The 228,181-nt window shown below is 70.4% G+C and carries 212 protein-coding genes and 2 rRNA genes (1 of these 214 cut by a window edge); 106 read left to right on the top strand and 108 right to left on the bottom strand.

Going from position 1 to position 228,181, the window contains the following annotated elements; all coding sequences use genetic code 11:
* Both IU476_RS10570 and IU476_RS10565 read left to right on the top strand, forming a co-directional pair.
* Window positions 1-936: the 3' portion of a tetratricopeptide repeat protein gene (locus tag IU476_RS10570; protein WP_195099050.1), read on the top strand. Its footprint begins 627 nt before the window's first position; 936 of the gene's 1,563 nt are visible here — the last part of the coding sequence; the start codon falls outside the window, past its left edge; its stop codon occupies window positions 934-936.
* Window positions 937-980: 44 nt separating this feature from the next.
* Window positions 981-2,210, top strand: a complete 1,230-nt coding sequence (locus tag IU476_RS10565) for a CHAT domain-containing protein (protein WP_195099822.1) — start codon at window positions 981-983, stop codon at window positions 2,208-2,210.
* Between the two features lie 27 nt (window positions 2,211-2,237).
* Here the strand turns inward: IU476_RS10565 and IU476_RS10560 are convergent, their stop codons facing one another.
* Complete coding sequence (locus tag IU476_RS10560) at window positions 2,238-3,050, bottom strand: LysR family transcriptional regulator (protein WP_195099048.1); 813 nt, start codon at window positions 3,048-3,050, stop codon at window positions 2,238-2,240.
* Between the two features lie 68 nt (window positions 3,051-3,118).
* Between IU476_RS10560 and IU476_RS10555 the strand changes: the two genes are divergently transcribed.
* A complete protein-coding gene (locus IU476_RS10555) occupies window positions 3,119-4,006 on the top strand; it encodes an NAD(P)H-binding protein (protein ID WP_195099047.1) in 888 nt (295 codons plus the stop codon).
* A 15-nt stretch (window positions 4,007-4,021) separates the two neighbouring features.
* On the opposite strand, the gene proP is transcribed toward IU476_RS10555, so the two are convergent.
* Complete coding sequence (proP, locus tag IU476_RS10550) at window positions 4,022-5,554, bottom strand: glycine betaine/L-proline transporter ProP (protein WP_195099046.1); 1,533 nt, start codon at window positions 5,552-5,554, stop codon at window positions 4,022-4,024.
* Between the two features lie 207 nt (window positions 5,555-5,761).
* Here proP and IU476_RS10545 point away from each other — a divergent pair, with 207 nt between their 5' ends.
* Window positions 5,762-6,208, top strand: a complete 447-nt coding sequence (locus tag IU476_RS10545) for a hypothetical protein (RefSeq protein WP_195099045.1) — start codon at window positions 5,762-5,764, stop codon at window positions 6,206-6,208.
* Between the two features lie 65 nt (window positions 6,209-6,273).
* On the opposite strand, the gene IU476_RS10540 is transcribed toward IU476_RS10545, so the two are convergent.
* Window positions 6,274-7,086 (bottom strand): DUF72 domain-containing protein, encoded by an 813-nt coding sequence (locus IU476_RS10540; RefSeq protein WP_195099044.1) that lies wholly within the window; start codon window positions 7,084-7,086, stop codon window positions 6,274-6,276.
* A 359-nt stretch (window positions 7,087-7,445) separates the two neighbouring features.
* Between IU476_RS10540 and IU476_RS10535 the strand changes: the two genes are divergently transcribed.
* Entirely contained in the window at window positions 7,446-8,387 is a 942-nt protein-coding gene (locus IU476_RS10535; RefSeq protein WP_324193995.1) for a helix-turn-helix transcriptional regulator, read from the top strand.
* A 115-nt stretch (window positions 8,388-8,502) separates the two neighbouring features.
* On the opposite strand, the gene IU476_RS10530 is transcribed toward IU476_RS10535, so the two are convergent.
* Both IU476_RS10530 and IU476_RS10525 read right to left on the bottom strand, forming a co-directional pair.
* Window positions 8,503-9,330 (bottom strand): SigB/SigF/SigG family RNA polymerase sigma factor, encoded by an 828-nt coding sequence (locus IU476_RS10530; RefSeq protein ID WP_195099042.1) that lies wholly within the window; start codon window positions 9,328-9,330, stop codon window positions 8,503-8,505.
* A 151-nt stretch (window positions 9,331-9,481) separates the two neighbouring features.
* A complete protein-coding gene (locus IU476_RS10525; protein WP_195099040.1) occupies window positions 9,482-10,684 on the bottom strand; it encodes an alcohol dehydrogenase catalytic domain-containing protein in 1,203 nt (400 codons plus the stop codon).
* Between the two features lie 211 nt (window positions 10,685-10,895).
* Between IU476_RS10525 and IU476_RS10520 the strand changes: the two genes are divergently transcribed.
* Window positions 10,896-11,357 carry an SRPBCC family protein gene (locus IU476_RS10520; protein WP_195099038.1) on the top strand — a complete coding sequence of 154 codons (462 nt, stop codon included), beginning with the start codon at window positions 10,896-10,898 and terminating at the stop codon, window positions 11,355-11,357.
* A gap of 60 nt (window positions 11,358-11,417) precedes the next feature.
* On the opposite strand, the gene IU476_RS10515 is transcribed toward IU476_RS10520, so the two are convergent.
* From IU476_RS10515 to IU476_RS10505, 3 genes are read right to left on the bottom strand one after another with little or no spacing between them, the layout of a single operon-like run.
* A complete protein-coding gene (locus IU476_RS10515; RefSeq protein ID WP_195099036.1) occupies window positions 11,418-12,698 on the bottom strand; it encodes an ATP-grasp domain-containing protein in 1,281 nt (426 codons plus the stop codon).
* Window positions 12,691-13,644, bottom strand: coding sequence for an alpha/beta hydrolase fold domain-containing protein (locus tag IU476_RS10510; RefSeq protein ID WP_195099818.1), 954 nt, complete (start codon window positions 13,642-13,644; stop codon window positions 12,691-12,693). Before IU476_RS10510 ends, IU476_RS10515 begins: the two co-directional genes overlap by 8 nt.
* Window positions 13,637-15,715: a CocE/NonD family hydrolase gene (locus IU476_RS10505; protein ID WP_228823466.1), complete on the bottom strand. Its 2,079-nt coding sequence runs from the start codon at window positions 15,713-15,715 to the stop codon at window positions 13,637-13,639. Before IU476_RS10505 ends, IU476_RS10510 begins: the two co-directional genes overlap by 8 nt.
* A 391-nt stretch (window positions 15,716-16,106) precedes the next feature.
* On the opposite strand from IU476_RS10505, the gene IU476_RS10500 reads away from it, so the two are divergent.
* From IU476_RS10500 to IU476_RS10455, 10 genes are all read left to right on the top strand, one after another.
* Window positions 16,107-16,841, top strand: a complete 735-nt coding sequence (locus tag IU476_RS10500; protein WP_228823536.1) for an ABC transporter permease — start codon at window positions 16,107-16,109, stop codon at window positions 16,839-16,841.
* Window positions 16,841-17,704, top strand: coding sequence for an ABC transporter permease (locus IU476_RS10495; RefSeq protein WP_195099033.1), 864 nt, complete (start codon window positions 16,841-16,843; stop codon window positions 17,702-17,704). The genes IU476_RS10500 and IU476_RS10495 overlap by 1 nt, the downstream gene beginning before the upstream one ends.
* Before the next feature lie 4 nt (window positions 17,705-17,708).
* On the top strand, window positions 17,709-18,767 hold the full coding sequence (locus tag IU476_RS10490) for an MlaD family protein (RefSeq protein WP_195099031.1): 1,059 nt from the start codon (window positions 17,709-17,711) through the stop codon (window positions 18,765-18,767).
* Entirely contained in the window at window positions 18,764-19,768 is a 1,005-nt protein-coding gene (locus tag IU476_RS10485) for an MlaD family protein (protein WP_195099029.1), read from the top strand. Before IU476_RS10490 ends, IU476_RS10485 begins: the two co-directional genes overlap by 4 nt.
* Complete coding sequence (locus IU476_RS10480) at window positions 19,756-20,805, top strand: MlaD family protein (RefSeq protein ID WP_195099027.1); 1,050 nt, start codon at window positions 19,756-19,758, stop codon at window positions 20,803-20,805. Before IU476_RS10485 ends, IU476_RS10480 begins: the two co-directional genes overlap by 13 nt.
* Window positions 20,805-21,908, top strand: a complete 1,104-nt coding sequence (locus IU476_RS10475; RefSeq protein WP_195099025.1) for an MlaD family protein — start codon at window positions 20,805-20,807, stop codon at window positions 21,906-21,908. The genes IU476_RS10480 and IU476_RS10475 overlap by 1 nt, the downstream gene beginning before the upstream one ends.
* Entirely contained in the window at window positions 21,905-22,972 is a 1,068-nt protein-coding gene (locus IU476_RS10470) for an MlaD family protein (RefSeq protein ID WP_195099022.1), read from the top strand. The genes IU476_RS10475 and IU476_RS10470 overlap by 4 nt, the downstream gene beginning before the upstream one ends.
* Entirely contained in the window at window positions 22,969-23,925 is a 957-nt protein-coding gene (locus tag IU476_RS10465) for an MlaD family protein (RefSeq protein WP_195099020.1), read from the top strand. Before IU476_RS10470 ends, IU476_RS10465 begins: the two co-directional genes overlap by 4 nt.
* A gap of 44 nt (window positions 23,926-23,969) precedes the next feature.
* The gene (locus IU476_RS10460; protein ID WP_228823465.1) at window positions 23,970-24,569 is read left to right on the top strand and encodes a hypothetical protein; all 600 of its coding nucleotides are present in this window, start codon (window positions 23,970-23,972) and stop codon (window positions 24,567-24,569) included.
* Window positions 24,570-24,658: 89 nt separating this feature from the next.
* On the top strand, window positions 24,659-25,912 hold the full coding sequence (locus IU476_RS10455) for an MFS transporter (protein WP_195099018.1): 1,254 nt from the start codon (window positions 24,659-24,661) through the stop codon (window positions 25,910-25,912).
* Between the two features lie 28 nt (window positions 25,913-25,940).
* Here the strand turns inward: IU476_RS10455 and IU476_RS10450 are convergent, their stop codons facing one another.
* Complete coding sequence (locus IU476_RS10450; protein WP_195099810.1) at window positions 25,941-27,002, bottom strand: phosphotransferase family protein; 1,062 nt, start codon at window positions 27,000-27,002, stop codon at window positions 25,941-25,943.
* 167 nt (window positions 27,003-27,169) lie between these two features.
* On the opposite strand from IU476_RS10450, the gene IU476_RS10445 reads away from it, so the two are divergent.
* Window positions 27,170-28,549, top strand: a complete 1,380-nt coding sequence (locus IU476_RS10445) for an FAD-dependent oxidoreductase (protein ID WP_195099017.1) — start codon at window positions 27,170-27,172, stop codon at window positions 28,547-28,549.
* Between the two features lie 221 nt (window positions 28,550-28,770).
* Window positions 28,771-29,685 carry a universal stress protein gene (locus tag IU476_RS10440; RefSeq protein ID WP_195099015.1) on the top strand — a complete coding sequence of 305 codons (915 nt, stop codon included), beginning with the start codon at window positions 28,771-28,773 and terminating at the stop codon, window positions 29,683-29,685.
* Between the two features lie 12 nt (window positions 29,686-29,697).
* Here the strand turns inward: IU476_RS10440 and IU476_RS10435 are convergent, their stop codons facing one another.
* Together IU476_RS10435 and IU476_RS10430 are read right to left on the bottom strand one after the other, a co-directional pair.
* On the bottom strand, window positions 29,698-30,507 hold the full coding sequence (locus tag IU476_RS10435; protein WP_195099013.1) for an RES domain-containing protein: 810 nt from the start codon (window positions 30,505-30,507) through the stop codon (window positions 29,698-29,700).
* 78 nt (window positions 30,508-30,585) lie between these two features.
* Window positions 30,586-30,969 carry a hypothetical protein gene (locus IU476_RS10430; protein WP_195099011.1) on the bottom strand — a complete coding sequence of 128 codons (384 nt, stop codon included), beginning with the start codon at window positions 30,967-30,969 and terminating at the stop codon, window positions 30,586-30,588.
* Window positions 30,970-31,115: 146 nt separating this feature from the next.
* Here IU476_RS10430 and IU476_RS10425 point away from each other — a divergent pair, with 146 nt between their 5' ends.
* Window positions 31,116-31,667 (top strand): SLATT domain-containing protein, encoded by a 552-nt coding sequence (locus tag IU476_RS10425; RefSeq protein WP_195099009.1) that lies wholly within the window; start codon window positions 31,116-31,118, stop codon window positions 31,665-31,667.
* A 4-nt stretch (window positions 31,668-31,671) separates the two neighbouring features.
* Here the strand turns inward: IU476_RS10425 and IU476_RS10420 are convergent, their stop codons facing one another.
* A complete protein-coding gene (locus tag IU476_RS10420; RefSeq protein ID WP_228823463.1) occupies window positions 31,672-32,196 on the bottom strand; it encodes a hypothetical protein in 525 nt (174 codons plus the stop codon).
* A gap of 171 nt (window positions 32,197-32,367) precedes the next feature.
* Here IU476_RS10420 and IU476_RS10415 point away from each other — a divergent pair, with 171 nt between their 5' ends.
* On the top strand, window positions 32,368-34,248 hold the full coding sequence (locus IU476_RS10415; protein WP_438943994.1) for a vWA domain-containing protein: 1,881 nt from the start codon (window positions 32,368-32,370) through the stop codon (window positions 34,246-34,248).
* 31 nt (window positions 34,249-34,279) lie between these two features.
* Here the strand turns inward: IU476_RS10415 and IU476_RS10410 are convergent, their stop codons facing one another.
* The 4 genes from IU476_RS10410 to IU476_RS10395 form a co-directional block, all read right to left on the bottom strand.
* Window positions 34,280-36,679, bottom strand: coding sequence for an acetyl-CoA acetyltransferase (locus IU476_RS10410; RefSeq protein ID WP_324194039.1), 2,400 nt, complete (start codon window positions 36,677-36,679; stop codon window positions 34,280-34,282).
* A gap of 17 nt (window positions 36,680-36,696) precedes the next feature.
* Complete coding sequence (locus tag IU476_RS10405; protein WP_195099005.1) at window positions 36,697-38,421, bottom strand: DUF3556 domain-containing protein; 1,725 nt, start codon at window positions 38,419-38,421, stop codon at window positions 36,697-36,699.
* Between the two features lie 107 nt (window positions 38,422-38,528).
* Complete coding sequence (locus IU476_RS10400) at window positions 38,529-39,530, bottom strand: LLM class flavin-dependent oxidoreductase (RefSeq protein WP_195099003.1); 1,002 nt, start codon at window positions 39,528-39,530, stop codon at window positions 38,529-38,531.
* 33 nt (window positions 39,531-39,563) lie between these two features.
* Window positions 39,564-39,857 carry an ArsR/SmtB family transcription factor gene (locus tag IU476_RS10395; protein ID WP_195099001.1) on the bottom strand — a complete coding sequence of 98 codons (294 nt, stop codon included), beginning with the start codon at window positions 39,855-39,857 and terminating at the stop codon, window positions 39,564-39,566.
* A 129-nt stretch (window positions 39,858-39,986) separates the two neighbouring features.
* Between IU476_RS10395 and IU476_RS10390 the strand changes: the two genes are divergently transcribed.
* Window positions 39,987-40,934: a serine/threonine-protein kinase gene (locus IU476_RS10390; protein WP_195098998.1), complete on the top strand. Its 948-nt coding sequence runs from the start codon at window positions 39,987-39,989 to the stop codon at window positions 40,932-40,934.
* A gap of 52 nt (window positions 40,935-40,986) precedes the next feature.
* Here IU476_RS10390 and IU476_RS10385 read toward each other — a convergent pair whose 3' ends face one another.
* Window positions 40,987-41,592, bottom strand: a complete 606-nt coding sequence (locus tag IU476_RS10385; protein ID WP_324193988.1) for a TetR/AcrR family transcriptional regulator — start codon at window positions 41,590-41,592, stop codon at window positions 40,987-40,989.
* A 195-nt stretch (window positions 41,593-41,787) separates the two neighbouring features.
* Window positions 41,788-43,137 (bottom strand): cytochrome P450, encoded by a 1,350-nt coding sequence (locus IU476_RS10380; protein WP_195098996.1) that lies wholly within the window; start codon window positions 43,135-43,137, stop codon window positions 41,788-41,790.
* A gap of 163 nt (window positions 43,138-43,300) precedes the next feature.
* Here IU476_RS10380 and IU476_RS10375 point away from each other — a divergent pair, with 163 nt between their 5' ends.
* From IU476_RS10375 to IU476_RS10360, 4 genes are read left to right on the top strand one after another with little or no spacing between them, the layout of a single operon-like run.
* Window positions 43,301-44,386, top strand: a complete 1,086-nt coding sequence (locus tag IU476_RS10375; RefSeq protein ID WP_195098994.1) for an ABC transporter substrate-binding protein — start codon at window positions 43,301-43,303, stop codon at window positions 44,384-44,386.
* The gene (locus IU476_RS10370; RefSeq protein WP_195098992.1) at window positions 44,386-45,237 is read left to right on the top strand and encodes an ABC transporter permease; all 852 of its coding nucleotides are present in this window, start codon (window positions 44,386-44,388) and stop codon (window positions 45,235-45,237) included. The genes IU476_RS10375 and IU476_RS10370 overlap by 1 nt, the downstream gene beginning before the upstream one ends.
* Window positions 45,213-45,986, top strand: coding sequence for an ABC transporter ATP-binding protein (locus IU476_RS10365; protein ID WP_195098990.1), 774 nt, complete (start codon window positions 45,213-45,215; stop codon window positions 45,984-45,986). Before IU476_RS10370 ends, IU476_RS10365 begins: the two co-directional genes overlap by 25 nt.
* Window positions 45,983-47,323, top strand: coding sequence for an LLM class flavin-dependent oxidoreductase (locus IU476_RS10360; protein ID WP_195098988.1), 1,341 nt, complete (start codon window positions 45,983-45,985; stop codon window positions 47,321-47,323). Before IU476_RS10365 ends, IU476_RS10360 begins: the two co-directional genes overlap by 4 nt.
* A gap of 11 nt (window positions 47,324-47,334) precedes the next feature.
* Here the strand turns inward: IU476_RS10360 and IU476_RS10355 are convergent, their stop codons facing one another.
* A complete protein-coding gene (locus IU476_RS10355; RefSeq protein ID WP_195098987.1) occupies window positions 47,335-48,582 on the bottom strand; it encodes a TIGR03618 family F420-dependent PPOX class oxidoreductase in 1,248 nt (415 codons plus the stop codon).
* A 60-nt stretch (window positions 48,583-48,642) separates the two neighbouring features.
* Window positions 48,643-49,215, bottom strand: a complete 573-nt coding sequence (locus tag IU476_RS10350) for a TetR/AcrR family transcriptional regulator (protein ID WP_195098986.1) — start codon at window positions 49,213-49,215, stop codon at window positions 48,643-48,645.
* A 72-nt stretch (window positions 49,216-49,287) separates the two neighbouring features.
* Between IU476_RS10350 and IU476_RS10345 the strand changes: the two genes are divergently transcribed.
* Window positions 49,288-50,178, top strand: coding sequence for an SDR family oxidoreductase (locus IU476_RS10345; RefSeq protein ID WP_195098985.1), 891 nt, complete (start codon window positions 49,288-49,290; stop codon window positions 50,176-50,178).
* Window positions 50,179-50,198: 20 nt separating this feature from the next.
* Here the strand turns inward: IU476_RS10345 and IU476_RS10340 are convergent, their stop codons facing one another.
* Genes IU476_RS10340 through IU476_RS10330 form a run of 3 tightly spaced genes read right to left on the bottom strand, consistent with a single transcriptional unit; the run spans window position 50,199 to window position 52,690 of the window.
* Window positions 50,199-50,540, bottom strand: a complete 342-nt coding sequence (locus tag IU476_RS10340) for a 4Fe-4S dicluster domain-containing protein (RefSeq protein ID WP_195098984.1) — start codon at window positions 50,538-50,540, stop codon at window positions 50,199-50,201.
* Complete coding sequence (locus tag IU476_RS10335; RefSeq protein WP_195098983.1) at window positions 50,537-52,132, bottom strand: FAD-binding protein; 1,596 nt, start codon at window positions 52,130-52,132, stop codon at window positions 50,537-50,539. Before IU476_RS10335 ends, IU476_RS10340 begins: the two co-directional genes overlap by 4 nt.
* A 36-nt stretch (window positions 52,133-52,168) precedes the next feature.
* Window positions 52,169-52,690 (bottom strand): TauD/TfdA dioxygenase family protein, encoded by a 522-nt coding sequence (locus IU476_RS10330; protein ID WP_195098982.1) that lies wholly within the window; start codon window positions 52,688-52,690, stop codon window positions 52,169-52,171.
* Between the two features lie 233 nt (window positions 52,691-52,923).
* On the opposite strand from IU476_RS10330, the gene IU476_RS10325 reads away from it, so the two are divergent.
* Genes IU476_RS10325 through IU476_RS10315 form a run of 3 tightly spaced genes read left to right on the top strand, consistent with a single transcriptional unit; the run spans window position 52,924 to window position 54,346 of the window.
* Window positions 52,924-53,082, top strand: a complete 159-nt coding sequence (locus tag IU476_RS10325) for a hypothetical protein (RefSeq protein WP_195098978.1) — start codon at window positions 52,924-52,926, stop codon at window positions 53,080-53,082.
* A gap of 33 nt (window positions 53,083-53,115) precedes the next feature.
* Window positions 53,116-53,553: an ATP-binding protein gene (locus IU476_RS10320; RefSeq protein ID WP_195098977.1), complete on the top strand. Its 438-nt coding sequence runs from the start codon at window positions 53,116-53,118 to the stop codon at window positions 53,551-53,553.
* Window positions 53,543-54,346, top strand: coding sequence for an RNA polymerase sigma factor SigF (locus tag IU476_RS10315; RefSeq protein WP_195098976.1), 804 nt, complete (start codon window positions 53,543-53,545; stop codon window positions 54,344-54,346). Before IU476_RS10320 ends, IU476_RS10315 begins: the two co-directional genes overlap by 11 nt.
* A 7-nt stretch (window positions 54,347-54,353) precedes the next feature.
* Here the strand turns inward: IU476_RS10315 and IU476_RS10310 are convergent, their stop codons facing one another.
* Window positions 54,354-54,749 (bottom strand): STAS domain-containing protein, encoded by a 396-nt coding sequence (locus IU476_RS10310; protein ID WP_324193987.1) that lies wholly within the window; start codon window positions 54,747-54,749, stop codon window positions 54,354-54,356.
* Window positions 54,750-54,879: 130 nt separating this feature from the next.
* Between IU476_RS10310 and IU476_RS10305 the strand changes: the two genes are divergently transcribed.
* Window positions 54,880-55,584 carry a TetR/AcrR family transcriptional regulator gene (locus tag IU476_RS10305; RefSeq protein WP_195098975.1) on the top strand — a complete coding sequence of 235 codons (705 nt, stop codon included), beginning with the start codon at window positions 54,880-54,882 and terminating at the stop codon, window positions 55,582-55,584.
* A 2-nt stretch (window positions 55,585-55,586) separates the two neighbouring features.
* Here IU476_RS10305 and IU476_RS10300 read toward each other — a convergent pair whose 3' ends face one another.
* The 3 genes from IU476_RS10300 to IU476_RS10290 are packed head-to-tail and all read right to left on the bottom strand — an operon-like array spanning window position 55,587 to window position 58,929.
* Window positions 55,587-56,051, bottom strand: a complete 465-nt coding sequence (locus IU476_RS10300; protein ID WP_195098974.1) for a response regulator — start codon at window positions 56,049-56,051, stop codon at window positions 55,587-55,589.
* Window positions 56,048-57,673 carry a sensor histidine kinase gene (locus tag IU476_RS10295; RefSeq protein WP_195098973.1) on the bottom strand — a complete coding sequence of 542 codons (1,626 nt, stop codon included), beginning with the start codon at window positions 57,671-57,673 and terminating at the stop codon, window positions 56,048-56,050. The genes IU476_RS10300 and IU476_RS10295 overlap by 4 nt, the downstream gene beginning before the upstream one ends.
* Window positions 57,670-58,929, bottom strand: coding sequence for a PP2C family protein-serine/threonine phosphatase (locus IU476_RS10290; RefSeq protein ID WP_195098972.1), 1,260 nt, complete (start codon window positions 58,927-58,929; stop codon window positions 57,670-57,672). Before IU476_RS10290 ends, IU476_RS10295 begins: the two co-directional genes overlap by 4 nt.
* A gap of 227 nt (window positions 58,930-59,156) precedes the next feature.
* Here IU476_RS10290 and IU476_RS10285 point away from each other — a divergent pair, with 227 nt between their 5' ends.
* Window positions 59,157-59,555 (top strand): ATP-binding protein, encoded by a 399-nt coding sequence (locus IU476_RS10285; protein WP_195098971.1) that lies wholly within the window; start codon window positions 59,157-59,159, stop codon window positions 59,553-59,555.
* 26 nt (window positions 59,556-59,581) lie between these two features.
* On the opposite strand, the gene IU476_RS10280 is transcribed toward IU476_RS10285, so the two are convergent.
* Window positions 59,582-60,487 carry a LysR substrate-binding domain-containing protein gene (locus IU476_RS10280; RefSeq protein WP_195098970.1) on the bottom strand — a complete coding sequence of 302 codons (906 nt, stop codon included), beginning with the start codon at window positions 60,485-60,487 and terminating at the stop codon, window positions 59,582-59,584.
* A gap of 389 nt (window positions 60,488-60,876) precedes the next feature.
* Here IU476_RS10280 and IU476_RS10275 point away from each other — a divergent pair, with 389 nt between their 5' ends.
* The 11 genes from IU476_RS10275 (at window position 60,877) to IU476_RS10225 (ending at window position 83,482) form a co-directional block, all read left to right on the top strand.
* A complete protein-coding gene (locus tag IU476_RS10275) occupies window positions 60,877-61,662 on the top strand; it encodes an IclR family transcriptional regulator (RefSeq protein ID WP_195098969.1) in 786 nt (261 codons plus the stop codon).
* Window positions 61,663-61,948: 286 nt separating this feature from the next.
* On the top strand, window positions 61,949-63,031 hold the full coding sequence (locus IU476_RS10270; protein WP_195098967.1) for an ABC transporter substrate-binding protein: 1,083 nt from the start codon (window positions 61,949-61,951) through the stop codon (window positions 63,029-63,031).
* The gene (locus tag IU476_RS10265; RefSeq protein WP_195098965.1) at window positions 63,028-63,870 is read left to right on the top strand and encodes an ABC transporter ATP-binding protein; all 843 of its coding nucleotides are present in this window, start codon (window positions 63,028-63,030) and stop codon (window positions 63,868-63,870) included. The genes IU476_RS10270 and IU476_RS10265 overlap by 4 nt, the downstream gene beginning before the upstream one ends.
* Window positions 63,863-64,753 carry an ABC transporter permease gene (locus tag IU476_RS10260; protein ID WP_195098963.1) on the top strand — a complete coding sequence of 297 codons (891 nt, stop codon included), beginning with the start codon at window positions 63,863-63,865 and terminating at the stop codon, window positions 64,751-64,753. Before IU476_RS10265 ends, IU476_RS10260 begins: the two co-directional genes overlap by 8 nt.
* A 13-nt stretch (window positions 64,754-64,766) precedes the next feature.
* On the top strand, window positions 64,767-66,107 hold the full coding sequence (locus tag IU476_RS10255) for an LLM class flavin-dependent oxidoreductase (protein WP_195098961.1): 1,341 nt from the start codon (window positions 64,767-64,769) through the stop codon (window positions 66,105-66,107).
* A gap of 73 nt (window positions 66,108-66,180) precedes the next feature.
* Window positions 66,181-67,047 (top strand): cyclopropane mycolic acid synthase family methyltransferase, encoded by an 867-nt coding sequence (locus tag IU476_RS10250; protein WP_195098959.1) that lies wholly within the window; start codon window positions 66,181-66,183, stop codon window positions 67,045-67,047.
* Between the two features lie 168 nt (window positions 67,048-67,215).
* Entirely contained in the window at window positions 67,216-67,608 is a 393-nt protein-coding gene (locus IU476_RS10245; RefSeq protein ID WP_195098957.1) for an AMP-binding protein, read from the top strand.
* A gap of 25 nt (window positions 67,609-67,633) precedes the next feature.
* On the top strand, window positions 67,634-80,896 hold the full coding sequence (locus tag IU476_RS10240; protein ID WP_195098955.1) for a non-ribosomal peptide synthetase: 13,263 nt from the start codon (window positions 67,634-67,636) through the stop codon (window positions 80,894-80,896).
* Window positions 80,893-81,861 carry an ATP-binding cassette domain-containing protein gene (locus IU476_RS10235; protein WP_195098953.1) on the top strand — a complete coding sequence of 323 codons (969 nt, stop codon included), beginning with the start codon at window positions 80,893-80,895 and terminating at the stop codon, window positions 81,859-81,861. Before IU476_RS10240 ends, IU476_RS10235 begins: the two co-directional genes overlap by 4 nt.
* Complete coding sequence (locus tag IU476_RS10230) at window positions 81,858-82,667, top strand: ABC-2 transporter permease (RefSeq protein WP_195098951.1); 810 nt, start codon at window positions 81,858-81,860, stop codon at window positions 82,665-82,667. The genes IU476_RS10235 and IU476_RS10230 overlap by 4 nt, the downstream gene beginning before the upstream one ends.
* Window positions 82,664-83,482 carry an ABC transporter permease gene (locus tag IU476_RS10225; protein ID WP_195098949.1) on the top strand — a complete coding sequence of 273 codons (819 nt, stop codon included), beginning with the start codon at window positions 82,664-82,666 and terminating at the stop codon, window positions 83,480-83,482. Before IU476_RS10230 ends, IU476_RS10225 begins: the two co-directional genes overlap by 4 nt.
* A 4-nt stretch (window positions 83,483-83,486) precedes the next feature.
* Here IU476_RS10225 and IU476_RS10220 read toward each other — a convergent pair whose 3' ends face one another.
* Genes IU476_RS10220 through IU476_RS10210 form a run of 3 tightly spaced genes read right to left on the bottom strand, consistent with a single transcriptional unit; the run spans window position 83,487 to window position 86,140 of the window.
* Window positions 83,487-84,689: a cation:proton antiporter gene (locus tag IU476_RS10220; RefSeq protein WP_324193985.1), complete on the bottom strand. Its 1,203-nt coding sequence runs from the start codon at window positions 84,687-84,689 to the stop codon at window positions 83,487-83,489.
* A gap of 4 nt (window positions 84,690-84,693) precedes the next feature.
* Complete coding sequence (locus tag IU476_RS10215; RefSeq protein ID WP_195098944.1) at window positions 84,694-85,176, bottom strand: cation:proton antiporter regulatory subunit; 483 nt, start codon at window positions 85,174-85,176, stop codon at window positions 84,694-84,696.
* A gap of 31 nt (window positions 85,177-85,207) precedes the next feature.
* The gene (locus IU476_RS10210; protein WP_324193983.1) at window positions 85,208-86,140 is read right to left on the bottom strand and encodes a helix-turn-helix domain-containing protein; all 933 of its coding nucleotides are present in this window, start codon (window positions 86,138-86,140) and stop codon (window positions 85,208-85,210) included.
* A gap of 156 nt (window positions 86,141-86,296) precedes the next feature.
* Between IU476_RS10210 and IU476_RS10205 the strand changes: the two genes are divergently transcribed.
* Both IU476_RS10205 and IU476_RS10200 read left to right on the top strand, forming a co-directional pair.
* On the top strand, window positions 86,297-86,500 hold the full coding sequence (locus IU476_RS10205; protein WP_195098942.1) for a hypothetical protein: 204 nt from the start codon (window positions 86,297-86,299) through the stop codon (window positions 86,498-86,500).
* 227 nt (window positions 86,501-86,727) lie between these two features.
* Complete coding sequence (locus IU476_RS10200) at window positions 86,728-87,942, top strand: cytochrome P450 family protein (protein WP_195098941.1); 1,215 nt, start codon at window positions 86,728-86,730, stop codon at window positions 87,940-87,942.
* Here IU476_RS10200 and IU476_RS10195 read toward each other — a convergent pair.
* The 3 genes from IU476_RS10195 to IU476_RS10185 all read right to left on the bottom strand — a co-directional run bounded on the left by IU476_RS10195 (window position 87,936) and on the right by IU476_RS10185 (window position 91,154).
* A complete protein-coding gene (locus tag IU476_RS10195; protein WP_195098940.1) occupies window positions 87,936-88,607 on the bottom strand; it encodes a DUF1444 domain-containing protein in 672 nt (223 codons plus the stop codon). The two genes, IU476_RS10200 and IU476_RS10195, sit on opposite strands and share 7 nt — an antisense overlap.
* A gap of 104 nt (window positions 88,608-88,711) precedes the next feature.
* Window positions 88,712-90,052: a lipase family protein gene (locus tag IU476_RS10190; RefSeq protein WP_195098939.1), complete on the bottom strand. Its 1,341-nt coding sequence runs from the start codon at window positions 90,050-90,052 to the stop codon at window positions 88,712-88,714.
* A gap of 166 nt (window positions 90,053-90,218) precedes the next feature.
* A complete protein-coding gene (locus IU476_RS10185) occupies window positions 90,219-91,154 on the bottom strand; it encodes an oxygenase MpaB family protein (RefSeq protein WP_195098938.1) in 936 nt (311 codons plus the stop codon).
* 162 nt (window positions 91,155-91,316) lie between these two features.
* On the opposite strand from IU476_RS10185, the gene IU476_RS10180 reads away from it, so the two are divergent.
* From IU476_RS10180 to IU476_RS10150, 7 genes are all read left to right on the top strand, one after another.
* Window positions 91,317-91,985 carry a TetR/AcrR family transcriptional regulator gene (locus IU476_RS10180; protein WP_195098937.1) on the top strand — a complete coding sequence of 223 codons (669 nt, stop codon included), beginning with the start codon at window positions 91,317-91,319 and terminating at the stop codon, window positions 91,983-91,985.
* 211 nt (window positions 91,986-92,196) lie between these two features.
* Complete coding sequence (locus tag IU476_RS10175; RefSeq protein WP_195098936.1) at window positions 92,197-93,714, top strand: DUF8832 domain-containing protein; 1,518 nt, start codon at window positions 92,197-92,199, stop codon at window positions 93,712-93,714.
* Between the two features lie 55 nt (window positions 93,715-93,769).
* Window positions 93,770-94,168, top strand: a complete 399-nt coding sequence (locus IU476_RS10170) for a FixH family protein (RefSeq protein WP_324193981.1) — start codon at window positions 93,770-93,772, stop codon at window positions 94,166-94,168.
* Window positions 94,169-94,197: 29 nt separating this feature from the next.
* Window positions 94,198-95,319, top strand: a complete 1,122-nt coding sequence (locus IU476_RS10165; RefSeq protein WP_195098935.1) for a hypothetical protein — start codon at window positions 94,198-94,200, stop codon at window positions 95,317-95,319.
* Window positions 95,316-95,852 (top strand): hypothetical protein, encoded by a 537-nt coding sequence (locus IU476_RS10160; protein ID WP_324193980.1) that lies wholly within the window; start codon window positions 95,316-95,318, stop codon window positions 95,850-95,852. The genes IU476_RS10165 and IU476_RS10160 overlap by 4 nt, the downstream gene beginning before the upstream one ends.
* Before the next feature lie 45 nt (window positions 95,853-95,897).
* A complete protein-coding gene (locus tag IU476_RS10155) occupies window positions 95,898-96,758 on the top strand; it encodes a 3-hydroxyacyl-CoA dehydrogenase (RefSeq protein ID WP_195098933.1) in 861 nt (286 codons plus the stop codon).
* A gap of 39 nt (window positions 96,759-96,797) precedes the next feature.
* Window positions 96,798-97,241: a MarR family winged helix-turn-helix transcriptional regulator gene (locus IU476_RS10150; protein ID WP_195098932.1), complete on the top strand. Its 444-nt coding sequence runs from the start codon at window positions 96,798-96,800 to the stop codon at window positions 97,239-97,241.
* Window positions 97,242-97,317: 76 nt separating this feature from the next.
* Here the strand turns inward: IU476_RS10150 and IU476_RS10145 are convergent, their stop codons facing one another.
* Window positions 97,318-98,445, bottom strand: coding sequence for a lipase family protein (locus IU476_RS10145; RefSeq protein WP_324193979.1), 1,128 nt, complete (start codon window positions 98,443-98,445; stop codon window positions 97,318-97,320).
* A gap of 580 nt (window positions 98,446-99,025) precedes the next feature.
* Here IU476_RS10145 and IU476_RS10140 point away from each other — a divergent pair.
* The gene (locus IU476_RS10140; RefSeq protein WP_195098931.1) at window positions 99,026-100,762 is read left to right on the top strand and encodes a BCCT family transporter; all 1,737 of its coding nucleotides are present in this window, start codon (window positions 99,026-99,028) and stop codon (window positions 100,760-100,762) included.
* A gap of 51 nt (window positions 100,763-100,813) precedes the next feature.
* On the opposite strand, the gene IU476_RS10135 is transcribed toward IU476_RS10140, so the two are convergent.
* Window positions 100,814-101,647, bottom strand: coding sequence for an SAM-dependent methyltransferase (locus IU476_RS10135; RefSeq protein WP_195098930.1), 834 nt, complete (start codon window positions 101,645-101,647; stop codon window positions 100,814-100,816).
* Window positions 101,648-101,807: 160 nt separating this feature from the next.
* Here IU476_RS10135 and IU476_RS10130 point away from each other — a divergent pair, with 160 nt between their 5' ends.
* The 3 genes from IU476_RS10130 to IU476_RS10120 all read left to right on the top strand — a co-directional run bounded on the left by IU476_RS10130 (window position 101,808) and on the right by IU476_RS10120 (window position 105,469).
* Window positions 101,808-103,427, top strand: coding sequence for a DUF885 domain-containing protein (locus tag IU476_RS10130; RefSeq protein ID WP_195098929.1), 1,620 nt, complete (start codon window positions 101,808-101,810; stop codon window positions 103,425-103,427).
* 119 nt (window positions 103,428-103,546) lie between these two features.
* Window positions 103,547-104,170, top strand: coding sequence for an aggregation-promoting factor C-terminal-like domain-containing protein (locus IU476_RS10125; RefSeq protein WP_195098926.1), 624 nt, complete (start codon window positions 103,547-103,549; stop codon window positions 104,168-104,170).
* 171 nt (window positions 104,171-104,341) lie between these two features.
* Window positions 104,342-105,469: a DUF475 domain-containing protein gene (locus IU476_RS10120; protein ID WP_195098923.1), complete on the top strand. Its 1,128-nt coding sequence runs from the start codon at window positions 104,342-104,344 to the stop codon at window positions 105,467-105,469.
* Here the strand turns inward: IU476_RS10120 and IU476_RS10115 are convergent.
* Window positions 105,450-105,959 (bottom strand): mycothiol transferase, encoded by a 510-nt coding sequence (locus tag IU476_RS10115; protein ID WP_195098920.1) that lies wholly within the window; start codon window positions 105,957-105,959, stop codon window positions 105,450-105,452. The two genes, IU476_RS10120 and IU476_RS10115, sit on opposite strands and share 20 nt — an antisense overlap.
* Window positions 105,960-106,121: 162 nt before the next feature.
* On the opposite strand from IU476_RS10115, the gene IU476_RS10110 reads away from it, so the two are divergent.
* Both IU476_RS10110 and lipB read left to right on the top strand, forming a co-directional pair.
* Entirely contained in the window at window positions 106,122-106,463 is a 342-nt protein-coding gene (locus IU476_RS10110; protein WP_195098916.1) for a DoxX family protein, read from the top strand.
* Window positions 106,464-106,514: 51 nt separating this feature from the next.
* Entirely contained in the window at window positions 106,515-107,150 is a 636-nt protein-coding gene (lipB, locus tag IU476_RS10105; RefSeq protein ID WP_195098913.1) for a lipoyl(octanoyl) transferase LipB, read from the top strand.
* A 10-nt stretch (window positions 107,151-107,160) separates the two neighbouring features.
* On the opposite strand, the gene IU476_RS10100 is transcribed toward lipB, so the two are convergent.
* From IU476_RS10100 to IU476_RS10090, 3 genes are all read right to left on the bottom strand, one after another.
* On the bottom strand, window positions 107,161-109,701 hold the full coding sequence (locus IU476_RS10100) for an MFS transporter (RefSeq protein WP_195098910.1): 2,541 nt from the start codon (window positions 109,699-109,701) through the stop codon (window positions 107,161-107,163).
* A 96-nt stretch (window positions 109,702-109,797) separates the two neighbouring features.
* Entirely contained in the window at window positions 109,798-110,637 is an 840-nt protein-coding gene (locus IU476_RS10095; protein ID WP_195098909.1) for a DUF72 domain-containing protein, read from the bottom strand.
* 30 nt (window positions 110,638-110,667) lie between these two features.
* Window positions 110,668-112,173, bottom strand: coding sequence for a hypothetical protein (locus IU476_RS10090; RefSeq protein ID WP_195098908.1), 1,506 nt, complete (start codon window positions 112,171-112,173; stop codon window positions 110,668-110,670).
* A 305-nt stretch (window positions 112,174-112,478) separates the two neighbouring features.
* Between IU476_RS10090 and IU476_RS10085 the strand changes: the two genes are divergently transcribed.
* Genes IU476_RS10085 through IU476_RS10075 form a run of 3 tightly spaced genes read left to right on the top strand, consistent with a single transcriptional unit; the run spans window position 112,479 to window position 114,784 of the window.
* Window positions 112,479-113,645 carry a thiolase family protein gene (locus tag IU476_RS10085; RefSeq protein WP_195098907.1) on the top strand — a complete coding sequence of 389 codons (1,167 nt, stop codon included), beginning with the start codon at window positions 112,479-112,481 and terminating at the stop codon, window positions 113,643-113,645.
* Between the two features lie 2 nt (window positions 113,646-113,647).
* Window positions 113,648-114,397 (top strand): SDR family NAD(P)-dependent oxidoreductase, encoded by a 750-nt coding sequence (locus tag IU476_RS10080; protein WP_195098906.1) that lies wholly within the window; start codon window positions 113,648-113,650, stop codon window positions 114,395-114,397.
* A 57-nt stretch (window positions 114,398-114,454) separates the two neighbouring features.
* Entirely contained in the window at window positions 114,455-114,784 is a 330-nt protein-coding gene (locus IU476_RS10075; protein WP_195098905.1) for a cupin domain-containing protein, read from the top strand.
* Between the two features lie 73 nt (window positions 114,785-114,857).
* Here the strand turns inward: IU476_RS10075 and IU476_RS10070 are convergent, their stop codons facing one another.
* From IU476_RS10070 to IU476_RS10060, 3 genes are all read right to left on the bottom strand, one after another.
* Complete coding sequence (locus IU476_RS10070; RefSeq protein WP_195098904.1) at window positions 114,858-115,457, bottom strand: hypothetical protein; 600 nt, start codon at window positions 115,455-115,457, stop codon at window positions 114,858-114,860.
* Window positions 115,458-115,491: 34 nt separating this feature from the next.
* Window positions 115,492-117,360 carry a long-chain-fatty-acid--AMP ligase FadD32 gene (gene fadD32, locus IU476_RS10065; protein ID WP_195098903.1) on the bottom strand — a complete coding sequence of 623 codons (1,869 nt, stop codon included), beginning with the start codon at window positions 117,358-117,360 and terminating at the stop codon, window positions 115,492-115,494.
* A 104-nt stretch (window positions 117,361-117,464) separates the two neighbouring features.
* Window positions 117,465-118,706 carry a KasA/KasB family beta-ketoacyl-ACP synthase gene (locus IU476_RS10060; protein ID WP_195098901.1) on the bottom strand — a complete coding sequence of 414 codons (1,242 nt, stop codon included), beginning with the start codon at window positions 118,704-118,706 and terminating at the stop codon, window positions 117,465-117,467.
* A gap of 324 nt (window positions 118,707-119,030) precedes the next feature.
* Here IU476_RS10060 and IU476_RS10055 point away from each other — a divergent pair, with 324 nt between their 5' ends.
* Both IU476_RS10055 and IU476_RS10050 read left to right on the top strand, forming a co-directional pair.
* A complete protein-coding gene (locus IU476_RS10055; protein WP_195098899.1) occupies window positions 119,031-120,029 on the top strand; it encodes an acyl-ACP desaturase in 999 nt (332 codons plus the stop codon).
* A 242-nt stretch (window positions 120,030-120,271) separates the two neighbouring features.
* On the top strand, window positions 120,272-120,433 hold the full coding sequence (locus IU476_RS10050; protein ID WP_195098897.1) for a hypothetical protein: 162 nt from the start codon (window positions 120,272-120,274) through the stop codon (window positions 120,431-120,433).
* Window positions 120,434-120,592: 159 nt separating this feature from the next.
* On the opposite strand, the gene IU476_RS10045 is transcribed toward IU476_RS10050, so the two are convergent.
* A complete protein-coding gene (locus IU476_RS10045; protein WP_324193977.1) occupies window positions 120,593-121,225 on the bottom strand; it encodes a TetR/AcrR family transcriptional regulator in 633 nt (210 codons plus the stop codon).
* A gap of 98 nt (window positions 121,226-121,323) precedes the next feature.
* On the opposite strand from IU476_RS10045, the gene IU476_RS10040 reads away from it, so the two are divergent.
* The 10 genes from IU476_RS10040 (at window position 121,324) to IU476_RS09995 (ending at window position 132,334) form a co-directional block, all read left to right on the top strand.
* A complete protein-coding gene (locus IU476_RS10040) occupies window positions 121,324-122,217 on the top strand; it encodes a metal-dependent hydrolase (protein WP_228823462.1) in 894 nt (297 codons plus the stop codon).
* Window positions 122,217-123,257: a PDR/VanB family oxidoreductase gene (locus IU476_RS10035; protein WP_195098895.1), complete on the top strand. Its 1,041-nt coding sequence runs from the start codon at window positions 122,217-122,219 to the stop codon at window positions 123,255-123,257. The genes IU476_RS10040 and IU476_RS10035 overlap by 1 nt, the downstream gene beginning before the upstream one ends.
* 44 nt (window positions 123,258-123,301) lie before the next feature.
* Window positions 123,302-124,795: an aldehyde dehydrogenase family protein gene (locus tag IU476_RS10030; protein WP_195098893.1), complete on the top strand. Its 1,494-nt coding sequence runs from the start codon at window positions 123,302-123,304 to the stop codon at window positions 124,793-124,795.
* Complete coding sequence (locus IU476_RS10025; protein WP_195098891.1) at window positions 124,795-126,249, top strand: flavin-containing monooxygenase; 1,455 nt, start codon at window positions 124,795-124,797, stop codon at window positions 126,247-126,249. Before IU476_RS10030 ends, IU476_RS10025 begins: the two co-directional genes overlap by 1 nt.
* Window positions 126,246-127,172, top strand: a complete 927-nt coding sequence (locus IU476_RS10020) for a short-chain dehydrogenase/reductase (protein WP_195098889.1) — start codon at window positions 126,246-126,248, stop codon at window positions 127,170-127,172. Before IU476_RS10025 ends, IU476_RS10020 begins: the two co-directional genes overlap by 4 nt.
* A gap of 8 nt (window positions 127,173-127,180) precedes the next feature.
* Entirely contained in the window at window positions 127,181-128,116 is a 936-nt protein-coding gene (locus IU476_RS10015; protein ID WP_195098886.1) for an alpha/beta hydrolase, read from the top strand.
* On the top strand, window positions 128,113-129,903 hold the full coding sequence (gene fadD11, locus IU476_RS10010) for a fatty acid--CoA ligase FadD11 (RefSeq protein WP_195098884.1): 1,791 nt from the start codon (window positions 128,113-128,115) through the stop codon (window positions 129,901-129,903). Before IU476_RS10015 ends, fadD11 begins: the two co-directional genes overlap by 4 nt.
* A gap of 147 nt (window positions 129,904-130,050) precedes the next feature.
* Window positions 130,051-130,332 carry an inositol monophosphatase family protein gene (locus IU476_RS36035; protein WP_438944004.1) on the top strand — a complete coding sequence of 94 codons (282 nt, stop codon included), beginning with the start codon at window positions 130,051-130,053 and terminating at the stop codon, window positions 130,330-130,332.
* A gap of 212 nt (window positions 130,333-130,544) precedes the next feature.
* Window positions 130,545-130,961, top strand: a complete 417-nt coding sequence (locus tag IU476_RS10000) for an excalibur calcium-binding domain-containing protein (RefSeq protein ID WP_324194037.1) — start codon at window positions 130,545-130,547, stop codon at window positions 130,959-130,961.
* 179 nt (window positions 130,962-131,140) lie between these two features.
* On the top strand, window positions 131,141-132,334 hold the full coding sequence (locus IU476_RS09995; RefSeq protein ID WP_195098879.1) for a Fic family protein: 1,194 nt from the start codon (window positions 131,141-131,143) through the stop codon (window positions 132,332-132,334).
* Window positions 132,335-132,652: 318 nt separating this feature from the next.
* On the opposite strand, the gene IU476_RS09990 is transcribed toward IU476_RS09995, so the two are convergent.
* Window positions 132,653-133,114 carry a restriction system modified-DNA reader domain-containing protein gene (locus IU476_RS09990; protein WP_195098877.1) on the bottom strand — a complete coding sequence of 154 codons (462 nt, stop codon included), beginning with the start codon at window positions 133,112-133,114 and terminating at the stop codon, window positions 132,653-132,655.
* 552 nt (window positions 133,115-133,666) lie between these two features.
* On the opposite strand from IU476_RS09990, the gene IU476_RS09985 reads away from it, so the two are divergent.
* The gene (locus IU476_RS09985; protein ID WP_195098875.1) at window positions 133,667-134,167 is read left to right on the top strand and encodes a DUF4352 domain-containing protein; all 501 of its coding nucleotides are present in this window, start codon (window positions 133,667-133,669) and stop codon (window positions 134,165-134,167) included.
* 236 nt (window positions 134,168-134,403) lie between these two features.
* The gene (locus IU476_RS09980; RefSeq protein WP_195098873.1) at window positions 134,404-134,763 is read left to right on the top strand and encodes a DUF732 domain-containing protein; all 360 of its coding nucleotides are present in this window, start codon (window positions 134,404-134,406) and stop codon (window positions 134,761-134,763) included.
* Window positions 134,764-134,767: 4 nt separating this feature from the next.
* Here the strand turns inward: IU476_RS09980 and IU476_RS09975 are convergent, their stop codons facing one another.
* Complete coding sequence (locus IU476_RS09975) at window positions 134,768-135,652, bottom strand: DUF5995 family protein (RefSeq protein WP_195098870.1); 885 nt, start codon at window positions 135,650-135,652, stop codon at window positions 134,768-134,770.
* A gap of 141 nt (window positions 135,653-135,793) precedes the next feature.
* Between IU476_RS09975 and IU476_RS09970 the strand changes: the two genes are divergently transcribed.
* Window positions 135,794-136,702, top strand: coding sequence for a helix-turn-helix domain-containing protein (locus tag IU476_RS09970; protein ID WP_324193976.1), 909 nt, complete (start codon window positions 135,794-135,796; stop codon window positions 136,700-136,702).
* A 2-nt stretch (window positions 136,703-136,704) separates the two neighbouring features.
* Complete coding sequence (locus IU476_RS09965) at window positions 136,705-137,232, top strand: dihydrofolate reductase family protein (protein ID WP_195098868.1); 528 nt, start codon at window positions 136,705-136,707, stop codon at window positions 137,230-137,232.
* 16 nt (window positions 137,233-137,248) lie between these two features.
* Here the strand turns inward: IU476_RS09965 and IU476_RS09960 are convergent, their stop codons facing one another.
* The 4 genes from IU476_RS09960 to IU476_RS09945 form a co-directional block, all read right to left on the bottom strand.
* Window positions 137,249-138,070, bottom strand: coding sequence for a YceI family protein (locus IU476_RS09960; protein ID WP_195098866.1), 822 nt, complete (start codon window positions 138,068-138,070; stop codon window positions 137,249-137,251).
* Complete coding sequence (locus tag IU476_RS09955) at window positions 138,067-140,673, bottom strand: MFS transporter (RefSeq protein WP_195098864.1); 2,607 nt, start codon at window positions 140,671-140,673, stop codon at window positions 138,067-138,069. The genes IU476_RS09960 and IU476_RS09955 overlap by 4 nt, the downstream gene beginning before the upstream one ends.
* A 3-nt stretch (window positions 140,674-140,676) precedes the next feature.
* Complete coding sequence (locus IU476_RS09950) at window positions 140,677-141,177, bottom strand: MarR family winged helix-turn-helix transcriptional regulator (RefSeq protein ID WP_195098862.1); 501 nt, start codon at window positions 141,175-141,177, stop codon at window positions 140,677-140,679.
* Window positions 141,178-141,474: 297 nt separating this feature from the next.
* The gene (locus tag IU476_RS09945) at window positions 141,475-141,972 is read right to left on the bottom strand and encodes a CGNR zinc finger domain-containing protein (protein ID WP_195098858.1); all 498 of its coding nucleotides are present in this window, start codon (window positions 141,970-141,972) and stop codon (window positions 141,475-141,477) included.
* A gap of 25 nt (window positions 141,973-141,997) precedes the next feature.
* On the opposite strand from IU476_RS09945, the gene IU476_RS09940 reads away from it, so the two are divergent.
* From IU476_RS09940 to IU476_RS09925, 4 genes are all read left to right on the top strand, one after another.
* Window positions 141,998-142,201 (top strand): hypothetical protein, encoded by a 204-nt coding sequence (locus tag IU476_RS09940; RefSeq protein ID WP_195098855.1) that lies wholly within the window; start codon window positions 141,998-142,000, stop codon window positions 142,199-142,201.
* A gap of 43 nt (window positions 142,202-142,244) precedes the next feature.
* A complete protein-coding gene (locus tag IU476_RS09935) occupies window positions 142,245-143,306 on the top strand; it encodes an aminotransferase class V-fold PLP-dependent enzyme (protein WP_195098852.1) in 1,062 nt (353 codons plus the stop codon).
* Between the two features lie 63 nt (window positions 143,307-143,369).
* Window positions 143,370-143,750, top strand: a complete 381-nt coding sequence (locus IU476_RS09930) for a hypothetical protein (RefSeq protein WP_195098851.1) — start codon at window positions 143,370-143,372, stop codon at window positions 143,748-143,750.
* A gap of 27 nt (window positions 143,751-143,777) precedes the next feature.
* Window positions 143,778-144,149, top strand: coding sequence for an ACT domain-containing protein (locus IU476_RS09925; RefSeq protein WP_195098850.1), 372 nt, complete (start codon window positions 143,778-143,780; stop codon window positions 144,147-144,149).
* Here the strand turns inward: IU476_RS09925 and IU476_RS09920 are convergent.
* From IU476_RS09920 to IU476_RS09910, 3 genes are read right to left on the bottom strand one after another with little or no spacing between them, the layout of a single operon-like run.
* On the bottom strand, window positions 144,146-144,409 hold the full coding sequence (locus tag IU476_RS09920) for an Ada metal-binding domain-containing protein (protein ID WP_195098845.1): 264 nt from the start codon (window positions 144,407-144,409) through the stop codon (window positions 144,146-144,148). The genes IU476_RS09925 and IU476_RS09920 overlap by 4 nt on opposite strands.
* Before the next feature lie 17 nt (window positions 144,410-144,426).
* Window positions 144,427-145,173, bottom strand: coding sequence for a 2OG-Fe(II) oxygenase (locus tag IU476_RS09915; RefSeq protein WP_438943993.1), 747 nt, complete (start codon window positions 145,171-145,173; stop codon window positions 144,427-144,429).
* A gap of 5 nt (window positions 145,174-145,178) precedes the next feature.
* Window positions 145,179-145,673, bottom strand: a complete 495-nt coding sequence (locus IU476_RS09910) for a methylated-DNA--[protein]-cysteine S-methyltransferase (RefSeq protein ID WP_195098842.1) — start codon at window positions 145,671-145,673, stop codon at window positions 145,179-145,181.
* 219 nt (window positions 145,674-145,892) lie between these two features.
* On the opposite strand from IU476_RS09910, the gene IU476_RS09905 reads away from it, so the two are divergent.
* A complete protein-coding gene (locus IU476_RS09905) occupies window positions 145,893-146,495 on the top strand; it encodes a short chain dehydrogenase (protein ID WP_195098840.1) in 603 nt (200 codons plus the stop codon).
* A 48-nt stretch (window positions 146,496-146,543) separates the two neighbouring features.
* Here the strand turns inward: IU476_RS09905 and IU476_RS09900 are convergent, their stop codons facing one another.
* Entirely contained in the window at window positions 146,544-148,016 is a 1,473-nt protein-coding gene (locus IU476_RS09900) for a flavin-containing monooxygenase (protein WP_195098839.1), read from the bottom strand.
* 69 nt (window positions 148,017-148,085) lie between these two features.
* Between IU476_RS09900 and IU476_RS09895 the strand changes: the two genes are divergently transcribed.
* Window positions 148,086-149,111: an AraC family transcriptional regulator gene (locus IU476_RS09895; RefSeq protein WP_195098838.1), complete on the top strand. Its 1,026-nt coding sequence runs from the start codon at window positions 148,086-148,088 to the stop codon at window positions 149,109-149,111.
* A 124-nt stretch (window positions 149,112-149,235) separates the two neighbouring features.
* On the opposite strand, the gene IU476_RS09890 is transcribed toward IU476_RS09895, so the two are convergent.
* Window positions 149,236-149,712 carry a nuclear transport factor 2 family protein gene (locus IU476_RS09890; RefSeq protein WP_195098837.1) on the bottom strand — a complete coding sequence of 159 codons (477 nt, stop codon included), beginning with the start codon at window positions 149,710-149,712 and terminating at the stop codon, window positions 149,236-149,238.
* Window positions 149,713-149,806: 94 nt separating this feature from the next.
* On the bottom strand, window positions 149,807-152,362 hold the full coding sequence (locus IU476_RS09885) for an ATP-dependent Clp protease ATP-binding subunit (protein ID WP_195098836.1): 2,556 nt from the start codon (window positions 152,360-152,362) through the stop codon (window positions 149,807-149,809).
* Between the two features lie 201 nt (window positions 152,363-152,563).
* Here IU476_RS09885 and ctaD point away from each other — a divergent pair, with 201 nt between their 5' ends.
* The 4 genes from ctaD to IU476_RS09865 all read left to right on the top strand — a co-directional run bounded on the left by ctaD (window position 152,564) and on the right by IU476_RS09865 (window position 157,183).
* Window positions 152,564-154,261, top strand: a complete 1,698-nt coding sequence (gene ctaD, locus IU476_RS09880) for an aa3-type cytochrome oxidase subunit I (RefSeq protein ID WP_195098835.1) — start codon at window positions 152,564-152,566, stop codon at window positions 154,259-154,261.
* Window positions 154,262-154,357: 96 nt separating this feature from the next.
* Entirely contained in the window at window positions 154,358-154,837 is a 480-nt protein-coding gene (locus tag IU476_RS09875) for a YdcF family protein (RefSeq protein WP_195099792.1), read from the top strand.
* 103 nt (window positions 154,838-154,940) lie between these two features.
* Complete coding sequence (locus IU476_RS09870) at window positions 154,941-156,566, top strand: GMC oxidoreductase (protein ID WP_195098834.1); 1,626 nt, start codon at window positions 154,941-154,943, stop codon at window positions 156,564-156,566.
* A 95-nt stretch (window positions 156,567-156,661) separates the two neighbouring features.
* Window positions 156,662-157,183, top strand: a complete 522-nt coding sequence (locus IU476_RS09865) for a hypothetical protein (RefSeq protein ID WP_195098833.1) — start codon at window positions 156,662-156,664, stop codon at window positions 157,181-157,183.
* 244 nt (window positions 157,184-157,427) lie between these two features.
* On the opposite strand, the gene yidC is transcribed toward IU476_RS09865, so the two are convergent.
* The 13 genes from yidC to IU476_RS09800 all read right to left on the bottom strand — a co-directional run bounded on the left by yidC (window position 157,428) and on the right by IU476_RS09800 (window position 169,521).
* A complete protein-coding gene (gene yidC, locus IU476_RS09860) occupies window positions 157,428-158,279 on the bottom strand; it encodes a membrane protein insertase YidC (RefSeq protein WP_195098832.1) in 852 nt (283 codons plus the stop codon).
* Between the two features lie 85 nt (window positions 158,280-158,364).
* Window positions 158,365-158,661, bottom strand: coding sequence for a DUF6412 domain-containing protein (locus tag IU476_RS09855; protein WP_195098830.1), 297 nt, complete (start codon window positions 158,659-158,661; stop codon window positions 158,365-158,367).
* Window positions 158,662-158,692: 31 nt separating this feature from the next.
* Window positions 158,693-159,253, bottom strand: coding sequence for a hypothetical protein (locus tag IU476_RS09850; RefSeq protein WP_195098829.1), 561 nt, complete (start codon window positions 159,251-159,253; stop codon window positions 158,693-158,695).
* A gap of 10 nt (window positions 159,254-159,263) precedes the next feature.
* On the bottom strand, window positions 159,264-160,220 hold the full coding sequence (locus IU476_RS09845; RefSeq protein ID WP_195098828.1) for an MlaD family protein: 957 nt from the start codon (window positions 160,218-160,220) through the stop codon (window positions 159,264-159,266).
* Entirely contained in the window at window positions 160,217-161,293 is a 1,077-nt protein-coding gene (locus IU476_RS09840; protein WP_228823460.1) for an MlaD family protein, read from the bottom strand. The genes IU476_RS09845 and IU476_RS09840 overlap by 4 nt, the downstream gene beginning before the upstream one ends.
* On the bottom strand, window positions 161,290-162,375 hold the full coding sequence (locus IU476_RS09835; protein WP_195098827.1) for an MlaD family protein: 1,086 nt from the start codon (window positions 162,373-162,375) through the stop codon (window positions 161,290-161,292). The genes IU476_RS09840 and IU476_RS09835 overlap by 4 nt, the downstream gene beginning before the upstream one ends.
* Entirely contained in the window at window positions 162,375-163,463 is a 1,089-nt protein-coding gene (locus tag IU476_RS09830; RefSeq protein WP_228823459.1) for an MlaD family protein, read from the bottom strand. The genes IU476_RS09835 and IU476_RS09830 overlap by 1 nt, the downstream gene beginning before the upstream one ends.
* A complete protein-coding gene (locus tag IU476_RS09825; protein ID WP_195098826.1) occupies window positions 163,451-164,449 on the bottom strand; it encodes an MlaD family protein in 999 nt (332 codons plus the stop codon). The genes IU476_RS09830 and IU476_RS09825 overlap by 13 nt, the downstream gene beginning before the upstream one ends.
* Window positions 164,446-165,471 carry an MlaD family protein gene (locus tag IU476_RS09820; protein WP_195098825.1) on the bottom strand — a complete coding sequence of 342 codons (1,026 nt, stop codon included), beginning with the start codon at window positions 165,469-165,471 and terminating at the stop codon, window positions 164,446-164,448. Before IU476_RS09820 ends, IU476_RS09825 begins: the two co-directional genes overlap by 4 nt.
* Before the next feature lie 3 nt (window positions 165,472-165,474).
* Window positions 165,475-166,341, bottom strand: a complete 867-nt coding sequence (locus tag IU476_RS09815; RefSeq protein ID WP_195098824.1) for an ABC transporter permease — start codon at window positions 166,339-166,341, stop codon at window positions 165,475-165,477.
* Window positions 166,341-167,201: an ABC transporter permease gene (locus IU476_RS09810; RefSeq protein WP_195098823.1), complete on the bottom strand. Its 861-nt coding sequence runs from the start codon at window positions 167,199-167,201 to the stop codon at window positions 166,341-166,343. Before IU476_RS09810 ends, IU476_RS09815 begins: the two co-directional genes overlap by 1 nt.
* 271 nt (window positions 167,202-167,472) lie before the next feature.
* A complete protein-coding gene (locus tag IU476_RS09805) occupies window positions 167,473-168,585 on the bottom strand; it encodes a calcium:cation antiporter (RefSeq protein WP_438943992.1) in 1,113 nt (370 codons plus the stop codon).
* A 39-nt stretch (window positions 168,586-168,624) separates the two neighbouring features.
* Complete coding sequence (locus tag IU476_RS09800) at window positions 168,625-169,521, bottom strand: LysR family transcriptional regulator (protein WP_195098822.1); 897 nt, start codon at window positions 169,519-169,521, stop codon at window positions 168,625-168,627.
* A 70-nt stretch (window positions 169,522-169,591) separates the two neighbouring features.
* On the opposite strand from IU476_RS09800, the gene IU476_RS09795 reads away from it, so the two are divergent.
* Entirely contained in the window at window positions 169,592-170,092 is a 501-nt protein-coding gene (locus IU476_RS09795; RefSeq protein ID WP_324193974.1) for a GNAT family N-acetyltransferase, read from the top strand.
* A gap of 10 nt (window positions 170,093-170,102) precedes the next feature.
* On the opposite strand, the gene IU476_RS09790 is transcribed toward IU476_RS09795, so the two are convergent.
* The 3 genes from IU476_RS09790 to IU476_RS09780 all read right to left on the bottom strand — a co-directional run bounded on the left by IU476_RS09790 (window position 170,103) and on the right by IU476_RS09780 (window position 175,031).
* Entirely contained in the window at window positions 170,103-171,038 is a 936-nt protein-coding gene (locus IU476_RS09790; protein WP_228823511.1) for a phosphotransferase family protein, read from the bottom strand.
* A 72-nt stretch (window positions 171,039-171,110) separates the two neighbouring features.
* A complete protein-coding gene (locus tag IU476_RS09785; protein ID WP_195098819.1) occupies window positions 171,111-171,758 on the bottom strand; it encodes a class I SAM-dependent methyltransferase in 648 nt (215 codons plus the stop codon).
* A gap of 114 nt (window positions 171,759-171,872) precedes the next feature.
* Entirely contained in the window at window positions 171,873-175,031 is a 3,159-nt protein-coding gene (locus tag IU476_RS09780) for a non-ribosomal peptide synthetase (RefSeq protein WP_195098818.1), read from the bottom strand.
* Window positions 175,032-175,211: 180 nt separating this feature from the next.
* On the opposite strand from IU476_RS09780, the gene IU476_RS09775 reads away from it, so the two are divergent.
* On the top strand, window positions 175,212-175,952 hold the full coding sequence (locus IU476_RS09775) for a VIT1/CCC1 transporter family protein (RefSeq protein WP_195099786.1): 741 nt from the start codon (window positions 175,212-175,214) through the stop codon (window positions 175,950-175,952).
* A 133-nt stretch (window positions 175,953-176,085) separates the two neighbouring features.
* On the top strand, window positions 176,086-176,706 hold the full coding sequence (gene yczE / locus IU476_RS09770) for a membrane protein YczE (RefSeq protein WP_195098817.1): 621 nt from the start codon (window positions 176,086-176,088) through the stop codon (window positions 176,704-176,706).
* On the opposite strand, the gene IU476_RS09765 is transcribed toward yczE, so the two are convergent.
* Window positions 176,707-177,348 (bottom strand): response regulator, encoded by a 642-nt coding sequence (locus tag IU476_RS09765; RefSeq protein ID WP_195098816.1) that lies wholly within the window; start codon window positions 177,346-177,348, stop codon window positions 176,707-176,709.
* Window positions 177,345-178,499 (bottom strand): sensor histidine kinase, encoded by a 1,155-nt coding sequence (locus tag IU476_RS36760; RefSeq protein ID WP_324193973.1) that lies wholly within the window; start codon window positions 178,497-178,499, stop codon window positions 177,345-177,347. The genes IU476_RS09765 and IU476_RS36760 overlap by 4 nt, the downstream gene beginning before the upstream one ends.
* A gap of 126 nt (window positions 178,500-178,625) precedes the next feature.
* Between IU476_RS36760 and IU476_RS09755 the strand changes: the two genes are divergently transcribed.
* Entirely contained in the window at window positions 178,626-179,567 is a 942-nt protein-coding gene (locus IU476_RS09755) for an SDR family NAD(P)-dependent oxidoreductase (RefSeq protein ID WP_228823458.1), read from the top strand.
* An 11-nt stretch (window positions 179,568-179,578) separates the two neighbouring features.
* On the opposite strand, the gene IU476_RS09750 is transcribed toward IU476_RS09755, so the two are convergent.
* The 3 genes from IU476_RS09750 to IU476_RS09740 all read right to left on the bottom strand — a co-directional run bounded on the left by IU476_RS09750 (window position 179,579) and on the right by IU476_RS09740 (window position 181,328).
* Complete coding sequence (locus tag IU476_RS09750; RefSeq protein WP_195098815.1) at window positions 179,579-180,226, bottom strand: pentapeptide repeat-containing protein; 648 nt, start codon at window positions 180,224-180,226, stop codon at window positions 179,579-179,581.
* 66 nt (window positions 180,227-180,292) lie between these two features.
* A complete protein-coding gene (locus IU476_RS09745; protein ID WP_195098813.1) occupies window positions 180,293-180,823 on the bottom strand; it encodes a hypothetical protein in 531 nt (176 codons plus the stop codon).
* 112 nt (window positions 180,824-180,935) lie between these two features.
* Complete coding sequence (locus tag IU476_RS09740; RefSeq protein WP_195098812.1) at window positions 180,936-181,328, bottom strand: nitroreductase/quinone reductase family protein; 393 nt, start codon at window positions 181,326-181,328, stop codon at window positions 180,936-180,938.
* Between the two features lie 195 nt (window positions 181,329-181,523).
* Here IU476_RS09740 and IU476_RS09735 point away from each other — a divergent pair, with 195 nt between their 5' ends.
* Window positions 181,524-182,357, top strand: a complete 834-nt coding sequence (locus IU476_RS09735; protein ID WP_195098811.1) for a helix-turn-helix domain-containing protein — start codon at window positions 181,524-181,526, stop codon at window positions 182,355-182,357.
* On the opposite strand, the gene IU476_RS09730 is transcribed toward IU476_RS09735, so the two are convergent.
* Window positions 182,358-183,728, bottom strand: coding sequence for a cytochrome P450 (locus IU476_RS09730; protein WP_324193971.1), 1,371 nt, complete (start codon window positions 183,726-183,728; stop codon window positions 182,358-182,360). It lies immediately after the preceding gene.
* Between the two features lie 337 nt (window positions 183,729-184,065).
* Between IU476_RS09730 and IU476_RS09725 the strand changes: the two genes are divergently transcribed.
* A complete protein-coding gene (locus IU476_RS09725; protein ID WP_195098810.1) occupies window positions 184,066-184,539 on the top strand; it encodes a hypothetical protein in 474 nt (157 codons plus the stop codon).
* Between the two features lie 148 nt (window positions 184,540-184,687).
* Here IU476_RS09725 and IU476_RS09720 read toward each other — a convergent pair whose 3' ends face one another.
* From IU476_RS09720 to IU476_RS09710, 3 genes are all read right to left on the bottom strand, one after another.
* Complete coding sequence (locus IU476_RS09720; protein WP_195098809.1) at window positions 184,688-185,302, bottom strand: NAD-dependent epimerase/dehydratase family protein; 615 nt, start codon at window positions 185,300-185,302, stop codon at window positions 184,688-184,690.
* 61 nt (window positions 185,303-185,363) lie between these two features.
* Entirely contained in the window at window positions 185,364-186,314 is a 951-nt protein-coding gene (locus IU476_RS37020; RefSeq protein ID WP_195098808.1) for a M56 family metallopeptidase, read from the bottom strand.
* A gap of 37 nt (window positions 186,315-186,351) precedes the next feature.
* The gene (locus IU476_RS09710; protein WP_195098807.1) at window positions 186,352-186,723 is read right to left on the bottom strand and encodes a BlaI/MecI/CopY family transcriptional regulator; all 372 of its coding nucleotides are present in this window, start codon (window positions 186,721-186,723) and stop codon (window positions 186,352-186,354) included.
* Window positions 186,724-187,142: 419 nt separating this feature from the next.
* On the opposite strand from IU476_RS09710, the gene IU476_RS09705 reads away from it, so the two are divergent.
* The gene (locus IU476_RS09705) at window positions 187,143-187,937 is read left to right on the top strand and encodes a helix-turn-helix domain-containing protein (RefSeq protein ID WP_195098806.1); all 795 of its coding nucleotides are present in this window, start codon (window positions 187,143-187,145) and stop codon (window positions 187,935-187,937) included.
* Between the two features lie 6 nt (window positions 187,938-187,943).
* Here IU476_RS09705 and IU476_RS09700 read toward each other — a convergent pair whose 3' ends face one another.
* Complete coding sequence (locus IU476_RS09700; protein WP_195098804.1) at window positions 187,944-188,633, bottom strand: methyltransferase domain-containing protein; 690 nt, start codon at window positions 188,631-188,633, stop codon at window positions 187,944-187,946.
* 107 nt (window positions 188,634-188,740) lie between these two features.
* Here IU476_RS09700 and IU476_RS09695 point away from each other — a divergent pair, with 107 nt between their 5' ends.
* From IU476_RS09695 to IU476_RS09685, 3 genes are all read left to right on the top strand, one after another.
* Window positions 188,741-189,301 carry a TetR/AcrR family transcriptional regulator gene (locus tag IU476_RS09695; protein ID WP_195098803.1) on the top strand — a complete coding sequence of 187 codons (561 nt, stop codon included), beginning with the start codon at window positions 188,741-188,743 and terminating at the stop codon, window positions 189,299-189,301.
* Between the two features lie 71 nt (window positions 189,302-189,372).
* A complete protein-coding gene (locus tag IU476_RS09690; RefSeq protein ID WP_195098802.1) occupies window positions 189,373-190,032 on the top strand; it encodes a PadR family transcriptional regulator in 660 nt (219 codons plus the stop codon).
* Between the two features lie 179 nt (window positions 190,033-190,211).
* Window positions 190,212-191,417 (top strand): FAD-dependent oxidoreductase, encoded by a 1,206-nt coding sequence (locus tag IU476_RS09685; RefSeq protein WP_195098801.1) that lies wholly within the window; start codon window positions 190,212-190,214, stop codon window positions 191,415-191,417.
* A 44-nt stretch (window positions 191,418-191,461) separates the two neighbouring features.
* Here IU476_RS09685 and IU476_RS09680 read toward each other — a convergent pair whose 3' ends face one another.
* Window positions 191,462-193,498 carry an MDR family MFS transporter gene (locus IU476_RS09680; RefSeq protein WP_195098800.1) on the bottom strand — a complete coding sequence of 679 codons (2,037 nt, stop codon included), beginning with the start codon at window positions 193,496-193,498 and terminating at the stop codon, window positions 191,462-191,464.
* A 189-nt stretch (window positions 193,499-193,687) separates the two neighbouring features.
* Between IU476_RS09680 and IU476_RS09675 the strand changes: the two genes are divergently transcribed.
* The 3 genes from IU476_RS09675 to IU476_RS09665 all read left to right on the top strand — a co-directional run bounded on the left by IU476_RS09675 (window position 193,688) and on the right by IU476_RS09665 (window position 195,679).
* Window positions 193,688-194,563 carry an oxidoreductase gene (locus tag IU476_RS09675; RefSeq protein WP_195098799.1) on the top strand — a complete coding sequence of 292 codons (876 nt, stop codon included), beginning with the start codon at window positions 193,688-193,690 and terminating at the stop codon, window positions 194,561-194,563.
* A gap of 95 nt (window positions 194,564-194,658) precedes the next feature.
* On the top strand, window positions 194,659-195,057 hold the full coding sequence (locus IU476_RS09670; RefSeq protein WP_195099781.1) for a transcriptional regulator: 399 nt from the start codon (window positions 194,659-194,661) through the stop codon (window positions 195,055-195,057).
* A gap of 304 nt (window positions 195,058-195,361) precedes the next feature.
* A complete protein-coding gene (locus IU476_RS09665; protein WP_195099779.1) occupies window positions 195,362-195,679 on the top strand; it encodes a DUF3817 domain-containing protein in 318 nt (105 codons plus the stop codon).
* 105 nt (window positions 195,680-195,784) lie between these two features.
* On the opposite strand, the gene IU476_RS09660 is transcribed toward IU476_RS09665, so the two are convergent.
* The 9 genes from IU476_RS09660 to clpS all read right to left on the bottom strand — a co-directional run bounded on the left by IU476_RS09660 (window position 195,785) and on the right by clpS (window position 201,693).
* The gene (locus IU476_RS09660; protein WP_195098798.1) at window positions 195,785-196,396 is read right to left on the bottom strand and encodes a non-canonical purine NTP pyrophosphatase; all 612 of its coding nucleotides are present in this window, start codon (window positions 196,394-196,396) and stop codon (window positions 195,785-195,787) included.
* Entirely contained in the window at window positions 196,393-197,157 is a 765-nt protein-coding gene (gene rph / locus IU476_RS09655) for a ribonuclease PH (protein ID WP_195098797.1), read from the bottom strand. The genes IU476_RS09660 and rph overlap by 4 nt, the downstream gene beginning before the upstream one ends.
* Before the next feature lie 22 nt (window positions 197,158-197,179).
* Window positions 197,180-197,944 (bottom strand): cyclic nucleotide-degrading phosphodiesterase, encoded by a 765-nt coding sequence (locus IU476_RS09650; RefSeq protein ID WP_195098795.1) that lies wholly within the window; start codon window positions 197,942-197,944, stop codon window positions 197,180-197,182.
* A gap of 69 nt (window positions 197,945-198,013) precedes the next feature.
* Window positions 198,014-198,679 carry a rhomboid family intramembrane serine protease gene (locus tag IU476_RS09645; protein WP_324193969.1) on the bottom strand — a complete coding sequence of 222 codons (666 nt, stop codon included), beginning with the start codon at window positions 198,677-198,679 and terminating at the stop codon, window positions 198,014-198,016.
* A 235-nt stretch (window positions 198,680-198,914) separates the two neighbouring features.
* On the bottom strand, window positions 198,915-199,877 hold the full coding sequence (locus IU476_RS09640; protein WP_195098793.1) for a PLP-dependent cysteine synthase family protein: 963 nt from the start codon (window positions 199,875-199,877) through the stop codon (window positions 198,915-198,917).
* A 6-nt stretch (window positions 199,878-199,883) separates the two neighbouring features.
* A complete protein-coding gene (locus IU476_RS09635; RefSeq protein ID WP_195098791.1) occupies window positions 199,884-200,162 on the bottom strand; it encodes a MoaD/ThiS family protein in 279 nt (92 codons plus the stop codon).
* 33 nt (window positions 200,163-200,195) lie between these two features.
* A complete protein-coding gene (locus tag IU476_RS09630) occupies window positions 200,196-200,624 on the bottom strand; it encodes a M67 family metallopeptidase (protein WP_195098788.1) in 429 nt (142 codons plus the stop codon).
* Window positions 200,625-200,807: 183 nt separating this feature from the next.
* Entirely contained in the window at window positions 200,808-201,377 is a 570-nt protein-coding gene (aosR, locus tag IU476_RS09625) for an oxidative stress transcriptional regulator AosR (protein WP_195099775.1), read from the bottom strand.
* A gap of 22 nt (window positions 201,378-201,399) precedes the next feature.
* Entirely contained in the window at window positions 201,400-201,693 is a 294-nt protein-coding gene (gene clpS / locus IU476_RS09620; protein WP_195099773.1) for an ATP-dependent Clp protease adapter ClpS, read from the bottom strand.
* A 256-nt stretch (window positions 201,694-201,949) separates the two neighbouring features.
* Between clpS and IU476_RS09615 the strand changes: the two genes are divergently transcribed.
* Together IU476_RS09615 and IU476_RS09610 are read left to right on the top strand one after the other, a co-directional pair.
* Window positions 201,950-203,263, top strand: a complete 1,314-nt coding sequence (locus IU476_RS09615) for a nicotinate phosphoribosyltransferase (protein ID WP_324193968.1) — start codon at window positions 201,950-201,952, stop codon at window positions 203,261-203,263.
* A 25-nt stretch (window positions 203,264-203,288) separates the two neighbouring features.
* Window positions 203,289-203,855, top strand: coding sequence for an isochorismatase family protein (locus IU476_RS09610; protein WP_195098786.1), 567 nt, complete (start codon window positions 203,289-203,291; stop codon window positions 203,853-203,855).
* A 46-nt stretch (window positions 203,856-203,901) separates the two neighbouring features.
* Here IU476_RS09610 and IU476_RS09605 read toward each other — a convergent pair whose 3' ends face one another.
* Window positions 203,902-205,020 carry an epoxide hydrolase family protein gene (locus IU476_RS09605; protein WP_195098784.1) on the bottom strand — a complete coding sequence of 373 codons (1,119 nt, stop codon included), beginning with the start codon at window positions 205,018-205,020 and terminating at the stop codon, window positions 203,902-203,904.
* Between the two features lie 123 nt (window positions 205,021-205,143).
* Window positions 205,144-206,004, bottom strand: coding sequence for an alpha/beta fold hydrolase (locus IU476_RS09600; RefSeq protein ID WP_195098782.1), 861 nt, complete (start codon window positions 206,002-206,004; stop codon window positions 205,144-205,146).
* 130 nt (window positions 206,005-206,134) lie between these two features.
* Here IU476_RS09600 and IU476_RS09595 point away from each other — a divergent pair, with 130 nt between their 5' ends.
* Window positions 206,135-208,189 (top strand): ATP-dependent DNA helicase, encoded by a 2,055-nt coding sequence (locus tag IU476_RS09595; protein WP_195098779.1) that lies wholly within the window; start codon window positions 206,135-206,137, stop codon window positions 208,187-208,189.
* Window positions 208,190-208,363: 174 nt separating this feature from the next.
* On the opposite strand, the gene IU476_RS09590 is transcribed toward IU476_RS09595, so the two are convergent.
* Window positions 208,364-208,894 (bottom strand): DoxX family protein, encoded by a 531-nt coding sequence (locus tag IU476_RS09590; protein WP_195098777.1) that lies wholly within the window; start codon window positions 208,892-208,894, stop codon window positions 208,364-208,366.
* A gap of 128 nt (window positions 208,895-209,022) precedes the next feature.
* Window positions 209,023-210,384 (bottom strand): NCS2 family permease, encoded by a 1,362-nt coding sequence (locus IU476_RS09585; RefSeq protein ID WP_195098775.1) that lies wholly within the window; start codon window positions 210,382-210,384, stop codon window positions 209,023-209,025.
* Window positions 210,385-210,651: 267 nt separating this feature from the next.
* Here IU476_RS09585 and IU476_RS09580 point away from each other — a divergent pair, with 267 nt between their 5' ends.
* Window positions 210,652-212,706, top strand: a complete 2,055-nt coding sequence (locus IU476_RS09580) for an AMP-binding protein (protein ID WP_228823457.1) — start codon at window positions 210,652-210,654, stop codon at window positions 212,704-212,706.
* Window positions 212,707-212,718: 12 nt separating this feature from the next.
* On the opposite strand, the gene glgP is transcribed toward IU476_RS09580, so the two are convergent.
* From glgP to IU476_RS09565, 3 genes are all read right to left on the bottom strand, one after another.
* Entirely contained in the window at window positions 212,719-215,304 is a 2,586-nt protein-coding gene (gene glgP, locus IU476_RS09575) for an alpha-glucan family phosphorylase (RefSeq protein ID WP_195098773.1), read from the bottom strand.
* Window positions 215,305-215,388: 84 nt separating this feature from the next.
* A complete protein-coding gene (gene glgB / locus IU476_RS09570; RefSeq protein WP_195098772.1) occupies window positions 215,389-217,542 on the bottom strand; it encodes a 1,4-alpha-glucan branching protein GlgB in 2,154 nt (717 codons plus the stop codon).
* 13 nt (window positions 217,543-217,555) lie between these two features.
* The gene (locus IU476_RS09565; protein WP_324193967.1) at window positions 217,556-219,559 is read right to left on the bottom strand and encodes an alpha-1,4-glucan--maltose-1-phosphate maltosyltransferase; all 2,004 of its coding nucleotides are present in this window, start codon (window positions 219,557-219,559) and stop codon (window positions 217,556-217,558) included.
* A 160-nt stretch (window positions 219,560-219,719) separates the two neighbouring features.
* On the opposite strand from IU476_RS09565, the gene IU476_RS09560 reads away from it, so the two are divergent.
* Window positions 219,720-220,487 carry a dienelactone hydrolase family protein gene (locus IU476_RS09560; RefSeq protein ID WP_195098770.1) on the top strand — a complete coding sequence of 256 codons (768 nt, stop codon included), beginning with the start codon at window positions 219,720-219,722 and terminating at the stop codon, window positions 220,485-220,487.
* A gap of 240 nt (window positions 220,488-220,727) precedes the next feature.
* On the opposite strand, the gene IU476_RS09555 is transcribed toward IU476_RS09560, so the two are convergent.
* The 4 genes from IU476_RS09555 to IU476_RS09540 form a co-directional block, all read right to left on the bottom strand.
* Window positions 220,728-221,108: an SSI family serine proteinase inhibitor gene (locus IU476_RS09555; RefSeq protein WP_195098769.1), complete on the bottom strand. Its 381-nt coding sequence runs from the start codon at window positions 221,106-221,108 to the stop codon at window positions 220,728-220,730.
* A 69-nt stretch (window positions 221,109-221,177) separates the two neighbouring features.
* Window positions 221,178-222,032, bottom strand: coding sequence for a tetratricopeptide repeat protein (locus tag IU476_RS09550; protein WP_195099769.1), 855 nt, complete (start codon window positions 222,030-222,032; stop codon window positions 221,178-221,180).
* A gap of 61 nt (window positions 222,033-222,093) precedes the next feature.
* Entirely contained in the window at window positions 222,094-222,447 is a 354-nt protein-coding gene (locus tag IU476_RS09545) for a DUF3817 domain-containing protein (RefSeq protein WP_195098768.1), read from the bottom strand.
* A 323-nt stretch (window positions 222,448-222,770) separates the two neighbouring features.
* Window positions 222,771-223,952: an acetyl-CoA C-acetyltransferase gene (locus tag IU476_RS09540; protein ID WP_195098766.1), complete on the bottom strand. Its 1,182-nt coding sequence runs from the start codon at window positions 223,950-223,952 to the stop codon at window positions 222,771-222,773.
* A 127-nt stretch (window positions 223,953-224,079) separates the two neighbouring features.
* Between IU476_RS09540 and mce the strand changes: the two genes are divergently transcribed.
* Both mce and IU476_RS09530 read left to right on the top strand, forming a co-directional pair.
* Window positions 224,080-224,550, top strand: a complete 471-nt coding sequence (mce, locus tag IU476_RS09535; RefSeq protein ID WP_195098765.1) for a methylmalonyl-CoA epimerase — start codon at window positions 224,080-224,082, stop codon at window positions 224,548-224,550.
* 86 nt (window positions 224,551-224,636) lie between these two features.
* Window positions 224,637-225,632 (top strand): coiled-coil domain-containing protein, encoded by a 996-nt coding sequence (locus IU476_RS09530; protein WP_195098764.1) that lies wholly within the window; start codon window positions 224,637-224,639, stop codon window positions 225,630-225,632.
* 267 nt (window positions 225,633-225,899) lie between these two features.
* On the opposite strand, the gene IU476_RS09525 is transcribed toward IU476_RS09530, so the two are convergent.
* The 5 genes from IU476_RS09525 to IU476_RS09505 all read right to left on the bottom strand — a co-directional run.
* Window positions 225,900-226,208 carry an Rv1322 family protein gene (locus tag IU476_RS09525; RefSeq protein ID WP_195098763.1) on the bottom strand — a complete coding sequence of 103 codons (309 nt, stop codon included), beginning with the start codon at window positions 226,206-226,208 and terminating at the stop codon, window positions 225,900-225,902.
* Window positions 226,209-226,217: 9 nt separating this feature from the next.
* Entirely contained in the window at window positions 226,218-226,895 is a 678-nt protein-coding gene (gene nucS, locus IU476_RS09520) for an endonuclease NucS (protein WP_195098762.1), read from the bottom strand.
* Window positions 226,896-226,933: 38 nt separating this feature from the next.
* Window positions 226,934-227,665 (bottom strand): rhomboid-like protein, encoded by a 732-nt coding sequence (locus IU476_RS09515; protein ID WP_195098761.1) that lies wholly within the window; start codon window positions 227,663-227,665, stop codon window positions 226,934-226,936.
* A gap of 245 nt (window positions 227,666-227,910) precedes the next feature.
* Window positions 227,911-228,027, bottom strand: a 5S ribosomal RNA gene (rrf, locus tag IU476_RS09510).
* A 68-nt stretch (window positions 228,028-228,095) separates the two neighbouring features.
* A 23S ribosomal RNA gene (locus tag IU476_RS09505) occupies window positions 228,096-228,181 on the bottom strand; the annotation flags it as partial.

Raw genomic sequence — 228,181 nt, 5'->3', positions numbered from 1 at the left:
CTGGCCATGATGTACGCCCGCCTGGGCCGCTACGACGACGCCGAGCCGCACCTGCGAGCCAGTCAGCGGTTCTTCGAACAGGCCGGACTCGGCTACCGAGCGGGGCTCGGACTCCAGCTCACGGCGTTCCTCGCCGAACGGCACGGCGACCTCGAGCATGTCGAGCGGGTGTACCGCCGTTCCCTCGCCTGTTTCGAGGAGTCCGGCGCGGTGCTCGAGGCCGCCGGTGTCCGAATCCGCTTGGCGACAGTGGCTTTCGCCCACGGCGAGGTCGGCGACGGGCAGGCGCACCTGTCGGCGGCCTACGCGGTCTACGCGGCGCGCGGCCTCGGCCTGCATTGCGCGCGTACCGATTTCTGGCACGCGGCGCTGTGGGAGATGGTGATCGACGACATGGTCGAACCGCCACCCGCCGAAATACTCGCTCTAGCACGTGATCTCGCCGTCACCGCCGCCCTCGCCATCGACGCCGTCCGCTACAGCTTCCCCAACGGCACCCAGCGCGAACAGTGGAACCGCGAGATGGCCGCCCCCGCCCTCCGCCTCGCCTTCCGGTTCGCCTACCTCTGCGGCGACGGCCAGCTCCTCGCCGACCTCATCGAAACCACCTGCGCGGGAACCACGCCCGACAAATCTGCCCTAACTCACGCCAGCCCGCCCCACCTCCCTTTCGACCCGATGCCTATACCCACCGACCCAACCTCTCCCGCCGACCCCAACCCGCCGTCTGCCGAGACATCCACTCGCCCCGACACCGGGCCGCTGCGGCTCGGGTCGGCGTTGGCGCAGGTTGCGGCGGCGGCCGGGTTGCCGGTCGCGCCGCCGCCGCGGCTGTCGGTGCCGCCGGACGGGCACATCGCGTTGGAGGCCTACATCAGTGCTGCCGAGCAGCGTTACGGGCGGGCGGTGCGGGAAGGCCGGGTGGTGCCGACGTGAACAGTGTGGTTACCGAGGCCGAGCAGCCGACCGTGATCGTGCGGATGGCCGACGCCGGAGACCTGTACATGTCGTGGCACTGGGTCGGCCACAGCGCCGAGCGGGGCGTGAGCATGCTGCCCGGGGCCGACGTCGACGAAGCCGTGCGCCGACTGACGGCGGCACTGCCGGACCCCAATCGCCCCGGCGGATTGGAATACGCCCTCACCGCAGGCGCTTTCGCCGACCGCGACACGGAATACACACTGGCACAGGCGCTCAGCCGCGCGCTGCTGCCGTACGGTCTCGCGGTGCAACTGCACGAACTGTTCGTGCGCGGCATCCGCCCGCACATCCGGTTGCAGCCGTCGCCGCGCGTCGCGCAGGTGCCGTGGGAGATCATCGCGCCGGACCCGGCGCTGCGCCTGATCGACATCGCCGATCTCAGCCTGCTCGCCCCCGCGAGCATCGCGCACGCGCCCGACCGCACCGCGCGCAGCTGGGCCGCCGACCGCGACCTGCCGGTGGTAGCGGTGCTCGACCCGCGAGTACCGGGCTTCCGCGCGGACTCCGCACTCGGCTCCGTCCTCGGCCGCATGTCCCCCGATGCGCCACTGACCGAACGCGTGGCCGAATACGCCGCGCGGCAATGCCTTCGGCCCGCCGTCGAGAATCCGCTGGAGGCCTTTCGCCGCACGGACCTCGACCGCGACTGGCTCGGCACGACACTCCGCGCGGGTGCCGCACGTCTTCTCTACGTCGGCCACGTCACCGCCGAACCCCCGGAATCCGGCCGCAGCGAAAACGCCGAACTCCACCTCGCCTGCACCGCCGACACCACCGGCTTCGCCCGCCCGCTACGCACCCACCGTCCCCTCTCGGCAAAAGACCTCCTCCTGGGCACTCACACCCTCGCCACCGAACCGATCGCGGGACAGCAACTTTGGCCCATGCCGAGCCGAGTGGCGCTGATAGCCTGCGAAAGCGGCGGCGACCTACGCTTCACCGAAGCCCTCGGCCTCACCACCGCCATCATCCACAGCGGCGCGGAACTGGTCACCGCCACCCGCTGGCCCCTCCCCACCGATCTCGCCTTCCAACGCCTCGCCGACGCCACCGAGACAACGCCCCTCCAAGACGTAATCCGCGCAATAGACACCGCTCACGAAACCCCCAACCCCATTGCCGCCCTGTCGAACTGGCAACGCACCCGCCTAGCCGCATGGCGAGAATCCGGCACCATCACCCACTCCCCCCTCCTCTGGTCCGCCTTCGCCACCGTCCACGCCCCCTGACACCCCACCAGGTTGGTGGCACCGAATTCAGTTGCGCCGCAATGTCTCCGCGGCGATGTCCAGGAAATCGCGTGACAGCTTTTCGCGGAGGTTCGCGGCGGGGGTGGCCAGGCAGGTCTGGGCTCGGGGGGCGTCGGTGACCGGGATGCGGAGGAGGTCGGGGCGGGCGTAGGCGTGGGCGACGCTGCGGGGAACGAGGGCGAGGGTGGGGCCGGAGGCTATGAGTTCGAACTTCTCCTCGATGGAGGAGGTGCGGCGGTTCGGGACGTCGAGCATGGGGTGGCCCTCGAGGTCGGCGAGAGTCAGTTCGGTGCGGGTGGCCAAGGGGTGTGTCAGCGACAGGCAGGCGACCCGGGGCTCGGTGCCGATGGGGATGAGATGCAGGCCCGTCTCGTCGAACGGTCGCCGCAGGTAGCCGACCTGGGCGCGGCCGTCCCGCAGCGGGCCGTCCTGCTCCCACCAGCGCACCGGCACCAGGTCGATCTCGACGTCGGGGTACCGCGCGCTGAACGCCCGAACCGCTTCCGACACAGGCAATCCCGTCGCGAAGGCGATGCCGAGCCGCCGCACGCCCCGATCGATGGCGTGCACGCGCTGCACCGCCGCGCCGACCGACGCGAGAATCGTCCGCGCCTCCTCGTAGAGCTGCTGCCCGGCCTCGGTCAGCTCGACGCTGCGCGTGGTCCGCACCAGCAGCTCGCACTCGAGCTCCTGCTCGAACGCCTTGATCTGGCGACTGAGCACGGGCTGGGCGATGTAGAGCTGCTCGGCCGCCCGCCCGAAGTGGCGATGCTCGGCCACGGCCACGAAGTAGCGGAGCTTGCGCAGGTCGAGATCCATGCCTTCAAGGTATCAATGCGCGCGAAGGGTATTGGACGCCGCAGGTCAGCGATACCGAGACTGAATCCATGATCGTGATTACCGCTCCCACCGGCCAGATCGGCGGCCGCCTGCTGGACCTGCTGCTCACCGAGGATCGCGAAGAACTCCGCGTCATCGTGCGCGACCCCGCGAAACTGCCCGACTCCGCGCGCGACCGCGTCGACATCGTCACCGGCTCGCACGGCGATCCCGAGGTCGTCGACCGGGCCTTCGCCGGCGCGGACGCCGTCTTCTGGCTGGTGCCGCCGAATCCCGGAGCGCCGAGCCTGGACGCCGCGTACTCCGGGTTCACCGGCCCCGCGGCCAAGGCGTTCACCGCGCACGGCGTCGGCCACGTCGTCGGCGTCTCGGCCGTCGGCCGCGGCACACCCGCGGCGGGTCGCGCCGGACACGTGACGGCGTCGCTGGCCATGGACGACCTCATCGCCGGAGCGGGCGTGGCCTACCGCGCGCTCGCGAACCCCACCTTCATGGACAACCTACTGTGGCAAGCGAATTCGATTCGCGACGACGGCGTCTTCACCGACACCACCGTGCCCGACCGCAAGGCGCCGATCGTCGCCACCCGCGACATCGCCGCCGCCGCAGCGGAACTCCTGCTCGACCGTTCGTGGACCGGGACGGGCGAGGTGCCCGTGCTCGGCCCCGAGGACCTGTCGGCGAACGATTTGGCGCACATCATGTCCGAGGTGCTCGGGCGCCCGGTCGCGCACCGGCAGCAGTCCCTCGACGACTTCCGCGCCACCCTCGTGGCACGCGGCGTCGGCGACGCGTTCGTGGCGGGCTACGTCGACATGATGCGCGCCAAGAACGACGGCCTCGATCTGGGCGTGCCGCGCACCCCGCGGAGCTCCAGCCCCACCACCTTCCGCGCCTGGTGCGAGGAGGTCCTGAAGCCTGCGGTGAGCGCGTGAGCGGCCGCGGCGAAATCAAGACTGGCCGCGAGTACCGCTGGCGCGCAACTCTTTCAGCGCCAGTTCGGAGGTGGTGACCAGTTCCTCCGCCTCCTCCTCGGTGCCAACCATCGGTTGCGAACCCTTCAGCGGCAGCAGCGCGGATTCCCGGAGGAACACGGCGGCCACCATGCCGATGAGCCCGGAGACGATCAGGTAGTAGGCGGGCACCATCAGGTTGTGCGTGCCCTCCACCAGGGCCGCGTTGACCAGCGGCGTGGTGCCGCCGAACGCCGAGACCGCGATGTTGAACGAGATGCCCATCGCGCCGTAGCGAATGGCGGTCGGGAACAGGGCGGGCAGGGTCGCGGCGCTGGGCCCGGCGAATCCGGCCAGCAGCGCGGCCAGCACCAGCGTGCCCAGCAGCGGCAGCGCCCAGCCGTCCTGCCGGATCAGCAGGAACGCCGGGTAGGCGAGCACCACCTGTGCCGCCGCCGCGATCAGGAACACCGGCCGCCGGCCGAAGCGGTCGCTGGCGCGGCCCACGAAGGTGATCAGCAGCACCACCAGCGCCATCGCGCACAGGACCAGCGTGTCCGACAGTGTGGTGGAGCGGTGCAGCGATTCGGACATGTAGGTCGGCAGGTATGCGGTCACCATGTAGTTGGTGACGTTGTAGAGCAGCACCAGCCCGATGCAGATCAGCATGGCCCGCCAGTGCCGGGTGAAGATCACCGCGATCTCGCCCAGCCGGCTGTCGCCGGACTTCTGCTCGGCCAATTCCTTGTCGTGCGCGTCCAATTGCTCCTGGTAGGCCGGGGTGTCCTCGAGCTTGAGGCGGATGTACAGGCCGATCGCGCCGATCGGCCCGGCGATCAGGAACGGCAGCCGCCACGCCCAGTCCTCGACGGCCTGCTCGCCGAGCGTGAGATTGAGCAGGGTGACGATGCCCGAGCCGGCGGCGTAGCCGACGAAGGTGCCGAAATCCAGCCAGCTGCCGAGGAATCCGCGGCGGCGGTCCGGGGAGTACTCGGCGATGAAGGTGGTCGCGCCGCCGTACTCGCCGCCGGTGGAAAAGCCCTGCACCATCCGGCAGACCAGCAGCAGGATCGGCGCGGCGATGCCGATGGTGCCGTAGCCGGGGATGAAGCCGATCGCGAAGGTGCTGGCGGCCATCATGAGCATGGTGGTGGCCAGCACCTTCTGGCGGCCGATCCGGTCGCCCAGCGGGCCGAAGTACAGGCCGCCGAGCGGGCGTACCAGGAAGGCCGCGGCGAACGTCGTGAACGAGGCCAGCACCTGCACCCCCGCGCCGACGTCCGGGAAGAACACCTTCCCGATCACGACGGCGAGGTAGCTGTAGACGCCGAAGTCGAACCACTCCATGCAGTTGCCGAGCGAGGCGGCGACCACGGCCCGCTTCAGCATGCCCGCGTCGACCACGGTGATGTCGCGCAGCGCGAGCGGGCGCCCGCGCCGCCGCAGCCGCCGCAGGGCGTCCGCCCGCACGTGTCCGGGCAGCGACTGCAGGACCTCGCGCGCCGACCGCCGCACCTTGCTCTGCTCCATCGCCGCGCACCCCAATCCGGACGAATCATGCTCTGCCGCTATCAACAGCGAATCGTAGGTCGGCAAACCCCGAGCATCGGTCAGGCGCACCCGACACGCGCGAAGCATTCGGCGCGCGGGGTCTCGGTAGCGGTACCGATGCGGCACCGGTACCTACGACACCAGGCTGCCGAGTGTCGAATCGACGACTACGGGAGGAACCATCTGATGCAGAAGAGGAAGTTCGTGCTGCGTGGCGTGCTGGCCGCCGCGGCGGTGAGCGGCGTGCTCACCACGGTCGCGACCACCGCCGCGGCGAACCGCGCCGATGTCGGCGACATCCAGACGCTGGGCGACATCTGTTACGGACGCGGCTGGGTGAGCGCCTCGTCCGACTTCGCCGAACCCGGCTCCACCCAGTTCTGGGTGACGTTCACGCGCTGGACGCCCACCTTCGGAAACCTGTGCGGCGTCACGGTGATCGTGCAGTGGCGCAATCTCGACACCGGGGCCGAGGGCACGATCCCTGTCCACGCGGTCGACACGGGCAGCTCGACCAACGCGAACCAGCCGTCGATCGTGACCGCGCCGACCGGTTCGGGCCGGGTCCAGATCACCGCGTCCACCGACCGGCTGCACCTGCCCGCGGCGACGGTCGAACTCCAGGTGCCCTGACCGGCAAGGCGATCGGCACGGCAGGAAAACTGCCGCCCGCCAACGTGATCGGTAGCGGCGGGTTCTCACCAAGGCGTGTTCCACTCCCGCGAGACCTCGGGCGGGTCGACGGCCGGGGGTAGTGGGTCGGGGGTGCGCGTCACCTGCCAACCGGCGGCGCGGGCCAGCGCGGCGAAGCGGATGGCATTGTGGATGGCCGCGCCGCCGGGGTCGTTGTTGAAGTAGACGTAGACGTCGCTGGTGGGCTCCCAGATTTCGCCGAGGCGGCGCACCCAGTCGGCGAGGACGTCCTCGTCGTAGCAGGGCCAGGGCGCGCCGGTGCCCTCGTGGAAGCGCAGATAACCCCAGTCGGCCGTGCGCCACAGCGGGGTGACGGGCCGGTCCAGCCGGTCGGCCCAGCACAGTGCCGCGCCGCGCTCCGCCAGCACGGCGCGCACCTCGTCGGTCCACCAGCTCTCGTGCCGCGGTTCCACGACCACGCGCACGTCCGCCGGGATCAGCCGCAGCACGGCCGACAGGCGGTCCGGCGCGGCGGGCAGGTTGGGCGGCAGCTGAATCAGCAAGGGGCCCAGCTTGTCTCCGAGTCCGCGCGCCGCGTCCAGCATGCGCTCGAGCGGTATTTCGGGGTCGAGCAGCCGCCGATGATGGGTGAGCACGCGACTCGCCTTGACCGCCATCACGAAGTCGTCAGGGGTGCGGGTGCGCCAGCCCTCGAAGGTCGTGCGCGCCATCGGCCGGTAGAAGGCGGCGTTCAACTCCACCGTCGCGAACGCGCCCGCGTAGTGCTCCAGCCACCGCCGCTGCGCGACCCCCTTCGGATAGAACACCCCGCGCCAGTCCGCGTACTGCCATCCCGAGGTACCGATGATGATCGCCATATCACCGGACGTTCCCGCCCCGGCCCGCCGCAATCGCCCGGCACGAGCAAGATTCGGCCGCGCGAACGGCCGACTTCACTTCCCCGGCTTGGCACAGCCGACTCCGGCGCGTCCGAATCGCCCGTACCGGACGTTGTCGTTTCGTACCGGGCTGGCATCATCGAGACCGAGAACCTCATCTGGGCACCCGCCCGGCGCAGAGCCGGGGACGAGCAGGGGCCGGGTCGCCGCGGGCGGCGCGGTGCGCAATATCGGCAAAAGTGGGTACTCGGCGACCAACACGCCCGGACCGTACGTACAGCGCTGTCCGTCGCGGTCCGAGGCGGTGAGCGGTGCAGAGGAGCGTGAGTCTATTGACGGTGGAATTCGAGAGCGGCAGCCTGGCGGCCACCGAACAGTTCCTGAACCGGAATTACACGACGATGCAGATCGGCAACGCCGCGGAGGTGCCGGTCCGCAGCCACATCACCCGCGACATGCTGGGCACGGTCAGCCTGGACCGGCTGGAACTCGGTTTCGACATGAGTTACGACGCCGATCCGCTGCGCAAGATCTGCCTGTGCGGGGTGGAGACGGGCTGGGTCGAGGAGCATTACCTCGACGAGGGCACCGACGTGTTCGGTCCGGGCGAGATCGGCCTGCTGACGCCCCCGGATCTGCCCTATTCGGGCATCATCCACCACTCCCGGTACACGATCACCATGTTCGATCCCGCCGAGCTGGGCCGGGTCGCGGCGGGCGCCGACGACGAGCCCGGGGCGGTGGGTCTGGTCGGCCATCGCACGGTGTCGGCGGCGGCCGGACGGCGACTGACCGCGGTCATCGAGCACGTGCAACAGCTCGCCGCCTCGTACGGGGACCGGGTGCCGCCGCTGGTCGCGAGCACCGCGACGCAGTACCTGGCCGCGAGCGTGCTCGACGCGTTCCCGAGCACCGCGCTCGTCGACCCCACGGCCGGCGACCGCAACGACGCGCACCCCGACACCGTGCGCCGCGCCGTGGCCTACATGGAAACCCATGTGCATCAAGACATTTCGGTGTCCGATATCGCGGCGGCAGCCTACGTCACGGTGCGGGCGCTGCAATTGGCGTTCCGCCGCCATCTCGACACCACCCCGATGGCCTATCTGAAACGCATGCGCCTGCGCGGCGCTCACGAACAGCTGCGGGCCGACTCCCCCGACGACGGCGCCACGGTCGCCTCCATCGCCGCGGCCTGGGGTTTCGGCCACCCGGGCCGCTTCGCCGCGCAGTACCGCCGCCAGTACGGGCAGGCCCCGGGAACCACCCTCGACGAGTAGCCTTCGCGTCCCGGGGCGACGAGTAGCCTTTGCGCCCCGGGGCCTGCCGCCCCGGGGCATCGAAAAGCGTTCCGCGCGAACAACTCTCGCGCCCGCATCACGGCCCTGGAGCGCCTCAGGCCGCCCGGGACGGCTCGGCGAGGGCCTGTTCGCGCAGGGTGTTCAGAATGCGTTTGAGGGTGCGGTGGATCTGCATCTGGGACACGCCGAACTGCTTGCCGATCTCGGCTTGGCTGCGGCCGGCGAAGAAGCGCTCGACCAGGATCTGCCGGTCCCGTTCGGGCAGCGCCGCGATCAGCGGCCGCACCGTGATCGCGTTCTCGAGCAGTCCGTAGCAGGGCTTGGTGTCGCCGAGCAGATCGGCCAGCGGCGTGTGGCCCTCACCGGCTTCGACCGGGGTGTCGAGGGATTCGGTGCGGTAGCAGTCGGCGGCGACCAGGGCCTGTGTGATGTCCTCGCGGTCGACCTCCAGGGCCTCGGCCAGATCGCCGGCGGTCGGCATCCGGTCCAGCCGCTGCGCGAGTTCCGGGGTGATCGCGGCGATGCGCTGCCGCAGTTCCTTGAGCGCCCGGGGCACCCGCAGCGCCCAGCCCTGGTCGCGGAAATGGCGGCGGACCTCGCCCATCACGGTCGGGACGGCGAAGCCCAGGAAGGTCGCGCCGCGCTCGGGGTCGAACCGGTTGACCGCGGCGATCAGACCCATCCGAGCGACCTGCAGCAGGTCGTCGTAGTCCAGCCCGCGCCCGCTGAACTTGCGCGCGATGTGCTCGGCGAGCGGCAGGCAGCGCACGATGATGTCCTCGCGCAGCCGCCGGTATTCGAGGCCGCCGGGGTCCAGCCGGGCGAGGTCGGCGAACAGCGGCTCGATGCCGTCGTAGGAGTCGTTGCCCCGGCGGGAACGGCGGGCCGTCGAGGACTGAACAGAGGGTGCATCGGTGGTCATGGCCGAACTTCTCTCACTATCCAGGCGGTCGTGCATGGGGCGCATGGGTGTCGCGTACCCGCGCCCCGCGGGCCGAAAATGGTTCTCCCGGCCGATAAGCGAACGATGTGGTCCACTTTGCGAACGGCCGGTCGACACGGTGCGCCGTCGATCACACCGCGGCCGTGGTGGCCCCGGGATCCAGCACGATCTTCACCGCGCCGTCGGATTTCTGCTGGAACATGCGGTAGGCGTCGGGCGCGGCCGACAACGGGAGGCGGTGGGTGGCGAAGGTGTCCACACCCAGCGGATCGTCGTCGTCCAGCAGCGGCAGGATGTCGGGCGCCCAGCGGGTCACGTTCGCCTGCCCCATGCGCAACTGGATCTGCTTGTCGAACAGCACCCGCATCGGCAGCGGATCCACCATGCCGCCGTACACCCCGACCAGCGAGATGGTCCCGCCGCGCCGCACCACGTCGATCGCGGTGCGCAGGGCCGCGAGCCGATCGATGCCGGCGGTGTCCATCAGTTTCTGCGCCACCGCGTCGGGCAGGAAGGCCGCCGCGCGCTGCGCCGCCGAGGAGACGGGCGAGCCGTGCGCCTCCATCCCGACCGCGTCGATCACCGCGTCGCTGCCGCGGCCCTCGGTGCGGTCGCGGATCACGTCGCCGAGCGAATCGTGCACCCGGTCCATGTCGACGACCTCGATGCCTCGGGCGGCCACGCGCGCGAGCCGCTCGGGCACCCGGTCGACACCGATCACCCGGACGCCGCGATGCGCGGCGACCCGGCACGCCATGTCGCCGATCGGGCCGAGGCCCAGCACCGTCAGCGAATCGCCGGCCCGCACGCCCGCGTACTCCACCGCCTGCCACGCGGTCGGCAGCACGTCGGACAGATACAGGTAGCGGGTGTCGTCGGGGCCGTGCGGGACCTTGATGTGGGTGGCGTCGGCATGCGGCACCCGCAGGTACTGGGCCTGTCCGCCGGGCACCTGCCCGTAGAGCTTGGAGTAGCCGAAAAGCGCTGCGCCCGAGCCTTGTTCGCGCACCTGCGTGGTCTCGCACTGGGTCGGCAGGCCGGTGCCGCACATCGCGCACTCGCCGCAGCTGATCTGGAACGGGACGACCACGCGGTCGCCCTCGGACAGTCGGCCGACCCCCGGCCCGGTCTCGACGACCACGCCGATCGGCTCGTGGCCCAGCACGTCGCCCGGGCTCATGTAGGCGCCGAGCACCTCGTACAGGTGCAGGTCGGAGCCGCAGATCGCGGTCGAGGTGACCTCGATGACGGCATCGGTGGGCTCCTCGATCCGCGCGTCGGGCACCTGCTCGACGCTCACCTTGCGATGGCCCTGCCACGTCACGGCTCTCATCTGCGCTCCTCACGCCGGGGATCGGTGGTCTCACTGCCGCGCTACCCGTGGCCCGGCGGCGCAAACGGCACGGGGCGCGTGGCGAATTTCCCGCCGGTCGCGGTGCATAGCCGGACGGCATCCGGGTAGTGCGGCAGACGTGGCCACCCGCGCCACAGTCGGTAGCAAGACGGCCGCCGAGGCGCCCGAGTACTACGAAGGAGATGAGCACATGGGTACCGTGACAGCCGCCGTGGACGTAGCAGTCCCGATCCGCACCGCGTACGACCAGTGGACCCAGTTCGAGACCTTTCCCCAGTTCATGGAGGGTGTCGAGGAGGTCGTGCAGCGCGACGACACGCACACGCACTGGAAGGTCCACGTCGGCCCGGCGACGCGCGAGTTCGACGCCACCATCAGCGAGCAGCACCCCGACGAGCGGGTGGCGTGGCATTCCGACTCCGGCCCGACGCACGCCGGCGTCGTCACCTTCCACCGCCTCGACCCCGAGCACACCCGGGTGACCGCGCAGATGGACATCGACCCCGAGGGCTTCGCCGAGAATGTCGCCGACAAGCTCGGCGTGATCGACCGCCGCGTGCACGGCGACCTAGAGCGCTTCAAGAAGTTCATCGAGCAGCGCGGCGCCGAGACCGGCCAGTGGCGCGGCGACGTCCCCCGATCGAAGCCGTAACCCGACTTCGATCGGGAAGAACCCCCGCGGTCGCCACCGCGGGGGTTTTCCTTTTCCGGGCTATTCCTCGACGTCCTCGAATTCGAAGTGCAGGGCGTCGACGCAGCGTTCGTATTTGCGGGTCATCTCGGCTTCGCTGTCGGCGCCGATGAACAGGTCGGCCAATTCGTAGCTGTAGCTGTCCTGGGCGGGGGCGTCGGACAGACGGGTGCCCTCGGCGGCCGTCACCTCGATGGTCACGCCCGGGATGTCGCGCTGGATGGCCTCGATTTCCGCGGCGGCGGGGACGCGGCGGACGATGCCGTCGGTGAAGCGGCGGTAGTACCACTTGGCGGCAATCTCGTAGGGTCCCTCGCCGCGCGGCAGGCTCGGGTCCATGCCCAGGCCGAGCCGGATCATGCAGTGGTGGTTGGGGATTCCGTCCACGGCCAGGAACATGTCCGCGTGCGACTGCGAGTGGCGGGCGTTGATCTCCAGTACCGAGACGCGACCGGTGTCGAGATCGCAGAAGAATTCGATGCTGAACGTCGAATTGTTCAGGCCCATCTGCGTGATCACGCGCTCGGAGATGTCGGTCATCCGCTCGACGAACTCGGCGGGCAGCTGCGACGGATACTGGTGGCGCAGGAAGCACGGCGTATCCGGATAGTTGATCGAGTCCAGCGCGCCGTTGACGGTGACCTTGCCCTGGTACACATAGCCTTCCGTGGCCGCCTGCACGCCGGTCAGCGCCTCCTCGGCGAGGCAGGCCTGGCCGCCGATCTCGGCGATCTCCGGCGGCAGATCCACCTGATCGAGCACGAATTCGAACGGCTTGCCCACCCGGCTCACGCCCTCGCGGATCTGCGCGACCGCGTCCTCGAATTCGCGGTCGTCCGCCACGTGGAAGGCCAGCTCCGAGGAGAAGGACTTGACGGGTTTGAGCCACACCGGATAGCGCATGCCCTCGGGCAGCCGCGCCTCGCCCGCCAGATCCACGATCCCGAATTTCGGCAGATCGTCGACGACCTTGCTCTGTTCGAGGCGGCTCCAGTACTTGTGCTCGCATTTGACGACCGCCTCGAGGTCGGCGCTGGGCAGTCCGCGCTCCCGGCACAGCATCGGCACCAGCGCGGTGACCGGGAAATCCCAATAGCCGACGATCGCGCCGATCTTCCCGTCGAATCCGTCGAGTTCCTGCTGCGCCTTGTGCAGCAGATCCTCGATCGGAATCTGGCCCTCCTGGGTCTCCTCCACACCCAGCAGCCGGTGATAGTTGAAGCGCTCCGCGTCCGGAATCTGCTCGAGTGTGCGCAGATTGCCGTCGTCGAGCGCCAGCACGAAGATGTCGATGTCACCCATGCGTATTCCTCACTTCGTCGTTCACGAGACGCACCAGTTCCCGCATCGCGTGCCGGGACTCCGGAAGGTCGGCGAGCACCCAGGCGTGGAACATCCCGGGGTATTCGTGGTAATCGAGTTCGACGCCCTCGTCGGCGCACCGGGTCCGGAAGCGGCGGGCGTCGGCGAGCAGGACGTCGCGGGTGCCGATGAACAGGCTCAGGCGACCGGGCGTCGCGGCGGGCGCGTTCAACGGGCTGATCTGCGGGTCGGCCCGATCGTGCCGGTCGGCGTAGAGCCGCCCGGCCTCGACCAGACCCGCGACGCCGAGGTACGGGTCGCGCGGGTCGATGGCCTCGGCCACCGGGTCGATCATGGTGACGTCGAGCCACGGCGAGATCATCACGACCTCCTTGGGCGGCGTCTCCCCCGCCGCGCCGATCCGCCGCGCCAGCACCAATGCCAGTGCGCCGCCGGCCGAATCGCCCATGAAGATCTTGTCCTGCGTCGGGGTGTCGCCGAGGAGCTCGTCGTGCGCGGCGACCACCATGGGGACGGTGTCGTCGTAGTGGTGCGCGGGGGCGAGCGGATACAACGGCACGGTCACCGTGCATCCGGTGTGATCTATCAAGCGGGACAGGAACTTCCAGTGGTCGCGCTGGATCTGGTGCACGTACGCGCCACCGTGCAGATAGAAGACGTGCCGGGTGGTGCCGCCGGTGCGCGGCCGGATGGTGTAGACCGGCCGCCCGCGGATTTCGCGCCGGCTCACCAGGTGGTCGCGGTACAGCGACTCCGGCGGCCGGTCCCGTTCGGGTCGTTGGCTTTTCGCGATGCTCTCGTGCAGTGCGTCGGCACTGGCGAAGGTCTTCTTGGCACGGGTCACCCGCAGCGCGGCGATCATCATCCGGGCCCGCAGGCTCGGCTTCTCGGACGCCGCCAGGGTGGCCGGCTGATCGTTAAACATGGTCACGGGGGATCGTCCTGTTCCAGTTTCGCGAGTACACGCGCCGCTCGCCCTCGAAGCCGTCGAGCTGCGCGTGCACGAGGAAGTCGGTCGGGGTGCAGGTCACCCGGGTGCGAGTGTCGGTGCGGGCCCGCCAGTCGCCCCGGGCGAAGGTCATCGACCAGGAGGTCTCCGCGGTGGCCGAGCAGAAGTCGTCGGCCTGCCAGCCGTAGTGCTCGCGCACGTGCCGGTCGACCAGCAGGTCCTGCTCGTCGAAGCGCACCACGCCGGCGTCCTTGACGATGTCGAGCGCCGAGCGGTAGTCGATCAGGTCGCGCGAGACGGTCCACTTCTGCTCGCCCGGCGTGATCCGAGTGGTCGGCATCGGTTGCGCCCCTTCGGGTTCGGCGAACGGCCGGGGCGACACCTCGTCGTCCTCGGCGATCGGCCGGATCGGCAGCCGCAGACTGCTGCCCGCGGTGTGCACGGTGAGCTGCGCGGGTTCCGGCGGGGGCCAGGCCAGCGGCCAGTACGAGGTGGACAGCGACAGCCGGATGCGATGCCCGGCGGGAAACGCCTGCGCCACCGCGTTGAGCTGCACGGCGACCCGATACCGCTCGCCCGCGCGCAGCGGCTCGGGATGGTCGTGGCCGTCGCGGTGGGTCAGGTTGAGCAGGCCGTAGGTCACCCGGGTCGCGCGGCCGTCCGGGGCGACGTCGGACAGCCGGGCCGCGACCATGGCCACGGGCTTGTCCGCCGACACCTCCAGCGTCACCACCGGCGCGCCCAGGATCTCGCAGCGCTCGGGCAGTTCGTCGGTGTCGAAGACCAGCGAGCCGCCGTCCTCCTCGCGCTGGTCGTAGGGCAGGTCCGGCGGCGCGCTGTAGGACGCCCACTTCCCCGCGAACTGCCCCACCGACAGCGGCGATTCGACCAGCAGGTCGGCGGGCGGCACGGCCTCGTCCGGCCGCCCGATCCGGTTGCGCGCCAAGGGATGTTCGGTCTCCCGGACGTGCGGCGACGGCCAGGCCGGCTCGCCGACCCACCGGCCGGGCCGGTCCTCGTAGGAGGTCGAGGGCGGCACGCTCTCCTGCATCCAGGTGTAGAGCATCGGCCCGTCCATCGCCCCGTTGTCGATGTCCTTGAGCCAGTAGTCCCACCAGCGCACCACTTCCTGCAGGTAGCCGATGGCCGGTCCGGGCTCGCCCAGATGCGGGTACTTGTGCGACCAGGGGCCGATGAAGCCCTTGCGCGGCACGTTCAGATTGGCGAGCAGCCGGGCCACCGCATTGGAGTAGCCGTCGGCCCAGCCGCTGGACGCCAGCACCGGAACCTGCACGTCGGAATAGTTCTCGCACACCGAGGCGCGTCGCCAATAATCGTCGCGGCGCTGATGGCTCAGCCAATTCTCGGCCCAGAGGCTGCAATTCTCCAGGCGCTCCAGCCACATGTCCCGCCAGCGCTCGCCGACCAGTGCGGGATCGGGCGGCAGGGTGCTGTAGGCGAACATGGTCGCGGACTCGGCGATATTGTCCGACAGCAGCGCGCCGCCCATGTAGTGCATATCGTCGGAATACCGGTCGTCGGTGAACGAGGAAATGACGATCGCCTGGAGTTCGGGCGGTTTGCGGGCGGCGATCTGCAAAGAATTGAACCCGCCCCAGGAGATTCCCATCATGCCGATTCGGCCGTTGCACCACGGCTGTTCGGCCAGCCAGCGCAGGACGTCCTCGGCATCGAGGTGTTCCTGTTCCAGATATTCGTCGGCGAGTACGCCCTCGGATTCTCCGGTGCCCCGCAGATCGACCCGGAGACAGGCATATCCGTGCCCGGCGAGATAGGGATGGTGAATCGAATCCCGCACCGCGGTGAGGTCGCGCTTGCGATACGGGATGTATTCCAGAATTCCCGGCACCGGCTGGTCGTCCGCCGCGATCGGCCGCCACAACTTGGCGGCCAGCCTGGTCCCGTCCGACATCGGAATCCACAGATGTTCCTCGACGGTGATCTGCTGCGGCAGCGACGTCACCGTCCGCAGCGGTGTGCCGCGGGCCTCGCTGTCGGTGGCGGGAATGTCGGGTGCGGTGGTCATGCGGCTCCTTTCTCGCTCGACGGCCGCGTTCGCACCGGCTACCCGCTCCGACCCCGGCTACACGGCCGGACCGAGCGCGGCGGGCCGCCCGATCGCGGTGGAGTGACCCCGACATTGTGAAAACGCTTGCCCCGGAACCGCGACTGAAATAGCATCCAGACACATGTCCGAGTCTCTGTCCACCAAGGCTTCCGAGTCGCCCGCGAGCCCTGTCGATGTGGCCGCGGAGGTCGCGTAACGCGGCATTTTCGTCGAACAAGGAGGTTCGGTGTCGACGACAGATCCGGCCATTCTCGCGGACCAGCACGAAGCGTCCGCCGCGGCGGCGGTGCGCCGGAATTTCTCCGAGACGGTGCTGTCGAGCCTCGCCACTCTCGGCCGCGCGATCCGCATGGGCGCGCAGGCCGTCCGCATCGCCGCGCTGGATACCATCCGGCTGCGGTTCCAGGTGCACGAAACCCTCACGCAGGCCTGGTTTCTCATCAAGGTCACCGCGATTCCCAGCATTCTGATGGCCATCCCGTTCGGCGTCATCGTCTCCGCCCAGGTCGGCAATATCGTGTCGCAACTCGGCGCGGATTCGATGATCGGCGCGGCCGGCGGGCTGGGCGTGATCAAACAGGGCGCGCCGATGGCCGCGGCGATGCTGCTCGGCGGCGCGGGCTCGGCGGCGGTGGCGGCCGATCTGGGCGCCCGGACCATCCGGGAGGAGGTCGACGCGATGCGCGTCATGGGCGTCGATCCGGTGCAGCGCCTGGTGGTGCCGCGCATCGCCGCGATGATGCTGGTCGCGCCGATGCTCACCACCCTGATCATCGTGGTCGGCATCGCCTCGGGCTTCGCGGTCGCGGTCTCCGCGCTGGACGTGACGCCGGGCAGCTACTGGGATTCCTTCGGGTCCTTCACCACTCCGATCGATATCTGGGTGGCGGTGATCAAGTCGTTCCTGTTCGGCTTCCTGGTCGTGGTCATCGCCTGCCAGCGCGGGCTCGAGGCCAAGGGCGGCCCGCGCGGCGTGGCCGACGGCGTCAACGCGGCGGTCGTCATGTCGATCGCCGCCGTCACCGTCCTCAACACCGCGATCACGCAGGTGGTCACCATGTTCATCCCCGTGAGGATGGCCTGATGACCGCGACCCCGTATCTGCCGGCCGGACTGCGCTGGGCGAACCGCCTGCGCGGCCGGCTGCACCCGATGCGCCCGATCGACTCGACCGGTTTCGCGATCGGCTTCGGCTGGCAGGTCTTCGCGTCGCTGCCGTACACGCTGCGGCGCTACCGCCGCCAGACGATCATGGTCGTCACCGACATGACCTGGGGCCGCGGCTCGGTGATCATCGGCGGCGGCGTGGTGCCGCTGATGCTGCTGCTGGGCGCGGCGATGGGCGCGTCCATCGGCATCGAGGCCTACAGCGCGCTCAACCTGCTGTCGCTCGGGCAGCTCAGCGGCCTCATCTCGGCCTTCGGCGTCACCCGCGAACTCGCCCCGATCGCGGCGGGCGTCGGCTTCGCGGCGCAGGCCGGCTGCCGGATGACCGCCGAGATCGGCTCGATGCGCATCTCCGAGGAGATCGACGCGCTGGAATCGCTGGGCATCCGGTCGGTGCCGTTCGTCGTGACCACCCGGGTCATCGCCGGAATCGTCGCGGTCGCACCGGCTTTCGTGGTCGCGCTGATCCTCAGCTACCTGTCCTGCGAGGTGATCGTGACGACGATCCACGGCACGCCGTCGGGCACCTACACCCACTATTTCGACCAGTTCGTGCTCGGCTGGGACGTGGTCGCCGCCACGATCAAGGTGATGATCTTCGCGATCGCGGTCGTGCTGATCCATTGCTACCAGGGCTATTTCGCCACCGGCGGACCGGAGGGCGTCGGCATCGGCTCGGGCCGCGCCATTCGCGCCAGCCTGGTGTCGATCATCGCGCTCGACATGTTCGCCACCATCGTCCTGTGGGGCTTCCAGTCCCCCATCACGTTCACCGGGTGACCGCATGCCTGCCTACATCCTGCCCGGCACCGAGGTCGGTCCGCGCCGCGCCCGCGTCCTCGGCCTGTGTGCCGTCCTGCTCGCCGCGGCGCTGGTCGTCGGCTGGCGCGTCGCGCCGGAACGCCGCCCGGCCGACGAGATCCGCGTCGCGCTGCTCACCGGCCACGTCGGCGAAGGCATCGAGCCGGGTACCGACGTGCGGCTCGACGGCGTGCGCATCGGCACGATCACCGGGATCGACGCCGACGCGCCGGGACGCCAGCGCGTGGACCTGGGCTTGCTGCGCTCGCAATTGTTCGGCCTGACCGACGCGCTGACCGTCGACTACGCCCCGGGCAATCTCTTCGGAATCAGTGCGCTGCAACTGCATTCGAACGCCGGCGGCACGGCGCTGGCCGACGGTTCCACCGTCGATCTGACCGGCCGCAACGCCGACCGCGTGCACGACGCCACGCTCTCGGCGCTGCTGCGGTCCACCGGTCAGCTCACCGACGACGTGCTGACGCCGAAACTGTCGGACCTGCTGCGCAAGACCTCGCAGGACCTGACCGCGTTCACCCCGCTGCTGCAGGCCATGGGCTCGACCGCGCGCGCCTTCGCCGAGACCCAGCAGTTGCCGCCCTCGCTGCTGTTCGACCGGTACGGGTCGGTGCTGGCGGGCCTGCCGCCGATGCTCTCCGGAGCGATCCTGGTGCTCTACGGCGACCTGACCAACGCCTATCTCGCGAATCCGGAGAATCTGACCAAGTACGGGAACTTCTGGGTCAATGTGCAGGACCGCCTGCTCCCGGCGGCCACCCGCACGCTCGGCACCGCGCGGCAATATTTCGGCGGGCTGCTGCCCATGGCGCCGTTGATCCTCGATCGGCTGTCGTCCTCGGTCGGCACGCCGCAAGAGTCGGCGGGACAGCTGGGCGAGCTGATCGCCCGGCTGGACAAGGCTTTCCATGATTCGCCGACGGGCCCGGTGCTGCACGCCGGGGTCGAATTGGACACGGTCCCCGGCCTGGCCGCGCCGCTCGCGGCCGCCCTCGGCGCGCCGGGCGGCGGGGGGCACCCGTGACGACCCGATCGCTGCTCCTGCGCCTGGCCATCGCCGCGGTGCTCACCGTCGTCGTGCTGGCCGGGGTGTTCCGGGTGGTGGAGCGGCCGGTCCGCGGCGACACCGACACCTACACGGCGATGTTCACCGACGCCAACGGGCTGCGCGGCGGCGATGACGTGCGGCTGTACGGGGTGCAGGTCGGCAAGGTCCGCGCGGTCGAACTGGACGGCGCGCTCGCGCGCGTGCGGTTCACCGTCACGAAGGACCATCCGGTCTTCGAGGGCGGCAAGATCGCCATCCGGTACCAGAACCTCACCGGCTTCCGCTATCTGGATATTCAACAGCCGGAACACCCGGAGCGCCGCCGCGATCCGAAGACGGTCTTCCAAATCGCCGACACGGTACCGGCTTTCGACATCACCACTCTGTTCAAGGGTTTACAGCCGGTGCTCGCGCAGCTGTCGCCCGCCGACATCAACCAGTTCGCGACCAGCATGCTCGCGGTCATCCAGGGCGACGGCACGGGCCTGGGTCCGGCCCTGGACGCGGTAAACAAGCTGAGCCGCTACGCCTCGGACCGCCAGGCGGTGGTGTCGACGCTGGTGTCGAACCTCGCGGTGATCTCCGACCACCTCGGCGGCAAGTCCGGTAGCGCGATGGCGCTGATGAGCAAGCTGACCAGCCTGTTCGTCAACATCACCGACAAGCTGCCCGGGCTCGTCGACTTCGCCCTGACCATCCCGCCGGTATTGAAGCCGCTGCGCGGCACGCTCGCCGCGCTGGGCGTGAGCGGCAATCGCGGCCAGGACCTGGACGCGGTGTTGCAGAACGCTTTTCCGGATCCGCACGCGGCCGCGGCGGCGTTCGGGCGGCTGCCCGGCCTGATCCAGGCGATGACCGCGGTCGTCCCGTCCACCGGCCCCGACGCCGCGCTCACCTGCTCCCACGGCACCGCCGCGGCCCCCGCGCCGCTGCAACTGCTCATCGCCGGACAGAGGATCACGCTATGCAACAGGTGAACGGCCGGGCACGGCGGGCGGCCCTGCGCGAGAAACTCCGGCGGGCGGCGCGTTCCGGCGATGGGCGCACCGCCGAATTGCGCTGGGGCATAGCGGGTCTGGTGGTCGTGGTGCTCCTGGTGATCGCGATCGGCGCGGTCTACGTCACCGGGACCACCCCGGAGCGGGAGTACGCCGCCGACCTGGCGCAGGCCGGGTCCATCCGGACCGGGGACGACGTGCGGGTCGCGGGCATTCCGGTCGGCAAGGTGAAATCGCTGACGCTGCTGCCGGATCGGGTCCGGCTGCGGTTCACCGTCGACGACGAGGTGTTCCTCGGCAGCCAGACCGCCCTCGACATCCGCATGCTGACCGTGGTGGGCGGCTACTACCTGGCCGTGCTGCCCGCGGGCACGCAGCCGCTCGGCTCGGCGGTCATCCCGCGCGAGCGAGTCACGCTGCCCTACAACCTGACCCAGGTCTTCCAGGACGCCGTGCGGCCCGTCCGCGAGATCGACGGGAGCGAACTGCGCCGGACCCTCGCCGCGCTGGCGACCTCGGTCGACACCAGCCCGGACGCCTTCCGCGCCGCCGTCCGGGCGGTCGGCGATCTGACCGGGATCATGAACCGCCAGAACGCCGACATCTCCCGCACGCTCGCGCTGGCCGACGAGTATCTCTCCGCGCTGCGGGCGAATTCGGACGTGCTGGTGCGGCTGGTCAACGCACTGGCCGGCATGGAGATGGTCATCCGAAACAACAGGAGCGAGATCGCGCAGGCGCTCGACGACCTGGCCACCGTGCTGCACGGCCTGACCCCGCTGGGGCGCGCCTGGGACGCGAACCTGAAGGAGCGGGCGCGCCCGCTCGCCGACCAGGCGATCCCCATGCTCCAGGAGCTGGGCACCCGCCTGGGCGCCCTCCTCGATTCCGTGCGCGACCTCGAACTGCGGCTGCTGCCACTGCTGCCGGACGGCGGCGGGGTGACCGTGGACCGGTCCGCGGCCACCGTCTCGTTGCCCGGGGTGTGCGTGCCCGTACCGGGGGGAGGGTGCTGATGCTCGCGAAGATCCTCGGCTCGCGGGGGCTGATGTCGGCGGCGGTGGTGCTGGTTCTCGTCGTCGCGGCGGCGGCCGGTCTGCGACTGACCCGGGAGCATCCCGACACCCGCGCGTACTGCGCGCAGCTGCCCGACAGCATCGGGTTGTACGAGGGCAGCGCGGTCACCGTCCTGGGCGTGCAGGTCGGCAAGGTCACCGGCATCGAGCCCGACGGTGCCACCACCAAGGTCCGGTTCACCGTCCGCTCGGACCGCAAGCTGCCGCCCGACGTCGGCGCGGTGACGGTGAGCGAGAACCTGATCGCCGACCGGAACCTGGCGCTCATCGGAGACGAACCCGCCGGTCCCGGTTGGGATCCCGGCACCTGCATCACCAAAGCCCTGACGCCCAAGAGTCTTTCGGAGACGTTCGACGCCCTGGCCGGTCTAGCCGACAAGCTCAATGGCGCTGGAGACCCGGAGCGGCACAACACGTTCGGGGCCGGGCTCGACGCCCTCGACCGTGCCACCGCCGGCACCGGCGACCAGCTCAACGACGTCATCCAGCAGCTCGGCAAGGCGCTCGCCGCGCCGGACGCGGCGATCGGCCACCTCGGGCAGTTGCTCGACGCTCTCACCGAACTCGCGCACCGCGCCCACGGCGGCTGGGCGCAGGTGAAGGACACCATCATCGCGCTGCCCGGGGCCTTCCACGACACCAACGTCCTGGCGTTCCCGCCCGTGGTGGACCTCGTCGCCGCGCTGGCCGAGGTGCTGCCGCAGCTCAACGACGTGTTCATGATGTTCGGCACGCCCGCGGTGCGGGCGATCGACGCCATTCCCGGTCTGCCGCAACTGATCACGGCCGGTGTCGGCACACTCACCGACCTGCTCCGGATGACCCCGGCCATCGCCGCGGGTTTCGCCGGCGCCGTCGATCCGGCCAGCGGCCGGTTGACCATCGGCTACGCCCCGCCGAAGCTCGCGCTGCCCGCGCAGCACGCCGACCAGGTCTGCGCCGCCGTGCAGGCCGTCACCGGACAGCATTGTGCCGCAACGGAGAACGGCACGGTCACGGTGCCCGCACTGCCCGCACTGCTGGCGGGGGTGAGCGCGCGATGACCGAGCGGCCACACACCTCCCAGCGCGTGCTCGCCCGCGCGCTGCTCGCCCTCGCGCTCGTCCTCACCGCCGCCGGCTGTGATTTCCAGCCCGCCGACGTGCCGGTGCCCGGGGTCGGCGTCGACGGGCCGACCTATCGGCTGCGCATCGAGTTCGCGAACGTGCTCAATCTTCCGCAGGGTGCCAAGGTGATCGCCGACGGTGTGCGGGTGGGACAACTCGGCAAGGTCACCGTCGTGGACCCGAATACGCACGGCGGCAAGGGTTTCGTGGTCGCCGAGGTCGACATCCGCGACTCGGTGCGGCTGCCGGTCGGCACCACCGCCGAACTGCGCCAGGAGACACCGCTCGGCGACGTGCACATCGCGCTGACCGAGCCGGCGGCCCCGGCGGCGGCCCGACTCGAACCGGGCGCGACGATCCCGCTCGCGAACACCACCCAGTCGCCGCCCATCGAGGACATCCTGGCCGGGCTGTCCACCTTCGTCGGCAGCGGCGCGGTCACCGACGTCCGGGACATCGTCCGCAAGATGAACGCGATCATGCCGAAGGATCCGCGCGACACCGCCCGCCTCGCCGGCATTCTCGGGGCCGATCTCACCGATCTGGGCGGCCGCCTGGACTCCGTCGACCACGTGCTCGACGGGTTGCAGGCCACCGTGACCGACGGATTGGCCGCCAACACACCGTATCTCGACGAACTGCTCACCCCCTACGGTGTCCAGCAGACCACCGATTCGGTGAACGCGCAGATCGGTGTCATCCTCGTGCTGACCGCGCTGGGCCCGATGGGTCCCGCCGCGGCGTGGCTGGGCCCTCTGTTGCAGTCCACCGACGGCGCCGTTCGCGCCTTGGTGCCCATGTTGTTCGGCAACCACCCCTTCGACACCGGCTCGCCGTCGAATATGAAGAAGCTGGTCGAGCTGATCAACACCAAGCTGGTCCCGTTCGCCGACCGCGGGCCGAAGGTCGATCTGGTGGAGGTTACCGCCGCGCCCATGAGCCCGCCGGAGCGGACCGATCGCATCGTCGACACCCTGCGCATGATCGGAGTGGTGCGATGAGCGTGCGTTCCACCGTCTCGCTGGCCGCGATCGCCGCGGTGCTGGTGCTGGGCATCACCTACATGACTGTCGGTGTGCTGCACCTGGATCCGCGCCGGTCGCATCTCACCGCCGAGATGCGGCTCGCCGATTCGGGAGGGCTCGGGCCGAACGCGCCGGTGCTGCTGCGCGGTCTGCAGGTCGGCCGCACGCGGGAGGTGCGCAAGCAGGCCACCGGGGTGCTGGTGCGGCTCGAGATCGACGACCGGTACCGGATCCCGATCGCCAGCACGGTCGTGATCGAGCAGCTGTCGGCGCTCGGCGAGCCCTACATCGAGTTCGAGCCGGCCGACGGCGGCGGCCCGTACCTGCGCGACGGCCAGCTCGTGCCGACCGACCGGATCCGCACGCCGATGACCATCACCGCGCTGTCCGCGCGGCTGGTCGAACTGATGAACCAGATTCATCCGGAGGTGATGGGCCGACTGGTCGACACCTTCGGCCGCGCCCTGTCCGGTACCGACACGACCATGCGGACCTTGCAGCGTTCGACCACGCTGCTGGCCACCACCCTGCTCAGCCGCACCCCCGCGTTGCGTCAGCTGTTCGCCGACATCCAGGCGATGGGCGGCGACATCGATTGGCTCGGACCGTCTCTGGCCGCGGCCGGGCCGGAATTCGGCGAGTTCGGCCGGTTCCTGAACCGCATCGTCGAGCAGGGCTCCGGGCTCGTGGACGCCCGCCCCACGGCCGATTACTTCACCGGTGACGGGGTGGTGCCCTTCCTCGACAGCACGACCGCGCTGCTCGACAAGATCGGCCCGGGCCTGGCCCCGCTGGGGCCGGTGCTGCGGCCCGTGGTCGCCGACGCGGTCCGCCGCACCCCCGAGATCGACGTCAGCACGCTGATCGACCAGGCGCTGAACAGCGTCGACGCCGACGGCACGCTGCGTTTCCGAATAAGCGTCAAATAGCCGGGCGGCCTCGGCCGCCACCAGCCACGGCGAAGGAACAGAGCATGACCACAGCGACAGACGAGAAGACCGACACCACCCAGGCGGAGAACGCTCCGGCACGGAGGCCGGGCCCGCAACCACGCACGCTCTCGATCCGGCTGTCGACCGTGCTGCTCACCGTGGCGATCGCCGGATTACTCGCCGCGACAACAACTTTCGCCGCACTCTACTGGTCGGCGCGGTCCACCCTCGCCGACCGCGACGACCGCGCCGCCGCCGACCGGCACGCCGAGCAGATCGCCTCCGACTACGCGGTCGGGGCCTCCACCATCGACTTCCACGACGTCAAGAGCTGGATCACCCGCCTACAGGCCGGAACCACCCCCCAACTCGCCGCGAAATTCGACGCCACCGCACCCCAACTAGAGCAGATCCTCCTGCCGCTGCAATGGACCTCGAAGGCAACCCCGCTCTCGGCAGCCGTCACCTCCGAATCCAACGGCGTCTACAAGGTGAACGCCTACCTCAACGTCAACTCCACCAGCGCCCAAACCCCCGACGGCGCCCAAACCACAGTCACCTATTCCCTCACCATCGACAGCAACGCCGACTGGAAGATCACCGACGTCGGCGGCCTCCAGAACGCCCTCCCCACCAAGTAGTCGCCCCAAATCCCTCAACGCCCAAGCGGATTACCCCTCACCGCCGCGCAGAACTTGGGCTCCACCACCGACTACGAGAAGCTTGCCCGGTGACGAGAGCCGCCGACTCCACCGACCGACTCTCCGCCGACTTCTACCGGCTGTGGGGGTCGTTCACCGTCGGCGAGGTCGGCAGCGCCCTCGGCGCGGGCGCGCTGCCGCTGGTCGCCATCCTCGTGGTCCACGCCTCCGACCTGCAGGTCTCGCTGATGGCGGCCATGGCCGGAATCGCCGGCGCGGCAGCCGCATTGCCGATGGGGTCGCTCATCGAGTTCCGCCGCAAGCGAGCCGTCATGGTGCGGGCCGACCTGGTGTCCTTCGCTGTGCTCGCCAGCGTGCCCCTGGCCGCCTGGGCCGGGGCACTGACCTACGCGCAGCTGTGCGTCGTCGCCGCCGCGCAAACCCTGTGCGCGATCGTCTTCAACGCTGCCAACAAGGCCTACGTGAAAGCTGTTGTCCCCGAGTCGCAGCGCGTTCGAGCCAACAGCCGCTTCGAATCCACGGTGTGGACGGTGTCCAGCGTCGGCACCCCGATCGGCGGCGTACTGATCTCGTTGTTCGGCGCGACGGTCACCGTCGTCATCGACGCTGTGAGCTATCTGCTGTCCGCGCTCGGGATCCGCGGCATCGGCACCGTCGAACCGCCGCCGCCGCACAAACGCGCCGAACACCACTGGGTCCGCGAGATCCGCAGCGGGTGGTCCTACATCTTCGGTCAGCCGACGCTGGTCCGGCTGTTCTGGAACGGCATGCTCTTCGGCGGCGCGCTCCTCTCGACAACTCCGCTGGTCGCCCTGCTGCTGCTCCGCGAACTGCGCTTCTCGCCATGGCAATACGGGCTGGCGCTCGGGCTGCCGTGCGTCGGCGGGCTGCTCGGCTCCCTGTGCGCCGCAAGGCTTGCCGCGCGATTCGGCCACCGCGCCGTCCTCCTCGGTTTCGGCACGCTGCGAACCTGCTGGCTCGGGCTGCTGCTGCTCGCCGGACCGAACACGCTCGGACTCGTCGTCGTCATGCTCGCGGAGACGCTGTTGTCGTTCTGCGCGGGAGTGTTCAACCCGATCTTCGCCACCTACCGCATGAACTGCACCGCCGACGACCACATGGCCCGTGTCGGCACCGCCTGGTCGATCAGCGCCAAGTGCGTCCAACCCGCGTTCATCGCCCTCGGCGGAGTCGTCGCCGGTGTGACGAGCACGCGAGTAGCGATCGGCTTCGCGGCCGCCGCGCTGCTGCTCAGTTCTGCACTATTACCGTGGAAGCACGCCGAGCCGACGCCGGTCGGCCATCGGGTCGGGCGGGAGTAGGGCGGCACCGGGCCGCGCCGACCCGTGGTCAGCGCAAGGTGTTGGGGAGGAGGTCGGTGATGGTGGCGGCGGTGCGGGTGAGCATGGTGTGGAACATGTGGTCGCCGCGGGGGGTGGGTTGGGCTGCGGCGCAGCCGAAGACGATGATGAGCGGGGCCTGGACCAGGGCGGCGGCGTAGTCGCGCCAGCAGTCGTCGAAGGGGTAGTCCGTGACGCCGTGCCGGGTCAGGGCGGCGTGGTAGTCGGCGACGATGGCGCGTTCGTGGGCGCGGCGGTCGGGGGTCGGGAGGCTGGTCGCCAGCAGGAAGGCGATGTCGCGCAAGGGTTGTCCGGGGGTGATGGTCTGCCAGTCGATGATCGTCACCGACCCGTCGGGGCCGAACATCACGTTGTCGACCCGCAGATCGCCGTGCAGCAGCGCGAAATGCCGCACGGGCGCCACCAGCCAGTCGCCGGCGGTGTCCACCAGCCAGTCGAGCGTCGCCGATTCGGCCCGGCTCAGCCGGTCGGCGAACCGGTCCCGGAACGCGTCGGTCATCGGGGCGAGCACCGAGTCCATCAGCTCCCGGTCCGCGGCAGTCGGCAGCGCCATTCCGGGCTCGGCGAGCAGCGTCGGGTCGCACCAGCGCGGCCCGTGCAGTCCCGCCGCGGCGACGGCCACCGCCCGCGCCTGCGCGACGCCGCAACCGGCGATCTGATCACCTTGCACGGCGGGCGCGAGATCGTCGAGCAGCAAGACGAATTCGCTGCCGCTGTCCGAGGCGACGGCAGCGTGGCAGCGCGCCAGCGGCACCCGGACGGTGGCGGCCAGGGTGCGATAGAACAGCACCTCGTTGCGGAAAGCGCCGGAACCGAACCGGCGTTGGTCGGCATTGCCCGTGGCGAGCTTGGCGACCATCCGCGCGGGCAAGTCGGTCGCGCCGCGGTAGCGCAGCGCGAGCCGGTAGCTGCCCGCCATCTGTCCCGACCCGACCGGTGTCGCCTCGACCCCGTCGACGACCACGTCGTGCCCGGCCGACCGCAGCAGCCCGGTGAGCCACGCCGGTGTGAGTTCCGCTGCGCTGGTGGGGATATCGTTCGTCATCGTCACCTCGTAGCCGTCGCCGGGGGCATGGAGCAATGCGGCAACCGTGTCGGCGATGCCCCGAATCTAGAACGAGTTCCACAGGCTGGTGGACAGTTTCGGAGAATTGGCTCTCGAGCTGGTGGCCGGGCCGTCCCGCTCGCGTCGGGCGGCGGCCTCGTAACGTAACCGGCATGAGCGAACGTGTGGTGGTCATCGGCGGGGACGCGGCCGGGATGGCGGCGGCGTCGCAGGCCCGGCGGCTGAAGCAGGCGGCCGACCTCGAGATCGTGGTCTTCGAACGCGGGCATTTCACCTCGTATTCGGCGTGCGGCATCCCCTATTGGGTGGGCGGCGACGTCGAGCACCGCGACGACCTGATCGCCCGCACACCCGAGGAGCACCGCGCGCGCGACATCGATCTGCGACTGCGGACGACGGCGCTGGAGATCGATGTCTCCGGCCGCCGCGTCCGCACGCGCGACGAGGAGAGCGGCGAGGAGTCCTGGACCGGCTACGACAAGCTCGTGATCGCCACCGGCGCGGCTCCGATCCGCCCGCCGCTGCCGGGCATCGACGCCGCCGGGGTGCACGGCGTGCAGACACTCGACGACGGCCAGGCCCTCATCGACACCCTGGACTCGACCCAGGGCCGCCGCGCCGTGGTGGTGGGCGCGGGCTACATCGGCGTCGAGATGGCGGAGGCGCTGATCAATCGCGGCTACCAGGTCACCATGCTCAACCGCGGCGTCGAACCGATGTCCACCCTGGACCCGGACATGGGCGTGCTGATCCGGAAGGCCATGCAGGGCATGGGCATTCGGGTGGTCGGCGACACCGAGGCGACGGCCATCCGCACCGATGCGGAAGGCCGGGTGCGGGCGGTCGTCGCGGGCGAGGAGGAGTATCCCGCCGACGTCGTGGTGCTCGGCCTCGGCGTGCGCCCGGCCACCGAACTCGCGCGCGCCGCCGGACTACCGCTCGGCGCGTCCGGCGGCCTGCTCACCGATCAGGCCATGCGGGTGCGTGGCCACGACGACATCTGGGCGGGCGGCGACTGCGTGGAGGTGCTGGACCTGGTCTCCGGCTCCGAGCGGCACATCCCGCTGGGCACCCACGCCAACAAGCACGGCCAGATCATCGGGTCCGGGGTCGGCGGCGACTACGCCACCTTCCCCGGCGTGGTCGGCACCGCCGTGAGCAAGGTCTGCGATCTCGAGGTCGCCCGAACGGGCTTGCGCGAGAGGGACGCTCGCGCGGTCGGCTTGCAATTCGTCACCGTGCTGATCGAATCCACCAGTCGCGCCGGGTATTTCCCCGGCGCGGCGCCCATGACGGTGAAGATGCTCGCCGAGCGCCGCACCGGCCGGCTGCTCGGCGTCCAGATCGTCGGCCGCGAGGGCGCGGGCAAGCGCATCGATATCGCGGCCGTGGCCCTGACCACCCGGATGACCGTGGAACAGATGGTGGCCCTCGACCTGGGTTACGCCCCACCGTTTTCCCCGGTCTGGGATCCGGTGCTGGTGGCCGCGCGCAAGGCGGTGGGCGCGGTCCGCCGGGACGCCCGCGCCTGACGGACGACCGACGACCGTCCGCAACACTGTGGCGATCGAGAGCGATTTCCCTCTCCTCACCCGCTGCGGGTGAAATCGAGGTCGACAACCACTCCGGTTCGATACTTCCAACACCCTCAGCACATTTCGGGCTACCATCCGCGGTGCGAGGCGAACAGGGAGGACGGGGTACCGCGCGCGATCCTTCCCGGCGCCACCCGCCACGACCGGAAGGACGCTCGATGACACCTGGCGACCACCCCACCGCAGACCCGCGACCGCCCGGGCCGGTGGTCGTCGGCGTGGACGGGTCGAGGGCCGCGCAGCACGCCGTGCGCTGGGCGGCGCGCACCGCCGCCGCGCGCGGGCACACACTGCGAATCGTGCACGGCCTCGGCCTGGGCACCACCGGACTGCTGCTCGGCTCGGACCAGCTCGGCTCGCCCGGCGTGCTGGACACGCTGCGACAGAAGGGCGCCGACTGCGTGGGCGCGGCGGTCGCCCTGGCTCGCGAGGTCGCGCCCGGCCTGGACATCGATACCGAGATCGCCGACGCCGGCGCCGCCCGGGTGCTGATCGAGCAGTCCCGCGACGCCCACCTGGTGGTGCTCGGCGTCTCCGGCTCCGGCGGGGCGCTGACCCGGCTGGGCTCGACGCTCATCGCCGTCGTCGCGCACGGGCACGGCGCGATCGTCGTCGTGCGCGGCGAGGAGGAGAACGCGTCCGAACCCGCGGCGCAACCGGTGGTGGTCGGGGTGGACGGCAACCCGGCCGGTCAGGCCGCGGTGCGGGTGGCCTTCGCCGAGGCCGACGCCCGCGGCGTGCCGCTGGTCGCCGTGCACGCCTGGAGCGATCTGCCCGTGGGCGGCCTGCCCGGCACCATGCCCGAACTCGACGACATGACCGAGGCCGAGGCCCACCGCACCCTGCAGGAACAGCTGACTCGCTGCCAGGACCGGTATCCCGATGTCGTCGTGGTCCGCAAGGCCTACCTGTCCGGGCCGCGCGATCGCCTCATCGGGTGGTCGCGTTCGGCGCAGTTGCTCGTGGTGGGCAGCCGGGGCCGCGGCGGGTTCCGCGGACTGCTGCTCGGCTCGACCAGCCAGTCCCTGGTCCAGCAGGCGCACTGCCCGGTCATGGTCGTGCACCAGGACTGACCGCGGCCGCCGCTACCAGGTTCCGGTCAGGTCGTAGGTGGTCAGGATGGCCTCCAGCGGCGGATTGATCGCGGGCGGAAGCACTTCGACGCCGCCGTCGGCGGTGGCGACGAGTCCCTTGGTCGACCGCACGCGGCGGGAGCGGCGCAACCAGATCGCCCAGCAGTTCCATTCGCTGCCGTGCCGGGAGCCGTAGAGGATGCCGTGCGCGAGGCTGTCGTCGTCGAGCGTGATCGGCCACAGCCGGGTGGCGATGGCCGTGGTCAGCGAGCGGTCGCTGCCGCGCAGTTCGGCGACGCTGACCTCGCCGACACCCCGCTCCACCAGGCTCGGCGGCGGATATTTCGCGATCGCCGCCAGACTCGACGCGGCCTCGATATCGATGAACCAGCCCATGGTGGGCAACGTGATTCGATACAGCCGGTACTCGCTCAGCCACGTCAGATCGATCTCGCGCGGCGCCCGGTAACCCGCGTTCTCCCACTCCTCGCGGATCAGCGAGTCGATCTCGGTGTCGGGGCCGACGTCGTCGAAATACTTCGCCGCCGCCACCGGCAGCGTGGGCTTGAGCGGGGCGAGCAGTTCGCCGTACGCGCCCTCCTCGGTGTCGGCGGCGTACACCGTCTGCTGGCCGGCGACGTCGTAGCGGTTCCAGGTGGCGGTGGAGGCGTCGGTGGTCAGTCCGCGCAGCAGCGGATTGAGCGGGCCGTAGGAAGGTTTCGCGAGCCGGTAGACCTCACGGCTGGCCGAGGGGACGAGCACCAGGCCCGTCTTGGAACAGGTCCGCCGGGCACTGGAGCGCCTGACCTCCCTGATGGACACGAAGAATTCCCCTCACCGGCCGGGCCCCAATCCTCTTGCAGGAGTAGAGCTTAATGGAGGGGAAAATCGTGCTGCCATTCAGTTGTTGCCGGAGCCGTCGACGAAAGCGACTGCGGCAGCGATCACTTCGGCGTAACGACCCTCGCGGATGGCGACCGCCGGGGATTCCTCGCCCAACCGCGGGTTGGCGCCGATGAACCACGAGCGCGCGACATCCTCGCTCTCGGCCGTGGCGAGCAGGATCCAGCAGCGGTGCGCGACCTGCAACCGGGCCAGCGCCGCGTCGCGCGGGCGGGGGCCGTCGGCGTGCGCCCACTTGTGCGGCAGCTTGCGGTCGCGCACCCCGGCGACCAATGCCACCAGGGTGGGCCCCAGATGCTGGACCAGCTGCCGCGCGAGCTCCGAGGGCCGCAGGCGCGCCGTCTCCACATGACTGGTGATCGCTCCGTTGGGAACTGCCATGTTGTCACAACCCTTCGCCGCACGAGACGGCTCCCGGGGAGCCGACCAGGCAATCCTAAAGGCCATACCACCTAAATGCAACCATTCGTGCTACCGTAACTCCCCGCCGAAGTCCCCGAAATCTCTCGTCGAACGGCTGTTTCTCTATGTGGCGATGGCTCCGCAGCGAGCAGACCCCCGCGCATTCCACCGGGCTGCACAGTCCCCAGTCGCCGCCCCCGGACGCCGATCCGCTCGGGATCAGCCTGCACTACCTGCACCTGTTCCGCGACGAGTACGAACGGTCGCGGTTCGTGGTGAAGACGCGGGCCAAGCAGGTCGTGGTCTGGACGGCCGTGGCCAACGGGCTCATCGCGGTGCTCGGCACGGCCATCGCCGTCTACGACGCGCCGTGGCTCGGCCTGCTCAGCACCGGGCTCGCGGCGTCGATCGGCGTGATCACCGCCTGGGACGGCCTGTACCGGCACCGCGAGATGTGGGTGCAGCGCAGCGTCATCCTCGGCCAGTTGCAAACCCTGTTGCGCAGCACCGAACTGCGGCAGGCCACCGGGGAGGACCGCGACGTGCTCGCCCGCGAGACCATGCGGGAGCTGAACGAGATTCTCGAGGAGGACCTCGAGGCGTGGACCTCGCTGCGCCGCACCCAGGCGGCGGTGCGGGAACGCAACGAGGAGACGGCGGACCCGCCGCAGCGGTGAGCCGCTACGGCACGAAGACCTCCGCCGCGGCCGGCACGTTCGGCCGGTCGGTGCGCAGGGTGAGCCGCACCCGGCCCGGGCCGGTGTCCGCCACCAGGATCGCCGCCGACAGCCGCTGCCCGGCCGGGATGAAACGGCTGACGCTGCCCGTCGCGCCGGTGTCCAGATTGTGCCAATCGAGGACGGCCGTCACGTCACACGCCAGCAACTGCGGTCCCCATTCGCCCACCGGCGAGAATCCCTGGGTGATCCGCAGGACGACGGAATGTTCGGCGCCGGGCGCCTCGGAATACTGATAGAGCGGTCCGTCGAATGCGCTGCCGCCGGTTTGCAACACCCCGGCACACACGCCGTTCCCAAGTGTGAGAACAGGACTCAGCCGGAAATCGTTCTTGACGCACGTGCGCGGGCCGACATTCGACCAACCCAGCTGACACGGATCACCCGCATCGGCCGAGGCGGGGGCGGCGACCGCCGCGCCCGCGCCGAGCACGGCGGCGGCCGCGACACCCAGCACCATACGTTTCATCGTCGAAACTCCCCTCGTTCGCATAACTCCCGTTCGGAAAAGTATTGCGATCGTAGCGATATGGCTAGGTTGCGCACAGTTGTCCGGCCGAAAGATGCAGTAGAGTCCAGCGACCGCCGCACCGCGACATCCGCGAATTGTGCGGCCGCAGCAGAACGGAGTTCGGTCAGCGTGTCGGGTTTGGCGAAAATCATCGGAGTGATCGCCGCGGGGGTAATCGGTGTACTGCCCGCGGCCGCGCCCGCGACGGCACAGCAATCCCCCGGGGCCGCACCCGCGTACGCGCCGACGATGCTGGTGCTCGACGCCTCCGGCTCGATGCTGGCGACCGATCCCGGCGGCGGCACGAAGATGGACGCGGCCAAGGAGGCGGTGCGCGCCTTCGTCACCGCCGCGCCGGCCGCGTCGAAGGTCGGGCTCTCGGTGTACGGCACGGGCACCGGTTCCGCGGACGCCGAGAAGAGCGCGGGCTGCCGCGACGTGCAGGTGCTCCGCGCGCCCGACGCCCTCGACAAATCGGCGCTCACCCGCGCGGTCGACGGGATCACCCCGAGCGGATACACCCCGATCGGCGCCGCGCTGCGCACCGCGGCCCAGGCGCTGCCGAGCAGCGGACCGCGGTCGATCGTGCTGGTCTCCGACGGGATCGACACCTGCGCGCCGCCGGATCCGTGCGAGGTGGCCCGGGAGCTGAGCCGGCAGGGCAACCGGATCATGGTGCACGCCATCGGTTTCGGCGTCGACGAGGCCGCGCGGGCGCAGCTCTCCTGCGTGGCGCAGACCACCGGCGGCACCTACACCGACGCCGCCGACGGCAAGATCCTCGAACAGGTGCTGCCCCGCGTCAGCGCCACGGCGCTGCGCAACTACACGCCGGCCGGCGTGCGCATCGAGGGCACGCCCGCCTACCGCGACGCCCCGGTGGCCGCGCCCGGGCAGTACCTCGACACCCTCGGCCGCAAGACGCCGCGCTACTACGCGGTGGACGTGCCCGACGGCGCGACCGCGTATTTCAGTGGGACGGTGTCGTTTCCGCGCGGCGGCGACTCGACGTTCGCCAACAACAGCCTCGCCGTGCGCGTCTACGGCGCGGAGGGCCAGGACTGCCACGCCTACGAGAGCGAGCAGGCCACCCGGTCCTCCGACGGCGTCACGCTGACCGTCGCGAAGGCGTGGAAGGGCGCCACCGAACCGAAAACCGGTGGCGGACAGGACAACTGCAAGGGCGGTGGCCGCTACTACTTCAGCCTGGAGTGGGCTCGGGTCGCCGACAACGCGCCCGAGACCCTGTCGCTGGAGATGAATGTCGGTGTGGAGCCCAAGGTTTCGGACTCCGGCGCACCCGCCGCGACCGCGGAGGCCGCGTTCCACGACCCCGGTGGCGCGGCGACCCCGGTGAGCGGAGGCGGATCGTTCAACGTGGCGGCCCCGCTGGCCGGCTCCGGGAAGTACTCCGACACCCTGCAGCGCGGCGAATTCGTCTTCTACCGGGTGAAATTGGAGTGGGGGCAGGGGCTGGCCTACCGGGTCCGCTACGCCGCGACCCCGGAGCACGGCGTCGAGTACATCTCCAACGTCAACACCACCCTCTACGCCCCGTACCGCAAGGAGATCACCTCCGACACCACGTCCTACACCGGCCAGGAAACGGTGCTGCCGAGCAACAAACCCGCCCTAGCCACCGCGCCGGTCCGCTACGCCAACCGCACGGCCGACGACAGCAAGATCCGCGACGCCGCCCTGTCCGGGTGGTACTACATCGCGGTCGCGCTGGGCCCGCCGATCCACGACGAGGGCAAGGCCGGTCCGGTCCCGGTCCAGCTGGAGGTCGATGTCACCGGCACCGCCGAGTCCGGGCCGCCGTCGGCGTATCCCGCCGCCGACCCGAACGACGGCGCCGGATTCGAGAAGCCCACGCCCGGCGGCGCTTCCGCCACGGCGACCGACGACGTGTCGCAGGTGTGGCTGCTGATCACCGCGTTCGGCGCGGGTGTGGTCGTGGTGATCCTGGTGGTCGTGGTGGTGCTGGTGCGCCGCACCCGGCAACCCTGATCGCCCGGCGAATCGCCGGTGGCCGACCGCGTCAGCGGTTGCGCCACCGGGGAATTCGGCGCTCGCGCAGGGCGGCCAGCCCCTCGACGGGGTCGTGGTGGGCGATCAGCTTGTCCAGCAGCGGGGCCGGTTGGCCGATGGCGGCGACCGGATCCGGCGACTCGTCGGCGTGCGCCATGAACGACAGCGCGGCGCGCAGGGCGATCGGCGACCGGGCGACGATGTCGGCGGCCAGCTGCCGCGCGGTGGCCATCGCCTTGCCGGTCGGGGCCTTGCGCGCCACCAGTCCGGCGGCGACGGCCTCGTCCGCGTCGATCCGGCGGCCGGTGACGATCATGTCGTGCGCGAGCGCACGGCCGACGATCCGGGGCAGCCGCACCAGCACGCCGGGCCCGGGCGCCTGCCCGATTCCGGTGTCGGGCAACGCGAACGACGCCGCCTCGTCGGCGACCACGAGGTGACAGGCCAGCACCAGCTCGAGGCCGCCGCTGTCGGCGCGGCCGTCGACCGCCGCGATCACCGGCTTGGCGCACGCGCGCGCCGACAGCCCGCCGAATCCGCCGCGGGGTTGCGCCAGCAATTGCAGCGGCGACACCACCTCGCCGAGATCGCTTCCGACGCAGAAGTTCTCGCCACCGGTACTGCCGAGGATCGCGACCCACAGCTCGTCGTCGTGCTCGAAGGCGGTGAAGATCTCGTCGAGTTCGCGCTGCGCCCGCGCGTTGAGCGCGTTGCCGGCCTCGGGCCGGTCGATCAGCACCTCGAGCACGTGCTCGGAGCGGGTGACGAGCACATGCTCGTAGGTGTCGCGGAAGGTCGAGACCGGTTGTCCCAGTAGCTCGTCGAGGCGTTCGCGGGTGAACGCGACCCGGTTGCCCGCGTCGGTGGACCGGACCGCGACGCGGCGGCCGATCGGCTCGGTGTCGCCGGTCAACGCCGCCATCAGCTCGTCGTCCTGCGCCAGGCCGTTGCCGATGAAGCGGCTGCCGTCGTCGAGCCGGCCGACCACGATGGCTACGGGCGCGCCGTCGCGCTCGTACCGCACGGCGTAGCTCTCCAGGGTCGCCCACCCGTCGGCGTGGTACACCGACGGCACGGTGGGTTCGGCCTGCGCGGCCGCCCGGCGCGCGGGCTGCCAGGGGCTGGGGGTCGTCGTGTAGATGCCCACCGAGTGCTTGCTGAGCACGCCGCCGTTGGCGACCACCATGCCGTGACTGCCGGGCCTGTCCCGCACGCGCGCAACGATTTCGGCGATGGCGTGGGTGGTGTAGTTGTTGCCGGGGCCGCCGAAGTAGGGCAGCCCGCCGGTGACCGTGAGGCCGCGCGGGTCGTCCGGGGACAGGCCCAGCCCGTCGCAGAGGTTGAACACCGCGATCGGGAAGCAGCTGTAGAGGTCCATCGCCGACAGCTCATCGAGAGTCACCCCGGCCATGTCCAAGGCCGCGCGGACGGCCGCGACGGCCGCGGGGCTGCGACTCAGGTCCGGGCGGGCCAGCAGCGGGCGCTCGGTCAGATCGGCGTGCCCGCGCAGAAAGACCATGCGCGCCTGGGGAATTCCGAGCCGCCGCGCGGCCGCCAGCGACATGACCACCACCGCGGCCGCCTGGTTCACCTGTTCCCGGGCCACCAGCAGCCGGGTGTAGGCGTCGGTGATGCGCCGATTGCGCTCGTTCACCTCGATCAGCGCGGCGGCCTCGCGGGCGGTGGGCGCCGCCGCGTGCGGGTTGTCGGCGGCGACCGCGCTGAACCGGGCGAACAGCTCACCCATCGACCGCGCGTACACCGGCGGCGGCACACCCAGGCGCGCGCGGCGAGCGTTCTCCAGCACCGTGTACGACACGGCAGGTTCCACCATCCGGTGCAGCACGCCCTGCGACGGGGTCATCCCCTCGATGCCGTAACCGCGGTCCTCGAGCGATCCTTCGACGTGCTCGCCGAAGTCCGGTCGCTCCGCGGCGGGGCGCCGCGCCAGGTCCCGGACGGTGGAGATGGCCTCCGCGCCGAACACCACGGCGGCCTCGGACTCGCCCGCGGCGATGGCGCCGCACAGCTCGGTGAGCAGTTGCTGCGGGCTCTGCCCGCCGGTCGGGCCGAGGATGGCCCGGCGCGGTCGCGCCCCGACCCGTCCCGCCACGGCCCGCGCCACATTGTCCGGCGCGCCCAGCGCGGGCCGGGCGAACGCGCTCGAATCGTCGAACGCGCGGATCGCGGCGATCGTATCGATCTGCGCCACCACCTTTTCCGGGTCGCCGCCGGTGTCGGCCAGCGCGGCCCGCACCGCCTCGGCCGCGAGGTCGGCCGCGGACAGCGCGCGATAGTCCGGTTCGCCGATCCGCTCCGAGGCCTGAGCCACCCCGACGATCACGGGCGTTCGCGACTCCGGCACCTGCTCCTCCGACACACCCGTCTCCTCCGCCGCACTCGTCTCCACACCCACGACTCTTCTCCTCACCCACGGCCGTCGACGTGCACCGGCACGTCGTCGGCCCACGGCTGCCGGGTCACCATGTCGGCGACCCGCACCACGCCGCGTTCGAATTCGCCGGTGGCCGCGTCGACCAGCCGGTACGCCTGTTCCTGCCGATGGATGGGCTGCGCGTCGAGCAGGATCACCCGCACCTCGCCCGGTTCGAAGTGGCAGCGCCGCTGCAGGGCCGCGATGAGCTGCTCGTTGTGCATGTGGCCGTCGCCGAAGTTCCAGCCGATCGCCGTGCTGCAGATGCGTTCGCCGTCGGTGATCGTGTACTCGTCCTCGCGGCCCTCCGGCACGGCGCGGTGCACGAGCGTGAACAGGGCGCGGCCGTGGGTGTTCATGGCGCGGAAGGCGTAGCCGAGATAGAGCGGGATCTGCGCCCGGTCCTTGCCGTAGTAGCGCTCCAGCTGCGCCTGGGGCATGCTCGCGATGGCCACGACCCCGGTGCCGATCTTCGCCGCGGCGGAGGGTTTGACGCACCAGAGCGTGGTGTCCCAGTTGCCGGCGTAGTACCGCATGCCGGGCAGGAAGGAGATCTTGCGCGGGAACAGGTTTCCCGCGACCACGATGCCCGTGATCACCACGAACAGCAGGGCGACGGGCAGCGGGTTGCCCAGGTCGCCGAGCCCGATGTCGGCGTGCGCGACGAACAGCGATCCCATGCCGAAGATCATGAAGACGTTCCACTCCAGCGGCACGCCCATCGGGATGGCGGTCAGGATGCCCAGGTGGAAGCACACCATCACGACCGCGGCCACCGCGGTCGGCCAGCCGCCGCCAGAGAAGAACAGCACGAGCGGCACCAGCATCTCCACCGCCGTGCTGGCGTGCGCCACGAGCCGTGACAACCTGCCCGGCCGGAGATCGTCCGGGAAGTTCTCGAAGAACTTGCGCTTGATCCACCGAGGGCGGACCACCGGGCTGTTCGACATCATCGTCGACACCACGAACGGGAAGTGCCGGTTCAGTTTCGACGTCGCCGCGCCCATCCAGATCACGAGGAACACGACCTTGGACCCGACGAGCACATCGGCCCCGCCGAACAGGAAGGTGACCGCGAGCGTCGCGTAGACCTCGCCGCGCGCGGCCAGGAAGATGACCTTGTCGCGCAGGCCCGCGACCGCGAGCACGCCGAGGATCGCGACGATCTGCCACACCGGCAGCAGGCCGACGTCCGTATCCAGCTCCGGCACCGGGCCGGTGCCGTCGGACAGCAGCGCCCACACCAGCAGCACCAGCAGCGCCGCGTACAGCGCGACGTCGACCGGTTTCCGTTCGTCGCCCCGCGTCAGCGGGACCCGCCCGGGCCAGGGCGGGAGCCGGATCGTCTTGGGCCGCAACCAGTACAGGATCGAACCCATCGGCGGGAAGAACCGATTGTTGAGCGGACCGAACCCGCAGCCGAGGCCGATCACCTCGAACAGCAGCGTGTACAGCACCACTTTCTCGAAGACGATCGGCTCCGACCACCAGGACCCGACCCTGGTGAACCCATCGATGCCGCTGGTCGCCAACGCGAACAGCCACGCACCGAGGATGTAGAGACAGATCTTGGCGACATAGAACAGATGCAGCACCACCGGCGTGCCGAAGCCCACCTCGGCCCAGTGCCGGGCCATCGGCCGGATGCGCTCGCTGCGCGTACCCCGGCTCCACTGCTCCATGTCGACCACGGGCAACTCGGGCTCGACAAAACCCATCGCACTCTCCGTTCCCGGCCCCAGCGGACGGGCGGTCACGCTATCACACAGAAATAGAACTTGTTACAGAAATGCGTGTGAACGGGTGGGAACGGTGGTCCGATTTCCTAGTGCGTAGCTGCGGCCGCGGCGCTCGCGCCGGTGAGTTCGATCGAGTGCACGCGGTCCTCCACGCGGGTGGTGCCATGGGCGAGGATCAGTTCGTCGGCCCCGATCGAGGCGGCGAATTCGTCCAGGTAGTCCTGCACCTCGGCGGCGGTCCCGACGGCGGTGTAGCGGGTCATCGAGGCGAGCGACTGCCCGTTCGGGGAGGCGAGGAACGCGTCGATCTCCTCGTCGGTGAAGTCGGGGGCGGCCGCGCCGCGCCGGATCATCAAGCGGGCGCGGGCGCGGTAGGCGATCTTCCGCTGTTCCTCCGCGGCGTCGTGGTCGTCGGCGGCGAACACGTTGACGCCGGCCATCACGTAAGGCTCGGCCTGCTGCCGCGAGGGCTGGAAGGTGTCGCGATAGACCTCGACCGCCTGGTGCAGCGCGTCCGGCGCGAAATGCGACGCGAAGGCGTACGGCAGGCCCAGATGCGCGGCGAGCTGCGCGCCGAACAGCGAGGAGCCCAGCATGTAGAGCGGCACGACGCCCTCGGCGCGCGGCACCGCCTGCACGCCCGGCACGCGGGACTCCCCCGTCAGATAGCCCTGGAGTTCCAGCACGTCCTGCGGGAAGGAGTCGGCCGAGGACGGGTTGCGGCGCAGCGCGAGCATCGTCTTCTGGTCACTGCCCGGCGCCCGGCCCAGACCGAGATCGATGCGGCCGGGGAACAGGGTCTCCAGCGTGCCGAACTGTTCGGCGATCACCAGCGGCGAGTGGTTGGGCAGCATGATGCCGCCCGAACCGAGCCGGATGGAGTCGGTGTGCGCGGCAACGTAACCGATGAGCACGCTGGTGGCGCTCGACGCGATCGAAGCCATGTTGTGGTGCTCGGCGTACCAGACGCGGCGGTAGCCGCTGCGTTCGGCGGCGCGGGCCAGGGCCACGCTGTTCTCGAAGCTGTCGCGGGCGGTGCGGCCGGGCTCGATCGTCGCCAGATCGAGCAGGGACAGGGCGGTGGGCATGAGACGCTGCCTTTCGGTGGACTGCGGGCGCGGTCAGAGCGCGTGGTGGAGTCGGTCGGTGAAGGCCCGGATGCGGGCCTCGTCGCGGCGGTAGTAGGTCCATTGCCCGCGCCGGGTCGCGCACAGGAAGCCGGCGCGCTGCAGGATCGCCAGGTGCGCCGACATGGTCGACGCCGAGGTCCCCGCCTTCTGCTGGAGCAGCCCGACGCAGACACCCAGTTCGGCCGCCTCGTGGGCCCGGTCGGGGAAATGCGCCTGCGGGTCCTTGAGCCATTCCAGGATGCGCAGCCGGGTGTCGTTCGCCAGCGCTTTGCACTCGTCGAGCATCCACACCGCCCTTCGATATTTCGCTAATAAACGAAATTACCCCTCGATCTGCCGCGCGACACCATGACGATGCTCACTGCCGGAGCCGAAACCCGGGGTTCGGGCGGACGGCCGCATTATGGTGAGGACGTGTCATACGAGCCAGGCGATCGGTTTGCGGGATTTCTCTTGAAGGCCCGGCTCGGCCACGGCGGCAGCAGCGAGGTGTTCCTCGCGCAGGACCTGGAGCGGTCGCGGCCCGTGGCGCTGAAGATTCTCGGGCTCGGCGACAGCGGTTCGGCCACGGCGCGAGCGCGTTTCGTGCACGAGTTCGAGATCCTGTCCGCGCTGCGGCACCCGAACATCATCCGGATGTACACCCACGGGGAAACCGACGGGCTGCTGTGGTCGGCGCACGAATACGTCGCGGGCACAACGGGTTCGGCGCTGGTGCGGATGCCGCATCAGAACCCGGCGCTGCCGCGGGTGCTGGAGGTGCTGAACCGGGTCGCGGCGGGACTGGATTACGCGCACTCCCAGGGCGTCCTGCACCTCGACGTCAAACCGGCCAACGTCCTCGTCGGCACGGACACGACCGTGAAGGTGTCCGACTTCGACCAGGCCCGCTGGCGCGACCGGCCCGAACCGCCCTTGGCGACGGACGGTTTCGTGGTGGTCTCGGTCCCGTACGCCGCGCCGGAACTGCTGAAGGCGGGCGCCGTCTCCCCGGCCACCGACCAATACGCGCTGGCCTGTTCCGCGGCCGAACTGCTCACCGGCCGCCCGCCGTTCTCCCGCGAGAACCTGATGGCCACCGCACAGGCCCACCTGCACGACGCGCCCCCGGCCCTCTCCGCCCGCAAACACTGGATCCCGCCCGAGGTCGACGAAATCCTCCGCCGCGCCCTCGCCAAAAACCCCGCTGACCGCTACCCCACCTGCACCGAACCCGTCCGCCTCCTCACCGAGGCCCTGGCCGACGTGGACCCCCGCCCCCTCCGCACCCGCCTCTCCGCCGCCGCGGCCCGCGCCCAGCGCTACCGCCGAGCGGGCGCGGTACGCGGCCGCCTCGCGCGGGATACGGCCACCAGGAGGTGATCCCGCTCCGGCGGGCCTCCTGCCCGGCCCCCGCGGGTGGCGTTCCGCGCTCCTAGGCGCCGCGCGGGCCGATGAGGGCGATCGCGGTTTCGACTGCGACGTCGATGATTTCGGCGATGTCGCCGCCGTCCTCGACCGTGGAGGCGATCAGTTCCCGGTAGCCGCCGTAGAGGATGGTCGCGGTGCGGCGCGACGGGGGGTGCAGCTCGTCGGATTGGAATTCCGGTGTGGCGGTGAGGTTCTGGATCAGGGTGATGAAGGCCTCGCCGGTCTCGCGGTGCAGTCGGCGGCCGCTCTCGCCGAGGGCGGGGGTGTCGCGGATCCACGCGAGCGTGACCGAGGGGTCGTGCTGGGAGGAGGCGATCCACGCCTCGATCGCCTGCCGGATCTGCAGCCGCCACGGCGCGGCCGGATCGACCGCGGCGTAGATCTGCCGGATCGTGTCGCTGTTGCGCTCGGCCAGCAGCGCGATGAAACAGTCCTGCTTCCCGGCGAAGTGCTCGTAGAACGTCCGGCGCGAGGTGCGGGCATAGCGCACCACGTCGGCCACCGTGGCCTCGCGGTACCCGCGCTCGCGCACCGCCCGCGCCATCCCGTCGAGCAGCCGCCGCCGGAACTCGGCGGCCGGCGCGGCGGCGGCGGATTCGGCACGGGTCACGACCACCACCCTAGTTTCCCGCGCCCGGCCCTCCGCACAGCGCGACCTCGACACGAACCCCGGCCCGGCCGAACCACACGCCGTGCTACCTCGTTCCGGAGGGTCGGCCGGCACTGCGAGGCGTCGCTGCCGCCGCGCCTCAACCGGTGGCGCCACCGGAGTCCGTGCCGGGTGCCGCGGTCGGGCGGCGCTCGGTCACGCGGACAGCTCGGCCGAGTGGGCGGTGGTGTCGGAGGTGGCCGGGCGGGGGGCGCGGCGGTGTACGACGGCCTTGCCTTTTCCAGCCGGAACCAGTGCGACGCCGCGGAAGTGGGTGCGCTCGTCCGGTGCGTCGGTCGGCTCGAGGGTGAAATCGCGCAGCAGGGTGCGCAGGACGACGTTCATCTCCATGGTCGCGAAGGCCGCGCCGATGCAGCGGCGGGCGCCGCCGCCGAACGGGATCCAGGAGAACGTGCCGGGGCGGGCGCCGACGAACCGGTCGGGGACGAACGCGCGCGCGTCGGTGTACAACTCCTCGTTCTCGTGCATCAGCCGCATGCTGACCAGCACGCCCTGGCCCTTCGGCAGCGTCCAGCGCCCCAGCGTCAGCGAGTCGACGAGCACGCTGCGCCCGGTGATGTCGACGACCGGCCGCACCCGCTGCACCTCGAGCAGCGTGGCCTCGCGCAGCACCGACCCGCCCTCGTCCACCTCGGACACCAAGCGCCGCAACACGTCCGGGTGCCGGCGCAGGCGCTCCACGGTCCAGGCCAGGGTGGCGGCGGTCGTCTCGTGCCCGGCGGTCAGCAGGGCCAGCAGTTCGTCGGCGATCTCTTCGCGGGTGAGCACCGAGCCGTCGTCGTAACGCGATCGCAGCAGCATCGCCAAGACGTCGTCGCGGTCCGCGAGCGCGGGATCGCCGCTCGCGCGGTCGATCAACCGGCCGACGAGGGCGTCGTACTCGCCGCGGTACCGCGCGAACCTGGCCCAGGGACCGAAGCGCCCCAGGAACTTTCGCGGCACCGGCACGGCCGCCAGCGCGGACGCGACCAGCACCAGCTTCGGCAGCAGGGTGCGCAGGCGCTCGAACTCCGCACCCTCGGCGCCGAATACGGCGCGCAGGATCACGTTCAGCGTGATCCGCATCATCGAGTCCATGGTGGCGAATTCCCGGCCGGTCGGCCACGACGCCATTTCGCGGACCGCCTCCTCCTCGACCAGCGCCTCGTACACCGACAGCCGGCGGCCGTGGAACGGCGGCGCGAGCAGCTTGCGATGCCGGCGGTGGCCCGCGCCGGTCAGCGCGAACAGCGACTGCGGCCCGAGGAATTCGCCGAGATTCACATCGCCGTTGTCCACCACGTCGGTGCCGGCGGTGAACAGCGCCTTCACCTCGGCGGGATCGGACAGCACCACCATCCGGCCGAATCTGGGGACGTGCACGGTGAACGCCGAGCCGTAGCGGTCGCGCAGGCGCCGCCACGCGCGGGTCCGGCCGGCCAAGATCTCCACACCTTGCACGAGGGCCGGCGAGCGCGGTCCGTCGGGCAGTTTCACCGTGGTCATATGCGACCCTCCCAGCGCGGTACGTTTGTGTACCGCTCACGGTACGCCGACGTACCGAGTGTGGCAAGGGTCACTATCCCGCTCGCGCGGCCGACTGCCCAGGGTTTGAATCATCCGGCGCACTACCCTTTTTCGCGCCCGTTTCGCCCTGTTCACTGTGCGCATGCTTCACCTGCGCAGGTCCCGGTTCCCGTTCGGCCGGACGACGGCGCTGCTGCTCGCCACCGTCGCCGTCGCCGGTGCGCTGGCCGGCTGCGCCGACCGGAACGACCACCCGACCCGCGGCCCCGACGGCCCCCTCCCCACCGAGATCCCGGCGGGCACCAAGCTCGTCGTAGCCGACCAGCAGGAGCGGGTGCAGACCTGGCTGCGGGCCTCGGGCGAACTGGACAAGCTGCCGTTCACGGTGGAATTCGCCAACTTCATCGGCGGTCCGGCCGTGCTCGAGGCCTTCCGCGGCGGCGCGGCCGACGTCGCGCAGGTCGGCGACGTGCCGCCCATCCACGCCCTCGCCGCCGGTCAGGACGTGCCGATCGTCGGCGCCTACCAGACCGATCCGCTGGCGCTGAAACTCGCTGTGGCGCCGGGCCGTTCGATCACCAAGCTCGCCGATCTGAAGGGCAGGAAGATCGCCTACGCGGAGGGCACGGCCCAGCAGGCGGGCGTGCTGCGCGCGGTGGCGAAGGCCGGTCTCGGCACCTCCGACGTGCAGCTGGTGCGCTTGCAGCTCAGCGAATTCCTGGACGCGGTGCGCACCGGTCAGGTCGATGTCGCGCCCCTGATCGAGCCGAACGTGACCCGGCTGCTGCGCACGCCCGGCGCGTCCGTGCTGCCCGATTCCGAAACCGCCGGCATCTACGGCGGTGTGGGCTACCTGTACGCGCGGCGGGCCGTGGTGCGGGACCCGGCGAAGGCCGCGGCCACCCGCGCCCTCGTCGCCGCGTTCATCCGCGCCCAGCACTGGTCGAACCTGCATCAGGACGAGTGGGCGCGCAAGTACTACGTCGAGAGCCAGAAGGTCAGCGCGGACGACGCGAAACGCATCATCGATTCGCTGGGCGTCTACACCTTCCCGCATCTGGACCAGCAGCTCGTCGACCGGCAGCAGGCCACCATCGACGTCATCGACAAGGCGGGCGAGCTGCCGAAGAAGGTGCGCGCCGCGGACGGGTTCGACCTGCGCTTCGACCAGGTCGTCACGCAGACGGTGACCGAGATCGGCGCCTCGTTCGGAGCGGGAGGCAAGTGATGGCCGTCCTCGACGCCGGTGTGCTCGACCGCGTCCGACGCCGCCCCGAGGCCGGCGGCGCGCGGCGGGCCAAGCGCCCGAAACTCGGTCCGGGCAAACCGATTCCGTTCGGCATCGCGCTCGGGCCGCTGCTGCTCGTGGCCGCGTGGGTGCTCGGCTCGGCGACCGGACGGCTGGATCCGGAGACGCTGCCCGCGCCGTGGACGGTGGCGCGGACGGCCGGAGATCTGCTCGCCGACGGCCGGCTGCAGTCGAACCTGCTCACCTCGCTGCAGCGCGCGGTGTTCGGCCTGGTCATCGGCGTGCTGGTGGGGCTGGTGCTGGCGCTGGTCGCGGGCCTGAGCCGGCTCGGCGAGGCGCTGGTGGACGGGCCGATCCAGATCAAGCGGGCCATTCCCACCCTCGCGCTGATCCCGTTGTTCATCGTGTGGTTCGGCATCGGCGAGCAGATGAAGATCCTCGTCATCGTGATGAGCGTGCTGATCCCGATCTACATCAACACGCACGCGCAGCTGCGCAGCGTCGACGCCCGCTACGTCGAGCTCGCGCAGACGGTGGGACTGTCGCGCTGGGAGTTCGTCCGCCGGGTCGCGCTGCCCGGGTCGCTGCCTGGGTTCTTCACCGGATTGCGGCTGGCGGTGACGATCTCGTGGCTCGCCCTGGTGGTGGTCGAACAGGTCAACGCCACCAGCGGCATCGGTTATCTGATGACGCAGGCGCGCACCTACGGGCAGATCGACGTCATCGTGGTCGGCCTGGTGATCTACGGGCTGCTCGGCCTGTTCGGCGACCTGGCCGTGCGACTGGTGGAACGGAGGGCGCTGCGATGGCGGCAGACACTGGCGGACTGACGGTGGTGCGCACCCGCGACCTGACCCGCCGCTTCGGCGACCGAATCATCCTGCGCGACATCGCCATCGACATCGCCCGCGGCGAGTTCGTGGCACTGCTGGGCCGCAGCGGCTCCGGCAAGAGCACGCTGCTGCGCGCGCTGGCCGAACTCGATTCCGACGTCGACGGCTCGGGCGAGCTGGAGGTGCCCGCGAATCGCGCGGTGGTGTTTCAGGATTCGCGACTGCTGCCGTGGGAACGCGTGCTGGACAACGTGATTCTCGGCCTGCGCGGTGCCGGCGCGCGGGATCGGGGCCGCGCCGCGCTGGCGGAGGTCGGCCTGGCCGGGCGCGAGAAGGCTTGGCCCAAGGAGCTTTCCGGCGGCGAGCAGCAGCGGGTGGCGTTGGCGCGGTCGCTGGTGCGCGAGCCCGCGCTGCTGCTGGCCGACGAACCCTTCGGCGCACTGGACGCGCTGACCCGCATCCGGATGCACGGGCTGCTGCAGGACCTCTGCGCCCGGCACACCCCCGCGGTGCTGCTGGTCACCCACGACGTCGACGAGGCCGTCCTGCTGGCCGACCGGGTGCTGGTGCTCGACGACGGCCGCATCGCCGTGGACCGGCGCATCGATCTGCCGCGCCCGCGCCGGCACAGCGACGCCGGCTTCGCCCGGCACCGGGAGGCGCTGCTGACCAGCCTCGGCGTCACCGCCCCGGCGGACACCCTCGAAGCACACCCCACGGTCACGGAGGCGGGCATCCCGGCATGAGCGAACGACAGCTGCACCTCAACGCGTTCATCTACCCCGCCGGTCATCACGAGGCGGCCTGGCGGCACCCCGACAGCCGGGCCGACCGCATCTACGACGTCACCTACTACCAGGAGATCGGCCGCACCGCCGAGGCCGCCAAACTCGACGCCGTCTTCTTCGCCGACGGCCCGGCGCTGCGGACCGACGTGCGGTACAACGCCGCGCCCGGGCTGGAGCCGATCACGCTGCTCACCGCGATCGCCGCTGCGACAAAGCATCTCGGCCTGATCGCCACGGCCTCCACCACCTACTACGAGCCCTACAATCTGGCCCGGCTGTTCTCCTCGCTGGACCACATCTCCGGCGGCCGCGCCGGCTGGAACATCGTGACCACCGGAACCGATTCGGCCGCAGCGAATTTCGGCCTCGACAAGCATCCGGGGCACGCCGAGCGCTACGCCCGCGCCCGGGAGTTCGTGGACGCCGTCGTCGCGCTGTGGGACAGCTGGGAGGACGACGCGATCCTGCTCGACCGCGCCGCGGGACGGTACGCCGATCCCGACAAGATCCACCGTGTCGACTTCGCGGGCGAGCACCTGCGCGTGCGCGGCCCGTTCCAATCCGCCCGCACCCCACAGGGTTACCCGGTGCTGGTGCAGGCCGGCGCCTCCAACGACGGGCGCGCCTTCGCCGCCCGGTACGCGGAGGCGATCTTCACCGCGCACCAGCGGCTCGCGGACGCCCAGGCGTTCTACTCCGACATCAAGCGCCGCGCACACGGATTCGGGCGCGATCCCGAGCACGTGCGGATCCTGCCCGGCATCAGCCCGTTCATCGCGGGCACCGAGGCGGCGGCGAAACGGCTGGAGCGGGAGTTCAACGAACTCACCGTGCCGGACTACGGGCTCGGGCAACTCGAGAACATCGCCGGAGAGAGCCTGCGGCACCTGCCGCTCGACGAACCCGTGCCGGTCGAATTGTTCGCCGACGCGGGCGATGTCACCGACAACGCCGCCAGTCGCCGGCAGGTGGTGGCGGGCATCGTGCGGCGGGAGCGGCCCACCCTGCGCGGCCTGCTGCACCGCCTGGCGGGCGCGCGCGGGCACCGGGTGTTCGCGGGCACGCCCGAGCAGGTCGCCGACACCCTCGAGGAGTGGTTCCGCAACGGCGCGGCCGACGGCTTCAACATCATGCCGCCCTACTACCCCGGCGGCCTCGAGGTCTTCACCGAGACCGTGGTTCCGATCCTCCAGCGCCGCAAGCTCTTCCGCACCGAGTACACCGGCACCACCCTGCGCGACCACTTCGGGCTCCCCCGCCCGCAGAGCCGCTTCGCCCCCGTGCCCGTGCCCTGAGTCCGAGCGAGTTACAGGCGGCCGACCACACGCTGCGGGGTGACGCGGACGGTCACCATGTCGAGGTGTTCGTTCAGGGCCGCGGCTTCGGGGTTGTGGTCGGCGTATTTCTGCCCGGTGTATTTCAGGGCGAGGCGATCGCGCAGGTCTTGTGCCCCTTCGGTTTCGAGGGTCGCGGTGCCGTGGACGGCGGCGTAGGTGTAGGGCGCTTCCGGCGGGCTGAGCAGCACGCTCACCCGGGGGTCGCGGCGCAGGTTGCGCTCCTTGCGGCTGCCCGCGGCGACGGCGAACAGCACGTCGTCGCCGTCGCGCAGCACCCACACCACCGACTGGTGCGGGCCGCCGTCGGGCTGCACGGTCGCCACCGTGGCGAAGACCGGGCTGTCGAGGACCTGGCGCAGCCGGTCCGGGGCGACGCCGGGTGCGGCCGGCTGGAGCGCGCCGAGCAGCCGCACCGTCTCGGTGTGCAGGCGGTCGGCTGCCTCGGTGTCGAAGGCGGGGCCGTGCACGTCCAGTGGCTGCCCCCGCACGATCGCGGTGAGGGGTGCGGCGGGCGGGTCGTCGAGTACGCGCAGGATCGGCACGACGGCCTCGTCCACCGATTGCGCTGTGCGGCGCAGCTTTTCGATCTCCGCGGTCATTCGCTCGTCGTAGTCCCCGGACAGGGCGGTGTTCACCACTCCCGGGTGCAGCAGCACGTAGCGCACCTTCGCCGCCGCCCGCCGCCGCGCGAACCGCACACCGAGCAGGTCGTTGAGCTGACCGCCCTGCGTGAGCGCGCGCATCCCGTCGTAGTCGCGGGCACCGCCCAGATCGTCCCAGCGGATCGCGCCCGTGCCGCTGCCCGGCCCCGCCACATTGACGATCACCGGACGCTCGGCCCGGTCCAGCAGGTCGACCAGGCCGTAGCAGAGGACGAATCGGCTCAGATAGAACAGCGCGAAGGTGTACTCGAACCCTTCGTCGGTGACCAGTCGCTCGGACCGGAAGTGCCGGGCGAACAGCAGCAGCGCGTCGAGCGAGTCGAATCGCGCGCGGATCTCGCCGACGGCCGCCCGCGTGGCGGCGACCGAACTCAACTCCGCCGCAACGAAATGCGCGCGCTCCGCCCCACCCAGGGCACCGGCCGCCGCGAGGAACGCCCGCCCCTTCGCCGGGTCACGCCCCACCACCACGACTTCGTCGCCCCGCCCCACCCGTTCCAGCGCGACCGCACGCCCCATCCCGTCGGTACCGCCCACGACCACAATTCGGCTCATGCGCCAAATTTAACCCATGAGTTCAATTTTGTCGCCATACAAGTAAAGATGACCGAACGATCAGGCACGTAACCCGTTCAGGGTGAGGGTGATAAGCCGTTCGGCCTGCTCGGCACCGGCGTGCTCGCGAGTCCACGCCGCGGCGTTGACGAGGGTGAACACGTCGGCGGCGGTGACGTCGGACCCGATGGCCGCCGCCTCCCCCGCGCGGGCGACCAGCTCTTCGCCGATCGCGTTCATCCGCCGGCAGGACTCGTGCAGTTCGCTGCCGCCGTCGTCGAGGCTCTGCACGAGGACGACCGCCAGCCCGCGATAGGTGGCCGCGTGCTCGACCACCGAACGCACCCAGTCGGCCACGGCATCGAGGGTGGGCGGTGCGGCGAGCAGACGGTCACCGTGCGCGAAGAGCGCCTCGTTGCGTTCGGCCAGCAGCGCCGCGATGAGCGCGCGGCGCGTGGGGAAATGCCCGTAGAGCGTGCCGATGCCCACCCCGGCCCGCCGTGCCACGTGCTCCAGCGGAGCGTCGGCGCCACCCGCGCCGAAGACCTCCTCGGCCGCCGCCAGCAGCGCCGCGCGGTTGCGGCGCGCGTCGGCGCGCGGACGCCTGCGAGTCGGAGTTTCGCTCTCACCCATCACGAACCCTTCTAAGTCGAGGCACCCTCGAGTTATATTTCGAGGGTGCCTCGATTTTAGAAGGAGTAGGCGATGATCCTGGTCACGGGTGCCACCGGCACCATCGGACGTCATCTGGTGCGCGAGCTGCGGCACCGGGACCTGCCGTTCCGCGCGTTGGTGCGCGATCCCGCGCGCGGGCGGTCGCTGGACTGCGAATTCGTGGTCGGCGATTTCGACGATCCCGGCTCGATCGACGCCGCGCTGTCGGGGGCGGACGACGTGTTCCTGTGTTCACCGGGCGCGGTACCGACTACGGGGCCGCAGCCGATGATCGCGCGGGAGACCACCGTGCTCGACGCGGCGGTGCGGGCGGGGGTCCGGCGGGTGGTGAAGGTGTCGGTGTGGCACGCGCGCGTCGGCGGGCTGCTGGCGGAAGGCGCGCACGGCGAGATCGAAGCGCGGCTCGAGGCGTCCGGGCTGGACTGGTCGATCCTGCAGCCGAGCGGCTACATGCAGAACTTCCGCACCGGCGCGGGCACTTTCACCAGCGACGGCGACCTGCTGGGCGCCTACGGGCAGGCTCGCGTGTCCTACATCGACTGCGCCGACATCGCCGCCGTGGCCGCCGCCCTGCTCGGCACGGAGCGCGGCGGCCGGCAACGGTACGTGCTGACCGGCCCCGAAGCGCTCACGCACGCCGAGATCGCGGCGCAGCTGTCCGAGGCGCTCGGCAGGCCGGTGCGATACCTCGACCTGTCCCCGAAGGACTTCGCGGACAAGCTGATCGGCCAGGGCCTCCCCGCCGCCTTCGCCACGGACGTGGCAGCGCTCTACGCCGAGGTGGCGACGGGCACCCTCGCCGCCACCACCTCGACCGTCCGGGACCTCACCGGCCGCCCACCCACCACCTTTGCCGACTTCCTGCGCCGTGAGCGAGATTTGTTGCCGCAGTGGACAGGACGGACGGACGCACCGCGGTAAGCGAGATCCGGTGCGGCGGATCAGCTTTCGGTGAGCCGGGGTGGGAGCGTGCCGTGGGGCAGGGTGGGGCCGAGGGCTACCAGGCTGCCGGGTCTGCGGCCGCGGCCCCAGCCGAGTTTTTCGCGGTAGCGGCCGATGTGTTCCTCGGGGATGGTGTCGTGGGCGGACAGGGGCGTCGCGTCCGGGGCGACGTACAGTGCGTCGGCGGGGCAGTACGCCTCGCACATGAAGCACGTCTGGCAGTCGGATTGCCTTGCGATGAGCGGGATTCCGGAGTTCGTGCGGTCGAAGACGTTGGTGGGGCACACGTCGACGCACTTGTCGCAGCCGATGCAGTCGCCGGCCCGCAGCAGTTCGATCACGAGGCCACCGCCAGGGCGCTGTTGTCCGCGGGCGCGGTCGCCGTCCACACCTCGTCGAGGCCGCCGGACAGGATGTGGTGGTGCTGGGCGGGATCCAGGCCGGGATAGTCGGCACGCTTGCTCATCCCGCGAGTCTCGGTGCGCCGCAGGGCCGACCGATACATGAGCCGGCCGACCGCGGTGATCGCCGCGGCTTGCCGGGCACGGATCCGTTCGTCGCCGGTCGCTCCGCCCAGTCCCGCGGCGGCGTTGTGCCACAACAGGTCCAGCGCCGCCAGCGCGGGGCGGATCCGATCACCGTGGCGCAGATAGTTCTTCTCGAACGGGATCAGCTCGCTCTGCGCGGCCGCCAGCACATCCGCGGCGGACAGTCGCACCGCGCCCGCCGGTCGCAATCCCGTGCGCCCGGCACCGCGCAGGCCCGTGTGCTCCGGCCGCCCGGACCGCAGCGCGAAGCGAGCCGCGCCGCCGCCGGCCCACGTTCCCGACGACATCGCCCACGCCGAATTATGGCTGCCGCCACCGGTGAATCCACCGCAGATGCGTTCGCGCGTCGCGGCGTCACCCGCGGCGTACAGGCCGGGCACCGTGGTGGCGCAGTCCTCGTCCACGACGTCGATGCCGCCGGTCCCGCGCACGGTGCCTTCGGCGAGCAGGTCGACCTCGAACCGGTCGGTGAACGGGTCGACGCCGCGGCGATCGAACTGCAGGAAGAAGTTCGGCTGCCCCAGCCGCATCTGCGCCCGCACGGTGGCGTCCGCCCGGTCCAGCTGCGCGAACACCTTCTCCGACAACAGGGTTCGCGCGATGACCGAGCGCCCCTTCGTCGATCCCGCGCCCTCGAGCACGCGGCCGTCCTCATGGAAGAAGGTGGCGTACCCGTAGTAGGCGGTCTTGGTGATGGTGGCGCCCTTCGGCACGATCGCGTAGGCGTTGGAGAACTCCATCCCGGAGAAGCTCGCGCCCACCTCGGCGGCCATCAGGGCGCCGTCCCCGGTGTCGACGTTGGTGCCCAGCGCCCGCGAGAGGAAGGCACAGCCGCCGCTGGCGAGCACCACCGCACCGGCGGCGACGCGATAGTCGCGATCGGCCTGCCGCTGGTGACCCGCCGCGCCGCGCACCACGCCGTCGGCGTCGACCAGCAGCTCCAGCGCGGGGGAATGATCCAGGATCCGCACGCCGGACCGCTGCACCCAGGCCCGCATCCGGCGCATGTACTCCGGGCCCTGCACGCCGGTGCGGACCTGCCGCCCGGTGGCCGGGTCGACGGGGAACGGGTAACGCCCTTCCGTCGCAAGGCGTTCCATGTTGACGTAGGTCTGGTCGAGGACCCGGTCCATCCACCGGTGGTCGGCGAGATAGCCGCCCAGCGCCTCCCGCCCGGCCTTCGCCCGCGCGCGGGCGGCCGGATCGGGGGCGACGTACCAGACTCCGGTACCCGCGGGCGCGGTCGCGCCGCTGGTCCCGCAGTAGCCCTTGTCGACCAGGATCACCTCGGCGCCCGCCGCCCGGGCGTGGATCGCCGCCCAGCAGGCGGCCGGGCCGCCGCCGATCACCAGCACATCGGTGGCGGTCTGCCACGTTTCACTCATCGTTCCGCTCCTGACAGGTTTTCCGGGACATGCGCATCAGGAGCCGTAGAACGGCTCGCCCTCGACCGATTCCGAGCGGCGCCCGTCCACGCCCTGCGGGACGTCGCCCTCCAGGGTGACCCGGTACAGCACCCGGTCGTGGCCGAGATGCCCCGCGTCGGGGATGGCCAGGTGCGCGGTGGCCCGGTTGTCCCAGAACGCCACGCTGCCCGGCTGCCAGCGGAATCGGACGGTGTACTCGGCATCGAGGGTGTCCGCGAACTCGCGCACCGGCGCGGGCAGGTTCTCGTAGGCCGCGACGAGATTCGTCCACGCCGTGTCGCCGCCGTAGGGCGGCAGGATGTCGGCGCGGAGAATGGAGAACGACGGCGGATTGATCAGCGCGGTGGCATCGGTGTGCCAGCATTTCAGCAGCGCCCGCCGAATGTCGGCGATCACCGCGTCGGACAGTTCCCCGGCCAGGTCCACACCCGATATCTCGGCGCCGGTATAGCCGGACAGCGGCTGGACCGCGATCGTCGTCTCGGCCGGAACGGCCTGCGCTGCAACGGTTGTCATGATGACCATCCCCTGTTCCTCGGCACGAAGAGCCACCGGTCACGGTACGTCGGGGAGCGCGGCCTGCCACCGATTGCGATCGGCAAGATTGCCTACACGGTCGTTCCAGTACCCCTTAACCCGCACGCCGCCGAAGAACACCTGTTTGAGAATTTTCTCCCTGTCTATGTAGTTCACGACGGTCGACCGGCCGTCGTGAACTACTGCATGGACAGCGTGAAGGAGAGGTCGGCGTGAGTTCGGACCTGACGTGGGTGGTGCCGGTGTCGACGGCGGCGGTCGGCGCGGCCGCGGCGGCCGTGGTCGTGGCGTACTGGCTGTTCGCGGCCGGATACGAGCGCCGGCTCCGGGCGCGGTTCCGCGGGCAGGCCCGGCGCTTGGCCGACCGGTAGTCTCGTACCTCGGAACACGACAGGAGTTCACGAATGGATCTGGGCGACAGTACTTCCCGGCCCCCGGCCCACCCCCGCGGCATCGACGTCCGCGTCCGGGCCGACTTCGAGGAGCTGCCCATGCTGCGCGCGGTGGCCGAGACGGTCGCGCTGTTCGCCGAGTTCGGGATCGACAAGGTCGTCGACCTGCGGCTGGCCGTGGAGGAGGTCGCGACCGCCCTCGTGCAGGACGCCGTCGACGGGTCCGATCTGGACTGCTCGTTCGGTTACGGCGACGGGTCGCTGAGCGTGCGGATGTCGGTCGTCACCGTGACCGACAGCGGGCCCGACCCCACCAGCCTGGGCTGGCACATCGTCTCGACCCTGACCGACGGCCTGGAGACCACCGTCGGCCCCTTCGAGCCCGCACGAAGCGGACACCACACGACTGTCGAATTCAGCTGGACCGCGGCGGCCGTCGATGAGCGGTGAGGCCACCACGCCGCCCGCCCGGCGCAAGCGTGACAGTTACGACGATATCGAGCCGCTGTTCCAGCAGCTCGCCGCGCTCGACCCCGACGATCCGCAGCGCCGGGTGCTGCGCGAGACGATCATCTCCCGCTGCCTGCCGGTGGCCGAGCACATCGCGCGCAAGTTCTCCGGCCGCGGCGAGAGCTTCGAGGACCTGCTGCAGATCGCCCGGGTCGGCCTGATCGCGGCCGTCGACCGGTTCGATCCCCAGTACGGCGCGACCTTCCTCGGCTACGCGGTGCCGACCATCATGGGCGAGGTCCGCCGGCACTTCCGCGACTACACCTGGGCGGTGCGCGTCCCGCGGCGGCTCAAGGAGATCCACGTCAAGCTGGGCCCGGTGACCGACACGCTCACCCACCGGCTGGGCCGCGCGCCCAATGCCCGGGAGATCGCGGAGGAACTCGGCGTCGACATGGCCGAGGTCACCCAGGCACTGATCGCGCGCAACGGGTACCAGGCCAGTTCGCTCGACGCCGCCGAGGAGGGCGACGACGGCTCCGCGGCCGGGTCGTCCCTGCTGGACGCGCTGGGAGCCGAGGAACCGCAGTTCGAGACCGTGGACGACTACCTGGCCGTCAAGCCGCTGCTGGCGGCGCTGTCGGACCACGAGCGCCGGATCCTGTCCATGCGCTTCTACCGCTCGATGACGCAGCAGCAGATCGCCGATCAGCTCGGCTGCTCGCAGATGCACGTGTCGCGGCTGCTGTCGAAGACACTGAAGAAACTGCGGGAGCAGGCGACGCAGGACTGACCGCGGGTCACACCGCGGCCAGCGCCTCGTCCACCGTGGTGCACAGGTTGAGCAGTTCCGTCAGGCCGGTGACCGTGATCGGACGCGCGGTCGCCGGCTTGTCGGCCACCACCCACAGCCGGGCGCCCTCGGGCGCGGACCGGGTGCACGCCGCGAGGGCGGCCAGGCCGGCCGAGGCCAGGAACGTCACCGAGGTCAGGTCGACGATCGTCGCGGGGCTGTCCCCGTCGCTGTTCCACGTGTTCTCGATCGCCTCCCGCAGCGTCGGGGCGGTGATGATGTCGATCTCACCGCTGACCCGCAGCACTGTCGCCTTGCCCGACGCGTCGGCCGCGATACGAATGCGCGTCCCGCTCTCGTGCGCGGACGTTCCCTGATTCGACTCCGGTCCACTCTCAGTCACGGCTGCAGTTTACGTTGTATCCCCGACAGGCGTGCAGCTAGCTCACCTCTCCGCGAATATTGGTCCGTCACCCGTGCAATATCCTGGCCGAGGTCTTGCTTCAACACGCGAGCAACGAGGGGAAGTCCCGGTGGGCGAACACCATGACGACCGTGTGGCCGAACCGGCGCCGGACACGCCCCGCGCGCCGCTCAGCCGCAGGTCGATCCTGGAGCTGGCCATCGACCTCGTCGATCGCGAGGGCTTGAGCAAATTGACCATGCGCCGGCTCGGCGCGGAGTGCGGCGTCGAGGCGATGGCGCTGTACCGCTACGTGCACAGCCGCGAGGACCTGCTCAGCGGCATCGTCGACCACCTCGTCGACGAGTTGCGCACCGACCAGCTCGCCGCCCGCCGCCAGGAGGACGGATGGCAGGACTTCCTGGTCCGGCTCGCGCACGGGGTGCGGCAGATCGCGCTGGACCATCCCGAACTGTTTCCGCTGGTGGCCACGCGGGCCCCCGAGGCGCCGTGGGTCCGGCCGCCGCTGCGCAGCCTGCGGTGGATGGAGACGTTCCTGGACACGTTGCTGTCCTACGGTTTCGACGACGCCGCGGCGGTCGCGGCCTACCGGTCCTACACCACGTTCCTGCTCGGGCAGCTGCTGCTCGAGGTCTCGGCGCGGCAGCCGGGCCCGCCGCTGGGCGACTCGACGCGGACGGACGAGCAGGATCTGTCGGACTACCCGCACCTGCGGCGGCTACAGCCGATGCTGGCGCAGGACCATTCCGTGAGCGAATTCGAGGACGCCCTCGAGGCGCTGCTCGACCGGCTCGAGGGCTTCCTCACCCAGTGAGTTCAGCGCGCCGGGCCGATCTGGTTGGGCAGGCGCGGCAACCGGACGACCTGCACGAAGAATTCGTCGATCTGCTTGATCGCGGCGATGAACTGGTCGAGGTCGACGGGCTTGGTGACGTAGGCGTTCGCGTGCAGCTTGTAGCTGCGCAGGATGTCCTCCTCGGCCGCCGACGTGGTCAGCACCACCACCGGGATGTGGGCGAGTTCGGCGTCGGATTTGATGGTGGCCAGCACCTGGCGGCCGTCGTACTTGGGCAGGTTGAGGTCGAGCAGGATGAGGTCCGGGCGCGGCGCGTCGGCGAACTCGCCGCGGCGGTACAGGAAGTCCAGCGCCTCCTCGCCGTCGCGGGTGACGTGCAGGGTGTTGCCGATCTTGTTGTCCGCGAACGCTTCCCGGGTCATCAGTTCATCGCCCGGATCGTCCTCGACCAGCAGGACGTCGATGGGCTGGCCGGCGATGGTCATGCGGATGCTCCTTCTGCCACGGTCGGCGCGACCGGGTCGGGTTCGGTGAGCGCGGGCAGGGTGAACGACAGCTCGGTGCCCTCGTCGTGGTCGGTGTCGAGCCAGATCCGGCCGCCGTGGTACTCGACGATCTTCTTGCACAGTGCCAATCCGATTCCGGTTCCACCGTATTCGTCGCGGCCGTGCAGCCGCTGGAATATCACGAAGACCTTCTCGCTGAACTCGTCCGGAATGCCGATGCCGTTGTCGGCCACGCGGAACAGCCAGGTCTCGGCGCCGTCCTCGGCCACCTCGCGCTCGCAGCCGATCCGCACGACCGGCGGCCGGTCGGGATGGCGGAATTTGACGGCGTTGCCGATCAGGTTCTGCCACAACATGATCAGCAGGGTCGGGGCGGCGAGCACCTCGGGCAGGTGCGGCGGCCGCTCCACCACCGCGCCCGATTCCTCGATCGCGGCGCCGAGGTTGTCCAGCGCCCGGTCCAGCACGGTGTTCAGGTCGACGACGACCTTGTCCTCACCGAGCCGCCCGACCCGGGAGAAGGTCAGCAGGTCGTTGATGAGGACCTGCATGCGCCGCGCGCCGTCCACCGCGAAGGTGAGGTACTGCAGGCCGCGCTCGTCGAATTTGTCACCGTATCGCTTCTCCAGCAGCTGGCAGAACGACGCCACCTTGCGCAGCGGTTCCTGCAGGTCGTGCGAGGCCACGTAGGCGAACTGCTCGAGTTCGGCGTTGGAGCGCCGCAATTCGATGGCCTGCTCGTCGAGTTCGGCGGCCTGCTGCTGGAGCACCGCCTCCTGCGCGCGCGCCGCGCCGAGCTCGGTGACGATCCGGCGGCGCATCTCCTCCACCGCCTCGGCCACCGTGGCCAGGTCGGCGGGGCCGTGCGCGGTGATGCGGTGGTCGAATTCGCCGCCCGCGACGCGCCTGGTCGACTTTTGCAGGTAGCTCAGCGGGCGCGTGACCAGCCGGCGGATCAGCACCGCCAGGACCACGCCGGCCAGGAGGAAGGCCGCCACCATGCCGGCCAGGATGCTGTCGCGGATCGTGCGGGAGTGCGCGAGTTCGTCGCGGTCGGCGCGGATCGCGGCGGCCAGCGCGTTGCTCTGCTCGTCCGACAGCGCGCGGAGTTGATCGAACGCCGGTTTCCCGGCCGCGACGGCGGCGCGGTCGAGGATCGGCGCGGAATTCGCGGTGACGTTCGCCACCAGCGGGTCGGCGTAGCCGGTGCGCCACCGCAGCGCCGCCTGTTCGACGGCGTCCAGGTCGGCGGCGGGACCCGGCTGGTCGCCGATCAGCTCGCGCAGGCGCTGGGCGGCGCGGGCCTCGTCCTGCCGACCCTGCGCGTACGGCTCGAGGAACTGCGGGTTCGCCGTGAGCGCGTAGCCGCGCACCCCGGTCTCCTGGTCCACGAGCGCGGCTTGCAGCCGGTAGGCCTCGGTGGCGGCGGGCTGGGTGCGGTCGAGCAGGCGGTCGGTGACGTCGCCGGTCTGGTGCAGCAGCCGCGCGCCGATCACGGTGGCGAGGATCACCAGCAGCACCATGCTGGCCAGCACGAGATAGAACCAGCGCTGCACGGTCAGCTTGCCGACGACCGTCCGATCCGTCTCGGGCCGGGTCATCGCGGCTCGTCCGTCGCGTCGTTCCAGCGCAGGTAGACCGCGGCCACGTCGTCGGCCAGGCCGCCGCGCTCCTCGGCCAGCGCCTCGGCGCGGGCGATCAGTTCGTCGACGAAGGCGGCCGGCGCCAGTCCGGCCGCGGCACGTGCGATGTCCAACAGGCCTTCCTCACCCAATCTTTCGTCTCCCGCACCGGTGTGGCCCTCGAACAGGCCGTCGGTGAACAACATCAGTCCGGCGTCGGGCGGCAGCGGCAGGTCGTGCACCGGCCAGTCGAGCCGGCCCGGCAGCAGGCCGAGCGCCGCGCCGCCGGGCACCTCCAGCCACTCGACCGTCCCGGCGGTGTGCCGCAGCAGGCCGGGATGCCCGGCCCGCACCAGCCGCACCGTCGCCCGGTCGGGCGGCAGGGTCACCATGGTCAGCGTCGCGAAGACGTCGTCGCCGGTGCGCTCGGCCAGCAGGACCTGTTCGAGCAGGGGCAGTAATTCGGCACCGGTCGTGCCCGCCAGCACCAGCGTGCGCCAGGCGATGCGCAGCGCGACGCCCAGCGCCGCCTCGTCCGGGCCGTGCCCGCAGACGTCGCCGACGACCGCGTGCACCGCGCCGTCGGCGGACTGGACCACGTCGTAGAAGTCGCCGCCCAGCAGTCCGCTGGACCGGCCGGACCGGTACCGCGAGACCACCTCGAGTTCGCCGCCGTCGCGCAGCAACGGCGTCGGCAGCAGGCCGCGTTCCAGGCGGGCGTTCTCGCGGGCCTGCATCTCCCGGGTGCGCAGTGCGGCCGTCGCGCGCTCGGTCTGCTTGCGCTGGATGGCGTAGCGCACGGCCCGGCCCAGCAGTTCCGGTTCCGTGCGGCCCTTGGCCAGATAGTCCTGGGCGCCGGCGGCGACCGCGGCCAGGCCCGCCTGCTCGTCGGCCAAGCCCGTGAGCACGACCACGGCGACCTCGTCGGCGTACTCCCGCACCCGTGCCAGGCCCTGCAGGCCGTCGGCGTCGGGCAGGTGCAGGTCCAGCAGCACGCAGTCGGGCAGGGTGGCCGAGAGTTGCTGCTCGGCCTCGGCCAGGGTGCGCACCCACAGCAGCCGCAGCCGCGGCGAGGTCTCCGACGCCAGCTCCTCGACCAGGAGCGCGTCGCCCGGATCGTCCTCGACGAGCAACACCAGCGGTTCCTGCACATCCCACACTGTGCCCGCGCCGGCCGACCGAGCGAGAACACCGTCGGTGCCGACGGCGGTCACGCCATGGTCCCGAGAAAGCATCGGCTTACAGTCCTTCCATCGCACAGCGATCCGCCGCCGCCGTGTCCCTAGTCCACGAAGCCGGCGCTCCAGCCGATCCCGACGAGAGGTGCCGTCCGCCGGAGAGTTTACGATGTAAGCGCGCTACCGTGCATAGCGACCGGTGACGCGGGTATTTCGAGGATGTGGCGTTGCGAAACGAGACCCGATCCGGCGGTGCCGCGCCGGGCGGACGGAGGCACGGACGATTGTCGAGCGCGGGCGAGCAACTCTGCTGTCTGGACCTCGACGCGATCACGCCCGCCCAACTGCGCAGCCGACTCCAAGCCCTGCTCGACGGTGACCGCGGCCCGCGAGTCCCCGGCCTCCCGGTAGCCGACGCCATCCAGGTCGCCGACGAACTGGTCAGCAACGCGCTGCGCCACGGCCTCCCCCCGCGCACCTGCACGGTCACCCTCTCCCCCGAGCCCCGCCTCCTCATCGAGGTAACCGACAGCTCCCCCGACCTCCCTCACATCCGCCCCGCCGACGACTCCGGCGGCCTGGGCCTACTCCTGATAGACCAGATGTCCGCCGCCTGGGGCTGCCTCCGCGACGACGACGGCAAAACGGTCTGGGCGGAATTGGTCGCCGATCCCTCCGCTTAGCGAAACCGAGGCCTGAGTGCGGGGAGTCACGAAGCGATCCGCTCCGGACCCGCGACGTTGCGCAGTGCGGAGATGGCCGCCGCTATCGCGGGGCGTTCCAGCGAAGCTTGGCGGTAGGTGACGCCGATTCGGCGGGAGCCGTCGGTGATGGTCGAGGTGATCAGGTGGCGGTGGCGGGTGGGGACCGACATTTCCGGGACGATGGTCACGCCCAGGCCGTGGTCGACCATTTCGGCCATGGCGGCGAAGCTGCCGGCGCGGTGTTCGATCCGCGGGGCGAAACCCGCTTCGCGGCAGGCGAATACAACCGAGACGATGGAGGGTGCGCCGTCGCGGGCGGCGATCCAGTCGGCGTCGCGGACGGCGGCGAGGCCCTGCTGGGCGATTCGCTCGCGCAGCGGCGGCGGGGCCAGCAGCACCAGCGGGTCGCTCACCAGGTACTGCGAGCCGAGGCCGAGCGGCAGATCGCGGGCGCGGAACGAATACGAGTACGTCACAGCGAGATCCACGTCCTGCTGGCGCACGGCCGGCACCGAGTCCACCGGCCTCATGTTCACCAGCCGCACCCGCAGGCCCGGATACTCGGCCCGCAGCCGGGCGGTCGCGGGCAGCGCCAGCTGCGACAGCGCGGTGCGGAAGGTCGCCAGGGTAAGCACGCCGGTGACCGCCGCGTCGGTGGCGGCCACCGCGCTCTCGGCCTCCTCCAGCGCCGCGACGATCCGCGCGGTGTGGTCGACGAGCACGCGACCGGCGTGGGTCAGCCGCAGCACCCGGCCCTCCCGCCTGGTCAGCACCGCGCCGACCTCCTCCTCGAGGATGCGCAGCTGTTGGGACACAGCCGAAGTGGTGATGCCGTGCAGCTCCGACACGGCCGTCATGGTGGTGTGCTCCGCCAGGTCGCGCAACAGGATCAGACGTCGGATGTCGTACATGCCGCCCTCGCTTCGACCACCCCCGCATTCCCATCATGGGCAGCGGCGATCGTCGCGAGAATCCTTACGATCAGAGGGATTCTGTGCAGCCCGCCTGCACGCTCGCGAAAGGCCCGGTGGCCCCGGTCGCGAAGAGTCCCCGGGGCCGTGTATCCGAGCGTGCGTACCGGTTGGTATGCGCCCCAACTCTAGGCAAACTTCGAGCGTCACAGGCGACCCCATTCCCACCAGCGGGAAATCATCGCCTCGGGCGGGTGCCCGACGAGCAGCAATCACACCGCAGCACGAGTCCGCCGACCACGGCTCTGCCTGCGCGCAATCATTGCCGCAGGTCACCGGGTCCGTCATAGTGCGTGCACGTCGATTCTCGGCATGGACGGGAGCTGGATATGGCCACCGAGGAACCACGGTCGGGCGCGCGGGCCGTCGACCGCGCCGTACACGTGCTGAACTGCTTCGAGGGCGAGGATCCCGAGCTGTCGGTCAGTGAGCTGGCGCAGCTGGCGGGGTTGCCGGTGAGCACCACGCACCGGCTCGCGCAGGCGCTGGTGCGGGGACGGCTGCTGGAGCAGGACCCGGCCACCGACCGGTACCGGATCGGGCACGGGCTGGCGTCGCTGGCGCGGCCGGCGATGTCGCGGCTGGGCCTGGATTCCGCCGCGCCGCACCTCTACGCGCTGGCGGCCGGGATCCGGATCACCGTCAGCGTGAGCATGGTGGACGACCGGGACGCGGTCTCGGTGTTCCAGGCCCGGCCGCCGGTCTTCTTCTGCCCCAACCAGGTTCCGCCCGCGCGGCGCCCGTTGCAGCACAGCGCGGTGGGGCACGCGTTGCTCGCGTTCTCCCCCGCGCACACCGTCCTGGAGACCCGCGCCGCCCACACGGACCCCGGTCCCGATCACCTCGGCGCGCTGCACTCGCAGCTGGATCGGGTGCGCCGCAACGGATTCGCCGTCGAGGTCCTCGAGATCGACGACCCGATCCGCGCGGTCGCGGTCCCGATCGTCGGCCCGGACCGGCAGGTGCGGGGCGCGATCGGCGTGCAGGCGCGGTCCGCGCGCCTCGACGAGGAGTTGGTTCGCGGCATCGTGCCCGCCATGCGCGGCATCGCCAACCGCATCGGCCCGCTGTTCCAGGCCGCCGCCGACCTGCCGGTCGAATTCGGCTCACGCTGATTTCCACACTGTGAAAAGGCCGTTGCCGCACCGGACGGGCCTGCACCACCATGTGATCACCGACGATCATTGCCGTTCGAGCATTACTCCGAAGGGTTCCGGAATGATCACTTCCACCCCCCTCACCCGTCGCCGCACGGTCGACTTCGTGCGTACGGCCGAAGGCATCTGTCGCGCCTGAGCTTCCGGCATCGCCGAGCACTTCACCACTTCCCGTTCAGGTAGCCCCTTTTCGCGACCCTCGTCGCCGCGGCGTCCCGGCGCGTATTCAGTGAAAGACCGAGAAATGTTGTCCCAGAAGAGAAGATCCGCACGGTTGCGCCTAGTCGCCGCCGCGCTCGCCCTGCCGTCCGTCGTCGCCCTGCTGGCCGGCTGCGGCAGTTCCGATCCCGGCACCAGCGCGGACGGCAAGGCCGTGCTGCGCTACCAGGGACAGACCGGGCAGGTGGCGCCCTTCGAACTGGCCGCCGACCTCGGCTATTTCGACAAGATCCAACTGCACTGGGAAAGCGACAGCACCAGCGGGCCCGCCAATATCCAGGCCGCCGCCACCCGGCAGATCGAATTCGGCAGCGCCTTCAACGGCGCGGTCGTGAAGCTCATTTCCGGTGGCGCCCAGGTCACCTCGGTGCTCGGTTCGTACGGCGCCGACGAATTGTCCTTCACCGGCTATTTCGTGCGCGACGACGCCGGCATCACCTCCGCCCGCGACCTGATCGGCAAGAAGGTCGGCGTGAACACTCTCGGCGCGCACCACGAATTCATCACCCGCGAATGGCTGCACCGCCAGGGCCTGAGCGAGCAGGAGATCAAGCAGGTGCAGTTCGTGGTGCTGCCCCCGGTGAACACCGAGGACGCGCTGCGCAAGGGCCAGATCGACGTGGCCGCGCTGGGCAGCGTGTTCCGTGACACCGCGGTCGAGCGGGGCGGGCTGCATCCGCTGTTCACCGACAAGGACCTCTTCGGCACCTTCGACTACGGAACCTATGTGTTCCGCGACGACTACATCAAGCAGCATCCCGAAGCCGTGCGCGATTTCGTGCAGGGCACCGCGCGCGCGATCCGCTGGCTCCAGCTCACCCCGCGCGAACAGGTGCTCACCCGATTCGCCGACATCATCCACAAACGCGGCCGCAACGAGAACACCGATCTGCTGAAGTACTGGAAGAGTTCCGGGATTCCCGTGCCGGGCGGCGTCGTCGACGAGCGCGAATTGCAGATCTGGATCGACTGGCTGGTGCGCAACGGGGAACTGCCCGCCGGAAAACTCGCCGCCAAGGACATCTACACGAACAAGGACAACCCCTACGCCAACGGCACCTACGCGCCGACGAGCGGACCGACCGGAGAGGCGGTGGCGGCGAAATGACCGGCACGACAAAGCTTTCGCTGACGGGCGTACGCAAACAGTTCGCCGCCCGCGGCGCGCGGGAGCCGTTCACGGCGCTCGCGGACGTCACCCTGGACCTGCGCGAGGGCGAGTTCCTGGTGCTGGTCGGGCCCAGCGGCTCGGGCAAGTCCACGCTGCTGGACCTGCTCGGCGGGCTCAGCAAGCCCAGCGCCGGGCAGATCCTGTTGGACGGCACGCCGGTGCACGGGCCCGGTCTCGACCGCGGCATCGTGTTCCAGCAGTACGCGCTGCTGCCGTGGCGCACCGCGCGGGCGAACATCGAATTCGGTTTGGAGGCAAAGGGTGTGCGGCGGCGCGAGCGTCGTGAGATCGCCGAGCACTACCTGAACCTGGTCGGGCTGGACGGTTTCGGCGACCGGTACCCGCACGAGCTGTCCGGCGGCATGAAGCAGCGCGTCGCCATCGCCCGCAGCCTGGCCTTCGACCCCGAGGTGCTGCTGATGGACGAACCGTTCGCCGCGCTCGACGCCCAGACCCGGGAATCGTTGCAGGACGAGCTGTTACGCATCTGGCGCACCACCGGCAAGACCATCCTGTTCATCACCCACGGCATCGACGAGGCGGTGTATCTCGGCCAGCGGGTCGCCGTGCTCACCTCGCGGCCCGGCCGGATCAAGGCCGTCGTGGACATCGATCTCGACCGCGACACCGGCGCCGATCTGCGTTCCAGCGAACGGTTCCGGGAGTTCCGGCACCTGATCTGGGAACAGCTGCAAACCGAGGTGAGCCGGGCACAGGGCCTCGAGCGCGCCGCGCTGACCACCACCCACACCGACCGGAGGCCCGCTCATGTCTAGCGCCGTTCGATACGCCGAGCAGCCGATCGACTTCACCGCGACGGTCGCGCCCGGTCCGCCGACCGCCGACACACCCGCGATCGGACCCTCGACCGGAATTCGCTTGCTGCGCAATGTCGCCGGACTGAGCTGGCGGCTGACCAAGCCGCTCGTGGTGATCGCGCTGTTCCTCGCGTTCTGGGAGACCGCGCCGCGGTTCGGCCTGGTGGACGAGGTCTTCCTGCCGCCGTTCTCGGTGGTGCTCGACGCGTTCGCCGAACTGGTCCGCACCGGGCAGATGTGGGAGCACGTCTCGACCAGCCTCACCCGGTCGCTGGTCGGCTTCGCGCTCGCGCTGGTCACCGCCGTGCCGGTGGGTATCGGGATCGCCTGGTACAAGCCGGTGGCCGACTTCCTCAACCCGATCCTCGAGCTGTTCCGCAACACCGCCGCGCTGGCGCTGCTGCCGGTGTTCATCCTGGTGCTCGGCATCGGGGAGACCTCGAAGGTGGCGCTGGTGGTCTACGCCAGCTTCTTCCCGATCCTGCTCAACACCATCACCGGTGTGCGCACGGTGGAGCCGCTGCTGATCAAATCGGCTGTCTCGCTGGGCTTCTCGCCGCTCCGGCTGTTCCAGAAGGTGATTCTGCCCGCGGCGCTGCCGTCGATCTTCACCGGCCTGCGGATGGCGGCCTCGTCGTCGATCCTGGTGCTGATCGCCGCCGAAATGGTCGGCGCCCGTGCGGGTCTCGGCTATCTGATCACCGCGGCACAGCAGAATTTCCAGATTCCGAACATGTACGCCGGCATCCTCGCCATCTCGCTGGTGGGCCTGGCGTTCAACGGGATTCTCGTCACCCTCGAGCGCCGGCTGTCGCGCTGGCGCGTGCGAGCCGACCAGTAAAGGTAGACAACCGATGTCTCGCAAGACATTTCATCTCAACGCGTTCCTCATGGGTGTCGGGCACCACGAGGCGGCGTGGCGGCACCCGCGCACCGAACAGCACCGGGTGCTCGATGTCCGGCACTTCCAGGAGCTGGGCCGGATCGCCGAGCGCGGCAAGCTCGATTCGGTGTTCTTCGCCGACGGGCTGGCGATCGGGCCGCGGATCGAGCGCAACGCGCTGGCGATCTTCGAGCCGATCACGCTGCTCAGCGCGATCGCCACGGCCACGTCGCGGGTCGGCCTCATCGCCACCGCGTCGACCACCTACAACGAGCCGTTCAACCTGGCTCGCAAGTTCACCTCGCTGGACCACATCAGCGGCGGCCGCGCGGGCTGGAACATCGTCACCTCCGGCAACGCGGAGGAGGCCTTCAATTTCGGCTACGACGCCATTCCCGAGCACGCCCGGCGATACCAGCGGGCGCGGGAATTCGTCGACGTCGCGCTGAAACTGTGGGACAGCTGGGAGTCCTCGGCGATCGTGCTCGATCCCGAGACCGGCGTCTTCGCCGACCCCGCCAAGGTGCACACCATCGACCACGCGGGCGAACGGTTCCGGGTGCGCGGCCCGCTCAATGCGCCGCGCAGCCCGCAGGGCCGCCCGCTGCTGGTGCAGGCCGGATCCTCGGAGAGCGGCAAGGAATTCGCGGCCCGCTACGCCGAGGCGGTGTTCACCGCCCAGCGCACGCTCGAGGAGGGGCGGCGGTTCTACCGCGACCTGAAGTCGCGGCTGCCGAAGTACGGGCGCTCGGCGGACGAGCTGCTGGTGCTGCCGGGCCTGGTGCCCTTCATCGCCGACACCACCGCCGAGGCGGTCGCGCTCGAACAGGAATTCACCGACCTCATCTCCCCCGACTACGCGCTGCGCCAGCTGTCCTCGCAACTGGGTGTCGACCTCACCGAGTACGCGCTCGACGCCCCGCTGCCGCCACTGCCGCCGGAGAGCGCCATCGAGGGCGGCAAGAGCCGGTTCACCCTGGTCAAGGAGCTGGCCGAACGCGAGAACCTGACCGTGCGCCAGCTCATCGGCAAGCTCGGCGGCGGCCGCGGCCACCGGACCTTCGCGGGCACGCCCGAGCAGATCGCCGACGAATTGCAGACCTGGTTCGAACACGGCGCGGCCGACGGCTTCAACATCATGCCGCCGTACCTGCCCGGCGGCCTCACCGACTTCGTCGACCGCGTGGTGCCGATCCTGCAGGACCGCGGCCTGTTCCGCACCGAGTACACCGCCAGCACCCTGCGCGGCCACTACGGCCTCGACCCGGTGGAGAGCCGATTCGCCCGGGCGGCCACCCCGCTGGGCGCCTGAGCGCGGGCCCGCCCCGGTGAACCGGGGCGGGCCCCATCGCGTACCTCTGGGTGCCGCCACACGCACAGGGGTGATGACCGTGGCCGAACTCGCGCCGTTCTATCGGGACGTACAAGCGCACTACGACGTGTCCGACGACTTCTACCGGCTGTTTCTGGACCCGTCCATGACCTACAGCTGCGCCTACTTCGAGCGCGAGGGCATGACCCTGGAGCAGGCCCAGCTGGCGAAGATCGACCTGGCGCTCGGCAAGGTCGACCTGCGGCCCGGGATGACGCTGCTGGACATCGGCTGCGGCTGGGGTTCGACGATACAGCGTGCGGCACAACGGCACAGCGCGCGCGTCATCGGATTGACCTTGAGCCGCAACCAGTTCGGTTATGTCACCGCGCAGATCCGCCGCCGCGGGCTGGCGAACGCGCAAGTGCGGCTGCAAGGTTGGGAGGAGTTCCGCCAGCCGGTGGACCGCATCGTCAGCATCGGCGCGTTCGAGCACTTCCGCCGCACCCGCTACGCGGAGTTCTTCCGCCGCTGCCACGGCCTGCTGCCGGACGACGGAAAACTGCTGCTGCACACCATCATCGGCACCCCGCTGGCCGAACTGCGCCGCCGGGACATCCCCGTCACCCGCGAGGACGCCCGCTTCCACGTCTTCGTCAAGCGCTACATCTTCCCGGGCGGACAGCTGCCGCGCCCCGAGGAGGTCACCGAACCGGCCCGCGCGGCCGGATTCGACGTGACCCGCGTGCACTCGCTGCAGCCGCACTACGCCTACACCCTGGACCGGTGGGCGCTGGCGCTGCGCGAGCACCGCGACGAGGCCGTGCGGCTCACCGACGAGCAGACCTACGAGCGCTACGCGCACTACCTCACCGGCTGCGCCGACCGCTTCCGCCGCGGACTGCTCGACGTCATGCAGTTCACGCTGGTGAAGCACTGACCCGATCGCTCGCCGCCACCGAACGCGGCGCCACCTTGGGGTGGACCGAACTCACCCCTTGGATGGCCGCTGCCAGCACTGAGGTCGCTGTCGTAGCGAATCCACAAGGCCGACAGTGGATTCATCACGAAATACGAGCAACCCGGATATCGAGGGGATGAGCGACCCATGACGCAGACCGATCCGACCACCGTGGCCGTCACGACCGAGGACTTCGAGCTGACCTGGACCGATCTGGACCGCTGGTCGAACCGGTTGGCCCGGATGCTGATCCAGCGCGGCGCCCGGCGCGGCGCGCGGATCGCGATGGCGGTCGCCACGCCGATCGAGGCCGCGGTGACGCGCGCGGCAATCACCAAAACCGGTGCGATCCCGGCCCCGGCGGCGGATGATGATTCCACTGTCCGAGCCGACCTCGGCGTCACCACGAGGGCGCAGCGCCGCCACCTCGGTGCGGCCATCGACTGGCTGGTGCTCGACGATCGCTCCACCCTGCTGGGTTACCTGACCGGGTCCGACGCGCCGCTCGGCGACGCCGGCACCGCGAACAAGGCCGCCTGACAACCGAATACCCAGGACCCCCACCATGCTTCAGCGCCCCGCGCCGGCACCCGCCGACGCCTCCGTCCCCGCCGGCGCCTTCCCGTTGTCGGCGGCGCAGCGCGGAATCTGGTTCGCCCAGCACTTCGCCGGCGACACCCCGATCTCCATCGCGCAGTACGTCGAATTCGAGGGCGCGGTGGACGTCGAGGCGCTGGCCGCCGCGGCCCGCCGCGCCGGACGCGAGTTCGGCACCGGGTACCTGCGCCTGATCGAGGTCGACGGCGCGCCCTATCAGCTCGTGGACACCGGGCTCGACGACCGGATCAGCACCCTCGACCTGCGCGGGGAGCCCGACCCGGTGGCGGCCGCGCACGCGTGGATGCGGGCCGAGTACTCCGCGCCCCTGGACCCGGTGACCGATCGGCTCGTCCAGGTCGCCATGCTGCGGGTGGGCGACGACCGCTGGTTCTGGTACTCCCGGCTGCACCACATCGTGCTGGACGGGGTCGGCGCGCTCACGATGATGCAGCGCACCGCCGAGATCTACGACCACGCCGTGCTGGGCGCGGAGATCCCGCCGGGCCGGGCGGAGGATCTGCGCCGGGTGGTGGAAGACGATCTGGCATACCGGGATTCGCCGCGCCTGCACAGCGACCGCGAGTACTGGCGCGAGCACCTGGCCGGCATGGCCCGGCCGGTGACGCTGGCCGGGCGGGAGGCGGGCGTCGACGCGCAGCCGAATCTGGTGTCGGCCGAACTGCCCGCGGACACCGCGCGGGCGCTCGACGCGGTCGCCGCGCGGCAGTCGTCGAGCGCGGCACCCATCATCGTCGCCGCCTTCGGCGCGTATCTCGCCGCGATGACCGGAGCGGGCGAGGTGGTGCTGGGGCTGCCGGTGTCGGGACGCACGACGGCGACGCTGCGGCGCTCGGGCGGCATGGTCGCCAATGTGGTCCCGCTGCGATTGCGGCTGGGCCCGGCCCGGACGGTCGGCGAGCTGATCCAGGCCACCCAGGGCGAGCTGACCGGCGCGCTGCGGCGGCAGCGCTACCGCCAGGAGGACATCGTCCGCGACCTGGGCTGGGCGATGGACGAGGTCACCTCGTTCGGGCCCACGGTGAATCTGATGATGGTGGACAGCCGCATTCGGCTCGGCGAGGTCACCGGTCGGCTGCACGTGCTGACCTCCGGGCTGATCGACGACCTGTTCGTCAACGTCTACCCCGGGATCGGCGGGGAGAGCACGCACATCGACTTCCAGGCCAACCCGAGCCTCTACGACGACCGCGAGCTGGCCGCGCAGCACGAGCGCTTCCTGACCTTCCTGTCCCGGTTCCTGGCGGCGGGGCCCGACGCGCCCCTCGCATCGATCCCGCTGACCTCCGACGACGAGCGCGCCGACCTGGTGCCCGCGCGAGGCCCGGCCGGCGTGCCGGTGCGCACCCTCCCCGAGATCCTGGCGGCGGGCGCGCGGATCCGGCCCGAGGCGGTCGCGCTGTACGCCGGGCCGGACCGGATCACCTACCGCGAACTAGCCGAACGAACCAACCGGCTGGCCCGGCTGCTCGTCGCCGCCGGCGCGGGACCCGAACGCGCGGTGGCGATCTCGATTCCACGCTCGGCCGAGTCGGTGGTGGCGATGTGGGCGGTCGCCGCGACCGGTGCCGCGTTCGTCCCGATCGACCCGACCTATCCGGCCGACCGCATCGGTTACATGGTCGACGACAGCGGCGTGGTCACCGGTGTCACCGTGGCGGCCGCGCGCCCGGCGCTGCCGGACCGGATCGACTGGCTGGTGCTCGACGACCCGGAGACGGAAACGGCGGTGGCGGGCCAGGATTCGGCCCCGCTGACCGACGCCGACCGCCGCGCCGCCGTGCATCCGGACCAGATCGCCTACACCATCTACACCTCCGGCTCGACCGGCCTGCCCAAGGGCGTGCTGGTGTCGCACCGCGGCCTCGCCAATCTGGCCGCCGGCTCCGGGGCGCGGTTCGGCGTCACCACCGAATCGGTTGTCGCGCACGCGGTCTCGCCCAGCTTCGACATCTCGGTGGAAGAGCTGCTGGTGGCGTTCGCGGTGGGCGCGGCGGTGGCGGTGGTGCCGCCGCGGGCCTACGCCGGTGCGGAGCTGGCCGAGGTGCTGCGCGCGCACGGCGTCACCCATCTGAATGTGACTCCCGCCGTGGCGGGTTCGCTGGATCCGACGGAGCTGCCCGGCCTGCGCACGGTCGTGGTCGGCGGCGACGCCTGCCCGCCGGATCTGGTGGCGGCCTGGTCCGGGCGCACCGTGCTGAACGGGTACGGCCCGACCGAGACGACGGTGACGGTCACGCTGAGCGACCCGCTGCGGCCGGGCGGGCCGGTGCCGATCGGCGGTCCCGTGCTCGGAGTGTCCGCGCTGGTCCTCGATCCGTGGTTGCGGCCGGTGCCGCCCGGGGTGACGGGCGAGCTGTATCTGAGCGGCGACTGCCTGGCCCGCGGCTACCACGGCCGCACCGGCCGGACCGCCGCCTGCTTCGTCGCCGACCCGTACTCCCCCGGCCGCCGCATGTACCGCACCGGCGACCTGGTGCGCTGGACCACCCACGACGGCCGCCGGGTGCTGGAGTACGCGGGCCGCGACGACGCCCAGGTGAAGGTGCGGGGCTTCCGCGTCGAACTCGGCGAGGTCGACGCGGCGCTGCAGCGGCTGCCGGACCTCGACTTCGCCCTCACCCTCGGCGTCGCCCGCGAGTCCGGGACGACGGCGCTGGCGTCGTACGTCCGGCCCCGCCCCGGCGCGAACGTGACGCCCGAGGCGGTGAAAGACGCTGTCGCGCAGACCCTTCCCGCCTACATGGTGCCGTCGGCGGTCATGGTGATCGACCACGTGCCGCTGACCCCGGTCGGGAAGGTGGACCGGCGCGCCCTGCCCGCCCCCGACTTCACCACCCGCGCCGAGAGCGGACGCGCGCCCGAGACGCCGCGCGAGCGGACGCTGGCCGGGGTCTTCACCGATGTGCTGCGGCTCGACGCCGTGGGCGCGGACGACGACTTCTTCGCGCTCGGCGGGGACAGCATCGTCGCCATTCAGCTGGTGTCGCGCGCCAAGGCGGCCGGACTCGCCTTCACCGCCCGCGACGTCTTCGAGCGCCGCACCGTCGCCGCGCTCGCGGCGATCGCGTCCGACGCCGCCGCGCCCGCCGTCGCCGAACTGCCCGGCGGTGCGGCCGGTCCGGTCGACCTCACTCCGATCGTGCACGCCATGGTCGAAGGCGGGGCCTGGGGACGTTTCGCGCAGGCCACCCTCGTCGGGCTGCCCGCCGACCTGGACCACGCGCGGCTCGTCGCGGCCGTGCGGACCCTCGTCGACCACCACGACGTACTGCGCAGTGTGCTGCGGCCGGGCGACGAGGGATGGGAATGGGTTGTCGCCGAACGCGGTTCGGTCGACGTCGCGGACCTCGTGGAGGTGACGCGAGTCGGCACGGACGAGGAGATCGAGCGCGAACTCCAGCGGGCCGCCGATCGGCTCGATCCCACCGCCGGGGTCGTCGCCCGGTTCGTCGTGCTCGAGCGCCCCGACGCCGCGCCGCTGCTGTGGATGGTGCTGCACCACTTGGTCGTCGACGGCGTCTCCTGGCGCATCCTGCTGCCGGATCTGGCCGCGGCCTGCGCCGGTGGCGAACTCGCCGCGGTCGGCACGTCGTTCCGCCGCTGGGCGCGCGGACAGCTCGAGCAGACTCCGCACCGCGCGGCGGAACTGCCGCTCTGGCAGCAGATCTCGGCCACCCCGGACCCGGCGCTCGGCGACCGCGCGTTCGACCCCGCACTGGACACCGCGGCCACCGAGGCACAGCTGTCGACCCGGATCGATGCCGAGCTCGCGGAGGCCGTGCTGACCGCAGTGCCGCACCGATTCCATTGCGGCCTGGACGAAGTCATGCTCACCGCGCTCGGCCTCGCGGTCGGCAGGTGGCGGCGGCGCGACACCGCCTTGATCACCCTGGAGGGTCACGGCCGCGAGGAGGCGCTGCTGCCCGGCGCCGACGTGGCGCGCACCGTCGGCTGGTTCACCGCCGCCTATCCGGTCGCCCTGGATCTGAGCGGCATCGATCTCGACGACGCGTTCGCGGGCGGCGCGGCAGCGGGCCGGGCCCTCAAGACGGTCAAGGAACAGGTGCGCCGCATCCCGGACCGCGGCGTCGGCTACGGAATGCTGCGCTACCTCGATCCCGCTACGGCCGAACAGCTTTCGGGCCACGCCACGCCGCAGCTCGGGTTCAACTACCTCGGCCGGGCCGCGACCGCGTCGGCCGACGGCGACGCCGAGCCCCCGGCCTGGCTGCCCCGGCGCTTCGCCGCGACCCGCGACGAGCGGGCGCCGCTGGCCGCCGCCGTCGACATCAACGCGCTCATGGGGGCCGACGGCCTCGAGGTCACCTGGTCCTACGCCTCGCGCCTGCTCGACGAGACCGCGGTCCGCGAGCTGTCCGGCCTGTGGGCACAGGCGCTGAAAGCTCTGGTGGCGCAGGGCGAGTCGGGCGGCGGGCACACCCCGTCGGACTTCGCGCTGGTCGAGGTCACGCAGGAGCAGATCGAGGCCTGGGAGCACGGCTATCCGAGCCTGACCGACGTGTGGCCGCTGTCGCCGCTGCAGCAGGGCCTGCTGTTCCACGCACGTTACGACACCGACACCGCCGACGACTACACCGTGCAGACCCGGCTGGCCCTCGGCGGCCGCGTGCACGCGGAGTCGCTGCGCGCGGCCGCGCGGGCGCTGGTGGACCGGCACGCCAACCTGCGCGTCGCCTTCGTCGAAACCGCCGACGGTCCCAGGCAATTGGTGTGCGAGCACGCCGAACCGGCCTGGCACGAGGTAGATCTCAGCGCGCATCCCGACCCGGCCCGCGAGCTGGACCGGGTGATCGCCGTGGACGCGCGGACCCGCTTCGACCTCGCCCGACCGCCGCTGCTGCGTTTCGCGCTGATCCGCACCGCCGCCGAGGCGTACACGCTGCTGATCACCAATCACCATCTGGTGCTGGACGGCTGGTCGACCCCGCTGCTGATCCAGGAGTTGCTCACCGCCTACGCCGGCCTGGTCACCGGGCACGTCGCCGACCGCCCGTCGCCGCCGTCGTACCGGGAGTTCCTGGCCTGGCTCGCCGAGCAGGACGACTCCGCCGCACTGGCCGCGTGGACCGAGTCGCTGGCGGGCGTAGACTCCCCCACCCGGGCCGTGCCCACCCTGGCCGGTATCGCCACGCCCGAACCCGGCACGGTGACAACGGATCTGCCCGCCGACGTGGTGGCACGGCTCGAGGACACCGCCCGCGCGGCCGGTGCCACGGTCAACACCGCGGTGCAGGCGGCCTGGGCGCTGATCCTGGCCATGCTCACCGGGCGCACCGACGTGGTGTTCGGCGGCACCGTCTCCGGGCGGCCGCCGCAGTTGCCCGGCATCGAGGAGATGGTGGGGCTGTTCATCAACACGGTGCCCGTGCGCATCCGGCTCGATCCCGCCGAACGGGTGACCGACCTGCTCACCCGCGTCCAGTCCGAGCAGGCGAAGCTGCTCGACCATCAGCACGTCGGGCTGGCGGCCGTGCACCAGGCCGTCGGACTGCCCGAATTGTTCGACACCCTGGCGGTTTTCGAGTCCTACCCGATCGACCGCGAGGCATTGTCGCGCACGCCGGACATCGCCGGGATGCGCATCCTCGACGTGCAGGGCACCGACGCGACGCCGTATCCGTTGAACCTCATGGTGATTCCGCAGCCGGACGGCCTGCGGATCAGTCTCCGGTACCTCGCCGACCAGCTCGGCCCCGACGCCGCGCGCCGCCTGCTCGACCGCTTCGTGCTGCTGCTCGGCCGGATCGCCGACGAGCCGCGGCACCGGCTCGCGCGCATTCAGCACTGCGATCCGGCGGAGTACCGCGCGCTGCTGCCGGTGCGCGGCGCGGAATCGGCTCCGCCGCAAGTTCTCCCGGACATCCTGGCGCAGGGTGCCCGCGTGGATCCCGACGCGATCGCCGTGTACGGCGACGGCCTCACCATGACCTACGCCGACCTCGACGCGTGGTCGAACCGGTTCGCCCGGGTGCTGCTGCGCCGCGGCGTGGGCCGGGAGGTGTTCGTCGTACTCGCGCTGACCCGCTCGGTGGAATCGGTGGTGGCCGTGTGGGCGGTCGCCAAGACGGGCGCCGCCTTCCTGCCGCTGGATCCCAACCACCCGATCGAGCGGATCGAACACATCCTCACCGACTCGCAGGCGCCGATCGGCATCACGGTGTGCGCGACCGGGGAAACGCTGCCCGGCACCATCGACTGGCTGCTGCTCGACGACCTCAACACCATCCGCCGGGTGATGACCGTCTCCGACCGGCCCGTCACCGACGCCGAGCGCGGCGGCCCGATCATGCTGGACCAGACCGCGTACCTGATCTACACCTCCGGCTCCACCGGCAAGCCCAAGGCAGTGCTGCTCAGTCACCGCGGACTCGCCAATCTGACCGCCACACAGGCGGAATCGCTCGAGCTCGAGCCGCGGTCGCACGTCTTGCAAGTCGCCTCACCGAGTTTCGACGCCTCGGTGCACGAGCTGCTGAAGGCGCACGCGACGGGCGCGCGCCTGGTGCTGTCACCGCCGGACGTGTACGGCGGCGCTGCCCTGGAGCGACTGCTGCGCACCGAGCGGGTCACGCACGCCGTGATCACGCCGTCGGTGCTGGCGACGATGGACCCGCGCGGCCTCGACGATCTGCGCATGCTCTCGGTGGCCGGGGAGGCGGCCGGGCCCGAGCTGGTCGATGCTTGGTCGGAAGGCCGGCACCTGCTGAATCTCTACGGCCCCACCGAGTTCAGCATCTGGGCGACCGGGCCGGGCGAGTTGCGGCCGGGCGCGCAGATCACCATCGGCCGCCCGATCCGCGGGGCCGCGGCCATGGTGCTCGACAGCTGGCTGCGCCCGGTGCCGATAGGTGTCACCGGCGAGCTGTACCTGTCCGGACCCGCGCTCGCCCGCGGCTATTTCAACCGATTCGCGCTCACCGCTTCGCGTTTCGTCGCCGACCCGTACGGTCCGGCCGGTGCCCGCATGTACCGCACCGGCGACATGGTGCGCTGGGTGCCGGTCGAGCGGCCCGGCGGCGCGACCGTCGAGCTGGAATACCTGGGCCGCAGCGACTTCCAGGTGAAGATCCGCGGCCTGCGCATCGAGCTGGGCGAGATCGACGCGGTGCTGGCCCGCGCGGAGAACGTCGACTACGCGGTGACCGTCGGCCGCCCGGGTCCGGCGGGCGCGACGGTGCTCGTGTCCTACGTCGTCCCCGCGGCCGGGCACGAGATCGACGCGCAGGAGTTGCGCACCCGGATCGCGGGCGCGCTGCCCGGGTACATGGTTCCCGCGTATCTCGTTGTGCTGGACGATGTTCCGCTGACCCCGGTGGGCAAGCTGGATCGGGCGGCGCTGCCGGAGCCGGACTTCTCGGCGGCCGAGCAGCACTACCTGGCCCCGCGCACGCCCGTGGAGCACGCCGTCGCCGAGGTGTTCGCGGAGGTGCTGGGCCGGGAGCAGGTGAGCATCGACCGGTCCTTCTTCGAGCTGGGCGGCAACTCCCTCAGCGCCACGCGCGTGGTGGCCCGGGTCAACGCGGCGCTCGGCGCGACGGTCGCGCTGCGTGACCTGTTCGACGCGCCGACCGTGGCCCTGCTGGCCGGGCGGGTCGTCCCCGCCGCCGACGGCCCCGGCCGCGCGGCGCTCGCACCGCGGCTGCGGCCGGACCGGGTGCCGCTGTCACCGGCGCAACAGCGCATGTGGGTGCTCAACCGGATGGATCCGGGGTCGTCCGCCTACAACATCGCCGCCGCGCTGCGGCTCACCGGCGAACTGGACGTCGACGCCCTGCACCGCGCTCTCGCCGAGGTGGTGGCGCGGCACGAGAGCCTGCGCACCGTCTACCCCGCCGACGACCAGGGCCCGCGGCAGGTGGTGGTCGACGCCGCCGTCGCCACCCCGGAACTGCCGGTCACCGAGACCTCCGACGGCACGCCGCTGCGCGACCGGATCGGCGAATTCGCCTCGGCCGGTTTCGATCTGGCCGAGCAGCCGCCGCTGCGGGCGGCCGTCTACCGCGTCACGGACGGCGGGCCGGAGCCGGTGCACGTGGTGGTGCTGGTCATCCACCACATCAGCGCCGACGGCGTCTCGATGGCACCGCTGGCCGCGGACCTGCTGGCGGCGTACTCGGCGCACCGGTACGGCGACGGCGCGCCGCTGCCCGCCCTGCCGGTGCAGTACGCCGACTTCGCGCTGTGGCATCGCGAACTGCTCGGCAGCGCCGCGGACCCGGAGTCGTTGGCGGCCCGCCAGATTCGGTTCTGGACCGACGCCCTGGCCGGTGCGCCCGACGTGCTGGAGCTGCCCGCGGATCGCCCGCGGCCGGCCGTGCAGTCGATGCGCAGCGCGACCACCGAATTCCAGGTCGGGACCGAGCTGCATCGCGCGCTGGCCGACCTCGCCGCCGCGACCGGCGTCAGCCTCTTCATGGTCGTGCACGCCGCGCTGGCCGTGCTGCTGGCCCGCCTCGGCGGCGCCCGCGACGTGGTGATCGGCACGGCCGTGGCCGGGCGCGGCGACGCCGCCCTGGACGGGCTGGTCGGCATGTTCGTGAACACGCTGGCCCTGCGCACCACGGTCGAGCCGGAGATCGGCTTCCGGGAGTTCCTCACCCGGGTGCGCGACACCGACGTGGACGCGTTCGGCCACGCCGACGTGCCGTTCGAGCAGCTGGTGCAGGCGCTGAACCCGGCGCGGTCGACGGCGCACCACCCGCTGTTCCAGGTGTCGCTGTCGTTGCAGAACTTCGAGGAGCCGGTGCTGGAGCTGCCGGGGCTGCGGGTGGCGGTCGAGCCGTTCGACCGCGACTCCTCCCCGTTCGACCTCACTCTCGGTCTGCGCGAACGCTTCTCGGCCGCCGGCCCGGCCGGGATCGACGCGGTGCTCACCTTCGCCACCGACCTGTTCGACGCCGCGACGGCGGCGGCGTTCGCCCGCCGCTGGGAGCGGATCCTGGTCGCGGTCACCGCCGACCCCGACCGCGCGGTCGACGCCATCGACCTGCTGGACGAGACCGAGTGGGCCGCACTGGTTCCCCGCCGTCGACCCGACGGCGCCGGGAACACGACGCTCGCGGAACTGTTCGCGGCGTCCGCTCTGGCGCATCCGGACCGCCCGGCACTGGTCGCCGACGGCGGCACCGTCACCTATCGCGAGCTCGACCGCCGCTCCGACGCGCTGGCACACGTGCTGCGGGCGGCCGGCGCGGGGCCGGAAACCGTGGTGGCGCTGGCGCTCACCCGCGGTGCGGCGTTGCTCACCGCGGTGTGGGCGACGGCGAAGACGGGTGCGGCGTTCCTGCCCATCGACCCCGCGCACCCGATCGACCGGGTCGAACACATGCTGGCCGACTCCGGGGCCCTGCTCGGGCTCACCGCGGTCGCGCACCGCGCTGCGTTGCCCGCCGGGACGCGGTGGCTGGTGCTCGACGGCCCGGCGTGGACCGTGCCGGAGACTTCGGAATCCTTTGACCGCTCGGCAATTTCGGTCGACCATCCCGCGTGGCTCATCTACACCTCGGGGTCCACCGGAACGCCCAAAGGTGTGTCGGTGACGCATCGCGGGATCGCGGATCTGGCTGTGGCTCAACGTGAGTCGCTGGGCCTGGACCACACCGCGCGGGTGCTGCAGGTGGCGTCGCCGAGTTTCGACGCGTCGGTGTTCGAGGCGATCATGGCGTTCGGGTCCGGCGGCGCGGCCGTGGTCGCCCCGCCGGAGGTGTTCGGCGGTGCGGCACTGGCCGAGCTGATCACCGCCGAGCGCGTCACACACGCGGTCATCACGCCGTCCGCGCTGGCCACCGTCGACGCCGAGGCCGTGCGCGGCCTGCGGGTGCTGGCCGTCGCCGGTGAGGCGGTGAGCGCCGAGCTGGTGCAGCGGTGGTCGCGGGACCGGACCCTGGTCAATCTCTACGGGCCGACCGAATTCACCATCTGGGCAACGGGTTCGAAGGCATTGCGCGCGGGCGCGCCGATCACCGTCGGCGGTCCGATCCGCGGCGCGGGCACGCTGGTGCTCGACGACCGCCTGCGCCCGGTGCCCTTCGGCGTCGCCGGTGAGCTGTATCTGGCGCGTCCCGCCCTGGCCCGCGGCTACCACGCCCGCCCCGACCTCACCGCCGCCCGCTTCGTCGCCGACCCGTACGGCCGCCCCGGCGAGCGCATGTACCGCACCGGCGACCTGGTCCGGTGGACCGGATCCGCCGCCGCGCCGGAGCTGGAATACCTGGGCCGCACCGACTTCCAGGTCAAAGTGCGCGGCCGCCGCATCGAACTCGGCGAGATCGACGCCGTCCTCACCCGCGCCCACGGCGTGGAGTTCGCCGTCACCGTCGGCGTCCGCACCCCCGCAGGCTCGACGGCCCTCGCCGCCTACCTCGTCCCCACCCGGGCGCCCGAAGCGGGGGCTGCCGCACTGGACACCGACGTCGCCTCGGGCAACGGGATGGTGCTCGAAGCCGCCGCCCCGGCAGCGGAAAGCGCGGCAGCCGAACACGACGCACCCTCAGCCGGTTTCGACCTCGAGGCGGTGCGCACCTGGGCCGCGGAAACGCTGCCCGCGTACATGGTCCCGGCCGCTTTCGTGGTGCTGGACCGGATTCCGCTCAACGCCGTCGGCAAGCTCGATCGGCAGGCCCTGCCCGAGCCGGTCTTCGACGACACCGCCACCGTATACCGAGCACCGAGTACGCCGACCGAGGCCACGCTGGCCGCGCTCGTCGCGGAACTGCTGGGACGGGAGCGGGTCGGCGTCCTGGACTCCTTCTTCGCGCTCGGCGGCGACAGCATTCTCGCCATCCAGCTGGTGTCGCGTGCCCGCGCCCACGGCATCACGCTGACTCCTCTGGAGGTGTTCGAGCACCGGACCGTCGGTGCGCTGGCGGCGCTCGCCGACGCGGCCGGGACCGCCGTCACCCTCGACGAGCTGCCCGGCGGCGGGGTCGGCGAGCTGCCGCTGCCGCCGATCGTCCGGTACATGATCGAGCGCGGCGGCAACTTCGACCGGTTCGCCCAGACCGCCGTGCTGGAACTGCCGGTCGGCATCCGGCGCGACCAGCTCGTCGCGACCCTCGCCGCCGTCGTCGACCGGCACGACATGCTGCGCGCCCGGTTGTTCCGCGACGACGACGGCGAGTGGCGGCTGCGCACCACCGCGCCGGGCAGCGTCGACGTGGACGCGCTCGTGCACCACATCGAGTACGGCGACACCACCGACGGCGTGGAGCTGCGTGAATTCGCCCTGACCGCAGTGGATTCCGCACTCGACCGGCTGCGCCCGGCCGAAGGGGCCCTGCTGCAACTGATCTGGCTGGACCCGGTCGGCGACGCCGACACCCACCGGCGCGCGGGTCGCCTGATCGTCGTCGCCCACCACCTCGCGGTGGACGGGGTGTCCTGGCGCATCCTGGTTCCCGACCTGATGGCGGCCTGGGCCCAGGTGTCCGCCGGGGCGACACCGGCTCTGGACAGCTCCGGCACCTCGATGCGGCGCTGGGCCCACGCGATCGCCGAAGAGGCCCACCGCGAAGAGCGGGTGGCCGAACTCGACTACTGGCGCGACATCGTCGAAGGGCCGGACCCCCTCCCCGGCGACCGCGAACTCGACCCCGCGATCGACCGCGCGCACACCCTGCGAACCATCGAATTCGAACTGCCGGAACAGGTTACGGACGACCTGCTGACCACGCTCCCGGGCCTGTTCGACGGCACCGTGGAGGACACCCTGCTGGCCACCCTCGCCCTGGCCGTCTCGCACTGGCGGGCCCGGACGCACGCGGACCCGGACTCCGCCGGCGTGCTGCTGCGGCTCGAGGGCCACGGCAGGCAGCAGGAGATCGTGCCGGGCGCGGACCTGTCCCGCACCGTCGGCTGGTTCACCAGCATCTACCCGGTCCGGGTGGATCTCGCCGGAGTCGATGTGGCCGAGGCGGTTTCCGGCGGCCCCGCCATGGCGGACGCCATCCACGCCGCACAGCGGCACCTGGCCGCGGTGCCGGACAAGGGCATCGGCTTCGCCCTGCTGCGCTACCTGAACGAGGAGACGGCGCAACAGCTTCCGAGCCGGCTCCCCGGCCGCATCGCGATCAACTACCTCGGCCGCTACCAGCCCTCCGACATCCCGGCCGGGCTGGCGGGATTGGGCTGGCTGCCCACCGACGAGTTGGGCGACCTGCACGCCGACGAGGACCCGGAGGTCCCCGTCACCGTCGAGATCGACATCAACGCGGTCGTGCTCGGCGACCGCCTGCACGTCGGCATCCGCTACCCGGACACGCTGCTACAGCACGACGCGGTCGCCGCCCTCGGGCGGCAATGGTCCGAAACCCTCACGGCCGCCTCGCGATTCGCACACACGCCGGAAGCCCGCCGCCTCGCCGCGCAGCGCCCGGCCGCGCCGGAACCCACCGCCGCCCCGGCGGGACTCGGCCTCGACGTCGTGCTCCCGATCCGCACCGGCGGCGACCGACCGGCCTTGTTCTGCGTCCACCCGTCGTCCGGAATCGCTTGGACCTACCTGGGTTTCGCCGAACAACTGCGCCCCGGCCGCCCGATCTACGGCCTCCAGGCCCCCGACCTGAGCGGCGAACCCTCGGCGCGCTCGATCGAGGAATTCGCCGAGCGCTACGTCCGCGAGATTCGCCGCCTCCAGCCGGAGGGGCCCTACCACCTGCTCGGCTGGTCGTTCGGCGGCCTCATCGCGCACGCCGTAGCCGCCCGGCTCGAACAGTCCGGCGCGCGGGTCGGCGTGGTCGCACTGCTGGACGCCGACACCGCCGACATCGATGGCGACAGCATCGACGAACTCACCGCGGGCGCCTTCGTCAACGCCTTCGGCGCGGTGTTCGGCATCGACGACGTCCCGGCCTCGGCCACCGCGCAGGACGCCGCAGACCTGATCCGGGAGCGGATGGGCGGCCTGTCGATCGTCGACGCGGCGACCCTCGAGCGCATGGCCGCGTCCTACAACGCCTCCGCGCGCACCCGCACCGGCTACCACCGCCCGGTGTTCCACGGGGACGTCCTGTATTTCGCCGCCACCGTCGACACCTCGGACATCTTCGGACCCGCCGGCTGGCATCCCTACGTCACCGGCGACATCACCACCCACGACCTCGAGGTCACCCACGACGAGATGACCGCACCGCACGCCCTGCCGATCATCGCGCGCGTGCTCGACGACCACCTGGAAGGCTGGCAGTGAACAACTCTGGCGGAGTCCTCGTCGAGGGCATCGAGAAATCCTTCGGTACCGTGCGGGCCCTGCGCGGCATCCACTTCGAGGCCGCGCCCGGCGAGGTGCTGGGCGTGCTCGGACCCAACGGCGCCGGCAAGACGACGACGGTCAACATCCTCTCCACGCTCATCGCCCCCGATCGCGGCCGTGCGCTGGTGGCCGGGCACGACGTGGTCGCCGACCCGGCCGCGGTGCGCCGGTCGGTCATGCTCACCGGCCAGTTCGCCGCGCTCGACGACATGCTCACCGGCGCCGAGAATCTCGTGCTCTTCGGCCGCCTGATGGGCCTGCGCAAACGCGCCGCCCGCACCCGGGCCGCGGAACTGCTCGCCGAGTTCGACCTCGAGGCGGCCGCCGGGCGCAAGGTCGGCACCTACTCCGGCGGCATGCGGCGGCGTATCGACATCGCCTGCGGGCTGGTGGTGCGGCCGGATGTGGTGTTCCTCGACGAACCGACGACCGGCCTGGACCCGCGCAGCCGCCAGGGCGTGTGGGACCTGGTCGCCGGGTTCCGCAAGGAGGGCATCACGACGCTGCTCACCACGCAGTACCTCGAGGAGGCGGACGCGCTGTGCGACCGCATCATCGTCATCGACCACGGCGTGGTCATCGCCGAGGGCACCGCCGACGAACTGAAGTCCCGCACCGGCGGCAGCTACTGCGAGGTGGTGCCGCTGGACCTCAACGACCTGCCCGCCATCGCCGCCGCGCTGGGCACGCTGCTGCCCGAACCCCAGCGCGCCGCGCTCACCGGTGACTCCGACCGCATCGCGATCCCCGCGCCCGACGGCCACAAGACCCTGGCCGAGGCGCTGCGGCGGCTCGACGGGGCGGGCGTGGAACTGGTCGACATCGCGCTGCGGCGGCCGTCGCTCGACGACGTCTTCCTGCGGCTCACCGGCCACCTCGCCGACGGGCGGGCCGACCGATGACCGTGTGGCACACCGCGACTCGCGCCAGACCCGGCACCGCCCAGCAGTGGTGGGTGCTCACCGCCCGGCTGATCACCCCGTCGCTGAAGACCGGCGAGGTGCTGGGCTCGATCCTCGCGCCCGCCGCCTTCACGGCGAGCTTCTATCTGCCGCTGGATCGGGTGATGTCGTTCTCCGGCACCGGCTTCAGCAGTTACGCGCAGTTCATGATGCCGATCGTGATCCTGCAGGCTGCCGCGTTCACCGCCATCGGCGCGGCGTTCCGGGCCGCCACCGACGCCGTGTCCGGGCTCGACCGCCGCTTCGGCACCATGCCGATCGCACCGCTGGTGCCGGTGGCGGCGCGCATGGCGGGCAACCTCTTCCGGCTCGCCGTCGCGCTGGCCGCCGCGCTGCTCTGCGGCCACGTCATCGGCTTCCGGTTCCACCTCGACGCCGCGCACACGCTCGGATTCCTGGTGCTGGCCTTGGCCATCGGCGTCGCGTTCACGCTCGGCGCGGACGTCATCGGCACGGTCTCGCGCAGCCCGGAGGGGGTCACCCAGGCGCTGGTGCTGCCGCCGCTGATCTTCGGCATGCTGTCCACCGGACTGGCCCCGGCACACCAATTCCCGCACTGGGTACAACCTTTCGTGCGCAACCAGCCCGTCTCGCAGTTCGCGATCGCGCTGCGCTCGCTCGCCGGGGACACCGGTCCCACCGCCGCGGCGTCGTGGGCCACGCTCGGCCCGGCGCTGCTGTGGGTCGGCGCACTCGTGCTGGCGGGACTGGTCTTCAGCAGCCGAGCGGGCAGGAGCAAGGCATGACCACCTCGATCGCCACCGCGCGCCGCGCCCCGGACCGGGCGGAGAACGCGCCCTCGGCGCTGGTGCGGCACACCGCGATTCAGACCCAGCGCCTGCTGCTGCGCTGGACGCGCAGCCCGATCACGCTGCTGGAAACCCTGATCATCCCCTGCCTGCTGCTGTTCATGCTCGACACCGTGATCGGCGGCCAGATCGAGCGGTTCTCCGGGACCAGCGCGCTGTACGGGTCGGTGCCGATGGTCGCGATCGTCGGCGCGCTGTCGGGCGCGGTCGCCGGCGGTGTGATGCTCGGCCGCGAACGCGATTCCGGTCTGCTGGCACGGTTCTGGGTGCTGCCGGTGCACCGGGCGTCCGGGCTCGCGGCGCGGGTGCTCGCCGAGGGCTGCCGGATTTTGGTGGGCACCTGCGTCGTCGTCGCACTCGGATTCGCGCTCGGATTCCGCTTCCAGCAAGGATTTCCGGCGGCCGTGGTGTTCGTGCTGATCCCCGTGCTGTTCGGGCTCGCCTTCGCGACCATGGTGACCGCCGCGGCCGTGTTCACCGCCAAATCGACTCTGGTCGAGGGCATTACGATCCTGACCTCGCTGCTGATGTTCTTCGGCACCGGGTTCGTGCCGCTGGCCGCCTACCCGCGCTGGATCCAGCCCGTGGTGCGCAACCAGCCGATGTCGGTGGCGGTGGACGCGATGAAGGCGCTGTCGCTGGGCGGCCCGCTGGCCCACCCGCTCACCCTGACCCTGCTGTGGTGCGCCGGCGCGATCGCCGTCTTCGCCGTCCCCGCGGCGATCGGCTACCGGCGCACCAGCCGGCGGTGAGCGGTCAGCTCGCGGTGCTGCGCTCGCGCACCCGGGCGGGCCGGCGGCGGTCGACCCAGGCCAGCATCGGCTCCACCACCCGGGCCGCGACCGGCCCGAGCACCGCCATCAACAGCACGTAAGTGGTTGCCAGCGCGGCGAATTCGTCGGGCACCGCGCCGGCGGACACCGCGAGCCCGGCGATGACGATGGAGAACTCGCCGTGCGCGACCAGCGCCGTCCCCGCGCGCGCCCGCCCGTTGCGCGACGCTCCGGCGCGCTTGGCCGCCCACCAGCCCGTCCACACCTTCGTCCCCACCGTGACCGCGGCCAGCAGCACCGCCCAGCCCAGCACCGGCGGAATACTCGCCGGGTCGGTACTGAGACCGAACAGCACGAAGAACAACGCCGCGAACAGATCTCGCAGCGGTTCGAGAATCTTGGTCGCGGTGTGCGCGGTGGTGTCGGAGATGGCGATGCCGAGCAGGAACGCGCCGACCGCCGCCGAGATCTGCAGCGACGACGCCACCCCGGCGACCAGCAGCGCCGACCCGAGCAGCTTGAGCAGGAAGATCTCGCGGTCCTGGCTGTCCACGATGGTCGAGACGATCCGGCCGTACCGCAGCGCGACCACGAGCACAACGGTGACCGCCGCCAGCGCGATGCCCAGCGTCTTCAGACCGGACACGAAACCGACGCCGGCCAGCACCGCGGTGAGCACCGGCAGATACCCGGCCATCACGAGATCCTCGAACACCAGGATCGACAGGATGGTCGGAGTCTCCCGGTTGCCGACCCGGCCGAGGTCGTTGAGCACCTTCGCGACGATGCCCGAGGAGGAGATGTAGGTGACCCCGGCCATCGCCACCGCGCCGGTGAATCCCCAGCCCAGCAGCAGCGCGACCAGCACACCCGGGGTCGCGTTGAGCACCAGGTCCAGCACGCCGGCCAGCCATGAGGCCCGCATGCCGGTCACCAGTTCGGCGGCGCTGTACTCCAATCCGAGCAGCAGCAACAGCAGCACGACACCGATCTCGGAGGCGAGATGGATGAATTGGTCCACCTGGTGGAGTTCGACCAGGCCGCCGGTGCCGAACACCAGGCCCCCGATCAGATACAGCGGGATCGGCGACATGCCGATCCGCGCCGCCACCCGGCCCAGCAGTCCGAGCCCGAAGAAGACCGCGCCCAGCTGCACCAACGCGAGCGCGGTGTCCTGTTCCACCACGCGCTCAGCCGTCCGTGAGGATGTCGGCGGCGGACGCGAGGCCCGCCGTCGTACCGACGACCACCAGCACATCCCCGGCGGCCAGCACGAATTCCGGGCCGGGCGAGGGAATGGGGTGCCCGGAACGCACCACCGCGACGACGGAGACCTTGGTCCGCGTCCGCAGCCGGGTGTCGCCCAGCGGGCGGTCGGCGAAGGGAGAACCGAGGCGAATCCCCATCTGCCGGGTGGTCACACCGTCGAGATCGCGGTGCTCCTCCTGCAGTTGCGCCACCAGTTGCGGCGCCCCGAGCAGATTCGCCAGCACCGAGGCCTCGTGTGCGGACAACGAGATCTGGTCGGTCGCATCGGGATTGCTCGGCTTGCTCACGATCAGATCGATCGTGCCGTCCTTGTGATCGATGACCCCGACACGACGTCGGGAGGAAGCCAGCAGAAATTCTTTACGCACACCGATACCGGGTAACGGTGTTACCTCAACATTCACATATTCCACCCTAGGTCACCGCGCGGCACCGTCACCGCGTCCAGGGATGACCTTCCCCGGCCTCGGCGGACCGCCCGGCCGCCACCGCCGCGATCAGCGCCAGGCTCTGCTCGGGCGGCGCGGCGTGCACGCACAACCGGTCCCAGATGGCGTGATAGGTCTCGAGATCGCCGCGCCGGTCCAGGAATTGGGCGCCCGCGGCGTGGTGCAGATGCACGATGTCGCCCAGATCCTGTGCGGCGAAGCGCAACAGCGTGAACGGCACCGCGCTGATGGCGGGGCCGCCGATGTGGTCGGGCAGGACCTGCACGGTGACCTTGGCGCCGGACGCCACCTCGGCGAGATGGTCGAGCTGGTCGCGCCACACCTCCGTGCCGCCGAACGGGCGGCGCAGCACCGCCTCCTCGAGCACCAGCCAGACCTTCGGCGCGTCCGGCCGCAGCAGCAGCCGTTGCCGCCGCATCAGCAGCTCGACGCGGCGCTGGATGTCGCCGGTCGGGCCGGGCCGGGCGATCGCGGCGACCGCGTGCGCGTAGGCGGCGGTCTGCACCAGGTCCGGGATCACACCCGGCGAATAGCAGCGCACCACCGACGCGGCGCCCTCCAGTGCCAGGTAGGTCTCCAGTCGCTGCGCGGCGAGGTCGCCGTCGAGTTGCCAGCGGCCGGCGGCGTTGGCTCGCTGCGCCAAGCGGCGGAAGTCGGCGCGGGTGTCGGGGTCGGTGACGCCGTAGAGGGTGAGCAGATCCTCGACGTCGACGGCCCGGAAGCCGACCCGGCCCGCCTCCAGGCGGCTGATCTTCGAATGCGACGCGCGAATCGCCTGCCCGGCGGCCTGCCCGCTGATCCCCGCGGCCTCGCGCAGGCGCCGCAGCCGTGCCCCCAGCACCAGGCGCAGCAGCGCCGGATCCGCGCCCGAACCGTCCGCGCTCGCCGGCTCCCGCCGAGCGGCGTTGCTCTCGATCACAGGCGTCCTCCTGTCGCGTCGTCCAACGCGTCATCGAGTGTGCCACAACAGCTTAAGTGATACCTAGGTACGTACGCACGTGCACCTGCACGTGCATTCGCGCGCTAGACTCGAAACACACATATCGGGACCGCGCGTCATGCCAGGGGGCTACCCGTGACCGATTCCATCGGCACCACCGCGACGGCCGTGCGCACGCGCACCGGCCGCGTCGGAATACTCGACGTTACAAGGGAATACGGCCTGCCGGCCGTGTACGAGCGCATCGCGCGGTTACGCGCCTCGGGCCAGTGCCACGCCGCGCTGGCCATCGAGGAGGAGCTGCGCGCGGCCGGCGTCGCCGCGCCCGACGCCGCCTAGGCCCCGGCGCCCGCACGCCGCCGCGCCGAGCCGAGGCGGACACGCGCACAGGATTTCTCGTCACCTTCCCGGCATTGTTACGGTCGCCGCCGCTCGACCCTTTCCACCGATGCCGGCCCCGCCGCTCGATCCGGGTAGGCACGGCATCGGCCGCGTAACCCGTTCGGACGTCGAAAGGACTGTGGGCAAGTGCATGACGTGAAATCCCGCTCGGCCGGTGGTCGCCGGTGACGGCCGCGACCGAGATCCTCGAGCTGACCGACGAGTTCTACCAGGACCCGCACGCGTTCTACCGCACGCTGCGCCTGCGCGGGCCGATCCACCGCATCCGGCTCGACGGCGTGCTCGGCTGGCTGGTCGTCGACCACGACGTGGCCAAGCAGGCCTGCGCGGAGCCGCACATCAGCAAGCAGATCGGCTCGCCCGAGGGCCAGGCGGTGCTGGCCAAGCACGGCGCCGCCGACCAGTTCAACGGCGTCATCAACGACAACATGCTGTTCGCCGATCCGCCGCAGCACACCCGGCTGCGCCGCCTGGTGGCCCCGGCGTTCGCCGGCCGCGCCGTGCGCGACCTCGGCCCGCGCATCACCGCGCTCGCCGACGAGCTGCTCGACGCGATGACCGCCGCCCCGCGCGCCGACCTGCTCGACGCCTACGCCTTCCCGCTACCCATCGCGGTGATCTGTGAACTGCTCGGGGTGCCCGACCACGACAAGGACGAATTCCGTTCCTGGACAGCGGTTATCGTCAACGACTCGGCGCCGATCGAGGAGCGCACCAGTGCCGGCATCCGCTTCTTCACCTATCTCACCGAACTGATCGCCGAGCGCCGCGACGCCCCGGGCGCGGACCTGCTCTCCGAACTCATCACCGCCAAGGACGACGGCGACCGGCTCGATCAGCAGGAGCTGATCTCGCTGATGTTGCTGCTGCTGGCGGCCGGGCACGAGACCACGGTCAACCTGATCGGCAACGCGGTGCTGGAACTGCTGCGCGATCCGGCGACGGCGCGGCGGCTGCGCTCGGACCCCGAGCAGATTCCCGGTTTCGTCGAGGAGGTGCTGCGCTGCCAGGGCCCGGTGCATCTGGCCACCGCCCGGTACACGACCGCGCCGATCACCTTGGGCGGTCAGGACATCGACGCGGGCGAGTTCATCATGATCTCGCTCGCCGCCGCCAACCGCGACCCGCAGCGCTTCGTCGACGCCGACCGCATCGACGCCACCCGCGGCGACAACCGGCACCTGGCGTTCGGCTACGGCATCCACTTCTGCCTCGGCGCCGCGCTGGCCCGGATGGAGGCCACCATCGCGCTCACCCGGCTGCTGGAGCGGGTGCCGGAGCTGTCGCTCGAGGTCGGCTTCGACGATCTGACCTGGCGCAAGAGCCTGCTGATCCGCGGCCTCACCGCGCTCCCGGTCCGGTTCGGGCCGGGTCAGTAACCCTCCGGCCCGCCCAGTCGCTCGACGACGCGGCGGAACTGCTCGGTGGGGTGCGGCTGCACCTGGCCGTCCTGGTGGCCGGCCGTGGCGGCGAGTTCGAGTTGCCCGTCGTGCCACCAGTACACCCACGGCGTGATCGGCGCGGGCTCCTCCTCGTAGGACGCCCGCGCCAGTTGCGCGAGCACCGTCACGGCCGCGGCCACCTCGGCGCCGACCACCGGGTAGGCGTAGATGTGCTGCGCGGACGGCATGATCAGCACCGCGCCCGCCGGACCGGTGACGGGATGCTCGTCGAGCCAGCGCACGTGCGCGGTGAGATATTCGGGACCGGACAGGATGGCGAGCGGCGGCAGGGCGTCGGCGAGCGGAATATCCAACTCGCCGTGCCGGATTCGGACGCCGCCCTCGGCGCGCACGTTGCGCTCGGCGAGGGTGAACAGCTCGAATTCACCGATGGGCCAACGCTGGAGCAGCTCGTAGGAGACCGGCGTGACCGTGCCGCCGTGATCGATCACGATCCGCTGGATCAGCCCCGGCGCGACGACCCGCCGCACCACCTGCACGCCGGCCGGCGCGGTCGAGTACATCCGGGTTCTGATCAGCCCGCGCACCGCGGCGAAATCGGTGTAGTCCAGCATCAGCCGATCGTGGTGCGCGACAGACATTCCGCTGCTCCCGTTCCGTGGCTCGGCACCGCGCGGACGCGGACACGTCCACCCGTGGCTTCGATTGTGGCGCATGAAGCCCGGGAATCGGGGACGACCCCGGCTCAGGCGCCGGGGAAACCGGGCGGCAGCGGGGACGGGTAGTCCAGTTTGAACTTCGGGCCCGGCGGCAGGCCGCGCAGCAGCGCGCTGATCCAGGCCGTGGCCGGCAGCCAGCCCGCGACCGCGTTGGTGAGATGCTCGGGCAGCGGCATCGTGTAATAGCGCAGATCCGCGCCGCGCTGCCAATAGTCGTTCACCGTGGGCAGCACGATCGACGACGGGATGAGTTCGTCCCAGACCCCGTTCCACCACAGCAGCGGAATGTCGGGAATCTGCTTGCCGAGGCTCTGGCTGCGCAATACCCGTTGAATCGCGGGATCGTTCAGTCCTTGCGAGCCCGGCGCGTAGTACTCGCTGATCGGCCGGTACATGCCGGTGAGCGCGGCCGAATAGACGCAGCGACTCTGCAGATCGGCGATGATCCGTCGGCCCTCGGGATTCAACAGCCGCGCGGGATCGAATTCGTCGGGGAACTCCCGCGCCAGCGCGGCCGCGCCGAGCCACATAGTGAAGCTGCTGATGCCGGTGACACCGGGACGCGGGACGGTGGCGTAGTCGGCGATCGCGGTGAGATCCGGTGGGGCGCCGCCGAATGCGGCGCCCGCGATGTGCACGTCCGGCGCGTAGCTCTGTCGTAGTTCGGCCGCGCGGGCCGTGGCCGACCCGCCGCCGGAGAAGCCGTACAGGGCGATCCCGGAGTCTCGAAGCCCCAGTGCCGCATCGTTCTTCATCGCGCGCAGGCTGTCGAGGACCATCTGGCCCTCGTCGTAGGTGTTGAAGGTGTTGAACTTGCCGTCGAAGTCCGGGACGTTGAACGCGAAGCCCTGCGCGATCCAGAACTGTGCCAGCGCAATCTCTTTGAACGTACCGGTCTGTAACGTGTGCGACGGGTTGCAGGCCGAATCGGTGGAGTCGATGGCCTCCTGGAACGACACGACCGGCCGCGGGCTGCCCACCCACGGAATGCCGGGCACGATCACCGTCGTGGCCGTGGCGATCGGCGCGCCGTGCACATCGGTGGAGCGGAACAACAACTGCTTGCTGAACACCGGCACCGGAATGCCGAGCAGCCGGGTCTGCACCTCCCGGCTGCGAATGATGTCGCCGGGCCGCAATTCCGCCAGATTCGGCGGATCGTCGTACCAGGAATCCCGGTCCGGCACCGGGATCGGCAGCGCGTCGTAGATATCCGGCTCGCGCGGCAATTGCGGCAACTGATTCTGGTCCGGCGGAAACGACGGCGGGAATTCCGGCGCGGCGACCGCGGTCCCGCCGAACGCACTCACCAGCAGCGCGCACACCGCGGCCAGCGGCAGCACTCGACGCCCCAACGCTGTCCTCATCGACAACACTCCATCCACCCCCGCTCGCCGCGAGAGTTCGTCCGACCGCGGCCGAGATGGCCACTGACTGCACCCTATGGCCGGCCCGACGGCCGCACTATCGGCAGAAATCCGAGGTCGCGGGCGGGTCTTTGGTCGCCTGCACAAGGCCGTCCGCCCGGCCGGTTCAACTCGCCTGCGCGGCGGCGCGCCGACCGTAGCGGGCCCGTGCCTCGGCGGGCGTGATCGTCTCGAGCCGGGCGGGCGGTTCCATCCTCAGATGCTGTTCGAGGATCTGCCCGGCCAGCGGGGCGATCAGCGGCGCGCCCTTGATCAGGCCGTAGGAGTCGAATCGGGTCGCCAGCCACACGAGAACGCGCGCCGGCACTTTGACCGCGGCGTCCACGATGCCGGGCCGGTCGTAGTGGCCCAGCGCGCGCATCCAGCGCGGCGTGATCGCCACCGAGGCCAGCGCGAGCAGGCGGCTGCCGAGGTAGTAGGTCCATCCCGAGCCGTTGGCCCGCGAGGTCCACAGCAGGTGATGCATGCCTTCCTCGGCGCGTTCGGAGCTGCACAGCCGCGGGCGCACCCGCTCGAAGTACTCCCGGACCCCGTCGCGGGAGCGGGGCACGTCCTCGGGCCTGCAGGTCTGCAATTCGGCCGCGATCGCGCACTCCTCCCAGAATCGGGCCTCTTCCTCCGGGGTGAGGCCGGGCCCGAATTCCTCGTAGGCCTTGAGCACCGAATGCCAGCCGGTGAGATGGATCCACAGCTGGGTGTCGGGACTGTTGGCACTGTAACGCTTGCCGCTGATGGGCTCGATGCCGGTCATCTCGGCGTGCACCCGCATCAGGTGCTCCGAGGCCTGGACCGCGGTCCGGCCGTCACCCACCGCCACGATCATGAAATACCCGAAGGTGTTGTCGAGCCGGCTGCGCGGATCGGTGTAGATGCCGCGCGAATCGGCGACGGCGGCGGTGAGGAACGGGTCGAAGTGCTCCAGTACCACCGCGCGTTGGAAACCGATCACCGCCGTCGGCGCGGTCCACACCTTCCAGCTCGGCGAGCCGGGCCCGAAGAACCCGTAGTCGTCGCGGCGAAGTGTGGTCGGATCGAAGCCCATGGGCTGCTCCTTCGTGCGCTGACCCGCCCCCGTCGGCGAATACAACGCCACCGTAGCAATTGCGCGGAGTGAATACAACGCCCGCGTAATATTCATTTCCGGGACGGTTACCCCCGGCGGCGGCGGAGCTGACACCATGGAGCGGATGGAGGTGACACGGTTGTGACGACACCGCGCCCGGCGACCGATCGCCCGCGCCGGCGCTACGCGCCGCGCCTGCCTCCCGGCCAACGCCGCGAGCAGGTGCTCGACGCCGCCCTCGAGGTGCTGGGCCGCAGCGAACTGCACGAGCTCAGCATGGAGGCGGTCGCCCAGGCGGCCGGGGTGGGAAAACCCGTGCTGTACACCGTGTTCAAGACGCGCGCCGATCTCGTGGCGGCATTGCTCGAACGCGAGCGCGAGCGCGGACTGGAACAGGTCGCGGACACCCTGCCGGCCGACCTGGCCGGGGCCGACCCGGTGGTCGCGGCCTCGGCGGCGGTCGAGACGTTCGTCGAAGTGGTGCTGGCGAATCCGACCCGCTGGCGCCTGGTCCTGGCCAGCCCGGGCAGCGCCCCCGACGAATACCGCGCCGCGGTCCGCAGCTCCCGCACCGGAATCTTCGACCAGGCCCAGGCCCTCGTCCGCATGGGCGCCGCCCTGGATCCCCGCTGGGCGGAGGTGGATTCGGCCCTCCTGGCCGACGCCCTGCTCACCATCGCCGAAATGCTCGGCCGCCTCGCCGTCGCCGACCCCGCCGAATACCCCCGCGAACGCCTGGCGGATTTCGTCCGCTCCATCATGGGATTGCTGCTCCGCGCACCGGAGTCCGGAACGGAATCCGCTGAGTAACGGCCCCCGGGGACGGCGGAGCAGCGACCGATGCTCGCTGGTGGCGGGAATCGGACGGTGAAAGGTGGTGTGGGGCACGGCATAATCGGTGTGGTGCAGCTGTCGTTCACATCCTCGCCCGCTACTGTCCAGTGCTCGACGTCGTTCGGTCGGCGGTTGGCGACGGTGGGGCGGGCGGCGGCTTCGCGCAGACTCGGCTGAGTTGCGGCGCGTGCGCACCGCGCTGGCGGTGGTCGGTTTCTGCCTGGTCGCGGCGGTGTTCGGTGGGGCGACGGCGCGGGCGGACGGCGGGGCGTCGGGAGCGGATCTGACCGTCGCGCAATCGCTCGGCGATCGGGAGTTGACGGTGATCGTGCGTCGTGCCCAACCGGTTCCGGGGCCATTGCGCGTGGACGTCGTCACCCACAGCGGTTCCGCGCCGGGCACTCTCACGCTCGCGGCCGTTCCGGTGGACCGGGCGGGTGACGGCTCGTCCACCACCGTCAACCTCGGCGAGCGCCCCGGGCCCTATGCGGCGACACTGCGCGTGGATCACGCGGGCCCGTGGGAGCTGACCGTCGGCGACGGCGAGCGTGCCGCGCGTATCCCGTTCGTCGTGGCGGCGCAGGTCGTCACGCCGTGGGAGCGGGCGGCGTACGGCGGGTTCTTCGCGGCGGGCGCGCTGCTGCTGGTATCGGTCGGGACGGCGCTGGTGTCGCGGCGCGGGCGGCTCGCGCTGCTGCCCGCGGGGGCGATGGTCGCGGCGCTGGCGGTGGGTGTCACCGGCGCCACGCTGTCGGCGAGCGCCCCGCCCCCGCGCCCGGCGGGCAGCCTGCTCGACCCGACCTCCGACTCCGTCGGCGACCCGTACCCCGAGCGCGACCTGCCGATGACGACGAATTACGCACGGCCCCCGGCGAATCTGGCCGTGCGCACCCGGACGACCGTCCCCGGGCAGCCCACCGACCTGATCCTGACGCTGACCGACAGCGCCACCGGCCGCCCGGTCGACGACCTCCTCGTCACCGACGACGCCCTCCTGCACCTCATGATCGTCGGCCCCGCCGCCCAACTCTGGCACCGCCACCCGATCCGCACGGCCCCCGGCACCTACGAACTCCGCCTCCCCGCCCTCACCCCCGGCGACTACGCCGTCGCCGCCGAACTCTCCCGACGCGGCGGCGGCACCCAATTGCTCCGCGCCGCACTGAAACTCCCGGGCACCTCACCACTCCCCCTGCCCGGCAACACCACCCTCCCGCCCACAGCACCACCGTCCACACCCCGCACCACCTCCCCGACAGCAGCCCCACCGGCACCACCCTCCACCGCACTCTCGGCATCGCCCGGCAGCCCGCCCAGCTCAGGCGAGACCTCCCTCACCGCAACGGATTTGGTGGCGGGGGTGCCCGGCACCCTGACCGCTCGCTTCGGCGGCGGCGCGGACCTGCAACTGTGGCTGGGGATGCTCGGGCACCTCATCGCCGTCGGACCGCTCCCGGACGGCACGCCCACGGGCACGGCCGCGACCACCGCCCCGATCTGGGCGCACGCGCACGCCATGGCCCCGATGCTCGCCCCCGGAGCCCAACCACCGGACGAGACCGTCGCCGCCTACGGCCCCGACCTCTCGTTCACCTACACCTTCCCGCTCCCGGGCCGCTACCTGGTCTGGGCGCAGGCCGAACGCGGATACTCGGTCCTGACCGTCCCGGCCGTCGTCGAAGTGAAAGCGGGTGCGCCGCAGTGAAGATCGTGAACGAGCGCGCCATCGTCTCCGCCGCGTGCTGGTGGGAGGTGCGGCGGTGAACAAGCGTGGCGTGATCGTGCTCGCGGCGGTCGCGGCGGTGGTCGCGGGTTTTGTCGCGTGGCTGGTGTGGCCGACGGAAGACAGTGCGGGCCAGCGGGTTTCGGCGGGACCGTATGCCGTGCGGCTGGCGAGCTCACCGCACCCGGGCACCACCACGGTCGAACTCGAGGTCACCGACCGGCAGTCCGCGCCCGCACAGCCGACCCGGGTGACCGTCGCCCCCGCGATGCCGCAGATGGGGCATGCCGTACCGCCCGCTACGGCCGAGGCCAGCGGGCCGGGACGCTACCGCGCCACCGTCGATCTCCCCATGCCGGGTCAGTGGGAGATCACCGTCGACCTGTCCGGCCCGGCCGGGACGGGCACCGCCACCTTTTCCGTCAGCGCCACCTGACCACGCAGCCACTCGAGAGGAATCGGCTCATGGACTCGACCGTCTCCGCGCCGGAGGTGACCGCACCGGCCACCGACCGCAGCACCGGCATCCGGCCCTGGCTGCCCGCGGCGATCCTGTTCGCCGCCACCATGACCTGGGCGGTCGGTGCCACCTGGGACATCCAGTGGCACTCCGACGTCGGCCCGGACACCTTCTTCACCCTGCCGCACCTGTTCATCTACGCCAGCGCCGCCATCTCCGGATTCACCGGTCTCGCGGTCGTTCTGGCGGCGACGGCGGCCGGGCGCGCCGGGCGCGCCGTCGATCCGGAACTCGGCGGGCCGGGCATCGGCGTCTTCGGCCGGACCTTCACCGCGCCGCTGGGCTACCTCGTCACCTGCCTCGGCGCGGCGGCGTTCCTGCTGTACGGGCTGTGGGACCTGTGGTGGCATTCGCTCTACGGCTTCGACGCGGTGATCGACTCGCCGCCGCACATCGGCCTGTTCCTGTCGAGCACCGTCACCTCGGTCGGCACGGTGATCGTGTTCGCCGCCGCCCGCGCCCGCCGCTGGGGGCGGCTGGGCACGCTGGCGAGCCTCGGCCACCTCATCGTGTCGAGCGTGATCACCGCGCTCGCCGTGCAGCAGCTGTCCACCGGCACCGTCCGGTGGACCACGGCGGTCACCGCGTTCATCGTGGTGATGCTGCTGCTCACCGGCGCGGGCTTCGGCCGCTGGGGCGCGACCGTGACCGCGGCCGCGGCGGCCGTCCTGCAGGGCGTGTTCTGGTGGTTCGCGCCCTGGGCGGCGCAGGCCTACGCCGATTTCGTGGGTCTGCCGATGCGCGAGAACATTCGGATCATCCCGTCCACGCCCGCGCTGGTGCCGCTGGTGCTGCTGCCGGTGGGCGTGGGCATCGATCTGCTGCTGCGCTACGGCGGGCGCGCCGGGCGCGGGCTGCCCGCGCTCGCCGGCGGCCTGGGCGGCTTGCTCATCGCGGCCTGCGCGCCCTTCCAGACCGTACTCATCCACGATTCCCGACTACCCGCCACGGTGGTCCTCGTCGCCACGGCGCTCGCCGGCGGCGTCCTCGGCGCGCTCGGCGGATTCCTGGGCCGGCGTTTCGGACTGATGTTGCGCCTCGTCGCGCCGGAAGGAGCTCACGCGTGATCACCCGACTGCTGTCGGCGGCCCTGCTGCTCGCTGTGGGCTTGGCCCTGTTGCCGGCCGGCACCGCCGCCGCCTACGAACCGGTCGACATCGTGCACACCGAGCGGGTGCAGGCCGGGCCGTACGGGATCACCGTCGGCTTCAGCACGTGGCCGCTGCGGGCGCTGCAATCGCTGGACTTCACGTTCATCCCCGACGGCGGCATCGACGACAAGTCCGGCACCCTCACCGAGACCCTGCCCAACGGGCGCACCTACCGCCCCGACCCGCTGTCGCGCCATCCCCGCAAGCGCGACGTGTGGGGCCTGGACGTGAGATCCCTGGACCAGGAAGGCAATTGGACCTTCCGGTTCGAGATCGACGGCCCCCTGGGCCACGGCGTCGGTGAACTGCGCGACCTCCCGGTGCTGCGGCAGCCCGGTCCCCCGCTCGGCCTGAGCTGGGCCCTGAGCAGCCTGCCGCTGCTCGGCCTGGTGGCCTTCCTGACCTACGCCTGGCGGCGCACCCGCCGCGCGGACCCGGTACCGGTGTAGCGTTCGTCCCAGCTCCATCCCGCACCGCGACCGGAGGAGACAACGATGACCATCGAGATCCGAAAGGTGACCGTCCTCGGCACCGGAGTGCTCGGCTCACAGATCGCCTTCCAGACCGCGTTCCGCGGTTTCGACGTCACCGCCTACGACATCAGCGACGAGGCGGTCGCCGCGGCCCGCGACCGATTCACCGGGCTGGCCGCGACCTATCGCGACGAGGTGCCCGGCGCCGACGACGGCACGGCGGAGAAGACGGCGGCGGCGATCACCGCGACCTCGGACCTCGCCGCGGCGGTCGGCGACGCCGACCTGGTGATCGAGGCCGTGCCGGAGGTGCTGTCGATCAAGCGGGAGACCTACCGCAAGCTCGGCGAACTCGCTCCCGAGCGGACGATCTTCGCCACCAACTCCTCCACGCTGCTGCCCAGCGACATGAAGGAGTTCACCGGCCGGCCCGACCGGTTCCTGGCGCTGCACTTCGCGAACCAGGTGTGGAAGTTCAACACCGCCGAGGTCATGGGCACCACCGACACCGACCCCGCCGTGTACCGGGCGGTCGTCGACTTCGCCGCCGCGATCGGGATGGTGCCGATCGAATTGCACCGGGAGAAGGCCGGTTACGTCCTCAACTCGCTGCTGGTGCCGTTCCTCAACTCCGGCATCGCGCTGGCCGCCGGCGGTTACGCCGAGCCCGAGGCGGTCGACAAGACCTGGCGGATCGCGACGGGCGCGCCGATGGGCCCGTTCCAGATCCTCGACGTCGTCGGGCTCACCACCCCGTACAACATCCTGGTCAACGGCGACGAGAACGCGCAGCGCCTCGCACAGTGGTTGAAGACCAACTACATCGACGCCGGCAAGCTGGGCATCGCCACCGGCGAGGGCTTCTACAAGTACCCGGGATAGCCGGGCGTCCGCTCCCGCGCGATGCGCGAGACTGGGACGATGTCCACCGACAACGGCCGCCCCGGGCCGCCCGCGGCCAGCGCCTCCATTCTCGTGCTCACGCTGGCCAAGCGGGTCGAGAGCGAACTCGGCGCCGCCCTCGCCCCGCTGGATCTCACGGTGGGCCGGCTCGGGCTGCTCGGGCACATCGCCGGCGTGCCCGGCGCCTCGTTCAGCGAGCTGGCGCGGATGTCGGGCATCAGCGTGCAGAGCGCGCACACGGCCGTCAAGGCGCTGGTGGGCGCGGGTCTGGTGCGTGACCGCACAGCACGCGCCGGATCCGCCTCGACCCTCGAACTCACCGCCGCGGGCACCCGGCTGCTGCGCGCGGCCGAGCAGATCGTCACCGAGGTCGACGAACGCCTCTTCGGCGCGCAAGCGGACCCGCTGCACCGTCGACTCGGCGGAGCCCTGGTGTCCGCGTTACTCGAAAAGCCTTCCTGACAACGGCTTCCGGACGACCACGCCGCGCAGTGGGTCAATGCTGTACCGCGGCAGCCACTCCCGGACTACGCGCCGCTCAGGCCGTACGCTCGCGCACCACCGCGTGCGCCGCGAACCGCTCGGCGAGGAACTCGAAAGCCTTGGGCGCGAAGGAGAACGCGCCGCCGATGTGCTCGCGCGCCATGGTCTCGAAGGTGACGTCCACACCGAGGCCGCGCCAGTCGCGGTGCAGCGCGGTCATCTGATCGAACGGGATCACCTGCTCCTTGGTGCCACCGGCGAGCAGCACCGGCGCGGCGGGAGGTATTGCGCCCAAACGGTTTTCCCGCAGCCGGGCCAGCACCTCGGGCACCTCCAGCGGGTGGCGGCGCACATACCGTGCCGACCTGGTCGGCAGCACCAGGCTGCCCGCGATGCCCAGCGCCGCACCGGGCAGCACGTGGGTGCGGCGCAGCAATCCGGCCAGCGCCCGGCCCGCCGGGTTGAGCAGCGTGAGGACATCCAACTCCGGATAGGCGGCGTCGATGCCGAGCAGCGCGTAGAACAGCAGGAACGCGTACCGGCCGCCGTCGTGGTGGGCGAACATCGCCTCCAGATCGGCCGGTGCGGAGCCGACGGCGCCGCCGTCCAGCGGCAGATCCGGCGCGTAGGCGGGTTGCAGTTGCAGCGCCCAGCCCGCGGCGCAGCCGCCCTCGGAGTATCCGTAGATGCCCAGCGGCCCATCGGGTTCCAGCTCGGCGTCCGCCAATTGCCGTGCGGCGCGCAGACTGTCGAGCACGGCGGGGCCCAGCGCGCGGCCCATCACGTACGGGTGCGATCCCGGATTGCCCAGTCCCGGATAGTCCGAGACCGCGACGGCCCAGCCCCGCCGCAGCGCGCCGAGCAGGAACAGCGACTCGTACTCCAGCCCGCGCCGCAGCTGCCACGACGCCGCGGAGATGTCGGCCAGCCCCTGCGTGCCGACCGCGAAGCCGATCAACGGGCGGGGACCGTCGGCGTAGGGCGTCGACGGCACGAGCACGGTGCCGGTCACCTCGGTCGGCTCGCCGTGCGCCGTGGTCGTGAGATAGCGAATCCACCAGGCGCGGGCCGGCAGTCGCAACCCCGGGATCAGATAGGCCCGCATCGGCTCGGCCCGCAGCAACCGGCCCGGCAGGGCCTCGCCGACGGCCGCGATCGACCCCGTGCTGACATGTGCGGTCACCGTTGACCCGCCTTTCGACCTCCGGGTGGCCGACTGCGCCGATCCGACCCGTTCACCAACCGCCGCAAGATCTTCCGGAACGAACACCGGCGACATCGCGAGGCATCTGCGATCATCTTGGCACAGCGCCGTTCCGAACACGAGACACCGACCGGCATAACGTCTCGCACGATCCGATCACGAACGGGTCTCCGCGCCGGAAATACAGCGCACAGGATGCCATTCGGCACAGTGAATTCCCCTTGCTCTTACCCAATATCGGTGACGGCGAAACCCCCGGCCGCAAACTTCCCGCCGATTATTCCCGGCCGCCGAATCGACAGTTGGCGACGAGTTAGCCAGAAATCCGAATACGGTGTCGCACACCGCGATCACCGCTGGTAGAACAAGCATTCGCCCGCCCCACCCGCCCGGCCCAGCAGGTTAGCCACAGCGCAATCGAACCAGCGTAGACCACACGGTTCCACCCGGAAGGTGGTGGTACCCGCTGCGACGCCGCGCCGAACGCTGTACGGTTGCTCGAACCGGTAATGGGGGCTGAAGCAAGGCTGCGCCCATACTCTGAAAGGACTCGGATCCGATGTCGATAGACACCGATCGCATATCCGACGGATCAGAAGATCGCGCCGACGAACCGACTCCCGCACCACGTCCCGAACGCGGTTTGGATCGATTGGTTTTCGGCATCACGGCAATCGGCTCGTTGGCATTCGTCGCCTGGGGCATCCTCGATCAGGCGAGCCTCGGCTCCGCGGCGTCGGACGCGCAATCCTGGGTGATCACCAATACCGGTTGGCTGTTCGTTCTGATCGCGTCGGCATTCGTCGTCTACGTCATCTGGCTGGCGGCCAGCCGCTACGGCAAGATCCCGCTCGGCGACGACGGCGAGCAGCCGGAGTTCAAGACCGTGTCCTGGATCGCGATGATGTTCAGCGCCGGGATGGGCATCGGCCTGATGTTCTGGGGTGTCGCCGAACCGCTCACGCACTACGTGAAGCCGCCGCCGGGCACGGTGCAGGCCGAGACCGACCAGGCAGCCGAGGTGGCGATGGCGCAGACGCTGTTCCACTGGACGCTGCACCCGTGGGCCATCTACGCCGTCGCCGGCCTGGCCATCGCGTACGGCACCTTCCGAAAAGGCCGCTCGCAGTTGATCTCCGCGGTCTTCCGCCCGATCCTCGGCCGGCACTCCAAGGGCCTCGGCGGGCGCGCCATCGACATGATGGCGATCTTCGCGACGCTGTTCGGCTCGGCCGCCTCGCTGGGCCTGGGCGCGCTGCAGATCGGCGCGGGCATGGAGTTCAACGGCTGGGTCGATTCGATCGGCAAGATCGGGCTGGTCCTGATCATCACCGTCCTCACCGTCGCGTTCATCGCCTCCGCGATCTCGGGCATCGACCGCGGCATCCAGTGGCTGTCGAACATCAACATGGTGCTGGCGCTGATCATCGCGGTCTTCGTCTTCGTGCTCGGGCCCACGCTGTTCATGCTCAACCTGCTGCCGACCACCTTCGGCGACTACATCGCCAAGCTGCCCGAGATGGCCTCGCGCACCGCGGCCAGCGGCGGCGACGCCGAGGAGGCGTGGCTGTCGAGCTGGACCATCTTCTATTGGGCGTGGTGGATCTCGTGGACGCCGTTCGTCGGCATGTTCATCGCCCGGATCAGCCGCGGCCGCACCATCCGGCAGTTCGTCACCGGCGTGCTGCTGGTGCCCAGCCTGGTGAGCCTGGTGTGGTTCGTCGTCTTCGGCGGCGCGGCGATCGCGCAGCAGCGCGAGAGCCACGACCTGACCGAGCCGAGTGGTTCCGTCGATTCCAACTTCGCGCTGTTCCACCTGCTCGAGCACTATCCGATCGCCTCGATCACCGCGGCGCTGGTGATGGTGCTGGTCGCGATCTTCTTCGTGTCCGGCGCCGACGCCGCGTCCATCGTGATGGGCACGCTGTCGGAGCGGGGCAGCCTGGAACCGTCGAAGGTGACGGTGACCTTCTGGGGCGCCGCCACCGGCGCGGTCGCCGCCATCATGCTGGTGATCGCCGACGCCGACAAGCTGGACGGCGCGCTGAACGGGCTGCAGGCGCTGACGACGGTGGTCTCCCTGCCGTTCGCGATCGTGATGGGCCTGATGTGCGTGGCGCTGTACAAGGACGTGCGCTCGGACCCGATCATCCTGCGCGAGAAGCACGGCGCGCTGCTCATCGAGCACGCGGTGCTCACCGGCACCGAGCAGCACGACGCCGAGTTCGGCCTGGTGACCGAGCCGGTGGAGGTGGTCCCCGAGCCGGAGGCCCCGGACAAGGCGAACACCGACTAGCTGCGGATTCTGCCCCGCCGCACGTGGTGCGGTGGGGCAGAATCCTTTTCGCTACGACCGCTTGCGTCCGATGCCGCCGACGATGCAGTGGCGCGGCGGCGACAGCGGCGACAGGCGTGGGCCGTCCGGCCACCAGTCGTCGCACAGCACCAGGCCCGGCTCGATCATCTCCAGATTCCCGAAGAACGACGCGATTTCCGGCACGGTCCGAAATCGGCCGCTGCCCAGCGGGCTGTTCACGAACTTGTCCTCCATCTGCTTGGCCAGTTCGCCGTATTCGGGCGTCTCCGGATTGCAGAAATGGGCAATCGCGACGAAGGAACCGGCGGGCAGCGCATCGATGTAGGTCTGCATGAGCGCCGCGCCGTCGTCGCCCAGATAGTGGTGCAGGGTGCCGATCTGGAACAGCGCCAGCGGGCGGTCGAAATCGAGTTCGCTGCGAATCATCCGGTTCGACAACACGTCGAACGGACGGAAGATGTCGGCGGACACGATGCTGGTGTCCGGATTGCCGTCCAGCAACGCGCGCGCGTGGGCCAGCACCATCGGGTCGTTGTCCACGTAGACCACCCGCGCCATGGGCAGCACGCGCTGCACCGCCTGGTGGGTATTCTCCGCGGTGGGCAGGCCCGAGCCCAGGTCCAGGTACTGGTCGATGCCCGCCTGACTGGACAGGAAACGGCAGGCGCGAATGAGGAAATGCCGGTTGGCCCAAGCCAAATCGTTCACCTGGGGGGCCACGGTCCGCACCCGCGCGAGCACTTCGCGGTCCACCTCGAAATTGTCTTTACCGTTGAGCGCCGCGTCGTAGACGCGCGCCGCGCTGGCCCGGGTCGTGTCGACGCCGACCGGCACCACACTGGGGTAGGCGGAAGAGTGGGACATCGCAAACTCCCCTGACGTGGTTCGGTCGGTCACCGACATCCGAGTCTCCCGCATTCGCGCGTATTTCGGATCGGTACCGCACATTTCGGGTGCTGACGGCTCGCTGGGACAGCGCGCCGGAGCGGGCGAATTTCATGCTACGGCAGGTACCGTGGCGCGCATGTCGGAGACCTTCGTACAGCGGGCGGAACGGATCGTGGACGCGGTGCTGCGGGAGGATCCGGTCACCGCCGCGTTCGCCGGGGATCACCGCGTCGACGACCGGCTGCCGGACTGGTCGGCGGCCGCGGTGCGGGCGCGTTCGGCGCTGCTGCGCGAGGCCTCGCACGCGCTGGCCGAGGTGGACGCCGACGACCTGCCGCCCGAGGACCGGGTCGATCACGCACTGCTGCAACAGGATGTCGACAGCCGCCTGTTCGCGCACACCGAACTGCGCGAGCACGAGTGGAATCCGTTGGTGCACAATCCCGGACCGCTGCTGTACGGGTTGCTGGCGCGCCCGTTCGCGCCGCCCGCACAGCGCCTCGAGGCGCTCGCCGCCCGGCTGGCCGCGCTGCCCGACGCGCTGGCCACCGCCCGCGCCGTACTCGGCGAGTGCCCGCGCGTCCACGTCGAGACCGCGATCGGGCAGTTCGAGGGCGTCGCCGGACTGATCCGCGCGGAGGTCCCCCGGCTGGCCGCGCAGGTGCCCGGCGCGGACGTCGGCCCGCAGACCGCCGCGGCGCTCGCGGCCCTGGCGGAGTTCACGCGCTGGCTCGGCGAGCGCCGCGACCGGTCCGCCCGCGACCCGCAGCTGGGCCGGCGGCTGTGGGAGGCGAAACTCTGGCACACCCTCGACACCGAGCTGAGCGCGGGCGAACTGCTGGCCCGCGCCGAGCGCCACCTCGACCTCGTCGCGGACCAGATGCGCGCCGCCGCAGGCGAATTGCTCGGCGTCGCGAACCCCGACGACGACACCGTCCGCACCGCCCTGGCCCGGCTCGCGACCGAGCGCCCGCACGACGGCACCGTGGTCGCGGTCGCCGAGGCCGCCCTCGCCGAGGCCGAATCCTTCGTCGCCGCACACGATCTCGTGACACCGGTCGACGACGCCCTGGTCCTGCAGGAGATGCCGGAGTTCGCGCGGGGCGTGGCCGTGGCCTACTGCGATCCGGTCGGCCCGCTGGAATCCGGTGACCTGCCGACGTTCTTCGCCATCGCGCCCACCCCGGCCGACTGGTCCGAGCAGCGCGTGGCGTCGTTCTACCGCGAATACAACAACCACATGCTGCGCAATCTCACCGTGCACGAGGCGATGCCGGGACACTTCCTGCAACTCGCGCACGCCCGCCGGTTCCGCGGGGCGACGGCGGTGCGGGCGATGTGCGCCAGCGGCACCTTCATCGAGGGCTGGGCCGTGTACGCCGAGCGACTGATGGCCGAGCGCGGTTTCGGCGGCGTGCCGGTGCGGCTGCAGCGGCTGAAGTCGTTGCTGCGCACGACCATCAACGCCGTGCTGGATCAGGGCGTGCACTGCGACGGTCTGGGCGAGGCCGAGGCGATGGACCTGATGGTGCGCCGCGGTTTCCAGGAGGAGGGCGAGGCGGCCGGCAAGTGGCGGCGCGCGCGGCTGAGCTCCACCCAGCTGTCGACCTACTTCGTCGGCTACACCGAGATGTCCGCGATCGCCGACGCCCGGCCCGCCGCGGTCTCGGTGCGCGGCTGGCACGACGCCATGCTGGCGCACGGCTCCCCCGCGCCGCGACATCTGCGCGCGCTGCTCGGCATGAACGAGCCCTGATCTCGCCCACGGACACGCCGGGCGGCTTCGCCTCTCGCACGGTCTACTAGTGGTTTGCTCGGTTTCGCACCACCCGCTTTTCGTGATTCACAGGTTGACGCGAAAGGAGCGTGCCCGCGATGCCGCAGCCGAGATCACGCATCGTGCGCTGGGTCGGAAAGGTCGCCGTCGCCGCCTTGCTGACGGCGGCGCTCACGGTGTGCGCGGCGGTTGCCGCGGCCGAGGACGGCGCGACCGCCGCCCCCGCCTGTGCCGCCGTCGGCGACCCCGAGGTGCCGGTGTCGGCGCAGGAACTGGCCGACAGCATGGCGGCGTTCGGTCCCGGGGCGACGCGGGCGGCGTCCGCGGGCGCCGGGCGGCCCGGTCCGGACATCTGTGCCGGGCGCACCCCGACCGGCTCGGCGATGCTGCCCGATGTGGTCGGTATGGGCCTGGGCGTGGTGCTGCCGGCGTTCCGGCTGGCACCGAAGACGATGGCGCTGTTCATCGTTCCGCCGCATCAGTTCCCGGCGTTCGACAACATCATCACCAGGGAGAGCGGCTGGAACACCTTCGCCATCAACCCCGAGTCGGGCGCCTACGGACTGGGCCAGGCGCTGCCGGCGTACAAGATGAGCACCCACGGCCCGGACTGGTGCTGCAACCCGGTCACTCAGCTCCGGTGGACCTACGACTACATGAACCAGCGGTACGGCAGCCCGGACGGCGCGTGGGCGTTCTGGCAGTCCCACGGCTGGTACTGATCGCTGGTACAGGTTCCAGGTAGGCTGTCCCGGGCGCGCAACCTGTACCGATTGTCGTTTCCTCCATTCGGCTGCCACAATCGAGTGAGGGTTGCGGGCACTCTGGCTGCCGCTACTCGTGGAGATCCACAAGACCCCCGCGGGTGTCGGGCTACTGCGAAAGGCATCGGCATGTTCGTGCGTGTGTTCGCCCTGTCGTTCATCGTCACAGTGGTATCGCTGGTGGCCGCGCTGATCTACGGCGGGCCGGAAGCGTTGGTGCTGGCGGCCATCCTCGGCGTGCTCGAGGTGTCGCTGTCGTTCGACAACGCGGTGGTCAATGCCAGCGTCCTGCAACGACTCAGCGCGTTCTGGCAACGGATGTTCCTCACCGTCGGCGTCATCATCGCGGTGTTCGGCATGCGGCTGCTGTTCCCCTTGGTCATCGTGGCGATCACCGCGCACCTGGATCCGGTGAAGGCCTTCGAGCTGGCGCTGAACCCGCCGCCCGACGGCGCCGCCTACTTCTCCGACGGCCGCCCCAGCTACGAGACGCTGCTCAACGAGGCCAATCCGAAGATCGCCGCGTTCGGCGGAATGTTCCTGCTGATGCTGTTCCTGGACTTCGTGAGCAGCGACCGCGAGACCACCTGGCTGGTCTGGCTGGAGCGGCCGCTGGCCCGGCTCGGCCGGTTCCCGATGTTCTCCACCGTCGTCTCGCTGCTGGTGCTGGTCTGCATCGCGGGCCTCACCGCGCCCGACGAGCGCGCGGACGTGGTGATGGTCGCCGGCGCGCTGGGCATGGTGACCTACATCCTGGTCAACGGGCTGAGCGAGGCGCTGGACAACGAACACGAGGACGAACTGGAACGCACCGGCCCCGGGCCGATCGTCGTGGCCACCGGCCGCGCGGCGTTCTTCGTCTTCCTCTACCTGGAAGTGCTGGACGCCTCGTTCTCCTTCGACGGCGTGATCGGTGCGTTCGCCATCACCGCGGACCCGATCATCATCGCGCTCGGCCTGGGCCTGATCGGCTCGATGTTCGTGCGCTCCATCACCGTCTACCTGGTGCGGCAGGGCACGCTCTCGGAGTACGTCTACCTCGAGCACGGCGCGCACTGGGCGATCGGCGCCCTCGCCGTCGTGCTGCTGTACTCCACCGGACACCACCTGAACGAGGTGGTGACCGGCCTGGTCGGCGTGACGATCATCGTGGCGGCGTTCGTCAGCAGCATCGTCTACAACCGCCGCCACCGCGCCCCGGACGACGACGCGCCGACGGAGCACGATCTCACCGCCGCTACCTCGTCCGTTCGATGACCCCGCGCAGGTAGGCCGCCTGACCGGCGTGCTGTAGATCGTCGGAGAGCACGCTGACCAGTCGCACCAGCAGGGTGACCGGCGGATCCCACGACGTGTCGACCACGCGGGCCAGCTCGGCGTCGGTGAGACCGCGCAGGTACTCCAGCGTCTGTGCGTGGACCGCCTCGTAATATCCGGTCAGCAGCTCGGCGGAGGCCCGCACGCGGGCGACGTCGGCCGGGCCGTCGCCGTAACCCGTGGCGCGCTTGCCGATCGGCAGCGCGAACCGGTCGTACCAGCCCTGCGCCGTCCACACCTGGTCGACGCCCGCCACCTCGGCGACGTGGTCGTCCTGCACTCTGGTCAGGTGCCAGATCAGCCAGGCGATGGTGTTCGCGCCCGGGTCCACCCGGTAGGTGAGGGCCGCCTCGTCCAGCCCGTCGGCCGCCTCGTGCACCACCTCGCGGATCCGCTCGTAGGCATCGGTCAGCACGTCCGCACTCGTCATCCTCGAACCTCCGTTCCCCGTGGTTTCCGGCACTCGCGACCGTACTCCGCGGTACCGACAATCCGGTCGCGCCGCGATGTCACACTCGCGGGCGCGGCGTCGTCGACCCACTGAACCCGGCCCGATCGGCGGCCGGAACCGGTTGAGAAAGAAGGCATTCCGATGACCGCCGCCTACTACGTCGTCACCGTCCTGGCCGCCCTGTGGATCGGCTTCTCGTCGTTCTCGCTGCTGGCCCGCAAGCAGTTCGTGGTCGAGCCACTGGTCGAGTACGGCGTCCCGCGGTCGTGGTGGAACCCGCTGGGCCTGGCCAAGGGTGCGGGCGCGCTCGGCCTGCTGGCCGGTTTCGTCGTCCCGGCCGTCGGCATCGCGGCGGCGATCGGGCTGATCCTCTACTTCGCCGGGGCCGTCGTCACCACGCTGCGCGCCCGCTCGTACAAGACCACGCCGTTCCCCGTGCTCTACCTGATCCCGGCCGCGCTGGTTCTGCAACTGGCGGCCTGAGCTTGCCCGAGGCCCGGCCGGTCAGCGGCCGGGCCTCGGTATTGTCGGAGCATGAGGTCCAGGCCGCTGACGTTGATTCAGGACGAGCTCGTCGACTACGAGAAGGCGATGGAGCGCATGACCGAACTGGTCGAGCAGCGCCAGCGCGACGAGCGGCCGGACACCCTGTGGCTGCTGAGCCACCCGCAGGTCTACACCATCGGCCGCCGCACCCCGAGCGAGCACCTGCCCGACCCGGCCCACCACATCCCCGTCGTCGAGACCACCCGCGGCGGCCAGCTCACCTACCACGGCCCGGGCCAGCTGGTCGGCTACCTGATCGTGCGGCTGCATTCCGACGAGGGCGTGGTCGACTACATCCGCGAGGTCGAGCACCGCCTCGTCGACGCGCTCGCCACTCTGGGCGTCCCCGCCGAACGCCGCGACACCCCGCCCGGCGCCGAACTGCTCACCGGCGTCTGGACCGCCGCGACGGGCCGCAAGATCGTGTCCATCGGCATGCGGCAGAGCCGCGGTGTCACCAGCCACGGCTTCGCGCTCAACGTCGACGGCGACCTCGAGCCCTGGCGCTGGGCCGTCGCGTGCGGGCTGCCGGAGGTCGACATGACCTCGGTGCGCCGCGAAACCGGTTCGGCCACGATGGAACAGGTCCGCCCGGTGGTGGCCGCCGCCTTCGAGGCGAGCTGAACGCCGCCGCTCAGTCGACCGGCTCCTGGTAGCTCAACCGCACGTCGTGGGTGAGTTCGCCGCCGTCGACCACCACCCGGCTGGTCGCGGGCGGATACCCGCGCGCCACCACGGTGTACTCGCCCTGAGGCAGATCGCGCACCACGTACTGCCCGGCGGCGTCGGTGCGGGCCGAGGCCACCGGGTTGCCGTGCGCGTCGAGCACCAGGACCTGCGCATCGGGCACCGGGTGCCCGTCGGCCCAGGCGAGTCCTGCCAGCGCGCCCGTCGACCCCAGGTCCAGGTCGTGCCGCAGCCGCCCGCTGTCGGGCACCGTCAATGTCGTTGCGGTGGGCCGCATGTGGTCGGTCACGGCGACCAGGGTGTAGGCGCCCGGCACGACGCCGCGGCACACGTACCGCCCGTCGCGGTCGGTGACGGCCGAGCCGACGACCTCGCCGCGCGCGTCGGTGAGCGTGACGGTCACGCCGGGCAGCGGTTCGCCGCGTCCGGTGGCGCGCACCACGCCGGTCACCTCGCCGGTGCCGAGCAGCGTGATGTCCAGTGCTTGCGGCCATTCCCCGACGGCGACGTTCACCGCGGCGGGCTGGTACCCGGTGGCCGAGACGATCAGCACGTAGCCGCCCGCGCCCGGCGCGTCGATGCGGTAGCCGCCGTCCGGGCCGCCGGTGGCGCGCGAAACCTGGTGCCCGCGTTGGTCGATCAGCGTGAGGACGGCCTCGGCGACCGGGTGCCCGTCCTCGCGCTGGACCCGGCCGTCCAGCGAATGCGCCTCGCCCGCACCGTATTCGGCCGACAACAGCACCGCGGTCGCGGTACCCGTTGCCGCGCTGTCGATCCGGTCCGGCAGCCCCGAACGTTCCACGCGCGCATGCCTGCCCGCTCCGACCAGGGACCGTTCCGGCTCGGCGAGTTCGACGCTCTCCCACAACCGCGCCGCCGCCCGCTCCGGTTCGGCCGGCACCGCCGCTACCTCCGAAGGGTCCTGCAGCGGAATCTCTTTCATGAACATCAGCACCACGCAGGCCACCAGCGAGACAGCCGCGCCCACATAGAAGACTCCGCTGAGCGAATCGGTGAAACCGATCAGGATCGGCTCCTTCACCGCCGCCGGCAACGCGCCGATTCCGGCGGTATCGCTCTGCAATTCGGTCAGCGCGCCGGTGTCGAAGCCGGGCGGCAGCTGTCCGCCGAACGCGTCGACGATCCGCCGCGGCAGCAGGTTGAACAGGATGGTCAGGAACACGGTGACGCCGAGCGTGCCGCCCATCTGCCGGAAGAACGTCGCCGCGGCCGTGGACACGCCCATGTCGGTCTTCGGTCCCGCGGCCTGCGCCGCGATGATGAGGGTCTGCATGCAGCCGCCGAGGCCGACGCCGATCACGCCGCTGTAGGCCAGCGGCTCCCACAGCGGGCTGTCGAAGCGCACCTGCGCGAAAAGCACCGCGCCCACGGCGATCACGAACGTGCCGAGCACCGGCAAAATCTTGTATCGACCCGTGGCCTTCGTGACCGCGCCGGCGATCGACGAGCCGACCATGATGCCCAGCACCAGCGGCAGCATCATCAGCCCGGACTTGGTCGGCGAATACTCGCGCACCACTTGCAGATACAGCGGCACCATCGAGATGGCCCCGAACATGGCGATGCCCACGATGAAGCCGCCGAGGATCGTCACGGAGAACGTCGAGCTCCGGAACAGCCGCAACGGAATCAGCGCGGCGTCCTTCATCAGCGCCTCGACGATCAGGAACAGCACCAGCCCGGCCGCCCCGAGCCCGTAGCAGAGCAGCGCCCGGTCCGACTGCCAGCCCCAGCCGCGCCCCTGCTCGGCCACGAGCAGCAGCGGCACCACGCACACGGCCAGCGCGACCGCCCCGAACCAGTCGACCCGGTGGCGCTGCCGCACGTGCGGCACATTGAGCACTTTGGCGACCACCAGCAGCGCGAGCACCCCGATCGGCACGTTCACCAGGAACACCCAGCGCCAGCCGTCCAGGCCCCAGAGGTGGTCGTAGTCGGAGAAGAATCCGCCCAGCACCGGTCCCAGCACCGTCGAGGTGCCGAACACCATCATGAAATAGCCCTGGTACCGCACCTGCTGCCGCGGCGGCACGATATCGCCGATGATGGTGAACGCCAACGACATCAGGCCGCCCGCGCCCAGACCTTGGAACGCCCGGAAGCCCGCCAGCTGATACATCGAGGTGGCGAAGGTGCAGGCCGCCGAACCGATCACGAACAATCCGATGGCGATCAAATAGAACGGCTTACGACCGTAGATGTCGGCCAGCTTGCCGTACAACGGCGTACTGATCGTCGCCGTGATCAGATACGCCGTCGTCGCCCACGCCTGCTGATCGAACCCGTGCAGACTGTTGGCGATCCGCACGATCGCCACCGTCACGATGTTCTGATCCAGCGCCGCGAGGAAAAGCCCCAGCAGCAAGCCGGACATGATGGTGAGAATCTGCCGATGCGACAGTGACGCGCCCGCATCCGCCGCCGGGTCCGGCCGCACCGCCGGTTCCCGGATGGTCGAATTCGTCATGTTCAAGCCCTGATTCGGTTCGGCCTATCGTGAATGAGTGTGTCGATACTGCAGTCGAGCCCCGCACCAGCAGACGTGATCAGCACACAAAAACTATCAGAACAAGGTCATCGGTTCGGTGGGCGCGGGTTCGGGCAGCGGCTCCAGCTCCGGCACCCGGGCCCGGACCTCCTCGTGGAAGCGGCGGGCCAGCACCAGCGATGCGGCGTTGTCGGGGGTGTGCAGGAAGACGGTCGGCGACCGTCCTTCGCGCAGCCATCCGGTGACGATCTCCAGCCAGGGCCGCCAGCCCGCGACGGTGGCCGCGCGGTCGTCGCGGCCGTGATACCGCACGATCGGGTATTCGGTGAGCGCCCGGGTGCGTCGCGGCAGCCGCGGCTTCTTCGTCCAGGCCTCGCGCTCCCCCGGGCTGGTCGGGCGGGCGGCGAACAAGGTGGTGGTGTCGAAGGGCAGCCACTCCGAGCCGGTGCGGCTCAAGACGCGCTCGAGCTGCGCCGCGGCGCGTTCCTCCTCGAAGAAGGCGCGATGCCGCACCTCGACGACGTACCGGTAGCGCTCGGGCAGTTCCCGCAGCAGCGCGGCCAGCGCGCCGAGTTCGCCGGGTCCGAACGAGGCAGGCAGCTGCACCCACAGCGCGTGCACCCGCTCCCCCAGTGGCTCGACGGCCGTGAGGAATTCGCGCAGCTGCTGATCGGCGCCGGCCAGACGGCGTTCGTGCGTCACGGTTTTCGGCAGCTTCGGCACGAACCGGAAATCCGGCGGCGTCTGCGCCGCCCACGACCGGACCGTGGCCGGCGCGGGCGTCGCGTAGAAGGTGGTGTTGCCCTCCACGGCATTACACCACTGCGCGTAGGACCGCAGCCGCTCGCGCGGATTCGGCTGCCGGTCCGCCCAGGCCGTGTGCGTCCACTGCGCACACCCCACGTGAAGCCGCATGCGGTCGAGGTTAGTCCCGGCGACCGACGCTCAGCCGCGGCCCCGCTGGAAGAACAGGACCTGGTCGCCGTAGTCGGCCAGCGGCCGGGCCTGGCCCGCCTGCCGGATCCCGCTGACCGGCAGGTGGGTGAGCTTGGCGAACATCGGGGTGTTGCCGAACGCCGACCGCACCTGGGTCTCCGAGGCGTAGTCCGCGCCGTAGTCGGCCAGGGCCGCGAAGTCCAACGGCGCCAGCGGTTCCGACAGCGGCGGCTGCCCGGCCGGGCGGCCGAGCGCGGCGTACTGGGTCGCGACACCGTCCACGTACCAGCACAATTCGTAGGACATGTTCTCGGTGGTGTTCACCGCGATCACCGGCCACTTCTTCGAAAGATGCTGCGCCAGTGGATGTTTGCCGACCGGAGTGAGTTCCCAGTGCAGGCTCATGACCGAGATCCAGCTACCGCCGGAGCGCTCGATCAGCACCACGTCGTCACCGAGTTCGGCGGCCATGTTGAGTTCGGGATCCGGGATGTGCCAATGGGTTTCGTGCACGCCCTGGAACACGGTGCTGTCGGCGGGGTAGGCGCCGTCGGCCTCGTAGGCCGCGACCACCGCGGCGCGCACCTGCAGCAGCGCGTCGGGCGCGGCGCACCGCACGCTCAGCGCGCCGAACGAGCTGCCGATCTCCACGGGCTTGGACGGCGGGTCGGCCAGCGCGCCCGCCGCGAGCGGCTTGAGCCCGACCAGGCCGAGCTTCCAGTTGATCTCCTCGATCGTGGTCAAGTCGCCGGAGGTCTGGTAGAGGATCTGCTGCTGAGTCAGGTAGCCGGCCCGTTCCAGCGTCGGGCACTCCAGTTTGACCAGCGCGGCGCGGGTCTTGCTAGTGAAGTCGATGTCCTCGACGCGGATCTCGCGCAGCCGGGTGGTCATGGCCTGGGTGGTCCACGCCGAGTAGCGCTCCCGGTACATGGCCAGCGCCTGCTTGCGCGGGCGGCCGATCATCAGAGTGCGCAGCAACATGTTCAGGCTGGCCAGATAGCGCCCGGCCGAGTCGGGCTCGGACGCGAACAGCCCGGCGCGGATGCGCACCGCCTCGGAGCTGGCGGCCACGGCCGCGTCCGGATCCAGCCGGCATAGCCACACGCCGCATTTGGAGAGCCCGTCGGCACACACGGCCGCCGCCATCGGATAGCGCTGCGCCACCCGGTGATACGCGTCGCAGGCCTGGCGGATGGTCGAGGTGGCCAGTTCGCGGTGCCCGATGGTGCGCGCGGCCTGCTCGAACAGCCGCAGCGCCTCCTGAACCTGCCCGACGAACTGCGAGCTGACGTGACCGTTGGTCAACCAGCGCAACCGGATCAGCACGGCCTCCTGCGCCGGCTCCAGTGCGGCCGGCGCGCGGTCGCGCCCCGCGCCCTGCTCCTTGGTGGCCAGGAAGGCCCGCGCCAGCTCGCACAGCGAGGTGGCCAGCCGCAGGTCGGCCTCGGGGGTTCGTGCGGCGGCGGCGTTCCGTCTGTCGTCGGCTACCTGCTGCTCGATGGCGCTCAACTCCATCGCAACCTCAACTCCCGCATCACCTTCCGCACACGGTCGTCGAGCGGCCGCATCTGCCGTGCCGAGTCTGCCACATCTTCCCTCCCGCCGGTGATCGGATGGGGTGTACCCGCTCCCCCGAGCGAACGTGAGCGCTCCCCGGGCCGCGGCGGCCGCGTCGCCGCCCCGTCCGCCCGCTCCCCCCGCACGGGTCGACCTGATCACTTCCACTCCGGTTCGGCCTGCACGCCAAGGTTCGACGCTGCGCCTCGATGAGAATCCGTGTTAACTTAAGCAGGTATCTCGAAGGAGTGATCGGAGTGGCTATGACCTCGGCTGTGATCGTCGACGTGGTCCGGACCCCGTCCGGCAAGGGCAAGGCCGGCGGCGGCCTGTCGCAGGTACATCCGGCGACGCTGCTGGCCGGCGTGCTGAGCGAGCTGGTGTCGCGCAACCGGCTGGACCCCGCTCTGGTCGACGACGTGGTCACCGGCTGCGTCACGCAGAGCGGTGAACAGGCGTTCAATATCGGCCGCACCGCTGTCCTGGCCGCCGGCTTCCCGGAGTCGGTCCCGGCGACCACCGTGGACCGGCAGTGCGGATCCAGTCAGCAGGCCGCGCATTTCGCGGCCCAGGGCGTGCTCGCGGGCGCCTACGACATCGCGATCGCCTGCGGTGTGGAGTCGATGAGCCGGGCGCCGATGTTCTCCAACGCGCAGGGCGCCGACGCCAATCGCGGGCCGATCGCCCACCGCTACCCCGACGGCCTTGTACAGCAGGGCATTTCGGCGGAGATCATCGCGGCGCGCTGGAAGTTCGACCGCGCCGCGCTGGACGAGTTCGCCGCGCGCTCGCACCGGCTGGCCGCCGAGACCGCGGCCGCCGGCGGGTTCTCCGACGAACTCGTCGCGGCCGGCGAACTGACCGCCGACGAAACGGTCCGGCCCACGACGACGGTCGAGAAGCTGGCCGGGCTGCAACCGGCGTTCGCCGACGACGAGTACAAGGCGCGCTTCCCGGAGATCGAATGGTCCATCACGCCGGGCAATTCGTCGCCGCTGACCGACGGCGCCTCGGCGGCGCTGATCATGAGCGAGGAGAAGGCGAACCAGCTCGGCCTGCGGCCCCGTGCGCGCTTCCACTCGTTCGCGGTGACCGGCGACGATCCGCTGCTGATGCTCACCGCCGTCGTCCCCGCGACCCGCAAGGTGCTCGCGCGCGGCGGACTGTCGATCGACGACATCGACGCCTACGAGGTGAACGAGGCCTTCGCGCCGGTGCCGCTGGTGTGGGCGCACGAACTCGGCGCCGACCCGGCCCGGCTGAACCCGCGCGGCGGCGCCATCGCCCTGGGCCACCCGCTCGGGGCGTCCGGCACCCGCATCCTCGCCACGCTGGTCAACCACCTCGACCAGACCGGCGGCCGGTACGGCCTGATGACCATGTGCGAGGCCGGCGGGCTGGCCAACGCCACCGTCATCGAGCGGCTCTGAGGATGGCCGCGGACAGCAAGCGCAGCGCCCTGGTCACCGGCGGCTCGCGCGGTATCGGCGCGGAGATCGCCCGTCGGCTGGCGGGCGAGGGGTACGCGGTGACCATCGCCGCCCGCACCGCGGACACCCTGCAGCAGACCGCGCAGCGGCTGCGCGACGAGACCGGCGCGCAGGTGCATCCGGTCGCGGCGAACATGGTGGATCCCGAGCAGATTTCCGCTCTGGTCGACGCGCACGCCGACCGGTGCGGCGGGCTGGACCTGCTGGTGCTCAGCGCGGGCACCGGCACCGCCGGGCCGGTCGCGGAGCTGAGCGTGAAGGCGCGCGAGCGCATGCTCGACGTCAACTTCCGCGCCCCGCTCGCGATCATCCAGGCGGCCTTGCCGCTGCTGCGCGCCCGCGCCGCCGCGGATCCCGCGCGGGGCGCCAAAATCGTTGCGATAGCGTCGATCACGGGTGTGGCGGGCGAGGCCGGGCTGGCCGCGTACGGCGCCACCAAGGCCGCGCTGATCTCGCTGTGCGAGACCGTGTCGCTGGAGGAGTCGGCGCACGGGGTCAGCGCCACCGCGCTGTCCCCCGGATACGTCGACACCGACATGAGCGCCTGGAAGCACGGCGAACTCGATCCCGCCGGCATGCTCCCCACCGCCGACATCGCGGAGCTGGTGCTGGCCATCTCCCGGTTGTCGGCGCGCGCGGTGGTGCCCAACATCGTGGTATCCCGTGCGGGAGAACAGGTCTGGCGGGCCTGAGCCGAATCCTCGGACTATCTTGGAATAAAGCCAGCGACGGGCCGGGTTGCACGGGTCATGGCTATTACCGAGCATCCTGGCTACGAGTGGAACTCCGTCACGAACGTGCCGGTGCGCGAGCTGTTTCCGGGCGTGCGGCTGCGCTCGCTGTGGTCCGGCGACAACGGTGCGAGCGCCCATGTGCTGGAGATGGATCCGGGCGCCACCTGGGAGGGCATCGACGTGCACCAGCCGGGGCCGGAGGAGGTCTACGTCGTCTCGGGCACGTTCAACGACGGCTTCCGCGACTACCCGGCCGGTTCGTTCATCCACGCGCCGGCCGGTTCCGCGCATGTGCCGCAGTCGGCTTCGGGGTGCACGCTGTTCCTCTTCTACCCCGCGGGCTGAGCCGACGTTCAGCGGCGGCGCACTCCGCCGCGGTGCGCGACCGATGCCGTCGGCACCTGCGGGCTTCGGGTGTTCAGCTCGCGGGTGGTGTTGCCGCGCCGAGGGCCTCGGCGAGTTCCTCGTACCGCCGCCCGGTGAGTTCGGTGAGTTCGGTGTGCAGCGCGGCCAATTGGTCGCGCGTCTCCTGGTCGAGACGCTGCCCGATCTCCGGATGCCGCAGCAGGGCCGAGCCCGCCCGGACCCAGCCGTCGAGCGCCCACCACGACAGCACGACCTCCACCGCGTCCACGTCGAGCAGTTCCGGCGGCAGGTCGCCGTCGGGGTCGGGCAGCGCGCCGCCCACGCGGTCCAGCCACGCCCGCGCGAAACCCACCGCGTACCCGAGATTCACGATCAGGTGCGTGAGCACCGGCGGGCCGCAGGCGGCGGCGTCCGCGCCGTGGTCGACGCACACCGCGATCAGGACCGCGACATTGGCCTGCCCGCCCAGCGGCACAGCGTCGAGCACGGCCGCCAGCCGCGGACCGGCCTGCGCCAGCTCCGCCGGCGTGACGGGATCCAAGGCCCGCGCCAGCGCCTCGTGCGCGGCCCGGGTCGCCCGGACGTCGTCACCGCGCACCGCACGTTCGAATTCGGCCAGCGCGTCCAGGAATGGGCTCGTCCCCGAGGTCATGAGGGGGCACGCTACCCGCCCTGGCCGCGCCGGCCTATTCGTCGCTCGCGTCGGGGAACGCCTGCTGCCGATAACCGCCGCGCAGCGTGCCCTCCAGATACGCCGCCTTGCACGCCCGCCGCGCGATCTTCCCGCTGGAGGTGCGCGGAATCGAGCCCGCCGGCACCAGCAGCACGTCCCGCACCGTCACCCCGTGGCGCTTCGAGATGGCGCCCCGCACCGTCTCCGCGATCGGCGCGGGGTCGAGTTTGGCGGCCCCGCTGCCCCTTTCGGCAACGATCACCAGATGCTCCGAGCCGGAAGCGTTTTCGAGCACCGAACCCGCGACCTCGTTGGGCCCCACCGAGAACGCGGCCACGAACCCCGGACGCAGCGCCGTCGAGGACTCCTGCGCCGACATCTCCAGATCCTGCGGGTAGTGGTTACGTCCGTCGACGATCACCAGGTCCTTCACCCGGCCGGTGATGTACAGCTCGTTGTCGTGGTAGACGCCGAAATCGCCGGTCCGCATCCACTTCGCGTCCGGCGCGGTGCCCTCGGCGTGGCTGTCGTCCTGCCGGGCGGTGAGCCGGTTCTCGAAGGTGGCCGCGCTCTCCTCCGGCCGCGCCCAGTACCCGATGCCCATGTTCTGCCCGTGCAGCCAGATCTCGCCGACCTCGCCGTCGGGCCGCTCGGCCCCGGTCTCCGGGTCCACGATCACCGCCCACTGCGAGCGCGCCACATGGCCGCAGGACACCTGTGCCACCGCGTTCTCCGCGTCCGGGTCCACCTCGACCATGCGCCCGGCGTTGAGCTCGCCCCGATCGACGTACACGACCTTGGCCGCGTCGTCCCGTTTGGTCGCGGAGACGAACAGTGTCGCCTCGGCCATCCCGTAGCACGGCTTGATCGCCGTCTTCGGCAGGCCGTAGGGCGCGAACGCGTCGTTGAACTTCTGCATCGAGGTCACCGAGACCGGCTCGCTGCCGTTGATCAACCCGAGCACGTTCGACAGGTCCAGGTCCTCCCCGGCCTTCGGCCGGCCGCGCACCGCGGCGTGCTCGAACGCGAAATTCGGTGCGGCGGCATAGGTTCCGGCCCCGTCGGAGTGCGCGGCCAGTTCCTTGATCCACCGGTAGGGCCGCCGCACGAACGCGCTCGGCGACATGATGGTGATGAACTTGCCGCCGATCGCGGGCAGGATCACGCACAGCAGGCCCATGTCGTGGAACAGCGGCAGCCAGGTGACACCGCGGGTGTCCTCCTCGATGCCCAGCGCATCGATCATCTGCAGCAGATTCGTGCCCACCGCGCGGTGGGTGATCTCGACACCGGCGGGTGTGCGCGTGGATCCCGAGGTGTACTGCAGGTAGGCGACGCTGTCGATGTCGATGTCGGGCTCGGACCAGCCCGCGCCGACACTGTCGGGGATCGCGTCCACGGCGATGATGCGGGGCCGCTGCCCCGCCGGTAGCGCGCGGAAGAATTCCCGCACCCCCGCCGCCGCCGAGCTGGCGGTCAGGATGGCCGTGGGCTCGCAGTCGCCGAGCACCGCGTGCAGACGGTCGGTGTGGCCCGGCTCGTCCGGATCGAACAGCGGCACAGCGATATTGCCCGCGTAGACGGCGGCGAACATGCCCACCACGTAGTCCAGGCCCTGGGGCGCCAGAATCGCCACCCGGTCGCGCGGCCGGGTCACCTGCTGCAGCCGCGCCGCCACCGCCCGCAATCGCACGCCGAACTGCCGCCAGGTGAGTTCGTGGTACTCACCGTCGCGCTCGCGCGAATAGTCGATGTAGCGGTAGGCCAGTTCGTCCCCGTTCGCCGCGCTGTGCTTGTCGACGAAGTCGATCAGGGTCGCGTTGCCCAGGATCTTGATGTGGCCTTGCTCGTCCAGATAGTCATCGAAGGTCTCGCCGATCATTTCCTATCCTTTTCACGCGCGCACCCGAGGTCGCGCGATGACACCGAACACAGAGATCGACACCGAAGCACGCGAAGATTAGCAGGCGCCCCGGCAGGGCTCGCTCAGTATCGACCGAATGCCAACGACACGTTGTGGCCGCCGAATCCGAACGAGTTCTTCACCGCGTAGTCGATCCGCCCCGGCCGCGCCTGACCGGCGACGACGTCGAGGTCGATCGCCGGATCCAGCTTGTCCAGATTGAGCGTCGGCGGTACGACGCCGTCGCGGATCGACAGCACGGTCAGCACCGCTTCCAGCGCCCCGACCGCACCGATGGAGTGGCCGAGCGCGGACTTCGGGGCATAGACCGAAGCGTGGTTGCCGATGGACGCGGTGATCGCCTTCGCCTCCGCGGTGTCCCCGATCGGGGTGGCGGTGGCGTGCGCGTTCACATGTGTCACATCGGTTTTCGACAGACCGGCGGTCTCCATGGCGCGGCTGATGGCCCGCGCAGCACCCTTGCCCTCCAGATCCGGCGCCACCAGGTGGAAGGCGTCGGAGGTGATGCCCGCGCCCATCAGGCGGGCGTGGATGGTGGCGCCGCGCGCCTTGGCGTGCTCCTCGGTCTCGATCACCATCATCGCGCCGGCCTCGCCGAAGACGAATCCGTCGCGGTCGACGTCGAAGGGCCGGGAGGCGCGCTTGGGCTCGTCGTTGCGGGTGCTCATGGCCCGCATCATGGTGAACGCGGCGATCGGCAGGGCCTGGATGGAACCCTCGACGCCGCCGGTGACGACCATGTCGGCATCGTCCATCACGATCATCCGCCAGGCGTTCGCGATCGCCTCGGAGCCGGACGAGCACGCCGAAACGGGAGTCGTGATACCCGCTTTCGCGCCCAGTTCCACCCCGACCACCGCCGCGGCCCCGTTGGGCATGATCATCGGGATCGCCAGCGGCGTGACCCGCCGATATCCGGCATTGGACAGCTTCTTCTTGACGTCCACAAGCATCTCGGCGCCGCCGAGCCCGGTGCCGATCGCGACCCCGAGCCGCTCCTTGTCGACCTCCGGGCTGCCGGCATTGCGCCACGCCTCGCGCCCGAGCACCAGCGCCATCTGCTCCACGTACGACAGCCGCCGCGTCTCGTCGCGGGAAAGACCTTCCTGCGGCTTGACCTTCAGGTGGCCGCCGATCCGCACCGGCAGCTCGAACTGCTCGATGAACGGGTCGTCGAGCACGTCGATCCCGCTCTCCCCCTGCAGCAGCCCCTTCCACGTCGAATCGACGTCGCCGGCGAGCGAAGTGGTCGCGGCGAGGCTGGTGACGACGACGTCGGGGTACCTGCGACTGGAACGCGTCATTCTCGGCTCACTTTCGGTGGCAACACTGCGGGTGTGGGGCAACACTGCGGCGAACACAAGCAAGAGCGAGATCTCGGCACGGAACGGTCTGGTGGTCAACCGGTTCCGCGCACCGGCGGAGCCACCGTACTACTCTTCGACAGGAGTTCGGTCCTGTTTAATGCGACCCACCCTCCTGCCTCGAGCACCCGGCCGAAGCGGGTCTAGATTATCGAGGCATACCCGACCGGTACGGCCGCGCGCTACGCAGCAATCCGATCGCTAATGCACTGTACCGGTTTCCCTCCGCAACGTCTCACCCGTACATCGAGGAAGGGCAACATCGTGGCCAGGAACCTGACACAGCTCGAACTGCTCCTCGAGCTCGAACCGGTCGCCGAACAGAACGTCGATCGGCATCTGTCGATGGCCAAGGACTGGCACCCGCACGACTACGTGCCGTGGGACGAGGGACGCAATTTCGCCGCGATGGGCGGACAGGACTGGGAGCCGGGCCAGTCGCGGCTCGGCGAGGTCGCGCGCGCCGCGATGATCACCAATCTGCTCACCGAGGACAATCTGCCCTCCTACCACCGCGAAATCGCCGAGAACTTCTCCCAGGACGGCGCCTGGGGCACCTGGGTCGGCCGCTGGACCGCCGAGGAGAACCGCCACGGCATCGTCCTGCGCGACTATCTCGTGGTCACCCGCGGCGTGGATCCGGTGAAGCTGGAACAGGCCCGGATGGCGCACATGACCCACGGCTACAACGCGATGAAACTGGTGCGGGAGAGCGGCCGGGCCACCGCCGAAACGCTCGCCGACACCGGCTTTCTGCACTCGGTGGCGTACGTGACCTTCCAGGAACTCGCCACCCGGGTCTCGCACCGCAACACCGGCAAGGTCTGCGACGACCCTGTCGCCGACCGCATGCTGCAGCGCATCGCCGCCGACGAGAACCTGCACATGATCTTCTACCGCAACATGTGCGGCGCCGCCTTGGATCTGGTGCCCGACCAAGCGCTCCAGGCGATCGCCGACATCGTGCGGCACTTCCAGATGCCCGGCGCCGGCATGCCGGATTGGCGGCGCAACGGCGTGCTGATGGCCAAGCACGGGATCTACGATCTGCGCCAGCACCTCGAGGAGGTGGTGCTGCCCGTGCTGCGCAAGTGGAACGTCTTCGACCGCAATGACTTCACCGCGCGAGGCGACCGGGTGCGCAACGAACTGGGCGCGTTCCTGGAACAGCTGCAGCAGGACTGCCTGCGTTTCGAGGAACAGCGCGACCGCGCCCTGGCCCGGGAGGCGCGCAAGCGCGAATTGGTCGGCGCCGAGAAGTGATCGGGCCGTGGCATTTCCGCCGCTCCAGGCCCGTTTTTCGGGCCTGCGGCGGCACTTCCGGAACGGCCCTGCGGCAGTGCGTCACCCGGTCGGGTTAGCTGGCGGCGGCCGCCGAAACGCGGCCGCGCGCGGGCGGGCCGGCGTAAGCGACTGCCCCTCCTAGCATTTCGAATTGGTCTCACAGCGAAAAAGCGCCGCAGCACACATTGCCAGGAAATAGCCGCTCGGTGCACACTGGAGGCATGACTGCTCTACCCCGCGCCCTTCATGTCACGGACCGTGCTTCCGTGGCGCTGATCGGCGCACCCGACGGCACTGTGCACTTCGAGTTCCGCGTCTCCGATCCGCACCGGCTGGCCAAGGTTCGCGAGGCCCTCGCCCGGATCCACGTCGACCGCCACTGACGGCCGACCGCGACTCGCACAGCCGCGGAACCCGGTCGCGCGCGGCGCCACCGGGTTCCGGTCCCGGGCGGGCACCTCGCCGCCGGGGCGTCGGTAGTATCCGCCGCTTTCCGGCCTTCGAATTTTCGTTTCCCCCAGGGGATTTCGCCTGACGGCGACTCAGCCCGCGAGCGCGCCGTGGCCGGTGATGATCGGCGTCAGGTAGGTCCGCGCGAAATCCGTCAGCTCCGCGTCGCTGTGCAACCGCACCACGCCCTCGGGAGCGAGCACCAGCGAATGAACGACGCGGCAGACGATCTCGGCGCGCGTCATGAGATCCGGCGCCGGCGCCAGCAGCCCCCGCTCGACGGCCGCGTCGAAAGCGGCGGCCGTGGCCGAGACACACATGGCGAAGGTGGTGGCCCCGTCCACCGACAGCTTCATGACGACGCGCTCCGGCTCGACCGCGAGCATCCGATCCACCAGCGGATTGGTGCGCCAGCGCGTGATCACGGTGACGAAGACGTCCGCGACCAAGCCGGCGATGTCGTCGTGGCGCGCGGGAATCTCGGCGACCTCCTGCAGGACCCCGGCGACCTCGCGATGCATGACCGCCTGGACCAGATCGTCGCGCGAGCCCATCCGCCGGTAGACCGTGACCCGGTCGACGCCCGCCTGCCGGGCCACGTCCTCGATCGTCGTCTTCTTGACCCCGACCTTCTGGAACTGGAGCAAGGCCGCGTCCAGGATCCGCGTCTCGATGTCGTCTGCGGCATCGTCGCGGCTCAGCGGGGCTTTCCAGGCGGTGGACACAGCTTCAACCGTAGCAGTAAATGGTCATGGTGCAACAAATCGAAGATTTTTGTTGCCGCAACATTGCAATGGATTTTGTTGCGATGTACGGTCTGGGCATGGTTGACAAGGCTGGTGCAGCGGAGCGCAGCTACCGCGACGAGGCACACGCGATCAACGCGCGCGACGTCCATTTCGACTTCGAGTCGGTACCGATGCACTACATCCCCGGCGAGGTACTGGCAACCCACATCGTGAACGTGATGCATCTGGTGCTGCCGGAGGGCGAGCGTGCGATGGCCCAGGCGCTGTCCGAGGCGCTGCCGCAGATCGAGGACGAACGCCTGCGCGAGGCGGTGCGCGGTTTCGTCGGCCAGGAGACCATGCACGCCAGCAGTCACGAGGCCGCGCGCAAGCACCTGCAGTCAATCGGACTCGACGTCGACGGTTACATCGGCAAGATCGCCTGGCTGGTGGATCGGATCCTGGGCGCCCAGGGCCTCACCGGCCGCGCCGAACAGGAGTGGCTGAAGGAACGGCTCGGGTTGTTCGCCGGTATGGAGCACTACACCGCGGTGCTCGGCGAATGGCTGCTCAATGCCGATGTGCTGGAAGCCAAGGGCATGCATCCGGCCATGCTGGACCTGGTCCGCTGGCACGGCGCCGAGGAGGTCGAGCACCGCAGCGTCGTCTACGACGCGTTCATGCACGTGGACGGCAGTTACGCGCGCAAGGCCCGCACCGCGATCCTGGCCTCGGCGACGCTGCTGCCGCTGTTCGTCTTCTCGGCGGGCTACCTCTATCGCAAGGATCCCTCGCTGGACAAGGGCCGATTCTGGGGACTGCAGTTCCTCAACGCCACCCGGCGCGGCGTGATCCCGAGCTGGACGGTCTTCTTCACCGAGCTCCCCCGCTATCTGCGGCCGGGGTTCCACCCGTCGCAACTGGGTTCGATGGACAAGGCGCTGCGCTACCTCGCGCATTCGCCGGCGGCGCGGGCGGCGGGCCACTGATGCAGACCCTGATGGCGGTGGAGCCCTCGCCGAGCCTGCGGCTGCTCGGCGGTGTCATGGACCTCTACAAGAGGGTGTTCGTCAGCGGGCCCGCCGCGCCCCTGCTGTCGCGGCCGAATCCCTTGCGCCGCAGCGGCTTCGACTCGGAGTTGGTGATCAGCGCCGTGGAGCGGCGGGCGGCGGACGTGGTGAGCCTGGTGCTGCGCGCGCCGGACGGCACGCCGCTGCCCACCTGGCGGCCCGGCGCGCACCTGGACGTGTTCCTGCCCTCCGGTCGGCAGCGGCAGTACTCGCTGTGCGGCGATCCGTCCGACCGCTTCCGCTACAGGATCGCCGTGCGCCTGATTCCCGGCGGCAGCGGCTCCCGCGAAGTGCACGAGGTGCTGAAGACCGGCGACCGGCTGCGAATTCGCGGACCGCGCAACGCTTTCGCCTTCGTGGAGGCGCCCTCGTACCTGTTCCTGGCCGGCGGCATCGGCATCACGCCGATCCTGCCCATGGTCCGGGCCGCGAAGTCCCGCGGGCAGCTGGTGTACACCGGCCGTTCGCGCGCCACGATGCCGTTCCTGGACGAGCTGCCGGACGCGGACGTGCGGCCCGACGACGAATTCGGCACGCCCGACCTCCCCGCGCTGCTCGCCCGCGCGAAACCCGGTGCGGCCGTGTACGTCTGCGGCCCGCCGCCGATGCTCGCCGCCGCCGAGCAGTGCCTGTTCGAGTTGAATCCGACCGGCTCGCTGCACACCGAGCGGTTCTCCGCGGCGCCGGTCACCGACGGCCGGGAGTTCGCGCTGACGCTGGCGCGCACCGGCAGGACGATCCGGGTGGGCGCCGCCGAGACCGCGCTCACCGCGATTCACCGCGAGCTGCCCGACGTCGCCTACTCCTGCCGGCAGGGCTACTGCGGCACCTGCGAGGTCCGGGTGCTGGCCGGGGCGGTCGATCACCGCGACCACACGCTGACCGAACAGGACCGCCGCGACAGCATGCTGGTGTGCGTCTCCCGCGCCGCCGGCGACGAACTGGTGGTGGACCTGTGACCGCGACACCCACGGACGCCGACGTCCACGCAGGAGGTACGCCGATGCCGGCAACGACGACGATCAACGGCAGCGCAACGACATTCGAGGTCCGCGACCCGGCCACCGGCGAGGTGGTCGGGGTCTACCCGATCCACACCCGCGCCGACGTCGACGCCGCGGTCGCGGCCGCCCGGCCCGCCGGGACCTGGTGGGCCGCATTGGGTTTCGCCGAGCGTGCCCGCAGACTGGACGGGTGGCGCGGTGAAATCGCGCGCGGCCGTGCGGAACTCGCTGAACTGATTCACCGGGAGATGGGCAAGCCGGTCTCCGACGCCAAGCTCGAGATCGCCATGGCGCTCGAGCACCTGCGGTGGGCGGCCCGCAACGCCGAGAAGGTGCTGGGCCGCCGGTCGGTGCGGCCCAGCCTGCTCACCGCCAACCACGCCGCCGCCGTCGAGTACCTGCCCTACGGCGTGGTCGGCGTGATCGGCCCGTGGAACTATCCGGTCTTCACCCCGCTCGGCTCGGTGTCGTTCGCGCTGGCCGCCGGGAACGCGGTGGTCTTCAAGCCCAGCGAGTACACCCCCGGGGTCGGCCGGTGGCTGGCCGAGGCCTTCGCCCGGGTGACGCCGGAACTGCCGGTGTTCCAGGTCGTCACCGGACTCGGCGACACCGGAAACGCCTTGTGCCGCAGCGCCGTCGGGAAGATCAGTTTTACCGGTTCGACGGCCACCGGCAAGCGGGTGATGGCCGCGTGCGCGGAGAATCTGACGCCGCTGCTGATGGAGTGCGGCGGCAAGGACGCGCTGATCGTCGATGCCGACGCGGATCTGGCCGCGGCCGCCGACGCCGCGGTGTGGGGCGGGCTGTCCAACGCCGGGCAGACGTGCCTGGCCGTCGAGCGCGTCTACGTGCACACTGCCGTCTACGACCGGTTCGTCGCCGAGTTGGTGGCGCGGGCGCGTGCGATCGACGCGGGCACGCCCGAGTCCAAGATCGGGCCGATCACCATGCCCAAGCAGGTGGCCGTCATTCGCCGCCACATCGAGGACGCGGTAGAGCGCGGCGCGCGCACGCTGCTCGGCGGAATCGACGGCATCCGTGGGCAATTCGTGCAGCCGACCATCCTGGCCGAGGTGCCCGAGGACGCCGCGGCGATCACCGAGGAGACCTTCGGGCCCACCCTGACCGTCACCCGGGTGCGCGACATGGACGAGGCGGTCGAGCTGGTGAACGCCGGCGCGTACGGGCTGGGGAGCACCGTCTTCGCGCGGCGCGACGGGGCCCGCATCGCCGAGCGCCTGCGCGCCGGGGGCACCTCGATCAACGCGTTCGTCGCCCACGCCACCATCCCGACCCTGCCGCTCGGCGGCGTCGGCGGCTCCGGTTTCGGCCGGGTGCACGGCCCGGACGGGCTGAAGGAGTTCGCGTACGCGAAATCGACCACCACGCAGCGCTTTCCGTCACCGCTACCGTTGACCACATTCCGCCGCGGCGAGCGGACCGATGCCGTGGTCGACGCGCTGGTGGCCGTGCTGCACGGGAGGGCGCGCTGATGCCGGAACACACCCACATCGCCGTCGTCGGCGCCGGATTCGGCGGCATCGGCCTGGCGGTCAAGCTGCGCGAGGCCGGGTTCCACGACTTCGTGATCCTGGAGCGGGCCGGGGATCTCGGCGGCACCTGGCACGCCAACACCTACCCCGGCTGCGCCTGCGACGTGCCCTCGCAGCTGTACAGCTACTCGTTCGCGCCCAACCCGGACTGGTCGCGCACCTACGGCAAGCAGCGCGAGATCCTCGAGTACCTTCGCTCGGTGGCCACCGAACACGATGTGCTGCCGCACATCCGGTACGACGCCGAAGTGCTGGACGCGCGGTGGGACGAGGACGCGACGGTGTGGCGGCTGGAGACGCCGGGCGGCGCGATGACCGCCGACTTCCTGATCTCGGCGGCCGGCATCTTCGCCGAGGCCAAGTATCCCGAGTTGCCGGGCCTGGAGACGTTCGCGGGCAAGGCCTTCCACTCCCTGCACTGGGACCACGACCACGACCTCACCGGTGAGCGGGTGGCGGTGATCGGCACGGGCGCCTCCGCAGTGCAGTTCGTGCCGGAGATTCAGCCCAGGGTGGGCAAGCTGTTGCTGTTCCAGCGTTCCGCGCCGTGGATCGTGCCACGCATGGACCGGGCCACGCTGCCGCTGGAGCGCTCGCTGCTGCGCCGGATCCCGTTGGCGCAGCGCGCCATCCGCGGCGGCTGGTACGCGGCGATCGAGGCGTTCGGCCTGATCTCACTGGTGGACAAGCGCTTCCGGCACCCGTACGAGGCGCTGGGGCGGCTGCAGCTGCGGCGGCAGGTGCGCGACGCGGCACTGCGCCGGAAGCTGACGCCCGACTACGTGATCGGCTGCAAGCGCGCCATCTTCTCCGACGCCTACCTGCCGGCGCTGGACCGGCCCAATGTCGAGGTGATCACCGAGGGCGTCGCCGAGGTGCGGCCGCACTCGATCGTGTTGCGCGACGGCACCGAGCACGAGGTGGACACGATCATCTACGGCACCGGGTTCACGCCCATCCCCACCGCCTACGAACGCTACGTGGGCGCCGACGGGGTGTCGGTCGCGGAGCTGTATCACAAGCAGCCGCAAAGCTATCTGGGCGTGGCGATGTCGGGCTTCCCGAACTTCTTCATGACGCTCGGGCCGTTCGGCGCGGCCGGGAACCAGTCGGCGATCTATATGATCGAGTCGCAGATCACCTACATCGTCGACGCGCTGAAGACGGTGCGACGCAGCGGCGCCCGCCGCGTCGAGGTGCGCCCGCACGTGCAGGAGCGTTTCCTCGACGAGATGGCGCGGCGCAGCTCGGACAGCGTGTGGCTCACCGGTGGCTGCAAGAGCTACTACACCACGCCGGACGGCCTGAACGCCGGGCTGTATCCCAACTGGAGCTTCGAATACCGCAGCCGGACAAGCAAATTCGATACCCGATCATACGAGGTGGCGCGATGAGGGGTCTCCCGATGTTCAACCCGCTCGCGGGTGTGCGCGGCCTGCTCGGCGGTGGCCCGGACTATTCGGTGGCCGGGAAGGTCGTCGCCGTGACCGGGGCGGGGCAGGGCATCGGCCGGGAGCTGGCCGGGCTGCTGTACCGCCGCGGGGCGTCGGTCGCGCTCATCGATATCGACAAGGACAGTGCCGCGGCGGTCGCCGACCGGCTCGGGGTGCGCGCCGCGGCCTTCGCCGCCGATGTGTCCGACCGGGGCGCGATGAGCGAGGTGATCGCCGCTGTCGCAGCGGATTTCGGGCGACTGGACGTGGTGGTCGCCAACGCGGGAGTGGTGCCGCGGCCCGCGACGGTGCGGACGATGGACGGGCGCGATTTCGACCGCGTCATCGGCGTCAATCTCACCGGCGTCTTCAATACCGTGCGGCCCGCGCTCGACCATGTCGTCGAGGCGCGCGGTCACGTGGTGGTGGTGTCGTCGTGCGCGGCGTTCGCGCCCGGCATGGCCGGGTCGCCGTACATGATCAGCAAGGCCGCGGTGGAGCAGCTGGGTCGGGCGCTGCGGGTGGAACTCGCCGCCGTCGGGGCCAGTGCGGGCATCGCGTACTTCGGCGTGGTGGACACCGAGATGACCCACGACACGCTCGATCGCGACGTTCTCGGCCAGGCGCTGGGCGACATGCTGCCCTGGCCGCTCAACGTCCGGATCACCGCGAAACAGGCCGCGGAGGTGATCGCCGACGGCATCGAGCGGCGCGCTCCCCGCACCGTCGCACCCGGCGGCTGGGAGGCCTACGCGATGTTGCGCGGCGCGATCAACGTGGTGCTCGACCACCGGCTGGCCAACGACCCGCGCGTGCACGACCTGGTGCGCAGGGTCGAGCAGCGGGTGCGTCCTGTGACCTCGACCGTTCGGGGTGACCGGTAGGAGCGGCGATGAGCACGTCGCTGCGGTCCCGGGCGCTGCGCCTGGTCACCGAGCGCACGGTGGGTCCGGTGGCCGCCGGGCTGCCGGTCAACCGGTACACCCTGACGGCGGCCCGGCCGCTGATCGAGCGGGCCTTGCGGGCCGCGGCACCCGAACCGCGCGGTACCGCCGCCACGCTCGTCGCCACGAAAACGGTACGAGGCGAGTGGGTTCGGGGCCCGGGCGCGGACCTGCGCGACGCGGTGGTCCTGTACGTCCACGGCGGCGGGTTCGTCGCCGGGTCGGCGCGGTCGTATCGCGGTGTCACCGCGCGGTTGTCGGCCGCGACGCGGCTGCCGGTGTTCGCCGTCGACTACCGCCTCGCACCCGAATACCCCTTTCCCGCAGCGGTTCACGATGTGGCGGCGGCCTATCGGTGGCTGGTCGACCGGGGTCATCCGCCGCATCGGATCGTGCTCGCCGGTGACTCCGCGGGCGGCTACCTCGCCGCGGAACTCGCACTCGCCCAGGCCGACCGGTATCGGGTCGCCCCGGCGGGGCTGGTGCTCTTCTCGCCGCTCACCGATCTCACGCTGGCGGAGATCGAGCGCGACGCGCTGCTGAGTCCGGGGCTCGCCCGCGCCGCCGTCGGCCTGTTCACCGCACGGCCGCGACCGCTGCGACCCCGGCCCGCGACGCCCTTGCCGCCCACGCTGATTCACATCGGCGACAGCGAATTCTGCACCACGTCCGCCGCGCGCTTCACGGACCGGCTGCGTGCCTGCGGCGCCGACTGCGAAGTGCGGCGCTGGCCGGGGCAGCTGCACGCCTTCCACGCGTTCCCGGCGCTGATTCCCGAGTCCCGCGAGGCCTATCGCGAGTCGGCACGGTACATTGCCGCCCGGCTCGCGGGCGACGCGCGGTCTCCCGCACCGCACCACTCCGACTCTTCGAGGACATCATGACCACCACGCGATTCGAAACCCTCTGCGCCGCCTTCCAGCACAACGCCGCGCGCGAGCCGGACGCGGTGGCGCTGCGCACGCCCGGTGACGCCGCCACACTCACCTGGCGTGAGTACGCCGACGAGGTCCGCCGGGTGGCGGGCGGGCTGGCGGCGCTCGGCGTGCGCCGCGGCGACACCGTGGCGCTGATGATGGCCAACCGCGTCGAGTTCTATCCGCTGGAGGTCGGCGCCCAGCATCTCGGCGCCACCTCCTTCTCGATCTACAACACGCTGCCCGCCGAGCAGATCGCGCACGTGCTCACCAATTCTGGTGCGCGCGTGGTGCTGTGCGAGCCGCAGTACGTAGACCGGTTGCGCGCCAGCGGTGTTCCGCTGGATCACATCGTGTGCGTGGACGACGCGCCCAGCGGCACCCTCTCGGTCGCCGAGCTGAAGGCTTCCGCCGCACCGGATTTCGACTTCGAGCAGGCATGGCGTGCGGTGCGGGCCGAGGACGTGGCGACGCTGATCTACACCTCCGGCACCACCGGTGCGCCGAAGGGTGTCGAAACCACCCATGCCAACCTGCTTTTCGAGTGCTATGCCGTCGAGCAGGTGCTCGGCATCGAGTTCGGCGACACGATGACGTCCTACATGCCGTCGGCCCACATCGCCGATCGGCTGACCTCGCTGTACTTCCAGCTGGCGTTCGGCACCCAGATCACCTGCGTCGACGACCCGAGCCGCATCGGTCCCGCGCTCGCCGAACTGCGGCCCACGATCTGGGGTGCGGTGCCACGGGTGTGGGAGAAGCTGCGCGCGGCAATCGGTTTCGCGGTGGCGGCCGAACCGGAGGCGACCCGCACGGCCATCGAGTGGGCGCTCGGTGTCGCGGCGCGCTATGCCGAGCACCAGATCTCCGGCGCACCCATTCCCGCCGACCTCCAGGCGGAGTGGAGTCGCGCCGACGAACTCGTGCTCTCCGGCCTGCGTGCCAAACTGGGCTTGGACCGGGTGCGCTGGGCACTCTCCGGGGCCGCCCCGATCCCCCGCGACACCCTCGCCTTCTTCGCCGGCCTCGGCATCCCGATCACCGAGATCTGGGGCATGTCCGAACTCACCTGCATCTGCAGCGTCAGCCACCCCGCCCACGCCCGCCTGGGCACGGTCGGCACGCTGCTGCCCGGCATGTCCGCCCGCCTCGCCGACGACGGCGAACTCCTCGTCCGCGGCCCCTTGGTCATGAAGGGCTACCGCGGCGAGCCGGAGAAGACCGCCGAGGCCCTCGACCCCGACGGCTGGCTGCACACCGGCGACATCATCACCATCGACGACGACGGCTACCTCACCGTCGTCGACCGCAAGAAAGAACTCATCATCAACGCGGCGGGCAAGAACATGTCCCCCGCACACATCGAAAACACCATCAAGGCCGGCTCCCCCCTCATAGGCGCAGTCACCGCCCTCGGCGACGCCCGCCCCTACAACACCGCCCTCATAGTCCTCGACGCCGAAGCCGCCACCGCCTACGCCACCCGCCACAACCTCCCCGCCCCCACCACCCTCGCCACCAACCCCGAAGTAATCAAACAAATAGCCACCGAAATAGCCACCGCCAACACCAAACTAGCCCGAGTAGAACAAATAAAACGCTTCCACATCCTCCCCACCTTCTGGGAACCAGGCAGCGACGAAATGACCCTCACCATGAAACTCAAGCGCCGAGTAATCACCACCAAGTACGCCCAACAGATAGAAGCCCTCTACGCCCCCACCCCGGGCCCGGACATCCACGAACCGAGCTGATCGACCACACCAGCCGACTTCCCACAGCATCGAAGACGCGCGAGTTGAAGACAGTACACGCAGCGGCTGCGAAAATGTCTGTGCCGCTGCGATTTCCATTGGCGACTACGCCACTGGTAGCGATGCGGAAGCGAAAACCAACGGCGCCTGGGCATCACCGCGGCGCTCGCGGCCGAGATCGAGCGTGTGCGCATGTTCGGTTCCGCCGCGTTGGATCTGGTGTGGGTGGCGGACGGAAGTACCGACGGTTGCGTCAGCCTGTCCAACAAGACTTGGGATACTGCGGCCGGGGTCGTCATCGCTCGCGAAAGCGGTGCTGCCGTAGTCGATCTCGACGGCAGCCCGCACAACCTCGATTCGCACAGCACGATAGCTGTCAGTCGACCGCTCGAAGCCGGTCTTCGCGCGTTGCTCGGGCGTTCCATGTAGAGGCCGCTCGGCTCCATAAAGTACGGCTACGAATCCTAACCGTACTTTGGCACTGCTAAAGTGCAGCAAGCTCGCCTTCGCCGCGAGCGCCACGCCGGCCACGGTGCGGGAGCGAGCCTCGTCTCGGCCCATGACGCCGTCCGCAGCCCGAAGCAGCCGTTCGACAGGATCTCTTGTTGCACCTATCCCGCACCGCCCTCGCAATCGCCACGGTGGGGGCCGGCCTCCTCACCGCATGCGGCAACACCGTCACTCCCCAGGCACTACCCGCGGAGTCCACAGTCTCCACAACCCCGGAATCCGTGCAGGCTCTGGTGCCCACCACAGCCGCCCCCACCCCATCCGACGATCCCCTGAATACCAACGCCCCCGCAGCTGAACCACCCCCACCACCAGCACCGCCCGAACCCCCACCGGCCCCGGCTCCCCCTCCGGCAACCACGCCCCCACCAGCAACAACCAAACCTCCGGCGAAACCACCCGCCCCAGCACCCACCTCCCCACCAAAGGTCTTCTACAAGTCCTGCAAGGAAGCCAAAGCCGCAGGCGCCACCCCACTACACAAGGGCGACCCCGGCTACCGCCCAGGCCTCGACGGCGACAACGACGGAATCGCCTGCGAGAAGTGACCCCACACCGGGTTCACCGTGCACACATCGGCCAGTGCCCTACGCACGCCTTCGATGCTCTCCCCCGAGCCTCAACCGGCACAAAGCGCATTAACGTACACCAACAGTGTCTTACTGTACTTTAGACCCACTAAGGTACAGTTAGAACTCCCAAGCTGCACTTGTCCCGAGAGGTCACGGTGAACTGGCCACCGCACAGTACCGAGGAACGACCTTGGCACCCGGGTCGACGGCAAGGTTCGCGGGATGACCGCATGCTGGAGCGAATATCCGTCTCGGTCCCGCCCAGCATCGCGGACCTTTCGTACGACCCGGTCGGACCGGTGGCGCGCGCACACGAGGCCGCCGTGATCGCGGTCGCTCGTCTCGAAGCCGGCTTCGGTGAACATCTCGCGCCGCTCGGCGACTTCCTGTTGCGCAGCGAATCCGTCGCTTCGTCCAAAATCGAACACATCGACGCCGGATGGCGTGCATTCGCGAAGGCGATAGCCGGCGGCAATGCGAGCGCCGAGGCCAAGTCGCAGCATGCCGCGGTCAAGGCTCTGATCGCGATGGTCGACGCCGCCGGTTCTGGTCCGATCACCGTCGAAGCGCTGCTCGAGGCCCACAAAGTCTTGATGGCCCCCGACTATTACACGGCACAGGGATCGGGCCGATTTCGCGATGTCCAGAACTGGATAGGCGGCAGCGACTACACACCGCTCGACGCCATGTTCGTCCCGCCACCGCCGGACGTCGTTCCCGAATTGATGAACGACCTGGTGGCGTTCGCCAACCGCACGGATCTGCCGATCCTGGCGCAAGCGGCGCTCGCACACGCGCAGTTCGAGTCGATCCATCCCTTCACCGACGGCAACGGGCGGATCGGGCGAGCGCTGATCAGCGCTGTGCTGCGGAAAAGAGGACTCACCCGCCGCGTCACGGTGCCACTGGCCTCCGCGATGCTCGCCGACACCCGACGGTATTTCGCCGAGCTCGACAGTTACCGAGCAGGTCGAGCCGATGAATTCGTCGAATACGTCGCCAATGCGTCCATCCATGCCAGCGAGGCCGCCCAGGACTCCGCGCGCGCACTGTCCGAACTTCCGGACCGCTGGCGATCGCTCGCACGTCCTCGCGCCGGATCCGCCGACGAGGCCTTGCTCACCGCACTACTCGCGACGCCGATTCTCAACGCCGATACGGCGCAACGCATTACGGGCACAAACGACAGCAGCACCTACCGCGCACTCGGCAGACTGACCGAGGCCGGCGTCCTGGAAATCCTGTCCGCCAACAAGCGCTACCGCATCTGGGCTGCCGTCGACGTCTTGGCCGAACTCGACGCACTCAGCACGGCGATCGGCAAGCGAACCACAGAGCACCTCACCTGACTGACCGCTCATCCCGTTCAGTCTCCGGAGCTGTGACAGCACTGCGACATCGCGATCCCGTTCCGTGGCAACCCGCGGACTTAATCATTGAGCGCAGTAGTAACATGCGAAGAACGATTACACGATCGGCCGAATTTTGCGGGAAACCTCACGCAGACAGACGGTCAGCAAATATGAAGCTGCTACTACCGCAAGTAAGCTGGCACCGATCCACCACGGCGCACCGAGCGCAACGTTCACTAGGACGCCGGACCCGATCGACAACCCGGCTAAGCCGTTCTTCATGAGCCGAATCCCGTCTCCTACAGAAGAACCGCGTCAGCGCAACGAGTCCCGAAGTTCGCGCAGCGACTTGCCCGAACGGACATGAACCCAGTTTTTCCACCCGTCCACCTGGCTCCCGACAAGGTCCCTCAGCGCCGGGGAAGGCGCATCGTAGAAACCTTGACTGGTCTGAAGTGAACCATTTGCCGTGACGGTGGCCTTCAGCGTCTGCCCGCTGCGGACCCGGTCGTGCCGGAGTTCATCCCCTGCTGCGACGAGGCCGGCTTTGACCAGCTGCACCAGACGACCCGGGCGCCCCGTTTCTACGCCATGCCCGAATGAGTCAATAGACTCGGTGGCTCCGCCGGTTATCCCCAAACCGCTACTCGCCCTGAAGGATTCGGAACCGCCCGTGATCAACAACCGCCGGAGCACATCGTTAGGTTGCTCGAAATCCTGGCGGTGCTTCACCAGCATGCTGAAGACTTCGTCGTCGATCACAATCGTGTGCTTCATCTGCTACCACTCCCAGACTTGAACTTACAGTCTCTAGAACCTGCGATGCCAGCCGCGCGGTCTACACCCAGTCACTAGCACACTGCCGAGCTGGGCTACCGCGAGAACCCTGGTCAAAGCCTCCCATCGTGTCAATCAGCGACGATACCACCCAGAGTTTACTGCACGACTGTTTACCCCAAAGTGGCCAAGTGGGCGTGTCGGCATGCGTGCGGTCAGGCGTGTCCGCGCCGCCGATCGGCCGTAGGCAAGGGCATTTCGTCATCAGAAATAGGACCTTCAGGGGCGGGGTCGGGGCTGAAAGGCATTTGTTCCGGGCAACCGGCAATTCTCGGGTAACCCGGCGCGCAGGATTGTCGATCTAGCGGGTACTCGCATCGCCGGCCTCGGGGAGTGCTTGTGCGGGTGAATCATTCACCGGATCGAGATGAAGGAGGGGTGGGTTCGATGTCGAATATGCCGCCTCGCAATGTTCCGCCCGCGCAGTACGGGATGCCGCCGCAGGGGCCGTACGGGCCGAGGCCGAGGCCGCGGCGGCGGGTGTGGCCGTGGGTGCTGGGCGCGCTGGTTGCTCTCGTCGTGCTGATGTTCGGCGGGTGCGCGGTGTTGTTCACCAGCGCGACCCACGAGGTCGCCGAGCAAGGGGCCGCGCGGACCAGTGTGCGGCCGGCCGGATCCGAGGTGCGGGACGGCAAGTTCGGGTTCGCGGTGACACGCGTCGACCCGCCGGTTACCACTGTCGGGGACAACGAATACTTGCGGAGGAACGCTCAGGGCGAGTATGTCCTGGTACATGTCGACGTCACGAATATCGGTGACAAGCCGCAGACCTACTTCGGTGAGAACCAGAAATTGGTGGACAACCAGGGGAACCTCTACACGAATGACACCATGGCAGAGATGAACGTGAACAAGGATCTTGTCACCGAGATCAATCCGGGCAACAAGATCTCCGTCGTGCTCGCGTTCGACGTGCCCGTAGGGACGGCGCCGGCCGCCGTCGAGTTCCACGATTCGGCGTGGTCCGGTGGCGTCCGGGTCGCGGTCGGTTAGCGGGCTCGTAGCGGCGGGTGGAACGGGGTAGCTTGCCCGCGCTGTTCGGGCTAGAGTCCGAAGTCCCCGGTTGCCCGCGACTGGTCACCAACAACACTGTCCAAGGTCACCTTCTCCCTCATCCCGCATCCACCCGGCTAACGAGCGGGGAAGAATGACAGGTCTGTGGGGGTTGCTGACTCGGCCTAGTAGACGAAGACACCGGAAATACCATGCACATCAGGATTTTTCGCGCCGTGGCGACTGTTGCCGCCGCGAGTGCGCTCATGTCCCTCGGCGTCGCCACGGCCGGTGCCGAACCGGGCGAACCTACGTCGGCGAGCCGAGGAGTACACCCGGACCGGAGTCCGATCGACAAACAGTTCCTGGAGCAGAGTCACCTCGACGACGCCGATCACGTGCGGCAGGACGCCGCCATCCAGCTGGCGCACGCGGAGTGCGGATGGCTGGACGCGAACGGCAATTCGGCCGCCAATCAGGTCAAATTGGCCGAGAACCTGCGGGGGTCGGTGGAATACCCGTACACCTTCCTGGCGGCCACCCTCGACTCCTATTGTCCGTGGCACCTACTGCAACAGCGGACGCACACCGGCTGAACGCTCACAGTCCGCGCAGCGCGGAAAGCACCTCGAAGGAAACATTCGCGGTGTCGTAGAGCGCCCGGATCTCCGCGGCGGTGACGTCGTGCGCGTTGGGATCCTGCAGCGCCAACCCGTTACCGAAGACGACGACGTTGTAACCCAGGTCGACGATGCGCAGCAGCGGCCTGGTCGCAACGCCCTGTCCCGCGAGTAGATCCAGGCCCTCGCCCACGAAATACAGCCGCCAGAGCGGCCCGAGATCACCGCCGTACACGGCCTTGGTCCGGTCGACTATCACGAAGCCGACCGACGCGATACCGTCCACGATCTTGAAAAAGTCGCCGGCATTCTCCGGCCGGGTGCGCACCGCGGCGACGGAATACGCCAGATCCACGCTGAGATGCGCGTTGTATCCGACCATCGCCAGCCGCGCGGAGGATATCTCGCAATGCTGGGCGAGGTCGAAGTATTGCGCCCAGTGCGACTCGGGCACGCCCCCACCGAAATTCGCGTGCAGATTGTCGAGATAACGGCGCAGCAGTTCCAGGCTGATCGCGTGCGCGTAGTCCGGGTCGGCGAACGCGGCCGGGTCGCGCTGCAACGGCAGCACCGAGAGCTGCTCCGCGACATCCAGGCCGAGGGAGAACGCGCCGCGCCGATCGTGGTGTGCCACCAGTATTTCCGTGATCTGCCGGTGCCGCTCGATGGCCGTTTCCAAACGCTCCAGCGGTGACCCGGCTAACGTCGAAGTATCGGAGAGTTCGGTGAGCGTGCCGATCTCCGCCTCCGACAGGGGGCTCCCGCACGCCGCGGCGGGAACGCTCGCCCCGGAGGCGACGGTCGGGGCCGCGCCCAGAGCGAGCACGAAACACAGACCGGCGATCACGCCTCGGATTGCCCGCATGGGGAGGAGCCTAGGGGCCCGCGGCCGGTTCCGCCGACCGAAGCGCGGCCACGTGTCGGTCAACCCCTATCCGGCGTCCGCGCCACACCTGCGCAAGAACGGTCAAGCGCCGCCCGACCTGCGCGTACCAAACTGATACCCGTGACCAACGGACGTGACCGCCTGCGCGAACTGCTCGACGCCGTCCTCGACGAGGACAACGCCACGCTCGGCGCGATGGCCCAGCGCGCCTTCGCCTCGCCGTACCACTTCGCCCGCCAATTCTCCCGCGGCACCGGGGAGTCGCCGGTCGCGTTGCGGCGCCGGGTGCTGCTGGAGCGGGCGGCGTGGCAGCTCAGCACCGGCGCGTCGGTGACCGACGTGGCGTTCGCGGCCGGATACGACTCGGTGGAGGGCTTCAGCCGGGCCTTCAGCCGCGCGTACGGGCATCCGCCCAGCGCCACACCCGCGACCGCCCGGCAGCTCTGGCTCGCCGCGGCGAACGGCATTCATTTCCATCCGCCGATGTCGCTGTGGGTGGAGAGGGAACCGAAAGGCAGGCACGACATGGACCCCACCTCGCTGCTCGTCCACCACGATCTCGACGACACGCGGGAGCTGCTGAAACTGGCGACCGGACTGAGCGAGGAACAGTACCGCCGCCACCGCGGCACGCACACGGTGCTCGAGTGGGACGGCCCCGACGATTCTGTCGCGACCACCCTGGAACACCTGATCTGGACGAAGGAGGTGTGGCTGGCCTCGATCGACGGCGCGGACATGCCCGACCGCCGTCCCGACGACCTCCCCACGCTCACAACCAGATTCGACGAGGTGGCCCCGCGCTGGCTGGAGACGATCCGCGACATCGACCGGCGCGGCGGCTGGGGCGACACCCTGATCGACGCATTGTGCGAGCCGCCGGAGAGCTTCGTCCTCGGCAGCGTCGTGGCGCACGTCCTCACCTACTCGGCGCATCGCAGGCAGCTGGTCCGGCACTGGCTGCGCGCCGAATTCCCCGGCGAACCGACCGACGGCGACCCCATCATGTGGCTACGAAAGCGAGGCTGACCATGCCCCACACCACCTACTACACCGCGACCACCCTCGACGGCTTCATCGCCACCACCGACCATTCCCTCGACTGGCTGCTGACGCGTGACAACGACAGCGACGGCCCGATGGGCTACGAGGCGTTCATCAAGGACATCGGCGCGATCTGCATGGGCGCCAGCACATATCAGTGGATCCTCGACAGCGGCGAGGCCTGGGTCTACGACATGCCCGCGTGGGTCTTCACCCACCGCACCTTCCCGGCTCGCACCGACGCCGACGTCCGCTTCACCCAGGCGCCCGTCCCCGAGGTGTACGAGGAGATGGCGAAAGCGGCTGGGGACAAGAATCTTTGGGTGGTCGGCGGCGGCGACCTGGCGGGTCAGTTCGCCGACCACAACCTCCTCGACGAGGTCTGCGTCTCCATCGCCCCCGTGACGCTCGGCTCCGGAGCCCCGCTCCTCCCCCGCCACGTCGAGCTGAAACTCACCGAACTGGCACCCAACGGCGAATTCGCCTGCGCCCGTTACGCGGTGGTGCGCCCCTGAGTCAGGGGCGCAACGACTACATCTCCGGCAGCCGGTCGCCCTGCACCAGCTCCATATCGAGGTCGATCTTCACCGTGGTGCCCACCGCCGCCACGCCGGCCCGCACGACAGCGTTGTAGTCGATGGCGAAATCGTCTCGGCGCAATAGGGTTTCGGCGTGGAAGGCGGCGCGCACGCCACCCCACGGGTCGGGCCCGTACCCACCGTAGGTGAGGGTGAGGTCGACCGGGCGGCGCTGGCCGTGCAGCTCCAATTCCCCTGCCATCACCCAGTTGTCGGGACCCGTGCGGCGCAGGCCCGTGCTGGTGAACCCGATGATCGGGTACACCTCCACGTCGAGGAAGTCGGCCGTGCGCAGGTGGTCGTCGCGCATGCCGACGCCGGTGTCGATGCTGGCGGCCTTGATCTCGGCGTAACCCGTTGTGCGCTCGAAGTTCTCGGCGATGTCCAGCCGGCCGCTGACGTCGGCGAAGCGCGCCTTGATGCTCGCGATGCCGAGGTGGCGCGCGGTGGCGACCACCGTCGAGTGCACCGGGTCGATCGTCCACGGCCCGGGCGGCGGCAGCTCGACCGCACCGGCCTCCGGTTCGAGCCGGACGTCGCCGAGGGTTCCGGTGCCGCCCGCGGAGACCCGGGCGATCTGCGCGATCGGCTTGTGCCCGGGCGCGGTGACCACCGCGGTGTGCATGCCCGCGGGCAGTTCCTCGGTGGTGGCCGCCCCCGTCTCGTCGGCCACCGCCCGGGCGAGCTGCCGGCCGTCGAGGCCGGTGACGGTCAGGACCGCCCCGGCCACCGGCCACCCGTCGGCGTTACGAATTCGCGCGGTCAGTCCACTCATGACAGCTCCACATGGTCGTCGACGTCGTAGCCGAGTCGCACATCGTGGTCGACCTCGCCGCCGGACACGATCACCCGCCCGGTCACCGGCGGATACCCGCGCGCGACGACGGTGTAGTCGCCCTCGGGCAGGTCGGTGACGGTGTAGCGGCCGTCCGCGTCGGTGCGCGCCGAACCGACCGCGGTCCCGCTCGCGTCGAGCACGGTGATCTGGGCGTCCTGCACGGCCCGGCCGTCGGCGCGCACCGATCCGGACAGCACCGCCATCGAGGCGAGTTCGACATCGAAGCGCAACTGGCCACTGTCGGGGATGGTCAGCGTGGTCGCGGTGGGCCGCATGTGGGCGGCGACCGCGACGAGGGTGTAGGTCCCGGACACCACGCCGTGACAGACGTACCCGCCGTCGGCCGAGGTGACGGCCGCGCCGACGACGTCGCCGCGCAGGTCGGTCACCGTCACCGTGGCACCGGCGACCGGTTCCCCGCGCCCGGCGGTGCGCACGGTGCCGGTCAGTTCGCCGGAGCCCTGCAGCGTGAGGTCCAGCTGCTGCGCGCCGCCGCCGACACTGACGTTCACCGCCGTCGGCTGGTGCCCGCTCGCCGACACGATCAGCACGTACCCGCCGGGCGCGGGCGGCTCGATCGAGTAGCCGCCGCCACCGTCGCCGGTGGCCCGCGAAACCTGGTGTCCGCGTTGGTCGATCAGGGTCAGCGCGGCGCCGGGCACCGGGCGGCCGTCCTCGCGGCGAATGCGGCCGCCGATGGCGCGCCCGCCCGTGGCGGCACCGGCCTGCGCGCTCGACATCGCCGAGACGCGGTGCGCCGCATGGCCGTTGGTGACCGAGTGGCGGCCGCCGGTCGCGGCGAGCACCGGTTCCGGATCGAAGACCACCGGCACGGCGCTCTCCGGTGCGCGCTCCGCGGTCCACTGCGGCTCGGACCGATTCGCAGCCGCCGCAACGGGTTCCGGCGCGGCCTGCGCCGCGGCCGAATCCGCGGGCCGGTCCGATTCGGGCTTCGGCTGGGCCGTCGATGGATCCTGCAACGGAATCTCCTTCATGAACATCAGCACGACACAGGCGAGCAGGGACACGGCGGCACCGACGAAGAACACGCCGTGCATGGCGTTGGTGAACCCGATCAGGATCGGATCACGCACCTGCTCCGGCAGCGCGGCGATGCCCGCGGTGTTGGCCTGCAATTGATCGAGCTTCTCGGTATCGAACCCGGCGGGCAGCCGTCCGCCGAAGGCGTCGACGATCTTGTTCGGCAGCAGGTTGAACAGGATCGTCAGGAACACCGCCACGCCGAGCGTGCCGCCGACCTGCCGGAAGAAGGTCGCCGACGCGGTCGACACGCCCATGTCCCGGCGCGGTCCGGCGTTCTGGGCCGCGATGATCAGCGTCTGCATGCAGAAGCCCAGGCCGAGGCCGATGATGCCGCCGAACACCAGCGGCTGCCACAGCGGGCTGTCGAACGCCACCTGCGCGTAGAGCAGCGTGCCGATCGTGATGATGAAGGTGCCGATCACGGGCAGGATCTTGTAGCGGCCGGTGCGCCGGGTGACCTGGCCCGCGATCACCGAACCGCTCATGATGCCCAGCACCAGCGGCAGCATCAGCAGGCCCGCCTTGGTCGGCGTGTAGCCGCGCACCACCTGCAGATACAGCGGCACCATCGTGATGGAACCGAACATCGCGATGCCGACGATGGTCCCGCCGCCGATCGACACCGAGAACGTCGAGTTCTTGAACAGCCGCAGCGGGATCAGCGCGGAGTCCTTCATCAGGGACTCGACGATCAGGAACAGCACCAGCCCGACCGCGCCGATGCCGTAGCAGATCAGCGCCTTGCTCGAATCCCAGCCCCAGCTGCGGCCCTGTTCGGCCACGATGAGCAGCGGGACCACGCAGATGGCCAGGGCGATCGCCCCGAACCAGTCGACGCGCAGTTTCTGCCGCTGGTGCGGCACGTTGAGCACCTTGGCGACCACGCCGAGCGCGAGGACGCCGATCGGCACGTTCACCAGGAACACCCAGCGCCAGCCGTCCAGGCCCCACAGCGTGTCGTAATCGGAGAACAGGCCGCCCAGCACGGGGCCCAGCACCGTCGAGGTGCCGAACACCATCATGAAGTAGCCCTGGTACCGAGCTCGCTCGCGCGGGGGCACGATATCGCCGATGATGGTGAGCGCCAACGACATCAGGCCACCGGCGCCGAGTCCCTGGAAGGCGCGGAAGCCCGCCAGCATGTACATCGACGTGGCGAAAGTGCATGCCGCCGAACCGATGACGAACAATCCGATGGCGATCAGATAGAACGGCTTGCGACCGTAGATGTCGGCCAGCTTGCCGTACAGCGGCGTACTGATCGTCGCCGTGATCAGATACGCCGTCGTCGCCCAGGCCTGCTGATCGAACCCGTGCAGACTGTTGGCGATCCGCACGATCGCCACGCTGACGATGTTCTGGTCGAGCGCGGCCAGGAACATGCCCAGCAGCAAGCCCGACAGAATGGTCAGCACCTGCCGGTGCGACAGTGCCGGGTGCGCACCCGCGTCCAGGTCCGGCTGCGCCGCCGGTGCCCGGGTGGTCGAAGTTGTCATCAATCAAGCCCTATTCGAATCGGCTGTAGCAGTAGTCTTTTCGATTCCGGTGACGAGCCGCTCGACCAGTTCGGTCAGCGTCGTCCGCTCCTCCTCCGGCCAGTCCGCCAGTAGCCGGGCGAGCCAGAGGTTGCGGTTGCGGCGGTTCTCCTCGAACACCCGCACGCCTTCCGCGGTGGGGACCAGCACGCAGGCGCGCCCGTCGACCGGATCGGCGCGCCGCTCCACCAGACCGTGCGACACCAGGCTCCTGGTCTGCCGGCTGATGGTGGAGGTGTCGGCGTGCAGCAGTTCGGCGAGCTTTCCGGTCCGCTGCGGGCCGTCGTGGACCAGGCAGAACAGCACCGCGTAGGCCAGTCGTTCCAGCCCGTCCGGGCCGGGTCGGACCAGCTGCGATTTGGTTCTGCCGATCGCCCGCACGAGCCGGACAAGTTGGGCGCCGAGATGGTCGGCGACGTCGAGTTCGGCCTTCGTAGCATCGCGATCACGGGCAGCGACGACCATGATCAGCTTTCCTTTTCCCCGCAACGCATTTGTTTAGCACTTACAACTAGTTGCTGAGGCCAACTATACAGACCGGAGGTACCTCCTCCGCAAGCGGTTTTTCGCTCACACGGGAGACACACCACCCCCGCCGGGCGGGAATGATCCCAGGTGGCCGCGCTCACCACCATGAAGGCCCGCACCACCGCTGGGAGCTGTGGCCAGGAACACACACCGGACGCTTGCCGAGGTGTCCGATTAATCCGTTTCACCCGCCGTACGCAGCGCACTTGCGGGTTGCGCGCGGCGAACCGGAGTTCAGGCGGTACGTCGGCGATGCTCGGCCACGTGCACCCGCGTCGAGCATCGGGTGGAACAGAAACGGCGGCGCCCGTTGCGGGAAGTATCGACGAACACCACCCGGCAGCCCGCCCGCGCGCACCGCCCGATACGGCTCGCGTCCTCACAGAACAGCGTGGCGAGACCGGCGGCGGTATAGGCCTTGACTCGTTCGTCCATCGGGTCGCCCTCCCACGCGTAGTGCAGGTGCGGCGGGCGGCCGTCGTGCGTGGAAATGTAAGGGCGACTGGTGGTTTCGGCGAGCAGCGCGTTCAGCAGCGGCACCGACGGCGCCGTGAAGACCTCGTCGAGGCGGCCGATCCAGCGGCGCAGTTCCGCGCTCTGCCGCTCGTCGAGCGTGGTGACGGGGCGGTAGCCGAACTCGTCGAGCACCCGGACCAGGTCGGCCGCGGGGTCGGCGTTCACCAGCACCGCGGCCAGTTCCGCGCCCATGCCGCCGTAAGGGTTGAAATGCACAAACTCATTACATCACGCTGTGGACATGAACGTGAGCTGCCCGTCCTGCCACTGGCCCTCCCCCGCGCTGCTGTCCTCGCATCGGTCGGTGCACTACCTGCGCTGCGTGTGCGGCCGGTGGCTGGTCGTCCACGACGGGGAGGTGGTGGCCGCCGCCGGGGCCGGACAGTTCGCCGCGGCGGCCACCGGACCGGACGAACCGGCCGCATTTCGGGCCAGTGACAGGTGAGTGGACCTTGTCGCGCACACCCCGCGGTGCCGATGATGAGGCGATGACGGCTCCCTCACCCGCCGCGGCTCTGCTGCCCGCCACCGTGCGGGACGCCTTCGCGCCGACGGTCACCTTTCTCAACACCGCCAACTACGGCCTGCTCCCGACCTCGGCCGCCGAGGCGGTCGCGACCGCCGTAACCCAGCGCACGCAGGGCACTTTCGACACCCCGGCGCTGGACGAGGTCGTGCACGAGTGCCGCGTCTCGTTCGGCCGCCTGACCGGCTTCGCGCCGGGCCAGGTCGCGATCGGCGCGCAGGTCTCGCAGCTGGTGTCGCTGGTGGCGGCCGCACTGCCGGCGGGCGCCTCGGTCGTGGTGCCCGAGGGCGAATTCACCTCGGTGCTCTGGCCTTTCCTCGCCCGGGACGACCTGCGGGTGCGTACGGTCCCCTTGACCGAACTCGCCGAATCGCTGCGCCCCGGCGACGATCTGGTCGCGGCGTCCGTGGTGCAGTCGGCCGACGGCCGGGTGGCCGATACCCGGGCGGTGGTCGAGTCGGCCCGAAACCACGGCGCGCGAGTGCTTTTCGACCTCAGTCAGGCCGCAGGGTGGTATCCGGTGCACGACCTCGGGGCCGACTGGGTGGTGAGCGTCGGCTTCAAATGGCTGCTCGGTCCCAAGGGCTTGTCGTTCCTCGCCGGTACCGACGAGGCACTGGATCGACTGCCGGCGCTGGCCGCCGGGTGGTACGCGGGCTACAACCCGTGGGAGACCTGCTACGACGGCCCGCTGCGGTTGGCAAGTGACGCAAGGCGTTTCGACCTCTCACCGGTGTGGCAGGCGGTCGCCGGACAGCAGCGCGCGCTGGAACTGGTGCTGGCCACGGGAATCGACGCCATCCACCGCCACGACGTGGCGTTGGCCGACAAATTGCGGGCGGGACTGGGTTTGCCACAGAGTAATTCGGCCATCGTCTCGGTGGCGGTTTCCCCGGCGCGGCTGGAGCGGCTGCGGGAGGCCGGGGTGGTCGGGTCGGTGCGGGCCGGGCGGCTGCGGCTGAGCGCCCACCTCTACAACACCGAAGCCGACATCGACCGCGCGCTAACGGTATTGACCGGATAGCGGCACGATTGCCCACCGATACGCATAGAATTCTGCGGGACCGACTCGAAAGGGATCCGCAGCATGGACGCGGTCATCACGGAAGTCGCCGTAGAAGGTAAGCGGCTCATCGACGAGGCCTGGCTGGGGAAGATCACCCGCGACCAGGCCGTGCACCGGTTCGTGCAGGTCGGCGACGGCATGGTCGAACTCGCCACCGCCGAGGACATCGTCGACGACGGCCTGGCCTGGCTGGACTCGCACTCCACCCGGCTGCGCCTGCTGAGCTGGTGTGCGCTGCTGGAACTTCCGGTGTTCGGCGGCCTGGCGGTGGTCGGCGTGATCACCGGCGACTATCTCGCCGCGGGTGTCGCGGTCACCCTGCTGGCCGTGCTGCAATACCTGCACCGGCGTTTCGCGCCGCACCCGACGCCGATCCGCCGCCGCTCCCGCGCCGCCCGCTGAGTCGTACCCTCCGAATAGCATGGCGGGATGACCAAGGCGCAGCGGCTGCACATCGTCCCGTCGCGGTTCGCGGTGGAGCATCTGCCCGCCGCGACCTTCCCCGAGGACGACGAGTGGATCGCGCTGGTGCGGGCACCGGAGGGGCTGACCGTGGTCCGCGAGGCCCCGCCCTGGGAGCGGGGTGAGGTGTGGGTCGGCTACTACGCCGGCGCCACCGCTCACGGCTTGGACGAGCCCGGCATGCTGGCCGCGCTCGTGAACCCGCTCGCCGAGGCCGGCGTCTCGGTGTTCGTGGCCTCGACCTACCACGCCGATCTGGTGCTGGTACCGGAGGCGCGGCAGGAGGACGCCACGGCGGCGCTGCGGGCGGCCGGGCACGAGGTGGCCGCCTCGGCCTAGGACTTCCGGACCGTCTCGCGCTTCCACCGGAGGTACTTTTCCCGCAGGCAGACCGCGCAGGGCCGGTAGCCCGCGGCGACAGCCGTGCGCTCGTCGGCGAAGAAGACGCGGTGGGTGGCGTAGCGGCCGCGCGGCAGGGCCCGCAGGGCGGCGGGGCAGTCGAGGCGGCCGTAGACGCGCAGGCGGCGGTGTCCGCCGAGAGTGCCGGGAGCCGCACTGCGGTAAGGCTTTCCGTCCGCACCGAGCAGTGTGTAGCGCATCGGATCTCCCGTGCCGTTCAGGCGTCGTGGAAGACCAGGCCCAGGGTGTGCCGCCGACCGGACCGGACGACGCTCACCCCGTGCCGCATGGGCGCGGCCGACCAGCCGCGGGCGCCGCGCACCGGACGTTCCCTGGTGGTGAAGACGAGCCCGTGGCCCTGCGGCAGGGTGACCGCCGCACCGCGCGACTGGGCCCGCGGCCGCTGCTCGACCATGAGGAATTCGCCGCCGGTGTAGTCGGTGCCCGGCACGTCCAGCCCGATCACCACCTGGAGCGGAAAGATCATGTCGCCGAACAGGTCTCGGTGCAGGGCGTTCCAGTCGCCCGGGCCGTAGCGCAGCAGGATCTGGGCGGACTTGGACTGACCGGCGTGATGGCACTGCGCGATCCAGTCGTCGAGGCGCTCCGGCCACGATCCCGGGCGGCCCAGCCGGGCCGCCCAATCCCGCGCTACGGGAAGCAGTTTCGGGTAGAACGCCGCTCGCAGCGCGCGGACCACCTCCGGCAGGTCGTGGGTGAAGTACCGGTACTCGCCGGAGCCGAAGCGGTGCCGGGCCATCACGACGGTGCTGCGGAAACGCTCCTCGTCCCCGTACAGCGCCGAGATCGCCCGGCACTGTTCGGCGGTGAGAAGCGGACCGGTCAGCGCGTGGCCGTGCTCGTCCAGCTCGGTGGCCAGCGCCGCCCAATCCTGTTCGGCGACACGGTTTTCCACAACAGCGTCGGGCACGTACGGGTGCGCGTGCTCCGGTGCCGTACGCACCGGCATCACGCGGCCCGCCGGGTCCGCTCGAGTTCCAGCAGCCGCTGCTTGCGTTCCACTCCACCGGCGTACCCGGTCAGCGCCCCGTTCGCCCCGATCACCCGATGGCAGGGCCGGATGATCAGCAGCGGATTCGCCCCGATGGCCGCACCGACAGCCCGCACCGCCGCCCGCGGCGCACCGGCGCGCTCCGCGATCTCCCCGTAGGTCGCCGTGGTGCCGTACGGGATCTCCGCCAGCGCCCGCCACACCCGCCGCTGGAATTCGCTTCCGCCACCGTCGAATTCGATGTCGAACGTGGTGCGACGCCCGTCGAAGTACTCGGTCAACTGCGCCGCCACCGCCTCGAACGCCGCCGCGTCGTCGACCCAATCCTCGCGCACCACAACCCCTTTGCCGCCGCCCATGGACACCGCGGTCAGCACCACCCCGGTCTCGGCAGGCTCCCCCACCAGCAGCAGCGCGCCCACCGGGCTGTCGATCGTCGTGTACACGCTCATCACGGTTCCTTCCGTCGTCCTGTCGTGTTCCACGCTCCAATCTGCCCCGCCGCCGTCTTCGGCACCGGCGGAAATCAGACATGTCGTTCCGGCCTCGCACACGACGTCCACGCAGGTCACGCGGCGTTCGCCGACAGCGGAACATGCCGCCGGAATAGCGGAGTGACCAGGTGCGGTTGGGGTGACGGCAAGCAGAATTCCCGCGACACAAGGAGATCCATGCGGATCATCGTCATCGGCGCGACCGGAACCATCGGGACGGAGGTGGCGGCGCGGTTGGCGCGCGACCACGAGGTGGTGCGGGCGTCACGGAACGGCGCGGTGCGGGTGGACATGGACGATCCGGACTCGATCGACCGGTTGTTCGACACCGTGCCCGAGGTCGACGCGGTGGTCTGTTGCGCCGCCAGCGGGAAACTGACGCCGCTGGATTCCGACGACGACTTCTACCGCGGCATTCAGGGCAAGCTCTTCGGGCAGGTCCACTTGGTGCGCAGTGCGCTGCGCCGCCTGCGCGACGGCGGATCGATCACCCTCACCTCGGGTGTCTTCGAGCACCCAGAGCCGGGCATGTCGTTCGGCGCGCTGGTCAACGCCGGTCTGGAGGCGTTCGTGCGGGCCGCCGCCACCGAAATGCCCCGCGGTCTGCGGGTGAATGCGGTCAGCCCCGGATGGGTGGCCGAGACCCTGGAGTCGATGGGACGCGACGGCGACGCGGGCACACCGGTGCGCGAAGTGGCGCAGGCGTACATCGAAGCCGTGCAGGGCACCGGGCAGGGCCTGACGCTGCGGCCCAGCCGGACCGGGGTGCAGGTGGTCTGACGAAGGTCGGACGCGGTGCGAGTTCGTGGGCTGGTGGTCTGACGAAGGTCAGACGCGCTCCAAATTGGCGGGCCGGCGGACCGGGCGGAGGGTTTTGTCGAGGCTGGTGCGCATGGTGGTGGCGGAGTCGAGGAGGTAGTTCTGGCGGACTCGCCACGGGTGGCGGTCGCCTTGGCGCGGGAAGTCGCCGATCGAGCGCTGGATGTAGCCGGCGGCGAGGTCCAGGAGCGGGCGGTCTTCCAGGTGGCCGCGTGGCTCGGGGACGACGGCCCGGTGGCCGCGACGGTCCATGTGCGCCAGCACTTTACAGACCAGGCGCGAGGTGAGGTCGGCGCGCAGGGTCCACGAGGCGTTGGTGTAGCCGATACAGACGGCGAAGTTCGGCACGCCGGTGAGCATGGCGCCCTGCCAGACGTATTGCTCCGACAGGTCGACCGGCGCACCGTCGACGGTCAGCGCCACTCCGCCGAACGCCAGCAGTTTCAGCCCGGTCGCCGACACCACCACGTCCGCCTTCAGCACCCGGCCCGACTTCAACCGGATCCCTTCGGGCACAAAGGTTTCGATGTGGTCGGTGACGACCTCGGCCTTGCCCTTGCGCATGGCCTTGAAGAAGTCGGCGTCGGGCACCGCGCACAGCCGCTGGTCCCACGGGTTGTAGGCGGGCGTGAAGTGCTCGGCGACCAGCCGCTCGTCTTTCAGGATGCGGGTGGTCAGCCCGGTGAGCAGCTTGCGCGCCGCCTCCGGCCGACGGCGGCAGTACTGGTAGAAACCCACGTTGAACAGGATGTTCTTGGTGCGGATCAGCCGATGCGCGAGCTTGGGCGGCAGCAGTTCGCGGATCCGGTCGGCGTATTTGTCCCGGCCCGGGACCGCGGAGATCCAGGTGGGCGAGCGTTGCAGCATGGTGACCAGTTCCGCCTGCTCGGCCATCGCCGGCACCAGCGTGACCGCCGTCGCGCCGCTGCCGATCACCACCACGCGCTTGCCGGCGTAGTCGAGATCCTCCGGCCAGAACTGGGGGTACACCAGACGGCCCGAGAACGATTCCGCGCCAGGGAAATCCGGCGCGTGCCCCTCGTCGTAGTCGTAGTAGCCGGCGCAGCAGTAGAGGAAGTTGCACGTCAGGGTGCGGCGCTCGCCGCCCTGCGCGACGGTGACCGTCCAGCGGGCGTCGGCGCTGGACCATTCGGCCTCGACCACCTTGGCGCCGTAGCGGATGCGCTGCTCGATGCCGTACTCGTCCGCGGTCTCGCGGATGTAGCGCAGGATCGAGGGGCCGTCGGCGATCGACTTGGCGTCGCGCCAGGGCTTGAACGGGTAGCCGAGGGTGAACATGTCGGAGTCCGAACGAATGCCGGGGTACCGGAACAGGTCCCAGGTGCCGCCCATCGACTCGCGCGCCTCGAGGATCGCGTAGCTGCGGCCGGGATGCTCGGTCTGCAGCCGGTAGGCCGCCCCGATCCCCGACAGGCCGGCGCCCACGATCACGACATCGAGATGTTCTCCTGCCACGGTCATGCCTCCAGTGTGCTGGCCCGTGCCTCGACCTTCTTGACTTCACACGACAACTATTTGATCCTGGACGACATGTCGGTGATTCGGTCGGCGGGCCTGCGCGGCTTCCGCGCCACGGTGGCCGAGCTGGGCGGCGACGCCGAGGAGTTCGCCGTCGCGGCCGGTTTGCCCATCGCCGCGCTCGATGCCGACGACCTGCTGGTACCGGACGAGGCGATGGCGCTGGTGCTGGAGATCGCCGCGGAGCGGTTGCACTGCCCGGACCTGGGCCTGCGCATCGCCGGGCGGCAGGATCTCGGCATGCTGGGCCCGCTCGCGCTGGCCATCCGCAGCTCGCCGACGCTGGCCGACGCGCTGGAATGCACCTCCCGCTACCTGTTCGTGCACGCGCGCTCGCTGAGCCTGACCCTGGAACCGGACCCGTACGGCGATCGGGGCGTCACGGCGCTGCACTACGGGGTGCGGCCCGGGCTCCCGATCCCGGTTCAGGGCACCGACCTCGGGCTCGGGTTCCTGCACCGGGCGCTGTGGCGGCTGGCGGACGGGCCGTACGGGCTGCGCACGGTGGAGCTGCCCTATCGGCCCACGGCCGCGCGCACGGTGTACGAGGAGTTCTTCGGCGCGCCCGCGCGGTTCGAGCGCCCCGCCGCCATGCTGCGCGTGCCCAGTACCCTCGCGTCGCGCGCGGTGGCCGGGAGCGACGAGACGCTACGCCGCCTGGCGCTGGCCTTTCTCGCCGAGTTGTCGGCCGGTGCGGGGGCGGCCTTCGAGCCGAAGGTGCGCGCCGCCGTCCGCCAGCTGCTCGGCACCACGACTCCGGAATTGTCCGCTGTCGCAAGGCTTCTCACCACACATCCGCGAACCTTGCAGCGCCGTCTCACCGCCGAGGGCACCTCTTTCGCCGCCATCCTCGACGACGTCCGCCGCACCGAGGCCCGCCGCTACCTCACCACCACGGACCTCCCGATGAGCCAGATCGCCTCCCTGATCGGCTTCGCGGAACAGGCCACCTTCACCCGCACCTGCCGCCGCTGGTTCCACACCACCCCCACGGCCCTGCGCCGCGCCCACCACGCGGCTACCACCACGGCATGGTGAACGCCTCGGCCGCAACGGATTCCGCAGCCAAGCAGCACAGCGCCGCCTCGCACCGGGTGCCCCACGGTTGCTATCCCTGCCGAATGCGCTTCCGCTTCGGGAGCGGACGGCCCGGGCACGCGCGTCAGGAAGCGGCGGGGGCCCAGCGGTTGGCTGTGAGTGTGAAGCCCGGTAGCGCGGAGAGTGGGATCGTGGCCTCGTACAGGCGCTCGTAGCCGGTGTGCGCGATGTGCCAGCGGCCGTCGACCTTTCGGTAGCGGTCGCGGTAGTAGGCGGCTCCGCGGATGGCCACGCCGTAGTCGGGCACGATCACCGTGTCCTCCAGACACCAACTGCCGGTGGCGGTTTCGCCGTCGACCGTGATCTCCGGGTGGCTGCCGACGTGCACCGTGATGATGTTGGTGTCCAGCGCTTTGCGCATGTAGTCGACGATCGCGTCACGTCCGGTGAATTTCAGCGGCCCGCCGCCCGAGGGTGAGCCGTAGTCTCCCGTGGCGTCCTCGGCCAGCGTCGACCCGAACTCGTCCCACTGTTTCGTGTCCAGCGACCGCAGATAGCGGTACTTCAGCGCACGAATCTCCTCCAGCGCGACCAGATCCACGCGCCCACCTCCTTGCCTTGCCCCGCGCCCACTCTAGAACACGTTCTCGTTCCACTCGGGCGCTTTCGTGGGAGCAAGGGACAGCGGGGCGGGCTCAGCCGGCGGACGCCTTCTTGCCCGACTTCTTGTCCCCCGACTTCGCGGCGGCCTTCTTCCCCGGCTTCCCGCCGTTCGACGACACCGCGCCCAGCGATTCCTCGCGGCCGTCCTTCCCCGCGACCGCGGAGACCAGCAGACCCCCGTCGTCGGCGTCCACGCGGACGGCATCGCCGGGATTCAGATCGCCGCCGAGGACCAGGTTCGAGACGCGGTTCTCCAGTTCCTTCTGCACCGTGCGCCTGAGCGGCCGGGCCCCGAATTCGGGCTGATACCCGTTGTCGGCCAACCAATCTCGCGCGTTGTCGGACACGTCCAGCGCGATGTCCTGGGCGCGCAAGCGGCGGCGGGGCCCGTCGAGCACCAGGTCGACGATGTGGCGCAACTGGTAGTTGTCGAGGCGGTGGAAGACGATGGTCTCGTCGATGCGGTTGAGGAACTCCGGCCGGAAGTGCTGGCGCAGCCGCTCCATCAGCTTCGGGGTGATCGAATCCACATCTCCCGCAGGGGCATTGAGGATCAGGTCGGAACCGATATTGCTGGTCATGATGACGATGGTGTTCTTGAAATCCACCGTGCGGCCCTTGGAGTCGGTGACCCGCCCGTCGTCGAGCAACTGCAACAGCACGTTGAACACGTCCGGGTGCGCCTTCTCGACCTCGTCGAACAGGATCACCGAATACGGTTGCCGCCGCACCTTGTCGGTGAGCTGGGCGGCGTCGTCGTAGCCGACGTATCCGGGCGGCGCGCCGACCAGCCGCGACACCGTGTGCTTCTCCTGGAATTCGCTCATGTCGAAGCGGATCATCCGGTCCTCGTCGCCGAACACCGCCTCCGCCAACGCTTTCGCCAGCTCGGTCTTGCCGACGCCGGTGGGGCCGAGGAACAGGAACGAGCCGATCGGCCGGTTCGGGTCCTGCATGCCCGCCCGCGCGCGGCGCACCGCCTCGGCGACCGCGGTGATCGCCTCTTCCTGGCCGACCACGCGCTTGTGCAGCACGTCTTCCAGTTGCAGCAGCCGCTGCTTCTCCTCCACCGTCAGCTCGGCCACCGGAATGCCGGTCTGCTTCGAGACCACCGCGGCGATGTCGTCGATGGTGACGTGCGGCAGGTCGTCGGCGTCCTCGTCGATGTGCTCGACGCGCTCCTCGGCGGCGGCGATCTGCTCTTTCAGCGAGTCGGCGCGCGCGTAGTCCTCGGCGGCGACGGCGGCGTCCTTCTCCCGCTTGAGCCGGGCCAGCTCCTCCTCGGCCTCGCGCCGGTCCGGCCCGGGCATGCGGGTGCGCAACCGGACGCGCGCACCGGCCTGGTCGACCAGGTCGATGGCCTTGTCGGGCATGAAGCGGTCGGTGATGTAGCGGTCGGACAGTTCCGCCGCCGCGACCAGCGCCTCGTCATCGTAGCGGACCTGATGGTGTTCCTCGTAGACGTCGGCGAGGCCGCGCAGGATCTCCACGGTGTCGGCCACCGAGGGCTCGGCCACCAGCACCGGCTGGAAGCGGCGCTCGAGCGCGGCGTCCTTCTCGATATACCTGCGATACTCGTCGACCGTGGTAGCGCCGATGGCGTGCAGTTCACCCCGCGCGAGCGCCGGTTTGAGCAGATTTCCGGCGTCCATCGAGCCCTCGCCGCCGGAGCCCGCCCCGACGATCGTGTGCAACTCGTCGATGAACAGGATCAGCTCACCGGAGTGCTCGCGCACCTCGTCGAGGATCTTGGTCAGCCGCTCCTCGAATTCGCCGCGGTACTTGCTGCCCGCGACCAGCGAACCCACGTCCAGCGCGATGACCCGGCGGTCGGCCAGGGTCGAGGGCACGTCGCCGTTCACGATGCGCTGCGCCAGGCCCTCCACGATGGCGGTCTTGCCCACGCCCGGGTCGCCGATCAGCACCGGATTGTTCTTGCGCCGCCGCGACAGGATCTCGACGGTCTGCTCGATCTCCTCGGCCCGGCCGACCACCGGGTCGACCTTGCCCGCGCGGGCCTCGGCGGTGAGGTCGCGGCCGTATTCGTCGAGAGTCGGTGTGTCACTGGGCGGCTTCTGCCCCTCGGCCTGCGGCAGCTTCGCCCCCGACAAGGCCTGCGCGGCGGGACTGTCGTCGTTGGACGCGATGCCGAGCAGGATGTGTTCGGGCCCGATGTAGCTGGACCCGGCCTCGGCCGCACTGCGCTGGGCAGTGCGCAGCGCGAGCTTGGCCGCCGGGCTGAGCACGATCCCGCCGCCCGCGGTGGTGGCCGACGCCTGCCCGCTGCCGGCCGCACCGCGCATCTGCGCGCCGACCCGGCCGGGATCGAGACCCAGCTGGGCGATGACGCCGCGCGACGGCTCCACCTCGGTGGCGGCGTAGAGCAGGTGCTCGGGGGTGATCTCGTCGTTGCCCCACTCGCGCGCGGCGTCGCGCGCCTTGGCGACCAGCGTCTTGGCGTTGTCGCTGAGCAGGCGCGCCAGATCGATGCGCTGCACGGGCGGCTGGGCGGTCAGCCCGGAGGAGCCGAAGAAGCGGTCGAAGATGTCGTCGAACGAGCCGAAAGAGCTGGGCCACGCTGCGGTCATGTGCACACCTCGTCGTCGGTCGGCGTCGCGCACGACGCTTTTCGAGCGGTCGGCTACCACCGTACTCCACGTGTCCAGCTCGGGAAATCGTCGATTTTCACTGAGACAGCGAACCTCTAGCGATCACCCTCGGGAGGCAATCGACCCAAACGATCTTCCCGCGGTGCCACACTCGAAACCGGTTGGGCTCGAGGAGGACCTGTGACCGCAGCACCGTCTCGCGGCGCCGCCGAGATCGAAGCCGAGAGGCCCTATCCCCGGCGGGCCGCCCCGAAAGGCTCCAAGGTCTGGGACGTGGTGACCACCACCGATCCCAAGCTGCTCGGGGTCATGTACATCGTGACCTCGATGGCGTTCTTCCTCGTCGGCGGTCTGATGGCGCTGCTGATGCGCTCCGAGCTGGCCCGGCCGGGATTGCAGTTCCTGTCCGCGGAGCAGTTCAACCAGCTGTTCACCATGCACGGCACGATCATGCTGCTGTTCTATGCGACGCCGATCCTGTTCGGCTTCGCCAACTGCGTGCTGCCGTTGCAGATCGGCGCGCCGGACGTGGCGTTCCCGCGGCTCAACGCGCTGAGCTACTGGCTGTACCTGTTCGGCGCGACGATCGCCACGGCGGGCTTCCTCACCCCGGGCGGCGCGGCGGATTTCGGCTGGACCGCCTACACCTCGCTGAGTCTGAGCAGCCACTCCCCCGGCGTCGGCGCGGACCTGTGGATCATGGGCGTGGCGGTGTCGGGCGTGGGCACCATCCTGGGCGGCGTCAACATGATCACCACAGTGGTGTGCCTGCGTTGCCCGGGCATGACCATGTTCCGGATGCCGATCTTCACCTGGAACATTCTGGTCACGAGTGTCCTTGTGCTGCTGGCGTTTCCGATTCTCACCGCCGCGCTGATGGCGCTGGCGGTGGACCGGCACCTGGGCGGCCACATCTACGACCCGTCCAACGGCGGCACCATCCTGTTCCAGCATTTGTTCTGGTTCTTCGGCCATCCCGAGGTCTACATCGTGGCGCTGCCGTTCTTCGGGATCATCACCGAGATCGTGCCGGTGTTCAGCCGCAAGCCGCTGTTCGGATACACCACGCTGGTCTACGCGACGCTGTCGATCGCGGCACTGTCGGTGGCGGTGTGGGCGCACCACATGTTCGTCACGGGATCGGTGCTGCTGCCGTTCTTCTCGCTGATGACCTTCCTGATCGCGGTGCCGACGGGCGTGAAGTTCTTCAACTGGATCGGCACCATGTGGCGGGGTCAGCTGACCTTCGAGACGCCGATGCTGTGGGCGCTCGGCTTCATCGTGACCTTCCTGTTCGGCGGCCTGTCCGGGGTGATCCTGGCCAGCCCACCGCTCGACTTCCACGTCTCCGACAGCTATTTCGTCGTCGCGCACTTCCACTACGTGCTGTTCGGCACCATCGTGTTCGCCACCTTCGGCGGCATCTACTTCTGGTTCCCGAAGATGACCGGCCGCTTCCTCGACGAGCGGCTGGGCCGGCTGCACTTCTGGTCCACGTTCTTCGGGTTCCACCTCACCTTCCTGGTACAGCACTGGCTGGGCGCGCAGGGCATGCCGCGCCGCTACGCCGACTACCTGCCGACCGACGGATTCACCACGCTCAACACGGTTTCCACGATCGGGTCGTTCGTGCTGGGGTGCTCGATGGTCACGTTCGTGTGGAACGTCTTCAAGAGCTACCGCTACGGCGAGGTGGTGACGGTCGACGACCCGTGGGGCCACGGCAACTCGCTGGAGTGGGCCACCACCTGCCCGCCGCCGCGCCACAATTTCTACGAACTCCCGCGGATCCGTTCGGAGCGACCGGCTTTCGAGCTGCACTACCCGCACATGGTGGAACGCATGCGCACGGAGTCGCAGGCGGGCTGGGGAGCCTGACCGCTCCGCGAAGATCGGTATCGTCGAGATGTGCGCGCACTCCGACGAGCCGTGGTCACGCTCGTCGTCCTCGCTGCCCTGATCGCGGCGCTCGCGATGGCGGGCCGGCCGGTGTATGTCTACCCGCAGCTCGACCCGCTGCGTCCCGCCGACGCCATCGTGGTGCTGGGCGGAACCGCCTACGAGCGCTTCGACATCGGGCTCGACCTGGCCGCGCGCGGGCTCGCGCCGGAGTTGCTGATCTCCCGGTCCACCGGGGCCGACGACTCGGTGATGGACCGCTACTGCGACGGCGGCTACCCGTTCCACGTCGACTGCTTCGTGCCGGATCCCTGGACCACGCAGGGCGAGGCGCAGGAGATCGCCCGTCGCGCACAGCGTTTCGGCTGGCACCACCTCATCGTCGTCACCAACACGCCACACGTCTCGCGAGCCCGCTACATCGTCGGCAAATGCTTTCACGGCGAGCTGACGATGGTGGCCAGTCCGGCCGAGTCGGGGCTGCGGTACTGGACGTGGATGTATGTGCGCCAGTCCGCGAGCTACGTCCGCGCCTTCTTCGCCGCCGACTGCTGACCCGAGAGTTCGGGGCTCGAAGTCCGCCCACACCAGGGCAATTCAGCGGCTACGATGAGCCCAGCGTCTGTCGGGGTGGATGCAAGGCGGGAAGGACGCTGGCATGCGCATCGACGATCTGCGTGAGGTCCCGGACCTCGAACTCGACACCGACATCTGCGTCGTGGGCGCCGGCCCGGCTGGGCTGACCCTCGCCGCCGAGCTGGCCGGAAGCCCTTGGCGGGTACTGATATTGGAGAGCGGCGGTCGCACGCGCGACCCGGATGCCGACCGGCTCAACGACATCGAGAACATCGGCGCGCCGCAGGCGCAGCCGCACCGGGACGCCCGCAATCGAGTGCTCGGCGGCAGCTCCGACACCTGGAGCGGGCGCTGCGGCTATCTCGACAAGATCGACTTCGACTGCCGCCCTTGGGTTCCCGAGTCGGGCTGGCCGATCGACGCCGAGCAGGTGCGGCCGTATCTGGACCGCGCGGCCGGTCACATCGGCATCGGCTACGGCTCCGGGTTCAACGACGAGTCGTTCTGGGCGCTGGCCGGACGCCCGCGCCCGGCCGACGGCGCCGATGCCGAACTGTTGCGGCCGTACTTCTGGCAGATCAGCAAGGACCCGCGAGACCCGTTCGACGCCAAGCGATTCGGCGCGCACGTCGAAGCGACGCGGGCGCCGAACGCGCGGGTGGTGGTGAACGCCACGGTCACCCACCTCGATACCGACGCGGGCGGCACGCGGGTGACGGCGCTGGAGGTCACCGGCGGCGACCTGCGGCGGCGCACGGTGCGCGCGGGACGGGTGGTGCTGGCCGCCGGCGGCATCGAGAACGCCCGGCTGCTGCTGGCCTCGCGCCGCGTCGTGCCGCACGGCGTGGGCAACCGCGACGACCTGGTGGGGCGATACCTGATGGACCACCGCTGCGGCGCGGTGGGCAGTTTCGACATCGCGGCCTCGGCCGCCGTGCGCGACCGGTTCGGCAAGTACGTGGTGCGGTCCCCGCAGGGCAACCACACCTTCCTGCACGGGCTGGCCCTCTCGGAGCGGATCCAGCGCGAGGAGGAATTGCTGCACTGCGCGCTCTGGATCCAGGAGGTGCCCGCCGCCGACGACCCGTGGGACGCGGTGAAGCGGCTGCTGCGCGGGCGCGCCGACCGGCACGACGCGCGGCTGGTGCTCGGCAGCACGACGCTGCTGGCCGCGGGGCTGCGCCGCCGCCTCGTCCATCGGACCGGGCTGCCGCACCGGCTGGCCGGCGTTGAACTGCGCTGCATGGTCGAACAGCAACCCGATCCCGCGAGCCGGATCACCCTCGCCGACCACGTCGACCGGCTCGGCATGCCGGTGGCCCGGGTCGACTGGAAGATCAACGCGGTGGAGGATGCCACGGTCCGCCGCGCCGCCGAGCTGGCGGCGGCCGAGATCGCGCGCCTCGGCTATCCCGCGCCGCGGCTGTTCGACTGGACCCGCACCGGCAGCGCGGCCGAACTGCCGCTCACCGATTGGGCCCATCCCACCGGGACCACCAGGATGGCCGCCGATTCCCGGCACGGCGTCGTCGATCCGGACTGCCGCGTCCACGGTGTCGAGAACCTCTACGTGGCAGGGAGTTCGGTGTTCCCCGCCAACGGCCACGTGAACCCCACCCTGATGATTCTCGCCCTGGCCGTGCGGCTCGCGGACGAGTTGAAGGCGGGTTCCGCGACCTCGCACACGCCACCCGCCCAAGCCTCGTAGGCGAACTTGTCGTACCCCTCCGGCATACTCATCTCGTCGGACGCCGATCAGGTTGCAACGCAGAGTAATCCGCAACCCGAAGAGAGGCGTATTCCATGGCCGAGTTCCACTCGTCTGCGTCCGACGACCGCGCCGACGATCGGCTGGCCGCCGAGATCGAGCGGCATCGGGAACTGCTGCGCAAACCCGTCGCGGAGCACTGGCGACGGGTGGACCTGCGGATCCGGACCGCCGCCCCGCCGGTGCAGTACCTGCTGGTGAAGCAGGCGGAGCGGCTCGTCGACGATCTGCTGATCGACGCCGAGCGGCATCGCGACCTCGACGTGGACGCCTACCGGGCGATCCGCGACGGGGTGCCCCTGCGCTACGACGCGCGGCGCAGGCGGTTCGTCGCCCAGCGCGGCCGCCGGGAGATCTCGATCCGCCCCGACGGCCAGGAGCGGCGGCTGGGCATCATCGCCCGCCTGGCCGCCGACGGTGTCGACGTGGACCAGATCCTCACCGTGGCCACGGTGGTGATCTCCCACCCCGACTACCCGGGCGCCGCGCCCGCCCGGGGGCCCCGACGTGACGACCCGCTCCGGCAGGCGCACAGCCGGGCCACCACGGGCCGGTGAGCACAAGGCCGGGGCACAGACTCCTGCGCCCCGGCTTCCGGGTGCATGCCCGGGCTCATGCTGTGATGATCTCGTCATTCCGGCATGCTTTTGGCCGGAATCCCGTCCGGGGGTGTGGATCCCGGCCAAAAGCATGCCGGGATGACGAGGGGCCACGCGCCGGAATGACGAGGGCGCGCACCGGATGACGAGGGGTGCGCCGGGACGACAGGGGGCGGGCCGGGGGTGAGAGGGTGGGTGGGCTTCAGTCGGGGGCGGTTTCGTGGTGGGGGGCTTCGGGTTCGGGGGTGGGGAGGGGGCCCAGGCGGCGGTGGATCAGGTGTTGCTGGGCGTAGGTCCAGGTGTTGCTGGTGGCGAAGTAGACGAGGATGCCCACCGGCATGAGGATGCCCGCGACGGCGGCGCCGAGGGGGAAGACCCAGAGGGTCAGCCAGTTGACGATGCGGGTCTGGGGGGTGGTCTCGAGCTGGCGGGCGATGGCGGAGCGGGCGGTGAGGTGGGTGGCGACGCCGGCGACGAGAACGAGCGGAATCACCACGGTGAGAACGCTTGTCAGCGCGGCGCCGGAGGTGGCGAGCGTGGCCGAGAGCGGTGCGTCCAAGAGCTCGGCCTGCAGGAAGGACCGCACTTGGTCCGGGGAGAAGACGTAGTTGGCGGTGGCCGCGTTCTCGGCGGCGGTCATCGAGGTGGAATTGCCGAGCAGCGGCACCTGCGAGACGGGACCGGTGCGGTCGAACGAGCGCAGCACGTGGTAGAGACCGAGGAACAGCAGCAGCTGGCCGACCATCGGCAGGCAACCGCGCAGCAGGCTGAAGTTGTGCTGCTGCTGCAGCTTCCGGGTCTCCGCGACCAGCTTCTCGCGGTCGTCGGCGTACTTCGCCTGCAACGCGCGCACCTGCGGTTGCAGGATCGCCATGGTCCGGGAGAACCGCACCTGCGCCAGGAACGGCCGCACCAGCAGCGCCCGCACGGTGACGACGAGCAGGACGATCGCCAGCACCCAGGCCAGGCTGCTGCCCGCGCCGAGCAGGGCGGCGAATCCGGTGTGCCACAACCACAGCACCGCGGACACGGGGTAGTACACGAAATCGAGCATGGGACGACACCTCACTGTGAGGCGCCCGCGAAGGGGCGTAGGGAATCGGGATCAGCGAAACGGCCGACCGCGTCCTACGACGCGATCACACTTCGCTGCCCGGCGCCCTGGGCCGGGCCCGGCCCGCGGAGTCCGGATTGCTCTGGCGCAGAAACGATCCCCGGCGGCGACGCTGCGCGGAGACCGGCGGCCCGGCGTGCGCGACCGCCGGAATCAGGGTGACCCGCGCGGTGTGCGCGGCCACCACGGCCAGCGCCACCACCGCCGCGGCGCCCACCGCCACCAGCGCGTTCGGCTCGCCGACGGGCATCACGAGGGCCGCCAGCGCGGACCCGACCAGCGCGCACACCAGCAGCGCGGCCGATCGGATCCGGGTGGTCATGCCCCGAGCCTACCGGCTCCCCCGGCCGCCGCTACTGCTTCGGCAGCGCCCCGTTCATGCCGCCCACGTCGGTGACCTTCCACCCGCTGCCCGGATCGACGGCCACGGTGTAGGTGACGGTGGTCTGTGCGCCCTCGGGCGTCTGGGAACTGGTGGAGGTTACGTTCAGGAAGACGTTCACCTGGTAGACGCCGTTGTTCTTCGACATGACCTTGGCGGTGATCGGGGTCGCGCTGGAGGTCCACTTCAGCGGCACCAGGATCTCCTGCAGCTTCGGCGCGGTGGCGTCGAACTTGGTGGACAGCTGCGGGCTGGTGTTGGCCTTGAGCTTGGCGACCCAGGCGTTCACGTCCTGGAAGTCGATGGTGGACGCGCCGACCGAGTAGTCGGTGGCGACCTGCTCGGCGTGCCGGTCGTCGGCGGCCCGCGCGTCGCGATCGTGCAGGGTGCCGCGCGCCGACAGCCACAGCGAGCCGAACACGGCGGCCAGCGCGATCAGCGCCACCCCCGCGACGGCGGTCGCCACCGTCGAGACCCGCACGGACACCGTCCGGGCGGCGGTATTCGGTTCGGTACCACTGTCGTTCGACATCGGTCCTCCTTCACTTGACGTCGACCCGCACCCGCACGGCGCCGTCGCTGCCGACGTCGTCGAGGGCCTGCGTGATCAGGGTGGAAATGTCGATGCGCGGCGCGGCCGAGGTGGCGGCGTCCGCGAGCGGTTCGAGCGCCGGGGCGAGGGTCTTCAGCTCCGGCCCCAGTTCCTTCAGGGCGGCGGTGAGCTTGTCCAGGAACGGCACCAGGCCGCTGCCCTCGGTGTACGCCGTGGCCGGCTGCGTGTCGACGAGCCGGCCGACGGCGGCCACCAGCTCGTTCAGGGTCTCGGTGAAGCGCACGAACGCGGGCGCCGCGGCGGCGGTGGCCGGTCCCGCCCAGTCGATGTCGGCGGCCGCGGCCTGAAAGCTGTTGAGCAGCTCGGCGATTCGCGGGCTGCGGCTCATGATCGCCGCCGCGAGCAGGTCACCCGAACGGGCCAGGTTCGGAATCGCGGCGTCGGTGCCCTCGAAGATCTGTCCCGCGGTGCTGACGAGCGAGCCGACCACCTTCGGATCGAGCTGGTTCATGGTCCCGGTGACCAGCCGCGCCACCTGCGAGATCGACAGCGGCGTACGGACGTTCGCGCTCTCCAGGCGCTGCCCGTCGCGCAGGTACGGTCCCGCGCCCGTGTTCGGCCGGAATTCGACGTAGGGCTCCCCGAGCGCGGACAGGTGTTCGATGGTGACCACGCTGTCGGTCGGCACGTCCCGGTCGGCACTCACCCGGAGTCCGACCTCGACGCCGGCGGCGGTCTTGCGCACGGCGGTGACGCGCCCGACCTCGATGCCGGACAACAGGATCGGCGAATCGACGCCCAGCCCGCCGGAGTCGGCCAGCACCATGGTCGCCCGCGTGTAGTCGGCGAACGGATCGGCCCGCACCACACCGAAGGTCAGGTAGCTCGCGCCGAGCACGGTGATGGCGGCGATGCCGCCGAGCGAGGCCAGCGCGCCCGCCCTCATCGCACCGCCCCGATCATCCGCAGCGTCCCGACGATCCGGTCCGCCTGTTCCTGCGCCGAAACCGCTTGTGCCGCACCGGTGTCGACACCGACCACGTTCACCTTCGGGCCGTGCTCGAAGAACGGGATCACCTTGTCCCGCAGCAGCGACACCAGCGCCTGCAGGTTGGACGGCCGGCTCAGATCCAGCGGCCGGGACGAGCCCAGCAGCGGCAGGAACGCCTGCGCCGCACCGTCGGCGCCCTGCAGCACCGGCCCCAGCCAGGTGAGCGAGGTGCCGACCGGGCCGAGCAGGTCGAAGATCTTGGTCACGCCGACGACGGAGGCGACGATGCCGTTCATCTCCGACACCGACCTCCCGCTCAGGATGTTGTCCAGCTCGGGCCGGATGTCGTGCAGCACTTGGGCGTTGGTGCCGAGACCGTCGAGCAGCGCGTCGACGCTGTCGAGGTGGGCGGCCAGGTCGACGGCGTCGCCGGCCATGGTCTTCGAGATCTGCGCGGTCCGCGCGGGGTCTTCGGGCAGCACCGCGTTGAGCTTGTCGATGGTGTCCTGCAGTTGTGACACCGCGCCGCCCTGGGTGAACGTGGCGATGGCGGCCATGGTGTCCTCCAGCTGGACCGGCGGCCGCGTCTGCGCCAGCGGAATGGTCGCGCCGTCGGACAGCGGCGTGGCGAATCCGTCGGTCGGCGTGATCAAGGCGACGTGGATGTCGCCGAGCACCGTGTTCTGCCGCAGCTCCGCGCGCGTGGCGACGGGCAGCCGCACCGACCGCGACACGTCGGCGTCGACCACGACGTAGCCGCCGCGCCCGCCCGACTGTGCCGAATTCACCACGGACACACCGGAAACCGTGCCCACCTGCGCGCCGTTGGCCATGATCTTGGCGCGCGCGGGCAGGTTCAACGCGTTCGCGAACTCGATCCGCACGTGGTAGGTGGGGCCGGCCACCGACGTGCCCGGCACGGGCACCGACGAGGGATCGAACGCGCACCCGGACGCGGGCAGTGCCGCGACCAGCCCCAGCGCCAGCGCCACCAGACGCTTTCTCCCCCACGGGAACTGCATGTTCATCGGGCACCTGCCAATCCGAGGACCAGGGTTGCGGCGTCGACCTTCGCGAGACCGCCCTCGGCGGCGCAGCGTCCCGGCGCGAGCGCGTTCACGGCCGCGCAGACCTGTTCCGCGTTGTCCTGCGACACAGCGACTTTCGGCGGCGCGTAGGAGATGCCCGCGCCCGCCACCGACCGGAACGCCTGGGTGAGAACCGGGGTCATGCCGATCACCTGGGCGAGCGAGCCCACGTGTGCGCGCAGGAACTTCACCAGCGGGACGGTCGCGTCGAGGGTCTTCATGATCGGATCACCGAAGAGGGTCGTGAGGTCGTTGAGCATGGGCACCACCTGCGCCAGCCCGTCGAACAGCTGCGCGCCGGGTCCGATCAGGTCGTCGGTCGCCTGGTTCAGCACCGGGGCCAGCCGGGTGAGCATGGATTTCAGGTCGCCCCAGTGCTGTTCCACCTGCCGCGACACCGACGCGAAGGCGTCGAAGATCCCGACCAGGTGCGCGATGTCGGCGTCGGGCGCGGCGAGGGCTCCGCTCAGCTGCCGCACGATGGCGTTGATCTGCGGCCCGGTGCCGAGGGTCGCGGAGTCCAGCGCGGACAGTCCGCGCGCCAGGGCATCGGGCGAATTCGGGTCCGGCCCTTGGATTTCCGAGGCCAGCGAGGCCAGCGCGTTCAGCGTCTCGCTGATGCTCTTGGGCGTGAGCGTCTTGGTGAGGCACTGCGCGGGATTCCAGCGCGCGGTGTTCGCGCCGCTGGACACCACGGCCAATTGCCGCGCGGCGACGATGCTGTCGGCGAGGGTGGTGGCCCCGGCGTCGGCGTACACCGGCTTGTCGGCCTCGACCTCGAATTCCACGCGCACCGCATTGCCCTGCGGCGCGATCGAGGTCACGGTGCCGACCGGGATGCCGCGCATGGTGACCTGATTGCCCTGGTAGAGCCCGATGCTGTCGGGCATGATCGCGCAGTAGCTCTCGGTCTTCTTCGCCGGATCGAACGCGACGACGTAGCCGACGACGGTCAGCGCGACGAGCACCGCCGCGCCCCCGATCGACATCAGCCAGCGCGACGCCAGCACACGGTGCAGCATCAGCAGTCCTTCCCCGGCACCGGCACGCACACCCGAGGAGCGGGCGGCGTGACGGCCAGCGGATCCACACCCGCGGGCGGGGTGATCACCTGATCGGAGTGGTCGACGGTGACCCCGCCGCTCAGCTCGGCGAACTTCTGTTGCAGGCTCTGCACCGATCCCAGCACGGGTTCGAGCTGGTCACCGAGGTTCTCCAGCTGCGGCAGCGCGTCGAACAGCTGTTGCAGCTTCGGCTTCAGCGCCGTGTCCCAGGTCGGCGCCAGTCCCGCGACGCGGTCCACGACCACCCGCAGCAGGCGCACCCCTTCGCGCAGTTCCGCGCGCTTGTCCAGGAGCAGGGTCTCCATCAGGTTCACGTTGTCCATCAGCCGGCCGAGGTCGGTCTTGGCGCCGTCGTACATGGTCACGTACTCGTCGGCGACGGCGACGGCGTTCGACACCTGGGTGCGCTGCCGGTTCAGCGCGTCGATGTAGGCGCCCAGGGTGTCGAGGGTGGTGCGCAGCGAATCCGGCGCCTGCTCGAGCGAGGTGTCCAGCGCGGCCAGGTTGCGCCGCAAGGTGTCTCCGTCGACGTCGCGCAGCGGCTTCGCGGCGTCCTGGAAGGTCTGCACCAGGCTGTAGGGCAGTCGCACCCGCTCCACCGGAATGTGCTTGTCGCCCAAGGGTTCCCGGCCCGAGGGGAACAGTGCGACGTAGTTGCCGCCGACGATCGTCAGCATCCGCACGTCCAGGGAAGATTCGTCGCCGACGAACACCTCCGAGTCGACGGTGAAACGCATCAGGACCCGATCCGGGTGCAGCTCCAGCGATTCCACGGTGCCGACCGGAATGCCCGCCACCCGGATGTCGTCGCCGGCCTTCACCGACTGCGCCTCCGCCAGTTCCGCGGTGTAGGTCTTCTTGCCGAACGGCACCACGTACAGCACGCCCGCGGCGATCGCGAGCGCCGCCACCAGCACGACACCGACTATGCCGTAACGGATCTCGCGCCGGTGCCGGGTCGCCTCGTCGGCCACGGCGCGCTCACCGGGCAGCAGCCGTGCCAGCCGCGCGCGAAAACCACCGCGGCCGAAGCTCATCCCGCGCATATCGCCACCTGCTGCCCGGCGATCAGCACCCCGAACACCTCCGGCACGTCCGCGGGTCCCTTGGAGCACTGCGGTTTCCAGCCCGCCACGTTCTTCGGAATGGCGGCGTCGAGTCCGGCCAGCAGGCCGGGCAGCCGGTCGAGCACCTCGAGCGCCTGTTGCGGGTCGGGGAACAGGTTGCGGATCAGGGCGTCGACGTCGTCGCCGGTACCCAGGCCGAGGGCGTCGAACAGGCTGTCCAGCGGGCCCAGTACCGACGGCGCGGCCATGGCGAACTGCGCCAGCCCGCCGATATTGGTCTGCAACCCTTCGAAGATGTCGGTGAGCCGGGCCAGGAGCGGCACCAGGTAGTGCACGCGGCCGCCGACCTTGTCCGACAGGTCGGACATGTTGCGGATCAGCGTGCCGATGGCCTGCTGCCGGTCCTCGACGTAGGAGGCCAGCTTGCCGATCGCGTCCAGGGCCGGGCCGACACCGCTGCCGTCGCCCTCGATCAGCGCGACCATGCTGGCGCTGAATTGGTTGATCGCCTCGGGAGAAATGGTGGCCAGCACGGGTTTCAGGCCGTTGAACATGCTGGTGACGTCGAACGAGGGCACCGTGTTCTCGGTGCCGACGGTCGCTCCGGCGGCGAGCCGCGCGCCCGGTTGCGGCGGCTGCTGCAGGTCGATGTAGCGCTGGCCGGTGAGGTTCTGGTATCGGATGGCGAGTTTGGAATTGTCGTAGATCGGCGCATCGGTCTTCAGCGACAAGTGAATTCGAGCCTGCGCGCCGTCGAGCGCGACGCCCTCGACCTTGCCGACCTGCACGCCGAACATGCGCACGTCGTCACCGACCTTGAGCCCGTTGGCATCGGTGAACAGGGCGTCGTGCACCTCGGTGTCGCCGGCCACCGGTCGCTTGATCGCGGTGAACACCAGGGCGAGCACCACCACCATCACGCCCGCGAACACCAGCAGCCGCCACGCGGCGGACCCGACCTTCATCGCGCACCTCCCAGCAGCGGTGCGAGGACCGGCACGCCGCGCACGTCGATCTCGGTGTTCAGGACGGGGCCGTCCGGAGTGTCGGGCATCGCCGTGCGCAAGCGCCGCAACAGTTCCGAGAGTTCGGCTCCCGACTGCCGCGGTCGCGGCACCATCTGCCCCAGCAGGGTCAGCACGGGCGCCAGCATGTTCGTGGTGTCGGACAGCTCCGCCCCGGCGACGCCCGCGAAGGTCGCCAGTCCGGGCAGCAACCGGTTGTTCAGTACTCCGACGCCCGCGTCGAAGGATTCCCGATCGTCTTGCAGCCGTGGAAGATCGCGAATCAGGTCGAGCACCTGGATGGTGGCCCCGGCGAACTCGCCACCGCCGTCGAAGGCGGGGCCGAGCCGCCCGACCAGCTCCGAACTGGGCATCTTCTGGTTGTCGGTGATGATCTGCGCGACGGTGATCATGGCCTGCGCCAGCGGGGTGAAGGCCTCGACATCGCGGGAGACCTGCGAGATCACGGTGGCCAGCTGCGGCGTCAGCACCGCGTCGCCGGTCTGCGAGAGACTGCGCAGCAGGCTGCCCATGGTGGCGTCGAAGATCGCGGCGGAACGCTGTCCGGTCAGATCGACGGTGCCGTTCTCGCGCAGCGGAGCGCCGCCCGTGCCGCGCCGCAGCTCGATCTCGCTGATGCCGAACAGGTTCGCGGGCGCGTAGTCCACTCGTAGGCTGTCGTCGATGCCGGACAGCTGAGAGCGGTCCAGCCGCAACGAGATTCGCTGAGTGCCGCGCTCGTCGGGCGTGATCTCGGTGACGGTCCCGACCTGGACGCCGTCCACCCGCACCGGCGTCCCGGCCAGCACGCCGTCGCCGATCTGCTCGGTGTGCAGCGCGATGTGCAGTCCCTCGTCGGCGCGCAGGCCCCGGTACAGCGACACCGCCGCCACCACGGCCACGACCACGCCGACCGCCACCGCCCCGATCAGCAGCGACCTCTTCTTGTCCACGGCCACGCCGGGCATTCCGTACTTCGGCATCCGCTATCCCGTGAAACTGATCGTCGCGTTGAAACCCCACAGCACGAGGGTGAGGACCATGTCGATGGCGACGATCGCCACCGAAGAGGCCCGCACCGCGCGGCCCGAGGCGATGCCCACGCCCTCGGGGCCGCCGGTGGCGAAGAACCCGTAGTAGCTGTGGATGAGGATCACCACGGTCGCGAAGATCGCCACCTTGATCACCGCGGCGATGACGTCGAAGCCGGAGACGAACTGGAAGAAGTAGTGGTCGTACACGCCGGCGGACTGTCCGTGCACCAGCGTGATCAGGCCGCGGCAGGCCAGATACGACAGGATCAGCCCGATCAGGAAGGTCGGCACGATGGAGATGGCGCCGGCGATGACCCGGGTGGTCACCACGAACGGCACCGAGCGCAGCCCGAGCGCCTCGATGGCATCGATCTCCTCGGAGATGCGCATCGAGCCGATCTCGGCGGTCATGCGGCACCCGGCCTGGGCGGCGAAGCCGATCGCGGCCACGATCGGCGCGAGTTCGCGGGTGGTGGCGTAGGCCGACACGATGCCGGTCACCGGGCCCATGCCCAGCATGTTGAGGATCGTGAAGGACTCCACGGCGACCGACGCGCCCATCACCAGGCCGAGCACGATCATCATCGGCACGGTGCCGCCGCCGACGATCACCGAGCCGCGGCCCCACGTCATGTCGGAGATGAGCCGCAGCGCCTCGTCGCGATACCGCTTGAGCGTCAACGGGATCGACGACAGCACCTGCCAGACGAACGCCAGCACGAAGCCGATGCCCTCGACGCGCGCCAGCACCAGCCCGCGCCGCCGGTAGAAGCGCGCGAACCAGCCCAGCCCTTTCGGGAAGTAGGTGGAGACGGCCATCAGACCAGCCTCGTCGGCAGGTACATCTCGACCACCTGGGTGACACCGAGATTCACGATCGCGATGGAGACCACCGACAGCACCACCGCGGCGTTGACCGCGTCGGCCACACCGCGCGGGCCGCCCTTGGCCTCGAGCCCGCGCTGGCAGGCGATGACCACCACCAGGAAACCGAAGACGACCGCCTTCAGCAGCGACACCCACACGTCGGCGGCCGTGGTGAACGATCCGAAGGTGGCCCAGTAGCTGCCCGGCGTGACGTTCTGCCCGCCGACCGCGACCGCGTATCCGGCCACGATGCCGACGAAGATGATCAGGATGTTCAGCAGCGGCGCCACCACGATCATGGCCACCAGTCGCGGGATGACCAGGCGGTGAATGGGGCTGATGCCCATGGTGTTCAGCGCGTCGATCTCCTCGCGGATGGTGCGCGCGCCCAGATCGGCGGCGATCGCGGCCGCGCCCGCGCCGCCGAGCAGGAACCCGGTCGCCAGCGGGGCGCCCTGTTTGATGACGCCGAGCCCGCCGGTGGCGCCCAGCAGCGAGTCCGCGCCGAGCGTGTGGATGAGGTTGCCGACCTGCACCGAGACGATGACGCCGAACGGGATCGCGATGAGCACGGCCGGGATGGCGGTGACGGTCACCAGCCGCCAGGCCTGCAGAATCGCCTCGCGCCACTGGAATTCGCGGCGGGCGACGTCGCTCGCCGTGCCGGCGACCGCTTCGCGCGCGATGTCCACGGCGCGGCCGAACGTCCGCAGCGCCGACACGATGGTGTCGGAGAAGTTCTTGCGAACGATGCGAACGGCGAGTCGCTTGTCGGATACCGCGCTCGAGGGAGCCCGAGTCACCGGCGCCATGGACGGGTCCGGCGGGGTCTGTGTGTCTCGGGTTTCAAGTCGCTCTCTCCGTGATCGGCAACACTGCCAACACGAAGCTAATCGTTACAACTAGTTACAGTAAAGCTGATCACGGTGTGAGCATCGCCTCGAAATCGATTGCTCGCGACTCGATACACCAGCTGGTCAAGCTAGTGACATCAATTTCTCGGGCGCGTTCTGGAACGCGTTATCAGCACGGATCTGCTATCGCTATGGCCTGCGTCACCAATTCAGTTAACGCACAGCTCATTCACGGGCTGACGGCCAGGAAGACGAATCCCGCGAACAACACCAGGTGGACGCCGCCCTGCAGCAGCGTGGCCCGGCCCGGGACAACGGTGAGCACGCCGACCACCACGGTGAGTGCCAGCAGCACCATCTGGGTCGCGCCGAGACCCAGCGTGAGCGGGCCCGAGATCCAGATCGACGCCAGCGCGATGGCCGGAATGGTCAGCCCGATGCTCGCCATCGCCGATCCGAGCGCGAGGTTGAGGCTGGTCTGCACCCGGTCACGGCGGGCGGCGCGCACGGCGGCCAGCGTCTCGGGCAGCAGTACCAGCAGCGCGATCACCACACCCACCGCCGACCGCGGCAGCCCGGCGGCCGCCACGCCGTGTTCGATCGACGGGGACACCAGCTTGGCCAGCCCCACGACTCCGACGAGCGCGACCACCAGGAGCAGCAGGCTGCGGACCGCCGTGCGCGCCGCGGGGCGCTCGTCGTGCTCGGCGTCGGCGTCGGCGGTCTCGACCGGCAGGAAGTCGTCGCGGTGACGCACCGTCTGCACCATCACGAACAGCGCGTACAGCAGCAGCGACGCGACCGCGGCGAAGGCCAGTTGCGAGCCGGAGAACTCGGGGCCGGGCTTGCTCGTGGTGAAGGTGGGCAGCACCAGGCTCAGCGTCGCGAGCGTGGCGACGGTCGCCAGAGCCGCGCCGGTGCCCTCGGCATTGAAGACCGCCACGCGCCTGCGCAAGGCGCCGACCAGCAGGGACAACCCGAAGATGCCGTTGCAGGTGATCATGACCGCGGCGAAGACGGTGTCGCGCGCCAGTGACGCGGCGTCGTCGCCGCCGGAGGTCATCAGCATGACGATCAGCCCGACCTCGATCACGGTCACCGCGATGGCGAGGATCAGCGAGCCGAACGGGTCGCCGACCCGGTGCGCCACCACCTCCGCGTGCTGCACCGCCGACAGCACCGCGCCCGCGAGGGCGAGCATCAGGACGATCGAGACGGGTCCGGTGGGGTGCGCCGCCCAGGAGAGCGCCAGCACCACGGCGGCGACGAGGGGAACAACGGTCGTCCAGTATCTGTCGATCGCGCGCACCACGCCCTCCATGGTTCCAGCGGATACCGGCATTACACGCAAAAGAGACAAACCTCTCCAGTGCGATCGGCGCTACCGGCCCTCGCCGTCGGGCAGCAGGGCCAGGAAGTTTCGGACCAGGGCGCGGTCGTCGCCGGTGCGGTGCGCCACGTAAACCGTTGTGGTGGCCTCGGTTTCGGCCAGCGGCACGATGCGCACGGTCTGCGGTGCGGTGAAGGTCGCGCTGCGCGGCGCGACGGTGACGCCCAAGCCCTCGGCCACCAGGTAGAGGATGGTGGTCCAGTTGTTGCCCTCCTGCACGATGTGCGGGCGGTGGCCGGACTCCACCAGCGGGCGCAGATTCTTGTCGTGGGCGTGGCCGCCCGCGGCGCGCGGGAAGAACACCAGCGGCTCGCCCGCGAGGTCGGCGCCGGTGACGGCGGTGCGGTCCGCGAGTGGATGGTCGACCGGCAGCACCGCCACGAACGGCTCGGTGGCCAGCGGGAACACCACGGTGCCGGGTTGCTCGTCGGGGTCGCGCACGATGGCCATGTCGAGCGCGCCGTGGCCGAGCTGCGCCATCATGTGCGTGGTGTAGCCCTCGACCAGATCGATGCTGACCAGCGGATAGGCATCCCGGAACTGCCGGACGCTGCGCAGCGGGTTCAGCGGCAGCACCGAGGGCACGAAGCCGAGGTAGAGCCGGCCCTGGCTGCCCTGCCCGATCCGCACGACCTCGTCGAGGTCGCGGCGCGCGTGCCCGAGGATCGCCGCCGCTCGTTCCCGCAGCACCTCCCCCGCCGGTGTCAGCGCGACGCTGCGCGAGGTGCGCGCGAACAGCTTCGTGCCCAGCAGCGTCTCGAGTCGCTGGATCTGCTGGGTGAGCGCGGGCTGGGCGATGTGCAGCCGACCGGCCGCGCGGCCGAAGTGCAGTTCCTCGGCGACGGCCAGGAAGTAGCGCAGGTGCCGCAGTTCCACTCCGTCGTTCATAAGTTCAACGTATCAATGGGACCTATCAAGTATTGGACGTGATGATTTTCCGGCGGGCATGCTGGCGGACGTGACACAGCAGATCGACTCCCCCGCCGGCACGATCGTCGTCGAACCGATGTCGGGTCCGGCCGACGCGCGCGCGTTCAAGGAGCTCAACGAGGCGTGGATCGTCGAGTTGTTCTCCCTCGAACCCGCCGACTCCGTCAAGCTCGACGATCCCGAGAACGAGATCGTCGCGAAGGGCGGGCAGGTGCTCATCGCCCGCGACGGTGCGGAGATCGTAGGGTGCGTGGCGCTGGTCGCCGAGGGTCCCGGCGTGTTCGAGCTGTCGAAGATGGCGGTGGCGCGGGAGCGGCGCGGCCGCGGTCTCGGGCGGCTCATCCTGCAGGCCGCGATCGACCACGCCCGCCGCAGCGGCGCGACATCGCTGTTCCTCGGCAGCAGCACCAAACTGGCCGACGCCGTGCACCTGTACGAATCGGTGGGGTTCGTGCACGTCCCGAGCGATCGCATCGGGCCGATGCCCTACGAGCGGGCGGACGTGTTCATGCGCTACGACTTGGACTGATCACGCGGAGTCACGCGGTCTGGAATCGGGCGAGCGCGTCGGACAGCACTCGCAGGCGCGTCGCCAGGAATTCCGGCATGTCGTTCTCCAAGGCGTGCACGACGTCCAGGGCCGGGTCGGCGCAGGCCCAGAAGCGGAGCTTCGCCTCGGTGCGGGTGTCGAGTTCGCTGCCGCGGCACCGTTGTACGCGTTCGACGAAGCTCCGGCCCGCCTCCGGGTACAGGTAGCACAGGTCGTAGTCGGGGTCGCCGATCGTCACGTCGCCGAAGTCGATGAGGCCGCTGATCGCCGTGCCCGTGAGCAGCAGGTGGTCCAGGCTCACGTCGGCGTGGGTGAGTGTCGGGCGGTAGGCGAAGTTGGCGTCGTCGGCGAGGTAGCGCTCCCACGCCGACAGCAGCAGGTCCGCCTCCGCCCGCGGCAGCAGCGGAAGTGCCTGCGCGCGAATGGATTCGAGGTCGTCGGCGAATTCGCCACGGAAGTCGGTGGTTTCGATGCCCAGCGCGCGGGCGCGGTCGACCGGGAAGGCGTGCACGGCGTCGAGTAGTTCGCCGACGCGGCGGGCGGTCTCCGGCAGGTCCAGCAGTCCCCGCTCGTGCCACCGCTCCTCCGGCAGCGAGTCGCCGGGCACGGCCGGGTACACGCAGAATTCCCCGGGGCCCAACGGATTCGGCGCGGTGAACAGGAACCGCGGGATCGGCAGCGGCACCAGCGCGGCGAGTTCCGGCAGCAGCCGCGCCTCGCGGGCGATGCCCTCGGCGCCGTGCGGATCCTGCGGCAGCCGCAGCACGTACCGTCCCTCCGCCCGCTCGAGCAGCAGCGCCACACTGTCGAGCCCCGCACCCAGCAACCCCAGCTCCCCGCTCGCCAACTCCGGCCGCGCCGACCCGCCCAGCGCCTCCCGCACCCGCCCCTCCCACCCGTCGGGAAGCACCACGCTCGCACTCATATCCACGCCCGCATCGTACGGACCGGTGGCAGCGACCCTGCGCAATGCGGCAGACAGGAGAAGCGGGAAGGGTCAGGTGAGGCGGGCGATCAGGAGGTGTGCGGGGAGGGGGCGGTGTTCGACGGGGCGGTGCTCGACGGTGAAGCCCGCGCGTTCCAGCGCGTCGATCAGTTCCGGGACGGGTCGGAGCCGGAAACCGTAGGCGGTGAAGGGCATTCGGGCCATGGCGTCGGGGTCGCCGATGCCGATCACCAGGCGACCGCCGGGGCGCAGCACCCGGGCCAGCTCCGCGCAGGCGCGGTCCAGCTCGGTGACGAAGTAGACCGTGTTGACGGTGATCGCCGCGTCCACACCGGCATCCGCGAGCGGCAGGTCGGTGAGCGAGCCCTCGAGCACGCGCAGCCGGCCCGCGCCGACGTCGGCCGCGTAGCGAGACTTGGCCCGCGCCAGCATGTCCGGCGAGATCTCCACCCCGTGCACGGTGCCGTCGGCGCCGACCCGGTCGAGCAGCAGCGACAACCCGATGCCGCCGCCGAACCCGATATCGGCCGCGGCGGCACCCGGCCCGACCTCCGCCGCCTCGACCGCACCGGCGATCAGTGCCCGGTTCCCCCGGTTCAGCATCGCCGCCACCCCCTTGCCCAGCAGCCCGTGCGGATTCCCGAGCTGACCGGCGAGAGTGGACAGGGCGCGCGCGACAACGGCATTCACCTCACGCATGCTACCGGTGTCGACTTCAGGCCGACCTGACCTTGCACGCCTGCCGCCATGAACACTTTCTCGGCGCGGACGTGCGCCGCACCCCGTGCGGTCGGCTCGGGTAGTTCGCGCGTCTCACGGTGCGGACTCAGCCTCGTTCCCGGCGGGCAGTGCGTCGAGACCGGCGAACAGGATGGTGTCGAAGCGTGCGGCCAGTCTCTTCGCGGTCCGCTTGTCCAGGGCATCGTCCGCGTACTCGACGAAGCCGAACAGCGCACGGGGGCGGCTGTTCTCGTCCTTCTCCTCGGTCAGAACGAGCGAGATGTCCCAGTCCGCCGGGGCCGCCGGCTCGGCCAGCGGCTCCCAGGCGGCGTCGAGGCCCGCGCCGCGCAGGTCGGAGGCGGGAATGTTTTGGAACGCCAGTCGAATTCGCAACCGATCCGCGATACCGAGGGCTTCGGTGAGGTATTCGAACGGCACGTCCTGGTTGTCCATGGCGGCCAGGCTGATTCGGCGGACGCGGCCGAGCAGCCGCGCGAAATCGGGGGCGTCGTCGAGGCGGGTGCGGAGCACGAGGAAGTTGGTGCAGCGCCCGACCATCTCCTCCATTCCGGCCTCGGTCCGGCCGGCGGTCGGCACACAGACCGCGATGTCGGTGCCGTATCCGAACTCGCCGAGCGTCAGCGTGAACGCGGTGTGCGCCAGCATGAAGACGCTGACGTCGGCGGCGGTGGCGCTGTCCACGAGTCGCCGATATCGCGCGGCGTCGACCCGTAGCGGTATACGGTGGGCCAACGGCTGCGCACCGGGCGCCCTGGAAGGTGCTGGGACCGTGGGTAATTCGGCGAGTGTTTCCCGCCAGTACGCCAACTGCCCGGCGATCGGCGACCGCCCGTCCGCGCCGTCGACGAGCCGGTGCTGCCAGATCGCGTGTTCGGCGTACTGCAGCGGCAGCGGCTGCCACGCCGGTGCCTCACCCGCGAGGCGCGCCCGCAGCGCGGTCCCGAGGTCCTGCACCAGCGGCGCCAGCGACCACCCGTCGGCCGCCACCTGATGCAGCACCAGCAACAGCAGGTCACCGCGCCGATCGGGGAAAAGCCTCGCGCGCAACGGCACCTGGGCGCGCAGGTCGAACGGCTGCGCCGCGACGGCGGCCACCCGCGGCGCGCCGCCACCGGCGACGGTCTCGAAATCGAGTGCGTCGGCGAGCACGAGCTGCTGCCCGGGAAAGACGGTGCGCAGGATCTCGTGCCGCCCGACCAGGTCGGCGAGCGCCCGCGCGACCGCCGCCGGCGGTGTCGAACCCGCCAACCGCAGCGGCAGGACGTAGGCGCGGCCGGGGCTGTCGCCCGCGCGCTCGGCGGCGTTCAGTTCGAGCAACCGGCGTTGCGGAAACGACAGCGGCACCAGGTCGCCGCGGACGCTGTCCGCCCGCGACGGCAGTGTGCGGGAGCCTGCCGACAGTGCGGCGAGCCCCGCCACGGTGCGGTGGCGGAAGATGTCCTGCACCTGCACCTGTTCGCCGAGTTCGCGCAGGATGCGGGCGCGCAGCCGGACGGCGCTCAGCGAATCCCCGCCCATGCGGAAGAAGTCGTCGTCGATACCGATCTCGGTCAGGCCCAGCACCTCTCGGAAGATCGCGGCGAGGGTGTGTTCGCGGTCGGTGCGGGGCGGGCGGCCCGTGGACCGCGCGCGGAAGTCCGGGGCCGGGAGCGACCGGACGTCGAGCTTGCCGTTCACCGTCAGCGGCCAGCTGTCGACGACGATGATCGCCGCCGGGACCAGGTGCTCCGGAAGGTGTTCGGCGAGTTGACGTTCGAGGTCGGCGAGGGTGTCGGGAGCGGCACCGCGCACGTAGGCCAGCAGCCGACCGTCCCGGACGACCACCTTCGCGTCGGCGTCGGCGCAGCGCCGCAGCACGGCCTCGATCTCGCCGGGTTCGATACGGAAACCTCGCAATTGGATCTGCTGATCACCGCGCCGCAGGTACTCGAGTCCGTGCGCCGCCCGGCGGACGAGGTCGCCCGATCGGTACATGCGCGCGCCCGGCGGCCCGTACGGGTCGGCGACGAAGCGGGCGGCGGTGAGTCCCGGCCGACCGAGATACCCACGCGCCACCTGGTTTCCGGCGACGTAGATCTCGCCGGTGCCCCACCCCGGCACCGGCCGCAACCGGTGATCGAGGACGCGGGTGCCCACGCCGGGGAGGCCGTTGCCAATGTTGCTGCCCACCGTGCCGGAGGTCGCCGCGCGCCGATCCAGCGGCTGGAGAGTCACATGCACTGTCGCCTCGGTGATTCCGTACATGTTCACCAGTCGCGGCGTGTGCTCGCCGTGCCGGTCGAACCAGTCCGCGAGCTCAGCCGTCACCAGCGCCTCGCCGCCGAAGATCAAGTACCGCAGCGCCAGCGGCGGGTCCGGCGGTGCGACGCGGTCGGCGGCGTCGAGCAGGCCGAACGCCGACGGCGTCTGGCTCACGACGGTGACGCGTTCACGAACGAGCAACTCCCGGAACAGATCCGGCGACCGCGACGTCGTGTGATCGACGACGACGGCCGTCCCGCCGGTGAGCAGCGCGCCCCACAGCTCCCACACCGCGAAATCGAACGCGAAGGAATGGAACACCGTCCAGACGTCGTCCTCGCGGAAGTCGAAGCGCGGCAGCGCATGAGTGAACAGCTGCACCACATTGGCGTGGGTGATCACCACGCCCTTCGGCATGCCCGTGGACCCGGACGTGTAGATCACATACACCGGATCGTCGGGCCGCGCCCGGACACGAAGGGCATGGGCGGGAACGGGATCCGAGTCGATCAGCACCAGCGGCAGGTCGGTGTCCGGGAGCAAATCGGACAGTTCGGCGCTGGTCAGCACGCAGGCGGGCGCGGCGTCGGCCAGCAGGAATTCGAGTCGTTTCCGAGGGTGCGCGGGATCCAGCGGCAGGTAGGCCGCACCCGCGCGCAACACCGCCAGCAGCGCGACCGGCATCCGCGCGGACCGCTCCAGCAGCACCGCGACCAGCGCACCGGGCCCCACGCCCCGCGAACGCAGCAGGGCCGCGGTCGAATCCGCGCGCCGCGACAGCTCCGCACAGGTGAGCGTCTCGTCTCCGGCGCGCACGGCGATCGCCGCCCCGCCCGCGGCCAGCCTGGCGTCCACGAGGTCCGTCAATGTCGCGTCGGCCCAGCCGGTTTCGGGATCGCGCGCACCGCGCACGATCCCGCCACCGCCTCCGAGTGCCGGTAACTCCGCTGCGCGTCCCGTCGCCGCACCACCCACAGCCGACACGTCCACCCGTACTCCCTTGTCACTCAGCGGCCCTGCCCCAACCGTCGACCCGCCTCATGGGCGGCCGACCATATTTCGGGGATCGGCGGGTGATCAGCGGAAGTTACGGTTCGGCGGTCCCCAAAAGTTCGGGGCATGGCGGAGCTGTCGACCGGCGAGCCGGCCGGGCGCTTCGGGCCGACGACCATGTCCGGGCCTACTGTGCTCGTCGTGGACGACAACAGCACGCACCCGCACGAACCGCACACCGAAGGCCTGGCGTCGAGGCTGAACTGGCTGCGCGCCGGGGTGCTCGGCGCCAACGACGGCATCGTGTCCACGGCCGGGCTGGTCGTCGGCGTGGCGTCGGCGACCACCAGCACCGGACCGATCCTCACCGCGGGCGTGGCCGGGCTGGTGGCGGGCGCGATCTCGATGGCGGCCGGCGAGTACGTCTCGGTGAGCACCCAGCGCGATTCGGAGAAGGCGCTGCTGTCCAAGGAGCGCCGGGAACTCGCCACGGAACCGGACTACGAACTCGCCGAACTCGCCGAGATCTACCGCCGCAAGGGACTGTCCACCGCGACCGCGCGCAAGGTCGCCGAGGAACTCACCGCGCACGACGCCTTCGCCGCGCACGCCGAGGCCGAACTGGGCCTCAACCCCGACGAGCTGACCAACCCGTGGCAGGCCGCGTTCTCCTCGGCCGTCGCGTTCACCTGCGGCGCCCTGCTGCCGCTGCTGGCGATCCTGCTCCCCCCGGCGACCTGGCGCGTCCCCGTGACCATCGTCGCCGTCCTGATCGCGCTGGCCGTAACCGGCTCGATCAGCGCCCGCCTCGGCCGCAGCAACCCGGTACGCGCCACCACCCGCGTAGTCCTCGGCGGCGCCCTCGCCATGGCCATCACCTACGCCGTCGGCCAGATCCCCGGCGTCTCCGGCCACTGACCTCGGACACCCGCGACGGCACCGTGCACCCGCCCCGGTTCGGATCCACCTCGTGGCCAGTCTCGGCGATCGAATGCCAGTGATTGGGTACTGGATCTGTATTCGGGGGCCAGTGGTGTTTCATGCTGGCGCAATGTTGATTCGCCGCCTGGGGGCTCTCTATGCCGGACTGTGGTTGTACGGGTTCTCTATGGCTGTGATGATTCGGGCGGGGCTGGGGTTGGATCCGTGGGATGTGTTTCATCAGGGGGTGGCGGCGCATGTGCCGGTGAGTTTCGGTGTGGTGACGGCGGTGACCGGGGTGGCGGTGTTGCTGGCCTGGATTCCGTTGCGGCAGAAGCCCGGGCTGGGGACGGTGAGCAATGTGGTGGTGATCGCGGTATCGGTCGATGCCGGGTTGTGGCTGCTGCCGCAGTGGCAGGCGCTGCCCGTGCGGGTGGGGGCGATGGCGGCGGCCGTGCTGCTGAACGCCGTCGCCACCGTGCTCTACATCGGCGCGGGCATGGGGCCCGGCCCGCGGGACGGCCTGATGACCGGACTGGTGCGGCGCACCGGGCGGCCGGTGTGGGCCATCCGCACCGGTATCGAGGCGACAGTGCTGGTCACCGGCTGGCTGCTCGGCGGCAGCGTCGGCATCGGCACCCTGGTCTACGCCTTCGGCATCGGCCCGCTGATCCACCTGCTGATCCCGCTGGCCGACCGCTGGCTGCCGGGCTTCCATCCCGCACCCGATCCGGCGCCAACCCTGGTGTGACTATCGCGGCAGGCCCAGCACGGCGAGCCGAACCCGGTTGGTGGCACCGGTTTTCGCCATCAGATTGGTGACGTGCGTCTTCACCGTCGTGACGCCGACGTGCAGGCGGGCGGCGATCTCGGCGTTCGACAGTCCCCGCGACACCAGTTCCAGCACTTCGATCTCCCGCGCGGTCAATCCCGGAAGTGCTGCGGGCGAGCGGCTTTCGCCTTCCGCCCGAGCGGCCGTCGCGGCGTCGACGACGCGGTCGAGCACGCCCGGCGAGAACGGGCGCGCGCCGCTCGCCGCCCGGCGGATGCCGTCGAGTAGTTCGGTCGGCGAGGCGTCCTTCACGAGGAAGCCGCAGGCGCCGGCGGCGAGCGCCGGATACAGGTGCTCGTCGTCGTCGAAGGTCGTCAGCGCCACCACCCGGGTGGCGGGCCGCTCGGCGAGAATGGTGGCGGTGGCGCGGATTCCGTCCATGCCGGGCATGCGCAGGTCCATCAGCACCACGTCGGGCCGGGTGCGCTCGGCCAGGCGCACCGCGTCGGCGCCCGTGGCCGCCTCGCCGACCACCTCCAGGTCGGCGGCGGTCTCGCACAGCATGCGCAATCCGGCGCGGACCAGCTGCTGGTCGTCGACCAGCAGCACCCGCACGGTCACGACGCCCGCCCTGGTAGCCGCGCCGCGAGCCGCCAGCCCTCCGGACTCGGACCGGCGGTCAGTGCGCCGCCGAGCAGTTCCACCCGCTCGGCCAGGCCGATCAGGCCGACTCCCGTTGCGCCGGTAGAAGTTTCCCGTGCCGGGCAGGTATTGGTCAGCGCGAACTCCACGCCGTCGTCGACCGTGATCACCAGCCGCGCCGCCGCCTCGGGTCCACCGTGTTCGACCACATTGGCCAGGCCTTCCTGGGTCAGGCGCAGCACCGCCAGCGCCGCGAGCGCGCTCACCCCGGCGACGTCCCCGATCTCGGCCGCCACCGACGGCCCCAGCCGCCGGGTGCGCGTCACCGCCGCCTCGATCGCGGCGGGCAGGTCGCCGGGCGCGACGAACGCCTCGCCCGCGCCCTCGGGATCACGCAGGATCGTCACCAATTTTCGCAGGTCGGCCATGGTTTCCTTGCCACTGGCGTGAATATCGTCGAGTACCTCGCGCACCGCGGCCGGCGCGTCGGGCAGCGCGTGCCGGGCCACCCCGACCCGCAGCACCGTCGAGGAGACGTGGTGGGCGATGAGGTCGTGCAGTTCTCGTGCGAGGGCGGTGCGCTCGGCCGACCGCGCCGCCGCCACCTCCGCCGCACGCTGCCGGGCCAGCTCGTCGGCGGCCCGCCGGGCGCGGGCGGCGCTGTCGAGAGCGCCGCGCAGCAACCCGCCGATCACCAGCGGCAGCCCCGCCATCACGACCGCGCGGTAGCCGGTGGCGCCCGCGCCGCCCGCCGGGTGCAGCAGGTATGCCCCCGCCAAAGCCGCTGCCGCACACCAGGTCTGCCAGGTGCCGCGGCGCGCGGCGAGTTCGGTCAGCGCCACGCCCGCGGCCACCTTCGCCACCACCGGGCCGGTGTCGCCGAACACGAACCCGAGGGCGAGTAGACCGGTGGTCAGCAAGGAGGCGGTCAGCGGGCGGCGCACCCCGACCACCGTCGCGAGGACGGCGGACACGCCGATCATCCAGTCCACGAGCGTCGCGGTGGTGCTGAGCCACAACAGGCAGCCGACGGCCAGCGCCAGCAGGACGGCGAGCCGGACCGGTATCGAACGCTCCGACATCAGCCACTCGAGGCCGCGGGCCACGGGCGGGTCCACACCATTCCGCACGCTGCCATCATGCCGCCCGGCGGCTGCGCGCGTCTCCTACCGAGGGAGGAGACGCCTCGTCCCGGCGGCCTGCGGACCGGCCCGCGGGCCGATTCGCCGGGTACGGCCGCCGGGCACGCTGAACCCATGACCGACGCGGACACCACACCGACCACTCCCCGCCCGAACCGCCGGCGCATGCTCGGCGCCCTCGCCGCCTCGGGCGCCGTCGCGGGCGCGGCCGGGCTGGCCGCCGGGGTGGCCCTCGGCGCCGATGCCGACCCGCCGCGCTATCGGCCCGCGCAGCGCCGCTTCCAGGACAAGGTCGTCGTGATCACGGGCGCCACCTCGGGAATCGGCGCGGCGGCGGCACACCTGTTCGCCGCCGAGGGCGCGCGCGTCGCCTTCTGCGGCAGACGGGTCGACCGCGGGCAGGCGGTGGAGCGCGACATCCGCGCCGCCGGGGGCGAGGCCACCTACATCCGGGCCGACGTGCTGGTGGAGGACGACGTCCGGGCCTTCGTCGACGCCGCGGTCGACTTGTACGGCGGCCTGCACGTCGCCTTCGACAACGCGGGCATCACGATTCAGAAGAAGCTGCACGAGTACACCGCCGAGGAGTTCGACCGGGTGCTGCACACCAATCTGCGCGGCACCTTTCTCGCCATGAAATACCAAGTGCCGCATATGATCCGGTCGGGCGGCGGCACGATCGTGGTGACCTCCTCGTCGAACGCCCTGGCCACCGACGCCGGGCGCGGTGCCTACACCGCGAGCAAGCGCGCCCTGGTCGGGCTGGTCCAGTCGGCCGCCCTCGACTACGCCGGCGACGGCATCCGGGTCAACGCGCTGGTCCCCGGCACCACCGACACCGAGTTGGTCCGCAATGCCGGGCCGCTCGGCGCCCTGCCCGACGACGCCTACCGGGTGGCGATGCGGCAGTGGGCGAAAACCAATGTGCCCGGGCTGGGCCGGCTCGCCACGCCGGAGGAGATCGCGGCCTTCGCCCTCACGCTCGCGGCGCCGGAGCACGGCTATCTCACCGGAGCGCAACTCGTCATCGACGGCGGCAAGACCGCCCATGCCTGACGGACGCGGAGTCAGTTGTCGCGCACGATGATTCCCGCGGCGCGCGCGAACGCCGGGGCGAGGTCGAACAGCTGCACGGTGCTGATGGTGGCGCCGCGCAGCGCGTCGATGCCGGCGGTGATGTCCAGCGTGGGCGCGCCGCGCAGATCCACCTCGTGCAGGGTCGCGCCGTGCAGCGCCACCTGGTCGAGGCGGGTGCCGGGGAAACTCACCCGGTTCAGGGTGGCCTCGCCGAAATCGACGTCGCGCAGCACGCAGTCGGCGAAGGTGACGTCGCGCAGCGCGGCGTTGCGCAGATTCACCGAGTCGAATTTGCAGCCCTCGAACCGGACGCGCCGCAGCTGCGCGCTGACCACCTCCACCCCGGACAGCGCCGAGTCGACGAATTCGGCGTTCAGCCAGGCGGTTTGCCCGAGATTGGTGCCGATCCACCGGACATTGCGCAGCCAGACGTCGTCGAAGCGGGTGTAGCGCAGGGTGCCGCCGGCGAACACCGTCTGAGTGAACGCCGACTCGGTGAACCGGGCGCCCCGGGCCTCGAGACCGTCGAAGGTGACCGAGTCGATGTGTGCGCTCTCGTACTCGGTGTCGGCTTCGGGCTCGGCGGTGAAGCCCTCCAGGAAGCGGGCGTAGGGCAGATCGGCTAAGTCGCGAGGCACCCCTGCACCCTAGGCGAGCACACCGACAAGGCGGCGGGTCGATTCGCCGGAACGACCGAACCCCGCTCAGGGCGCCGGGATCGCACCCAGATCGGGCACCCCGGGCACCACTTCCGCGGGCGGCGCCCCGGGATCCTGCCGCTGGGGCAGGCAGGCCCAACTACCGTCCGGCGCGGTTCCCCACTGCGCGACGATGCCGTCGTGCGAGCAGTCGCCCCCGACGCGGTGCGCGCTGCCGCCCTGACTCTGGGGAAGACAGACCCAGCTGCCGTCCGGTGCGTGCCCCCACTGCGCGATCATGCCGTCGCGCGAGCAGTCGTCGCCGACGCGGTGGACGGGCTGGGGCGCGCTGGAGGGCGGGACGGTCGCCCGCGCGGCCGACGACGCGAGCGCGGGCCGGGCGCTCGAAACCGGCGCGGTGCTGGTCGCGGCCGTGGTGTCGGCGTCGGAATCCTTCTCCGAGCGATTCAGCAGCACCCCTACCAGGGCGGATACCGCGATGATCGCCACGATGACGGCGGCGATCGCCACCTTGCGCGCGTTGTCGTCCGCTCCGTCCGGCGGCACCCGCGGCGGCCGATTGCCCGGTGACAGCATTGTCGGAACCCTTTCGTCGCCCCAGCGTGCACCGCTGACCCGAAAAGCCCGGTCACCTGGAACGTTACCGAAGGGAACCGCTGTGTCGGCGCCGTGACGCGCCGAGCCGGCCTCAGTCCAGATCGATCCGCACGGTGAGCAGATCGGTGCCGACCGCGCCGACGACCGCGCTGTTCGCGCGCGGCAACTCCTTCAGCCGCGCCCGCGCGTCGTCGTCGGGAACGAGGTGTGCCGTGCCGGTGTGCCAGTGGCCGTGCAGCCGCAGCCGCACCCGGTTGTCGGCGAGGATGTTGCGGACGTACTGGGAACGCTCACCGAATTCGGAGACGAACCAGAACGAGTTGCCGACGCGTCGCCCGCCGATCGGGGTGTGGCGTGGTGCGCCGCTCACCCGCCCCGTCGTTTCCAGCAGGGTCTGCGCGCCCAGCCGCCGCAGGATCGGGTTGCCGATATTGCGCTGGAAGGCCGTCACCAACCGGTGTTGGACATCGCGACGATTCGCCATGCGCCGACGGTAACACCGGGGTACCGGGCAGGCATCCGAGAGACGGCGTCGCCCCAGCGGTCCGCCGTCGGAAAGAACGGCGCGTACCAGCCAAAACCACGGCGCGGCAAGGCTTCCGGTGCGCACATCCGGGTTGACCGTCGTGACGTCGTGCGTAGGATTCTCGAGAGCACGCGGGGCAGAAGGGGACGGACGATGAGAAGTCAGCCGAGCCGTTCCCCGAACGCACCCGAACCCATGCCGGTCGGCCGGATCCTGCAGCGCTGGCGCCGCGACGCCGACCTGGACGTGGCCGAACTCGCCGCCGCGGCGCACCTGTCGGAATCGTTGCTGCGCAAGGTGGAATCGGGCCACCGGCCCGCGACCAGGAACACCGTCACCGCCCTCGCGCCGGTGCTGCGCATCCCGGCGGCCGACGTGCGGCAGTTGCTGCTGCTGGTCGATCCGGCACCGGCCCCGGCGGTCGCGCCGGCCGCGGAACGTGCCCCGACCGCGCGGGAATACGCTGTGCTGGACGCGGATCCGTTCCCGGCCTGCTACATGGTGACGCCCGCGGGCCGTGACCTGGTCGAGGGCGCGCTGCACCGGATCGTCGCGACGAACGAGGCGTTCGACCGCTTCTTCCCCGGTCTGGGCCCCGGCTCGGGCGTGGTCGAGTACGAGGTGCTCGTCCCGGCGGCGCGCGAGGTGTTCGTGCGCTGGGAGGAGGACACCCACCACTTGGTGCGCGCCTGCCGCACCCAGCTCACCGGCTTCGTCTCCGAACCGCGCGTCGAGGAGGTCAAACAGCGGCTGCGCGCGAACCCGGACTTCGAAAACATGTGGGACACACCGTATCCCGCCGCCCTGGAGACACGGGACACGGTCTGGGTGCGCGACATCTCCGACGGGTCCGCGTTCGAGATGGTGTTCCGGATGTCCAGCGACGCGAGCCCCTACCTGCACTGGGCGCTGACGCCGGTCCGGCTCGCCGACTACCTGAAGCGCTACCCGCCCGAGCGGTACATGCCGCGCCGCCACGCCCGCTGATCAGGTTGCGGGCGTGCGGCTTTCGAGGATCATCGGCAGGCGCGGCGGCCGCAGACTGGCAGCGAGCCGCGGTCGCGGCGGGCGTTCGACCAGCGCCGGGGTGGGCCGCACCCGCCAGCGCGCGGTGATCGAGGCCAGCGCGAGGGTCAGCTCGGCCAGCGCGAAATGCTCACCGATGCACCGCCGCGCGCCGTACCCGAACGGCAGGTACGCGCCGGCGGGCAGATCGCGATCCCACTCCCACCGCCCGGGGTCGAAGCCGCTCGGGCTCGGATACAGATCCGGCCGGTGGTGCAGCAGATACGGGCTGACGGCGAGCGTGGCGCCGGCCGGAATCGCGTAGCGCCCCAGCGTGGTATCGGCCATGGCCGTGCGGGTGAGGATCCACACCGGCGGATACCTGCGCAGCGTTTCCGCGACGACGTGGCGGGTGTAGGTGAGCCGCGGCAGGTGCTCGTGGGTGGCGGGGTGCGCGCCGGACAGCACGGTGTCGACCTCGTCGTGCAGTCGCCGCTGCACGTCCGGCCGGGTGCCGATCAGCCACAGCGCCCAGGCGAGAGCGGTTGCGGTGGTGTCGATTCCGGCGATCTGGAACAGCAGCAGCTGATCGACGATGTCGGTGTCGGACAGGCCGGTGTCGCCGTCGCGGGCCGTCAGCAGCACCGACAGCAGATCGGCGGAATCACCGCCCGCGGCCCGACCGGTGGCCGCGGCGGCGGAGATCAGCGCGCGCAACCGCCGGCTCGCGGCGAGGTAGCGGCGATTGTCCGGGGTGGGCAACCGGGTGAGCGGCGCGGGCAGCAGCATGCGCTTGGCCGCGACCGCCACCAGGGTGTCGATGTCGTCCAGCACCTGCCGCATGTCGCCGAGCACGCCGGTGTCGCGCCGGAACATCGTGCGCGCCAGTATCTTCGCGACGACGGTCATGGTCTCGGCGGTGACGTCGACGGTGGCGCCCGATCGCCACCGGTCGCTCATCGCGCCGAACTCGGCGCTCATGTGCACGGCGTAGTCCGCGAGCCGTTGCTTGTGGAACGCCGGCTGAATCAGGCGGCGCTGTAGGCGATGCTCGTCGTGGCGGCAGGTGGTGAGGCTGTTGCCCACCACCTCGCGGGCCCGTTCGAAGAACTGCCCGCCCTTGTCGAAATCCTCGCCCCGGCGCAGGATCTCGTGCGCCGCGGCGGCCGAACACGCCACGATCACCTCGGCGGGACCGACCCGCAGGGTCACCAGATCACCGTGCGCGGGCAGGGTCGTGAGGAAGTCGAGGAAGTTCCGCATGCGCGGGAGGTGGCCGAGTCCGGGCACCGCGCCCGGCAGCGTCGGCACGGCCGGAGCGGACGGTTCGGGGGACGGAGTTCGTTCGGACACTGCGCAACTCCCGGAATGCCGTTCGCTCGATGAACCTGAGCACGGATATTCTCCGGCAATCGGCTTCCGCGCCTGCGGATTCCATTCGCTCTGCTCGAAAGACAAGTCAACAGCCGGTGTTTCACGGCTGTCAATTCACATCTTGTGCAAATGGCGATCGTCGGCTTTCCCGGTCACCGCGCCGGTGCGCGTTTTCACAAAGTGTGCATTGACACCGCGACCGCGGCGGCAGTTCACTTGGTGCACGGGCGGTACAGATTTCGCGCCGATTCCACACCAGGCCTTTCCTACCGCGCCCTCACCGATCCGAGGGCTCGACGAAGACGTGGAGTGCACCATGATCGTGTCCGATGCTCGACCCGACCCCCGCGATCCCCGCGGCGCCACCGTCGTGCTGCCCACGCGGCGCACGCAGCCGTTCGTGATCGGTTTCCTGCGTACCGATCTGTGCCGCCCGCTCAACAGCGTGCGCTGGGGCGGGCCGGAAGGCGTTGAGGAGCAGTCGATCCGGGCGCTCGTGGACCGGCACCGCTGGCAGCTGCTGTACATGCTGCGCGTGCAGCCGCAGCCCGACGTGATCGCCGAGCCGATCGAGCACCTGCTGACCTTCGCCCACATGATCGCGCCGGACGCCATCGTGGTACCGAAGCGGCTGCACCTGCGCGACGCGCGCGGCTACGACTGCCTCGAGGCGGTGTCCCGGGTGTGCGCGGTGGTCACCGCGACGCCGGAGAAGCTGTGGCCCTGCACCGGCGACGACCCGGCGTTCGACGACGACGTAGCCACCCGCCCTACCGCTACGTCCTGGTGACCGAGGGGCCGCCACGCGCCACCGCCACCGCACCGGTCCGCGGGCCGCCGGTCCGGCCGCGACACCGGAACGCCGGCCGATCGGCACGCTCAGCCGTCCGGAGGGGAACAGCTGAACGAGCCGGGTCGGCGGCCGGGTCGAGCCGGACTCAGTGCACGGGTTCGAAATCCGTCTGCCCGGTGTCGGTGAGCGCGTAGATGCCGGAGGCGAGGTCGAGGGCCGTCGCGGTGCGCGCGGCCGCCTCGTCGATGTGGATGCGCGGCGGGTCCGGATGGGCGTTCGGGTCCGGATAGTAGGTGTCGGGCCCGTAGAACTGGCCGTAGCGCAGCACCACACCGCCCGTGCCGAGCACCGCCTGTTCCAGATAGTCCTTGGCGGCCTTGCCTTCTCCGCTCATCTCCCACGCCACGCTCTGCGCCAGCACCTTCTTCACCCCGGCGGCGGCCGCGGCGGCGAGCAGGTTGGCAGTGCCCTCCTGCCGGATGCGGGCGTTCGCGGCGCGCCCGGCGGGCAGGTCGGCGGCGTCGTCGGGAAGGTCGGTGAGCTGGTGCATGAGCATGTCCGGGGCGTAGGCGCGCACCGCCTGCTCCAGCGCCGCCGCGTCGTACACGTCGCACACGACCGGCTCGGCGCCCAGTGCGGCCAGCGCCGACGCCTTGGCCGGGGATCTGGTCATCCCCGCGACCTCGCAGCCGACCGCGATCAACAGCGGCGTCAGCCGGACGCCGAGCACACCACTCGCACCTGCCAAGAAGACTCGCACCGGGCTAGCCTAACGAGGGCCGCCGCGCGACCGGTCCACACCCCGCCGCGATCGTCCCGATTCACAACAGGCAGAGCAGGATTCCCGAGGCCGCGGTCGCGGTGCTGCACAGCGGTCCGCCGAGACCGAGCGCGATGCCGGTGAGCAGTCCGGCGCGGGTCTGGAAGTGCCACCCGGCGCGCGGGGCGGCCAGCCGCTCGGCGCGGGCCAGCACGTCGGCGCCGCTCGCGGCGAGCGCGCCCGAGGGCGCCGCGCCGGAGAGGGTGAGCAGGCCCGACAGCAGCGGCGCGCGCCCGTGCCGGCGCACCGCGGAGTCGTCGGCGCACATCTCCAGCAGGCGCGCCACCTCGCGCGCGCCGACCGTGCACAGCCGCAGCCGCGGGAACGTGGTGGCCAGCCCGCGCATGATCGTCAGCAGCAGCGGATGCCGGTTGCGCAGGTGCGCGTGCTCGTGGGCGAGCACGGCCGCCAGTTCGTCCTCGGCCAGCGCCGCCAGCGCCCCGCTGGTCAGCACCACGACGTTCGGCACGCCCTCCACGCAGTAGGCCGCCCGCTCCTCGGACTCCAGCACCACCACGTCGGCGACCGCGTGCCGGTGCACCCGGCGTCCGGTCAGGCGCAGCGCCTCCGCGTGTTCGCGCGCTCGCAGCCGCATCCGCCGGTGCGACCGGGTCAGCCGGACACCGAGCACGACGGCCAGCACCGCCAGCGCGCCGAGCACGCCCATCAGGCCGAGCTGCGCCGCGATGCCGGCGTGGCCGATCGCGATCTCCTCGGCCTCGTGCAGCCCGGACAGCACCGGCCCGCCCGGCCGGAACCACGAGTGGGTGAGATCGGCCAGCGCGACGACCAGCGCCACGGTCCAGGAACCGAGCACGCTGACGATCAACGACAGCCACGCCAGCACGCCCAGGCGCGGGAACACCCCGTCGCGCGTGAGCCGCGGCAGCAGCCGGGGCGCGGCCGTGGCCACCACGACCGCGTAGAGAAACAGTCCGATCGCGATGCTCACGCCCGCACCTCATTGGTCGACGGGACCGCCCGCGGCCTCACGTGCCCCTCGCCAATCTGCGCAGGGCCGCCCGCAGGCGATCGGATTCCTCCGGGCCGATCTGCTCGACGAAATGCGCCAGCACCAGCTCGGAGCGGCCGCCGTCGTCGAGCGCCTCGCGCATCAGCCGGGCGCTGTGCTGCTCGCGGGTCAGGGTGGGCCAGTAGCGGAACGCCTTGCCCTCGCGGCGGCGCTCCAGCCAGCCCTTGCGGTGCAGATTGTCCATGGTCGACATGACGGTCGTGTACGCGATCTCGCGTTCGGCCGTCAGTTCGTCGAACAGCTCCCGGACGGTGGTCGGGTCGCCGTTCCGATTCCAGAGACGGTCCATGACCACCGACTCGAGTTCCCCGAATCCGCGCGTGCGCACCGTACCTCCTCATCGTGCCGCCGGTCCGGAACCCGGACGGCTTACTGGACATACTATCTACGTACCTGGACAGTAAACCGGTAATGCGTCCGGCCGGGGCCGCTTGACCCGCCTCGCGCCCGTCATCTACTGTCTACGTACGTAGATAGTAGTGCATACTTCGGCGCGGCGCTCCTCGCGGCGGCCGCCGGAGGTCACGACGCGACCGGCCGGTCGTGCACGGTTCTCCGGGTTTCCCTCATCATCCCGGCGGGCCTTCGGCGCCAGGGGACAACAAGCGCGCCGCACCCCGGCCGGCGCGTACGCGACCAGCACCGCCCCGGGTTCCCGCGCCGGCACGCCGGACTCCGGGGCGGTCGCACGCCCGCATACCTCGCGGGGAATGGCGCGGCCGCCGCGCCGCGGCGAGGATGGGCGGCATGACGACCGCTGTGGCAGATCCCGGTCCGTTCGCGCGGGAACTGCGCCGCTGGCGCGGGCTGCGCCGCCTGAGCCAGCTCGAGCTGGCGCTGCGCGCCGACACCACCCAGCGCCACCTGAGCTTTCTCGAACAGGGCCGCTCGCAGCCCGGGCGGGCCATGGTGGTCCGGCTGGCCGAGTCGCTGGGCCTGTCGCTGCGCGAACGCAACGCGCTGCTGACCGCGGCCGGATACGCCCCCGCGTTCGACGAATCGGACTGGGCCGCACCGCGTTTGGAGCCGGTGCGGGAAGCGTTGCGCGGCATCCTCGCCGGGCACCTGCCGTATCCGGCGCTGATCGTGGACCGCCACAGCACCCTGATCGAAGCCAACGCCGCCTTCGACCTGTTCCTCGACGGCTGCGCACCCGACCTGCTGCGCCCGCCGGTCAATGTGCGCCGGCTCGCGCTGCATCCCGACGGGCTGGCCCGGCGCGTGCTGAACCTGCCCGAGTGGGGCCGCCACGTCACCGAGTCGCTGCGCACCCGGCTGCTGGCCAGCCCCGATCCGGACCTCGAGGCGCTGCTCACCGAGCTGGAGAGCTACCTGCCACCGGTCCGGCCCGGCGCCGGCTACCTCGGCTTCGCCGTCCCCCTGCGCCTGCGCGGCGACGACGGCGAACTCCGCCTCATCACCACCCTCACCTCGTTCGCCACCGCCACCGACGTCTCCCTGGCCGAACTGCAACTCGAGGCGTTCCTACCCGCCGACGAAACCACCGCGCACCTCCTCCGCCAGCGCGCGACGCGTCACTGAGCGCGCTCAGCGCGGCCTGCGCGCGGTGAGGATTCCCGCCCCGTATCGGCTCACCTGGAAGGCGGGCGGCTCGAATCCCGCCGCGGCGAGCGTGTCGGCGTAGCGCCGGATATCCACCTCGGCGAACGGATCTCGCTGCGGCGCAGCGCTTCCGGCGCCGTGCGCGCGCGAGACCCGGCCCATGAGATCGGCGACCACGCGCATAAGCCCGGTCGGGTGCGCGTCGGCGAGCAGCAGTCGTCCGCCCGGCCGCAGCACCCGGTACATCTCCGCGACGGCCTCGGCCCGGCACTCGACCGCCACGTGATGCATGACGAACGTACATGTGACAACGTCGAATTCGGCGTCCGCAACCGGAAGTGACTGCGCCGCACCGAGTTCGAAGCGGACGTTCGGCGCGGCCGTGTGCGCCCGGGCGTACTCGACCATCGGCCGGGCCGCATCGATGCCCAGCACCTCGCCGTCCGGCCCAACCGCGGCGGCCAGCTCGGCGGCCAATTTGCCTGGGCCGCTGCCGATGTCGAGCACCCGGTCGCCGGGCGCCGCGCCGCTGCGGACGGTGAGCTCGGCCAGCAGCCGGCGATGGCGGCCGCCGAAGAGCGCGGCGGTCAACGCGTTGTAGCGACGGGGACTGGTGATCAGCAGCCCGGCTTCGTCGGGCACGGTCACGGGGAACAGCTGTATGTTTCGGGACATATGTTCATCTTCGGAGCGGCACGGCGGACCGACCAGAACCGAAATGCGCCGGTCCGTCCGTTTCGGGACGGTTTCCCGGGTTTCGTCCGGAACGACAGGAGACAGCGATGACCGAGCCCGCCGACCGCCGGGTGCGGCGCACCCGCCGGGCCCTGCACGAGGCGTTGATCGGCCTGATGCTCGAACGCGGCTACGCCCGGGTCACGGTGCAGGACATCCTCGATCGCGCCGACGTGGGCCGCTCCACGTTCTACGCGCACTTCCGGAACAAGGACGACCTGCTCGTGGGGAGCAGTACCGACTACCTGCGCCGGGCGGTGGCCGACACCGTGTCGCCGACCGCTCCCCCGTTGGCCCCCGCGCACACGCTGCTGCGGCTCGCCGCCGCGCACCCGGATCTCTACCGGGCGCTGATCGGGCCGAAGAGCGGGGCCGTGCCGCTGCGCGCCACCCGGCAGATGATCGCCGGCATGCTCGGTGACCACCTGCGCGACCGGCTCGACCTGCCCGACGACGACTTCGCCGACACCGTCGCCTTCCTGTCCTGGGGACTGCTCGGGTTGATCGACGCGGTGATCGACCCGCGCCGCCCCACCCCGCCGGACGTCGCGTTCCGCCGCCTCGAGGCATTGACCGGGCCGGGCCTGGCCGCCCGGATGCGTCGCTGATGCCCACCGAAAAGCACTACTTGCCCACAAATACTCGTAGACGTATATTCGTAGACGAGTAAGGAGGTGTGATGGCCAAGAAGCGGAAGGTCGGCAATTTGCTGGCGCTGGCGGTGCTCGCGGTGCTGTTCGAGCGGCCGATGCACCGCTACGAGATCGCGGCCACGCTCAAGGAGCGCGGCAAGGAACGCGATATGGACATCAAGTGGGGTTCGCTGTACACGGTCGTGCAGAACCTGGAGAAGCACGGCTTCCTCGAGGTGATCGGCAGCGAGCGCGACGGCGCCCGGCCCGAGCGCACCATCTACCGCATCACCGACGCGGGCCGCACCGAACTCGACGACTGGACCCGCGAGCTGGTCTCCACCCCCGAACCCGAACATCACCGGTTCCTCGCCGGCCTGTCCATCGTGGGACTGCTGCCGCCCGACGACGTGATCGCCCTGCTGGGCGAGCGAGTGGACCGGCTGGAGCGGCTCATCGCCACCGAGCGCGACGACCTCGCGACCCAGCGCGCCACCCTCCCCCGGCTGTTCCTCGTCGAATCGGAATTCCAGCTGGCGATGCTCGAGGCCGAGGCCCGCTGGACGGCCGGCCTGCGCGACGAGCTGGCCTCCGGCGCCTTCCCCGACGTGGCCGTCTGGCGGCGCATGCACGCCGACGGCATCGATCCCGCCGAGGTCGTCGAAATGGTCGAAAGGGGGGACTTCACGCTGTCGACGGACGCCTGACTCGCAGGCGCACAGGACCGGGCCCGGCAAGGTGCGGCAACACCCCGCCGAGCCCGATCGATCACCGACTCGAACCGCATTCGCGCAGGCGAACCCGGCCCAAGTGTGGCAACTACAGGATAACGGGGCGTCGTGTGCGGAGATCGGTTCGGGCAACCGAACCCTTCAGGGAGATTTCCATGTCCATCAGGACCGCACTGGTCATCGGCGGCGGCATCGCCGGCCCCGTGACCGCCACCGCACTGCACCGGGCCGGCATCGAGGCCCGCGTCTACGAGGCCTACCCGGGACCGGCCTACAACATCGGCAGCGCCCTCGGTTTCGCCGCCAACGGGCTGGCCGCGCTCGACGTGATCGGCGCCGGCGACGCCGTGCGTAAGGTCGCGCTGCCGATGACCGACACCGTGATGTCGTTGGGGCACAAGCAGATCGCCATGCCCGCACTGCCCGGTGTGGAGCCGCTGCAGGTGGTCGACCGCAGCAGCCTGCACGAGGTGCTGCACGACGCCGCCGTCGCGGCCGGCGTGCCGTTCGAGTACAACAGGCGGCTGGTCGGCGTAGACGAGCACGCCGACGGCGTCACCGCGCGCTTCGCCGACGGCTCCACCGCCACCGCCGACGTGCTGATCGGCGCGGACGGCATCAAGTCACAGGTGCGCACGCTGATCGATCCGCAGGCGCCGGCCGCCGACTACCTCGGCATGCTCGGTTTCGGCGCCTACACCCGCTGTTCGGTCGAGGTGCCGCCGCAGACGATGGTCTTCGCCTACGGCCGCAACGCCTACTACCTGTACTGGTCGCTGCCCGACGGCCGGATCGGCTGGGGCGTGAATCTGCCGCACAAGCAATACCTTTCGCTGACCGAGGCCCGGCAGGTGCCCGCCGAGCAGTGGCTGCGGATCCTGCGCGAGACCTACGGCGAGGACGTTCCCGGCGGCGAACTCGCCCGCAACACCGCCCCGGAGGACCTGATGGTCGCCGGTGCGCTGCACATCATGCCGCCGGTGCCGACCTGGTATCGCGGCCGGATGGCGCTGGTCGGCGACGCGGTGCACGCGCCGTCGAACAGCACCGGCCAGGGCGCGTCGCTGGCCATCGAGAGCGGCATCCAGCTGGCCCGCTGCCTGCGCGACTGCGCCGATCCGGCAACGGCTTTCGCGACCTACGAGCGGATCCGCCGGCCCCGGGTGGAGCGGATCGCCGCGCGCGGCGCGAAGATCAGCCACAGCAAGACCGTCGGTCCGGTCATGCGCCGGATGATGCCGGTGCTGATGCCGCTGGCCGCCAAGGCGATGAAGCTCGAGGAGACCATGATCCGGGAGCAGAGCTACGTCATCGACTGGGACGCCCCGGTCGACGTGCGGGACGAACTCGCCCGCGCCTGAACCGGTTTCGCCCGGCCCCGCCCGTCGCTTCGGTGGCGGGCGGGTCAGCGCGCGTAGGCCGGGAGCGCGCCGGGACGCTCGGTCTCGTCGAGCAGTTTGGCGGCGATATTGTCCAGCGCCCGGTCCAGCAGCACGCGGTCGTCGGGGTCGGCGCAGTTCCAGTCGTCGACGTGGTCGCACAGCCAGCGGCGCCACGCGGCGAAGATGCGGTCGAATTCGGCCTGCCCGGCGTCGGTGAGAGTGACCAGGGCGCCGTCGAATTCGACGTAGCCGTTGTCGACGGCCTTCTCGTACACCGGTTCCAGCACCTCCGGCGGCATCCAGTGGGCGCGGGCGATCGCCGCCAGCGTCGCACCGCCGCGCACCCGGTGCAGCATCTCCACCTGGCCGATCGCCCACGCCTGATCGCGCGAGAGCGAACTCTCCGCGGCCGCCAGGATGCGCGGGTCCGGCAGTTCGTCGTCGCGCAGCCGGCGCAGCACGCTGGCCAGCGAATGTTCCAGTCGCACCGTGCGATCCATCGAATCCGGAACCGCGAAGCCGCCGCCGACATCGGCGGCCTCGGCGCGGGCGCTGTCGCGCAGCGGCACCTGCTTCAGGAACCACGCGACGAGGAAGCCGAGCACCGCCACCGGCACCACCCAGCGGAACACGTAGTCGATGGTGTCGGCGTAGGCGTCGACGATCGGGATGCGCTGTTGTTCCGGAAGTCGCTGCAGCAGTTGGGGACTGTTCGCGGCGGCGGGCGGCACCTCGGGATTCTGCGCGAGCGCGCCGCCCAGGTTCGTGCCGATCCGGCTGCTGTAGAGGGTGCCGAAAATCGCTGTGCCGAAGGTGCTTCCGACGGTGCGGAAGAACGTCACGCCCGAGGTGGCGGTGCCGAGATCGCTGTAGGGCACCGTGTTCTGCACCACGATGGTGAGCACCTGCATGGCCAGGCCGATCCCGAGACCCAGGATCAGCATGTACAGCGATTCCAGCCAGAAGCCCGTGGTCCGGTTCATCGTCGACATCAGGTACAGGCCCAGCGCCATGACCGCGGTGCCGGCCACCGGAAAGTATTTGTACTTCCCGGTCTTGCCGACCACCTGCCCGGAGATGATCGAGGTGGTGAACAGGCCCACCACCAGCGGCAGCGTGCGCACGCCGGAGGCCGTCGCCGACACCCCGTTCACGTATTGCAGATACGCGGGCAGGTAGGTCATCGCGCCCAGCATCGCGAAGCCCACGATGAAGCTGAGGATCGAGCAGACGGTGAACACATTGCTGCGGAACAGGTGCATCGGCAGCATCGGCTCGGCGGCCCGCCGCTCGACCAGCACGAACCCCGTGAGCAGCACCAGCGCCGCCGCGAACAGCCCGATGATGGTCGCCGAACCCCACGGATACTCCTGCCCGCCCCATTCCAGCGCCAGGATCAGGCAGCTCACCCCGATCGCCACCAGCGCGATCCCGGCGTAGTCGACCACCGGGCGCACCGCCGCGCGGATCGAAGGAATCGCCCGGGCCGCCACCGCGATCATCAGGATCGCGATCGGCACGTTGACGTAGAAGCACCAGCGCCAGCTGGCGTGGTCGGTGAACAGGCCGCCCAGCGTCGGGCCGATCACGGTGGTGATGCCGAAGACCGCGCCCAGCGCACCCTGGTACTTGCCGCGCTCGCGCAGCGGGATGACGTCGGCGATCAGTGCCATCGAGGTGACCATCAGCCCGCCCGCGCCCACGCCCTGGATGCCGCGGGCGATCACCAGCAGCGTCATGCCGTGCGCCAGCCCGGCGACCATCGAGCCGACGATGAAGACCAGCCCGCTGAGCTGGAACACCAGCTTGCGTCCGAACAGGTCGCCGAACTTGCCGGCCAGCGCGGTCGCCACCGCCTCGGCCAGCAGGTACGCCGTGACCACCCAGGCCATGTGCCCGGCGCCGCCGAGGTCGGCGACGATCGTGGGCAGGGCCGTGGAGACGATGGTCTGGTCGAGGGCCGCCATCAGCATGCCCAGCACCACCGTGCCGAAGACCACATTGGCCCGGGCGTGGCTCACGGGTGCGGGAGCGTCGGCGACGGTCGTGGCGGCAGTCATTAGCTCAGTATGTGCCGGACAGCCGATTTCGCCGCCGCGACACGGCAGCGGTCCAGGTGGATCGAGGTCGGGTAAGTTAGCCGTGAAGTGCCGATCCGGGATGCTGTCCCCGGAACTTACTCTGGAGTAAGGTCGTCGTGAGAGAATGCACCGACGCTTCTCGTACACGGTAGGCAGTGAGGTCTCGACATGGCATGGAAAACCGGCGATATCCCGGACCTGACCGGGCGGACGTTCGTGGTCACCGGAGCCAACGGCGGTATCGGCAAGCACACCACCCGGGTGCTGGCGGCCAAGGGCGGCACCGTGATCATGGCCTGCCGCAACACCGCCAAGGCCCAGGAGATCGCCGACGGCCTCGCGGGTGACGTGCGGGTGGCCGCGCTGGACCTGGCCGACCTCGCCTCGGTCCGCGCCTTCGCCGAGCAGACCGGCGAGATCGATGTGCTGATCAACAACGCCGGCCTGATGAACATCCCGTTCTCCCGCACCAAGGACGGCTTCGAAACCCAGTGGGGCGTCAACCACCTCGGCCATTTCGCGCTCACCGGCCTGCTGCTGGACCGCATCGGCGACCGGGTGGTGTCGCTGTCGAGCATCGCGCACAAGCAGACGCCCAAGCTGTGGGTCGACGACCTGAACTACGAGCACCGAAAGTATCAGCGCAATCTCGCCTACGCCCAGGCCAAGCTGTCGAATCTGATGTTCGCCCGGGAATTGCAGCGGCGGCTGGCCGAATCCGGTTCGCCGAAGAAGTCCTACGCGGTGCATCCCGGCGTCTCGGCGACGGACCTGTTCACCCGGACCGAGACGCCGATCGACAAGGTCGCCAAGCCGTTCATCGCGATGGTCGGCCACTCCCCGGCCAAGGCCGCCGAATCCAGCCTGTTCGCCGCCACCGTGCCCGACGCCGACCCGGACGTCTACTGGGGTCCCACCCGGATGTTCGGGGCGCAGGGCCCGGTGAAACCGTCGCCGTCGAACAAGCTGTCGCGCAACCGCGAGTTGTGGCGGCGGCTGTGGGAGGAATCCGAGCGGCTGACGGGCGTCACCTACAAGTTCTGACGGCCTCGAGTGCCGGGGGCCTGCCCCTACGTACCGTGTAGTAGACGGGTACCGTGGTAGGCGTGTCCGCTCCACACCGTCGCCCGGCTCTGATCATGCTGGTGATCGTTGCCGCGCTGGTCTGCCTGGCGCTCGGCTGGTGGCAGTGGGGCCGCTTCGAATCCTCGTCGGGCACGGCGCAGAACCTCGGGTACGCGTTGCAGTGGCCGCTGTTCGCCGGGTTCGTGGTGTTCGCCTACTTCCGGTTCGTGCGCCTGGAGCGGGAGACCGCGGCGGACGAGACCGCTGAGGACACCGCCGCACCGGCGCCCAGGAGCGCGAAACCCGTTGCGCAGCGCGAGATCCCGCCCGGCATCCTGCCCGAGCGCCCTACCGCGCGCCACGACGACGATCCGGTTCTCGCCGAGTACAACCGGTACCTCGCCGAGTTGAACGCGCAGGACCTGCGGCAGGCTCGCGCCACCGACCGCGACGCCGAGGCGGGCGCGCGGTGAGCCGCCCGGTCCCCCATCCGTCATCGATCGCCTCATTCGAGAGGAGCGCCGGTTGAGCGCCGCCGACAACTCCACCGACACCACCCCGGCCGCCGACAGCACGGCGGTCACCACCCCCGTGGCCACGGACGCCGCCGAGGGCAAGGGCCCCGCAGCCGACGCCACCGGCCCGGACGCCGACGGCAAGGCTCCCGCGGCTGACGCCACCCATTCGGCCGACGGCGGCGCTACCTCTGCCGCCGAGGGGACCGGCTCGCCCGCCGACTCCCCGGCACCCCGCGCGGCGGGCGCGAGCACCGCGCGGATTCGCTCGGCGCTGACCCGGTACCGGGTGCTGGCCTACATCACCGGTGTGTGGCTGCTGCTGCTCTGCGCCGAGATGGTCTACAAGTACCTGCTGCTCGCGGACAGCAGCACGGCCCCGCACTGGCTGTTCTACGTCGGCCAGATCCACGGCATCTTCTACATGCTGTACCTGGTGTTCACCATCGACCTGGCGATCAAGACCCGCTGGCAGCCCGGCACCACCGTGATCACCGCGCTCGCGGGCACCATCCCGTTCCTGTCCTTCGTCTGCGAGCACTACCGCACCCGCCAGGTCCGGGAGTCCTACAACCTCTGACCACGCGCACGGTAGTCGGCTCGATCTCTCCGAGTGACGGACAGGTGAGCCGTGCTCGCGTGGGCAGTCAGGCCGCGCCCAGGTTGAGGCCTGGGCGAATTCCGCTCAGGCCCCGGCCAATTCGGCCAGGGCGGGAAGCAAAGCGCGTAGGGCGCGGCCGCGGTGCGAGGCGGCGTCCTTCTCGGCGGCGGTGAGCTGGGCCGAGGTGCGGGTGTCGCCGTCCGGGACGAACAGCGGGTCGTAACCGAAACCGTTGTCGCCGACCGGCTTCCGGTTGATCGTGCCGGGCCACTCGCCGACCGCGACGGTCTCCCGGCCGTCGGCGACCAGGGCGCACGCGGAGACGAAGCGGGCGCCACGGCGTTCGTCCGGGACATCGGCGAGCTGGGCGAGCAGCAGCGCGTTGTTCGCCGCGTCGTCGCCGTGCCCGCCCGACCAGCGCGCCGACAGCACCCCGGGCATACCGTTGAGCGCGTCCACCGCGATGCCGGAATCGTCCGCGACACAGGCCAATCCGGTGGCGGCCGCCCCGTCGCGGGCCTTCGCCAGCGCGTTCTCCTCGAAGGTCGCGCCGGTCTCCGGGGCCTCGTCGTAGGGCGGCACCTCGTCCAGGCCGACGATCTCCAGGCCCGCGATCCCGGCCTCGGCGAGGATGCGGCGCAGCTCGTCGAGTTTCTTGGCGTTGCGGCTGGCGACCAGCACCCGCCGCGCGGTCACTTCTTCTTCCCCGGCTCCGGCAGCCCACCCGGATACGGCAGCGCCAGCGCCTCCTTCTGCACCGCGAACAGCTGCTCGCAGCCGGCCAGCGCGGAATCCAGCAGCTTGTCCAGGGTGGAACGCGGGAAGGTGGCGCCCTCGCCGGTGCCCTGGATCTCCACCAGGGTGCCGGTGTCGGTGGCGACCACGTTCATGTCGACCTCGGCGCGCGAATCCTCCTCGTAGGGCAGGTCCAGCCGCACCCGGCCGTCCACCACGCCCACGCTCACCGCGGCGATCATGCACGAGATGGGTTGCGGGTCCGCGAGTTGCCCGGCCGCGCCCAGATAGGTCACCGCGTCGGCCAGCGCCACGTACGCGCCGGTGATGGCCGCGGTGCGGGTGCCGCCGTCGGCCTGCAGCACGTCGCAGTCCAGGGCGATGGTGTTCTCGCCGATCGCGGCCAGGTCGATGCAGGCGCGCAGCGACCGGCCGACCAACCGGCTGATCTCCTGGGTGCGCCCACCAACCTTGCCCTTCACCGACTCCCGCCCGCTGCGGGTGTGGGTGGCCGCGGGCAGCATCGCGTATTCGGCTGTGAGCCAGCCCAACCCGGAGTCGCGCCGCCACGGCGGCACCCCCTCGGTGACGCTGGCGGTGCACATCACCCGCGTCTGCCCGAATTCCACCAGCACCGATCCCGCGGGATGCGTGGTGAAGCCCCGGGTGATCCGGACCTCGCGGAGTTCGTCGTCCGCCCTGCCATCGGCTCGTCTCGACACGGGAAGCAGCCTAGTGGGCCGGTCAGATCTCGATGACCTCGCCCGGCGACACGGCGTGCACCGGGCCGCTGAACTGTCCCTTCGCCTCCGCGATCACGTCCTCGCGCGCCGTCCACGGCGGGATGTGGGTCAGCAGCAGTTCGCCGACCCCGGCCTTCGCGGCGATCAGCCCGGCCTCGTGACCCGACAGGTGGATGCCCGGCGGGCGGTTGTCCGGGTCATGGGTCCACGACGCCTCCGAGAGCAGGACGTCGGCGCCCTGCGCGAGTTCGAAGACGGCCGGGCACAGCGCGGTGTCACCGGTGTAGACCAGCACCCGGCCCGACGCCGTGGTGATCCGCAGCCCGTAGGACTCCGGCGGGTGGTACATGCGCCGGGCGAGCACGGTGTGCCCGGGGCCGAAGGTGACCTCCTCGCCCTCCGCCCACGGGCGCGCGTCGATGACGTCGGACCAGTCGTCGCATTCGCCGCCGATCTCGGCCGAGGCGTTGCCGATCCGCAGCGCGCTGTCGGACGGGCCGTACACGACCGCCCGGCCGCTCGGCGGATTCGGGTGGTAGCGCCGCCACACCAGCAGGCCCGGCAGGTCCAGGCAGTGGTCGGCGTGCAGATGGGTGAGGAAGATGTCGACCTCACCCGGATCCAGGTGCCGCTGCAGGGCGCCCAGGACGCCGGGACCGAAATCGATCACCGTCGGCGTCATGTCCGGACCGGTGAGCAGATAGCCCGACGCTGGGGAATCCGGGCCGGACACACTGCCCGAACACCCGAGGACGGTGAGGCGCATTCCCCCATGCTGCCACGCTGCATTCGCTGTCAAGAGGGGATCCCCCAAACCACCGGCCGGGCTCCGCGATCACCCCGGCGTCGCGGGGCGGCCGACACTACCCCCGCGGCGACGACGACGTTCATCCCCAGAGAGTACCCAGCCGGCAACCAGTCCACCCACCGCCCCGAAAAGATGTCCTTGCCAAGAGATTCCGGGCTGTCCGGGCAGCACGCCCCACAGGATCGAGCCGTACAGCAACCCCACGACCAGGCCGATCAGTATCTGCCAGAGGTTACGCGCGAAGAAGCCGCGCGAGACGAGATAGGTGAGCCAGCCGAACACCAGCACCGAGGCGCCGATGTGCACCGACCGCGGGTCCCCGGTGAGCCACGTCCCCAAGCCGCCGATCAGCCAGACGATGGCGGTGGCGGCCAGGCCGCGGCCGATTCCGGTCAGCAGTGTCAGCAGGCCCAGCACGAGCACGGGCAGGGTGTTGCCGATCAGGTGGGCCCAATTGTCGTGCAGCAGCGGGGCGAACAGGATGCCGAGCAGACCCTCGCTGCTGCGCGGACGCACGCCCTCCTGTTCGAGCCGTTCGCCGCTGGCGACATCGATGCCCTCGACGGCGTAGAGCAGCGCGACGAACCCGAGTGTCAGCGCGATCGCCCGCTGCCACAGCAGTTTCAGCGCCGTCCCCGAGCTACCCTGCGGGACCGGCGATCTCCCTCGCCCGCGCTCCATCCCTGCGGTCACCGGCCTTCACCTCCTCGCGGAGACCCGGGGGCTGTGCCGGCCCGGACGCGACCGGGCTCCGCCCTTCCGAGCGTACCGACCCGGCACGAAGCCCACCGCCCCCGTCATCCCGGCACCTCACTCGTCATCCCGGCACCTCACTCGTCATCCCGGCACGCTTTTGGCCGGGATCTATTCCGTTGTGTGGATCCCGGCCAAAACCATGCCGGGATGACGCGGGGAGGGGATGCTGCTTCTAAGCCCAGAGTTGGCCGTCGAGTTTGTCTTCCGCCTCGTCGAGAGTGCCCTCGTAGGCCCCCGTGGACAGGTACTTCCAGCCGCCGTCGGCGACGACGAAGGCGATGTCGGCGCGGCGGCCCGCCTTCAGCGCCTTGGCGCCCACGCCGAGCGCGGCGTGCAGGATCGCGCCGGTGGAGATGCCCGCGAAGATGCCCTCCTCGCCGACCAGCTCCCGGGTGCGGCGCACCGCGTCGTAGGGGCCGACGGAGAAGCGCGAGGTCAGCACGGATTCGTCGTACAGCTCGGGGACGAAGCCCTCGTCCAGGTTGCGCAGGCCGTAGACCAGTTCGCCGTAGCGCGGCTCGGCGGCGACCACGTCGATCGACGGCACCTTCTCGCGCAGGAAGCGCCCGGTGCCCATCAGGGTTCCGGTGGTGCCCAGACCGGCGACGAAATGGGTGATCTCGGGCAGGTCCGCGAGGAGCTCCGGGCCGGTGCCCTCGTAGTGCGCCTGCGCGTTGGCGGGATTGCCGTACTGGTACAGCATCACCCAGTCCGGATTCTCCGCCGCGATCCGCTTCGCTTGCGCCACGGCCTGATTCGAGCCGCCCGCGGCCGGCGAGTCGATGATCTCGGCGCCGAACATCGTCAGCAGCTGGCGTCGTTCCACCGAGGTGTTCTCCGGCATCACGCAGACCAGGCGGTACCCCTTCAGCTTGGCCGCCATGGCCAGCGAGATGCCGGTGTTGCCGCTGGTCGGTTCGAGAATCGTGCAGCCGGGCCGCAGTGTCCCGTCCGCCTCGGCCCGCTCGATCATGCGCAGCGCCGGGCGGTCCTTGATCGAGCCGGTCGGGTTGCGGTCCTCGAGCTTGGCCCACAGCCGCACGTGGTCCTCGCCGTCCCATTTCGGGGACAGCCGGCGCAACCCCACCAGCGGCGTATCACCGAGGGTCTCGATCAGGGATTCGTAGCGCGCCACGGGAAATCAGGCCGCGCCGCCCGCGACGGCGGGCAGGATGGTCACGGTGCCGCCCTCGGGCACCTCGGCCTCGAGCCCGCCGGCGAACCGGACGTCCTCGTCGTCGACGTAGATGTTGACGTAGCGGTTCAGCTTGCCGTCGGACAGCAGCCGCTCCTTGAGGCCGGAGTAGTTGCTCTCCAGGTCGTCGATCACCGCGGCGAGGGTGGATCCGGTGGCCTGCACGCGCTTCTCGCCACCGGTGTGGGTGCGCATGATGGTCGGGATGGACACGGTTACCGGCATGGGGATGCTCCTTGCTTCCTGGTTCGGGACGGCTCAGGCCTCGGCGGTCGAGTATTCGGGCACGATGCGCACCGGCTCCTCGGTGACGACCCCGTCGACGATCCGATAGCTGCGCAGTTCGTGTGCTTCCGGGTCGCGGGTCGAGACCAGCACGTAGTGCGCGTTGGGCTCGGCGGCGTAGGAGACGTCGGTGCGGCTGGGGTACGCCTCCGTCGCGGTGTGGGAGTGGTAGACGACCACCGGTTCCTCGTCGCGCTCGTCCATCTCGCGCCACACCCGCAGTTGCTCGCCGGAGTCGAAGCGGTAGAAGGTCGGCGAGCGCTCGGCGTTGATCATGGCCACGAAGCGCTCGGGACGGTCGGAGCCCTCGGGACCGGCGATCACGCCACAGGCCTCGTCGGGGTGATCGGCACGCGCGTGCGCCACCATCGCGTCCACGAGGTCGGCCCTGATCACCAGCACAGTCGACAATCCTTCCGTTCCCACCGACACGCTCGAACCGGTCGAATCGCTGTCGTCAACGGCCCAGAATATGCACCTATTCCCCGGCCCGCGGTCGCAGCCCCCGAATTTCCCGCGCCGTTTCGGAAAATGTGCTAGTCGCGGTGGCTGTCAATATTTATTCGCAGTGAAATTCGCGATCGTTCAGGGTGCCAGGGCCTGGAGCAGGGAGTCCTGCATCCAGGTCAGCCAGTGGTAGACGTCCAGATGCGGGGCGCGCGGGTCGTCGGGATCGAACTGTTCGGGCGTGTCGTCGTCGATGCCGAGGGCGGTGCCCAGGGCCAGGCGCACGTCGTTGAGCGCGGTCAGCCAGGCATCGGCCTGCTCCGGGGTGAGCGCGATCTTGCCGCCGGCCGGGGGCAGGGTGTCCAGCACCACGCCGCCCGCCGCGACCTTGGCCTCGATGATGTCGGGCTCGTGCAGGCCGCGCAGCGCGCTGTTGAGATCGGCGCGGTCGGCGTCGGGCGAGCCGGGTTCGGGCCGATGGAAGTCCGGCAGCAGCCGCGCCAGCCGGGGATCGTCCGGCGGTTCGGTGTTGCCGGTGCGTAGCCCGGTGAGCGCGGCCAGATCGTCCTCGGGCGCGGACTGCGCCCGGTCGCTCAGCAGGCCGGTGACCGCGCCGACCAGCGAACGCAGCACCTCCGCCTCCCGCGCGTCCATCTCCGACCGCAGCTTGAGCCCGCTCAGCGAGTTCTTCCTGCTCCACTTGCGCACGGGGTTACGGTAGCCGTCCCGGTCAGTCGTCACGCTGCATGGTGGCCCACAGCCCGGCCGCGTGTAGTCGCTGCACGTCGTGCTCCATCTTGTCACGTGAACCGGACGAAACCACCGCCTTGCCCTCGTTGTGCACCTTGAGCATCAACTCGGTTGCCTTGGCTTTGCTGTAGCCGAACAACTTTTGGAAGATGTAGGTGACGTAATGCATCAGGTTGACCGGATCGTCCCAGACCACCGTCACCCACGGCCGGTCCTCGGCCTCCAGGATCTCGGCGGACTCGATCGCCTCCGGAGTCGCCTGCGGCGCCGACATCGCTGCGGTCGCGACACTTCCGGGGCCCGGTGCGGCGACGCGCGTCGACGCCTCCGGGCCGGTCGTGTGCACCGCGGTCACGTTCGCGCCGACCGGACCGGCGGCGACCCGGACGGCGTCGTTCATGCACAGACCCATAACCTTCAGGGTACGACTCGGCCCCGGATAAACAACACCCGCAGGTAGCCGTTTTGTCCCTCTCACAAGCCACATCCCGCGCCGCGAGCCGGCCGGGTCCGCTGTCTACAGTGGCGGCGTGGACACCACACCCCCGGCAGCCAGCACCGCGCTGCTCACCGACCAGTACGAACTGACCATGCTGGCGGCCGCGCTGGCCGACGGCTCGGCCCGGCGGCAGTGCACCTTCGAGGTATTCGCCAGGAGATTGCCGCACGGCAGACGCTACGGCGTGGTGGCCGGGACCGGCCGGCTGCTCGACGCGCTGGCCGAATTCCGTTTCGGCGCATCCGAACTCGAGATCGCCGCCGGTTTCCTGGACGAGCGCACCCTGGACTGGCTGCGCGCCTACCGCTTCGGCGGCGACATCGACGGCTACCGCGAGGGCGAACTGTACTTCCCCGGCTCGCCGATCCTGTCGGTGCGCGGCAGCTTCGCCGAATGCGTCGTGCTGGAGACGCTGATCCTGTCGATCCTCAACCACGACAGCGCGATCGCCGCGGCCGCCGCGCGCATGGTCAGCGCCGCGGGCGGCCGCCGGATGATCGAGATGGGCTCGCGGCGCACCCACGAACTGGCCGCACCGGCCAGCGCCCGCGCCGCCTACCTGGCCGGTTTCGACGCCACCTCGAATCTGGAAGCGGTGCGGCGCTACGGGGTTCCCGGCGCGGGCACCAGCGCGCACGCGTTCACGCTGCTGCACAGCGGGCCGGACGGGCAGCACGAGGCGGCGGCGTTCCGCAGCCAGATCGAGGCGCTCGGGGTCGGCACCACGCTGCTGGTCGACACCTTCGACATCACCCAGGGGGTGGCCACCGCGATCGAGGTGGCCGGGCCCGAATTGGGCGGGGTGCGTATCGATTCCGGCGATCTCGGCGTGCTGGCGCGGCAGGTGCGCGACCAACTCGACGCGCTCGGCGCGACCCGCACCCGCATCGTGGTGTCGGGGGATCTGGACGAGTACTCGATCGCGGGGCTGCGCGCCGAGCCGGTCGACGCCTACGGCGTGGGCACCTCGCTGGTGACCGGGTCCGGCGCGCCGACCGCCGGCATGGTCTACAAGCTGGTCGAGGTGGCGGGCGTGCCGGTCGCCAAGCGCAGCAGCCACAAGGAGTCGCGCGGCGGCACCAAGCGGGCGGTCCGGCTGTCGCGCCCGACCGGGACGATCGTCGAGGAGATCGTGTACCCGGCGGCGGGCACCCGGCCCGACACCGCCGGTTTCGAGGCGCGCGAGCTGCTGGTGCCGCTGGTCCGGGCGGGCGAGATCGTGCCGGACCGCCCGACCCTGAGGGAGAGCCGCGACCTGGTCGCCCAGGGCCGGGTCAGCCTGCCGTGGGAGGGTTTGAAACTGTCGGCCGGGGAACCCGCGATCCCGACCACCTTCCTAGAATGAGAGCACCGAGCCCAGGGGTGCGAACATGACCAGAGCACTGATCGTCGTCGACGTACAGAACGATTTCTGCGAGGGCGGCGCGCTGGCCGTCCCGGGCGGCGCCGCGGTGGCGGCGCGGATCAGCGAGTATCTCGGCGTCTCCGACTACGACGCCGTCGTCGCCACCCGCGACCACCACATCGATCCGGGCGCGCACTTCTCCGACCGGCCCGACTTCGTGGACAGCTGGCCGCCGCACTGCCGCGCGGGCACGCCGGGCGCGGAGTTCCATCCGGAGTTGGATCTCGGTCCGATCGAGGAGATCTTCTCCAAGGGCGAATACAGCGCGGCCTATTCGGGTTTCGAGGGCGCGGCCGGCGACGGCACTCCCCTCGCCGACTGGCTGCGCGCCCACGGCGTCGACACCGTGGACGTCTGCGGCATCGCGACCGACCACTGCGTGCGCGCCACCGCCCTGGACGCCCGCGCCGCCGGATTCGAGACCCGCGTGCTGCTCGGCCTCACCGCGGCGGTCGCCACCGCCACCACCAAGCAGGCGCTGGACCGGATGCGCCACGCCGGCATCGAACTCGCGGGCGAGTTGGAACGCTGAACGCCTCCGACCCCGATCTCCGGGGCCGGAGGCGTAATCGCCTGCGCTAGGCCAGTTTCGCGAAGAACCCGCGGATGTCCTCGGCCAGGATCCCGGGCACCTCGTAAGCGGACCAGTGCCCGCCTTCGGCGTACTCGTTCCACTGCACGATGTTGGCGTGGTCGCGCTCGGCGAACTTGCGCGGCGCCCGGAAGTCGTAGCCGAACGAGGCCAGACCGATCGGCACCGTGGTCGGCTCCGACGGGTGCGCGCCGTGCGCGTCCTCGAAGTAGAACCGCGCCGAGGACGCCGAGGTGTTGGTGAACCAGTAGAGGGCGACATTGATCAGGATGTCGTCGGGATCCAGGGTGCCCAGCAGCTGACCGCTCCAGGCCAGCTGTCCCACCGGCGAATCCGAGAGCCCGTGCGCCAGCGTCTGCGGCTGTGCCCGCTGGGCGAAGTCGTGGATGGAGTGCTGCAGGAACTTCCGCCCGAACTCGACGCCCATCAGCTCCTGCTCGCTCAGGCCGTCCAGCTCGCCCGGCTCCCCCGTCGGGAACGAGAAGATCTGGTTGACGTGCACGCCGATCACGCGGTCGGGCGCCAGCCGGCCCATCGCCGGGGAGACGATGGCGCCGCCGTCGTTGCCGTGCACGCCGTAGCGCTCGTACCCCAGCCGCCGCATCAGCTCGACGTAGGCCGCGGCCATCCGCTCCGAGCTCCAGCCGATGTCGGCGGTCGGGCCCGAGAACGTGAAGCCCGGGTAGGACGGGATGACCAGGTGGAACTCGTCGGTCAGCCGCTCCACCAGGCCCAGGTACTCCACGAACGAGCTGGGCCAGCCGTGGGTGAGCATCAGCGGCGTCGCGTCCGGGTTCGCCGAGCGCACGTGCACGAAGTGGATGGTCTGGCCGTCGATCTCGGTGACGAAGTGCGGGTGGGCGTTCAGCTTCTCCTCCGCTGCGCGCCAGTCGAATTCGTCGCGCCAGCGCCGCACCAGCGGCCGCACGAACGAGCCCGGAACCCCGTACTCCCAGCCGCCGGGCACCGGGATGCCGACGTCGACCTTGCCCGCCACCAGTTCCGCGGGCAGTTCGTCGGCGAAGCGCGCGTGTGCCAGCCGGTAGTTCAGGTCGTCCAGGTCGGCCTGCGGGATCTCGATGCGGAAGGGGCGGATGTCGGTCATGATCTCTCCTCGCTAACCAGAACGGAATGTTTCGTTCTGTTCTGGAATCAGCGTAGCAGAATGGATCGTTCCGTTCCAAATATTTTCTTCGCGCTGGCGTCTACCAGCGCTTTCGTGGCACGGCTACGGCGTCAGGAAGGCCGTGAGCGCCGCCGCGACCGCCTCCGGGTTCTCCAGTTGCGGGTAGTGCCCGGTCGCGGGCGGCTCGTCGAGGACGACGAAGGTGGCGTGCGGGAATCGTTTGCGCAGGCGCGGCAGGAGGTGACCGCCGCTGATCGGATCGGCCGGGCCCCACAGGAACAGCGTCGGCCCGGCATAGCTTTCCAGCGCCCGCTGCCAGCGCCCGGCTTCGAGCCGGCGCTCGTCATGGTAGCGATTGAGCCGCCACTGCACGCGCCGGCCGCCGTCCGAGGAGGTCGCCAGCCACATCTCGCGCAGCTCGGCGTCGGCGAGCGGGCGGCCCAGGATCCGGCGCAGCGACATGCGGTAGGCGGACTCGGACATCAACGGGCCCAGCACCTTTCCGAGCCGGGTGTGCAGCAGGCGCTGAATCGGCAGCGGCCGGTACAGGTCGACGTAGAGACCGCCGTTCAGCCACGCCATCCGGGTGACCCGGCCGGGCTCGCGCGCCAGTAGCTCCTGCGCCACGCTCACGCCGTAATCGTGTGCCACCAAGGCGGTTTCGCCGATGCCGAGGTAGCGCCACAGCTCCTCGACCAGCGTGGCCTGCTTGGTGAGGCGGTAGTCGTGCCGGGTCGGCTTGGCGCTGGCGCCGAAGCCGAGGAAGTCGAGAGTCGTTACCCGGCAGCCGGATTCGACGAGCGCGAGCAGCACCGGCGCCCAGTCGTGCGACGAGGTCGGATAGCCGTGCAGCAGCGTGACCGGCCGCCCGTCCTCCGGCCCGTCCTGCCGGTGGAACACCCGATGGCCGCCCACCTCGACATAGTCGCCCCCGGCCACCCACTGCGCCCACGACGGCTGCATCGGACACTCCTTCCCCAGCGCCCACACCGGACCGAGCGACCCGGTCCCGATACCGTACAACCCGGGCCGGGCGCCCCGATTCCGCGAGAGTCCGCGCGTGCCTGTCGGACCGGCGCAGTAATCTGCCTGGGTGCCCGAACTCCCGCCCGTTCCGACCTTGCTGGCGAGCGCCGTCGACGCGCTGGGCGGCGCGGCGCGCAAGGGCCAGCAGACCATGGCGGCCGCGGTCGCGCACTCCATCGACACCAAGGAGCACCTGGCGGTACAGGCCGGCACCGGCACCGGCAAGTCGCTGGCCTACCTGGTGCCCAGCCTGCGGCACGCCGTGCAGACCGGGCGCACGGTGGTGGTCTCGACGGCGACCATCGCCCTGCAGCGCCAGCTGGTGGACCGGGATCTCCCGCGCTTGGCCGAGGCGCTGGAGCAGCCGCTCGGCCGCCGCGCGCGATTCGCGATCCTCAAGGGCCGCAACAACTATCTGTGCCTGAACAAGATCAACAGCGTGGTGCCCGACGAGCCGGCCGAGGCCGAGCTGTTCGACGCGTTCGCGGTGTCGCGGCTGGGCCGCGAGGTGCAGCGGCTCAACGACTGGGCCTCCGACACCGAGACCGGCGATCGCGACGAGGTGGCCCCCGGCGTCAGCGACCGAGCGTGGCGCCAGGTCAGCGTGTCCTCGCGGGAGTGCCTGGGCAAGTCGCGCTGCCCGTTCGGCACCGACTGCTTCGCCGAACGCGCGCGCACCGAGTCCGGCCAGGCCGACGTGGTCGTCACCAACCACGCACTGCTGGCCATCGACGCCATCAGCGGCATCCAGGTGCTCCCCGAACACGACGTCGTCATCATCGACGAGGCGCACGAGCTGGTGGACCGGGTCACCGGCGTGGCCACCGCCGAGCTGTCCACCGCCGCCATCGCCGCGGCCGCCAAGCGCTGCGCCAAACTCGTCGACGAGCGGGAGGTGGACCGCCTGGAGGGCGCCGCCGACGCCTGGCACAACCTGCTCGAGGAGCTGCCGCCGGGCCGCTGGGACGCCCTGCCCGACGGCGTCTCCCCCGTGCTCGCGCTGATCCGCGACGCCGCCTGGAATCTGCGCACCGCGCTCGCGCCGCCGGGTTCCTCGGCCCCGCAGGGCGATCCGGAGGCGGCCGCCGCCCGCAATCAGGCCGTGGCCGCGGTCGAGGAGGTGCACGACACCGCGGTGCGCGCGCTCACGGCGTTCGAGGAGCCGGACCCGGCCGCGCGCCGCGACGTGATCTGGCTGTCGGCCGAGGAGACCCGCGGCATCGCGCGCCGCACGCTGCACATGGCGCCGCTGTCGGTGGGCGGGCTGCTGCGCAGCCGGCTGTTCGGCACCGCCACCGTCGTGCTCACCTCGGCCACGTTGCAGGTCGGCGGCTCGTTCGACGGTCTGGCCGTCACCTGGGGCCTGCCGCCGCAGTCGGCCGGCAAGGTCGACGCGGCCCTCGCCAACGGCGCCGAGGCGCCCTCGGATGCCGGTGCGCTGCGCTGGAATTCGCTCGATGTCGGCTCCCCGTTCGACCACGCCAAGTCCGGCATCCTCTACGTCGCCAAGCACCTGCCCGCGCCGGGCCGCGACGGCATGGCCCCGGCCGCGCTGGACGAGATCGAACGGCTGATCCGCGCCGCGGGCGGCCGCACCCTGGGGCTGTTCTCCTCGATGCGCGCGGCCAAGGCCGCCACCGAGGTGCTGCGCCAGCGCCTGGACACCCCGGTGCTGTGCCAGGGCGAGGACGCCACCGGCGCGCTGGTCCGCCGCTTCGCCGAGGACGCGGAGACGTCGCTGTTCGGCACGCTGTCGCTGTGGCAGGGCGTGGACGTACCCGGCCCGTCGCTGAGCCTGGTGATCCTCGACCGCATCCCGTTCCCGCGGCCGGACGATCCGCTGCTGGTCGCCCGGCAGCGGGCGGTGGAATCGCGCGGCGGCAACGGCTTCATGGCGATCGCGGCCAATCACGCCGCGCTGCTGCTGGCCCAGGGCACGGGCCGGCTGCTGCGCAGCACCGCGGACCGCGGCGTCGTGGCCGTGCTCGATCCGCGCCTGGTCACCGCGCGCTACGGCGCCTACCTGCGGGCCTCGCTGCCGCCGTACTGGGAGACCTCGGATCCGGAGGTGGTGGCCAAGGCCCTGCAGCGGCTGACCGCCACCGCGCCCGCCGGGCGCTAAACATTACGATGCTGTGAAATTGCCCTCAGGCCTTGGCCGAACTTCTATGCGGAACTAAATTGGGGATCGATACTCCGGTGGACCCCCAATTCCCACATCGGATGTATCCGATGCCCCCGCGCCGAGCCCTGCACACGGTGCGGGGGCCCCTCAACGAAAGCCCCGATCACCCACTCACAGCGCCCATTTGAAGATCAGGGTGACCACTCCGGCCACGACCGCGAGCACGACGGCGGCCACCGCCCAGACCACGCCGCGACGCTCCCACGGACGGCCGTGGTCCAGCGAGTAGCGGCCGGGCCCGGTGAAGGCCAGCGTCACCGCGGCCACCCCGAACAGCAGCGCCGTCTCGTAACCCTGCAGGCCGCCGTGCCAGGTCACATTGATCGCGTTGATCATGGTGCCGAGCGCGATCGCCGCGGCCAGCGGCGTGAGCAGGCCCAAGAAGAGCAGTGCGCCGCCGGTGAGTTCGCTGAGCCCCGCGAGAGTTCCGAAGAATTTGCCCGGGTTGTATCCCATCTGCTCGAAACCGGACGTGGTCGCGTCCCAGCCCATGCCGTTGAACCAGCCGAACAGTTTCTGGGTGCCGTGCACGAACAGCAGGCCGCCGAAGAACACCCGCAGGATCAGCAGTCCGACGTCGGCGGCGGCAATCCCGCCGGTGCGCTGGTCGAGGTCGCGGGCGGTGGTGGTGTGGGCGGTCATGGTTGTCTCCGTGTCCTCACTCGTTAGTTGTAGAAAACAAACCGGACTATGGTCCGGTTTGTTCACGGGGCACAACCCTATTCGGTTCACGCGGTATTCCACAGCCCCGGAGCGATTCCGGCCGGAGTTTATTCGGCGAGGAAGAAGAAGTACCCCAGGAACACCGCCATCAGCACCCACATCACCCAGTGCACCTCGCGCCCGCGGCCGCGCGCGACCATCACTACCGGGTAGAACAGCAGCCCCATCGCGATGCCGTTGGCGATCGAGTAGGTCAGCGGCATCATGATCACGGTGAGGAAGGCCGGGATCGCGAATTCCAGCTTGTGCCAGTCGATCTCGCCGAGCGCCCGGGCCATCAGCACGCCGACCACGATGAGCGCCGGCGCGGTCACCGCGGGCGCGCCCGCGACGACGGCGAACACCGGGAAGAAGAACATCGCGATCAGGAACCAGGCCGCCGTGGCCACCGCCGTCAATCCGGTGCGCCCGCCCGCGCTGACGCCGGCGGTCGATTCGACGTACGCCGTCGTGGTCGAGGTGCCGATGATGGCGCCGGCGGTGGTGCCCACCGAGTCGGCGGCCAGCGCCTGCGCCGCCCGGGGCAGCCGGCCGTCCGGGCCGAGCAGCCCCGCCTGGTTGGCGATGCCGATCAACGTGCCGGAGGCGTCGAAGAAGTCGACGAACAGCATGGTCAGCACGACGATCACCATCTGACCGGTGAACGCGTCGGGCAGGTGGACGATGGCCTGGCCGAAGGTCTGGTCCAGCCCGTGCGGCATGGCGACCACCGAATCCGGCAGCTCGACCAGCCCGCTCACGATCCCGACCACGGTGGTGGCGACGATCCCGTACAGCACCGCCCCGTGCCAGCCGAGCACCATGAACACGACCGTCACCAGCAGTCCGAACAGCGCCAGCAGGGTACTGCCCTTGGTGAAGTCACCCAGATGCACGAGCGTCGACTCGCTCGCGACGACGACACCGGCGTTCTTGAGGCCGAGGAACGCCACGAACATGCCGATGCCGGCACCGACGGCCAGCTTCATCTGCATCGGGATGGCGTCGATGATCTTCTCGCGAATCTTGGCCACCGCCAGCACGAAAAAGATCACGCCGGACAGGAAGGTGCCCGACAGCGCCTCCTGCCACGGGATACCCATCCCGAGCACCACCGAGTACGCGAAGAACGCGTTGAGTCCCATGCCGGGCGCGAGCGCCACCGGGTAGCGCGCCCACAGTCCCATGACCAGCGTGCCGAACACCGCGGCGACGGCGGTCGCGGTGAAGACGGCCTGGGTCGGGATGCCGAGCGGGCCGAGCTGGCCGTGGTCGCCGAGTACCGACGGATTCACCGCGAGCACATACGACATCGCCAGGAACGTCACCGTGCCCGCCATGATCTCGCGCCGGTAGGTGGATCCGAGCCGGGTGACCCCGAAGTAGGAGTCGATGCGACCCTGCGGTCGCGGCTGCACGTCGGTACTCATCGTGATCTCTCCACCTCGGCCGGAGGAACAAATGCCCAGGGCACCGTATCTGCCCGGCCGGGTGCGCGCGATTCCGGGACGGCTAACCAGGAGCAATCCGGGCCAGCACCCTAAGAACGTAACCGCAAGTCACACGCAATCACTGGGCAATTTAACGCAGAATTCGCCTTCAATATGGAGGTTCTTGACCTGCGGAGCGCTTGCCGTTACAAAGGCGTTATCCGCCGAACCGAGCTGTCGAGGCGGCCGAGCGAGAAGTGCAAGCTGTTGGTTACCGATATCGTGGAGGCGTCCGGCGAACTGGCCGCCGACCGCAACGCCGTCTGGGATCTACTCCTCGACCCCGAGACCTACCCCCGGCTGTTCCCCGGCATCGGCGCCTGCGAACAACTCGAGGCCGGCGACGGACCCGCCCTGCTGCGGATGCGCCTCGGCGGCGAGACCGGCGAGATCCGCGTCCTGGACGTCCACCTGATCCCCGGCCGCCGCGGGGAGTTCCTCGAATTGCAGTGTCCCGCACAGGGTTGCTTCGCCGCGATCCGGCTGCGCGGCGACCGTGAGCACACCAAGGTCAACGTCACCTACTTCACGCCGGGCCGGGCGCATCTGCTGGTGGCGACGCTGCCCAACGAGGCCGTGATCGACTGGACGCTGGCCGGTCTGCGCCGGGTGGCCGACCTGATCACCGGCGCGCCCACCTCGGTGGTGGTCAACGGCGAGGACTCGCCCGTGCGACTACAGGTCGACGTCGCGCGGCAGATGATCGCGACCGGGGTGGTGCGCAGCTACCGGTTCGACCGCGGCGTGAAACAGCTACGGCGCCTGGCTAAATGGGGCTTCACCCTGGCGGGCGGCTACGCGGCCGCGGCGGCCTACGACCCGCACCGCCCGGCCGTGATCGACGACCGCGGCGAACGCACCTTCGCCGAGATCCACGCGCGCACCCACGCCCTGGCGAGCGCGCTGGCCGATCTCGACATCCGCGCGGGCGACGCGATCGGCCTGCTGTCACGCAACCACGCCGAGATGGTCGAGATCATGGTCGCCGCAGGCAAACTCGGCGCGGACGTGGTGCTGCTCAACACCGGCCTGGCCGCCGGCACGATCGCCGAGATCGCCGAAAGGCACCGGCTCGCGGCGATTTTCGAGGATCCGAGCCTGGCGGAGCTGACCCGCTACCTGCCGCCGGACCTGCCGCGCTTCCCGGTCGCGGTCGATCCCGCCGAGCCCGGCCGCGCCACCGTCGACGACCTGATCGCCATGGGCCGCGGCAGTTTCGGCAAGCCGCCGCGGCCGGGACGGCTGATCGTGCTGACCTCCGGCACGAGCGGGACGCCGAAGGGCGCGCTTCGCCCGCACCCCAAGGGCTTCGGCACGGTCGCGGCGCTGCTGTCGCGAATTCCGTTGCGCATGAACGAGACCATGCTGATCCCCGCGCCGCTGTTCCACACCTGGGGACTGGCGGCATTGCAGATCAGCACGCCGATCCGGGCCACGGTGGTGCTGCCGGAGCGCTTCGACGCCGAGGACTGCCTGCGGCTGATCGCCGAGCACCGGGTCACGTCGCTGATCGTGGTTCCCATCATGGTGAACCGGATCCTGGACCTGCCCGACGCGGTGCGGGCCCGCTACGACACCTCCAGCCTGCGGGTGGTGGCCAGCTGCGGGGCGCCGCTGGCCGGCGCGGCGGTGCTGCGGTTCGCCGAGCTGTTCGGCGCGACCCTGTACAACGTGTACGGCTCGACCGAGGTGTCGTGGGCCTCCATCGCCGACCCGGCCGACCTGCGGCTCTCCCCGACCACCGCCGGGCGCCCGCCGCTCGGCACGAAAGTGGCCGTGCTGGGGCCGGATTCGCGGCCGGTGCCGGTGGGCGCGACCGGGCGGATCTTCGTCGGCAACCACATGCTCTTCGACGGCTACACCGACGCGGCCGCGCCGGGCGAGGCCGACGGCATGCTCGACACCGGCGATGTCGGCTACCTGGACGCCACCGGCCGGTTGTTCGTCGCCGGCCGCGACGACGAGATGATCATCTCCGGCGGCGAGAACGTCTTCCCGCGCCCGGTCGAGGAGGCGCTGTCGCATCTGCCGCAGGTGAGCGAGGTGGCGGTGGTCGGCGTCCCCGATCACGAATTCGGCCAGCGCCTGGCCGCTTTCGTGGTCAAGCGCGCGGATTCCGGGCTCGACCCGGACATGATCCGCACCTACGTCCGCAACCGCCTCGGCCGCTTCTCCGTCCCCCGCGACGTCCACTTCCTCGACGCCCTGCCCCGCAATCCCACCGGCAAGATCCTGAAACGCACGCTGGTACAGCCGAGTTGAGGCCGCGGCGGCCTACGGGGTGGGCGCGGCGACCAGGCCCAGTTCGGCGGGACCGGCCAGCAGCGGGTGGTGCGGGAGCACACGCACCGTGTAACCGACCGCCCCCGACAGCGGCACGGGGGTGTCGGCGGTGAAGATCTCCACGCCGGAATCCGTTCCGCTGTGCGACATCTCGACGGTGGTGACGTCGGACAGGTCGTCGTCCGGGGATACTCGGCCCAGCACCGCCTGCACCACCACGTCCGCCGGGGCCAGACCGCCGAGGTCGATGCGGGCGCGCAGGGCGAGTTCCGCGCCGATCACCGGGGTGTCGGGCAGGCCGGCGCTGTCGACCTGGATCACCTTCACCTGCGGCCACGCCGACTCGACCCGGCGGCGGTACCCGGCGAGTTCCCGCGCGCCGGCGAAATCGTCCTGTGCCACAGCCGAATACGCGGCGGCGGCCGGCAGGTAGTAGCCGACGGCGTAGTCGCGGACCATGCGCGAGGCCAGCACCTGCGGGCCGAGGGTCTGCAAGGTGTGCCGGACCATCTCCAGCCAGCGCACCGGCAGGCCGTCGCGGTCGCGGTCGTAGAAGCGCGGCAGCACCGCGCGTTCCAGCATCTCGTACAGGGCGGCGGCCTCCAGGTCGTCGCGGCGGTGGTCGTCACGGACGCCGTCGGCGGTCGGGATGGCCCAGCCGTTCTCGCCGTCGTACATCTCGTCCCACCAGCCGTCGCGGATCGACAGGTTCAGCCCGCCGTTGAGCGCCGCCTTCATCCCCGACGTGCCGCACGCCTCCAGCGGGCGCAGCGGATTGTTCAGCCACACATCGCATCCCCAGTACAGGTAGCGGGCCATCGACATGTCGTAGTCGGGCAGGAACACGATGCGGTGCCGCACCGCCGGATCGTCGGCGAAGCGCACCACCTGTTGGATGAGCGCCTTGCCGCCGTCGTCGGCCGGATGGCTCTTCCCCGCCACCACCAGCTGCACCGGCCGCTCGGGATCCAGCAGCAGCGACCGCAGCCGCTCCGGGTCGCGCAGCATCAGCGTCAGCCGCTTGTAGGTCGGCACCCGGCGCGCGAACCCGACGGTGAGCACCGTCGGATCGAAAACCTCGTCCACCCAGGTCAATTCGGCGGGCGCGGCGCCGCGCTCCAGCCACGACGCCCGCACCCGGCGGCGCACCTCGCCGACGAGCAAGCCGCGCAGCGTGTTTCGCGTCGACCACAGCTCGCGCGGGTCGACGTCGCGCAGCCGCTCCCAGCCGCGCGCCTCCTCCACCAGCTCGGGCCCGACGAATTCCCGTGCCTTGTCGATCCATTCCCGCGCCGCCCAGGTGGGCGCGTGCACGCCGTTGGTGACCGAGCCGATCGGCACCTCCGCGGCGTCGAAACCGGGCCACAGCGGCGCGAACATGGCGCGGCTCACCTCGCCGTGCAGTCGCGACACCCCGTTGGCGCGCTGCGCCAGCCGCAGCCCGAGATGCGCCATGTTGAACACCGATGGGTCGGCCTCCCGGCCCAGCGCCACGATCCGATCCACCGAAACACCGGGCAGCAGCGGAGATTCGCGCTCGCCGTGCGCGCAGCCGAAGTACCGGCGCACCAGCGCGCCCGCGAACCGGTCGATGCCCGCGGGCACGGGGGTGTGCGTGGTGAACACCGTACCGGCCCGGACGGCGGCCAAGGCGGCGTCGAAATCCGTCCCGGCGGCCATGAATTCGCGGATCCGCTCGATGCCGAGGAAGCCCGCGTGCCCCTCGTTCATATGGAACACGTCCGGGTCGGGCAGGCCGTGGGCATGGGTGTAGGCGCGGACCGCGCGCACGCCGCCGATCCCGGCCAGGATCTCCTGCTTGATGCGGTGGTCCTGGTCGCCGCCGTAGAGCCGGTCGGTCACCGAGCGCAGTTCGGGATCGTTGTCGGCGATGTCGGAGTCCAGCAGCAGCAACGGCACCCGGCCCACCTGGGCGATCCACACGCGGGCGCGCAGCACCCGGTGCTCGGGCATCGGCACGTGCACCAGCACGGGCGAACCCGATTCGGTGAGCAGCCGCAGCGGCAGGCCCTGCGGATCCAGGTCCGGATAGCGTTCGGCCTGCCAGCCGTCGGCGGTCAGCGACTGCCGGAAGTAGCCGGACCGGTACAGCAGGCCGACGCCGATGAGCGGCAGGCCCAGGTCCGAGGCGGCCTTCAGGTGGTCGCCCGCCAGGATGCCGAGCCCGCCGGAATAGTTCGGCAGCACCTCGGTCACGCCGAACTCCATCGAGAAGTACGCGATGCCGCGCGGCAACCGCCCGGCCCGCTCGCCGTCGGTCTGCCGGTCGAACCAGCGCGGCCGCTCCAGGTAGTCACGCAGATCGGCCGCGGCGGCATCCACCGCGCGCAGGTAGGCCGGGTCGGCGGCCAGCTCGTCCAGCCGGGCCGCGGGCACCTCGCCCAGCATCCGCACCGGATCGTGGCCGACCTCGGCCCACAGCGACCGGTCCAGCTCGGCGAACAGATCCTGCGTCGGCGCGTGCCACGACCACCGCAGATTCGTCGCCAGCTCGGTGAGCGCAGACAGCCGCTCGGGCAGATGGGCACGGACCGTGAACCGACGCAATGCCTTCACCCGCTAGACCTTACACGCCGGACCTGCGCCCCAAGGCCGGTCGGCCACCGCTCGAACAGCCCCTGACCTGCGGCCCCGGCGCGCTCACTCGGGAGCGAGCCACACCGCGCTGTTCGGGGCGAGGGTGACCGCCGCCGAATACGGCCGTCCGTGCCACGGCTCGGCGACGGCCTCGACCCCGCCGAGATTCCCGATGCCGCTGCCCGCGTAGTCGGCGGCGTCGGTGTTGAGGATCTCGCGCCAGCGGCCGCCCACCGGCAACCCGACGCGGTAGTCGCGATGCTGGGCACCGGAGAAGTTGTAGACGCACGCGACCAGCGAGTCGTCGGCGCCGTAGCGCAGGAAGGCGACGACGTTGCCGGCGCGGTCGTCGGCATCGATCCAGGCGTAGCCGCCGGGCGCGGTGTCCTGGCTCCACAGCGCCGGATGCGCGCGATAGGCCGCGTTGAGATCGCGCACCAGCCGCCGGATGCCGTCGTGCAGAGGGTTCTCCAGCTCCTGCCAGTCCAGGCCGCGGTCGTGCGACCACTCCCGGAACTGGCCGAAGTCCTGGCCCATGAACAGCAGCTGCTTGCCCGGGTGGGCCCACATGTAGGCCAGCAGCGCGCGCACCCCGCAGGCCTTCACCCAGTCGTCGCCGGGCATCCGGGTCCACAGCGTGCCCTTGCCGTGCACCACCTCGTCGTGGCTGATCGGCAGCACGTAGTTCTCGCTCCACGCGTACACCGTCGAGAAGGTGATCTCGTTGTGGTGCCAGCTGCGGTGGATCTGGTCGCGGGCCAGGTAGCCGAGGGTGTCGTGCATCCAGCCCATGTTCCACTTCATGGTGAAGCCGAGCCCGCCGACGTCGGTCGAGCGGGTGACGCCGGGCCAGGTGGTGGACTCCTCGGCGATGGTGACCACGCCCGGAAAGTGCTTGTGCACCGTCGCGTTCATCTCCTGCAGGAACGCGACGGCCTCCAGATTCTCACGGCCCCCGTGGATGTTCGGCTCCCAGCCGCCCTCGGGGCGCGAGTAGTCCAGGTACAGCATCGAGGCCACCGCGTCGACGCGCAGGCCGTCGATGTGGAACTCCTCGATCCAGTAGCGCGCGTTGGCCACCAGAAAGTTCCGCACCTCGGGTCGGCCGAAGTCGAAAACGTAGGTGCCCCAGTCCAATTGCTCGCCGCGGCGCGGGTCCGGGTGCTCGTAGAGGGGCGTGCCGTCGAATCGGGCCAGCGCCCACTCGTCGCGCGGGAAGTGCGCGGGCACCCAGTCCAGCAGCACGCCGATCCCGGCGGCGTGCAGGTGGTCCACGAACGCCCGGAATTCGTCGGGAGCGCCGAATCGGGAGGTCGGCGCGTAATAGGAGGTGACCTGGTACCCCCACGAGCCGCCGAACGGATGCTCCGCGATCGGCAGCAGTTCGACGTGCGTGTACCCCTGCGCCACAACGTATTCGGCGAGCTGCTCGGCCATCTCCCGGTAGTCGAGGCCGGGCCGCCAGGAGCCGAGGTGCACCTCGTAGACGCTCATGGGCGACCGCGTCGGGTCGGTGCGGGCGCGGGCCGCGAGCCAGGCGTCGTCGCGCCAAGCGTAGCGGCTCTCGGTGATCACCGACGCCGTCGCGGGCGGCACCTCGGTGGCGAAGGCGAGCGGATCGGCGTGGTCGGCGCTGCGCCCGTCCGCGCCGTGCACCCGGTACTTGTACTTCTCCCCCACGCCGACGCCCGGCAGGAACAGCTCCCACACGCCGGACCCGCCGAGCGCGCGCATGGGCGCGGTGTTGCCGCTCCAGCCGTCGAAATCGCCGGTCACCGCGACCCCGCGGGCGGCGGGTGCCCACACCGCGAACGACGTCCCGGTCACCTCGCCGTCGAGGGTGGTGTAGTGCCGCGGGTGCGCGCCCAGCACCTCCCACAGCCGTTCGTGCCGCCCCTCGCCGATCAGGTGCAGATCGAGTTCGCCGACCGTCGGCAGGAATCGGTAGCCGTCGGCGTCGAGCACGGTGCGGCTGTTCGGATACGACACGAGCAGGCGATAGTCCCAGAGTTCGGGGAACGGCACGACGCCCTCGAACACGCCGTGCTCCACGTGGTGCAGCGGATAGTCCGTGCCGCCGATCCGGGCCGACACCGAATTCGCGTGCGGCCGTAGGGCTCTGATCACGGTGCCGTCGGGATGCGGGTGCGCGCCGAGCACGGTGTGCGGGTCCCGGTGGGTGCCCGCGGCGAGCAGCAGGAGGTCGCGGCGGTTCATCGACCCCGTGCCCTCACCGGAAGGACCGCCGGTACGCCAGTTCCGTGCGCGCGGCGGCCGACACCGGCGGCAGCGCGAGGATGTGGGCCACCGCGCGGACCGGGTCCAGGCGCACGTAATTGGTTTGGCCCCAGTGGTATTCCTCGCCGCTGACCTCGTCGACCACCACCGGGTGGTCGTGCCACTCGCGGCCGATCGCGGGCAGGTCCAGTGAGATCATGCCGTCCTCGGCGCCGTACGGATCGAGGTTGACCACGACCAGCACCGCGTCGCCGCTGTCCGGATCGACCTTCGAGTACGCCAGCAGCGCGTCGTTGTCGACGTGGTGAAAAGCGATGCAGCGCAACTGTTGCAGCGCCGGATGCGCGCGGCGGATCTCGTTGAGCCGGGTCAGCCACGGCTCGAGCGACTCGCCGCGGGCGGCGGCCTCGGCGAAGCGGCGCGGGCGCAGCTCGTACTTCTCCGAGTCCAGATACTCCTCGCTGCCCGCGCGCACCGCCTGGTGCTCGAACAGCTCGAATCCGGAGTACACGCCCCAGGCCGGCGCGAGCGTGGCCGCCAGCACCGCGCGGATCGCGAACATGCCCGGGCCGCCGTGCTGCAGGCTCTCGTGCAGGATGTCTGGCGTGTTGACGAACAGGTTGGGGCGCGCCTCGTCGGCCTTGGCGGCCAGCTCGCGGCCGAACTCGGCCAGCTCGTGTTTGCCGGTGCGCCAGGTGAAGTACGTGTAGGACTGGGCGAAGCCGCGCCGCGCCAGCCCGTACAGCCGGGCGGGGCGGGTGAACGCCTCGGACAGGAACAGCACATCGGGATCGGTGGCCCGCACCTGCGCGATCAGCCACTCCCAGAAGTCGACCGGCTTGGTGTGCGGGTTGTCGACCCGGAAGATGGTGACGCCCAACCCGATCCAGTACCGCACCACCCGCAGCACCTCGGCGTACAGGCCGTCGGGATCGTTGTCGAAGTCCAGCGGATAGATGTCCTGGTACTTCTTCGGCGGATTCTCGGCGAAGGCGATGGTGCCGTCCGGCAGGGTGGTGAACCACTCCGGATGCTCACGCACCCACGGATGGTCGGGCGCGCACTGCAAGGCCAGGTCGAGGGCCACCTCCATGCCCAATTGCCGTGCGGCGTCGACGAATCCGACGAAATCCGCCTCGGTGCCCAGCTGCGGGTGGAAGGCGTCGTGGCCGCCCTCGTCGGAGCCGATCGCCCACGGCGAACCGACGTCGCCGGGCTCGGCGGTCAGAGAGTTGTTGCGGCCCTTGCGATTCACCTTGCCGATCGGGTGCACCGGCGGCAGGTACACCACGTCGAAACCCATCGCGGCGATGCGCGGCAGCTCCTTCGCAGCGGTCGCGAAGGTGCCGTGCACCGGCTTGCCGTCGGCGTCCCAGCCGCCGGTGGACCGGGGGAAGAACTCGTACCAGGCGCCGACCAGCGCCTGCCGGCGCTCCACCAGCACCGCGTGCTGCGGCCCGCGGGTGACGAGATCGCGCAGCGGCGTTTCGCGCAGGACCTCGCTCACCTCGGCGCTGAAGGCGGGCGCCACCCGGGCGGGCAGCTGCCCGTCGCCGCGCAACGCCGCGGCCGCCGCCCGCAGCCGCTCCCACTGCTTCTTGGGCACCTGCTGCGCCGCGCGGTCCAGCAGCCGCGCGCCGATCTCGAGGTCGTTGGCCAGGTCGGCGGCGCTCTGGCCGACGGCCAGTTTCGCCTCCACCGCGGCCCGCCAGGTGGCGATCGGGTCGGCCCAGCCCTCGATGCGAAAGGTCCACGTCCCCGGCTCGTTCGGGGTGAACACGGCATTGAACACGTCGGGCTCGTAGTCCGGCGACATCCGGATCCGCCGGGCGCGAGCGGCGCCGGGGGCGCGCACGGCCAGCGTCGCGGCCACCACGCCGTGCCCCTCGCGCCACACCACGGCCCGCACCGGGAACACCTCGCCCACCACGGCTTTGGCCGGGCGGCCACCGGGTACGGCCGGAGCGGTGTCATCGATGGCGATGCGACCCGTCACGAGTCCAACCGTACCGGCATTCGCCGCGCGATCATGAAATCCGGGCGCGGGCGCCTGTACCGAGGCGGGCGCGGCGTGGCAGGCTGGGACCGAGACTCGAAGCGGAGAGTTCCTCCGCTCCGGTGGACAGCCAGCGCCGACTTTCCAGGAGGTACCGCCCATGACCGCAGTGCAAGGCCAGTCCGTGGACGTCGCGACGCCCGCCGGCGTCGCCGATTCCTACCTGGTCGCCCCGGCCGACGGCGTGCCGCGTCCGGGAGTCCTGCTGTACATGGACGCCTTCGGGCCGCGGCCGAGCCTGCGCGCCATGGCCGACCGCCTCGCCGGGCACGGGTACACGGTCCTGGTCCCCAACGTCTTCTACCGGCACGGGCGCGCGCCCGTGGTGGAGCTGCCCGAGTTCATCGATCCGCAGGAGCGGCCGGACATCTTCCAGCAGTTGCTGCCGATGATCCTGGAACTCACCCCGGACATCGCGACCGCCGACGCCCGCGCCTACCTCGACGCGCTGGCCGCGAGCGACCGGACGGCCCCGGGCCCGATCGGAATCACCGGCTACTGCATGGGCGCCCGGCTGGCCCTGCACACCGCCGCCGCCTTCCCCGAGCGGGTCGCCGCCGTCGCGGGCTTCCACGGCGGCGGGCTGGTCACCGACAACCCCGACAGCCCGCACCTGGCCCTCGGAAACCTCACGGCGGAGCTGTATCTCGGCCACGCCGACAACGACCCGTCCATGCCCGTGGAGAAGATCGAACGCCTCGAGCGCACCCTCGACGACGCCGGCGTCCGCTACCGCAGCGAGGTCTACCCGGGCGCCCACCACGGCTACACCCAGACCGACACCGCCGCCTACGACGAGCAAGCCGCCGAACGCCACTGGCGCGAACTCCTCGCCCTGCTGGACCGCAACCTCACCCCCGCGACCTGAACGCGAGCGCTCAGCCGCCCACGGGCCTCGGTGGCGAGCCGATCAGAGTTCGAAGTGCTGCCGCGCTCGGCCGCCCACGGGCCCCGGTGCTGAACCGAACAGAGTTCGAAGTGCTGCCGCGCTCGGCCGCCCACGCGCCTCGGTACTGAGCCGAGAGTTCGAAGTGCGGCCGCGCTCGGCACACTCGCCGTACTCCGGTAGTGCGCGGACGGATACTGTCCGCTCCGGCGGGACGCGCGGTCAGAACTCCCACGGGACGGACAGTTCGGGGATCAGGCAGCCGTAGGTGCGTTCGACCGAGACGGGGACGCCGTGCAGGATGCCCTCGGCGCGGTAGACCACGGGGTGGTAGCGGAAGCAGCGCACGCCCGGATCCTCTTCGGGGAGAACGAGTTCCCCGAGTGGGGCCAGGAAGCGGCAGGCGGCGGCCGCGCTCGGGTGCGAGCCGCCGACCGGGTCGCAGGTCAGCGTGGCCGTGCGGGTGGGCTGGTCGGAGTCCTCGCGGGTGAGGACGAGCCGCGTGGTCGCGTCCTGCGCCGCGGCGCTCCCCGCCGGGAGCAGCACCGCCACCGCGGCGAGCGTCCCCACCGCGATCCGGGCGGCCTTCTTCGTGATGTGCATCCGTTCGCCTCTCCCCCGGCCCCGGCGAGCCCGCCGATGCGCGGTCCGGGCCGCGGGGCCCGGACGATCTCAGTAGAGCGCGGTCGCGAGCTTGCGGCGGGCGGCGACCACGACCGGGTCGCCGGTGTCGTACAGCTCGAACAGTTCCACCAGGCGGGTGCGCACGCGGTTACGGTCGTCGCCGGCGGTGCGCTTGACCAGGTCGATCAGGCGGGTGAAGGCGGCTTCGGGCTGCTGGTTGAAGCACTCCATGTCGGCGGCCGCGAAGGCGGCGTCGATATCGTCGGGAGCGGCGTCGGCGCGCTCGATCGCGTCGGCGGGCAGGCCCTGCGCGCGGCCGAAGAAGCGCACCTGCCGCAGTGCGGCCTTGGCCTCGGCGTTCGCGGGCTCCTCGGCGAGGATCTTCTCGTAGGCGGCTTCCGCCCCGGCGATGTCGCCGCGGTCGAGGGCCTCCTCGGCGACGGTGAAGCGGGGATCCTCCGGCACAGCCGGGGCCTCCTCGCCCTCGACGCCGCCTTCCAGCTTGCCGCGCACCGCGTCGACCACGGCCGCCAGCCACTGCTTCACCTGCGGTTCGGGTTGCGCGCCTTGGAAATCGGCGAGCGGCTGGCCCGCGGCCACCGCGATCACCGTCGGAATGCCCTGCACCCCGAGGGCCTGCGCGATGCGCATGTTGGGCTCGGCTTCGACGGTGGCCAGGTCCCAGCTGCCACCGTCCTCACCCACCAGGCGCTCGAACAGCTTCACCAGCTCCACGCTGCCCGGGCTGCGCTGCGAGTACAGGACGATGACCACCGGCACCTGCATCGATCGGCGCAGCACCTTGGTCTCGAAATCGGCTTCGGTGACCGCGTGACCGCCGGTCGGGGCGGCGTCCGTGGCGGCCGGCTGTTTCAGACTGGACAGATCCACCGCACCGGACATGGCAGCGGCGACGGCGGGCGAGGGACGACGTGCAGCAGGTCGAGTCACGGTTCCCAGTTTGTCACGAACGAGCGGCGGCGGGTGCCGCGGCCGCACTCAGTTCACCCAATTGCCCCGTGCGAATCGCCCACCGCTCGAACCACACCGAGGTGAACGGCACGACGGAGGACAGCAGACCCAGCAGCAGCGTCTTCCCCGGCCACTCGAACTCCCGCCACGCCAGCAGCAGGCTCAGCGCGAACACCACGAACACCAGGCCGTGCAGCATGCCGAACACCATCACCGGCCAGGTGATCGGCTCGGGTAGCCGCTTGAGTACCGATCCTGTAAGCAACAAGGCCCAGGAGACGGCCTCGAGCACGCCGAACAGCCGGACTCGCTTGGCCAGGGTGCTTACATCGAAAAGTTCGCCCATGGACACCATTGTGCCCAACGTCGACGTTACTACGACAGCGGGTAGTTGGTGTGGTTTGTGACACAGAGGGTGGGGACTATCCCGGCGCGCTGGGCCACAACGTACGGCTGTGTTTTTGGCCTTCGCTTCGCTGCGGCGGGTTTTCGGCGCCTGAGGTCTCGGTTTTCGGGTGCCGCCGCTTGCTCCTTCGTCGCGGCGCGGCGGCACCCGAAAACCGAGACGCGCCGAAAACCTTGGGGGTGTGGGTATGTGGCTAGCGCTTCGCGGCCGAGGGGACGGCGTACCGAGACGCTCTGCCGGGGCTGGGTTACAACCGGATGGTTCTACACCCGGACGATGAGCGCGTCGCCTTGGCCTCCACCACCGCACAGCGCAGCCGCACCGACACCTCCACCACGTCGCTTCAACTCGAGCGCCAGATGCAGGACGATGCGCGCGCCGGACATTCCCAGGGGGTGGCCGATGGCGATGGCGCCGCCGTTGACGTTCACCTTCTCGGGGTCGATGCCGAGTTGGCGGGTGGAAGCGATGCCCACCGCGGCGAACGCCTCGTTGATCTCCACCAGGTCCAGTTCGGCGGGCGAAATGCCTTCCTTCGCACAGGCTTTCGCGATGGCGTTGGCCGGCTGCTGCTGCAGCGTGGAGTCGGGGCCGGCCACCACGCCCGCGGCGCCGATCTCGGCGATCCAGCTCAGGCCCAGTTCCTGCGCCTTGGCCTTGCTCATCACGACCACCGCGGCGGCGCCGTCGGAGATCTGCGAGGCCGAACCGGCGGTGATGGTGCCGTCCTTGCGGAACGCGGGGCGCAGCTTGCCCAGCGACTCGACGGTGGTGTCGGCGCGGATGCCCTCGTCCTGCGTGACCAGCACCGGGTCGCCCTTGCGCTGCGGCACCGCCACCGGGACCACCTCGTCCTCGAACACGCCGTTCTTCCATGCCGCGGCGGCCTTCTGGTGTGAGGCGGCGGCGAAGGCGTCCTGCTCGGCGCGGCTGATGTGGTCGGCGTCGTTGCGGGTCTCGGTCAGCGCGCCCATGGCCTGGTCGGTGAAGATGTCGTGCAGGCCGTCGAAGGCCATGTGGTCGCGCAGCGTCACGTCGCCGTATTTGAAGCCCTCGCGGCTCTTCTCCAGCAGATGCGGCGCCTGGGTCATCGACTCCTGGCCGCCGGCCACCACGACCTCGTACTCGCCGGCCCGGATCAGCTGGTCCGCCAGCGCGATCGCGTTGATGCCCGACAGGCAGACCTTGTTCAGCGTCAGCGCGGGCACATCCATCGGGATGCCGCCGGCGACCGCCGCCTGCCGGGCCGGGATCTGCCCCGCGCCCGCGGTCAGCACCTGGCCCATGATGACGTAGTCGACCTGGTCGGGGCGCACGCCGCCCTTCTCCAGCGCCGCCTTGATCGCGAACCCGCCCAGATCCGAACCGCTGAAGTCCTTCAGACCACCCAGCAGCCGACCGACCGGGGTGCGGGCGCCGGAGACGATGACGGAGGTGGTAGTCACGATGTGCCTCGCTTCGTAATGGGGAACGCGGTGCGCATGCGCTCGTGCCGACGAACAGAACGCGCGTACTCCAAGGTAACCGGTGCCGTCTCGGCGGCACCATGCAGGTGCGCGCTACGTTCGAAGGGTGAGTGCTACCGATACGCCCGAATTCATCCCCGCCGACTACGTGATCGCCGTCGATCACGTCGGCGTCGCCGTTCCCGACCTCGACGCCGCCGTCGCGTGGTACTCCGAGCACCTCGGAATGGTCGAGACCCACCGCGAGATCAACGAGGCCCAAGGGGTCCACGAGGCGATGCTGTCGCTGCCCGCCGCCGGCGACGACTCGACTGCTCTGCAGTTGCTGGCGCCGATCGACGAGTCCTCCACGATCGCCAAGTTCATCGATCGCAACGGCCCGGGTCTCCAGCAACTGGCGTATCGCGTCACCGATGTGGAGGCCGTGGCTACTTTCCTGCGCTCGCGAGGTCTGCGTTTGCTGTACGACGCGCCTCGCCGCGGAACCGCCGATTCCCGGATAAACTTCGTACACCCGAAGGATGCTGGAGGTGTGCTCATCGAGCTGGTCGAGCCGGCGCCGAATCCTACTCACTAGTATCGGATTCCGACCGGGGAAACTTGTCGTAACGACATTCGCGGTCGGGTCACCATCGTGAGCCGACAGGCTGTAGTTTGTGGGGCATGTCGTCCACTGAGCCCGATCGCAATCGCTTCGTCGCGTTGCCGTTTACCGTAGTCCGTAAGGGCTACGACCGCGATGAGGTGCGCAATTACTTTGACCGATTCGATGCCGAACTAAGGGTCACCGCCACAGATCGCGACGCCGCCGCAGCCCAGGCCCGAAATCTCGCCGCCCAGCTGGAAGACGCACGCGACGAAATCGATGAGCTGCGTAAGGAAGTCGACCGGTTGTCGGTGCCCCCGACCACCGCCGAGGGCATGAGCGATCGCATCTCGCGCATGCTCCGCCTGGCTTCCGACGAGGCCTCCGAGGTCCGTGCGCAGGCGCAGGCCGAAGCCGCCGAGATGATCTCGATCGCCGAGCAGCAGGCCACCGAGATGCGCGGCAAGTACGAGTCGCTGCTCGCCGAGACCAAGGAGAAGCGCGAGGCGCTCGAGGTCGAGTTCGAGCAGACCCTCGCCAACGCGCGCTCGGAGTCCAAGAAGATCCTCGAGGCCGCCAACGCGGAAGCCGAGCGGATCACCAAGGAGGCCGAGGCCAAGCGCAAGGCCGCCCAGCAGGACTTCGAGGTCACCATGGCGGAGCGGCGCACCAAGCTCACCCGCGCCATGGAGGAACTCGAGGCCAGCAGCCGTTCCGAGGCCGCCCAGCGCATCAAGGACGCGACCGACGAGGCCAACCGTCTGGTCACCTCCGCCACCCAGCAGGCCGATCGCAAGATCGCCCACGCCAAGGAGCTGGCCGAGGAAATGCGCGTGCTGCGCGGCCGAGTCCTGGCCCAGCTCTTGGGAATTCGCGGCCAGCTCGACTCCGTCCCGGCCATGCTCGCCGCGGTCAACCGCGAGAGCGAGCTCCTCGACGGCGCCCCCGAACAGCGCTCGCTGTCCGGCAAGCAGTCCGGTTCCGGACGCCAGAAGGCCATCCCCGAGGTCAAGACCGAGGAGGACGAGCTCGTCGACGACGAAGAGCGCGAGAACGCAGAAGTCTCGAGCTGACGCCGATCCTGCCGGGCGACAACGATATCGACCGTACGAGGGCCGCTCCCTGATGGGGAGCGGCCTTCCTTATATTTGGCCTTCGCTTCGCTGCGGCGGGTTTTCGGCGCCTGAGTCTCGGTTTTCGGGCACCGCCGCTTGCTCCTTCGTCGCGGCGCGGCGGCACCCGAAAACCGAGACGCGCCGAAAACCTTGCGGGGTATGCAGTCCTGGGAGGTATCTGGCGTTCGCGGCCGGTTGGAGTGCGGGTGGGGCGGCTTCGCTGGCTCAAGACCAGCGGCGGGTGATGGTTCGGGTGTGGCGGCCGCGCCAGCAGCCGGTGTGCCAGTGGCGGCGGTCGTCTTCGCCGCCGTATTCGCGCCAGGCGACGATGTGGGCTGTGCCGGGCGGGATTTCGTGGTCGCAGCCGGGGCAGCGGTAGGTTTTGGTGGCGCGGGAACCGGGGACGGTGCGGACGATGTAGGTGTCGTTGCCGCCGGGGCCGGGTTCGGTGCGGCCGAAGACGTCGCCGAGCGGGCGCGGCTCCCGCTGGAGCCGCGCCGCGGACTGCTTGGGGCGCGGTTTCCGGCGGGGCATGGTTCGAGCCTAGAACAGCCGGAATTCGTCGCTCTCGGTGCCGCGTAGCGCGTCGTAATCGAGTGTCAGGCAACGGATTCCGCGGTCGGTGGCGAGCGTTTTGGCTTGCGGCTTGATCTGCTGGGCGGCGAACACGCCGGTGACGGGGGCCAGCAGCGGGTCGCGGTTCAGCAGCTCCAGGTAGCGGGTCAGCTGTTCGACGCCGTCGATCTCGCCGCGCCGCTTGATCTCCACCGCCACGGTGGCGCCGTCGGCGTTGCGGCACAGGATGTCCACCGGGCCGATCGCGGTCATGTACTCCCGCCGGATGAGCGAGAACCCGGGACCGAGGGTCTCGATGTGCTCGGCCAGCAGTTCCTGCAGGTGCGCCTCGACGCCGTCCTTCACCAGGCCCGGGTCCACGCCGAGTTCGTGCTCGGAGTCGTGCTCGATGTCGGCGACGGTGATGCGCAGCTCCTCGCCGGCCTTGTTGGTCACCACCCACAGCTTGGCCGCCTCGGTCTCGCTGTCGCGCTCCTCCAGTCGGCACGGCGGGCTCATCCAGTTCAGCGGCTTGTACGAGCCGCCGTCGGAATGCACCAGCACCGAACCGTCGGCCTTCATCAGCAGCAGGCGGCGAGCCATCGGGAGGTGAGCGGTGAGCCGACCCACGTAGTCGACCTGGCAGCGAGCAATCACGAGGCGCACCCCAGGCACTTTAGGTGAGCGGGTACGGGCCGTGTAATTCAGCCCACGAGCAACAGATACCCGAGCGCGGACGCGACCACGAGCAGACCGGTCTCGAATCGAGTCAGCCGCGGCAACCGGGGCAGCCGCACCCGATGCGTGCGCAGCAGCCAGAAGCCGACCACCAGGCCGATGGCGAGCGCCAGCAGATGTCCGACGTTCGTGAACGTCCGGCCCATCGCCACACCGGACACCGCGACCGCGAGCCACGAGATCGACCAGGTCGCACGCCACCGCCGCGGCAGCAGCACGACGAACGCTCCGATCATGGCCATCGCGCCGTAGCTGATGCCGACGTCCTCCGCAGTGGTCATGCTCACCGGCACCCAGTCCGCGGTGACCGCGACCCACAGGCCGGCCGCGACCAGCAGCGTGGCGCCGATGTGCCCGGCCACGAAGATGCGGATGGTGGTGAGCGCGCCGAAGCGCAGCTCGGCCAGCGCGAGCAGACAGATCAGCAGCGGGATGAGCAGCGCCGCGGCCGCGCCGTCGCCGACCACCAGCGCACTGGAAACGAGCGTGCCGTAGTTGCCCCGCAGCAGGTTGCTCAGGTTGGTGCTGGCCCGCAGGATCACCTGGGTCTGGGCGGCGTCGCTCAGGGCGGCCAGCAGGGCGGCGACGGTGATGAGCATGGCGGCGTAGCCGTAGGTCACCGGTAGGAAGAACCGACGCCATCCGGTGCGCTGGGCACCGAGGGTGGGGGCTCCGTCCGCCGCTGCCTCGCCGACCATCCGTATCCCGTCCTTCCCGCGCGGCCCGTGTTCGCCGCTACCCGTCCATCATCCAGCGAAGTGGTCCGGGGCGGGTTGCCATAGCTTGTGAAGTGGCTGTGAATCCGGCGCGCCGGCCACGTGTACATCAAGTTTGCCCGGATTCGGCGGTTCTACACACACCGCGCGGAATTCGCCCGATTCGCCGGGGAGGTCCGGATACGACGAAGGCCCCCGACAGTGTCGGGGGCCTTCGCGAACGTATGTTCCGGCGGTGTCCTACTCTCCCACACCCTGTCGAGTGCAGTACCATCGGCGCAGGTGAGCTTAGCTTCCGGGTTCGGAATGGGACCGGGCGTTTCCCCACCGCTATAACCGCCGTAACTCTATGAAACTATCCACACAAACGCGTGTTGTTTCAGATACCGCACAGTGGACGCGTAACACCTTCGTTGGTAAGCCCTCGGCCTATTAGTACCGGTCACCTCCACACATTACTGCGCTTCCAGTTCCGGCCTATCAACCCAATAATCTGTT

The sequence above is a fragment of the Nocardia blacklockiae genome (assembly GCF_015477355.1).
Lineage (GTDB): Bacteria > Actinomycetota > Actinomycetes > Mycobacteriales > Mycobacteriaceae > Nocardia > Nocardia blacklockiae.
The sequence above is the reverse complement of the archived record's forward strand: the minus strand, read 5'-3'. Positions and strand labels throughout refer to the sequence as shown.

What these genes read in the sequence shown, in the direction of transcription:
- IU476_RS10565 (WP_195099822.1), top strand. Translation starts at nt 981, where the DNA reads ATGGCCGACGCCGGAGACCTGTACATGTCGTGGCACTGGGTCGGCCAC.
- IU476_RS10560 (WP_195099048.1), bottom strand. Translation starts at nt 3,050, where the DNA reads ATGGATCTCGACCTGCGCAAGCTCCGCTACTTCGTGGCCGTGGCCGAG.
- IU476_RS10555 (WP_195099047.1), top strand. Translation starts at nt 3,119, where the DNA reads ATGATCGTGATTACCGCTCCCACCGGCCAGATCGGCGGCCGCCTGCTG.
- proP (WP_195099046.1), bottom strand. Translation starts at nt 5,554, where the DNA reads ATGGAGCAGAGCAAGGTGCGGCGGTCGGCGCGCGAGGTCCTGCAGTCG.
- IU476_RS10545 (WP_195099045.1), top strand. Translation starts at nt 5,762, where the DNA reads ATGCAGAAGAGGAAGTTCGTGCTGCGTGGCGTGCTGGCCGCCGCGGCG.
- IU476_RS10540 (WP_195099044.1), bottom strand. Translation starts at nt 7,086, where the DNA reads ATGGCGATCATCATCGGTACCTCGGGATGGCAGTACGCGGACTGGCGC.
- IU476_RS10530 (WP_195099042.1), bottom strand. Translation starts at nt 9,330, where the DNA reads ATGACCACCGATGCACCCTCTGTTCAGTCCTCGACGGCCCGCCGTTCC.
- IU476_RS10525 (WP_195099040.1), bottom strand. Translation starts at nt 10,684, where the DNA reads ATGAGAGCCGTGACGTGGCAGGGCCATCGCAAGGTGAGCGTCGAGCAG.
- IU476_RS10520 (WP_195099038.1), top strand. Translation starts at nt 10,896, where the DNA reads ATGGGTACCGTGACAGCCGCCGTGGACGTAGCAGTCCCGATCCGCACC.
- IU476_RS10515 (WP_195099036.1), bottom strand. Translation starts at nt 12,698, where the DNA reads ATGGGTGACATCGACATCTTCGTGCTGGCGCTCGACGACGGCAATCTG.
- IU476_RS10510 (WP_195099818.1), bottom strand. Translation starts at nt 13,644, where the DNA reads ATGTTTAACGATCAGCCGGCCACCCTGGCGGCGTCCGAGAAGCCGAGC.
- IU476_RS10505 (WP_228823466.1), bottom strand. Translation starts at nt 15,715, where the DNA reads ATGACCACCGCACCCGACATTCCCGCCACCGACAGCGAGGCCCGCGGC.
- IU476_RS10500 (WP_228823536.1), top strand. Translation starts at nt 16,107, where the DNA reads ATGGGCGCGCAGGCCGTCCGCATCGCCGCGCTGGATACCATCCGGCTG.
- IU476_RS10495 (WP_195099033.1), top strand. Translation starts at nt 16,841, where the DNA reads ATGACCGCGACCCCGTATCTGCCGGCCGGACTGCGCTGGGCGAACCGC.
- IU476_RS10490 (WP_195099031.1), top strand. Translation starts at nt 17,709, where the DNA reads ATGCCTGCCTACATCCTGCCCGGCACCGAGGTCGGTCCGCGCCGCGCC.
- IU476_RS10480 (WP_195099027.1), top strand. Translation starts at nt 19,756, where the DNA reads ATGCAACAGGTGAACGGCCGGGCACGGCGGGCGGCCCTGCGCGAGAAA.
- IU476_RS10475 (WP_195099025.1), top strand. Translation starts at nt 20,805, where the DNA reads ATGCTCGCGAAGATCCTCGGCTCGCGGGGGCTGATGTCGGCGGCGGTG.
- IU476_RS10470 (WP_195099022.1), top strand. Translation starts at nt 21,905, where the DNA reads ATGACCGAGCGGCCACACACCTCCCAGCGCGTGCTCGCCCGCGCGCTG.
- IU476_RS10465 (WP_195099020.1), top strand. Translation starts at nt 22,969, where the DNA reads ATGAGCGTGCGTTCCACCGTCTCGCTGGCCGCGATCGCCGCGGTGCTG.
- IU476_RS10460 (WP_228823465.1), top strand. Translation starts at nt 23,970, where the DNA reads ATGACCACAGCGACAGACGAGAAGACCGACACCACCCAGGCGGAGAAC.
- IU476_RS10445 (WP_195099017.1), top strand. Translation starts at nt 27,170, where the DNA reads ATGAGCGAACGTGTGGTGGTCATCGGCGGGGACGCGGCCGGGATGGCG.
- IU476_RS10440 (WP_195099015.1), top strand. Translation starts at nt 28,771, where the DNA reads ATGACACCTGGCGACCACCCCACCGCAGACCCGCGACCGCCCGGGCCG.
- IU476_RS10430 (WP_195099011.1), bottom strand. Translation starts at nt 30,969, where the DNA reads ATGGCAGTTCCCAACGGAGCGATCACCAGTCATGTGGAGACGGCGCGC.
- IU476_RS10425 (WP_195099009.1), top strand. Translation starts at nt 31,116, where the DNA reads ATGTGGCGATGGCTCCGCAGCGAGCAGACCCCCGCGCATTCCACCGGG.
- IU476_RS10420 (WP_228823463.1), bottom strand. Translation starts at nt 32,196, where the DNA reads ATGAAACGTATGGTGCTGGGTGTCGCGGCCGCCGCCGTGCTCGGCGCG.
- IU476_RS10405 (WP_195099005.1), bottom strand. Translation starts at nt 38,421, where the DNA reads ATGGGTTTTGTCGAGCCCGAGTTGCCCGTGGTCGACATGGAGCAGTGG.
- IU476_RS10400 (WP_195099003.1), bottom strand. Translation starts at nt 39,530, where the DNA reads ATGCCCACCGCCCTGTCCCTGCTCGATCTGGCGACGATCGAGCCCGGC.
- IU476_RS10395 (WP_195099001.1), bottom strand. Translation starts at nt 39,857, where the DNA reads ATGCTCGACGAGTGCAAAGCGCTGGCGAACGACACCCGGCTGCGCATC.
- IU476_RS10380 (WP_195098996.1), bottom strand. Translation starts at nt 43,137, where the DNA reads ATGACCACGGTGAAACTGCCCGACGGACCGCGCTCGCCGGCCCTCGTG.
- IU476_RS10375 (WP_195098994.1), top strand. Translation starts at nt 43,301, where the DNA reads ATGCTTCACCTGCGCAGGTCCCGGTTCCCGTTCGGCCGGACGACGGCG.
- IU476_RS10370 (WP_195098992.1), top strand. Translation starts at nt 44,386, where the DNA reads ATGGCCGTCCTCGACGCCGGTGTGCTCGACCGCGTCCGACGCCGCCCC.
- IU476_RS10365 (WP_195098990.1), top strand. Translation starts at nt 45,213, where the DNA reads ATGGCGGCAGACACTGGCGGACTGACGGTGGTGCGCACCCGCGACCTG.
- IU476_RS10360 (WP_195098988.1), top strand. Translation starts at nt 45,983, where the DNA reads ATGAGCGAACGACAGCTGCACCTCAACGCGTTCATCTACCCCGCCGGT.
- IU476_RS10355 (WP_195098987.1), bottom strand. Translation starts at nt 48,582, where the DNA reads ATGAGCCGAATTGTGGTCGTGGGCGGTACCGACGGGATGGGGCGTGCG.
- IU476_RS10350 (WP_195098986.1), bottom strand. Translation starts at nt 49,215, where the DNA reads ATGGGTGAGAGCGAAACTCCGACTCGCAGGCGTCCGCGCGCCGACGCG.
- IU476_RS10345 (WP_195098985.1), top strand. Translation starts at nt 49,288, where the DNA reads ATGATCCTGGTCACGGGTGCCACCGGCACCATCGGACGTCATCTGGTG.
- IU476_RS10335 (WP_195098983.1), bottom strand. Translation starts at nt 52,132, where the DNA reads ATGAGTGAAACGTGGCAGACCGCCACCGATGTGCTGGTGATCGGCGGC.
- IU476_RS10330 (WP_195098982.1), bottom strand. Translation starts at nt 52,690, where the DNA reads ATGACAACCGTTGCAGCGCAGGCCGTTCCGGCCGAGACGACGATCGCG.
- IU476_RS10320 (WP_195098977.1), top strand. Translation starts at nt 53,116, where the DNA reads ATGGATCTGGGCGACAGTACTTCCCGGCCCCCGGCCCACCCCCGCGGC.
- IU476_RS10315 (WP_195098976.1), top strand. Translation starts at nt 53,543, where the DNA reads ATGAGCGGTGAGGCCACCACGCCGCCCGCCCGGCGCAAGCGTGACAGT.
- IU476_RS10300 (WP_195098974.1), bottom strand. Translation starts at nt 56,051, where the DNA reads ATGACCATCGCCGGCCAGCCCATCGACGTCCTGCTGGTCGAGGACGAT.
- IU476_RS10295 (WP_195098973.1), bottom strand. Translation starts at nt 57,673, where the DNA reads ATGACCCGGCCCGAGACGGATCGGACGGTCGTCGGCAAGCTGACCGTG.
- IU476_RS10290 (WP_195098972.1), bottom strand. Translation starts at nt 58,929, where the DNA reads ATGCTTTCTCGGGACCATGGCGTGACCGCCGTCGGCACCGACGGTGTT.
- IU476_RS10280 (WP_195098970.1), bottom strand. Translation starts at nt 60,487, where the DNA reads ATGTACGACATCCGACGTCTGATCCTGTTGCGCGACCTGGCGGAGCAC.
- IU476_RS10275 (WP_195098969.1), top strand. Translation starts at nt 60,877, where the DNA reads ATGGCCACCGAGGAACCACGGTCGGGCGCGCGGGCCGTCGACCGCGCC.
- IU476_RS10270 (WP_195098967.1), top strand. Translation starts at nt 61,949, where the DNA reads ATGTTGTCCCAGAAGAGAAGATCCGCACGGTTGCGCCTAGTCGCCGCC.
- IU476_RS10265 (WP_195098965.1), top strand. Translation starts at nt 63,028, where the DNA reads ATGACCGGCACGACAAAGCTTTCGCTGACGGGCGTACGCAAACAGTTC.
- IU476_RS10260 (WP_195098963.1), top strand. Translation starts at nt 63,863, where the DNA reads ATGTCTAGCGCCGTTCGATACGCCGAGCAGCCGATCGACTTCACCGCG.
- IU476_RS10255 (WP_195098961.1), top strand. Translation starts at nt 64,767, where the DNA reads ATGTCTCGCAAGACATTTCATCTCAACGCGTTCCTCATGGGTGTCGGG.
- IU476_RS10250 (WP_195098959.1), top strand. Translation starts at nt 66,181, where the DNA reads ATGACCGTGGCCGAACTCGCGCCGTTCTATCGGGACGTACAAGCGCAC.
- IU476_RS10245 (WP_195098957.1), top strand. Translation starts at nt 67,216, where the DNA reads ATGACGCAGACCGATCCGACCACCGTGGCCGTCACGACCGAGGACTTC.
- IU476_RS10240 (WP_195098955.1), top strand. Translation starts at nt 67,634, where the DNA reads ATGCTTCAGCGCCCCGCGCCGGCACCCGCCGACGCCTCCGTCCCCGCC.
- IU476_RS10230 (WP_195098951.1), top strand. Translation starts at nt 81,858, where the DNA reads ATGACCGTGTGGCACACCGCGACTCGCGCCAGACCCGGCACCGCCCAG.
- IU476_RS10225 (WP_195098949.1), top strand. Translation starts at nt 82,664, where the DNA reads ATGACCACCTCGATCGCCACCGCGCGCCGCGCCCCGGACCGGGCGGAG.
- IU476_RS10195 (WP_195098940.1), bottom strand. Translation starts at nt 88,607, where the DNA reads ATGTCTGTCGCGCACCACGATCGGCTGATGCTGGACTACACCGATTTC.
- IU476_RS10190 (WP_195098939.1), bottom strand. Translation starts at nt 90,052, where the DNA reads ATGAGGACAGCGTTGGGGCGTCGAGTGCTGCCGCTGGCCGCGGTGTGC.
- IU476_RS10185 (WP_195098938.1), bottom strand. Translation starts at nt 91,154, where the DNA reads ATGGGCTTCGATCCGACCACACTTCGCCGCGACGACTACGGGTTCTTC.
- IU476_RS10165 (WP_195098935.1), top strand. Translation starts at nt 94,198, where the DNA reads ATGGACTCGACCGTCTCCGCGCCGGAGGTGACCGCACCGGCCACCGAC.
- IU476_RS10155 (WP_195098933.1), top strand. Translation starts at nt 95,898, where the DNA reads ATGACCATCGAGATCCGAAAGGTGACCGTCCTCGGCACCGGAGTGCTC.
- IU476_RS10150 (WP_195098932.1), top strand. Translation starts at nt 96,798, where the DNA reads ATGTCCACCGACAACGGCCGCCCCGGGCCGCCCGCGGCCAGCGCCTCC.
- IU476_RS10140 (WP_195098931.1), top strand. Translation starts at nt 99,026, where the DNA reads ATGTCGATAGACACCGATCGCATATCCGACGGATCAGAAGATCGCGCC.
- IU476_RS10135 (WP_195098930.1), bottom strand. Translation starts at nt 101,647, where the DNA reads ATGTCCCACTCTTCCGCCTACCCCAGTGTGGTGCCGGTCGGCGTCGAC.
- IU476_RS10130 (WP_195098929.1), top strand. Translation starts at nt 101,808, where the DNA reads ATGTCGGAGACCTTCGTACAGCGGGCGGAACGGATCGTGGACGCGGTG.
- IU476_RS10125 (WP_195098926.1), top strand. Translation starts at nt 103,547, where the DNA reads ATGCCGCAGCCGAGATCACGCATCGTGCGCTGGGTCGGAAAGGTCGCC.
- IU476_RS10120 (WP_195098923.1), top strand. Translation starts at nt 104,342, where the DNA reads ATGTTCGTGCGTGTGTTCGCCCTGTCGTTCATCGTCACAGTGGTATCG.
- IU476_RS10115 (WP_195098920.1), bottom strand. Translation starts at nt 105,959, where the DNA reads ATGACGAGTGCGGACGTGCTGACCGATGCCTACGAGCGGATCCGCGAG.
- IU476_RS10110 (WP_195098916.1), top strand. Translation starts at nt 106,122, where the DNA reads ATGACCGCCGCCTACTACGTCGTCACCGTCCTGGCCGCCCTGTGGATC.
- lipB (WP_195098913.1), top strand. Translation starts at nt 106,515, where the DNA reads ATGAGGTCCAGGCCGCTGACGTTGATTCAGGACGAGCTCGTCGACTAC.
- IU476_RS10100 (WP_195098910.1), bottom strand. Translation starts at nt 109,701, where the DNA reads ATGACGAATTCGACCATCCGGGAACCGGCGGTGCGGCCGGACCCGGCG.
- IU476_RS10095 (WP_195098909.1), bottom strand. Translation starts at nt 110,637, where the DNA reads ATGCGGCTTCACGTGGGGTGTGCGCAGTGGACGCACACGGCCTGGGCG.
- IU476_RS10090 (WP_195098908.1), bottom strand. Translation starts at nt 112,173, where the DNA reads ATGGAGTTGAGCGCCATCGAGCAGCAGGTAGCCGACGACAGACGGAAC.
- IU476_RS10085 (WP_195098907.1), top strand. Translation starts at nt 112,479, where the DNA reads ATGACCTCGGCTGTGATCGTCGACGTGGTCCGGACCCCGTCCGGCAAG.
- IU476_RS10080 (WP_195098906.1), top strand. Translation starts at nt 113,648, where the DNA reads ATGGCCGCGGACAGCAAGCGCAGCGCCCTGGTCACCGGCGGCTCGCGC.
- IU476_RS10075 (WP_195098905.1), top strand. Translation starts at nt 114,455, where the DNA reads ATGGCTATTACCGAGCATCCTGGCTACGAGTGGAACTCCGTCACGAAC.
- IU476_RS10070 (WP_195098904.1), bottom strand. Translation starts at nt 115,457, where the DNA reads ATGACCTCGGGGACGAGCCCATTCCTGGACGCGCTGGCCGAATTCGAA.
- fadD32 (WP_195098903.1), bottom strand. Translation starts at nt 117,360, where the DNA reads ATGATCGGCGAGACCTTCGATGACTATCTGGACGAGCAAGGCCACATC.
- IU476_RS10060 (WP_195098901.1), bottom strand. Translation starts at nt 118,706, where the DNA reads ATGACGCGTTCCAGTCGCAGGTACCCCGACGTCGTCGTCACCAGCCTC.
- IU476_RS10050 (WP_195098897.1), top strand. Translation starts at nt 120,272, where the DNA reads ATGACTGCTCTACCCCGCGCCCTTCATGTCACGGACCGTGCTTCCGTG.
- IU476_RS10040 (WP_228823462.1), top strand. Translation starts at nt 121,324, where the DNA reads ATGGTTGACAAGGCTGGTGCAGCGGAGCGCAGCTACCGCGACGAGGCA.
- IU476_RS10035 (WP_195098895.1), top strand. Translation starts at nt 122,217, where the DNA reads ATGCAGACCCTGATGGCGGTGGAGCCCTCGCCGAGCCTGCGGCTGCTC.
- IU476_RS10030 (WP_195098893.1), top strand. Translation starts at nt 123,302, where the DNA reads ATGCCGGCAACGACGACGATCAACGGCAGCGCAACGACATTCGAGGTC.
- IU476_RS10025 (WP_195098891.1), top strand. Translation starts at nt 124,795, where the DNA reads ATGCCGGAACACACCCACATCGCCGTCGTCGGCGCCGGATTCGGCGGC.
- IU476_RS10020 (WP_195098889.1), top strand. Translation starts at nt 126,246, where the DNA reads ATGAGGGGTCTCCCGATGTTCAACCCGCTCGCGGGTGTGCGCGGCCTG.
- IU476_RS10015 (WP_195098886.1), top strand. Translation starts at nt 127,181, where the DNA reads ATGAGCACGTCGCTGCGGTCCCGGGCGCTGCGCCTGGTCACCGAGCGC.
- fadD11 (WP_195098884.1), top strand. Translation starts at nt 128,113, where the DNA reads ATGACCACCACGCGATTCGAAACCCTCTGCGCCGCCTTCCAGCACAAC.
- IU476_RS09990 (WP_195098877.1), bottom strand. Translation starts at nt 133,114, where the DNA reads ATGAAGCACACGATTGTGATCGACGACGAAGTCTTCAGCATGCTGGTG.
- IU476_RS09975 (WP_195098870.1), bottom strand. Translation starts at nt 135,652, where the DNA reads ATGCGGGCAATCCGAGGCGTGATCGCCGGTCTGTGTTTCGTGCTCGCT.
- IU476_RS09965 (WP_195098868.1), top strand. Translation starts at nt 136,705, where the DNA reads ATGCCCCACACCACCTACTACACCGCGACCACCCTCGACGGCTTCATC.
- IU476_RS09960 (WP_195098866.1), bottom strand. Translation starts at nt 138,070, where the DNA reads ATGAGTGGACTGACCGCGCGAATTCGTAACGCCGACGGGTGGCCGGTG.
- IU476_RS09955 (WP_195098864.1), bottom strand. Translation starts at nt 140,673, where the DNA reads ATGACAACTTCGACCACCCGGGCACCGGCGGCGCAGCCGGACCTGGAC.
- IU476_RS09950 (WP_195098862.1), bottom strand. Translation starts at nt 141,177, where the DNA reads ATGGTCGTCGCTGCCCGTGATCGCGATGCTACGAAGGCCGAACTCGAC.
- IU476_RS09940 (WP_195098855.1), top strand. Translation starts at nt 141,998, where the DNA reads ATGAACGTGAGCTGCCCGTCCTGCCACTGGCCCTCCCCCGCGCTGCTG.
- IU476_RS09935 (WP_195098852.1), top strand. Translation starts at nt 142,245, where the DNA reads ATGACGGCTCCCTCACCCGCCGCGGCTCTGCTGCCCGCCACCGTGCGG.
- IU476_RS09930 (WP_195098851.1), top strand. Translation starts at nt 143,370, where the DNA reads ATGGACGCGGTCATCACGGAAGTCGCCGTAGAAGGTAAGCGGCTCATC.
- IU476_RS09925 (WP_195098850.1), top strand. Translation starts at nt 143,778, where the DNA reads ATGACCAAGGCGCAGCGGCTGCACATCGTCCCGTCGCGGTTCGCGGTG.
- IU476_RS09920 (WP_195098845.1), bottom strand. Translation starts at nt 144,409, where the DNA reads ATGCGCTACACACTGCTCGGTGCGGACGGAAAGCCTTACCGCAGTGCG.
- IU476_RS09910 (WP_195098842.1), bottom strand. Translation starts at nt 145,673, where the DNA reads ATGAGCGTGTACACGACGATCGACAGCCCGGTGGGCGCGCTGCTGCTG.
- IU476_RS09905 (WP_195098840.1), top strand. Translation starts at nt 145,893, where the DNA reads ATGCGGATCATCGTCATCGGCGCGACCGGAACCATCGGGACGGAGGTG.
- IU476_RS09900 (WP_195098839.1), bottom strand. Translation starts at nt 148,016, where the DNA reads ATGACCGTGGCAGGAGAACATCTCGATGTCGTGATCGTGGGCGCCGGC.
- IU476_RS09895 (WP_195098838.1), top strand. Translation starts at nt 148,086, where the DNA reads ATGTCGGTGATTCGGTCGGCGGGCCTGCGCGGCTTCCGCGCCACGGTG.
- IU476_RS09885 (WP_195098836.1), bottom strand. Translation starts at nt 152,362, where the DNA reads ATGACCGCAGCGTGGCCCAGCTCTTTCGGCTCGTTCGACGACATCTTC.
- IU476_RS09875 (WP_195099792.1), top strand. Translation starts at nt 154,358, where the DNA reads ATGGCGGGCCGGCCGGTGTATGTCTACCCGCAGCTCGACCCGCTGCGT.
- IU476_RS09870 (WP_195098834.1), top strand. Translation starts at nt 154,941, where the DNA reads ATGCGCATCGACGATCTGCGTGAGGTCCCGGACCTCGAACTCGACACC.
- IU476_RS09865 (WP_195098833.1), top strand. Translation starts at nt 156,662, where the DNA reads ATGGCCGAGTTCCACTCGTCTGCGTCCGACGACCGCGCCGACGATCGG.
- yidC (WP_195098832.1), bottom strand. Translation starts at nt 158,279, where the DNA reads ATGCTCGATTTCGTGTACTACCCCGTGTCCGCGGTGCTGTGGTTGTGG.
- IU476_RS09855 (WP_195098830.1), bottom strand. Translation starts at nt 158,661, where the DNA reads ATGACCACCCGGATCCGATCGGCCGCGCTGCTGGTGTGCGCGCTGGTC.
- IU476_RS09850 (WP_195098829.1), bottom strand. Translation starts at nt 159,253, where the DNA reads ATGTCGAACGACAGTGGTACCGAACCGAATACCGCCGCCCGGACGGTG.
- IU476_RS09845 (WP_195098828.1), bottom strand. Translation starts at nt 160,220, where the DNA reads ATGAGGGCGGGCGCGCTGGCCTCGCTCGGCGGCATCGCCGCCATCACC.
- IU476_RS09840 (WP_228823460.1), bottom strand. Translation starts at nt 161,293, where the DNA reads ATGAACATGCAGTTCCCGTGGGGGAGAAAGCGTCTGGTGGCGCTGGCG.
- IU476_RS09835 (WP_195098827.1), bottom strand. Translation starts at nt 162,375, where the DNA reads ATGCTGCACCGTGTGCTGGCGTCGCGCTGGCTGATGTCGATCGGGGGC.
- IU476_RS09830 (WP_228823459.1), bottom strand. Translation starts at nt 163,463, where the DNA reads ATGCGCGGGATGAGCTTCGGCCGCGGTGGTTTTCGCGCGCGGCTGGCA.
- IU476_RS09825 (WP_195098826.1), bottom strand. Translation starts at nt 164,449, where the DNA reads ATGAAGGTCGGGTCCGCCGCGTGGCGGCTGCTGGTGTTCGCGGGCGTG.
- IU476_RS09820 (WP_195098825.1), bottom strand. Translation starts at nt 165,471, where the DNA reads ATGCCGAAGTACGGAATGCCCGGCGTGGCCGTGGACAAGAAGAGGTCG.
- IU476_RS09815 (WP_195098824.1), bottom strand. Translation starts at nt 166,341, where the DNA reads ATGGCCGTCTCCACCTACTTCCCGAAAGGGCTGGGCTGGTTCGCGCGC.
- IU476_RS09810 (WP_195098823.1), bottom strand. Translation starts at nt 167,201, where the DNA reads ATGGCGCCGGTGACTCGGGCTCCCTCGAGCGCGGTATCCGACAAGCGA.
- IU476_RS09805 (WP_438943992.1), bottom strand. Translation starts at nt 168,585, where the DNA reads ATGCCGGTATCCGCTGGAACCATGGAGGGCGTGGTGCGCGCGATCGAC.
- IU476_RS09800 (WP_195098822.1), bottom strand. Translation starts at nt 169,521, where the DNA reads ATGAACGACGGAGTGGAACTGCGGCACCTGCGCTACTTCCTGGCCGTC.
- IU476_RS09790 (WP_228823511.1), bottom strand. Translation starts at nt 171,038, where the DNA reads ATGAGTGCGAGCGTGGTGCTTCCCGACGGGTGGGAGGGGCGGGTGCGG.
- IU476_RS09785 (WP_195098819.1), bottom strand. Translation starts at nt 171,758, where the DNA reads ATGCGTGAGGTGAATGCCGTTGTCGCGCGCGCCCTGTCCACTCTCGCC.
- IU476_RS09775 (WP_195099786.1), top strand. Translation starts at nt 175,212, where the DNA reads ATGTCCGGGCCTACTGTGCTCGTCGTGGACGACAACAGCACGCACCCG.
- yczE (WP_195098817.1), top strand. Translation starts at nt 176,086, where the DNA reads ATGTTGATTCGCCGCCTGGGGGCTCTCTATGCCGGACTGTGGTTGTAC.
- IU476_RS09755 (WP_228823458.1), top strand. Translation starts at nt 178,626, where the DNA reads ATGACCGACGCGGACACCACACCGACCACTCCCCGCCCGAACCGCCGG.
- IU476_RS09745 (WP_195098813.1), bottom strand. Translation starts at nt 180,823, where the DNA reads ATGCTGTCACCGGGCAATCGGCCGCCGCGGGTGCCGCCGGACGGAGCG.
- IU476_RS09740 (WP_195098812.1), bottom strand. Translation starts at nt 181,328, where the DNA reads ATGGCGAATCGTCGCGATGTCCAACACCGGTTGGTGACGGCCTTCCAG.
- IU476_RS09735 (WP_195098811.1), top strand. Translation starts at nt 181,524, where the DNA reads ATGAGAAGTCAGCCGAGCCGTTCCCCGAACGCACCCGAACCCATGCCG.
- IU476_RS09725 (WP_195098810.1), top strand. Translation starts at nt 184,066, where the DNA reads ATGATCGTGTCCGATGCTCGACCCGACCCCCGCGATCCCCGCGGCGCC.
- IU476_RS09705 (WP_195098806.1), top strand. Translation starts at nt 187,143, where the DNA reads ATGACGACCGCTGTGGCAGATCCCGGTCCGTTCGCGCGGGAACTGCGC.
- IU476_RS09700 (WP_195098804.1), bottom strand. Translation starts at nt 188,633, where the DNA reads ATGTCCCGAAACATACAGCTGTTCCCCGTGACCGTGCCCGACGAAGCC.
- IU476_RS09695 (WP_195098803.1), top strand. Translation starts at nt 188,741, where the DNA reads ATGACCGAGCCCGCCGACCGCCGGGTGCGGCGCACCCGCCGGGCCCTG.
- IU476_RS09690 (WP_195098802.1), top strand. Translation starts at nt 189,373, where the DNA reads ATGGCCAAGAAGCGGAAGGTCGGCAATTTGCTGGCGCTGGCGGTGCTC.
- IU476_RS09685 (WP_195098801.1), top strand. Translation starts at nt 190,212, where the DNA reads ATGTCCATCAGGACCGCACTGGTCATCGGCGGCGGCATCGCCGGCCCC.
- IU476_RS09680 (WP_195098800.1), bottom strand. Translation starts at nt 193,498, where the DNA reads ATGACTGCCGCCACGACCGTCGCCGACGCTCCCGCACCCGTGAGCCAC.
- IU476_RS09675 (WP_195098799.1), top strand. Translation starts at nt 193,688, where the DNA reads ATGGCATGGAAAACCGGCGATATCCCGGACCTGACCGGGCGGACGTTC.
- IU476_RS09670 (WP_195099781.1), top strand. Translation starts at nt 194,659, where the DNA reads ATGCTGGTGATCGTTGCCGCGCTGGTCTGCCTGGCGCTCGGCTGGTGG.
- IU476_RS09650 (WP_195098795.1), bottom strand. Translation starts at nt 197,944, where the DNA reads ATGCGCCTCACCGTCCTCGGGTGTTCGGGCAGTGTGTCCGGCCCGGAT.
- IU476_RS09635 (WP_195098791.1), bottom strand. Translation starts at nt 200,162, where the DNA reads ATGCCGGTAACCGTGTCCATCCCGACCATCATGCGCACCCACACCGGT.
- clpS (WP_195099773.1), bottom strand. Translation starts at nt 201,693, where the DNA reads ATGTCGGCGCCGCAGGCGACTCCGGAGGCGATCGAGTCCGCCGAGATC.
- IU476_RS09610 (WP_195098786.1), top strand. Translation starts at nt 203,289, where the DNA reads ATGACCAGAGCACTGATCGTCGTCGACGTACAGAACGATTTCTGCGAG.
- IU476_RS09605 (WP_195098784.1), bottom strand. Translation starts at nt 205,020, where the DNA reads ATGACCGACATCCGCCCCTTCCGCATCGAGATCCCGCAGGCCGACCTG.
- IU476_RS09600 (WP_195098782.1), bottom strand. Translation starts at nt 206,004, where the DNA reads ATGCAGCCGTCGTGGGCGCAGTGGGTGGCCGGGGGCGACTATGTCGAG.
- IU476_RS09590 (WP_195098777.1), bottom strand. Translation starts at nt 208,894, where the DNA reads ATGACCGCCCACACCACCACCGCCCGCGACCTCGACCAGCGCACCGGC.
- IU476_RS09585 (WP_195098775.1), bottom strand. Translation starts at nt 210,384, where the DNA reads ATGAGTACCGACGTGCAGCCGCGACCGCAGGGTCGCATCGACTCCTAC.
- glgB (WP_195098772.1), bottom strand. Translation starts at nt 217,542, where the DNA reads ATGAACCGCCGCGACCTCCTGCTGCTCGCCGCGGGCACCCACCGGGAC.
- IU476_RS09560 (WP_195098770.1), top strand. Translation starts at nt 219,720, where the DNA reads ATGACCGCAGTGCAAGGCCAGTCCGTGGACGTCGCGACGCCCGCCGGC.
- IU476_RS09555 (WP_195098769.1), bottom strand. Translation starts at nt 221,108, where the DNA reads ATGCACATCACGAAGAAGGCCGCCCGGATCGCGGTGGGGACGCTCGCC.
- IU476_RS09550 (WP_195099769.1), bottom strand. Translation starts at nt 222,032, where the DNA reads ATGTCCGGTGCGGTGGATCTGTCCAGTCTGAAACAGCCGGCCGCCACG.
- IU476_RS09545 (WP_195098768.1), bottom strand. Translation starts at nt 222,447, where the DNA reads ATGGGCGAACTTTTCGATGTAAGCACCCTGGCCAAGCGAGTCCGGCTG.
- IU476_RS09530 (WP_195098764.1), top strand. Translation starts at nt 224,637, where the DNA reads ATGTCGTCCACTGAGCCCGATCGCAATCGCTTCGTCGCGTTGCCGTTT.
- IU476_RS09525 (WP_195098763.1), bottom strand. Translation starts at nt 226,208, where the DNA reads ATGCCCCGCCGGAAACCGCGCCCCAAGCAGTCCGCGGCGCGGCTCCAG.
- IU476_RS09515 (WP_195098761.1), bottom strand. Translation starts at nt 227,665, where the DNA reads ATGGTCGGCGAGGCAGCGGCGGACGGAGCCCCCACCCTCGGTGCCCAG.